General features: G+C 56.0%; 217 protein-coding genes, 1 tRNA gene, 1 other RNA gene and 1 pseudogene (2 of these 220 cut by a window edge). 112 read left to right on the top strand and 108 right to left on the bottom strand.

Annotated elements, in window-relative coordinates; translation table 11 throughout:
* Positions 1-36, bottom strand: partial view of a peptidase M19 gene (locus VGE55_RS12190; RefSeq protein ID WP_331131957.1) — the 5' end (the start) only. The gene continues 2,163 nt to the left of window position 1, outside the view; only the first 36 of its 2,199 coding nucleotides appear in the window; the start codon lies at positions 34-36; its stop codon lies beyond the left edge, outside the window.
* 121 nt (positions 37-157) lie between these two features.
* Positions 158-445 (bottom strand): hypothetical protein, encoded by a 288-nt coding sequence (locus tag VGE55_RS12195; RefSeq protein WP_331131958.1) that lies wholly within the window; start codon positions 443-445, stop codon positions 158-160.
* A 193-nt stretch (positions 446-638) separates the two neighbouring features.
* Between VGE55_RS12195 and VGE55_RS12200 the strand changes: the two genes are divergently transcribed.
* The 3 genes from VGE55_RS12200 to VGE55_RS12210 are packed head-to-tail and all read left to right on the top strand — an operon-like array spanning position 639 to position 2,152.
* Positions 639-965 (top strand): metalloregulator ArsR/SmtB family transcription factor, encoded by a 327-nt coding sequence (locus VGE55_RS12200; protein WP_331131959.1) that lies wholly within the window; start codon positions 639-641, stop codon positions 963-965.
* 23 nt (positions 966-988) lie between these two features.
* Positions 989-1,483: an arsenate reductase ArsC gene (locus VGE55_RS12205; protein WP_331131960.1), complete on the top strand. Its 495-nt coding sequence runs from the start codon at positions 989-991 to the stop codon at positions 1,481-1,483.
* A 9-nt stretch (positions 1,484-1,492) separates the two neighbouring features.
* Positions 1,493-2,152: an MIP/aquaporin family protein gene (locus tag VGE55_RS12210; RefSeq protein WP_331131961.1), complete on the top strand. Its 660-nt coding sequence runs from the start codon at positions 1,493-1,495 to the stop codon at positions 2,150-2,152.
* A 10-nt stretch (positions 2,153-2,162) separates the two neighbouring features.
* Here the strand turns inward: VGE55_RS12210 and VGE55_RS12215 are convergent, their stop codons facing one another.
* Positions 2,163-2,558 (bottom strand): Cd(II)/Pb(II)-responsive transcriptional regulator, encoded by a 396-nt coding sequence (locus tag VGE55_RS12215; RefSeq protein WP_331131962.1) that lies wholly within the window; start codon positions 2,556-2,558, stop codon positions 2,163-2,165.
* A gap of 79 nt (positions 2,559-2,637) precedes the next feature.
* Between VGE55_RS12215 and VGE55_RS12220 the strand changes: the two genes are divergently transcribed.
* Positions 2,638-3,438 carry a cation diffusion facilitator family transporter gene (locus VGE55_RS12220; protein ID WP_331131963.1) on the top strand — a complete coding sequence of 267 codons (801 nt, stop codon included), beginning with the start codon at positions 2,638-2,640 and terminating at the stop codon, positions 3,436-3,438.
* On the opposite strand, the pseudogene VGE55_RS12225 reads toward VGE55_RS12220, so the two are convergent.
* Both VGE55_RS12225 and VGE55_RS12230 read right to left on the bottom strand, forming a co-directional pair.
* Positions 3,413-4,663 (bottom strand): annotated as a pseudogene (locus VGE55_RS12225) (MFS transporter); the annotation flags it as partial. The gene VGE55_RS12220 and the pseudogene VGE55_RS12225 overlap by 26 nt on opposite strands.
* A 23-nt stretch (positions 4,664-4,686) precedes the next feature.
* The gene (locus tag VGE55_RS12230; RefSeq protein WP_331131964.1) at positions 4,687-5,814 is read right to left on the bottom strand and encodes a putative solute-binding protein; all 1,128 of its coding nucleotides are present in this window, start codon (positions 5,812-5,814) and stop codon (positions 4,687-4,689) included.
* 391 nt (positions 5,815-6,205) lie between these two features.
* Here VGE55_RS12230 and VGE55_RS12235 point away from each other — a divergent pair, with 391 nt between their 5' ends.
* A complete protein-coding gene (locus VGE55_RS12235; RefSeq protein WP_331131965.1) occupies positions 6,206-8,194 on the top strand; it encodes a methyl-accepting chemotaxis protein in 1,989 nt (662 codons plus the stop codon).
* Between the two features lie 8 nt (positions 8,195-8,202).
* Here the strand turns inward: VGE55_RS12235 and VGE55_RS12240 are convergent, their stop codons facing one another.
* A complete protein-coding gene (locus VGE55_RS12240; protein ID WP_331131966.1) occupies positions 8,203-9,609 on the bottom strand; it encodes an FAD-binding domain-containing protein in 1,407 nt (468 codons plus the stop codon).
* Positions 9,610-9,913: 304 nt separating this feature from the next.
* On the opposite strand from VGE55_RS12240, the gene VGE55_RS12245 reads away from it, so the two are divergent.
* Both VGE55_RS12245 and VGE55_RS12250 read left to right on the top strand, forming a co-directional pair.
* Positions 9,914-11,026, top strand: coding sequence for a ferredoxin reductase (locus VGE55_RS12245; RefSeq protein ID WP_331131967.1), 1,113 nt, complete (start codon positions 9,914-9,916; stop codon positions 11,024-11,026).
* A gap of 30 nt (positions 11,027-11,056) precedes the next feature.
* Positions 11,057-12,148: an acyl-CoA desaturase gene (locus tag VGE55_RS12250; RefSeq protein ID WP_331131968.1), complete on the top strand. Its 1,092-nt coding sequence runs from the start codon at positions 11,057-11,059 to the stop codon at positions 12,146-12,148.
* 172 nt (positions 12,149-12,320) lie between these two features.
* Here the strand turns inward: VGE55_RS12250 and VGE55_RS12255 are convergent, their stop codons facing one another.
* The 6 genes from VGE55_RS12255 to VGE55_RS12280 all read right to left on the bottom strand — a co-directional run bounded on the left by VGE55_RS12255 (position 12,321) and on the right by VGE55_RS12280 (position 17,239).
* Positions 12,321-12,887, bottom strand: a complete 567-nt coding sequence (locus VGE55_RS12255) for a hypothetical protein (RefSeq protein ID WP_331131969.1) — start codon at positions 12,885-12,887, stop codon at positions 12,321-12,323.
* 64 nt (positions 12,888-12,951) lie between these two features.
* Positions 12,952-13,737 (bottom strand): hypothetical protein, encoded by a 786-nt coding sequence (locus tag VGE55_RS12260; RefSeq protein ID WP_331131970.1) that lies wholly within the window; start codon positions 13,735-13,737, stop codon positions 12,952-12,954.
* Positions 13,738-14,349: 612 nt separating this feature from the next.
* On the bottom strand, positions 14,350-15,363 hold the full coding sequence (locus tag VGE55_RS12265; protein ID WP_331131971.1) for a hypothetical protein: 1,014 nt from the start codon (positions 15,361-15,363) through the stop codon (positions 14,350-14,352).
* 95 nt (positions 15,364-15,458) lie between these two features.
* Positions 15,459-15,791, bottom strand: coding sequence for a hypothetical protein (locus tag VGE55_RS12270; protein ID WP_331131972.1), 333 nt, complete (start codon positions 15,789-15,791; stop codon positions 15,459-15,461).
* Between the two features lie 196 nt (positions 15,792-15,987).
* Positions 15,988-16,491, bottom strand: coding sequence for a hypothetical protein (locus VGE55_RS12275; protein WP_331131973.1), 504 nt, complete (start codon positions 16,489-16,491; stop codon positions 15,988-15,990).
* A 672-nt stretch (positions 16,492-17,163) separates the two neighbouring features.
* Positions 17,164-17,239, bottom strand: a tRNA-Lys gene (locus VGE55_RS12280).
* Positions 17,240-17,412: 173 nt separating this feature from the next.
* On the opposite strand from VGE55_RS12280, the gene VGE55_RS12285 reads away from it, so the two are divergent.
* Both VGE55_RS12285 and VGE55_RS12290 read left to right on the top strand, forming a co-directional pair.
* The gene (locus VGE55_RS12285) at positions 17,413-17,664 is read left to right on the top strand and encodes a type II toxin-antitoxin system Phd/YefM family antitoxin (protein ID WP_331131974.1); all 252 of its coding nucleotides are present in this window, start codon (positions 17,413-17,415) and stop codon (positions 17,662-17,664) included.
* On the top strand, positions 17,661-18,047 hold the full coding sequence (locus VGE55_RS12290; protein ID WP_331131975.1) for a type II toxin-antitoxin system VapC family toxin: 387 nt from the start codon (positions 17,661-17,663) through the stop codon (positions 18,045-18,047). Before VGE55_RS12285 ends, VGE55_RS12290 begins: the two co-directional genes overlap by 4 nt.
* Here the strand turns inward: VGE55_RS12290 and ybeY are convergent.
* The 5 genes from ybeY to pyrF form a co-directional block, all read right to left on the bottom strand.
* A complete protein-coding gene (gene ybeY / locus VGE55_RS12295; protein ID WP_331131976.1) occupies positions 18,044-18,532 on the bottom strand; it encodes an rRNA maturation RNase YbeY in 489 nt (162 codons plus the stop codon). The two genes, VGE55_RS12290 and ybeY, sit on opposite strands and share 4 nt — an antisense overlap.
* A complete protein-coding gene (locus VGE55_RS12300) occupies positions 18,529-19,557 on the bottom strand; it encodes a PhoH family protein (protein WP_331131977.1) in 1,029 nt (342 codons plus the stop codon). Before VGE55_RS12300 ends, ybeY begins: the two co-directional genes overlap by 4 nt.
* A 44-nt stretch (positions 19,558-19,601) precedes the next feature.
* On the bottom strand, positions 19,602-21,059 hold the full coding sequence (locus tag VGE55_RS12305; RefSeq protein ID WP_331131978.1) for a sensor histidine kinase: 1,458 nt from the start codon (positions 21,057-21,059) through the stop codon (positions 19,602-19,604).
* A 10-nt stretch (positions 21,060-21,069) separates the two neighbouring features.
* The gene (locus VGE55_RS12310; RefSeq protein WP_331131979.1) at positions 21,070-21,774 is read right to left on the bottom strand and encodes a response regulator transcription factor; all 705 of its coding nucleotides are present in this window, start codon (positions 21,772-21,774) and stop codon (positions 21,070-21,072) included.
* 79 nt (positions 21,775-21,853) lie between these two features.
* Entirely contained in the window at positions 21,854-22,711 is an 858-nt protein-coding gene (pyrF, locus tag VGE55_RS12315) for an orotidine-5'-phosphate decarboxylase (protein ID WP_331131980.1), read from the bottom strand.
* Between the two features lie 127 nt (positions 22,712-22,838).
* Between pyrF and VGE55_RS12320 the strand changes: the two genes are divergently transcribed.
* Complete coding sequence (locus tag VGE55_RS12320) at positions 22,839-23,729, top strand: DMT family transporter (protein WP_331131981.1); 891 nt, start codon at positions 22,839-22,841, stop codon at positions 23,727-23,729.
* Between the two features lie 8 nt (positions 23,730-23,737).
* Here the strand turns inward: VGE55_RS12320 and VGE55_RS12325 are convergent, their stop codons facing one another.
* Positions 23,738-25,948, bottom strand: a complete 2,211-nt coding sequence (locus VGE55_RS12325) for a hypothetical protein (protein ID WP_331131982.1) — start codon at positions 25,946-25,948, stop codon at positions 23,738-23,740.
* 225 nt (positions 25,949-26,173) lie between these two features.
* On the opposite strand from VGE55_RS12325, the gene VGE55_RS12330 reads away from it, so the two are divergent.
* The 8 genes from VGE55_RS12330 to VGE55_RS12365 are packed head-to-tail and all read left to right on the top strand — an operon-like array spanning position 26,174 to position 33,157.
* Positions 26,174-27,193, top strand: coding sequence for a sulfate ABC transporter substrate-binding protein (locus VGE55_RS12330; RefSeq protein ID WP_331131983.1), 1,020 nt, complete (start codon positions 26,174-26,176; stop codon positions 27,191-27,193).
* A 44-nt stretch (positions 27,194-27,237) separates the two neighbouring features.
* Positions 27,238-27,903: an RBBP9/YdeN family alpha/beta hydrolase gene (locus VGE55_RS12335; protein ID WP_331131984.1), complete on the top strand. Its 666-nt coding sequence runs from the start codon at positions 27,238-27,240 to the stop codon at positions 27,901-27,903.
* Positions 27,904-27,923: 20 nt separating this feature from the next.
* Positions 27,924-28,694, top strand: a complete 771-nt coding sequence (locus VGE55_RS12340; RefSeq protein WP_331131985.1) for a hypothetical protein — start codon at positions 27,924-27,926, stop codon at positions 28,692-28,694.
* Between the two features lie 59 nt (positions 28,695-28,753).
* Entirely contained in the window at positions 28,754-29,626 is an 873-nt protein-coding gene (gene cysT, locus VGE55_RS12345; RefSeq protein ID WP_414675042.1) for a sulfate ABC transporter permease subunit CysT, read from the top strand.
* Positions 29,623-30,504 (top strand): sulfate ABC transporter permease subunit CysW, encoded by an 882-nt coding sequence (gene cysW / locus VGE55_RS12350; protein WP_331131987.1) that lies wholly within the window; start codon positions 29,623-29,625, stop codon positions 30,502-30,504. The genes cysT and cysW overlap by 4 nt, the downstream gene beginning before the upstream one ends.
* Positions 30,505-30,548: 44 nt before the next feature.
* On the top strand, positions 30,549-31,574 hold the full coding sequence (locus tag VGE55_RS12355) for a sulfate ABC transporter ATP-binding protein (RefSeq protein WP_331131988.1): 1,026 nt from the start codon (positions 30,549-30,551) through the stop codon (positions 31,572-31,574).
* Positions 31,571-32,503, top strand: coding sequence for a CysB family HTH-type transcriptional regulator (locus VGE55_RS12360; RefSeq protein ID WP_331131989.1), 933 nt, complete (start codon positions 31,571-31,573; stop codon positions 32,501-32,503). The genes VGE55_RS12355 and VGE55_RS12360 overlap by 4 nt, the downstream gene beginning before the upstream one ends.
* 48 nt (positions 32,504-32,551) lie before the next feature.
* On the top strand, positions 32,552-33,157 hold the full coding sequence (locus VGE55_RS12365) for a nitroreductase family protein (protein WP_331131990.1): 606 nt from the start codon (positions 32,552-32,554) through the stop codon (positions 33,155-33,157).
* Positions 33,158-33,182: 25 nt separating this feature from the next.
* Here VGE55_RS12365 and VGE55_RS12370 read toward each other — a convergent pair whose 3' ends face one another.
* Positions 33,183-33,722, bottom strand: a complete 540-nt coding sequence (locus VGE55_RS12370) for a flavin reductase family protein (RefSeq protein ID WP_331131991.1) — start codon at positions 33,720-33,722, stop codon at positions 33,183-33,185.
* Positions 33,723-33,844: 122 nt separating this feature from the next.
* Here VGE55_RS12370 and tgt point away from each other — a divergent pair, with 122 nt between their 5' ends.
* Positions 33,845-35,038, top strand: coding sequence for a tRNA guanosine(34) transglycosylase Tgt (gene tgt, locus VGE55_RS12375; protein WP_331131992.1), 1,194 nt, complete (start codon positions 33,845-33,847; stop codon positions 35,036-35,038).
* Here the strand turns inward: tgt and VGE55_RS12380 are convergent.
* The 3 genes from VGE55_RS12380 to VGE55_RS12390 all read right to left on the bottom strand — a co-directional run bounded on the left by VGE55_RS12380 (position 35,002) and on the right by VGE55_RS12390 (position 38,935).
* Positions 35,002-36,543, bottom strand: coding sequence for a chemotaxis protein CheW (locus VGE55_RS12380; protein ID WP_331131993.1), 1,542 nt, complete (start codon positions 36,541-36,543; stop codon positions 35,002-35,004). The genes tgt and VGE55_RS12380 overlap by 37 nt on opposite strands.
* On the bottom strand, positions 36,540-38,261 hold the full coding sequence (locus VGE55_RS12385) for a PAS domain-containing methyl-accepting chemotaxis protein (RefSeq protein ID WP_331131994.1): 1,722 nt from the start codon (positions 38,259-38,261) through the stop codon (positions 36,540-36,542). The genes VGE55_RS12380 and VGE55_RS12385 overlap by 4 nt, the downstream gene beginning before the upstream one ends.
* A gap of 392 nt (positions 38,262-38,653) precedes the next feature.
* Positions 38,654-38,935, bottom strand: a complete 282-nt coding sequence (locus VGE55_RS12390; protein ID WP_331131995.1) for a YkvA family protein — start codon at positions 38,933-38,935, stop codon at positions 38,654-38,656.
* Positions 38,936-38,974: 39 nt separating this feature from the next.
* On the opposite strand from VGE55_RS12390, the gene VGE55_RS12395 reads away from it, so the two are divergent.
* From VGE55_RS12395 to VGE55_RS12420, 6 genes are all read left to right on the top strand, one after another.
* Entirely contained in the window at positions 38,975-39,496 is a 522-nt protein-coding gene (locus tag VGE55_RS12395) for an SRPBCC family protein (protein ID WP_331131996.1), read from the top strand.
* Positions 39,493-40,551 (top strand): putative solute-binding protein, encoded by a 1,059-nt coding sequence (locus tag VGE55_RS12400; protein ID WP_331131997.1) that lies wholly within the window; start codon positions 39,493-39,495, stop codon positions 40,549-40,551. Before VGE55_RS12395 ends, VGE55_RS12400 begins: the two co-directional genes overlap by 4 nt.
* A 64-nt stretch (positions 40,552-40,615) precedes the next feature.
* Positions 40,616-41,176 carry an NUDIX hydrolase gene (locus VGE55_RS12405; RefSeq protein ID WP_331131998.1) on the top strand — a complete coding sequence of 187 codons (561 nt, stop codon included), beginning with the start codon at positions 40,616-40,618 and terminating at the stop codon, positions 41,174-41,176.
* A 2-nt stretch (positions 41,177-41,178) separates the two neighbouring features.
* Positions 41,179-41,733 (top strand): hypothetical protein, encoded by a 555-nt coding sequence (locus VGE55_RS12410; protein WP_331131999.1) that lies wholly within the window; start codon positions 41,179-41,181, stop codon positions 41,731-41,733.
* Complete coding sequence (locus VGE55_RS12415; RefSeq protein ID WP_331132000.1) at positions 41,733-42,587, top strand: DUF4105 domain-containing protein; 855 nt, start codon at positions 41,733-41,735, stop codon at positions 42,585-42,587. The genes VGE55_RS12410 and VGE55_RS12415 overlap by 1 nt, the downstream gene beginning before the upstream one ends.
* Entirely contained in the window at positions 42,584-44,296 is a 1,713-nt protein-coding gene (locus tag VGE55_RS12420) for an AMP-binding protein (protein ID WP_331132001.1), read from the top strand. The genes VGE55_RS12415 and VGE55_RS12420 overlap by 4 nt, the downstream gene beginning before the upstream one ends.
* A 4-nt stretch (positions 44,297-44,300) precedes the next feature.
* Here VGE55_RS12420 and VGE55_RS12425 read toward each other — a convergent pair whose 3' ends face one another.
* The 4 genes from VGE55_RS12425 to VGE55_RS12440 all read right to left on the bottom strand — a co-directional run bounded on the left by VGE55_RS12425 (position 44,301) and on the right by VGE55_RS12440 (position 48,682).
* Positions 44,301-44,687, bottom strand: a complete 387-nt coding sequence (locus VGE55_RS12425; RefSeq protein WP_331132002.1) for a cupin domain-containing protein — start codon at positions 44,685-44,687, stop codon at positions 44,301-44,303.
* A gap of 10 nt (positions 44,688-44,697) precedes the next feature.
* Entirely contained in the window at positions 44,698-46,335 is a 1,638-nt protein-coding gene (locus tag VGE55_RS12430; RefSeq protein ID WP_331132003.1) for an acyl-CoA synthetase, read from the bottom strand.
* Positions 46,336-46,379: 44 nt separating this feature from the next.
* Entirely contained in the window at positions 46,380-47,024 is a 645-nt protein-coding gene (locus VGE55_RS12435; protein ID WP_331132004.1) for a 2-hydroxychromene-2-carboxylate isomerase, read from the bottom strand.
* An 89-nt stretch (positions 47,025-47,113) separates the two neighbouring features.
* The gene (locus VGE55_RS12440) at positions 47,114-48,682 is read right to left on the bottom strand and encodes a 4-hydroxyphenylacetate 3-hydroxylase family protein (RefSeq protein ID WP_331132005.1); all 1,569 of its coding nucleotides are present in this window, start codon (positions 48,680-48,682) and stop codon (positions 47,114-47,116) included.
* Between the two features lie 87 nt (positions 48,683-48,769).
* Here VGE55_RS12440 and VGE55_RS12445 point away from each other — a divergent pair, with 87 nt between their 5' ends.
* The 10 genes from VGE55_RS12445 (at position 48,770) to msrA (ending at position 57,466) form a co-directional block, all read left to right on the top strand.
* Complete coding sequence (locus VGE55_RS12445; RefSeq protein ID WP_331132006.1) at positions 48,770-49,423, top strand: TetR/AcrR family transcriptional regulator; 654 nt, start codon at positions 48,770-48,772, stop codon at positions 49,421-49,423.
* 15 nt (positions 49,424-49,438) lie between these two features.
* Positions 49,439-49,801: a DsrE family protein gene (locus tag VGE55_RS12450; protein WP_331132007.1), complete on the top strand. Its 363-nt coding sequence runs from the start codon at positions 49,439-49,441 to the stop codon at positions 49,799-49,801.
* A gap of 130 nt (positions 49,802-49,931) precedes the next feature.
* Positions 49,932-50,489 (top strand): MarR family winged helix-turn-helix transcriptional regulator, encoded by a 558-nt coding sequence (locus VGE55_RS12455; protein ID WP_331132008.1) that lies wholly within the window; start codon positions 49,932-49,934, stop codon positions 50,487-50,489.
* Positions 50,462-51,919, top strand: coding sequence for an efflux transporter outer membrane subunit (locus VGE55_RS12460; RefSeq protein ID WP_331132009.1), 1,458 nt, complete (start codon positions 50,462-50,464; stop codon positions 51,917-51,919). Before VGE55_RS12455 ends, VGE55_RS12460 begins: the two co-directional genes overlap by 28 nt.
* Entirely contained in the window at positions 51,916-53,157 is a 1,242-nt protein-coding gene (locus VGE55_RS12465; RefSeq protein WP_331132010.1) for an HlyD family efflux transporter periplasmic adaptor subunit, read from the top strand. Before VGE55_RS12460 ends, VGE55_RS12465 begins: the two co-directional genes overlap by 4 nt.
* A complete protein-coding gene (locus tag VGE55_RS12470; RefSeq protein ID WP_331132011.1) occupies positions 53,154-54,677 on the top strand; it encodes a DHA2 family efflux MFS transporter permease subunit in 1,524 nt (507 codons plus the stop codon). The genes VGE55_RS12465 and VGE55_RS12470 overlap by 4 nt, the downstream gene beginning before the upstream one ends.
* Positions 54,678-55,234: 557 nt before the next feature.
* Positions 55,235-55,495, top strand: coding sequence for a pentapeptide MXKDX repeat protein (locus VGE55_RS12475; RefSeq protein WP_331132012.1), 261 nt, complete (start codon positions 55,235-55,237; stop codon positions 55,493-55,495).
* A gap of 19 nt (positions 55,496-55,514) precedes the next feature.
* Positions 55,515-56,333, top strand: coding sequence for a DUF1223 domain-containing protein (locus tag VGE55_RS12480; protein ID WP_331132013.1), 819 nt, complete (start codon positions 55,515-55,517; stop codon positions 56,331-56,333).
* 21 nt (positions 56,334-56,354) lie between these two features.
* The gene (gene msrB, locus VGE55_RS12485; protein WP_414675022.1) at positions 56,355-56,867 is read left to right on the top strand and encodes a peptide-methionine (R)-S-oxide reductase MsrB; all 513 of its coding nucleotides are present in this window, start codon (positions 56,355-56,357) and stop codon (positions 56,865-56,867) included.
* On the top strand, positions 56,864-57,466 hold the full coding sequence (msrA, locus tag VGE55_RS12490) for a peptide-methionine (S)-S-oxide reductase MsrA (RefSeq protein WP_331132014.1): 603 nt from the start codon (positions 56,864-56,866) through the stop codon (positions 57,464-57,466). The genes msrB and msrA overlap by 4 nt, the downstream gene beginning before the upstream one ends.
* Positions 57,467-57,524: 58 nt before the next feature.
* Here the strand turns inward: msrA and rho are convergent, their stop codons facing one another.
* Together rho and trxA are read right to left on the bottom strand one after the other, a co-directional pair.
* Positions 57,525-58,787 carry a transcription termination factor Rho gene (gene rho / locus VGE55_RS12495; protein WP_256762597.1) on the bottom strand — a complete coding sequence of 421 codons (1,263 nt, stop codon included), beginning with the start codon at positions 58,785-58,787 and terminating at the stop codon, positions 57,525-57,527.
* A gap of 116 nt (positions 58,788-58,903) precedes the next feature.
* Positions 58,904-59,233, bottom strand: coding sequence for a thioredoxin TrxA (trxA, locus tag VGE55_RS12500; protein ID WP_256762596.1), 330 nt, complete (start codon positions 59,231-59,233; stop codon positions 58,904-58,906).
* A gap of 191 nt (positions 59,234-59,424) precedes the next feature.
* Between trxA and VGE55_RS12505 the strand changes: the two genes are divergently transcribed.
* From VGE55_RS12505 to VGE55_RS12535, 7 genes are all read left to right on the top strand, one after another.
* Positions 59,425-61,920 carry a PD-(D/E)XK nuclease family protein gene (locus VGE55_RS12505; RefSeq protein ID WP_331132015.1) on the top strand — a complete coding sequence of 832 codons (2,496 nt, stop codon included), beginning with the start codon at positions 59,425-59,427 and terminating at the stop codon, positions 61,918-61,920.
* Entirely contained in the window at positions 61,917-65,213 is a 3,297-nt protein-coding gene (locus VGE55_RS12510) for a UvrD-helicase domain-containing protein (protein WP_331132016.1), read from the top strand. The genes VGE55_RS12505 and VGE55_RS12510 overlap by 4 nt, the downstream gene beginning before the upstream one ends.
* Before the next feature lie 10 nt (positions 65,214-65,223).
* An RNA gene (gene ffs / locus VGE55_RS12515) (signal recognition particle sRNA small type) lies at positions 65,224-65,320 on the top strand.
* 20 nt (positions 65,321-65,340) lie between these two features.
* Positions 65,341-67,047, top strand: a complete 1,707-nt coding sequence (dnaX, locus tag VGE55_RS12520) for a DNA polymerase III subunit gamma/tau (RefSeq protein ID WP_331132017.1) — start codon at positions 65,341-65,343, stop codon at positions 67,045-67,047.
* A gap of 32 nt (positions 67,048-67,079) precedes the next feature.
* Positions 67,080-67,406, top strand: coding sequence for a YbaB/EbfC family nucleoid-associated protein (locus VGE55_RS12525; RefSeq protein ID WP_331132300.1), 327 nt, complete (start codon positions 67,080-67,082; stop codon positions 67,404-67,406).
* 22 nt (positions 67,407-67,428) lie between these two features.
* Entirely contained in the window at positions 67,429-68,064 is a 636-nt protein-coding gene (recR, locus tag VGE55_RS12530; protein ID WP_331132018.1) for a recombination mediator RecR, read from the top strand.
* A 4-nt stretch (positions 68,065-68,068) separates the two neighbouring features.
* On the top strand, positions 68,069-69,301 hold the full coding sequence (locus VGE55_RS12535) for a CaiB/BaiF CoA-transferase family protein (protein ID WP_331132019.1): 1,233 nt from the start codon (positions 68,069-68,071) through the stop codon (positions 69,299-69,301).
* 572 nt (positions 69,302-69,873) lie between these two features.
* Here the strand turns inward: VGE55_RS12535 and tal are convergent.
* The gene (gene tal / locus VGE55_RS12540) at positions 69,874-70,824 is read right to left on the bottom strand and encodes a transaldolase (RefSeq protein WP_331132020.1); all 951 of its coding nucleotides are present in this window, start codon (positions 70,822-70,824) and stop codon (positions 69,874-69,876) included.
* A 124-nt stretch (positions 70,825-70,948) separates the two neighbouring features.
* Here tal and VGE55_RS12545 point away from each other — a divergent pair, with 124 nt between their 5' ends.
* Together VGE55_RS12545 and VGE55_RS12550 are read left to right on the top strand one after the other, a co-directional pair.
* A complete protein-coding gene (locus VGE55_RS12545) occupies positions 70,949-71,320 on the top strand; it encodes a hypothetical protein (RefSeq protein WP_331132021.1) in 372 nt (123 codons plus the stop codon).
* 18 nt (positions 71,321-71,338) lie between these two features.
* Positions 71,339-71,827 (top strand): disulfide bond formation protein B, encoded by a 489-nt coding sequence (locus tag VGE55_RS12550; RefSeq protein WP_331132022.1) that lies wholly within the window; start codon positions 71,339-71,341, stop codon positions 71,825-71,827.
* Here VGE55_RS12550 and VGE55_RS12555 read toward each other — a convergent pair.
* Complete coding sequence (locus VGE55_RS12555) at positions 71,811-72,089, bottom strand: hypothetical protein (protein ID WP_331132023.1); 279 nt, start codon at positions 72,087-72,089, stop codon at positions 71,811-71,813. The two genes, VGE55_RS12550 and VGE55_RS12555, sit on opposite strands and share 17 nt — an antisense overlap.
* Before the next feature lie 185 nt (positions 72,090-72,274).
* On the opposite strand from VGE55_RS12555, the gene VGE55_RS12560 reads away from it, so the two are divergent.
* The gene (locus tag VGE55_RS12560) at positions 72,275-73,360 is read left to right on the top strand and encodes an HD-GYP domain-containing protein (RefSeq protein WP_331132024.1); all 1,086 of its coding nucleotides are present in this window, start codon (positions 72,275-72,277) and stop codon (positions 73,358-73,360) included.
* Here the strand turns inward: VGE55_RS12560 and VGE55_RS12565 are convergent.
* The 11 genes from VGE55_RS12565 to VGE55_RS12615 are packed head-to-tail and all read right to left on the bottom strand — an operon-like array spanning position 73,322 to position 82,952.
* The gene (locus VGE55_RS12565) at positions 73,322-74,308 is read right to left on the bottom strand and encodes a sensor histidine kinase (RefSeq protein WP_331132025.1); all 987 of its coding nucleotides are present in this window, start codon (positions 74,306-74,308) and stop codon (positions 73,322-73,324) included. The genes VGE55_RS12560 and VGE55_RS12565 overlap by 39 nt on opposite strands.
* A 29-nt stretch (positions 74,309-74,337) precedes the next feature.
* Positions 74,338-74,643 (bottom strand): hypothetical protein, encoded by a 306-nt coding sequence (locus VGE55_RS12570; protein ID WP_331132026.1) that lies wholly within the window; start codon positions 74,641-74,643, stop codon positions 74,338-74,340.
* The gene (locus tag VGE55_RS12575) at positions 74,640-75,440 is read right to left on the bottom strand and encodes a tetratricopeptide repeat protein (protein WP_331132301.1); all 801 of its coding nucleotides are present in this window, start codon (positions 75,438-75,440) and stop codon (positions 74,640-74,642) included. Before VGE55_RS12575 ends, VGE55_RS12570 begins: the two co-directional genes overlap by 4 nt.
* 10 nt (positions 75,441-75,450) lie before the next feature.
* Positions 75,451-76,404, bottom strand: a complete 954-nt coding sequence (locus tag VGE55_RS12580) for a type II secretion system F family protein (RefSeq protein ID WP_331132027.1) — start codon at positions 76,402-76,404, stop codon at positions 75,451-75,453.
* Between the two features lie 10 nt (positions 76,405-76,414).
* Positions 76,415-77,323, bottom strand: a complete 909-nt coding sequence (locus VGE55_RS12585; protein WP_331132028.1) for a type II secretion system F family protein — start codon at positions 77,321-77,323, stop codon at positions 76,415-76,417.
* A complete protein-coding gene (locus VGE55_RS12590) occupies positions 77,320-78,675 on the bottom strand; it encodes a CpaF family protein (RefSeq protein ID WP_331132029.1) in 1,356 nt (451 codons plus the stop codon). The genes VGE55_RS12585 and VGE55_RS12590 overlap by 4 nt, the downstream gene beginning before the upstream one ends.
* Entirely contained in the window at positions 78,672-79,871 is a 1,200-nt protein-coding gene (locus VGE55_RS12595) for a hypothetical protein (protein WP_331132030.1), read from the bottom strand. The genes VGE55_RS12590 and VGE55_RS12595 overlap by 4 nt, the downstream gene beginning before the upstream one ends.
* Before the next feature lie 9 nt (positions 79,872-79,880).
* The gene (locus tag VGE55_RS12600) at positions 79,881-81,311 is read right to left on the bottom strand and encodes a type II and III secretion system protein family protein (RefSeq protein WP_331132031.1); all 1,431 of its coding nucleotides are present in this window, start codon (positions 81,309-81,311) and stop codon (positions 79,881-79,883) included.
* Complete coding sequence (cpaB, locus tag VGE55_RS12605; protein ID WP_331132032.1) at positions 81,308-82,285, bottom strand: Flp pilus assembly protein CpaB; 978 nt, start codon at positions 82,283-82,285, stop codon at positions 81,308-81,310. Before cpaB ends, VGE55_RS12600 begins: the two co-directional genes overlap by 4 nt.
* 27 nt (positions 82,286-82,312) lie before the next feature.
* A complete protein-coding gene (locus tag VGE55_RS12610) occupies positions 82,313-82,780 on the bottom strand; it encodes a TadE family protein (protein WP_331132033.1) in 468 nt (155 codons plus the stop codon).
* Entirely contained in the window at positions 82,767-82,952 is a 186-nt protein-coding gene (locus VGE55_RS12615; protein WP_256762574.1) for a Flp family type IVb pilin, read from the bottom strand. Before VGE55_RS12615 ends, VGE55_RS12610 begins: the two co-directional genes overlap by 14 nt.
* Positions 82,953-83,210: 258 nt before the next feature.
* On the opposite strand from VGE55_RS12615, the gene VGE55_RS12620 reads away from it, so the two are divergent.
* The 4 genes from VGE55_RS12620 (at position 83,211) to VGE55_RS12635 (ending at position 89,038) form a co-directional block, all read left to right on the top strand.
* Complete coding sequence (locus VGE55_RS12620) at positions 83,211-83,927, top strand: hypothetical protein (RefSeq protein WP_331132034.1); 717 nt, start codon at positions 83,211-83,213, stop codon at positions 83,925-83,927.
* A 73-nt stretch (positions 83,928-84,000) separates the two neighbouring features.
* Positions 84,001-87,594 carry an indolepyruvate ferredoxin oxidoreductase family protein gene (locus VGE55_RS12625; protein WP_331132035.1) on the top strand — a complete coding sequence of 1,198 codons (3,594 nt, stop codon included), beginning with the start codon at positions 84,001-84,003 and terminating at the stop codon, positions 87,592-87,594.
* Positions 87,595-87,600: 6 nt separating this feature from the next.
* The gene (locus VGE55_RS12630; RefSeq protein ID WP_331132036.1) at positions 87,601-88,518 is read left to right on the top strand and encodes a PPK2 family polyphosphate kinase; all 918 of its coding nucleotides are present in this window, start codon (positions 87,601-87,603) and stop codon (positions 88,516-88,518) included.
* Positions 88,519-88,648: 130 nt separating this feature from the next.
* On the top strand, positions 88,649-89,038 hold the full coding sequence (locus VGE55_RS12635) for a hypothetical protein (protein WP_331132037.1): 390 nt from the start codon (positions 88,649-88,651) through the stop codon (positions 89,036-89,038).
* Between the two features lie 74 nt (positions 89,039-89,112).
* On the opposite strand, the gene rfaE2 is transcribed toward VGE55_RS12635, so the two are convergent.
* The 11 genes from rfaE2 to VGE55_RS12690 form a co-directional block, all read right to left on the bottom strand.
* Positions 89,113-89,607, bottom strand: a complete 495-nt coding sequence (gene rfaE2 / locus VGE55_RS12640; RefSeq protein ID WP_331132038.1) for a D-glycero-beta-D-manno-heptose 1-phosphate adenylyltransferase — start codon at positions 89,605-89,607, stop codon at positions 89,113-89,115.
* A gap of 11 nt (positions 89,608-89,618) precedes the next feature.
* Positions 89,619-90,485 (bottom strand): ferritin-like domain-containing protein, encoded by an 867-nt coding sequence (locus VGE55_RS12645; protein ID WP_331132039.1) that lies wholly within the window; start codon positions 90,483-90,485, stop codon positions 89,619-89,621.
* 128 nt (positions 90,486-90,613) lie between these two features.
* Positions 90,614-91,090 (bottom strand): nuclear transport factor 2 family protein, encoded by a 477-nt coding sequence (locus VGE55_RS12650; RefSeq protein WP_331132040.1) that lies wholly within the window; start codon positions 91,088-91,090, stop codon positions 90,614-90,616.
* Positions 91,091-91,108: 18 nt separating this feature from the next.
* Positions 91,109-91,900: an SDR family NAD(P)-dependent oxidoreductase gene (locus VGE55_RS12655; RefSeq protein ID WP_331132041.1), complete on the bottom strand. Its 792-nt coding sequence runs from the start codon at positions 91,898-91,900 to the stop codon at positions 91,109-91,111.
* Positions 91,901-91,928: 28 nt separating this feature from the next.
* Positions 91,929-92,498 (bottom strand): DUF3833 domain-containing protein, encoded by a 570-nt coding sequence (locus VGE55_RS12660; protein WP_414675043.1) that lies wholly within the window; start codon positions 92,496-92,498, stop codon positions 91,929-91,931.
* The gene (locus tag VGE55_RS12665; RefSeq protein WP_331132042.1) at positions 92,498-93,889 is read right to left on the bottom strand and encodes an MFS transporter; all 1,392 of its coding nucleotides are present in this window, start codon (positions 93,887-93,889) and stop codon (positions 92,498-92,500) included. Before VGE55_RS12665 ends, VGE55_RS12660 begins: the two co-directional genes overlap by 1 nt.
* 17 nt (positions 93,890-93,906) lie before the next feature.
* Entirely contained in the window at positions 93,907-95,130 is a 1,224-nt protein-coding gene (locus tag VGE55_RS12670) for a cyclopropane-fatty-acyl-phospholipid synthase family protein (protein WP_331132043.1), read from the bottom strand.
* Positions 95,127-95,948 (bottom strand): DUF1365 domain-containing protein, encoded by an 822-nt coding sequence (locus VGE55_RS12675; protein WP_331132044.1) that lies wholly within the window; start codon positions 95,946-95,948, stop codon positions 95,127-95,129. The genes VGE55_RS12670 and VGE55_RS12675 overlap by 4 nt, the downstream gene beginning before the upstream one ends.
* Positions 95,948-97,288 (bottom strand): NAD(P)/FAD-dependent oxidoreductase, encoded by a 1,341-nt coding sequence (locus VGE55_RS12680; RefSeq protein WP_331132045.1) that lies wholly within the window; start codon positions 97,286-97,288, stop codon positions 95,948-95,950. The genes VGE55_RS12675 and VGE55_RS12680 overlap by 1 nt, the downstream gene beginning before the upstream one ends.
* 63 nt (positions 97,289-97,351) lie before the next feature.
* Positions 97,352-98,149: a GTP cyclohydrolase FolE2 gene (folE2, locus tag VGE55_RS12685; protein WP_331132046.1), complete on the bottom strand. Its 798-nt coding sequence runs from the start codon at positions 98,147-98,149 to the stop codon at positions 97,352-97,354.
* Between the two features lie 27 nt (positions 98,150-98,176).
* On the bottom strand, positions 98,177-98,740 hold the full coding sequence (locus VGE55_RS12690) for a glutathione peroxidase (protein WP_331132047.1): 564 nt from the start codon (positions 98,738-98,740) through the stop codon (positions 98,177-98,179).
* A 231-nt stretch (positions 98,741-98,971) separates the two neighbouring features.
* On the opposite strand from VGE55_RS12690, the gene VGE55_RS12695 reads away from it, so the two are divergent.
* The 10 genes from VGE55_RS12695 (at position 98,972) to VGE55_RS12740 (ending at position 112,171) form a co-directional block, all read left to right on the top strand.
* Positions 98,972-99,919 carry a MerR family transcriptional regulator gene (locus VGE55_RS12695; RefSeq protein WP_331132048.1) on the top strand — a complete coding sequence of 316 codons (948 nt, stop codon included), beginning with the start codon at positions 98,972-98,974 and terminating at the stop codon, positions 99,917-99,919.
* A 13-nt stretch (positions 99,920-99,932) separates the two neighbouring features.
* Positions 99,933-100,118 carry a DUF2256 domain-containing protein gene (locus VGE55_RS12700; protein WP_331132049.1) on the top strand — a complete coding sequence of 62 codons (186 nt, stop codon included), beginning with the start codon at positions 99,933-99,935 and terminating at the stop codon, positions 100,116-100,118.
* A complete protein-coding gene (locus VGE55_RS12705; protein WP_331132050.1) occupies positions 100,108-101,670 on the top strand; it encodes a cryptochrome/photolyase family protein in 1,563 nt (520 codons plus the stop codon). Before VGE55_RS12700 ends, VGE55_RS12705 begins: the two co-directional genes overlap by 11 nt.
* 44 nt (positions 101,671-101,714) lie before the next feature.
* A complete protein-coding gene (locus VGE55_RS12710) occupies positions 101,715-102,944 on the top strand; it encodes a hypothetical protein (RefSeq protein WP_331132051.1) in 1,230 nt (409 codons plus the stop codon).
* Positions 102,945-103,010: 66 nt separating this feature from the next.
* The gene (locus VGE55_RS12715; RefSeq protein WP_331132052.1) at positions 103,011-103,415 is read left to right on the top strand and encodes a hypothetical protein; all 405 of its coding nucleotides are present in this window, start codon (positions 103,011-103,013) and stop codon (positions 103,413-103,415) included.
* Positions 103,416-103,478: 63 nt separating this feature from the next.
* Complete coding sequence (locus VGE55_RS12720; RefSeq protein ID WP_331132053.1) at positions 103,479-103,766, top strand: hypothetical protein; 288 nt, start codon at positions 103,479-103,481, stop codon at positions 103,764-103,766.
* Between the two features lie 121 nt (positions 103,767-103,887).
* Complete coding sequence (gene argS / locus VGE55_RS12725) at positions 103,888-105,627, top strand: arginine--tRNA ligase (RefSeq protein WP_331132054.1); 1,740 nt, start codon at positions 103,888-103,890, stop codon at positions 105,625-105,627.
* 140 nt (positions 105,628-105,767) lie between these two features.
* On the top strand, positions 105,768-109,739 hold the full coding sequence (locus VGE55_RS12730) for an FAD/FMN-binding oxidoreductase (protein WP_331132055.1): 3,972 nt from the start codon (positions 105,768-105,770) through the stop codon (positions 109,737-109,739).
* Positions 109,739-110,170, top strand: a complete 432-nt coding sequence (locus VGE55_RS12735; protein WP_331132056.1) for an HIT family protein — start codon at positions 109,739-109,741, stop codon at positions 110,168-110,170. Before VGE55_RS12730 ends, VGE55_RS12735 begins: the two co-directional genes overlap by 1 nt.
* A gap of 144 nt (positions 110,171-110,314) precedes the next feature.
* A complete protein-coding gene (locus VGE55_RS12740; protein ID WP_331132057.1) occupies positions 110,315-112,171 on the top strand; it encodes a chloride channel protein in 1,857 nt (618 codons plus the stop codon).
* A 1-nt stretch (position 112,172) separates the two neighbouring features.
* On the opposite strand, the gene phoR is transcribed toward VGE55_RS12740, so the two are convergent.
* Together phoR and phoB are read right to left on the bottom strand one after the other, a co-directional pair.
* Positions 112,173-113,519: a phosphate regulon sensor histidine kinase PhoR gene (gene phoR, locus VGE55_RS12745; protein ID WP_331132058.1), complete on the bottom strand. Its 1,347-nt coding sequence runs from the start codon at positions 113,517-113,519 to the stop codon at positions 112,173-112,175.
* A gap of 88 nt (positions 113,520-113,607) precedes the next feature.
* Positions 113,608-114,315, bottom strand: coding sequence for a phosphate regulon transcriptional regulator PhoB (gene phoB, locus VGE55_RS12750; protein WP_331132059.1), 708 nt, complete (start codon positions 114,313-114,315; stop codon positions 113,608-113,610).
* A 185-nt stretch (positions 114,316-114,500) separates the two neighbouring features.
* Between phoB and VGE55_RS12755 the strand changes: the two genes are divergently transcribed.
* From VGE55_RS12755 to cysM, 7 genes are all read left to right on the top strand, one after another.
* Positions 114,501-114,926, top strand: coding sequence for a DUF971 domain-containing protein (locus tag VGE55_RS12755; protein ID WP_331132060.1), 426 nt, complete (start codon positions 114,501-114,503; stop codon positions 114,924-114,926).
* A gap of 4 nt (positions 114,927-114,930) precedes the next feature.
* Entirely contained in the window at positions 114,931-115,671 is a 741-nt protein-coding gene (gene ubiE, locus VGE55_RS12760) for a bifunctional demethylmenaquinone methyltransferase/2-methoxy-6-polyprenyl-1,4-benzoquinol methylase UbiE (RefSeq protein WP_331132061.1), read from the top strand.
* Positions 115,672-115,725: 54 nt separating this feature from the next.
* Positions 115,726-116,685: a Tim44-like domain-containing protein gene (locus tag VGE55_RS12765; protein ID WP_331132062.1), complete on the top strand. Its 960-nt coding sequence runs from the start codon at positions 115,726-115,728 to the stop codon at positions 116,683-116,685.
* An 82-nt stretch (positions 116,686-116,767) separates the two neighbouring features.
* The gene (locus VGE55_RS12770; protein WP_331132063.1) at positions 116,768-117,496 is read left to right on the top strand and encodes a hypothetical protein; all 729 of its coding nucleotides are present in this window, start codon (positions 116,768-116,770) and stop codon (positions 117,494-117,496) included.
* On the top strand, positions 117,493-119,088 hold the full coding sequence (ubiB, locus tag VGE55_RS12775) for a ubiquinone biosynthesis regulatory protein kinase UbiB (protein WP_331132064.1): 1,596 nt from the start codon (positions 117,493-117,495) through the stop codon (positions 119,086-119,088). Before VGE55_RS12770 ends, ubiB begins: the two co-directional genes overlap by 4 nt.
* A 92-nt stretch (positions 119,089-119,180) precedes the next feature.
* The gene (locus VGE55_RS12780) at positions 119,181-120,626 is read left to right on the top strand and encodes a sodium:solute symporter family protein (protein ID WP_331132065.1); all 1,446 of its coding nucleotides are present in this window, start codon (positions 119,181-119,183) and stop codon (positions 120,624-120,626) included.
* A gap of 35 nt (positions 120,627-120,661) precedes the next feature.
* Entirely contained in the window at positions 120,662-121,564 is a 903-nt protein-coding gene (cysM, locus tag VGE55_RS12785) for a cysteine synthase CysM (protein ID WP_331132066.1), read from the top strand.
* 20 nt (positions 121,565-121,584) lie between these two features.
* Here the strand turns inward: cysM and mltB are convergent, their stop codons facing one another.
* A complete protein-coding gene (gene mltB, locus VGE55_RS12790; protein WP_331132067.1) occupies positions 121,585-122,667 on the bottom strand; it encodes a lytic murein transglycosylase B in 1,083 nt (360 codons plus the stop codon).
* Between the two features lie 126 nt (positions 122,668-122,793).
* On the opposite strand from mltB, the gene VGE55_RS12795 reads away from it, so the two are divergent.
* The 5 genes from VGE55_RS12795 (at position 122,794) to VGE55_RS12815 (ending at position 129,357) form a co-directional block, all read left to right on the top strand.
* Entirely contained in the window at positions 122,794-123,714 is a 921-nt protein-coding gene (locus VGE55_RS12795; RefSeq protein WP_331132068.1) for a histone deacetylase family protein, read from the top strand.
* A gap of 148 nt (positions 123,715-123,862) precedes the next feature.
* Positions 123,863-124,612, top strand: coding sequence for an electron transfer flavoprotein subunit beta/FixA family protein (locus tag VGE55_RS12800; RefSeq protein WP_331132069.1), 750 nt, complete (start codon positions 123,863-123,865; stop codon positions 124,610-124,612).
* A 25-nt stretch (positions 124,613-124,637) separates the two neighbouring features.
* Positions 124,638-125,567 carry an electron transfer flavoprotein subunit alpha/FixB family protein gene (locus tag VGE55_RS12805; RefSeq protein WP_331132070.1) on the top strand — a complete coding sequence of 310 codons (930 nt, stop codon included), beginning with the start codon at positions 124,638-124,640 and terminating at the stop codon, positions 125,565-125,567.
* 90 nt (positions 125,568-125,657) lie between these two features.
* On the top strand, positions 125,658-127,463 hold the full coding sequence (locus tag VGE55_RS12810; RefSeq protein WP_331132071.1) for an acyl-CoA dehydrogenase: 1,806 nt from the start codon (positions 125,658-125,660) through the stop codon (positions 127,461-127,463).
* Between the two features lie 232 nt (positions 127,464-127,695).
* On the top strand, positions 127,696-129,357 hold the full coding sequence (locus tag VGE55_RS12815; RefSeq protein WP_331132072.1) for an L-lactate permease: 1,662 nt from the start codon (positions 127,696-127,698) through the stop codon (positions 129,355-129,357).
* 87 nt (positions 129,358-129,444) lie between these two features.
* On the opposite strand, the gene VGE55_RS12820 is transcribed toward VGE55_RS12815, so the two are convergent.
* A complete protein-coding gene (locus VGE55_RS12820; RefSeq protein ID WP_331132073.1) occupies positions 129,445-130,401 on the bottom strand; it encodes a diacylglycerol/lipid kinase family protein in 957 nt (318 codons plus the stop codon).
* Positions 130,402-130,502: 101 nt separating this feature from the next.
* Positions 130,503-130,748, bottom strand: a complete 246-nt coding sequence (locus VGE55_RS12825; protein WP_331132074.1) for a hypothetical protein — start codon at positions 130,746-130,748, stop codon at positions 130,503-130,505.
* Between the two features lie 90 nt (positions 130,749-130,838).
* Between VGE55_RS12825 and VGE55_RS12830 the strand changes: the two genes are divergently transcribed.
* The 5 genes from VGE55_RS12830 (at position 130,839) to VGE55_RS12850 (ending at position 137,998) form a co-directional block, all read left to right on the top strand.
* A complete protein-coding gene (locus tag VGE55_RS12830) occupies positions 130,839-131,792 on the top strand; it encodes a LysR family transcriptional regulator (RefSeq protein ID WP_331132075.1) in 954 nt (317 codons plus the stop codon).
* A gap of 671 nt (positions 131,793-132,463) precedes the next feature.
* Entirely contained in the window at positions 132,464-133,648 is a 1,185-nt protein-coding gene (gene carA / locus VGE55_RS12835) for a glutamine-hydrolyzing carbamoyl-phosphate synthase small subunit (RefSeq protein WP_331132076.1), read from the top strand.
* Between the two features lie 63 nt (positions 133,649-133,711).
* Complete coding sequence (gene carB, locus VGE55_RS12840) at positions 133,712-136,942, top strand: carbamoyl-phosphate synthase large subunit (RefSeq protein ID WP_331132077.1); 3,231 nt, start codon at positions 133,712-133,714, stop codon at positions 136,940-136,942.
* Positions 136,943-137,019: 77 nt separating this feature from the next.
* Entirely contained in the window at positions 137,020-137,496 is a 477-nt protein-coding gene (gene greA, locus VGE55_RS12845; RefSeq protein ID WP_331132078.1) for a transcription elongation factor GreA, read from the top strand.
* 13 nt (positions 137,497-137,509) lie between these two features.
* On the top strand, positions 137,510-137,998 hold the full coding sequence (locus VGE55_RS12850; RefSeq protein ID WP_331132079.1) for a DUF4149 domain-containing protein: 489 nt from the start codon (positions 137,510-137,512) through the stop codon (positions 137,996-137,998).
* Here the strand turns inward: VGE55_RS12850 and yhbY are convergent.
* Positions 137,995-138,366 carry a ribosome assembly RNA-binding protein YhbY gene (yhbY, locus tag VGE55_RS12855; RefSeq protein ID WP_414675025.1) on the bottom strand — a complete coding sequence of 124 codons (372 nt, stop codon included), beginning with the start codon at positions 138,364-138,366 and terminating at the stop codon, positions 137,995-137,997. The two genes, VGE55_RS12850 and yhbY, sit on opposite strands and share 4 nt — an antisense overlap.
* Positions 138,367-138,392: 26 nt before the next feature.
* Here yhbY and VGE55_RS12860 point away from each other — a divergent pair, with 26 nt between their 5' ends.
* Positions 138,393-139,025: an RlmE family RNA methyltransferase gene (locus VGE55_RS12860; protein ID WP_331132080.1), complete on the top strand. Its 633-nt coding sequence runs from the start codon at positions 138,393-138,395 to the stop codon at positions 139,023-139,025.
* Between the two features lie 163 nt (positions 139,026-139,188).
* On the top strand, positions 139,189-141,090 hold the full coding sequence (gene ftsH, locus VGE55_RS12865; RefSeq protein WP_331132081.1) for an ATP-dependent zinc metalloprotease FtsH: 1,902 nt from the start codon (positions 139,189-139,191) through the stop codon (positions 141,088-141,090).
* A 652-nt stretch (positions 141,091-141,742) separates the two neighbouring features.
* Here ftsH and VGE55_RS12870 read toward each other — a convergent pair.
* The 3 genes from VGE55_RS12870 to VGE55_RS12880 form a co-directional block, all read right to left on the bottom strand.
* A complete protein-coding gene (locus VGE55_RS12870; protein ID WP_331132082.1) occupies positions 141,743-143,293 on the bottom strand; it encodes an ammonium transporter in 1,551 nt (516 codons plus the stop codon).
* A 15-nt stretch (positions 143,294-143,308) separates the two neighbouring features.
* Positions 143,309-143,647: a P-II family nitrogen regulator gene (locus VGE55_RS12875; RefSeq protein WP_256763159.1), complete on the bottom strand. Its 339-nt coding sequence runs from the start codon at positions 143,645-143,647 to the stop codon at positions 143,309-143,311.
* 72 nt (positions 143,648-143,719) lie between these two features.
* Positions 143,720-144,481: a TorF family putative porin gene (locus VGE55_RS12880; protein ID WP_331132083.1), complete on the bottom strand. Its 762-nt coding sequence runs from the start codon at positions 144,479-144,481 to the stop codon at positions 143,720-143,722.
* Here VGE55_RS12880 and VGE55_RS12885 point away from each other — a divergent pair.
* Positions 144,458-144,922 carry an accessory factor UbiK family protein gene (locus tag VGE55_RS12885; protein ID WP_331132084.1) on the top strand — a complete coding sequence of 155 codons (465 nt, stop codon included), beginning with the start codon at positions 144,458-144,460 and terminating at the stop codon, positions 144,920-144,922. The genes VGE55_RS12880 and VGE55_RS12885 overlap by 24 nt on opposite strands.
* Before the next feature lie 128 nt (positions 144,923-145,050).
* Entirely contained in the window at positions 145,051-146,619 is a 1,569-nt protein-coding gene (locus tag VGE55_RS12890; RefSeq protein WP_331132085.1) for a YifB family Mg chelatase-like AAA ATPase, read from the top strand.
* A gap of 16 nt (positions 146,620-146,635) precedes the next feature.
* Here VGE55_RS12890 and VGE55_RS12895 read toward each other — a convergent pair whose 3' ends face one another.
* The 5 genes from VGE55_RS12895 to VGE55_RS12915 all read right to left on the bottom strand — a co-directional run bounded on the left by VGE55_RS12895 (position 146,636) and on the right by VGE55_RS12915 (position 151,188).
* Positions 146,636-147,220 (bottom strand): DUF3501 family protein, encoded by a 585-nt coding sequence (locus VGE55_RS12895; protein WP_331132086.1) that lies wholly within the window; start codon positions 147,218-147,220, stop codon positions 146,636-146,638.
* A gap of 30 nt (positions 147,221-147,250) precedes the next feature.
* A complete protein-coding gene (locus tag VGE55_RS12900; RefSeq protein WP_331132087.1) occupies positions 147,251-148,633 on the bottom strand; it encodes a heterodisulfide reductase-related iron-sulfur binding cluster in 1,383 nt (460 codons plus the stop codon).
* A gap of 98 nt (positions 148,634-148,731) precedes the next feature.
* A complete protein-coding gene (locus VGE55_RS12905; RefSeq protein WP_331132088.1) occupies positions 148,732-149,151 on the bottom strand; it encodes a rubrerythrin family protein in 420 nt (139 codons plus the stop codon).
* 168 nt (positions 149,152-149,319) lie between these two features.
* Positions 149,320-150,609 (bottom strand): MFS transporter, encoded by a 1,290-nt coding sequence (locus VGE55_RS12910; protein ID WP_331132089.1) that lies wholly within the window; start codon positions 150,607-150,609, stop codon positions 149,320-149,322.
* A gap of 3 nt (positions 150,610-150,612) precedes the next feature.
* A complete protein-coding gene (locus tag VGE55_RS12915) occupies positions 150,613-151,188 on the bottom strand; it encodes a hypothetical protein (RefSeq protein WP_331132090.1) in 576 nt (191 codons plus the stop codon).
* 79 nt (positions 151,189-151,267) lie between these two features.
* Here VGE55_RS12915 and VGE55_RS12920 point away from each other — a divergent pair, with 79 nt between their 5' ends.
* The gene (locus VGE55_RS12920) at positions 151,268-151,603 is read left to right on the top strand and encodes a DUF1840 domain-containing protein (protein ID WP_331132091.1); all 336 of its coding nucleotides are present in this window, start codon (positions 151,268-151,270) and stop codon (positions 151,601-151,603) included.
* A 10-nt stretch (positions 151,604-151,613) separates the two neighbouring features.
* On the opposite strand, the gene VGE55_RS12925 is transcribed toward VGE55_RS12920, so the two are convergent.
* Entirely contained in the window at positions 151,614-152,132 is a 519-nt protein-coding gene (locus tag VGE55_RS12925; protein WP_331132092.1) for a DUF962 domain-containing protein, read from the bottom strand.
* A 150-nt stretch (positions 152,133-152,282) separates the two neighbouring features.
* Here VGE55_RS12925 and VGE55_RS12930 point away from each other — a divergent pair, with 150 nt between their 5' ends.
* On the top strand, positions 152,283-152,993 hold the full coding sequence (locus VGE55_RS12930; RefSeq protein ID WP_331132093.1) for a Crp/Fnr family transcriptional regulator: 711 nt from the start codon (positions 152,283-152,285) through the stop codon (positions 152,991-152,993).
* Positions 152,994-152,996: 3 nt separating this feature from the next.
* Here the strand turns inward: VGE55_RS12930 and VGE55_RS12935 are convergent, their stop codons facing one another.
* The 4 genes from VGE55_RS12935 to VGE55_RS12950 form a co-directional block, all read right to left on the bottom strand.
* Positions 152,997-153,710, bottom strand: a complete 714-nt coding sequence (locus VGE55_RS12935) for an anti-sigma factor (protein WP_331132094.1) — start codon at positions 153,708-153,710, stop codon at positions 152,997-152,999.
* Positions 153,707-154,252 carry a sigma-70 family RNA polymerase sigma factor gene (locus VGE55_RS12940; RefSeq protein ID WP_331132095.1) on the bottom strand — a complete coding sequence of 182 codons (546 nt, stop codon included), beginning with the start codon at positions 154,250-154,252 and terminating at the stop codon, positions 153,707-153,709. Before VGE55_RS12940 ends, VGE55_RS12935 begins: the two co-directional genes overlap by 4 nt.
* An 89-nt stretch (positions 154,253-154,341) precedes the next feature.
* Positions 154,342-154,818, bottom strand: coding sequence for a Dps family protein (locus VGE55_RS12945; RefSeq protein ID WP_331132303.1), 477 nt, complete (start codon positions 154,816-154,818; stop codon positions 154,342-154,344).
* A 95-nt stretch (positions 154,819-154,913) separates the two neighbouring features.
* Positions 154,914-156,101, bottom strand: a complete 1,188-nt coding sequence (locus VGE55_RS12950; RefSeq protein WP_331132096.1) for an SMP-30/gluconolactonase/LRE family protein — start codon at positions 156,099-156,101, stop codon at positions 154,914-154,916.
* A gap of 31 nt (positions 156,102-156,132) precedes the next feature.
* On the opposite strand from VGE55_RS12950, the gene VGE55_RS12955 reads away from it, so the two are divergent.
* From VGE55_RS12955 to VGE55_RS12965, 3 genes are read left to right on the top strand one after another with little or no spacing between them, the layout of a single operon-like run.
* On the top strand, positions 156,133-157,374 hold the full coding sequence (locus VGE55_RS12955; protein ID WP_331132097.1) for an acyl-CoA dehydrogenase family protein: 1,242 nt from the start codon (positions 156,133-156,135) through the stop codon (positions 157,372-157,374).
* Complete coding sequence (locus VGE55_RS12960) at positions 157,371-158,435, top strand: phosphotransferase family protein (protein ID WP_331132098.1); 1,065 nt, start codon at positions 157,371-157,373, stop codon at positions 158,433-158,435. Before VGE55_RS12955 ends, VGE55_RS12960 begins: the two co-directional genes overlap by 4 nt.
* A 2-nt stretch (positions 158,436-158,437) precedes the next feature.
* Entirely contained in the window at positions 158,438-159,205 is a 768-nt protein-coding gene (locus tag VGE55_RS12965) for a histidine phosphatase family protein (protein WP_331132099.1), read from the top strand.
* Between the two features lie 12 nt (positions 159,206-159,217).
* Here VGE55_RS12965 and VGE55_RS12970 read toward each other — a convergent pair whose 3' ends face one another.
* The 10 genes from VGE55_RS12970 to VGE55_RS13015 all read right to left on the bottom strand — a co-directional run bounded on the left by VGE55_RS12970 (position 159,218) and on the right by VGE55_RS13015 (position 172,578).
* Positions 159,218-159,577: a copper-binding protein gene (locus VGE55_RS12970; protein ID WP_331132100.1), complete on the bottom strand. Its 360-nt coding sequence runs from the start codon at positions 159,575-159,577 to the stop codon at positions 159,218-159,220.
* 38 nt (positions 159,578-159,615) lie between these two features.
* Positions 159,616-161,046 (bottom strand): copper oxidase, encoded by a 1,431-nt coding sequence (locus VGE55_RS12975; RefSeq protein ID WP_331132101.1) that lies wholly within the window; start codon positions 161,044-161,046, stop codon positions 159,616-159,618.
* A 21-nt stretch (positions 161,047-161,067) separates the two neighbouring features.
* The gene (locus VGE55_RS12980) at positions 161,068-162,498 is read right to left on the bottom strand and encodes a TolC family protein (protein ID WP_331132102.1); all 1,431 of its coding nucleotides are present in this window, start codon (positions 162,496-162,498) and stop codon (positions 161,068-161,070) included.
* Positions 162,495-162,818 carry a hypothetical protein gene (locus VGE55_RS12985; protein WP_331132103.1) on the bottom strand — a complete coding sequence of 108 codons (324 nt, stop codon included), beginning with the start codon at positions 162,816-162,818 and terminating at the stop codon, positions 162,495-162,497. Before VGE55_RS12985 ends, VGE55_RS12980 begins: the two co-directional genes overlap by 4 nt.
* A gap of 81 nt (positions 162,819-162,899) precedes the next feature.
* Positions 162,900-163,256: a hypothetical protein gene (locus VGE55_RS12990; protein WP_331132104.1), complete on the bottom strand. Its 357-nt coding sequence runs from the start codon at positions 163,254-163,256 to the stop codon at positions 162,900-162,902.
* Between the two features lie 32 nt (positions 163,257-163,288).
* Positions 163,289-165,454, bottom strand: coding sequence for an acetyl-CoA hydrolase/transferase C-terminal domain-containing protein (locus tag VGE55_RS12995; RefSeq protein WP_331132105.1), 2,166 nt, complete (start codon positions 165,452-165,454; stop codon positions 163,289-163,291).
* Positions 165,454-166,506: a metal-dependent hydrolase gene (locus VGE55_RS13000; protein WP_331132106.1), complete on the bottom strand. Its 1,053-nt coding sequence runs from the start codon at positions 166,504-166,506 to the stop codon at positions 165,454-165,456. The genes VGE55_RS12995 and VGE55_RS13000 overlap by 1 nt, the downstream gene beginning before the upstream one ends.
* Before the next feature lie 206 nt (positions 166,507-166,712).
* The gene (locus VGE55_RS13005; protein WP_331132107.1) at positions 166,713-168,164 is read right to left on the bottom strand and encodes an efflux transporter outer membrane subunit; all 1,452 of its coding nucleotides are present in this window, start codon (positions 168,162-168,164) and stop codon (positions 166,713-166,715) included.
* A 21-nt stretch (positions 168,165-168,185) separates the two neighbouring features.
* Positions 168,186-171,314: an efflux RND transporter permease subunit gene (locus VGE55_RS13010; RefSeq protein ID WP_331132108.1), complete on the bottom strand. Its 3,129-nt coding sequence runs from the start codon at positions 171,312-171,314 to the stop codon at positions 168,186-168,188.
* 25 nt (positions 171,315-171,339) lie between these two features.
* Positions 171,340-172,578, bottom strand: coding sequence for an efflux RND transporter periplasmic adaptor subunit (locus VGE55_RS13015; protein WP_331132109.1), 1,239 nt, complete (start codon positions 172,576-172,578; stop codon positions 171,340-171,342).
* A 148-nt stretch (positions 172,579-172,726) separates the two neighbouring features.
* On the opposite strand from VGE55_RS13015, the gene VGE55_RS13020 reads away from it, so the two are divergent.
* The 3 genes from VGE55_RS13020 to VGE55_RS13030 all read left to right on the top strand — a co-directional run bounded on the left by VGE55_RS13020 (position 172,727) and on the right by VGE55_RS13030 (position 175,600).
* Positions 172,727-173,344 (top strand): TetR family transcriptional regulator, encoded by a 618-nt coding sequence (locus VGE55_RS13020; RefSeq protein WP_331132110.1) that lies wholly within the window; start codon positions 172,727-172,729, stop codon positions 173,342-173,344.
* Positions 173,345-173,440: 96 nt separating this feature from the next.
* Positions 173,441-174,295: a creatininase family protein gene (locus VGE55_RS13025; RefSeq protein WP_331132111.1), complete on the top strand. Its 855-nt coding sequence runs from the start codon at positions 173,441-173,443 to the stop codon at positions 174,293-174,295.
* A 9-nt stretch (positions 174,296-174,304) separates the two neighbouring features.
* A complete protein-coding gene (locus VGE55_RS13030; protein WP_414675028.1) occupies positions 174,305-175,600 on the top strand; it encodes a YncE family protein in 1,296 nt (431 codons plus the stop codon).
* Here VGE55_RS13030 and VGE55_RS13035 read toward each other — a convergent pair whose 3' ends face one another.
* Positions 175,601-176,284 carry an SDR family NAD(P)-dependent oxidoreductase gene (locus VGE55_RS13035; protein WP_331132112.1) on the bottom strand — a complete coding sequence of 228 codons (684 nt, stop codon included), beginning with the start codon at positions 176,282-176,284 and terminating at the stop codon, positions 175,601-175,603. It abuts the gene before it with no gap.
* Between the two features lie 205 nt (positions 176,285-176,489).
* Between VGE55_RS13035 and VGE55_RS13040 the strand changes: the two genes are divergently transcribed.
* The 6 genes from VGE55_RS13040 to VGE55_RS13065 all read left to right on the top strand — a co-directional run bounded on the left by VGE55_RS13040 (position 176,490) and on the right by VGE55_RS13065 (position 180,088).
* The gene (locus tag VGE55_RS13040) at positions 176,490-177,125 is read left to right on the top strand and encodes a hypothetical protein (RefSeq protein WP_331132113.1); all 636 of its coding nucleotides are present in this window, start codon (positions 176,490-176,492) and stop codon (positions 177,123-177,125) included.
* Positions 177,126-177,231: 106 nt separating this feature from the next.
* On the top strand, positions 177,232-178,008 hold the full coding sequence (locus tag VGE55_RS13045) for a hypothetical protein (RefSeq protein ID WP_331132114.1): 777 nt from the start codon (positions 177,232-177,234) through the stop codon (positions 178,006-178,008).
* A 76-nt stretch (positions 178,009-178,084) separates the two neighbouring features.
* Positions 178,085-178,744 carry a carbonic anhydrase gene (locus VGE55_RS13050; protein ID WP_331132115.1) on the top strand — a complete coding sequence of 220 codons (660 nt, stop codon included), beginning with the start codon at positions 178,085-178,087 and terminating at the stop codon, positions 178,742-178,744.
* An 83-nt stretch (positions 178,745-178,827) separates the two neighbouring features.
* A complete protein-coding gene (locus VGE55_RS13055; RefSeq protein ID WP_256763197.1) occupies positions 178,828-179,040 on the top strand; it encodes a hypothetical protein in 213 nt (70 codons plus the stop codon).
* A 26-nt stretch (positions 179,041-179,066) separates the two neighbouring features.
* Positions 179,067-179,498 (top strand): GNAT family N-acetyltransferase, encoded by a 432-nt coding sequence (locus VGE55_RS13060; RefSeq protein WP_331132116.1) that lies wholly within the window; start codon positions 179,067-179,069, stop codon positions 179,496-179,498.
* A 2-nt stretch (positions 179,499-179,500) separates the two neighbouring features.
* Positions 179,501-180,088, top strand: coding sequence for a TetR/AcrR family transcriptional regulator (locus tag VGE55_RS13065; protein WP_331132117.1), 588 nt, complete (start codon positions 179,501-179,503; stop codon positions 180,086-180,088).
* Positions 180,089-180,147: 59 nt separating this feature from the next.
* Here the strand turns inward: VGE55_RS13065 and VGE55_RS13070 are convergent, their stop codons facing one another.
* The gene (locus VGE55_RS13070; RefSeq protein WP_331132118.1) at positions 180,148-180,933 is read right to left on the bottom strand and encodes a hypothetical protein; all 786 of its coding nucleotides are present in this window, start codon (positions 180,931-180,933) and stop codon (positions 180,148-180,150) included.
* Positions 180,934-181,098: 165 nt separating this feature from the next.
* Positions 181,099-182,871 (bottom strand): acyclic terpene utilization AtuA family protein, encoded by a 1,773-nt coding sequence (locus VGE55_RS13075; protein WP_331132119.1) that lies wholly within the window; start codon positions 182,869-182,871, stop codon positions 181,099-181,101.
* A 172-nt stretch (positions 182,872-183,043) separates the two neighbouring features.
* On the opposite strand from VGE55_RS13075, the gene VGE55_RS13080 reads away from it, so the two are divergent.
* Complete coding sequence (locus tag VGE55_RS13080; RefSeq protein ID WP_331132120.1) at positions 183,044-183,946, top strand: SDR family oxidoreductase; 903 nt, start codon at positions 183,044-183,046, stop codon at positions 183,944-183,946.
* Positions 183,947-184,062: 116 nt separating this feature from the next.
* Positions 184,063-185,691 (top strand): acyl-CoA carboxylase subunit beta, encoded by a 1,629-nt coding sequence (locus VGE55_RS13085; protein ID WP_331132121.1) that lies wholly within the window; start codon positions 184,063-184,065, stop codon positions 185,689-185,691.
* 89 nt (positions 185,692-185,780) lie between these two features.
* Here the strand turns inward: VGE55_RS13085 and VGE55_RS13090 are convergent, their stop codons facing one another.
* The 5 genes from VGE55_RS13090 to VGE55_RS13110 form a co-directional block, all read right to left on the bottom strand.
* Positions 185,781-187,541 carry a hypothetical protein gene (locus VGE55_RS13090; protein WP_331132122.1) on the bottom strand — a complete coding sequence of 587 codons (1,761 nt, stop codon included), beginning with the start codon at positions 187,539-187,541 and terminating at the stop codon, positions 185,781-185,783.
* Between the two features lie 272 nt (positions 187,542-187,813).
* Positions 187,814-188,944: an acyl-CoA dehydrogenase family protein gene (locus tag VGE55_RS13095; protein WP_331132123.1), complete on the bottom strand. Its 1,131-nt coding sequence runs from the start codon at positions 188,942-188,944 to the stop codon at positions 187,814-187,816.
* A 66-nt stretch (positions 188,945-189,010) separates the two neighbouring features.
* Positions 189,011-191,002 carry an acetyl/propionyl/methylcrotonyl-CoA carboxylase subunit alpha gene (locus VGE55_RS13100; protein ID WP_331132124.1) on the bottom strand — a complete coding sequence of 664 codons (1,992 nt, stop codon included), beginning with the start codon at positions 191,000-191,002 and terminating at the stop codon, positions 189,011-189,013.
* Positions 190,995-192,158, bottom strand: coding sequence for an acyl-CoA dehydrogenase family protein (locus VGE55_RS13105; protein WP_331132125.1), 1,164 nt, complete (start codon positions 192,156-192,158; stop codon positions 190,995-190,997). Before VGE55_RS13105 ends, VGE55_RS13100 begins: the two co-directional genes overlap by 8 nt.
* Before the next feature lie 126 nt (positions 192,159-192,284).
* Entirely contained in the window at positions 192,285-194,840 is a 2,556-nt protein-coding gene (locus VGE55_RS13110) for a hypothetical protein (RefSeq protein WP_331132126.1), read from the bottom strand.
* 218 nt (positions 194,841-195,058) lie between these two features.
* Between VGE55_RS13110 and VGE55_RS13115 the strand changes: the two genes are divergently transcribed.
* From VGE55_RS13115 to VGE55_RS13175, 13 genes are all read left to right on the top strand, one after another.
* Positions 195,059-195,352 (top strand): hypothetical protein, encoded by a 294-nt coding sequence (locus VGE55_RS13115; RefSeq protein ID WP_331132127.1) that lies wholly within the window; start codon positions 195,059-195,061, stop codon positions 195,350-195,352.
* 11 nt (positions 195,353-195,363) lie between these two features.
* Positions 195,364-196,503: a hypothetical protein gene (locus VGE55_RS13120; RefSeq protein WP_331132128.1), complete on the top strand. Its 1,140-nt coding sequence runs from the start codon at positions 195,364-195,366 to the stop codon at positions 196,501-196,503.
* Positions 196,490-196,894: a hypothetical protein gene (locus VGE55_RS13125; RefSeq protein ID WP_331132129.1), complete on the top strand. Its 405-nt coding sequence runs from the start codon at positions 196,490-196,492 to the stop codon at positions 196,892-196,894. The genes VGE55_RS13120 and VGE55_RS13125 overlap by 14 nt, the downstream gene beginning before the upstream one ends.
* 18 nt (positions 196,895-196,912) lie before the next feature.
* Complete coding sequence (locus VGE55_RS13130) at positions 196,913-197,530, top strand: hypothetical protein (RefSeq protein WP_331132130.1); 618 nt, start codon at positions 196,913-196,915, stop codon at positions 197,528-197,530.
* A gap of 122 nt (positions 197,531-197,652) precedes the next feature.
* Positions 197,653-199,749: a type III secretion system export apparatus subunit SctV gene (sctV, locus tag VGE55_RS13135; RefSeq protein WP_331132131.1), complete on the top strand. Its 2,097-nt coding sequence runs from the start codon at positions 197,653-197,655 to the stop codon at positions 199,747-199,749.
* Positions 199,746-200,720 (top strand): hypothetical protein, encoded by a 975-nt coding sequence (locus VGE55_RS13140; RefSeq protein WP_331132132.1) that lies wholly within the window; start codon positions 199,746-199,748, stop codon positions 200,718-200,720. Before sctV ends, VGE55_RS13140 begins: the two co-directional genes overlap by 4 nt.
* A 1-nt stretch (position 200,721) precedes the next feature.
* Entirely contained in the window at positions 200,722-202,074 is a 1,353-nt protein-coding gene (locus VGE55_RS13145) for a FliI/YscN family ATPase (RefSeq protein ID WP_331132133.1), read from the top strand.
* Positions 202,067-202,489 carry a hypothetical protein gene (locus VGE55_RS13150; RefSeq protein WP_331132134.1) on the top strand — a complete coding sequence of 141 codons (423 nt, stop codon included), beginning with the start codon at positions 202,067-202,069 and terminating at the stop codon, positions 202,487-202,489. Before VGE55_RS13145 ends, VGE55_RS13150 begins: the two co-directional genes overlap by 8 nt.
* Entirely contained in the window at positions 202,479-203,390 is a 912-nt protein-coding gene (locus VGE55_RS13155) for a hypothetical protein (protein ID WP_331132135.1), read from the top strand. Before VGE55_RS13150 ends, VGE55_RS13155 begins: the two co-directional genes overlap by 11 nt.
* Positions 203,387-204,040, top strand: coding sequence for a type III secretion system export apparatus subunit SctR (gene sctR, locus VGE55_RS13160; RefSeq protein ID WP_331132136.1), 654 nt, complete (start codon positions 203,387-203,389; stop codon positions 204,038-204,040). Before VGE55_RS13155 ends, sctR begins: the two co-directional genes overlap by 4 nt.
* A gap of 1 nt (position 204,041) precedes the next feature.
* Positions 204,042-204,296 carry an EscS/YscS/HrcS family type III secretion system export apparatus protein gene (locus VGE55_RS13165; RefSeq protein ID WP_331132137.1) on the top strand — a complete coding sequence of 85 codons (255 nt, stop codon included), beginning with the start codon at positions 204,042-204,044 and terminating at the stop codon, positions 204,294-204,296.
* A gap of 2 nt (positions 204,297-204,298) precedes the next feature.
* Positions 204,299-205,111 carry an EscT/YscT/HrcT family type III secretion system export apparatus protein gene (locus VGE55_RS13170; protein ID WP_331132138.1) on the top strand — a complete coding sequence of 271 codons (813 nt, stop codon included), beginning with the start codon at positions 204,299-204,301 and terminating at the stop codon, positions 205,109-205,111.
* A complete protein-coding gene (locus VGE55_RS13175) occupies positions 205,108-206,163 on the top strand; it encodes an EscU/YscU/HrcU family type III secretion system export apparatus switch protein (protein ID WP_331132139.1) in 1,056 nt (351 codons plus the stop codon). The genes VGE55_RS13170 and VGE55_RS13175 overlap by 4 nt, the downstream gene beginning before the upstream one ends.
* A gap of 40 nt (positions 206,164-206,203) precedes the next feature.
* Here the strand turns inward: VGE55_RS13175 and sctC are convergent, their stop codons facing one another.
* From sctC to VGE55_RS13255, 16 genes are all read right to left on the bottom strand, one after another.
* Positions 206,204-208,003 carry a type III secretion system outer membrane ring subunit SctC gene (gene sctC / locus VGE55_RS13180; protein ID WP_331132140.1) on the bottom strand — a complete coding sequence of 600 codons (1,800 nt, stop codon included), beginning with the start codon at positions 208,001-208,003 and terminating at the stop codon, positions 206,204-206,206.
* Positions 207,993-208,649 (bottom strand): HrpE/YscL family type III secretion apparatus protein, encoded by a 657-nt coding sequence (locus VGE55_RS13185; RefSeq protein WP_331132141.1) that lies wholly within the window; start codon positions 208,647-208,649, stop codon positions 207,993-207,995. The genes sctC and VGE55_RS13185 overlap by 11 nt, the downstream gene beginning before the upstream one ends.
* A complete protein-coding gene (locus tag VGE55_RS13190) occupies positions 208,646-209,191 on the bottom strand; it encodes a hypothetical protein (protein WP_331132142.1) in 546 nt (181 codons plus the stop codon). Before VGE55_RS13190 ends, VGE55_RS13185 begins: the two co-directional genes overlap by 4 nt.
* On the bottom strand, positions 209,184-209,972 hold the full coding sequence (sctJ, locus tag VGE55_RS13195) for a type III secretion system inner membrane ring lipoprotein SctJ (RefSeq protein ID WP_331132143.1): 789 nt from the start codon (positions 209,970-209,972) through the stop codon (positions 209,184-209,186). Before sctJ ends, VGE55_RS13190 begins: the two co-directional genes overlap by 8 nt.
* Positions 209,973-210,022: 50 nt before the next feature.
* A complete protein-coding gene (locus VGE55_RS13200; RefSeq protein WP_331132144.1) occupies positions 210,023-210,442 on the bottom strand; it encodes a hypothetical protein in 420 nt (139 codons plus the stop codon).
* Between the two features lie 152 nt (positions 210,443-210,594).
* On the bottom strand, positions 210,595-212,226 hold the full coding sequence (locus VGE55_RS13205) for a hypothetical protein (RefSeq protein ID WP_331132145.1): 1,632 nt from the start codon (positions 212,224-212,226) through the stop codon (positions 210,595-210,597).
* Between the two features lie 16 nt (positions 212,227-212,242).
* On the bottom strand, positions 212,243-213,052 hold the full coding sequence (locus VGE55_RS13210) for a hypothetical protein (RefSeq protein ID WP_331132146.1): 810 nt from the start codon (positions 213,050-213,052) through the stop codon (positions 212,243-212,245).
* Between the two features lie 9 nt (positions 213,053-213,061).
* A complete protein-coding gene (locus VGE55_RS13215; RefSeq protein WP_331132147.1) occupies positions 213,062-214,090 on the bottom strand; it encodes a hypothetical protein in 1,029 nt (342 codons plus the stop codon).
* Between the two features lie 15 nt (positions 214,091-214,105).
* Entirely contained in the window at positions 214,106-215,380 is a 1,275-nt protein-coding gene (locus VGE55_RS13220; RefSeq protein ID WP_331132148.1) for a hypothetical protein, read from the bottom strand.
* Between the two features lie 24 nt (positions 215,381-215,404).
* Positions 215,405-216,085, bottom strand: a complete 681-nt coding sequence (locus VGE55_RS13225; protein ID WP_331132149.1) for a hypothetical protein — start codon at positions 216,083-216,085, stop codon at positions 215,405-215,407.
* Between the two features lie 35 nt (positions 216,086-216,120).
* A complete protein-coding gene (locus VGE55_RS13230) occupies positions 216,121-216,804 on the bottom strand; it encodes a hypothetical protein (RefSeq protein ID WP_331132150.1) in 684 nt (227 codons plus the stop codon).
* A gap of 214 nt (positions 216,805-217,018) precedes the next feature.
* Positions 217,019-217,204, bottom strand: a complete 186-nt coding sequence (locus tag VGE55_RS13235; protein WP_331132151.1) for a hypothetical protein — start codon at positions 217,202-217,204, stop codon at positions 217,019-217,021.
* 11 nt (positions 217,205-217,215) lie between these two features.
* Entirely contained in the window at positions 217,216-217,431 is a 216-nt protein-coding gene (locus VGE55_RS13240) for a hypothetical protein (protein WP_331132152.1), read from the bottom strand.
* 7 nt (positions 217,432-217,438) lie between these two features.
* The gene (locus VGE55_RS13245; protein ID WP_331132153.1) at positions 217,439-217,798 is read right to left on the bottom strand and encodes a hypothetical protein; all 360 of its coding nucleotides are present in this window, start codon (positions 217,796-217,798) and stop codon (positions 217,439-217,441) included.
* 173 nt (positions 217,799-217,971) lie between these two features.
* Positions 217,972-221,748, bottom strand: a complete 3,777-nt coding sequence (metH, locus tag VGE55_RS13250; RefSeq protein WP_331132154.1) for a methionine synthase — start codon at positions 221,746-221,748, stop codon at positions 217,972-217,974.
* A 72-nt stretch (positions 221,749-221,820) separates the two neighbouring features.
* Complete coding sequence (locus VGE55_RS13255) at positions 221,821-222,363, bottom strand: YgjV family protein (RefSeq protein ID WP_331132155.1); 543 nt, start codon at positions 222,361-222,363, stop codon at positions 221,821-221,823.
* Between the two features lie 181 nt (positions 222,364-222,544).
* Here VGE55_RS13255 and VGE55_RS13260 point away from each other — a divergent pair, with 181 nt between their 5' ends.
* On the top strand, positions 222,545-225,625 hold the full coding sequence (locus VGE55_RS13260) for an ATP-binding protein (RefSeq protein ID WP_331132156.1): 3,081 nt from the start codon (positions 222,545-222,547) through the stop codon (positions 225,623-225,625).
* Between the two features lie 6 nt (positions 225,626-225,631).
* On the opposite strand, the gene VGE55_RS13265 is transcribed toward VGE55_RS13260, so the two are convergent.
* Positions 225,632-226,621, bottom strand: coding sequence for an HPP family protein (locus tag VGE55_RS13265; protein ID WP_331132157.1), 990 nt, complete (start codon positions 226,619-226,621; stop codon positions 225,632-225,634).
* A 163-nt stretch (positions 226,622-226,784) separates the two neighbouring features.
* On the opposite strand from VGE55_RS13265, the gene VGE55_RS13270 reads away from it, so the two are divergent.
* Positions 226,785-227,525, top strand: a complete 741-nt coding sequence (locus VGE55_RS13270) for a TerC family protein (protein WP_331132158.1) — start codon at positions 226,785-226,787, stop codon at positions 227,523-227,525.
* A 75-nt stretch (positions 227,526-227,600) separates the two neighbouring features.
* On the top strand, positions 227,601-228,209 hold the full coding sequence (locus tag VGE55_RS13275; protein WP_331132159.1) for a histidine phosphatase family protein: 609 nt from the start codon (positions 227,601-227,603) through the stop codon (positions 228,207-228,209).
* Here VGE55_RS13275 and VGE55_RS13280 read toward each other — a convergent pair.
* On the bottom strand, positions 228,178-229,050 hold the full coding sequence (locus tag VGE55_RS13280) for a DMT family transporter (protein ID WP_331132160.1): 873 nt from the start codon (positions 229,048-229,050) through the stop codon (positions 228,178-228,180). The genes VGE55_RS13275 and VGE55_RS13280 overlap by 32 nt on opposite strands.
* A gap of 4 nt (positions 229,051-229,054) precedes the next feature.
* A protein-coding gene (locus tag VGE55_RS13285; protein ID WP_331132161.1) for an EamA family transporter crosses the window boundary here: on the bottom strand, positions 229,055-229,087 show its end. Its footprint extends 828 nt past the window's final position; 33 of the gene's 861 nt are visible here — the last part of the coding sequence; the start codon falls outside the window, past its right edge; its stop codon occupies positions 229,055-229,057.

Genomic DNA, 229,087 nt, shown 5'->3' on the forward strand with positions numbered 1-229,087 from the left:
CAGCAGTGCCAGACTGAGGGTCCAGATGGATTTCATGGGATCGCTCGAATAGGTTTTGGTGTTTACCTGTTACCGCAACGCATGATCAAGTGGATTTGCACCCTGTCAACTACAGGCAGGCAGTGTCCAAAACCTGACACACCCATTCAGCCATTCGTCAGAAATCGCGCTCAAGCTGAGTATCACAGTCAGCAAAACAACAATAGACAAACAGGGCAGAGGGGACAGACATGGCCGGTATTTCATGCAGGCAGGGCAGGGGTGTGCGCGCGGTGGATGTTTCATCCCACACTTTTTCGATGCGGGCTTGCATGGTGTGGTCGGCCCACAAGGGGTTGACCAGTTCAATGTAGTGGGATGCTTTCAGTGGAAATGCAAACGCATCACTCACTGTTTTAACAAGACGAAATACAGCATTGCCGCGGGGTGCGGTGCTTACATCCATGTCTTCCTCCTGGCCCTGTGAGCCGGTGTTCTAGGCCGGTTTCCCGGGTTGGCGTTTTGATGCCTTATTTGTGTCTGATGATGGCACAGGGCATGACACAGAACAATGGCTTTCTACGCTGCGGGCTGTAGGGCTCTTGCTGTAGGGTTGGATTGATGACAGAATAAAACCATATTTCCAAAATAGTCGAAACATGGAAAACAAAGACGTTGTTCAAAGCCTGGCTGCCTTGGCCCATGAAACCCGCTTGACTATATTTCGGGCGCTGGTGGTGGCTGGGCCGCAGGGCCTCAATCCCGGGGTGTTGGCCGAGCAAGCCGGCATTCCTGCGGCCACGCTGTCATTCCACTTGAAAGAGTTGAGCCATGCGGGCCTCATCAGTGCCCGCCGCGAAAGCCGAAACCTGTTTTACACCGCCAGCTTTGAGCACATGAATGCGCTGCTGGGCTTTTTGACCGACAACTGTTGTGCAGGGCAAGGGTGTGAATCACCAGTGACCAGCACGTCCCAGTGTTGTTGACCAACCTGAATACATTTCTTCCCATGACCACCAACGTACTCATTCTGTGCACCCACAATTCCGCCCGCAGTGTTCTGGGCGAAGCCATGCTCAATCACCTGGCCCAAGCCATGGGGAAAGACGTCCGCGCATACAGTGCAGGCAGCTCGCCCAAAGGACAGGTCAACCCCTTCGCTTTGCAGGTGTTGAACGCAGCCGGTATTTCAACCGAAGGTGTGCGCAGCAAAAGCTGGGACGAGTTTGCTCAACCCACCGCGCCCACCATGCACATCGTGATCACCGTGTGCGACAGCGCTGCAGCCGAAACCTGCCCCTTTTGGCCCGGTGCCCCGGTGAAGATACATTGGGGCTTTCCAGACCCATCGAATGCGCAAGGCGGCGATGAGGCCAAGCGCACCGCCTTTGACGTCACACGGCAGGCCATTGGCTACAAGCTGCTGCAGTTGCTGGCCTTGCCGCTTAACACTTTAAAGCCTGCGGAGTTACAGGCTGCATTAAATGCAATTGCCCGCAGCTAAGGCACAACCATGCAACACACTCTGATTGTGCGACTGGCGTCGGAATGCTTGGGCACCTTGCTCCTGCTGTGCATCGTGATTGGCTCGGGCATCATGGGCGTTAACCTGTCCCAAGGCAACGATGCCATTGCCCTATTGGCCAACACGCTGGCCACGGTGTTTGGTTTGTTTGTACTCATTGAGCTGTTTGGCCCCGTGGGTGGCGCCCATTTCAATCCGGTGGTCACGGCGGGGCAAGTGCTGTTGCGCCACCAACCGGCGCGTGAGCTGTTGCCTTACACCGCCGCCCAATTGCTGGGCGCCTGGCTGGGGGCTGTGCTGGCCAATGGCATGTTTCACCTACCGTTGTTGCACACGGCCCTGCATGTGCGCACGGGTGTGGGCATTTGGCTGGGCGAAGTGGTGGCCACTGCAGGCTTGCTGCTGGTTATTTTGCTGGGGCGGGCAGAACGCATGTCTGCCTTGGTGGCGGCCTACATTGGCGCTGCCTATTGGTTTACCTCGTCGACCTCGTTTGCCAACCCGGCAGCCGTGTTGGGTCGCATGTTTTCCGACAGCTTTGCAGGCATTGCGCCAGCCAGTGCACCCGCTTTTGTGGTGGCCGAAATATTGGGGGGCTTGTTGGTTGTGGCGGTAACCCTGGTATTTAAGCGCAGGCTCACGGTTTGAGCCTATCGACTCAACGGGTTGCCAGTGCTGTCTTCACAATGGCACATTCGCCCACCGTGTGGCTGCCGCTGCATTTGGCCCGCAGGCGTTGAAGTTCTACTTTCAGTGCCCGAAGCTGGGTGAGTCGCCGTTCTACAGCGGCCAGTTGTTGGTCAATGGCATCATTGATCGGCTCGCACGAGGCCTGTGGCGAATGCTTTAACACCAGCAGTTTTCGAATGTCCTCCAGCGGCATGTCCATGTTCCGACAAAACACCACAAAGGCCAGGTCTTCCAGGTGGTGTTCGCTGTAACTGCGGTAATTGGCTGTGGTCCGTTCCGGGCGGCACAGCAAGTTTTCCTTTTCGTAAAAGCGAATGGTCTCTACCGACACGCCCACTCGCTCAGCCAATTCTCCAATTTTCATGATGCGCTCCCGAAGGCTTGACCCTGAAGTGGCTTCAGGGTTTTTAATGCAGCTTAACCCCTTCCACCCGGAGATGCAAATGCCTGGCTGCACCCATTGTCATGACGATGACCATGCACACAACAACACCCACCCTGCCAACCGTTCGCCCGCCTATCGCCGGGTGTTGTGGGTGGCCTTGATCGTCAACGCAGGCATGTTTGTGTTTGAAATCGCCTCCGGTTTGAAGGCAGACTCTGCTTCCCTGCTGGCCGATTCGCTGGACTTTTTAGGCGATGCAGCCAACTATGCGGTGTCCCTGTTTGTACTCGGGATGGCCCTGCAAGTGCGGGCCAGGGCGGCCTTGGTGAAAGGCCTCACCTTGGGTGCATTCGGTGTGGGCGTGTTGGGGGTGACGGCTTACAACGCACTCACCGGGCAGTCGCCCCAGCCGTGGACCATGGGTGTGGTGTCCGTGGCTGCCTTGTTCGCGAATGTGTTGGTGGCGTTGCTGCTTTACCGCTGGCGCGATGGCGACGCCAACATGCACTCGGTGTGGCTGTGCAGCCGCAACGATGCAATCGGCAACATTGCCGTGTTTCTGGCCGCGGTGGCCGTGCAGTTCACAGGGCAGTCGTGGCCCGATTGGGCAGTGGCAGTGTTGATGGCCTTGCTGGGTTTGAGCGCAGCCCGCACTATTGTGAAGCGCGCACTCGGTGAGCTTGCATCTGCAGCGCCGCAAAGCACGACAGGCCAAACACCACGGCCAAAAACAGAAAGCCCTGCGCATACGCCATCGCCACACCCTGGTGGTGGGCAACATACAGCGACTCACGCCAGTCCACCAGCACAGCCACCACGGCCACACCCATCACACCACCCAGCTGGCGGGCATAGCTGAACACGACTGAGGACTGCCCCAATTGGGCACTGTCCAGGTGTCGCAATGTGGCCAAGCTGAGTGCCGGCAAAATCATGCCCAAACCAATGCGGCCAATCACGGTGGCGGCAATAATTTGACCGTAGGGCATGTGGGTGGCTTGCAGCGCAAACATCCCGAATGAACTGCCAAACACGGCCAGGCCCAGCACCGTGATCCACTTGGGCGGGTAGTGGTCGGCCATGCGGCCCGCCAGTGGCAGCATTAATACCAGAGCGATGCCGGAGGGCACCAAGGCAATGCCTGCATCGCTGGCACTGTAACCCAAGGCGTGTTGCAAAAACACCGGGATTAGGTAGGTGGACGCATACAAGCCAAAGCCATACGAAAACGACACCACCGTGCCCATGGAAAAGGTGCGTTCTCCAAACAGGCCAAGGGAAATAATGGGCGCACTGCTGCGCAGCGCATGGCGGCGGTACAGCGCTGCTGCACCCAGTGCTGCCAGCACCGGTGCTGCAAACCGAAACGATACAAAACCACTGTGCTGAAGGCTGGACACGCTTTCAACCAAAGCCAGCGTGGCCACGGTCAGCCAGCACAGCCCTGTCCAGTCGAATGCGTTGTGCTTGATTTCTCGGGGGGCTGGTAACAAGAAAACCGCAGCCAGCCCCGAGGCCAGTGCAAAAGGCAGGCCCAGCAAAAAAATGGAGGGCCAGCCGAAGTGGTCCAGCAGCACGCCGCCAAAGGAGGGGGCAATCGCCGGTGTGAGGGCAATGCTGAAAGTGAGAATACCCGAGGCACGGCCTTGCATTTCCGGTGGAATGAGGCGCATCAGCGCCATGGTACCCATGGGCTGCAGCACACCGGTGGCCAAGCCTTGAAACACCCGGGCCAATACCACCACCGAAAAACTGGATGCAAAAAAGCCAGTGAAGCTGGCCACAGTCAGCACCGTCAGGGCACCCAAAAACACCACCCGAAACCCCAAGCGATCCAGCAGCCAGCTGGTGGGCAACATGCCCACGGTCATGGCTGCCAAAAAGCCAGTCATGGCCCATTGAATTTGGCTTTGCCCCAACTGAAAATGCGCACTCAGTGCGGGCACCGCCACGTTAAAGCTGGACGTGCATAACACACCGGCCACTGTGCCAAAGCCCAGAATGAACAGCGCAATCCACTTGTACCGCGCACCGAAGCGGTCCAGCAGTTCATCGTAGGTGTAGGGGGTGATCAGTTGCTTCATACCCAGATGTTAAGCCATGTGGCCTATTCTTCATCCTTGGTGGAGCACTCCGCGGCTTTGGGATTTAAATGGCAGCGCACGCGCTTCAGCAGGGTCATCATCTTTGGGTCGTACACCCCGTCTTTGGTCAGCTGCAAGCGCGCCTGCTGCATCATGATGTTGTACTTTTCCTGGTCCACCGGGGCCACATCCATCCAGTACTTTGAGGGCACTTGTTTTTCAATGTTCCGAATGGTGGCAATCGCCTGGTCCACATAGGTCAGACCAAACTTGCGCATCTTCATGAGGCGCTCGTCCAGGTCGGGTACTTCTTTTTCCAGTCGAGTTCGGTTGATCACGGCCGAACCAGTCACGTTGATGAGCGGCATTTTGTAAATGCCCCCTTTCGTTCCAAGACCACGGTACAGCTCCAGGGGCGCAAAGGCCAAAGCAGGAGCGGCCACAATGTCCACAACGCCGTTGTTGAATTTCTGTGCAAAGTTGGTGATGTCACTGGGCACAGGCTGTGCGCCCAATTGTTGAATCATCTTGGCCTGGCTGCGGTCCCAGTCCATCACCGCCACTTTTTTTCCAGCGGCTTTCTCAATCGAGTTGATGGACCGGTCATTCACCATCACATAGGCTGCGCCCAGCGGGGCCATGCCCACCACCTGGTATTTGCCGCTGATGGACAATGGGTAAGTTTTTTCACTGCCCATCATCAATTGCAGCGCCACTTTCACATGCTCATAACTGGGCAGTGCGCCCACCGCGTCAAAGCTGCCAATGAAGTTGTTGAACATGCGGGCCCGCAAGGTGGTCAAGCCCACGGCTTCGCATTGCCCTGTGCGGAATGATTCTGCCGCCACGCTCTCATTGGTGAATGGAATCAGTTCCACAAAGAGATTCCACTTTCGAGCCTCTATCGCCACGTCTTGCGCAATGCTGTACACCGGGCCTGACTTCCCCAGAATGTCGAAGATACAAATCTTCACGTGCAGAGGTTTGGCCAGCGGTTTCATTTCCTTCATGAGTTGGTCTGAAACGCTGCCGATCATGCCTGGTGGCATTTTGGGAATGTCTTGGGCTTGGGCCGAACCCATGCCAAGCAGCCATGCGCACAGGGTTAAGCGTTGTAGTGGTGCTGCACAGTTCAGTCGTGGCATGTTCATCCAGGGGCTCCGTTTTCTTGTGGAGTGTAACAGGGCTTGAATCTGTCTGTTGCCGCTGTCAGGTATCAAACCAAACCATGACAAAAGGCAAGACATGTCCAGACCTGCTGCACCCCAACAGTGTGGGATTCCGGCTGATGGGCGATGCGATTGATGTGGACCGATTGCTGAGCAGCTGCAAGCTGGGTTGATCTGCGTGGGTATTCGACACCCTTTATTGTTAATATTATTTAATATTCATAAGACACAATTAAGCCCTGATTACCCTGTTGTTCCACCTTAGCCCAAATGGAGTAACCCTCATACTGTTGTGGTTACTCCGAGGTCATGGCGCTGTTTGGCAAGCTTGCGGAGCCTTAAACAAAACGCCAATTCCAAAGGAGGCTATGGCATGGGCGCATTCGACTTTTTCAAAAACGATCAACTGATTCACCTCATAGACCGCATCAAACCACTCGCAGATTCGGGTGCTGATTCGGTGCATCAACGCATTTCACTGGATGGCCTGAGCGGCGATGCAAAAGCATTGGCCGAGACGCTGAACAACTGGCTGAGCAAGGTGGCAAAGAACACCGAAAAAACAGCAGCGCATGAACGACAGGCCCTGGCTGTGGATGCAGTTTCAACGAATGTGATGATTGCAGATGCGGACTACTCGATTGTGTATGTCAACCAAGCGTTGAGCGACATGTTGATTGCTGCAGAAAGTGACATTCGAAAAGACCTTCCCCAATTCAACGCGCGGCGTATTGTTGGTGTCAATATCGACATTTTCCATAAAAACCCGGCCCATCAGCGCGGCATGCTGGATCGCCTCACCAACACGTACACCACTCAGCTGACCATTGGTGGGCGGTACTTCAATCTCATCGTGACGCCGGTTCTGAATGCCACGGGCCAACGCACAGGCACCGTGGTGGAGTGGAAAGACCGAACACAGGAAGTGTTGACCCAGCAGCGTGAACAGGCGCAGGCCGAAGAGGCCGCACGCATTGCGCGCGAAAACCTGACCATCCGGATTGCATTGGACTCTGTCACCACCAATGTGATGATCGCCAACACCGATGGCATCATCACCTACCTGAATCCAGCGCTTCATGAAATGCTGTCGCGCAACGAAGCGATGATTCGCAGCGTGCTGCCCGCATTCAACATGAAGACCTTGCTGGGCACCAACTTCGACGTGTTCCACAAAAACCCTGCCCATCAGCGCAACTTGCTGGGCAGCCTGACCAAGCCCATCACCACCGGCATCAAGGTCGGTGACTTGCATTTCCGCTTGATCGCCTCACCCGTTTCAGATGCACAAGGTGAGCGTTTGGGGACTGTGGTGGAGTGGCGCGACCGTACTTCCGAGGTGTCCATCGAAGATGAAATTTCCAGCATTGTGAATGCGGCGTCGCAAGGCAATTTCGAGCGGCGAATTCGGGAAGACAACAAGGAAGGCTTCCAGCGTAGCCTGGCCACCAACATGAATGCACTGCTGGAAACCACCGCGGTAGGCCTTGGTGATGTGGGCCATGTGCTCAGTCTGCTGGCCAAGGGTGACATGACACAAACCATCGAGAAGGAGTACTTTGGTCTTTTCGGTGAGGTCAAAAACAATGTCAACTCCACCATTGAGCGTTTGCGAACAGTGATTGACGATGTTCGCCAGAATGCAGCTTCATTGAACAACGCGGCTGGCGAAATTTCCAAAACCTCCCAATCCATCTCGCAAGGGGCCAGTTCACAGGCCGCTGGTGTGGAAGAGGTGTCCGCCTCTGTCGGTGAAATGAGCGATTCGATTCGTCAGAACACAGAAAACGCGCGGGTAACCGACCAAATCGCATCCAAAGCGTCCACCGAGGCCACCGAAGGCGGTCACGCTGTTCAGGAAACAGTCGAGGCCATGAAGGCCATTGCCAGCAAAATCGGCATTGTGGATGACATTGCTTACCAAACCAACCTGCTGGCCTTGAATGCCGCCATTGAAGCGGCCCGGGCCGGTCAACATGGCAAAGGCTTTGCCGTGGTGGCTGTTGAGGTGCGCAAACTGGCGGAACGTTCTCAGGTGGCCGCACAGGAAATTGGCGAGTTGGCTGGCAACAGCGTGAAAAAGGCTGAACGCGCAGGCAGTTTGCTGGAGCAGATGGTGCCGGCCATCAACCGAACATCCAGCCTTGTTCAAGAAATCACGACAGCGTCAACTGAACAGTCCAACAGTGTCAGTCAAGTCAACATGGCCATGGGTTCACTGAACCAGCAAACCCAGCAAAATGCTGCGGCCTCTGAAGAATTGGCCGCCACGGCAGAGGAAATGACGTCGCAAACCAGGCAGTTGCTGGAAGCCATGGCGTTCTTCAAAACCTCTGGGCACCAGCAGGGTGGGCGCTACTAGGCCACGGTTTAGTTGATGGCGTTATGCTTTCGGCAGTCGAATACCCGCTTGCGCGCAGCTTCTCGAGCTGCGCGAACATCCACGATGGGTGTCGGGTATTCGACGCCGTTCCATTCCGGAACCCAACGTTGCACATAGCGTCCATCTTCATCTTGCTCAGCCTGTTGCTTGATGGGGTCGTAGATGAGTGGGCCTGACAACCGTGATGAGCCCGCATGAATCTGAACCTGCGAGAAGTGAATAAAGGGCTCAAAGTCCAGAAATGCGCAGGCCAAATGGTGGGCCACTTTCTTCCAGGGCAACCACAGTTCATTCAAGGCAAATGAGGTCACCATGCCCCGCATGCGCATGGGTATCCAGCCACAGTCGTTCAACTGCCGCATGGCGGCATCCACCAGGGGCACGCCCGTTTGGCCCGCCACCCAAGCTTCGAAAAAGCCGGGTGTTTCAGCTTGTTCTCGCAAACTTTCAAACGCCGGAAGGTCGCAGTGGATTTCGCTTTGGGGGTGAACCTCCATGGCCTGGGCATACATGCTGCGCCAGTGCATGCGGTCTGCATAAAACTTGGCGCAACCCGCAACTTTGTCCTGGCTGATTTTATCGAGCCCGGGCAATGAAGCCTCAAACACCGTGTTCAAACGCTGCAACACAAATCGGTCCGACACCACACCATACGCCAGGTAAGGGCTTAAACGGCTGCAGCCTTGTTCAGCCAAGCTGGGGTTGGACAGCGAGCCAGGGTAACGGAATAGCCTCGGTGTTTGAAAGAATGATGCCACCAGTGCATGAGCCTGCCGCATACCCCCCTTCATGGCATTCGGAGCTGGAGGCGACTTCAATGTGGGGCGCTGCATGTTTACATCATCAGGCTCAAGTGGTGAGCCTGGTGCTGTGGTCCATCGTTGCCGAATGGCGGGGTCTAATGCGACCAGTTTTTTCAAGGACGTGAGCGGTGTAAATGCGCTGTGGTCCAGGTGGGCTTTGAAGTCGTACTGTTGGTATGCATCACGCCCACGGTGCACGCCGTTTTGCGGCAGTTCATGAAAGGCGATGCCTTGCTGCCTGCACCGCTGGCGCACAGCACGGTCGCGGTCGTAGCCCCACAGGGTCGTTACCTCCTGATAAGCCCAAATGGCTGTAATGGCTACCTCGGCATGCAGCATTGAGAAAACCTCCACTGCTTCGCCGGTGTACTCGGCCAAGTCTCCTCCGGCTGCCCTGTAAGCCAAACGAAGGTCGTCCAGTGATTCATGCACAAACTGTTGGTGCGTGCCCGATACATACGGTTGCGCCAACCAGCCGGGCTCATGGATGTAGATGGGCAGCACGCTCGCTGGGCCCGCCTGTGCCAGCGCATGCTGAAGGGGCAGGTGGTCGACGGTGCGCAGGTCGCGTTTGTGCCAGATGAGGTGCATGGGCGGGTTCAGTGTGGATTCATGGCCATTTTAATCAACCTCTAGGGCCTCGATGCTGTCTTGTTGTCAGCGCTGAAATGCATATAAAACAGCCCAAATACCCGGTTTTTTGCAAAAGTGTTCACTGAGTTGGTGTTTTTGGGTTGTAAAAAATAGTTAATAAAATCAATGAGCTAGAATCGCAATAAGTGTACAGTTGTACTCTTCCGACAGTTTACTCTAGTTTTTTCAGCAAAATTTCTTGCAGGAAAGAGGCGTTTTTCGTTACATTTGTGCACATCTGTTCACTAATGTGGAAAACACCATGAGAACCAACAGCCAATTGTCCAGCAAAGTTGTTCGCGGACTCTCCAAAATTCTGGGTCAGGAATTCGTTAATTTCTGGCTTGAGCAAGCGGGCAGTACCCATTCTACAGACCGCTGTCTGGCCGAAGTGGTGCGTATCGACCGGGAAACTGCCGATGCCGTCAGCCTGTGGTTGCGCCCCAATGCCTTGTTCAAAGGTTTTCAGGCAGGCCAACACGTGAACCTCAGCGTCACCATTGATGAAGTGGTGCACACCCGTTCTTACAGCTTCAGCAGCGCGCCCACCGACAGCGGTTTGGTGCGCCTCACCATCAAGCAAACCCCAACCGGTTTGGTTTCACGCTACGCAGTGAACCAGCTTGCCGTGGGCACCGTGGTTGAACTGGGCGATGTGTTTGGCGACATGACCCTTGCACACACGCAGCCCGCGCTGAACCAACAACGCCCCACCATGCTGCTGTTGGCAGCCGGTAGCGGCATTACACCCATGATCAGCCTGATCGAGGAGCTGGAAGCCCAAGGCTGGCCAGCCGATGTCACGTTGATGAGCTGGGCCCGCAACCCGGCCGATGTGTTGTTTGATGCCACCTTGAAAGCAAAAGCCAATGCGCACTTTAAATATGTGCGCTTGCTGGAAAGCGGCGCCAACCTGGCTGAAGGTGACTTGGCTGGCCGCCCCAGTGCAGAGCAGTTTGCTGAGGTGGCTGGCAACCTGGAAACAACCGATGTGTACGCCTGCGGCCCCGATGGTTTCATGAATGCACTGCGCGGCATTCTCGGCGACACGCCGAAAAGCTTTCACGCCGAATCGTTCACACCCATGGCACTGACCATTGATGACAACGCCGAGGTTAAGACCTTCACCGTCACCCTAACCAAAAGCAATCGCATTGTTGAGGTGAGCAACAACAAGCCCTTGCTGAAAGCTTTGCAAGAGCAGGGCATTAACCCGCCCCACGGTTGTGGCATGGGCATTTGCAACACCTGCTCCTGCGAAAAGCTGACGGGCACTACGCAAAACATGCAAAACAAATCGGTGTGCGGCACCAACAACACAGCGCTGCGTTTGTGTATTAACGCCGCCCAAGGCCCAGTTTCACTGGACCTGTAAAAGCAAAACCTAAAAATACTGGAGCACATCATGAGAAAAGCTGACCGCACATTGAGCCCCGCTGAACTGGAACAGTTTGGTGCCGAGATTGAAGCCATTCGCCAAAAACATTTGGCGGACGTGGGCGAACGCGATGCCAAGTACATCACCAAGATTGAAAAGGCTGTGCGCTACTCCGAGATTGCAGGCCGTGGCCTGTTGATGGCGGGCATTTTCCCGCCCGCATTTGTGTTGGGTACCCTCACCTTGGGTGTATCGAAAATTTTGGAGAACATGGAGCTGGGCCACAACGTGATGCACGGCCAGTACGACTTCATGCAGAACAAGCGCCTGATGGGCCAAACCTACGAGTGGGACACCTGGTGTACTTCTGACAACTGGCGCTACAGCCACAACTACCGCCACCACACCTTCACCAACGTGCTGGGTGAGGACCACGACATTGGTTACGGTGTGCTGCGCCTGTTCCCCGAACAAAAATGGGAGCCACGTTTTCTGGCCAACATCCCCATGATGGCTTTGCTGGCCACCTTCTTTGAAAACCTGCTGGCCTTGCAAACGCTCGAGCTTGAGAAAGTGATCAGCGGCGAAAAAACCCTGAAGGAAACCAAAGACCGCGCCATTCCAACCGTTAAAAAAGCATGGCGCCAAATTGCCAAGGACTATCTGTTCTTCCCGCTGTTGGCAGGGCCCTTCTTTTTGCCTGTGTTGGCGGGCAACTTCCTGGCCAACATCATCCGCAATTACTGGACCTTCACGATTATTTTCTGCGGTCACTTCACGGCCGATTCTGAAGTGTTCGACAAATCAGTTGTGGATGGTGAGTCGCAAGCCCATTGGTACTTGCGCCAATTGAAGGGTTCATCGAACCTGACCGGCGGCAAGCTGTTCCACATCCTGTCTGGCAACTTGAGCCACCAAATTGAACACCACCTGTTCCCGGAGGTGCCTGCACACCGGTATGCAGAAATGTCGGTTGAAGTGCAAGAAATCTGCAAGCGCTATGGCCAGCATTACAACAAGGCATCGATCTTCAAACAGTTCTCCACTGTTGTGGGCCGTGCATTCAAGTACAGCTTGCCCAGCTTGAAGCGCAAGAATCAGGAAGCGTTGGCTGTTTAATCAAGCTGCGCTTCGTGGTGTAAGCCCGGTTCATGCAATGTGGTTGGTTTATTCCGGCCACCATGCATGCTGGGCTTCGCATTATGCTGGATGGGAAAATCCGTGGCAGGTCAACGAATAAACTGCGCGGAGCAAGCGAGCGCAGCGTAGTTGCGTCCGAACGAGCATCTTGTTATGTGCCGATATCGCTTAGCCCTGATATAGAATTATCACGTCCAACAGTGATGATATGTAGTCCGTTACTTTTCATCAACGGCCGGTCTCGCCACTGCTCAGCAAGCGCATCAAATTTTTCTGATTTTGGTACCGCCACTGCAAGAATATCGGATTGCTCGGCATGTTCGATAGTTATCAGCTGCCCGATAGCTTCCCTAATGAGGGAATATTCTTGGGAAGACTTACTGCGGTTTAATGGTCCTTTCTTTGATTCAACCCGTAGCCTTTGCCCCGATTTAAGATCTGCAACTAGATCACCTTGGCCAGCACTAGAGTGAACAATAATTGAAGCAGTATATTTTTTATTGGAATATTTTGACTGCCAACGCTTCTGTTGACCTGGGCTTGTCCATCCATGCGCACTTAGAAATTCAACAATCGGAAAGTGAATAGTCTTTCCTGTTTTAACCTGCGCCCCATCGATAGCCGTCAGTATGTCACCCTCAATATGGCCATTTTCTATTAGAAAAATAGCAAGGCGCAGCGTGACCTCGGCTTCGGGCATTTTATCTTCAGGTAACACTTATCCTCCTAGCGGCATAAACGTTGCTTGCTGTTGTTTGTCGTCTCGATTAAAGGGTTGGGCGTTATGCGCTCGGTGCGTTGTGTTTTGGACCACGCCATTTGAACGACTGCAAGATATCATATAGCACCGATTGCAAGCGTTGCATCGACTCCGGTGATACCTCAACCTCCCCGTAGTGCCCATCAGCCATTGTGGAACCGTATTTGGATCCATTCAAACAATTCAGAACAAGCGCTCCTCCGGGAGCGTCAATGAGTTTGTTTGAAACAGGCTTTAGCTCAAGTGGCTGCGGATTCCTGCCTGCGCCAAGACCTCGGGAGCGATCTTCGAGGTGCTGAGATGTATTGCGCACACCCCGAAGATCAGGAAAGTATTTGGCAATTTGCTCATGGAGTTTTGCAATGTTCGGTGGAACTCCGGGCTCCTTAGCGAGCACACCCAGAAATTTGTCAAACGCATCGAGCGCGTAAAGAAAGGCGCGTGCATAGATGAAGGGAAGGTTACGCTCAAACTCTCTGGGTATGACGCCGTTGGCCCACTTCTCGCGCTTAAAGCGGACATCGGTTTCAAAGGAAATTTCTTCCCATATTTCACGCGACATTTTGCTGCCAAGTTCTTGCTCAACCACACGCTGAATTTCGGAGCGACGTTGAGAATCACGCTCCCACATTTCTCGACTGGCGAACGACGGACGAATGGACTGAGTACTAGCGAATAAATTCAAAGCAGCATTCGCTTCGAAAAAATGAGACTGAAGTGACCGAAGTTGACCTTCTATTCGCCACGCCCAATCTCTGTCGTCGTGATCGAGCCATGTACCTGGCGTAGTGACCTCAAAAACATACATGTCATTCCCCTGACACCCAATGTTTGACATGAGCGGCGGTTGGCATGTCCGCTCGATGGAAGGGTTAGGCCTCATGTTCAAGTATCAGGTACAAACAAAATCTCAAGCGACATAGGCACCCGTTGCGAGTGTCGAACTGTGAGAGTGACCCCGCAAGAGAGCTTGTACTCGAGGGACTCAGTTGGACCACCGCCTGGACCTGGAATATTTCGCTGACTCTGAATAGCTGTTCCAACGAGGCCTTCCAGGGCGTGCGGCGTGAACCACACCACCTCCGGACCACCTGGCCACGCATTGGCCGGCACGAAAGTTTGAACCTCTCGTGCCTCAAGTGCGAGACGCGGATACCGCTCTCCCTGGACATAGCTTTCCACCGGAACAATCTCGCAGCGGCTACCTGACGAGAATTCGAGTCGCAGCCAAGAGATCGAGGAAAGGGCGCCTCGGCTGTTGCCCGGAGCGATGATGGCTACGATTGGGTCCTGATGCGGAAGCAAGTGTGGGGCCTAACGTGAAGGTGACCGGCACGTTGCGGCAATGGGCCGCGAGGTGCAGGATATCCAACGGCGCCTCGCGGCCCATTGCCGCAATGTGTCCGAGTCGACCGACCTGTTAGACCTCACTGGCGCCATCTCCACTCTTCGCCAGACTTGAGATCACCACCTTACCCTTCTCCGGATCGAATCGCACCTCCGCGATCTTCTCGACACCGAGCATGGCTTCACGTGCGGCTGCATCCAAAGTTGAAAGCACGTCGCCGAGTCCCTTCAGCGTTGTCACTAGCACATGACTGCCCGCTTCTCGCATCGCCCACCAACCCTGGCCTTGATTCGGAGGGTGCTTCAAATTGGCGGAAGGTCTAAAAGCGCGCTGGTACTCGCGAATCCGTTCTTCAAGTCCATTCTCCAGCACTTCCTGATAGATTGTTCGTGTGTATTCTTCTAGGTCCGGGCTTGCCTCTTCCCAAAGGATCAGCCGCTCTGCCGGTTCCACCACATCGTCCAGGCTGTTCGCGGCGAAAACATCGTCCAGGGTCACTCCGGGTTTCAGGCAGTAGAGGGGGGCCGTGGTCACCAACACGGCGCAGGCGAAGCTGACGCCAATGTCCTCGTCATGCATGTCACTCGCATCAGTCGAGAAGACTCTCTCCGCAATACGAGGCATTGCATAACGGAGCTGATAAGCCCCTCTATTGATCGAGTTTTCATCGAAGCCAGAGTCGTGCAAGGAGATTCCGCGAATGCAGTATTCGACTCCGTCTTCGGCTGAGTTGACCGGCTTGTGGTTCGTGATCCGCTTATTGCTGCCCTGCTCAAACACCTTGAGCATCCCGGAGAAGAGCTGCGCCGTCTCTGGATATGGCAGGAACACCCATTTCACCCCAGGGGACGCGTACTTGCACTCAATCAGTACGTCCAGATTCCCGAAACATTGACCCTCCTCGTTGTACTCTCGGCTCGCGTGGATGTCCGCGGAGAAGTCAGTGCCCAGACCGTTCTCATTTTTTCGCGAGTAGGAGTACTGACCCCACACGTGCCAATCATTTTTGGCCAGCAACTCTGCCACCGCGTGTTCCAGCGGAAGGCTGCTCTTGAGAAGGGATTCTTTCCATTTGCCGTCTGCCATAGCGATCGAAGGTGAGGTCTAACGTGTAGCTGAGGGGCGCGCTTTAGGCGCCTCCCAGCTCCCGAAGGGAGCGAACTCGAGCGTAGTGTTAGCTTTCATATACCGTGGGCAGAAAAGAAAGTCTTCCAGCTTGAAAGAACACCCTGAACTAAATCAAGGCAGTGAAAACTGGTGCCGTTGTTTAGGCAAACCTCAATGCTCTCTTCGCCAACCCCATAAACACCTTTTCCAAAACGGCCGACACCAAACCCACTGGAGGATGATGCGGATGAAGTTATGGGGGTGCGTTTAGTAAGCGTGAAATGTTTGCTCGCAGTGGCAATATCTCCACAAACCTTAAGCCAAGGATCGTTGTATAGCCCTTGAACGATGGCAGGTACCTTTGCTGTAGACGGAACAGTGAGGTCGTTTTTAACCCAATCAATCATGGAGTATCCCGTGATGACAAAGTTGAAAAAACTATCGCTTGTGACTTCATTATCTAGCGCAGCGGCATCACGTTGTAGCTTTGCGTGAAGGTCGCGTATTGAAGTCAGTCCAAAGGTAAGAGTCATAGCTTTTAAAAGTTAACGTGGAGGTAACCGACCTGCGCGGCTTTTCGCGCAGATCCGGTTGACCGCAGGGTTAGCCCGCAGGGAATTCAGTGCGGACGAGATCACGGTGCGTGGCCCACCCAAGAATGAATTGCCGAATTTCTCTGACACGCGGGGCGGGATCGAGATGTCCATCGCGGAGTTGTAGCGTGGCACCTTTCTTCAACAGGAAATCTCGAAGGGCCAAAGAATCGTCATATGCTTCTGCATCGCCGTGGCCGGGATTTAGCCACTGGACGAAAACTTCATAGCCTTTGCGGAAGAAATAGTCGAAGGTTTCAGTAACGTCCTCGCGGTACTGAGTGGAGCAGAGGACAATTTGAGGAAGCGGCTCAGGCAGGATTTCGCCGACCTCAATTTCTCTCTCTTCAGGAGAGCCACTGACGAGAAAGACGTCGACTGCCTGAGCGCGATTGAGGTAAAGCGAACGCTCGTACTTTCCAGTTCTCACGGTCCCGTCGAAGAGGCGATTCCAAGTAGTGCTCTTCCCGGAGTTTCGGTTTCCAAGGATTGCAACTAACAGACGGTCGGGCATATGCGATCTCCTGCGGGCTAACGTGCAAGCTCAGGGGCGCGAAGCCGGTTTGCCGGCGTAGCGTCCTTCTGGAGCAGAGGGTTAGGCGCCATGGCTACGGAGATAGGGAACATAGAACGGCATGCCTATTACAGCCAGAACGACAACGGTAGTCAGGACAGATGAGGAATACTGCCTTTCGCCGAGTTGTCCAAACCTCACGAAATAAAGAAATGCCAGCAGCGGCGTGAAAAGAAAGAGCACAGGACTCTCGGATAAAAATAAAGGCCTCGATTCATTTGGCCATAGAAATGAGGCAAGAGCCGCGATCCAGCAAACAGGCAGGGACAAAAGGACACAAACTCCCTGCGGGGTATCGAGCCAGTGGCCCCAGCGATACCAAGTTTTCAAGCTTTCCAAATTACTCATAAGCGCGTTCGCCTAACTTGATATATCGAACAATATTGGCGATATCTCTTTATATGAACATCTCATCGAGGGTCAAATACGGATTCACTTTCAATCACTTGCCGTCCGTTTCACCAAATAAACCAAAGGCGAAACTCGCACATTTAGCCGCTAAGCTAAACCAAAACCTGGCAAACCGGAAGTAGGCCCGTCTGGGCAGCTAAGCAAAAACCACCCAGAAATGAAAAAAGACCTAGCCGCTTGCGCGTCTAGGTCCTTGAGTGTTGGTGGGTCGTGCAAGATTCGAACTTGCGACCAAAGGATTAAAAGTCCTCTGCTCTACCGGCTGAGCTAACGACCCGTGGTTGCTGCCAAGTAGCTTTCAACCAAAGACCGCGATTATGGTGGAAATTCAGCTTTTCGTCAACAACCCTGCGATGGAAAATTGCCACATGCACAGGGCTGGCCTGCAGGACATTTGAAATTGAACTATTTTTGGCTAGACTAGACTTAGCTAATGTCTAGGAACTGACCATGCAACCCGTGAACATGCTCGAAGCGAAGTCCAATTTGTCCCGTTTGGTGGAGGCCTTGGAACAGGGCCGTGAAAGGGAGATCATCATCGCGCGCAATGGTCGGCCTGTGGCCAAGTTGGTCGCCATTGACCACGGTGCGTCCCAACAGCGCATTGGTATTGCCAAGGGTCTGTTTGAGGTTCCAGACGACATTGATGTGGACAATGTCCACATTGAGGCGCTGTTTGTGGGGCGGCCTAAAAAACCATGAATCTGATCTTGGACACGCACATCGCCTTGTGGGCGATTACGGACCATCCCCGTTTACCACAGCAAGCCCGTCAATTGATCGAATCCAGTCGCTCTCAAATTTGGGTGAGTGTGGCCAGTTTGTGGGAAATCGCCATCAAGCACAGCCTTGGGCGCGGGGCCATGCCCATTTCGGCGGGCGAAGCCAATCGATATTTCGAGCAGGCTGGGTTTTACTTGCTGCCCATTGAAACAGAACATGCGGTTGCAGTGGCCGACCTACCACCCATTCATCACGATCCGTTTGATCGAATCCTGGTGGCCCAAGCGCTGACCGAGCCTTTGAAGCTGTTGACGCACGACGCCACGGTGGCGAAGTACAGCCCCGCGATTGTGTTGGTCTAGCGCTCGTAGGGGTTTGAAATCCGGAAGCGCTTCAAAATTTCCACTTCCTTGCCTTCCATCAGTTCGGCCTGGCTGTCCAGTTCGTGCACATAGCCTTGCGCATGCAGGCAGCCGTGCACCACCAGGTGGGCCAAATGGTCAATCGGGTCTTTGCCCTGTTCCTTGGCTTCTCGTTCCACCACGGCGGGGCAAATCACGATGTCTGCCATGAAGGTTGGCAAACCGGCATCGCTGCCCAGGTCGGGCAGGTCCATCGGAAAGGTCAGCACATTGGTGGCGTAGTCCTTGCCCCGGAAGTCGCGGTTCAGTTGTCGGCCTTCCTCGTCGCCCACCATGCGGATGGTGATTTCAGCCCCATCCCGAAAGCAGGCTTTGGCCCAGCGGCGAATGCGGGCATTGTCCACATCGGAAAACGGCGGGTGGTCAGCCTCGGGCGCCCATTGAATGGCAATGCTGACGGGGGCAGGGCGGTCGGTTGGTTTCACGGTTGCGGCTCCTCGTCGCGGGCGTCGTCCATGGGGGTATTGCGGCGTTCCGGGTTGTGAAAGCGTTCATAGGCTTCCACAATGCGGGCCACCAGGGGGTGGCGCACCACGTCTTGTGCGTTGAAGTAGGTCATGGCAACGCCTTTGACCTGTCGCAGCACATGTTGGGCCTGTACCAAGCCACTTTGCTGGCCACGTGGCAGGTCAATTTGAGTCACGTCCCCGGTAATCACCGCTTTGCTGCCAAATCCAATCCGGGTCAGAAACATTTTCATCTGCTCAGGCGTGGTGTTTTGCGCTTCATCCAGAATGACAAATGCGTGGCTCAGGGTTCTGCCGCGCATGTAGGCCAGCGGGGCAATTTCAATCACGTTGCGCTCAAACCATTTTTGCACGCGGTCGTACCCCGCCAAATCGTAGAGCGCATCGTACAGCGGGCGCAGGTAGGGGTCCACTTTCTGGGTCAGGTCACCGGGCAAAAAGCCCAGTCGTTCGCCCGCTTCCACGGCAGGGCGGGTGAGCACAATCCGTTTCACGGCATCGCGCTCCAGCGCGTCTACCGCGCAGGCCACGGCCAGGTAGGTTTTGCCGGTACCGGCTGGGCCAATGCCAAAAGTCAGGTCATGCTCCAACACATTCTTCAGGTACTCCTTCTGCCGGGCGGTGCGGGCCTGCAAATCGCCCCGTTTCACCCGCAGGGTCACCACCTCGTCTTGCCCCAAAATCACGGTGGGCTCACTGGGTGAGCTCAAGGTACTGGTGTTTTTGAGTTCAACGATGGCCAGTTGAAGATCATCGGCTGTCACCGGTTTTTCGCTTTTGTCAAAAAAGTGGTTGATGAGCACAATGGCCTGCCGCGCCGCATCTTTCTCGCCCTGCACATTCAGCATGCCACCCCGTCGGGCAATTTTCACCTGGAAGGCCTGCTCAATCAGCCGCAGGTTGGCGTCCACCGGGCCACACAAATTGGCCAGCTTTGCGTTGTCATCATCGGGGGCCTGCCACTCTTGGGGTTTGCTTCTCATGGGGTTGGTCTGAAATAGGGTTGCTGCATGGGTTGTATTGTAGTTCAGTACTCCAGCTGACTGTGGGTCGGCGGAAAACTGACCCGCATCAGGCAGCCGGGTCGGCCAGGCTGTGTGCTGCGGGGGTTGTCGAGAATGGCCACATGGGCGCTGTGCTGGTGCGCGGTTTCCTGAACAATGGCCAACCCAAGGCCTGAGCCGTCTTCACTCGTGCCCAGTACCCGGTAAAAGCGGTCAAACACCAGTGGACGCTCATTGACGGGAATGCCCGGGCCATCATCCTCCACGTCCAGCCGAATACCATCTTGCTGGCTGCTGTCATCCACTCGCACCGTCACCAGGCCGCCTTCGGGGGTGTACCGCAGGGCATTTTCCACCAGGTTTTTCAGCATTTCGGTAATCATCAGGGTTTGGCCCTGAATGTACACCGGGTGGTCGGGCACTTCCACGCCCAGGTCAATCCGCTTGTTCATGGCCTCGGGCACAAAGTCCCGCGTCACCGTGCGGGCAATGTGACACAGGTCAATCTGTTCAAACCGCAGTACAAGCGGTGCCTCTGTGCGGGCCAGGGCCAGCAGTTGGTTGACCAGGCGAGTAGAGCGTTCAGTGCCCACCTTCAAGCGCCGCAAGCTGCGGGCCCTTGCGGCGGGGTCGGGCTCGTCGCTCAGCAGTTCCACCTGCATGCGCAAGCCGGCCAGTGGGGTTTTGAGTTGATGGGCTGCGTCGGCCACAAAGCGCTTTTGGGTTTCAATGGTTTGCTCGAGCCGACCCAGTTGTTCATTCAAAGCCAAAATCACGGGCATCAGCTCTTCCGGGGTGTCTTTGCTTTGCAGGGCGCTCAGGTCGTCGGGTTTGCGGTTGCGGATCACATCCAGCAGGGTGTTCAGGGGGGCAATGCCCCGCGACAGGCCAAACCACACCAAGAGTACAGCCAGGGGCAGCACCACAAACTGCGGCAAAATCACGCCCTTGATGATTTCATTGGCCAGGCGTTCCCGTTTGCCCAGTGTTTCGGCCATTTGGATGAGCATGAAGCGCTGCTCGCCCGGCACGGGCAGTTCAATCCACAAATGCCCTGCCCGGAAGTCTTCGCCGTTGACCACCAAATCGCGAAACACCACCACGCCGATTTCAAGCCGACGACGTTCGGGCACGGGCAGGGTGCGTTCATCCCCCATCAGAAATTCGCCCCGCTTGCCCACCACCTGAATGCGATATTGGTCGGTGCCGTCGGCTTTGAGGATTTCAAGGGCTTGGTCGGGCAGTTTGAAGGCATTGCTCGTGGCTTGTACAGCCACTTCCTGCGCCAGGGCAGTGATTTTGTCGTCGAGGATGTGGTCAAAAGGGTCGTTGGCGATGGACTTGGCCACCAGGTACGTCACGCCAATGCTCATGGGCCAGAGGATGAGCAGGGGAGCCAACATCCAGTCGAGGATTTCACCAAACAACGAGCGTCGCTGTTGTTTGCCCGAGGCCAGTGGATTGCGCTTGTACCAGGCCAATCAGGCGCCCTCAGGAATTGGGTTGGGCATTCGCCTGGGCTTCCTTGTCGGTGTATTTTTCAAGGCAGTAACCCAGTCCACGAACCGTCGCAATCCGTATGCCATTGACTTCAATTTTTTTGCGCAACCGGTGAATGTAGACCTCAATCGCATTGTTGCTGACTTCTTCGCCCCATTCGCAGAGGTGGTCCACGAACTGTTCTTTGCTGACCAGGCGGCCCACGCGCTGAAGCAGAATTTCCAACAGCCCCACTTCGCGGGCTGACAGGTCCAGCATGTCGTCGTTGATGTAGGCAATGCGGCCCACCTGATCGTAGGTGAGCGGGCCGTGCTTCCAGATGCTGGCCCCACCCCCTGCGCCTCGGCGGGTAAGGGCCCGCACACGGGCTTCCAGCTCCTTCAGATCGAACGGCTTGGCCATGTAGTCGTCCGCCCCAGCATCCAGGCCTTGCACGCGTTGCTCAACGCTGTCGGCTGCGGTCAAAATGAGCACCGGCATGTGGTTGTTGCGCGCGCGCAGTTTGCGCAGCACTTCCAGGCCACTCATTTTGGGCAAACCCAAATCCAGAATGAGCAGGTCGTAGGTCATGGTGGTCAGTGCGGTGTCGGCGTCGCTGCCATTGAACATGCAGTCCACGGCATAGCCTGCCTGCCGCAGCGATTGAGCAAGCCCTTCGGACAACAAATTGTCGTCCTCGGCCAGAAGAATTTTCATCCCGTGTCTCCCCGGCTGCACGCCTTTGTTGTTCAAGGCTTGGTGCACTGTGTGTGGTGGGTGTGTAACACCCTTGATTTTAGCCCGAACGGGCCTGGTCTTTGGCTGTTTGAATGGCGGCACGGGTCAATTCGGCCTCCCGGGCTGCCGCTTGCGCAAAATCGGCACCGTTGCTGGCATACAGAATGGCCCTGGATGAGTTAATGAGCAAGCCCCAACCATGGCTGCACAAGCCGTTTTTAACGGTGTTTTGCAAATCACCGCCCTGGGCACCAATGCCAGGCACCAGCAAGGGTGCATCGCCGGCCAAGCGGCGAACCACCCGAATTTCCTCGGGGTAAGTCGCGCCCACCACCAAGCCCACTTGCTGATGGGGGTTCCAGCGGGTGGTGGCCAATTTCGCCACCGTTTGGTAAATCGGCTCTTCCCGACCCGTCACCAAAAACTGAAGGTCATTGCCCCCCGGGTTGGACGTGCGGCACAAAATGAACAAACCCCGGTCCGGGTAAGCATGGTAGGGTTCAACCGAATCGTGGCCCATGTAGGGGCTCAAGGTGACGCTGTCGGCCTGAAACCGTTCAAAGGCTTCAATGGCGTATTGCTTGGCAGTGGCACCAATGTCGCCCCGCTTGGCATCCAGCACCACAGTGGCATGGGGTGCCAGTTCATGAATGCGGCCAATGATGTTTTCCAGTGCACCTTCGGCCCGGTTGGCCGCGAAGTAGGCAATCTGTGGTTTGAATGCGCAGGCGTATTCGGCGGTGGCCTTCACAATCTCCACGCAAAAGCGCTCAATATCGGCTGCGCTTGTGCCATAGCCTGTTGGCATGCGGCTGATATCAGGGTCGAGCCCCACACACAGCATGGAATTGCTGGTCGTGAAGCTGTGGGCCAGGCGTTCGGAGAAGGTTTTGAATTGAGAGAAGCGGTGGCCCATGATCGCCGTTGATGGTGGGTTGTCGAATGGCTGAATTGTACACCCACCAATTGCTAGGGCTTGCACCAAGGGTCAGCGTTGGGGGCATCCAGTACACTGTGGCGTCCACTGTTTCTGTCGATCAGCCATGCCTGCCGTCCGCCTCACCCTTCTTCAATTGCAGCTGTTGCTGGGCATGACGGTGGTGTGGGGCATCAATTGGCCGGTCATGAAATATGCAGTAACCCACTACACACCCCTGAGTTTCCGGTTTTTTTGCATGTTCATTGGCGCCTTCATCATGTGGGGTTTGGCCGGGTTGTTGAAGGTGTCACTGCGGGTGCCCAAGGCCCTGTGGGGGCGGATGTTGTTGCTCTGTTTGCCCAACATGATTGGCTGGCATGTGTTCTGCGTGTTGGCTGTGAAAGAACTCAGCTCGGGCCGGGCGGCCATTTTGGGCTACACCATGCCGGTGTGGACCGTGCTCACCGGTTTGTTGTTTAAACACCCGGTGGGTGCGCGCGGCTGGGTTGGTTTGGCTTTGGCGATGGTGGCCACTTTGTTGCTGTTGAGCTCGGAGTTCAATGCGATTGCAGGCAGCCCGCTGGGTGTGTTGTTGATGTGCATTGCCGCCAGCAGTTGGGGGTTGGGGACCACGCTGATTAAGCGTTACCCGGTGGATTTGCACCCCTTGGCCTTCACCCATTTCATGATGTGGCCCACCATGGTGGTCATGGGGACCTTGGCGGTGGTGCTGGAAGGCTTGGGCCCTCAACATCTACCGAGTACTTGGCCACAAATTTGGCCTATTCTGTACAACGCGTTGGGTGTGTTTGCATTTGCCCAAGTGGGGTGGTTCACACTGGCCAAAACCTTGCCGCCGGTCGCCTCCAGTTTGTCAGTCATGATGATTCCGGTGGTGGGCGTTATGGCGGGCGCTTTCTTCCTGGGCGAAGCACCCCATTGGCCCGACTTTGCAGCGCTCGCGCTTATTTTGACGGCCATGGTGGTGGTGTTGTTGCCCAGGCGCACCGCGTGAGCCCGTGTTTACATCAAGCGATATTGCGCATGGACGCCATCGGCTTGGTCAAACCTTTCCAGCTGTAGGCCGATTTGCAAACCCTGTCTACGCGTATCGGATTGGCGGTTGTAGACGCGAAACGACGTGGGCTGGTAGGAAGCAGGGTTTTCTCGGATCGCATCAATGCCTGACCGGAGTTGAGTGCTCATGGTCAGGTTCGTATTGCCCAGCAGGGCCAGCAGCGCCAGGGCACGGTTGACTTGGGCCACACGGTCGGGGCGAAGCTCAGCCCTGGCGGCATAGGTCAAATTGCTGGCCCGATTGTTTCGGCAGGTTTCCAGAAAGGCATTCAGGTCGCGCAGCGCCTGGTCTTTCGAACACTGCTTTTGGTGTGATCGTTCCTCAATCCACTCGGTGTGATGCGCCTTGATCATGGCTTCAAAGTCCTCCATATGTTGATATTCCACCTCGATGAATGACATCGGGTGGACCAGGCCGTTGGATTGAACCCAGTCTTGACGGAACGAACGACCGGCGCTGCCCAATACCCAGTCTGTGGCCCAAAGGTACGGTGAGCCCATGTTCATGGATGGGTCTGTGGACCTGAGGGGCGATTTGAAGTCGACGCGAGCCCCTGCAGAATGTTCTACACCATGCCACTGTGTTTTTTTGTGCACGCGAATAACGCCAGTGTTGTCCAGCAGTTCCCGCTGATGTTTGCGTATCCAGCGCAGTTTGGTAAACAGGCTTCCAGCCAATTCCACCACCGCTGTTTTCAGGCCCGCGGTTGCCTCAACCTGTACAGCATGGCTTTGTCCTTGTTCACGATAATGTCCCAATTCTGAAATGGACAACTCAGGATACTTTGCAAGCAGATGTTTTAAAAAATCACCCGGCTTGTCGAAGTTGCTGGGCTTGTTCACCAAATCCGAGAGCAAGGCTTTGAACCGTGTTCGCAAGACGGTCTCCTGGCCACGTATTCGGGGCATGCGCAGGGCGATGCCTTCCATGTGATTTCTGTCGTTCTGTAGGGCCTCCAGTTCTGCGCTGACATGGACATCCACAGGCTCCAACGCAGGCCCGACGCCCAATCCAGCGCCCGCGCGAAACAATTGGCCTCGACGGCTGACCACCAACAACTCCAGGTTGTAGGGTGGCATGGCCAGTTCAACGCCAGCTTGCCGAATGTGATGCAGGCTCAGCTTGATCTTGATGCGAATCAGCAAACCCGACAGCAGTTGTGCCAGCCGGATGGACAGACCTTGCAAACCAAGGCCCACTCGACCTCCACCATACCAACGCAGCCTGGATGCGCCTTGAATCGTATCCACCAAATGATGCATGCGCTGCAAGAAGTCTGTCCGTCTGAAAGGTTTGTGGTTGTGTTGGGCTGTTTCGGCAACCGGCTGTGGTCCTCCCTGATCTGCACCCAGCAAACCCAGACGAACCAGTTGAAACGGGTGTTTGCCTTTTAGCGCGCCAGCCAAGCCCCAGCGCTGTTGACGTTCAGCCCGATCAAGCCATCGCCCCATTTTCAGAAGCCGTTGCTCAATGCGGTGAAACTGCTGTGGGTGCCTCTGTGGATCCAAACCATTGCGAAGTGCATTGGTCTCCCAGTGTGTCGGTGTGGCTTCAGCACCCAGTCCACACAACTTCAACAGCGTGTGATTGGCAGACCGCGTGGCCATGTCGTTGGTGTGCTGGGGGGGTGCAGATTGCCATGCAATGCTTGGAAATTGTCCCGTGTTTCGATGGATGGTCACGCAGGCCTTGGCGAGGTCCTCAAGCCACTGGCGTTGCTCTGCCGTGCTCGGCAAATGAAGGGCCCCCTGGGATTCCAACCATTGCATGCCGCCAGGCATGGCCAGGGCTGTCATGAACGATGACCAAACAGCAGTCTCCTCTTGGGTGGGAGGGTGCTGCGCGGTGCGGTGGATGTGCTCGACAGCATTGAAGTGTCGCAGCGCATGCAGGGTGACCCCTTGGGTGAACAAGCGCTCATGAATCATGGCGTCCAATGCGGCCGTTGCAGGCAGTGTGGGTGCTGGTTTGGCGACAGACTGGGAAAACGTATCGTGGGGTTTGGGCGGTAGCGTGAGGGACTTTGCCACCGCTGGCAGTGCTTTGGCCAACGTGGTCAACTTGGACGACCACAGGGTTTGACGATTGCGGTTTTGAATGCCCCATTGCCAACTGCCCAGCGATTGGGCTTGTTGGGGGTGGACTGCAGTGTGCATGTTCGGTGCGGGTGAGTGACTGAAAGAGCCAACACTCTAGGGAGCATGCACCACGCTGCCAACGAAGCAAATTGTCCATGCTTAGATTCAAGATGTTGGAACTGCAAGCCCGTTTTTAATACCCCCGCATGAAACGCATAAGCTCAGAAGATTTTCTTCGTTCACAGGGGGAGTGCCTTTTTCTACCATGGGTGCTGTCGAATCATCCATAAAAAAGGACTCCCCATGATTTCCAAAGCATTGACCAAGCACCTGGGCGCATTCAGCCTGGCTGTGGCAGCCACCCTCGGCTCTGTTGCCCACGCCGCTGACATTCAGCTGTTGAATGTGTCGTATGACCCAACCCGTGAGCTGTACCAGCAGTACAACCCGGAATTCGCCAAATACTGGAAGGAAAAAACCGGTGACAACGTCACCATCAAACAATCCCATGGTGGGTCGGGCAAGCAGGCCCGTGCAGTCATTGACGGTTTGGATGCCGATGTGGTCACCTTGGCTTTGGGTTACGACATTGATGCGATTGCACAGGAAAGCAAAAAGTTGCCCGCCGATTGGCAGAAAAAATTTGCACACAACAGCTCACCGTACACCTCCACCATTGTGTTTCTGGTCCGTAAGGGCAATCCCAAAGGGATCAAGGACTGGGATGACCTCATCAAACCGAATGTCGCCGTCATCACACCCAACCCCAAAACATCGGGAGGGGCACGCTGGAATTATTTGGCTGCCTGGGGCTACGCGTTGAAGAAGTACGGCAACAGTGAGGCCAAGGCGCGCGAGTTCACTGCCAATCTGTTCAAAAATGTCCCCGTGCTGGATTCCGGTGCGCGCGGCTCGACCAATACCTTCGTGCAGCGGGGCATTGGCGACGTTCTGGTGGCTTGGGAAAATGAGGCCATTCTGGCGGTGAATGAGCTGGGGCCCGACAAGTTTGATATTGTGGTGCCTTCGCTCAGTATTCTCGCTGAGCCGCCAGTGGCGGTGGTTAGCGCCAATGCCGAGAAAAAAGGCACCACCAAAGTGGCACAGGCTTACCTGGAGTACCTGTACTCGCCAGTGGGACAAAAAATTGCCGCTGAAAACTATTTCCGTCCCATCAAACCCGAATTGGCCGATCCCAAAGACATCAAACGCTTTCCCAAGGTGAAAACTTTCACGATTGACGAAGTATTTGGCGGTTGGGCCAAGGCGCAGAAAACCCACTTTGATGACAACGGCGTGTTTGACCAGATTTTCAAACGCTGATTCGAGCAACCTGCAACGCTTCCTTCTCTGTGACGAGGCCTGCCATGCAACCCCCACTGTGCCTGACCATACCCGGCTTGCATGGCAGTGATGCGAATCACTGGCAAAGCTGGGTTGAGCGTGAGTTGCCCAATACACGCCGAGTGCAGGGCATCAATTTTGATCGACCCGTGATTGCGGCGTGGGCCGATGCAATTCGAGACAATGTTCGTCAGGCCCCCGGGCACGTCATTCTGCTGGCCCACAGCTTTGGTTGTCTCGCCAGTGTGATGGCCATTTCTGATCATGAAAGCAAAGTGTGCGCAGTGGTGTTGGTGGCGCCGGCCACACCCAGCCGTTTCAGCGCGTCTGGCCTGATCAGTGAACAAGCAGGGCAGGGCACCAGCATTGTGGACTGCATGCCCGATGTGCCCTTGAATGTGCCCGGTTTGGTGGTGGCCAGCACCAACGACCCGTGGATGACTTCCGAGGAAGCCTTTCGGTGGGCCGCCACCTGGGGCTTGCATGCGGTCAGCCTGTCGAACGCTGGGCACATCAACACTGCATCGGGTTACGGGCGATGGCCCTCGGTGGTTCGCTTGGTGCAAGGTTTGCGGGACAATTGGTCGCCCATCCCTTTGGGTGAGCTTGAGCAGCAGGCACATCCTGTCAAGCAGCGTTTCACCGCGTTGGCCAAGGCTCGGCGAATTACCCGGGTCGGTCTACAGTAAAAACACGTCTGGATAGATTCATGAATGCATTGCACACACTTCCCCATGCTCAGCGGTTGGAACAGGTTCGACTGGCGGTGGCCCGCTTGCCGACATTGCCGCGCGACGACAAAGCGTTTTGGCGGCACGACAATGGCCTGGTGTTGGGGCGGTTTCAGGACTGGGTGGTTGGCAGCGGTTTCTCCCCCATCGAACACGTGCTGTCTCTTGAGCGCATTGGGCATGTGGCGCACACGGTGGGCCTGGATGGCGTTGTTCGGGAACTCACCTTTGAAAACCTCGATAGCAACACCTACATCGCCAGCGACCGCTTGATTCGTGCTTTACACACCCTGAATTATTTTGGGGTTAGTGCTGAGCCTGTGCGTCTGTTTGTGGATGTTAATCAGCGGTTTTTTACGTCTGTGGTGGACAACCATGGCAAGGCGTTTCGTACCTTGATTGAGTCTCTCGGTTTAGGGCCTGCTCATTTTGTGATTCAAGTGGTGGCCAATGCTGCAACCGACCTCAGCACCTTGGCATTTGCGGCCGACAATTACCGACGAAATGGCTTTATGACTGGTTTGCATGCGCACAGTGCGCTGGAGGCCAACAGCCTGATTGCACAAATTCGACCCGATTTCCTGTCGGTGTGGATCACACCGGACTGGAATCTGTCGGAACTTCCAGCCCTGGTTGAAGCAGCAGCAGCCTTTCGAGTGACGCTGATTGCACGCTATTCCGGTGACCCCTCTCTTGCACATGCCATTCAGAAATCCGGCCTTGAATTTCAACAAGTGTCCCCTACATAAATTTTTCTTATATCCAAGCAATTTTTTAATCGTTCGGTTTTGCGGGGGCCTCACCTAGACTGTGGTTCAGTTCAATTCACAGTCTAGGATTCCCCGTGTCGCAGGCCTCTGCCCGACGCGTTCTGCCCGGCTTTCACCTCACGCTGGGCTACGCGCTCACCTACCTTTGCCTCATCGTGCTCATTCCCTTGTCTGCCGTGTTTCTCAAAACACTGCACATGGGCTGGGCCGATTTCTGGTCTGTCATTAGCAGCCCCCGTGTGGTGGCCTCCTACAAATTGTCGTTTGGCATGTCGCTCCTGGCTGCGGCCATCAATGCGGTGTTCGGGCTGTTGTTGGCTTGGGTGTTGGTGCGGTACACATTTCCCGGTAAACGGATTGTGGATGCGTTGGTCGATCTGCCTTTTGCCTTGCCCACCGCTGTGGCGGGTATTGCGCTCACGGCCCTCTATGCAGGCAATGGTTGGGTTGGGCAGTACCTGGAGCCCCATGGCATTCAGGTGGCGTTCAAGCCGCTGGGCATTTTGGTTGCGCTCATTTTTATTGGTTTGCCGTTTGTGGTCCGTACGGTTCAACCCGTGTTGGAAGATGTAGAAACCGAGTTGGAAGAGGCCGCAGCCAGCTTGGGCGCCAACCGCCTGAAAACCTTTGTATATGTGGTGCTCCCCATTATTTTCCCAGCATTGCTCACCGGTTTTGCATTGGCTTTTGCCCGGGCGGTGGGGGAGTACGGGTCCGTGATTTTCATTGCGGGCAACATTCCCATGGTGTCTGAAATCACACCGCTCATGATCATCAGCCAACTGGAGCAATACCACTACAACGGTGCCACGGCCATTGCGGTCGTCATGCTGGTGATTTCATTTCTCTTGCTGCTGGCCATCAATGGTCTGCAAGCCTGGACAGCGAAACGAACCGGGAGAGCTTCATGAGCGGCGCTGTTGCATTGCGTGTGGGAAAGTCCCGCGCTGAACACCTACAAAGTTTGTCAGCCACCCGTGAGGCAAACTGGGTCAAGTTTGGGTTGATCACGGTCGCATTGGCTTTCTTCTCCCTGTTTTTGCTACTGCCCTTGCTGGCGGTGTTTGCAGAGGCATTCCGGCAAGGTGTTGAGGTATACAAAAATGCACTGCTGGACGACGAAACCCTGTATTCATTGCGACTGACTTTGCTGGCTGCTGCCATCGCGTTACCGCTGAATTTGGTGTTTGGTGTGGCTGCAGCCTGGGCCATTGCAAAATTTGAATTTCGCGGTAAGCACTTTTTGATCACCTTGATTGATTTGCCATTCTCGGTATCACCTGTTATCGCCGGTCTGATTTATGTCTTGCTGTTTGGCTCTCAGGGTTGGTTTGCACCCTGGTTGCAAGCTTGGGACATCAAAATCATCTTCGCTGTACCGGGCATTGTTTTGGCCACCGTGTTTGTCACTTTCCCCTTCATTGCGCGTGAGCTCATTCCTTTGATGCAAGCCCAAGGCAAAGAGGAAGAAGAGGCCGCCGTGGTGCTGGGTGCACGAGGCTGGCAAACCTTTTGGTATGTCACCTTGCCCAACATCAAATGGGGTTTGCTCTACGGCGTGATCTTGTGCAACGCCCGGGCCATGGGCGAGTTTGGCGCTGTGTCTGTGGTGTCTGGCCACATTCGGGGTGAAACCAGCACCTTGCCGTTGCACGTGGAAATTCTTTACAACGAATACCAGTTTTCAGCAGCGTTTGCGGTGGCTTCCCTGCTGGCATTGTTGGCCCTCATCACGCTGGGCATTAAAACCTGGGTTGAGCACCGTGCAGCCCAATTGGGGCATCATTAATTCAATGAATTCAGGCTCACCGGGTGAGCTTGCGGAGAACAACCATGAGCATTCAAGTAAAAAACATTCACAAGGGTTTTGGTACGTTCACAGCGTTGGACAATGTCAGCCTCGACTTTCACAGCGGTGAGCTGGTGGCCTTGTTGGGTCCCTCCGGCTGTGGAAAAACAACCTTGTTGCGCATCATCGCAGGCCTTGAACAGGCAGACTCTGGTGAAGTGATTTTGGACGGTGAAGACACATCCGATGCCCATGTGCGCGATCGGAATGTGGGCTTCGTGTTTCAGCACTATGCGCTCTTCAAACACATGACTGTGTTTGACAATGTGGCGTTTGGTTTGCGGATGAAGCCCCGATCCGAGCGACCCAGCAAGGCAGAGATTGCCGAGAAGGTCCACAACCTGTTGAAGTTGGTTCAACTGGATTGGTTGGCCGATCGATTCCCATCACAACTCAGCGGTGGTCAACGGCAGCGCATTGCACTGGCCCGTGCACTGGCCGTTGAGCCCAAGGTGTTGCTGCTGGACGAGCCGTTTGGTGCGCTGGACGCCAAGGTGCGCAAGGAGTTGCGTCGCTGGCTGCGTCGCCTGCACGATGAACTGCACATCACCTCGATTTTTGTGACCCACGACCAAGAGGAAGCGTTGGAAGTGGCCGACCGCGTGGTGTTGATGAACCAGGGCAAGGTGGAGCAGATTGGCTCGCCGGAAGAGGTCTACCAGCATCCGGCAACGCCTTTTGTGTACAGCTTCTTGGGGTCGGCCAACCAGTTTCGCCAAGACAGGGCGGTGGCTTTTGCCCGTCCGCACGAAATTGACATCCACACCACGCCAAGTCATGCTTTCCATGGATTGGATCCAGTGCCGGCCCGTGTGGTTCGCTTGATGCGGTTTGGTTTAAGCACCCGGGTGGAGCTTGATTCGCTGGACGAACCGTCTCCCCAGCATTTTGAAGTGGAGTTGGGGGCAGACCAGGCCCAAGCGCTGAGCCTCACAGAAGGTCAGCTTGTCCACCTGTCCGCCAGGCAGCTCAAAGTATTTGAACAACCCACTGTGGCACTTGCATCATGAATTTTCAGCAGTTGCGCATTGTGCGCGAAACCGTTCGTCAGGGTTACAACCTGACCGAAGTGGCCAACACCCTCTACACCTCTCAGCCTGGTGTGTCCAAACACATTCGTGACCTGGAAGAGGAGTTGGGTGTGGAGCTGTTTGTCCGCAAGGGCAAACGCTTGATGGGGCTGACCGACCCAGGCAAGGAATTGCTGGTGGTGGTGGAACGCATGCTGCTGGATGCGCGCAACATCAAAAACCTGGCGGAGCAGTACAGCAGCCGGGATGTGGGCCAACTCACGGTGGTCACAACACACACACAGGCACGCTATTCACTGCCTGAGGTGGTGAGCGCATTCAAGCGCCTGTTTCCCAAGGTGCACTTGCGCTTGCACCAGGGCAGCCCCAAAGAAATCACCCAAATGCTTCTGGATGGCCAGGCCGACATTGGCATTGCCACCGAGGTGTTGGGCAATGTGGATGACCTGGTGAGCTTTCCTTACTACCAATGGAAGCACCAGGTGATCGTGAAAAACGACCACCCCCTATTGCAACTTGACAAGCCCACACTGGCCGATGTGGCCGAATACCCGGTGATCACTTACCAAGAAGGGTTTACCGGTCGAATCAAGATCGACGAAACCTTTGCAGCCCATGGTCTGAACCCGGACATCGCCATTTCGGCGCTGGATGCCGATGTCATCAAGACCTATGTGGAACTGGGTTTGGGTGTGGGCATCATTGCCAACATGGCTTTTAGCCGCGCCAAAGACACTGGCCTGTCATTGCTCAACATCGACAACCCCTTTCCGGTCAACACCACCAGCATCGCAGTGCGCAAGGGGCACTACTTGCGCAGCTTTGCCTACAAATTCATTGAGCTGTGCAATGCCGAGTTGAGCGAGTCGCGTTTGCAGTCGGTGTTGAACGAACGGCTGGTGGATTGACTACAATCGGGGTTGTTGTACACCACGGTCCACAACAGGAACTCAGCCATGTCCCAAGCCAATGCCCCCAGTCGCCAGTCGGATCATCCGGTTGAGTCGCTGATTCTCAACCGTTGGTCACCCCGCTCTTTTTCGGCGGAGACGGTAACCGAGGCGCAATTGATGAGCCTTTTCGAGGCGGCCCGCTGGGCACCGTCGGCCAGCAACACTCAACCCTGGCGCTTTGCATGGGCCTTGCGCGGCGATGCGCACTGGTCTGCGTTTGTGGATTTTTTGGTGCCTGCCAACCAGCGCTGGGCACAACAGGCCGCGGCTTTGCTGGTGATCGTGTCCAAAAACCGCGCCTTGAAACGGGACTCCACAGAGTTTGCACCGCTCAAAAACCATGCGTTTGACACTGGCTCAGCCTGGGCCAACCTGGCTTTACAGGCGCACGCCATGGGCTTGGCCACCCACGCCATGGGCGGGTTTGATGCGGCCAAAGTGGAGGCGTATTTGAAGGTGCCTGAGGGGTATACCGTGCAAGCGTGTGTGGCGGTTGGCAAGCCGGGCCCCAAGAGTGCCTTGCCGGAAGACTTGCAGGCGCGGGAAACGCCATCAGGGCGAAACCCAGTGAGCAGCTTTACAGGCCACGGTGCTTTGAACTGGGATTAAGCGGGCTGTTTTAGTTGTTGAAATCTCAGTTTTTGAAGTATTTCCGTGAGCGATACACCAGGGCTTCGCCCTCGCGGTAATCGCAGCGCAGTACTTCGCCAATCATGATGGTGTGGTCGCCTTCCTCGTAGCGGTTTTTCACTTTGCATTCAAAGTGCGCCAGCGCGTTGGGAATCAAGGCGCAGCCACCCAGCCCTTCAATGGTCTGCAAGCCCTCAAACCGGTCGCCTTTGTAGGTTGAAAACCGCATGGACAAGTCTTGCTGATCGGCCGCCAGCACGCTCACGCCATAGTATTCGGCAGCGGCGAAAGCATCGTTACTGCTGGACTTCTTGGAAAGGCTCCACAGCACCAAGGGTGGGTGCAGGCTGACGGAATTGAACGAATTGGCGGTGACACCCACCAATTGGCCATTGGCTTTTCGAGTGGTGATGATGGTGATGCCTGTGGCAAATTGTGCCAAGGCTTGTCGAAACAAATGAGCATCCAGCTCGGCGTCGCCTTCGCGTTTTTCGGCTCGCACGAAAGTGTCGGCGGCTTGGGGCGAGTCCACAGGTTTTTGCATGATGTACTTCTGTTCTTGAATGCCCCCATTGTGCCAAACCTTGACAGCCTGTGCTTGCTTTCGTTTTTGAATCACGGCTCCAATTGTCGAAATGTCGGTGCATGTGATTGAAATGATTTAAAATGTGCGCCTTTCCAAGCACCTTGAAAGCCTGCCCGCAGGCCAGCCCCGCCGTGAATTCCAAGCCCCAGTCCAGTCTGTCGTTCACCCTAAAAACCACCTCGGGCCAAGCCCGGCGGGGTGAAATCCGTACAGCCCATGGGGTGATTCAAACCCCCATTTTCATGCCAGTGGGCACCTACGGCACGGTGAAGGGCATGACGCCGCAAAACCTGAAAGACATTTCCGCTCAAATCATTCTGGGCAATACCTTTCACCTGTGGATGCGCCCCGGGCTGGACATCATGGCCAAGTTTGGTGGCTTGCACCGCTTCATGGGCTGGGACGGCCCCATCCTCACCGACTCCGGTGGGTTTCAGGTGTTTAGCCTGGGGGCCATGCGCAAAATCAAGGAAGAGGGCGTGCACTTCCGGTCGCCCGTGAATGGCGACAAGCTATTCCTGACGCCTGAGGAAAGCATGCGCATCCAAACAGTGCTGAATTCCGACATCGTCATGATCTTTGATGAATGCACACCCTACCCAGCCACGTTTGAAGAGGCCCGCTCATCCATGGAATTGTCCATGCGCTGGGCGCGCCGTTCGCGCGATGCGTTTAACGAACTGGGCAACACCAATGGCCTGTTTGGCATTGTGCAGGGCGGTATGTACGAAAGCCTGCGCGATGTGTCGCTGGCCGGGTTGACCGACATTGGTTTTGATGGCTATGCAATTGGTGGTTTGTCGGTGGGTGAGCCCAAGGACGACATGCAACGCATATTGGCCCACACAGCCCCGAAGCTGCCCGCCGACAAGCCCCGTTACCTGATGGGTGTGGGCACACCGGAAGATTTGGTGAATGCCGTGGGGCAGGGCATTGACATGTTTGATTGCGTGATGCCCACCCGCAATGCCCGCAACGGTTGGTTGTTTACCCGAACCGGCGACATCCGGATTCGCAACGCCCGCTTCCGCAATGATGAAAGCCCGCTGGACGCCCAGTGCACCTGCTACACCTGCCAGCATTTTTCACGGGCTTATTTGCACCACCTGGACCGCAGCAAGGAAATTCTGGGTGCGCAGCTCAATACCATTCACAACTTGCATTACTACTTGGAATTGATGGCGCAGATGCGGGCTGCCATTGAGGCGGATCGTTTTGATGCATGGGTTGGGGAGTTTCATGCCCAGAGAGCGCAATCCTCGGATTTGCGCTGATTCAACGGGTCTGCTTGGTCCAACTGACCCGCGATGGCCGGTAGGTCCAGCATTTCAATCAGTTGGCTTTGCCCGTCCAATTGCACCTCAATCAAGGTCTGCGACTCACCCAGCAAGTGCGAGCGCTGACACCTGGCCTCGCCAAGCACTGGCAAGGAGGGTTGCCACGTCGCCGATTCAATCGACAACAGTTGCGTGACGGCAAAGCCCACCTGTCGACCTGCGTGTTCAACCACCAGGATGCTGCTGTTGTCGTCCAGCATTTGTCGGCCCATGCCCAACGCGTGCCCTAGGTCGATGATGTCGAGCACTCTGCCTTTGTGGGTCAACCAGCCGCGCAGGGGTTTTTCGCGATCAAAAATTTCAAGGCTGCGGTGATAGGGCAACACTTCTTGAATTGATCCAATCGGTGTGGCATGCGCATGCTGCATCCGGAAAACAATCAGGCGATGGTCCTCTTGAACCTCATCAGACATTCGCCCACTCCCATGGGCGGATCGGTTTTGTTCTTGATTGACCCTTTTCATCAATGCGATGATGTTCACCAGCTCAGGGGCGCTGGAGAGTGCCATCGCATCCAGTATAAAAAACTGTTGGCTTCTTCGTTCAGGCTGTGAAGTCGTGTTCATCCAGGTGTGTGTTAAAACGCGTGGATGACGCCCATGACCAGAATTTAAAGCCACCAGTTGCTGCGGCTGAATGGGTACCAAGTCCATGACTTGATCAATCAAAAAGGCTACGGGTCCGTCAGCGCCGCGCACCACAAAAGCCTGACGCTCAGTTGCGTGCGAGTGATGTCCGCGTATACCCAGATGCGACAACAATTCCACCACGGGGATCCATTCACCGCGATATTCCAGGTTGCCACAATAGGCACCCCCGCAGCCTTCACCGGGTTTTATCTCGGGATTGGCCAGGGTGCTTTCCACATGTTCCGGGTGTATGGCCAGACCAATGCCAGCGCTGTTCATCAGTAGCAGCGCATGGTGGGTCTCCTCCGCCGTGGTTTCAGGTTCAATGTCTCCGGTTGCAGCATCACGCTGTGGTTCCGGGTCTTGAACCGTCAAAAGGTCCGGGCTGGCGAATAATTTGGGCAATGCCAGTAAAGTGACCATCTCGCCGCTGTGTGGGTTGCGCACACACCCAGCGGCCAAGTGCAGGGTTGTCTGCTGATCCGAAAAGGGGTGAGTCGATGCAACATCAACCTCAAACAGTTGTCCAACATCGTTCGCCAGCAGGCCCAGCAAGTGTCCCTTCTCGCGGACCAGGATGACGCAGTCCTTGCTGCTGGATGTCCATGGCAAACCGCACCAGTGCGCCAGGTTGATCACCGGAATGGTGACGCCGCGCAGGGTGAGCCCGCCACACAGCCAACGGGATTGCGATGGCAAAGGGGTTAGTTGGTTGAGTGGTACCACTTCCCGCAGAGTCTCCATGGGGATGCCCAACAACATGTCCCCAATCCGGAATGATCCAAATCCAACGGTGCTTGAACTGCGGGTCATGAGGTTTGCCCAATCCGCGTGGCTTTGGCCAGTTCATCAATCATGAGGCTCACCTTTTGAGCCTCATCAGATTGCATGGCAATCCATTGAGAGACCTGCTGAATGGCTTCCTGTGCGGCGGCCACAGTCTCCAGGGCTTTGCCCAAGTGGGTTGCTGCGTGCTGGTTTTGCTCAACACCTTCGGTGACTTGGACCATGGAGTCTTCCATGAGGCTGCCAATCTCTCGGGCTGCTTTGGCACTGTTTTCAGCGAGTTTTCGTACTTCAGCAGCGACCACGGAAAAGCCCACCCCATGCTGGCCTGCTCGGGCAGCTTCAATGGCAGCATTGAACGCCAGCAGATTGGTCTGGTTGGCGATGTCGCTGATGACCCTCACCATGTCGGATATGCGGTGTGCGCTGGATTGAATGGCTGCGATTGAAGCAATGGCGCGCTTCATGTCCTGGGCGCTGCATTGCGCCGCCTCAACGCCTTCGAGGGTGCTTTTACCCGCCAGGTCTGACTGGCTGTGAATGTTACCCATGAATTGTTGCAGGCGCTCCATGCTGGCTCGCATGGCTTCGGATTGCTGGTTGATGCTGCGCTCCAGTTGTACTTCTTTCGTCACGTCGTAAGCATATTTGATGATTTTCACCACCTTGCCATTCAAATCGAGGATGGGGTTGTAGGTCGCCTGAATCCAGACATCCCGGTTGAATTTGCCCACGCGGCGAAAGCGACCGCTGATGAATTGCCCCTCATTCAGTTTTAGCCAGAAGTCCCGATACTCCGGGCTTTGGGTGTATTCCAGCGTGCAAAAAATACTGTGGTGTTGACCTTGGATTTCCCGCAAGGTGTAGCCCATGGCATTGAGAAAATTGCGGTTGGCCGACAGCACCTGCCCATCCAGATTGAACTCAATCACCGCTTGTCCCAAATTGATGGCGGCCACCTTGGCTTCAAATTCCTGGTTTTTCAATTTGCTCTCGGTGATGTTCGATGCAAATTTCACCACCTTCAGCAAATTGCCCTGATGATCATAAATGGGGTTGTAGGTGGCTTGAATCCAGATTTCCCGACCAGCTTTGGAAACTCGCTTGAATTCACCGGATACGAATTGTCCTCGGCCCAGCGTTTCCCAAAAGTTTTGATATTCAGTACTGTTGCCATAATCGTTCGACACAAACATGCGGTGATGTCGGCCCTGTATTTCTTCGAGGGTGTAGCCCATCAAACTCAGGAAGTTGTGGTTGGCCGACAGCACTTTGCCGGACATGTCAAATTCAATGACCGCCTGTGCCCGGTTGATGGCCGCAATCTTTCCCTGACTCTCCATCGACTGCAATTTGTTGTCGGTGATGTTTTGCGCCAGTTTGATGATGGAAATCACTGCACCTTGATCGTCCAGCACTGGGCTGTAGCTGGCTTGAATGTACACCGGCCGACCGTCTGCGCCGTATCTCAAATACTCCCCGGAGCAACAGCGGCCTTGCCGAAGGTTACTCCAGAAGGTTTTGTAATCATCCTTCTCGGCGATGCCTGCTTCGCAGAACATGCTGTGGTGCTGTCCTTGAATCTGGTCCAAGGTGTAGCCAAAAGTGTTGAGGAACAATTTGTTGGCACTGAGCACATGGCCGAACGGATCGAATTCAATGCAGGCTTGTGCTGAAAACAGGGCATCAAACAATCGCGCTTTGTGTTCAATGGCGGGTTCTAGGCGGTCAACTGGGGCGTTCATGGTGTGGATCCTTGGGACTGAGTCCCTCAGTGAATGTTTGGAAACACAGCAATATTGACCAGGGAAAGCGCGGGATAAGCCACGAAACATGCATCAAAACACCGATTTCACTTTGGGATTAGGGCAGGTGAGGTAGGCGACTTGGGGGATCCAGAGGCCCCGGGATTCAGCGTCGTGTAAGAAAACTGTCAGAAACTGCGGCCAGCTAGGCGGGGAGGGATGTGACCCAACACTCCGTCTGCTGTTATTACAACAAGACGACAAAAACCGAGCAAACGCTCAACGAGCCCCAGTGAATTGATTTCACTGGGGTTTTTCTATTTGGATTGTCGTCTGTCAGACATTTCTAGAGTGCTGGCTTCAGCGGTCCGTCTGCAATCGTGCTTCAATACTCAAACTGACTGGCCCGGTGCAGAGAGCTTGACCGAGTCTGGAATGCACTTGCCAAGTATCCACATGGCCAGGGTCACCACAATCAAGTCGTCGGTGAAACCAAACCACAGCAGGAAGTCTGGCACCAGGTCGATGGGGCTGAGCAGGTAAATCACCACCGCGACCATGAAGCCCTTGATCCACAATGGAGTTTCGCGGTGGCGAAAGGCGTGCCACATCAGTCGGCCATGGGTTTTCAGGGCCTTGAGTTTGGACCACAGCGGAAACCAGCGAGACAGCATACGAAGTACCCCAACATCAAAATTCAAACAGGGACAACCGTGACACAAGCACCATTGACCATCCAACGCACTTGCCATGTACCCGTGCCAGTGGCGGATTGCTTTGCCATTTTTACGCGGCTGGGCGCCCAGGAATACATCCACCACGATGCGGTGATTGCACCCATTGTGCAGGTAGACCGGGCACCCGGGCAATCGTTCACCGAGATTGGCGATGTGCAGCACATCACCTTCAAAGGCGGGTACACCATCCGCGAGGAATTGCTGGCCTTTGTTCCCAACAGGCAATTTGTCTACAAGGGCACAGGGTTTTCGCAACCGATGTTGAATTGGCTGGACCATGCCAAAGGCTCGTTTGAATTTGAAAAAAACGGGGATGGAACCGACATCACCTGGCGCTACAACTTCTATTTGCGTGAGGGGTTGGGCGCCACGGTAAAGCGGGGCGTGTTCAACACGCTGATCGTGAATGTCATCTGGAACAGGATGATGACCAAAACCCTGTCCAATTTGACGCAAATCATCACATTGCGGGCCATGCAGCCCGGGAGAACAGCATGAGCAATGTTTTCAGATCCCTGTTGGGTGCAACAACCGCCATGGCGCTGTTGCTTGTCTCCGGGTTTGCACAGGCACAGGCCAAGGACAAAACCGAGCCGTCCATTTGCGTGTTCGATTATTTGGGTGCCAAGGGACCAATAGCCAACCTGGCCACCGAATATTCGCTGGAGGGTCGCAAAAACGGCTATGGTTTCAAACCGGTGGTGTACACCAACGAAGCGGTGGCCACCAAGGATTTTGAAATCGGCAAATGCGACGGATTGGTGGCCACCGGTATTCGCACCCGCCGTTTCAACAGCTTCACCGGCAGCCTCGATGCCATTGGTGGATTGCCCAACTATGAAGCGGTGTTGCTGGCCCTCAAAAGCATGGGCAGTGGGCAATTGCAATCGGTGATGGAGCAGGGCGACTACGAAGTGGGTGGTGTGCTGCCTTTCGGTGCTGCCTACATTTTTGTGAACGACAAGGACATCAACACCCTGGCCAAAGCCGCTGGCAAAAAAATTGCGGCGTTGGCCCATGATGAGTCACAAATCAAGTTGATTGAGCAGGTTGGCGCCCAGCCGGTGGCTGCGGATGTTTCCAATTACGGTTCATTGTTCAACAACGGCGCGGTGGACATCATCGTGGCCCCATCGATTGCCTACCAGCCGCTGGAACTGTACAAGGGCATTCGCAAGCGCGGTGCCGTGGTGCGTTTCCCGGTGGCCATGGTGACGTACCAGATCATTCTGCGGAAATCCAAATTCCAGCCAGGTTCAGGCCTTAAGCTGCGCAAGTATGTGTCCCAGGAAATGCCCAAAGCATTGGAAGCCGTCAAGAAGGTGGACAAGCTGATTCCTGAAAAGTATTACATGGACCTGTCCGATGCCGACAAAGCGGATTACACCCGAATGATGCGTGAGTCTCGGATTGCACTCAGCAAAGAGGGTGTTTACGACGGCTGTGCCTTGCGCCTCATGAAAAAAGTCCGGTGCGCAGTGGATGGCGCTGCTGCAGAATGCGGCTTGCCTGAGGAGTACAAAGTGGCGGCCAACTGTCCGGTTCGCCCTTGATCGTTGTAGAAAACCTGTCGATCTGTGTTAATAAAGAGGCTCTTCGGAGCCTCTTTTTTTGTTCATGAACCCCACCGATTCCCATCTGGAAGAAACCTGTCTGCGCAGCGAGCGTGTTTACGATGGCGCTTTGTTGAAAATCAACCGCGACACCGTGCGTTTGCCCAATGGCGCTGAGTCAGTTCGCGAATACACCGAGCACCCTGGCGCTGTCATGGTGATCCCGGTGCTGGACGATGGTCGCTATGTGATGGAGCGTCAATTTCGATACCCCTTGCACCGGGTGTTTCTTGAATTTCCCGCCGGGAAGATAGACCCCGGCGAAGACCCTGTAGACACCGCCCACCGGGAGTTGCGCGAGGAAACTGGCTACACCACCACATCCTTGGAGTACCTGACCACCATTCATCCAGTGATTTCCTACTCCACCGAGCGAATCCTGCTGTACGTGGCGCGTGGACTGACTGCTGCACAGCGGCAATTGGATGAGAATGAGTTTTTGGATGTGGTGCTGGTTCATCCGGATGAATTAATGGCCCAAATTCGCAATGGGGAAGTGAGCGACGTTAAAACAATCATTGGTGCTTTCTGGTTAAATCAAGGTGTGCATTCACAAGGAGTGTGACCATGTCTGCTCAATTTCCCTGTGTCATCGTTGGCCACGAGTTTGCCTGCACATTGGGGCTGGCCGTGTTTGTCGATGTTCGGGGCAATGTGGATGAGCACGCCCATTGGTGCCATCAAATCGCCATCTCCATGGACGATACATTGCTGAATTGCCACTGCGATGGAAAGGTCTTTCAAAGCAAAGCGGTGTTTGTGCCTGCGGGGCATCTCCATTCGGTCAACACGGGCAGCCAGATCAACCTGTTTTTTGATCCCCAGATTGACTGGCTGGACGACGTATTTGGCGGTGCCATCGACACCCATTGCGCGCAAGTGTTGGACCGCGATACCTTGGAAGGTATTCAAACCTGCTTTTATAAAAATTCCGATCTGAAATTGGGTCTTGAGGCTTTTGCCTATGCCTATGAAGACAGGCAGGCCGACCTCCATGACCAAACCTTGAACCAGCGTTGGGTCCGCCTGTTGAAAGAAGTGGAGCAACTGAGCAACACCCTGACACCCGAGCAAGGGCTGTATGCCCAGTTGGGGCGCTTGCTGGCGGCTGATGCAGTTTGATGGTACGCCTGTTGCTCGTTCTTCTCTTGCTGCCGTTGCTGGCTTTTGCCCTGTGGTGGATCACCCAAAAACCCTCACACCAACGGGACTGGGCCGATGACGTCAGCCAGTTGTTGCAGTGGGAGCAGCAGGGCAGTGTGGTCACATTGACCAACGTCCGGCATTTTGACTGGCGCAGCGAAGCGGATTACACACCGCGTTGGGAAACCCGCCAATACAACCTGGACAGCCTGGAGTCTGCCGACCTGGTGTTGTCTTACTGGATGGGGCCACACATTGCCCACACCTTGGTGTCCTTTGGGTTTGACGATGGCCGGCACTTGGTTTTTTCTCTGGAAATTCGTAAGGAGCGCGGTGAGGCTTTTTCGGCCGTGGCTGGTTTTTTCCGTCAATACGAAAGCGTGTTGATTGCTTCAGAGGAAGACGACATTCTCAGAACCCGCACCAACACACGCGGTGAGGATGTGTACCTGTACCGCCTCGCCATTCCCCGTGAACAGCTTCGTACCCTGTTCATGGCCTATTTGGACAAAGCCCGTGACATTGAACAGCACCCCCAGTTTTACAACACCTTGACCAGCAATTGCACCACCATCGTGATCGACATTGCCCGGCGCATCGCACCCGGCTTGCCCATGGATTACCGCTTGTTGGCGTCGGGCCATTTTGCCGAGTACGCGTATGACCAAGGCGGACTGGTGGCCGGGTATGACTTTGACACACTTCACCGCTTGGGTCGCATCACCGACCGGGCTCAATCGGTGAGCCCAAATGACAATTTTTCAGTTCTTATTCGCGAGGGAGTACCCACGCCAGGGCACAACAGCAACAACAACGGGAGACGCCGACCATGAGCCCAGCAGCACCGCAGTACAGCAATGCCGATTTACCCAAATTTGAAACCTTGCTGGATTGTCTCCAGCATTGGTCCACCACCTGTGCCGACGAGGTGCACTTTGTACAGCCCATGGGGCGGAGTGAAGTGGTGGAATACACCTGGGCGCAGGTGAATGACCAGGTGCAGCGCATGGCCGCCTATTTGCAGTCTCTCAACCTGCCCGAGCGCAGCAACATTGCCATTCTGGGCAAAAACTCGGCCCACTGGATCATGGCGGATTTGGCCATCTGGATGGCTGGTCATATTTCGGTGCCCATTTACCCCACCGTCAATGCGGAAACTGCTGCGTATGTGCTGGAGCACAGCGAGGCCAAGGTGCTGTTTTTGGGCAAGATGGAAGAGCTGTGGCCCGTGGTGAAAGATGGTATTCCCCAAGACCTGCCCACCGTGGTGTTGCCCTTGGGGCCAGACAAGCCGGGCAGCCTGAACTGGAACCAGTTGCTGACCGAGTTTGCACCCACACAGCGGCCCGCCCAGCGCACAGCCGATGAATTGGCCACCCTCATGTACACCTCGGGCAGCACTGGCAACCCAAAGGGTGTGATGGTGCGCTTTGGTGCTATGACCCGTGCCCTGCTGGGCACCGCCGAGTTGTATGGCATCAATCGAGGTGACCGCATGTTGTCCTATTTGCCGCTGGCCCATGCAGCCGAGCGGGCTGTGGTGGAAACCGGTTCCATGGTGTTTGGGTTCCGGGTGTATTTTTCGCTCGGCTTGTCGACCTTCATTGAAGACTTACGGCGCGCACGGCCCACCCTGTTCTTCTCGGTGCCCCGTTTGTGGGCCAAGTTCTACAACGGCATTTGTGCAAAAATTTCGCCGCGCGTTCAGTCCATCCTCTTCCGAATCCCCGTCTTGTCGGGTGTATTCAAACGCAAAATTCTCCAGCAGTTGGGCTTGTCCGAGGTTCGCATGGCCTTGAGTGGCTCTGCACCCCTGTCGGCCAAATTGATTGAGTGGTATCGCGGGCTGGGGCTGGAGTTGCTGGAAGGCTATGCCATGACCGAAAACTTTGCCTATTCACATGGCAACAGGCTGGACTCCGCCCGCCCCGGTTATGTGGGTTTGCCGTTCCCTGGGGTGGACTGCCGAATTTCCGAGCAGGGCGAAATCCAGGTGAAAGGCCCCACGCTCATGATGGGTTACTACAAGTTGCCCGAGTTGACCCAAGAGGCTTTCACCGAGGACGGCTACCTCAAAACCGGCGACATGGGCGAAGTCGACGAATTGGGGCGACTCAAGATCACCGGTCGGGTTAAAGAACTGTTCAAGACCAGCAAAGGCAAGTATGTGGCTCCGGTGCCCATTGAAAACCGCCTCATGGGTCATGCGCTCATCGAAGCCGTGTGCGTCACAGGCCCATCATTGCCGCAACCCATTGCCTTGGTCATGCTGCCCCTGGAGGAGCACCAGGCGGTGGAAACCAACCCTGAAGAACGGGCCAATGTCGTAGGTCAGATGACCGAGTTGTTGAACACGGTGAACGCGAAGCTGGAAGCCCATGAGCAACTGGACTGCCTGATTGTGGTGAAAGACTTGTGGACGATGGAGAACGGCTTCCTCACGCCCACGATGAAAATTCGCCGCAACATCATTGAGGCCCATTACCTGCCCAAGGTGGAGGCCTGGCTGAAAACCCGTCAACCCGTGGTGATTGAGCCGTAGGCCCTTACAGCGCCGCTTGCGGGGCGGCCTGTATCCCACCCCGGTCAATGAGCACATAGTGTTTTCGAACAGGTTCCAGTACCTCAAACAAACCGGTAAACCCGCCGGGAATGACACAGGCCTGACCTGCACCGAAGGTTCGGGCTTCACCGTGTGAGTTTGTAATCCGGATCAATCCTTCGATGACATGGAAGAATTCGTCTTTGCCCTCTGCAAAGGCAATTCGCCACGCGCCCACCTCGCAGGCCCACAACCCTGCCGACACCCCGTTGCGTTCGTAGTGGTTCCAGGTGCTGCGCAGCGGGTTGCCGCGTTCCCGTCGATCGGGGCGAGGGTGGTCATGCACCACCGGGGTTGATATCTCGGCAAACGAGGTGAGGGTCAGGCTCATGGCATCTCCATCATTCAATCGCTGAGGCCGATTTCATCTGGTCCCTCAGCACGAATTTCTGGATTTTACCGGTGGATGTTTTGGGCAGAGCACCGAACACTATCTGTTTGGGCACCTTGAAGCGCGCCAGATGTTCTCGACAAAACTCAATCATGGCCGCTTCGCTGACGGTGGCCCCGGCTTTTGTCTCAACAAAGGCCACGGGCACCTCACCCCACTTGGTATCAGGGCGCGCTACCACGGCTGCAGCCATGACGGCTGGGTGGCGATACAACACCTCTTCCACCTCGATGGATGAAATATTTTCACCACCCGAAATAATCACATCTTTGGACCGGTCTTTGATTTTGACGTAACCATCGGGGTGGACCACTGCCAGGTCGCCGGTGTGGAACCATCCTCCTGCAAAAGCGGCTTCGGTCGCCACCGGATTTTTCAGATAGCCCTTCATCACGATATTGCCGCGAAACATGATTTCGCCCATGGTTTCTCCATCCGCGGGCACTGGTTTGAGGGTGTCCGGGTCCAACACGGTAACCTCTTCTTGAAGGTGATAGGGAACACCTTGGCGTCCGTTGCGTTCCGCCCGCTGTGCGATGGGCAGCCCTTCCCAGTCATCCTGTTTGGCACACACCGCAGCCGGGCCATAGGTTTCAGTCAAACCATAGACATGCGTGATCTGGATGCCGAGTTGTTCACAACCTTCAATGATGGCTGCCGGTGGGGCTGCGCCTGCAATCAGACCACTGACGGGATGTTCAAGGCCTATGCTCTGTGCCTCGGGCGCATTGATCAACATGCCAAAGACAATGGGTGCGCCGCACAGGTGCGTAATTCTGTGCTGACGAATCAGCGGGAAGATCACCGCAGGGTCCACCCTGCGAAGGCACACGCTGGTGCCAGCGATGGCTGCCAGTGTCCAGGGAAAGCACCAGCCATTGCAATGGAACATGGGCAATGTCCACAAATAAACCGCATGCTGGGGCAAGTTGCCAGACAGCACATTCGAGACCGCATTGAGGTATGCGCCCCGATGGTGATACACCACACCCTTGGGATCACCGGTGGTGCCGCTGGTGTAATTCAGTGAAATGGCATCCCACTCATTGTCCGGCAATTCAAAGGGATGGTTCGGGTTCCCTGTGGCCAGAAAGGTTTCATAGTCCAGTTCACCCAGGGGCTTCCCACCCGAAAATTCGGGGTCAAGTGCATCAATCACCAGCGGTTTGGGGCCATCCAGCAGACGCAAGGCCTCCTCAATGGTTCCTGAAAATTCTGGATCGGTAATGAGTACCCGGGCCTCCCCATGCTTCAGCATGAATGCAATGGTGGAGGCGTCTAGGCGCGTATTCAGGGTATTCAATACGGCACCGGTCATGGGAACGCCAAAATGCGCTTCGAACATGGGCGTGGTGTTGGGTAGCATCACGGCCACCGTGTGGCCCTTGCCAACACCACGCTGTTGCAAGGCGTTGGCCAATTGTCGGCAGCGACGGGCAGTGTCGGCCCAGGTGTATTGCTGTGTGCCCTTAATGATGGACACCCGATGGGGATATACCTTGGCGGTGCGGGCCAGAAAACTCAACGGAGACAGGGCGACGAAATTGGCTGGATTGGCGTCCAGCCCCAATTCAAAAGGATTGCTCATGGTGGGTCAGGTGTGCGGCAGTGGTTTGAACAGACACGCCGCGATTATGCCGCTGCGAAACTGGCACCAGCCTGACAGGCTTTGAAGGTTTGCGCGTAGTCCAGTGCATCCTCCAGTCGGTCATTGCCCCAAAACAGTTCATGGCCCACCATGGTGCTGGGTGCCCCAAACACGCCGCACATCAGCGCTTGGTCGGTTAGGTGGCGCAGGCGCAATTTGTTTTCTTCAGTCAGCGCTGCCCGCAGTTGTGCTTCACCATCCAGTCCCAGTCCGTCCAGAATTTGAATCAGGCTCTCGGGCGAGTTGATGTCGCGGTCACATTCGAAATAGGCCTGGAACACCGTCTGACAAAACTCGGGAATCCAGTCTGCATAGGGGTCTGCGCTGACCACACGGGCCGCATTGATGCTGCTGACCGGAAATTCGGAGGGTTTCCGGTACCGCAAGCCCAGTTGCTGGCTTTGCCGTTCCATGTCCCGCCACATGTAATTCATTTTCAATGGTTGCGATTTAAACGGGCTTGACTCCCAACCCAGCTTGTTGAATATGGCACCCAATACAATGGGTGCGTAGCGCACGGTCAGTGCGCGTTCCCGCACCAGGTCGGGCAGGCGCATCACGCTCAGGTACGAATAGGGGCTGGAGAAGTCGAAATACACCGTCAGGTCGGCTGCCGGGTTTGTTGTCATGGACGTGGTCTCATTGGGGCGTTCATCGGGTTTTATGGCCAGCCAATGGGAGTAGGACCGGGCTCAGGTCTTGGGCCTGAACCCCCACTTTACGCCCGGCTGTTCGGTAAGTCCACCATGACCGGTTGACCCGGTGCTGTGCAGCCTTGTGCACAGCATTTTCCGGGCTGCCGGTTTTGGGTGATGGCCCGCTCTGCGTCTGTTCCCGGTTCCGCAGTCAGCCCCCGGTTCAACAGCCTTTCTACCAGGTCCACTTTGTTGCCGATCGGGTAATTCCGGTAAATTTCCTGCTTCATGGCTGCTGGTGATCCACCCCCGTGCAGGCTGATGACCGAGTACCAGCCACCTTGGTATGAAGCGGTCAGGTCCTCAATAAACCGGGCGGTTTGAATGCGTTTGTCGTAGGGGATGTCCGGGTTGGCCTGCAACATGTCGGCCAGAGTGGCCGCTGTTGCGGGGTTGTGGTCTTCATCAGGGCCAGGCAGGGCCACAATCAAGCCACCCGACACCGTGTGCGCAATGCGGTGCATGTCGTAAATCTGTGTGGCCAGCAACAACTTGCCAATGTTGGCGTACACCGCATCGGGCATGAAACTGCCCGAGAATTCATCGGCTTTGCCATAGACGGATGCGGCCACGCCGCAGGCATAAAAGCCCTCGGTGATTTTGATCAATTCCACCATCTGTTCGCGCAGGTGGGTTTCCCTGGCTGGGTCAAAACCGTTGGCTTCACACATCAGGGCACCCGCTCCAATCAGCAAGTCTCCAAACCCGGCTCGCGCACCAATGCAGCTGTGGCGGTGGTGGGTGGCGTAGTTGTAGGTCAAATGGCCGGAATGTTCCCAGGCGCCCGCGTAAAACACACGTTCCCAGGGCACTTGTACGCGGTCAAACACCACCACGCCGGTGGATTGCCCATACCGGTTGGAAAACAAGGCTGCTTTTTCGCCCGGGCGACCTGCAGGGCGGGCGATGATGGTCATGCCGGGCGCATCAATGGGCACCGCGCAGCACACGGCAAAGTCGGCATCGGCTTGGGCCATGTTGCGGCAGGGCATGACCAGCAATTCATGCATGTAGGGCGCACCAGTTACGATGGCTTTTGTGCCTGAAATCACAATCCCATTGGCATTGCGCTCCACCACATGCACATAGGTGTCCGGGTTGGCTTGTTGGTGGGGTTTTCGGCTGCGGTCGCCTTTGGCATCCGTCATGGCCACGCCAAGGGTCAAGTCGCGGTCCTGCACGGTGTGCAGGTAGTTCAAAAACCGGGCCATGTGCTCGGTGCTGCCCGTGGCATCGTCCAGGCGCGCCGCCACCTGGTAGATCGCATTCAACGCATCGTGCGTGAGGTAGCGTTGCGCGCAGCCTGTCTCTTGGCAGACCAGGCGCACGGCTTCCAGTTTGTTCAGCAGGTCGCCCGCGCTGGTGTTGATGTGCAGCAGGCGGTTCACCACTTTGCCACTGGTGTGCTGGGTGGCTGTCATGATGGGGGCGCACTCCGCCTTCAGGCCATAGTCATAGGTCAACCCAACCGCGTTGATGCCCGGCAGGAAGGCAGCCTCGTCGGCCACAGAGTCAACCCGACGGCCATCGAGGTATACCGTGGGGGAATAGGCGCGCAAAGAGTCGCGGTACTGCTGGGCATCCATCATCATGGTAAATACGGTGTTCCAAAAATTAAACAGTGTTCAATTATTGAACGGTGTTCAATACAATGTCAAACTGTGGGGGTTATTTCATCCATGGCCCATATGTCCTCTGAATACAGTTCATCATTGCAGCGCAAACAGGCTGGTATTGACCACCGGCGCAACCTTATTCTGGACGCGGCCCGTGCGGTGTTTCGGGAACATGGACTAGAGGCGGCCAGCCTGCGTGAAATCGCCAAACGCGCGGGCTATACCCCGGGTGCGATTTACAGTTATTACCCCAGCAAAGAGGACATGTACGGCGCTTTGCTGGCCGAATCACTGCAGCGCTTGCAGGGTGCCGTGGAGGCTGCAGCAGCCAAGCCCCGTTTGCCCCTTCGCAAACTGCATGCCGCCGCCATGGCTTTCTACCAGTTTTATGCAGAGCACCCGCAAGACCTTGAATTGGGCTTTTATTTGTTCAATGGTTTAAAACCGCAGGGCTTGAATAAAAACCTGAACACAGCCTTGAACACGGCGCTGTTGGCCTGCCTCCAGCCCATTCAAACCGCGCTGCAATCCCATGGGCTGAGCGAAAAAAAAGCCGTTGCCGAGACCACGGCGCTGTTTGCCCACAGTGTGGGCTTGCTCATGCTGCAACACACCGGGCGTATTCGCCTGTTCGCACAAAACCCTGCACAACAGTTTGAAATGCACCTGGGCCACTTGTTGGACCGGCTGGTTGCAACAACGCCCTCAACGCCTTGATTTGGAGACCCCCCGATGAGCACACTGCTGATTCAACTGACTTGTGGACCTGAGGAGCCGACCAAGGCGGCATTGGCCTTTTTGGTGGGCAAGATTGCTGTGGAAGCTGGGCATGAGGTCACCCTGTTTTTGGTGGGCGAGGGTGTGCAACTCATCCGCAAGGCTTGCCGGGACAGTGTGGTGGGCGTGGGCACCGGACCCGTGGGTGAGCACTATGACGGCTTTGTGGCTGACGGCGGAAAAATCTGCCTGTCGACATTGTCGTCCCGCGCACGTGGGGTCACCGATGCAGACCTGGCAGGCACGCCAGCCCGCTTTGTGTTTCCTCAAGACCTGCTGCAGTTGATTCTGGACAGCGACAAAGTCGTAACCTACTGAACCAGCTTTAAGCGGATTTGATTCGGGTAATCCCTAGTGCAAATAAATGACTGTTCGTTCATTTACGGCTTGATCTGAGAAGGTTTTCGGGAATATAGTTTACTGGTAAACAATGCACCAGTGAATCAACATGACCGAGGATGCCAATCCCACACCTCTGGAATACCCGCCACGGCTGGCGCCGCTCATTGCCAGCCTGCACCGGGTGAAAGCGCAGCAGCCAGCATTTCCCTTTGAAACAGTGCTGTTGAACCGCCTGCTGCATTTTGCACAGCGACAACTGGAAACCGAACTGGCCGCGGTGTTGGCCACGGAAGGCTTGCTCATTTCCCATTGGATGGTGCTGGCCATGTTGTACGGCAGCGAGGACTTTCGCCGCCGTCCGCAAGAGTTGTCCAATGCCATTGGGCAGTCTGGGCCCAACACCACCAAAACCACCACATTCCTGATGGACAAGGCATGGGTACAGCGCCTTCCTGACCCCAACAACAAACGCAGTTGCTGGATGGTGCTGTCACCCAAAGGACGCAAGCAGGTGGAAAACCTGATGCCGAAAATCTGGACCCGCTATGAGCAAAGCCTGTCCACCTTGAACACCGCTGAAAAGGCGCAGATGACCGCGCTCTTGATGAAACTTTTTGATGCAGGACCTGCAACACCATGCGAACCCGCCCGAGAATCCGATTAATCCCCGTTTTGCTGAGCCTCAGCCTGGCGGCGTGTGCCCTGCCGCCAGCAGCCGGGCCTCTGCCCGACGACACCCTGCCCAACTGGGTCACCGCCCGCAATGCCAAGGCCAACGCGGGTGCGCCCGCCATCGAGTTCCATTCCGACCGTTGGTGGACACAGGTCAACGACCCGGCATTGTCCGCATTGATTGAAGCCGCGCTGAAAGACAGTGCTGGGGCCAGGGCTGCTGCGGCCCGCACGGCTGCAGCCGCAGCTCAGCTGGGCATCCAAAAGGCGGATGAGCTGCCCACCCTCGGTTTCCGGGGTGAATTTAACCGTCAGGAACTCAGCAAAAATTATTATGTGCCGCCCCAGTTTGGTGGCAGGCCGCTGGATATTGGGCAAACCACATTCAATGCCGGTTGGAATCTCGATTTGTGGGGCCAGCAGCGCAAAGCGATTGAGGCTGCGCTGGGTGAATTGAAGGCCACACAAGCTGAGCAGGCCTTGGTGTCGCTGCAGTTGTCCACGCAGATTGCACGGGCCTATGTTCAGTTGCGGTACGCCAAAACAGAAATTGACGAGTTGCAGCGCATGGTTGATCTTCAGGCTCAAATGGTGAGCCTGCAGCAAACCCGACTGGACCTCGGTTTGGACAGTGGCAATGGCCTGGACCAGGCGCGTGATGCACAGGCCCAAACCCAACAGCAACTTGAACAGGCCAAAGGTTTGCAAGCCCGTTTATTGGCGGCGCTGGACAGCCTGGTGGGCGACCCTAACATTACCCAGGCAGCCTTGAAAGACCTGCAGCCTGGATTGCCAGCCCCCTTGCTGAACTACAGCAGCCAACAACCCATCGCTTTGAGCCTGCTGACCCGTCGGCCCGACTTGGTGGGTGAACGCTTCCGTGTACAAGCCGCAGCGGCCGAGGTGGATGCGCAGCGGTTGGCCTTGTTGCCCAACATCAACCTGCAGGCCTATTTGGGTACACAAGCGATTGGCTTTAACAAGCTGACCCAGGCTGACAGCAAGGTGGCCTTGCTGGGTGGTGTGGTGCAGTTTCCCATTTTCGATGCCGGAAAAATCCGCTTTGCGACCGAAGCCAAGCGAGCGCAGTTTGAGGCCATGAAGGCCCATTACGAATCGTCCATCACCAATGCGGCGCAAGAGGTCATCACCGAGGTACTGACGCTGGAGCAATACAAGGCAGAGGCGGCAAAGCTGGATGACCGCAGCAACAGCCTGAAACGCATCATGGACCGCGCGCAGCAACGCCGCACGCTCGGTTTGGACTCGGCCATGCCCGCCATTGAAAGCGAGTTGGCCTATAGGGCGCAGACCCTGCGCAGCCTGGAGCTGCAATTGAAATCATTGGGCAATCAGATTGACTTGGTAAACGCCCTGGGTGGCGGTTTCCAGATGAACAACATTCAAGGTGAAGCATCATGAGCACAACACAAACACCAACGCCACAAAACGCCGGCAAACGGAAAAAAGTCATCGCCATCTTCCTGAGTGCGGTTGTGCTCGGTGGGCTGGGTTTTGCGGCGTATGAATACGCTTTTGGCCGCTTTAGCGAAGAAACAGACAACGCCTACGTGGCGGGTGACCTGGTGGTGGTGTCTTCCCAAGTGACGGGCAATGTCAAGCGTGTGCTGGCCGACGACAACCAAGCCGTGACTGCCGGACAAACCTTGATTGAACTGGACAACACCGACACCCAAGTGGCCTTGGCCCAAGCCGAAGCGCAACTGGCCGACACCGTGCGTTCGGTCAAGTCCCTCTATGACCAAGTGAACATCAACAAGGCCGGTGCACAAAGTCGTCAGGCGGATATTGCCAAAGCCACTGAGGACGTCAACCGCTTGACCGCTGAAAACACCCGCGCACAGTCCGACCTCAACCGACGTGAAGCAGCCTTCAAATTGGGCGCTGTGTCGGCAGAAGAACTGGAGCATGCCCGCAGCACGGCCACTCAAATGGCCGCGCAACTGTCGGCTGCCAAAGCGGCCCTGTTGCAAGCCCAAGCGGGCTTCACGCAGGCACAGGCCACGCTGGATGCCTCATTGAACCAAACCCGCGATGTGAAAGTGGCCAGCCATCCGCGTGTATTGCAAGCGGCCGCGCAATTGCGTGCAGCGTATGTGAACGACCAGCGCACCCGCATTGAAGCGCCCGTATCCGGCCAGGTGGCCAAGCGCAGCGTGCAGCCCGGTGCACGGGTTGCACCCGGTACACCACTGCTCACCGTCATTCCCTTGGATGCTGTGTGGGTGGATGCCAACTTCAAGGAAAGCCAGCTGCGCCGCATTCGCGTGGGCCAACCCGTGACGCTGGAAGCCGATGTGTACGGCAGTGCTGTGACGTACCACGGCAAGGTGGCTGGTTTGTCGGCTGGAACAGGCAGTGCGTTTTCTCTTCTACCCGCCCAGAATGCAACCGGCAACTGGATCAAGATTGTTCAACGGGTACCGGTGCGCATTGCGCTGGACGCAGAGGAGCTGAAAAAGGCGCCATTGCGGGTGGGCTTGTCGATGCGTGCCGAGGTGGATACCCATTCACAGGACGGTGCGCTGGTGGCGGGCGAGTCGACGGCCGCACGCCAAACCGCGGTGTTTGATGAACTTGGCAAGAAAGCCGATGCGTATGTTCAAGCCCACCTGAACCGGGAGTTGAAAGGATCATGAACCCCCAACCCTTGCCTGCGGGCCAGCGCCTGTGGGCCACACTGGCCCTGGGCATGGCGTCGTTCATGAACGTGCTGGACTTGACCATCGTCAACGTGTCCATTCCCAATATCTCTGGCGATCTGGGTGTGGCACCGTCGCAAGGCACCTGGGCCATCACCTCGTATGCGGTGGCCGAGGCCATCATGCTGCCGCTCACCGGTTGGTTGGCAGGCCGCTTGGGGCAGGTCAAGCTGTTTTGCATCAGCACCTTCATGTTCACCATGGCATCGCTGCTGTGTGGCATGGCACCGTCTTTTGAGGTGCTGTTGGCAGCGCGGGTGTTGCAAGGCATTTTCGGTGCCGCCATGATTCCCATGTCGCAAACATTGATGCTGTCCTCCTACCCGCCAGAAAAGGCCGGTTTGGCAACAGGGATATGGGCCATGACCACGGTGGCTGCGCCCATCATTGGCCCTTTGAGTGGCGGTTGGCTGACCGACAACCTGAGCTGGCACTGGGTGTTTCTCATCAACTTGCCAGTGGGCTTGATCTGCCTGTTTTTGGTGTATCCAATTTTCAGAAAGCGGGAAACGCCCAAGCGCCAGCAACCGGTGGACTTGGTGGGGCTGGTGTTGCTCATGATTGGCGTGGGTGCACTGCAGATCATGCTGGACAAAGGCAATGAGCTGGACTGGTTTGAAAGCCCCACCGTGATTGCGTTGGGCGTGGTCGCCTTTGTGGGGCTGGGTGTGTTCATCATTTACGAGTGGTACGACGAACACCCGTTGGTGGACCTGAAGCTGTTCACCCAACGCAATTTTGCGGTGGGCATGGTGTGTTTGTTTATTGGCACTATTGCATTTTTTGGTTCCACCGTGGTGCTGCCGTTGTGGCTGCAGACGCAAATGGGGTACACGCCCACCTGGGCTGGTCGAACCATGGCATTGGGCGGTGTGTTGGCGGTGTTTTTGGGCCCGATTGTGGGCGCCAACATTGCCAAGGTGGATGCTCGGGCGGTGGCCAGTTTCGGCTTCTTCATGTTTGCGGTGTATGCCTTTGTGTGTGCACGGTTCACGCCCGACGTGACCTATGGCACGTTGGCCGGTACGCGCCTCATCATGGGCATTGGTGTGTCGTGTTTCTTCTTGCCGTTGATCACCATCAGCCTGTCCGGTATTTCGCCAGACCGCATGGCAGGCGCATCTGGCCTGAACAGTTTTGTTCGCAACATGGGGTCCAGCGTGGGCACGGCCACCATCACCTCACTGTGGGAACACAAAGCCACCATGCACCACGCCAGGCTGGTTGAGAACGTGAATACCGCATCAGACACTGCCATGGGCTACCTGAGCACACTGCAGGGCTTGGGCGTGAGCATGGACGGTGCTTTGGCCACCACAGACCGGTTGATCAACCAGCAGGCGTATTTGTTGTCCACCAATGCAGTGTTGTGCATTTGCGGCATGATGATGGTGGCGCTGATCTTCCCGATTTGGCTGGCCAAGGGGCCGTTTAGCCGGGTGGCGGCGGATCATTGATGGGGGGTTGATGTGTAGGCCTGCACGGTCACACCCCTTTGCGACGGCCAATCTGTGTTTCAAAACCTGGGCCTCGCGATCGCTGAGGTCGCCCCTCCAAACAGCGAGTCGGGATCGACCTCTGGGCTAGCCTAGCGGCTGCGCCCACCGCGCCTGCTTGTCACGGTTTTGCAGATTGTCCTGACTGTCGCTGCAGGGGAGGTGAACCGCGCAGGCCGCGCCCCCAGCAATGCCGGTATGCCCGGTGCCGAACAGTCAGCCCCCCGATCGGTTTGACCCGCACAGCATTCGAACACACGGACCGAGATGTCTGAGCCACGCAGTGGCGAGTTATCGGTCCGGTTCGAAAGCGCGGGGCAACCCTTACCTTCGGGGGGCGTTCGGCACGGGCTACCGGTGTTACTGGGGGCAATAAACCAGCACGGGCTACCAGCGTTGCTTAGGCCACCCAAAATATTTCACCGCGCGTTGTAACCACCCCGCCCAACCCACCGAACTCCTCTTCGGGAATCGTTCCCGGCATGCGCATCCCGCGCCTTTTCAGAAGGAAGATTGCAATGAAGAAAGTACTGTTCGCCCTGGTGTCTGCCTCCGCATTCTTGTTCTCAGGCGCTCACGCCGACGAGATGAAGAAAGACGACATGATGAAAAAATATGACATGATGAAGAAGGAGTCCATGTCGAAAGATCACATGAAAAAGGACCACATGAAGAAAGACACCATGTCCAACAAAGACGGCATGAAGAAAGACGACATGATGAAAAAAGATGACATGAAAAAAGACGACATGAAAAAAGACGACATGATGAAGAAGTAAGGGCGAGGAGGGTTGTCGTATGAAAACCGTTCAAAAGATGTGGATGAGTACGGCAACCCTGCTGGCTTTGCAGGCTGCGTGGTGGCCTGCAGTGGCGGCTGAACAGCGTTGCACCTGGACAAGCCCAGGCCACAAGGTTGTGTTGGTTGAACTGTTCACCTCAGAAGGGTGTAGCAGTTGCCCACCGGCAGACCGTTGGTTCAATACCCGGCTCAAAACACCCGAAATGGCCACTCAGGTTTTGCCCTTGGCTTTCCATGTGGACTATTGGGATTACATCGGATGGAAAGACCCCTATGGCAGCGCCCAATACACGGCCCGCCAGTATGGTCACCGAAACATTGGACACACCCGTGGCATTTATACGCCGCAGGTATTGATGAACAGTGCCGAGACGAGAGATTGGAACCTGCGATCGTCATTGACTCGGCAATTGGCGATTGCACAAAAAACACCCGTACCGTGGACTTTGCAGCTGACGACAAATCCTGCCGAGCAGGGTAAATTCAATGCGGTTCTGCGCCTTCAGGATGCGGGTGGCACCTTGGCTGCGGATGCCATGCTGACAGTGGTACTGTATGAAGATGGATTAACCTCTTCAGTCAGCGCTGGTGAAAACCGCGGGGAGATGTTGACACACGAGGGCGTGGTAAGGCGGTTGTTTGGCCCTTATCCAGTGTCCAAAGCCATCGAAGGCATCCCGATTCAGGCACTGTTGCCTTCAAGATGGAATAGTCAAAACTTGGGTGTTGGGGCGTTTGTTGAGGCAGCGGGTACGGGTGAAGTATTGCAGGCCCTCAATGCGCCCAAAGCCGTGTCCCAATGCCCCAACAGCTGAAAGACGTGAGAGGTAACACTGATGAAACGACGACATTTTTTGATCAGTACATTCGGTGCGTTGGGCACGGGTTTGTTTGCAACAAGCCTGGCTCACAAGGCTGCACTGGCAGGAGAATTCAAGGTGAACAAGCGCAAAGAAGACTGGCTGAAAATCATCAGCAAAGAACAATACGGTGTACTGTTTCAAGAGGACACAGAGCGCCCTTGGACCAGCCCTCTGAATGACGAGAAGCGCAAGGGCACGTTTGTTTGCGCGGCGTGTAGTCAACCGCTGTTCAAGTCGGAATCCAAATTCAACAGCGGCACCGGTTGGCCCAGTTTTTTTCAGCCGATTGCAGGTGCCTTGGGCACCAAGCGGGATTTCAAATTGATATTGCCCCGCACGGAATACCACTGCAGCAACTGCGGCGGGCACCAAGGGCATGTGTTTGACGATGGCCCCCCACCCACTGGTAAGCGGTATTGCAACAACGGCTTGGCTTTGAAGTTTGTGGCCGATGGTGAAGCCTTGCCGGAGGTGTTGAAATCATGAAGCGCGTTCCAATGATATTGGCGGGTCTGTTGCTGTCGCTGGGCGCATCCATCGGTTCAACCACGTGGGCAGCTGCCACACAAACAGCCGTGTTCGCTGGCGGGTGTTTTTGGTGCACCGAGTCCGACTTTGACAAGGTGCCCGGTGTGCTCAAAACCACCTCAGGCTATGCAGGTGGAACCGAGAGGAACCCGACCTACGAGCAAGTGGGCAGTGGGAAAACGGGCCACGCCGAGGCTGTGCAGGTGGAGTTTGACCCTGCTAGGGTAAGCTACGCACAATTGGTGGAGCATTACTGGAAAACCATTGACCCAACTGTGAAAGACCGCCAGTTTTGCGATGTGGGCCGCCAGTACCGCACCGCAATTTTTTATTCAAACGACGAGCAAAAAAAGATTGCGCAAGACAGCCTGGCCCGTTTGGTGAGCAGCAAGCGCTTCTCGGTGGTGTACACCGAGGTGGCACCTGTGGTGGGCTTTTACCCGGCCGAGGAATATCACCAGGACTACTATAAGAAAAACCCCATTCGGTACAACTACTACCGCAGCCGGTGCGGTCGCGATGACCGGTTGGTTGAGGTGTGGGGTTCGTCGAAATAATTAAAAAACCCCAGCGACAAGGCTGGGGTTTTTTGTTGAAACTGAATGGACAGCGAGCTTAGTTGCCCCGTTTCATCATCTCGAAAAACTCGTTGTTGTTCTTGGTCTGACGAATCTTGTCCATGAGGAATTCCATCGCGGCAATTTCGTCCATGTCGTGCAGCAAGCGGCGCAGCACCCAAATTTTCTGCAGCAGGTCGGGCTTGATGAGCAGTTCTTCCCGGCGTGTGGACGAGCGGTTGATGTTGATGGCTGGGTAAACCCGCTTCTCGGCCATGCGGCGCTCGAGGTGGATTTCCATGTTGCCGGTGCCCTTGAATTCTTCGTAAATCACTTCGTCCATGCGGCTGCCAGTATCAACCAGCGCGGTGGCGATGATGGTGAGCGAACCACCTTCTTCAATGTTTCGTGCAGCACCGAAAAACCGCTTGGGACGATGCAAGGCGTTGGCGTCCACACCACCGGTCAGTACCTTGCCAGAGGAGGGCACCACGGTGTTGTAGGCACGGGCCAGGCGGGTGATGGAGTCCAGCAGAATGACCACGTCCCGCTTGTGTTCCACCAGACGCTTGGCTTTCTCGATCACCATTTCAGCCACTTGCACGTGGCGGGTTGCCGGTTCATCAAAGGTGGAGGCAATCACTTCGCCACGCACCGAGCGCATCATTTCCGTCACTTCTTCCGGGCGCTCGTCAATCAGCAGCACAATCAGGGTGATGTCAGGGTGGTTGTCGGTGATGGCGTGGGCCACGTGTTGCAGCATCACGGTTTTACCGGACTTGGGCGGGGCCACCAGCAGGCCGCGTTGGCCTTTGCCGATGGGGGCGATCATGTCGATGATGCGACCGGTGTTGTTTTCTTCACCCCGCATCTCACGTTCCAGCTTCAGGGGCTGGTTGGGGTGCAGGGGTGTCAGGTTTTCAAACAGGATTTTGTGCTTGCTGGCCTCTGGCGCTTCGCCGTTGACCTTGTCTACTTTGACCAGCGCAAAGTAACGCTCGCCATCTTTGGGGGTGCGCACTTCGCCTTCAATGCTGTCACCAGTGTGCAGGTTGAAACGGCGAATCTGGCTGGGGGAGATGTAAATGTCGTCTGGGCTGGCCAGGTAGGAGGTTTCTGGTGAACGCAGGAAACCGAAGCCATCGGGCAGCACTTCCAACACGCCATCCCCGAAAATCTGCTCACCGTTCTTGGCCCGCTTCTTCAGGATTGCAAACATCAGTTCCTGTTTGCGCAACCGGTTGGCATTCTCAATGTCCAGCCCTGCAGCCATTTCCAGCAGTTGGGACACGTGTTGGGTTTTCAATTCAGAAAGATACATAGTGTGCAGGAAGAAGATTGGCGAATGCCAGGGGTGACGAAATGAGGGAGATTTGGGTTGGGTGAAGTTACTGCGAGTAGACTGCCCGGCTATTTGCCGGGCTTTTTCGTATTGTATTACAGATGGCTGTCGATGAAAGCAGCCAATTGCGATTTGGACAATGCACCCACCTTGGTGGCCACCACAGCGCCGTTTTTAAACAACATCAGGGTTGGAATGCCACGGATGCCGTATTTGGCAGGCGTGTCGGTGTTTTCGTCCACGTTCAGCTTGGCAATTTGCAGCTTGCCTTTGTAATCCGCCGACAGGTCGTCCAGAATGGGCGCGATCATTTTGCAGGGACCACACCATTCGGCCCAGTAATCAACCAGCACGGGGCCGTCGGTTTTCAACACGTCGCTTTCGAAAGTGGCGTCGCTCACATGTTTGATGAGATCACTGCTCATTGAAATCAATCCTTTATCGGGTGTGGGCTTGGCATAATTGCCTGTAGCCCATCCAAGCTGAAAAACAACTCGGCCAACCGCGAAAAATCTGGGTTAAGAAAATGCTACTCTGGATGTTACAGCGAAAAACCCGCCAAATACAAACCATCACCTCGTAACTGTGGACAATCTTCTGAAATTCAAGGTCTTGCATGCCACAGACTGTTAACTCCAGCGTAAATAACCCACTGGATGAGGCCCTGCAATGGTTTGCAGGCCAGGGGTTGGACCCCCAGCGGGTGCTGTGGATCATGCCCCGGGTGGAGGCTGCAGCCGAGTTCAAGGCGCGGTTTCAGGTGTTTTGGGCGGCAAAAACGGGGCAGGGTGAGCGTCCGGTGTTGTCGCCGCGCATACAAACAGCCGACCGCTTGAGTCAACCGGCTGCGCAAACCCCTTGGTGGGCGCTCAAGACCGAGCTGGTGGGGATTCTTCAAGGTTTGCCGAATTTAACGGGGGGCTTGTCCCTGCCCCAAGTGTGGGCTTTGGCGCAGGAATACCTGGATTTGGCGCTTCGCCTGACCTGGGTGCGGGCCTCGGGCCCCACCCAATGGGCCGACTATTTGCAATCCAATGCCTTTTCTGCAGAAGAGGGGCAGGTGGTCAGTCGGTTGGCCGATGCTTTTGGTGAAGACATGGCGCGGCAAATCACTGCACCGACCATCAAAGCCAGCGAATTGGACCACATTGTGTGGCTGGACGATGGGGAACCCCTGCCGGGGTGGTGGGTTGAGCGTTTCTTTCCTGCCGTGCCCGTAACGCGCTTCCGTTTGTCCATGATTGAAGGCCCGCAACCGTGGGTGGATTGGGTACACCAACGCTGGAAGCCTGGATTGGCAGGCTGTGATGCACCAGCCATGCGGTTGTATGATGCCCCCGACGAAACTGCACAAGCACACCAGGCGGCAGCGTGTGTACTGAGTTGGCTTGCCGAGGGTGCAAGCAATGACAGCCCCGAGCGCCCCATCACCGTGGCCGTGCTGGACCGTTTGGCTGCACGCCGCCTGGTGGCCCTACTGGCCAGCGCGGGTGTGCAAGTGGACGACCGCACAGGCTGGCGTTTGTCCACTGCCAACGTGGCAGGTTGGATGGACAGCCTGCTGCGACAGTGGGTCGATGAGGGGCAAATCAGCCGGTTCACGCACCCGCTGACAGGTGATGTAAAAACCGATGTTCAGCCCTGGTCTGTCCAGGGGGAAAAGCCGTTGTCCGAGTGGGCACAAGCCGTGTTGGACATGCTTGCGCACCGGGGTTTGCTGGATGACTTGTTGCGGGATGAGGCTGGACGCTTGGTGGTGCAGGGTTGGCGGCAAATGCGGCAACTGCGCGCGCAGGCGCAGTTTTCAGCGGGCGGCGTGTTGGCGGCCTGGCGTCATTGGGCAGAGCAGGAACGTTTTCGCCCGGAGGATGTGCGCAGCCCTGTGCGCATGGTGCCTTTGATGTCGACGCGACTGCGAACACTGGACCGTGTGGTGGTGTTGGGTTGTGCAGCATCGCATTTTCAGGAAAGCCCGCCGGGTTTGTTGCCGCCTGCTGTGGCGCAAGAACTGGGTTTCCCGGGGCCGCGACAAGTGCGCATGCAGAAATTGTCGGCCCTGTATGAATTGCTGAGTCGGGCTCAAACAGTGAGCCTGTTTCATTGCGCGAATGTTGGTGGAAAACCAGAGCCCCTCTTGCCCGAGCTGTTGTGGGTGAGTTTGTTGCAAGCGCGTTTCATCCTACCCAGCTGGCAGGTGGCGCCCGACGGCCAACAGGTGTCTGTGGATGCCAACCCGGCCGAGGCTTTGACACTGCGGGCCCTGCCAGCCGCTGGGTCGGTGCCAGCCCAGTTGAGCGTGACTGCTTTGGATGACTTTGCTGCCTGCCCACTGCGCTTTGGCTTAAAGCATGCCTTGCCTTGGCCACGTCAACGGGAGGAAGGCTTGCCCAGCTTTCCGCAATTGCGGGGTACTTTCGTTCATCGGGTGTTGGAAAAGGCGGCCCGAAACATGCAGCTGCCGGATGCAAAAACCGATGACCTTGAAACCTGGAAAGCCGCTTTGCAACAGCAGGTCACGGCTGTTTGGCACAGTTTGCCATTGGCGGAGCAGGGCATACTCCACCCGTTTATCGCCGTGTTCAACCGTTTGCTTCCGCGTGTTGCAGGCTTGCTGATGGGGCGTTTCATGCAAGGGTGGCGCATGGAGACCGCTGAGGCGCGGGTTGAGGGTGTGATGCCCCTGGTCCAGACCGGTGTTGACCTGAAGTTGTCGGGCCGAGTGGATCGACTGGATCGCCAGGCTTCACAAGTGAGCATCGTGGACATCAAATTCAAGCAGTTGCATGTGCTCAAAAAAATGGCTGCGGAACCGCTGAGTGCACCACAGTTGCCGGTGTACCAGGCATTGCTGAACGAGCCTTCTGCCGAGTTGGTGTTCATGGGCATCCACCAGGATGATGTGGCGTGGGTTCCAATGCCACCACCGAGCCAGGAACAGTCCGAGCAAGGCCATGGCTCGTGGGGTGAGGTGGTTTGGCACACGCTGGCGCAGGCGCTGGATCGTTTCTTTTCTGCTCAACAGGATTGGCAAGCCACCCCAGGTGAGGCCTGTGCCTATTGCGATGCGCATTGGATTTGCCGACCCGACGACGCGCTGGGGGATGCCCAATGACCCTGCCCATGATGGACCCTGCCCAGTGGACCGCCACAGCCTGCAACCCGCAACGCAGCGTGGTGGTGGAGGCCTGCGCCGGCAGCGGCAAAACCTGGCTGCTGACTGCACGCCTGTTTCGCTTGCTGTTGGCGGGCGCCAAGCCCGATGAAATATTGGCCATCACCTTCACCCGGAAGGCTGCGGAGGAAATGCGTCAGCGTTTGTTCGCACTGCTGCAGGCCTGTGCACTGGCCGATGATGCAACGCTGGCTGGTTTGTTGACCGAGCGTGGGGCTGAGGCCTCGGCAGAGAACCTGCTCAAGGCCCGCGATTTGGCCGGGGCGGTGTTGACCAACTCACGGGGGGTCACCATCAACACCTTCCATGGCTGGTTCACTTCACTGTGCCAGTTGGCACCCTTGTCCAGTGGTTTCTCCCGTCAAAGCGAGCCCACAGAGCAAACCGCTTTCTGGATGGACCAGGCCATCGACAGCCTGACCCGCAAGTCCGTGTTGGCTGGCGATGCGGGCAAGGCTGTGCTAAGTGCACTGGATGTGCTGGCTACACACTTGAACCGGGAGGGGCAGCGGCAAGTGCTGATACAAGCCATGTCCAACCGGGTGGCCTGTGACATGGTGTTTGGTAACACCGCCCGTGGTGCCAAGCCCCAGGACTGGGAAGCCTTGTTTGGCCTGAACAGCCATGAGCAATGGCCCAGCCAGTGCCTGCTGGATGCAGCATTTGCCCGTGATTGTGCGGCATTGGCCCATCTGTTGGGCATGGGTACCGAGGCCAACCAACGCAAGGCAGACGAACTGCAAGGCTTGGTGGGCCAGATTCAGCAACTGCCCGATGATGCTGATGCTCGCTTGGCCTTGTTCAGGGAGGTGCAGGGCTTCTTCCTGACTCAGCAGCAAGCGCCCAACAAAACCCTGGTGAAAACCAACAAAGCGTTGCTGGCTGCACCCGGTTTCGATCAGGCTCAATTCGTGAGCCTGGTGGAGCGTCTGCAAGCCCAATGCATGGATGCCTTGGCCCGCGAGCGCGACCAAATCGACCTGGCGTGTACGAAGGCGCTGGCTTTGTTGGTTGGGCCGTTGTTTGCTGAATATGCATGGTTGAAAAGCGAGCAAGGCTTGTGCGACTTTGATGACCTGGAAGCCACGGCCCTGCAGTTGACCATGGACCCTCAGCAGTCGGCGTACATGCTGCAAAAGCTGGACAGCCGGGTTAAACACCTGTTGGTGGACGAGTTTCAGGACACCAACCCGGTGCAATGGAACGTGCTGCGGCACTGGCTGGATGAGTATGGCGCTGGCGAGCGGCCCACGGTGTTTTTGGTGGGCGACCCCAAGCAGTCCATTTACCGCTTTCGGCGGGCCGAGGCCCGTTTGTTTGAAGAAGCCAAAGCGTGGCTGCAAACCCATTTCGACGCTGCGTGTTTGTATTCAGACGACACCCGGCGGTGCAGTGCAGCCATGGTGGACTTGATCAATGCCGTGTACGCCGGGGAGGGCAAGCGTGGTCGCACACCATTTCGGCCCCACCGCAGCCTAAGCACCGAAACCCCCAAGCCTGCAGCGGTGTGGCCAGCGCTCAGTGTGTACCCCTTGGTGGAGAAAGAGGCCGAGGAATCCGAAGGTGAACTGTGTGCCCGCACTTTGCAGGTTTGGTTGCAGCAAGGGCGCATTGACGGTTTGCACCAGGTGTTGGTGTTGGTGCAGGCCCATGGCAGTGCCACCGGTTTGATTGCAGCGCTGCGCGAGGCCGATCTGCCCTACACCGTGAAGGACCAGGGCGAGCGCTATGCCTCGGTGGTGTGGGCCGACACGGTGGCCTTGCTTCGCGTGTTGAACAACCCGGACGACAATCTGGCCTTGTTGCAGTTGTTGCGTAGCCCCTTGTTGGGGATCTGTTCGGATGATTTCCAAACACTGATGCAACAGGGTGCCGAGCAGGGCCACGCCACGGTGTGGCAAACATTGGCCCATATGCGTGCCTTGAAGCACCAGCTCTTTGCACAGGCCCATGCCCAGCTGGAGCGCTGGCTGGGTTGGTCACGCAGCTTGCCTTTGTTCGAAACCCTCAGCCTGATTGTGGATGACACCGATGCAGCCCGGCGCTACCTGGCGGTGGCAAGGCCCCGTGAGCGTGCTTTGTTTGCAGGCCATTGGGATTGGCTGAAAGCCTGGGCCCTGGGTGTGAACAAAGGGCGTTTTCCGTCATTGCCCGAAGCGCTGGCAGAGGCAGAGCGTTTGCAGTTGTATGGGGGGTCGGACGGCGACGGTGGTGAGCCACAGCCCGGCGTGTTGCGCATCATGACGGTGCATGCTGCCAAGGGCCTGGAGGCTGACCATGTGTGGCTGATGGACGCCAACCGCAGTGTGGGCGGCATGGGCAGTGCTGCCGGTCTGTTGATGGATTGGCCACTGGGCGAGCGCTTGTGCCGCAGTGTGACGGTGATGGCCAACACCCGAAAGCCCAGCAAGGGACGGGCGCAAGCCTTTACGCAGGATGAAGCTGCTTACCTCGACGAGGAAGATCACCTGCTCTACGTGGCCTTGACCCGCGCCCGGTTCTCGGTGCATGTCAGCGGGCGCAATGGCAGCAAGGGCGCTGCGGGCGCTTGGTATGAGCGTTTGCTGGCACAAGTCAACGGCGAGCTTGCTGCATGGCCTGAAGGTGTGGAACAGGCTGTACCAGCTCTGGCTGCGCAGCAGGGCACTCAAACAGATTTGTTTTCGCCAGCAGAGCCTGTGGTGTGGAGCCGCCCGGCTTGTCCTGCGTTGCCCCCGCTGAAACAGCCTGTTGGCGAGGCCATCCCGAGAATTGACTCGCCCGAGTTGCGCATGGGCACAGCCTGGCACAAGGCCATGGAGTGGGTGGATGCGGCCCAGGCTGTGGCATTTGATGACTGGTGGCAGGCCCGTTGGTTGGATTGCGAAGCCGAGTTTTTGCGGCTGGACGACGATGAATTGGCTGCAGTAAGGGTGGCGTGTGAGACCGTGTTGGGCCGGGATGAATTAAAACCTTGGTTGGTGGGTGCAAGCCAGGCCTGGAACGAATTGGAGTGGACTTTGCCGAATGGGCGGTTTTTGCGGGCAGACAGGGTCGTGTTGTCCCCAGAGGGCCCCGTGGTGCTGGACTACAAATGGGCGGTGAATGCGCACAATTTGGCCGATTACACCGCGCAAGTGCTTGAATATGTGGGCTTGGTGGATCAAACCCTGAACATTGGGCAGACCAAAGGGCGTACACGCGCAGCCCTGATTGACCGGCTGGGGCAAATTCATTGGCTCACTTCGGTGTAGAATTCAAGCCGGCGGGCCTCCCCGCATGGCGTAGCGGCCAACCTGGTCAGGTCCGGAAGGAAGCAGCCACAACCGTGAAGTCAGTGCCGGGGTTCTGGCTCGCCTTTTCTTTTGAGGTCCATTGCGAATGACTCAAACCGTTTCTCAAGCCTTGGCCCGCAAGTGGCGTCCCCGTGATTTTGACTCCCTGGTGGGGCAAGACCATGTGGTGCGCGCCCTGTCCCATGCCCTTGAGAACCAGCGCTTGCACCACGCCTACCTGTTTACCGGTACCCGGGGTGTGGGCAAAACCACCATTGCGCGCATTTTGGCCCGTGCCGTCAATTGCGAGCGGGGCATCAGCAAAAACCCCTGTGGTCAGTGCCAGGCCTGCGTTGAAATCAGCCAGGGCCGGTTTGTGGATTTGCTGGAAGTGGATGCGGCCACCAACACCCGGGTCGATGAAATGCGCGCCCTGCTGGAAAATGCGATGTATGCGCCCACCGCAGGCCGCTACAAGGTGTACGTCATCGACGAGGTGCACATGTTGTCCACCAGCGCCTTCAACGCCATGTTGAAGACACTGGAAGAACCGCCGGGCCATGTGCTGTTTATTTTGGCCACCACCGACCCCCAAAAAATTCCTGCCACGGTGTTGTCGCGCTGTCTGCAATTCGGCTTGCGCAATTTGCCGCCCGATTTGCTGGCGGACCACCTGGGCCATATTTTGAAAGAAGAGGGCATTGCCCACGATCCCGGTGCCCTGCGCTTGTTGGCGAAAGCCGCCCGCGGCAGTGTGCGGGATGCCCTGTCGCTGACCGATCAGGCGATTGCCTACAGTGCAGGCACTGTGGGCGAGGCGGTGGTGCGGCAAATGCTGGGCAGTGTTGACCAACAAGTGGTGCACCAAATTTTGCAGGCTTTGGCAGCTGGTGACGGCAAAGCCCTGTTGGAAACGGCGCGCAGCCTGGCCACTGTGGCCGCCCCGTTTGCAGCCATTCTGGATGAACTGGCGGCGGTGGCTTACCGTTTGTCGGTGTCGGTGTTTGCCGGGGGCTTGAACAGTGAAGACCCCGACGATGCAGCCTTGGCCGGTTTGCAGCAGGCGTTTACACCCGAAGACCTGCAACTGATTTACCAAATTGCCACCCATGCCCGTGCCGACTTGCACCTGGCCCCCGAAGAGTCCATCGGTTTTTCAATGGCCTTGATTCGCATGCTGGCCTTCAAACCAGGTGGCCATGCACCGGTGGGCAGCAGTGCGCCAGCCAAAGCCTTGGCACCGCCCGTGGTGGCCACCTCGGTGCCGGTTCGTGAAGCACCGACAGCACAGGCTGTTGTGGAAACCCCAGCCGTGCAGCCCCCCGTAGAGCCGATGCCAGTCGAGCAACGCACGGTTGTTGAAGCAAGGCCTGTGGTTGCAAGCTCAGCGTTTGAGCTTGACTTGCCCACGCCCGAAACCTGGCCTGAGGCTTCTCAACAAATTCCGGCCAAGGGTTTGATCCGGCAGGCTTTGGTACAGGCGGAGTTGGTCAGTGTTGCACGTGAAGGGGCTGGTCTTCAGTTTCAGTTGCGCACGGCCATCCGCCCCTATACCGATGCCAGCATGGTGAGCCGCATTGAAGGCTTGCTGGCCGGATACTACGGTGTGCCCGTGAAAGTCACCATGACCTTGGGCGAGGCACAACAAACCGCACATGCCGTGCACAGCGAAAACCGGCGGCAGGCCATGGAAGGTGCAAAAAAATCGTTGGATGAAGACCCTTTCTTGAAGGGCATACAGAACTTGATGGGCGCCACTGTGGTGCCGGGTTCTGAGCGCACATTGAATGACATCGGCCCTGCCGATGTGTGATTGAACCGACCTCGAAGGAGAGCACCATGAATATGATGAAAGGCCAGTTGGCCGGCCTGATGAAGCAGGCCCAGCAGATGCAGGAAAACATGCAGCGCATGCAGGCCGAGTTTGCAAAACTGGAAGTGGAAGGCGCTTCCGGTGGCGGCTTGGTCAAGGTGATCATGACCTGCAAGCACGATGTCAAGCGGGTCACCATCGACCACAGTTTGCTGGCCGATGACAAGGACATGCTGGAGGATTTGGTGGCGGCTGCATTCAATGATGCTGTTCGCAAATCAGAGGCCTTGATGCAGGAAAAGATGTCGACAGTGACCTCTGGCTTTCCCATGCCACCCGGTTTCAAAATGCCATTCTGAGTACCCCGGACTGGACGTATTCATGACCCGCAACGCCCATGACCCATTCGACGGGCTAGGCCCCTTGGCTGACCTGGTGCAGGCCTTGAAGCGCCTGCCCGGTGTGGGGCCAAAATCGGCGCAGCGTTTGGCGTTCCATTTGCTGCAACACGACCGCCAAGCAGCCACCGATTTGGGTCAAGCCTTGTTGACTGCAGTGCGTGATGTGCAGCATTGTGCGCGGTGCAACAGTTTCAGTCACACCGAGCTGTGCACCATTTGTAGCGATACCCGCCGCAACGCCAGTTTGTTGTGTGTGGTCGAAACGCCGGCAGACCTGGCCGCCATCGAAGCCACCCACACCTACAAGGGCTATTACTACGTGCTGATGGGGCGTGCTTCGCCGCTGGATGGCGTGCGGCCTGAGTCCCTGGATTGGCCAAAGCTGGCCATGCGCTTGGACGATGGTGAAGTGAAGGAGGCCATTTTGGCCACCAATTTCACCAATGAAGGCGAGGCCACGGCCGTCTTTCTGACCGATCGAATTCGCCGACAGGGCGTGAAGGTGAGCCGCCTGGCGCGTGGTGTACCGATTGGTGCCGAGCTGGAATACACCGACCCAACAACCGTGGCCCGTGCGCTGCTCGACCGCAGGCTGTTGGGCGCTGACCCCGAATAAACCCATGCCAACAAGCCATCCATCGTCGAATGACGTCGCTTCTGATACAACCACCGGCCCGTTGGCCGGCATCCGCGTGCTCGAATTGGGCACATTGATTGCGGGCCCGTTTGCCAGTCGAATGTTGGGTGAATTTGGTGCAGAAGTGGTGAAGGTTGAAACGCCCGGTACTGGCGACCCCATTCGAAAATGGCGCGTGTTGCATGAGGGCAATTCGCTGTGGTGGGCTGTGCAGGCTCGCAACAAGAAGTCCATCACCCTGAATTTGAAATCGCCCGAGGGGCTGAGCGTGCTGAAAAAGCTGCTGGCCACCACCGATATTTTGGTTGAAAACTTTCGCCCGGGCCAATTGGAAAAATGGGGCTTGAGCCCTGAGGCACTGCATGCACTGAACCCGGGTTTGATCGTGGTGCGCTTGAGTGGTTACGGTCAAACAGGGCCTTACAAAGACCGCCCTGGTTTTGGGGCCATTGCCGAGTCAATCGGTGGCATGCGCTTTTTGAGTGGCGAGGTGGATAAGCCACCGGTGCGCGTGGGCATCTCCATCGGCGATTCACTGGCTGGATTGCACGCGGTGATTGGTGCTTTGCTGGCTTTGCAGCACCGCCACAAAACAGGCAAGGGGCAGGTGGTGGATGTGGCCCTGTACGAATCCGTGTTCAACATGATGGAAAGCCTGCTGCCGGAATACGATTTTGCCGGTGTGGTGCGGCAACGATCGGGGGCCAGTTTGCCGGGTATTGTGCCTTCCAACACCTACACCTGTGGGGATGGTGGCTACATCGTGATTGGCGGCAACGGCGATGCCATTTTTAAACGCCTGATGGTCGCCATTGGTCGGAACGATTTTGCGGAAAGCCCCGAGATGGCCACCAACGATGGTCGAGTCAAACACACCGCGTTGATTGACGACACGATTGCACAGTGGTGCGCGCAACGCCCGATTGATGAGGCGCTGGCTGTGCTGGAAAATGCCGATGTGCCCGTCAGCAAAATTTACAGCATCGCAGACATTGTGCAGGACCCCCAGTTTGCTGCACGGGGCATGCTTGAAGAGCATCCGTTTGCCGATGGCAAAACCTTGAAAGTACCGGGTGTAGTGCCCAAGCTGAGCGACACGCCCGGCGGTACCCGTTGGCTTGGCCCGGCCTTGGGTGAGCACACCGATGCGGTGCTGCGCGGTTTGGGTTATGGGGATGAAGAGATTGCGGCGTTTCGGCGGGGTGGGGTGGTTTAAACCGCACGGAGTGTGTTTGAAAGTTTTAAACGCTACCCTCGTCGTCGCCATGCATTAAATTTCGCGTCATTGCGCAGTTACCTCGCCCTCGGCGACGGCCAATCTGTGCTTCAAAACCTGAGCCTCGCGATCGCTGAGGTCGACCCTCCAAAAAAGATGGTCGGGAATCGACCTCTAAACTTGCCCAGTGGTTGTACCCACCGGGCAAGTTCACCGCGCCTGCTTGTCACGGTTTTGCAGATTGTCCTGACTGTCGCTGCAGGGGAGGTGAACCGCGCAAGCCGCCCGCACCGGCCCCCCAGCAATACCGGTATGCCCGGTGCCGAACAGTCAGCCCCCCGATCGGTTTGACCCGCACAGCATTCGAACACACGGACCGAGATGTCTGAGCCACGCAGTGGCGAGTTCTCGGGACGGTTCGAAAGCGCGGGGCAACCTTTACCTTCGGGGGGCGTTCGGCACGGGCTACCGGTGTTGCTAAGGCGCAATCAAAGGGCATAGGCAACCGGCGTTGCTGCGGGCTCAAAAAGGCACGGACTGCCGGCGTCGCTAACTGGGCAATAAACCAGCGATCAGCCCCTCAGCAAGCCATCCAAACTCACCGAGTCTTTCGCAAACGCGCGAATGCCTTCAGCCAGCTTCTCTGTTGCCATCGCATCGGCATTCAAGGCGTATCGAAACTCCGCCTCGGTGTTGCCAAAGTGCTCAATGGGTTGTTGCGCAGCCCATGCCGGGTTGAGATCGACTTTCAGCGTCTCATTCGAGCCTTGAAGTTCAGCCAACAATTCCGGGCTGATGGTCAGCAAGTCACAACCGGCCAGCGCCTTGATCTGCCCTGCGTTCCGAAAGCTTGCACCCATCACTTCGGTGCGAATGCCTTGCTGTTTGAAATAGGCGTAGATGCGCCGCACGGATTGCACGCCCGGGTCGTTTTCGCCTGCATGGGCCTCCTCATTCCATTGTGCGCCCGCCGACTTCTTGTACCAGTCATAAATACGCCCCACGAAGGGGGAAATCAGTTGCACACCAGCTTGAGCGCAGGCGTGCGCTTGCATGGGTGAAAACAGCAGCGTCAGGTTGCAGCGAGTTCCTTCCTGTTCAAGCACACGGGCCGCTTGAATCCCTTCCCAGGTGGATGCGATTTTGATCAACACGCGTTGTTCGGTGTTCACACCCTGGGCTCGATACAGTTGAACAATTCTGCGGGCTCGTTCAATGGTGGCGGCTGTGTCAAAGGACAACCGCGCATCCACCTCGGTCGACACGCGTCCGGGAATGATGTCCAGAATTTTCAAGCCAAAACTGACCAGCAAACGATCGGTTTGCAAGTCCAGTGTCTCGTCACGGTATTGACTGCGCACCTGGTTCAGCAGGGGGGCGTAATCCGCTTTTTGCACCGCTTTCAAAATCAGCGATGGGTTGGTGGTGGCGTCCTGGGGTTGATAGGCTCCGATGGCCTGAAAGTCGCCTGTGTCGGCAACCACCGTGGTGACTTTTTTCAGTTGTTCAAGTGTGTTCATCATGGCGAAAATTCAGGTGTCGTCAGGGCGTGGTTTAGGGTCCACAAATCTGTCTCAGTATAGGCGCAACTGGCAATTGTTTGGCTTTTAGGCGAGTATCCTGTAATGGATTTATCGACTCGTTTTCATGCACATGGGTGAACACAACTACAACGAGGCCAACCTCGACCAGCAAGACCTGATTGACTTGGATCAATGGGGGCGTTTAAGCCGCGAATTGGGGCTGGACACACTGTTGGAATTTGCCACAGAATTTTTCGAAGAAACCCGGGAACAATGGGTGGACCAGCAAGTAGACCTGCACAGCATGCCCGAGAAGGCATTTCAGTCGCTGGCCCATCGGAGTGCCGGTGCAGCAGGCACCATCGGTTTCATGCGTTTGCGCTTTGTGTTCCTGTGCATGGAGCACAATCCGATTGGGGACGCCACGCAGCGTTACATGCAGCACATGCGGATGGTTCTTGAGGACACTGAACGCTGGGTCGCCAGCCAACACTGAACACCCCCTGGTTCAATCATGTCTGTTATCGCTCAACGTCGACTGGAAGCTTTTGTAGGCTTGATGCTCAGTGTCATCGCACTGGGCGGGGCTTTGTACACCCAACAGGTCATGCAGTGGTTTCCGTGCCCACTGTGTATTTTGCAGCGCTATGCCTATCTGCTCACAGCCCTTGTTTTTTTGATGGTGGTGATTCAGCCAAACCGACGCTGGTTGTCAGTGGCTGGTGTGCTGCTCGCTGGCTCGGGCGCCGCAGCGGCTTTTTACCATGTGTGGGTGTTGGCACACCCCATGCAAACCTGTGGTGTTGATCCGCTTCAGTTGAAGCTCAATGCGCTACCGTGGGTCAGCGTATGGCCCGATTTGTTCACGTCGGATGGATTGTGTTCAGATGCTTATCCGCCCCTGCTGGGCATGTCCTTGCCAGCCTGGAGCGGGTTGGGTTTGATTGTACAGTGTTTGCTGGCTGTGCGGCTGTTCAGCGGATTTTTCAGACCGTCAAAGTGAGTGGGGCATTCAGCATCACCCACTGATCATTCAAACCATCGGGCGCAGTGGTTTTCTCCAGGCGTTCCATGTAAGCCAGCAGTTCTCCCAGTGCCTGCAGGGCACCCGGTTGTGTACTTTCACGCACGGCCTGTAAAACAACCGCCAGCGCATCGTCCAGGTCGGGCCCGGTATTCAGGCTGGCCGTGGGCGCTTCCAGTTTGACAGCCTGCAACAGCGGGTTGTTGAAAGCGGGCGTGGCGTAAAGGTGAATGGCTTGCATGGTCTGCATCTTCAGGTTGATCAGTCACACCTCAAAAATCGCATGATTGACCCTTGGCCGAGTGGTCGAATAACGCGGTTTTTTAGTCCCAGTTCGGCTGATCCGTGTTTAGACCTCCACCAACCGGGCGATAGGCCACGCCGCGTGTCCAGCCGATACAAGGAGGGTATACAAGGAGTACATCCATGCTCATCACCATTCCAGACCCGGCCTTTCTTCAGCCTTTGCTGCAGCGCAAGTCCATTGCGTATGAACATCTTTACAACACCCGGGGTCAACGCCTTGACCAGGCCAAGCGGCTACCCGCTGATGGTTTGCTGGCACTCGAGTCTGAATTGGGACGAGCCACGCTGCTGTATTTCCAGGCCCGTGAATTGTTCGATGAGCTGCATTGCAGTTATCGGGTCCTGTCAAAGGCGCTCCTGGACGAAGACCCTCTCACCTTTGTTCCTGTGATCAATGAACTGGCGCAACGTGTTCGAATGGTGTCTGAGCGGCAGTTTGACCTGGCGTATGCGTACTTGTCCTGGCACACCTCGGACGATTATCCGGTGATGCACCCCTTGCTGGTTGCACTGACGTTGACCCGTGTGGCTGAACGCAGCGGGTATTTTGATGCGGAAGCCACGGAGTCACTTCTGAAGGCCGCACTGACCATGAACATCAGCATGTTGGCACTTCAAGCCAGACTGCGAGGGCAAACAGAGCCGCTGAGTCGAGAGCAGCGTGAGGTCATTCGGCGGCACCCTGAACAAAGTGCCAGCAAGCTGAGTTTGTTGGGAGTCATGGATGAGTTGTGGCTTGAGACGGTGCGTTTGCACCATGAGTTGCCGGACGGGTCGGGCTACCCCACGCAGGTTCGCAACGAGCACCCGGGCTCTGTGTTGTTGGGTGTGTGTGATTCATTCAATGCCCGCATGGCCCAGCGTGAATACCGCGCAAACTTCACAGCCGAGCAGGCGGTGAAAGATTTGTTCTCACATGGCAGCGCGCTGTCCAGTGATTTCACCGCCATCATTCTCGAAGAATTGGGGATCTACCCGGCGGGCAGTTTGGTGCAATTGATGGGCAATCAAATTGGTTGTAGTCTCATTCGTGGCGAAACCGCGACCACACCGACTGTGTTGGCGTTCAAGAATTTGCCAGGTGATGCCCCCACGCCTGCTTTGCTGGACACAGCCCTTGAGCACCACAAGGTGCGTTGTGCCTTGCCACGACGTGACCTGGGGCAGCTACCCGGTTTGCTGGAATTGTTGGGCCGGGTGGTTTGACAGCTGAATTTGAGCCACTGTGCGCTCGCCCAGCCGACTCAAGCTGAGCTGCCAATGGTGGCGCGCTGCAATGCGTTCGGCCATGGCCAAGCCGATGCCTTCACCGGGAAATTCGTCATTGCCATGCATGCGGTGAAACAGTTGGAATTTCTGACGGTTAAAGGCCGCATCAAACCCCACACCGTTGTCGATGATGTCGATGGTGTCCATGCCATGCTGGCGAATCTGTACTTGTGCGCCGGGCACGCCCTTTGAAAATTTCACCGCGTTGTCAATCAGTTCCTTGAACAGGCGCATCACCAAAGGTTTGTCGAACTTCAGCAATCCGCGAACCTCCACGCTGATGGGCACCGGTGAAAAATCAAAGTGTTCGTTGATCACTTGTTGAACGGTTTCCGTGAGGTCATGAGATTGCAGATTCAATGGGCACACGCTCATTCGAAGGTATTCAATCAAGCCATCGAGCAGCACGCCCATGCGTTGCCCGTTGCGGCGAATTTCATCCAGGGATTTGATCGCCTCGGGCGGGACATTGCTGCCCAAGTCATCCGCCAGGAAAAAGGAGTAAGCATCGATGGCTCGCAAGGGCGCCCGGAAATCATGGGCAATCGTGCCGGATAGCCAATTCAGCTGGTTGAGAAGCGCCTCGTTTTCCTTGAGGTGCCGGAGGGTTTCCAGGTCCAGGCTTTGGGTGAGTTGTTCGTGCAGGCCTTGCAGCGTGCGCATGGACTGGTTGGCTTGGTCGATTGCCGATTGGTGCCGACGCTCCAGTGTTTGAATGTGCGTTGTATGCGCTGCGTTGAGGTCCTGCAACTGTGTCCGCAGGTTTTGGTTGAGCAGTTCTGTGTTCTCCAGCTTTTGGCGGGTGTCGGACAATTGACGTTGCAGCATGGCAGTTTCGTCGGGGTGCACCCAACGTTTGCCGGTGATGGCAGACAACAGGCTCAATACAAACTGAAGCACAGGGCGCAGGTGTGTTAATTGGTCTTGATGGTCTGAACTTGCGACGTTGCAGCCTTTTGTTCTTTTGAACCAATGGAGTCCATGTATGCGCGGTAGGCCTTGCCTGCGGACTCTGCACGATAGGCTTCCACCTCACCGCGGTTGACACCATTGGCTTGTTCATTGAGCCATTGACGGGCTTCCAGTCCGGTTTGCGCATCGGTTTGACCTTGCAGGGAACGGGCTGGGTTGGTAGATGCCGAGTCCTCGGCGGCTGCGGGCCGAATCGGCAACAGGCCGATGGACAGTGCAAGCAACAGGCATGGCAGAGTGGGTTTCATCGTGCGCCTCCTTTGGCGTTGATGCGCTTTTTGATCACGTTGGCTTGCGCCAGTACTTTGTTGCGGGTGCCTTCAGACCAATTCAGTTGGTCGGCCATGTCTTTGGCCATGCCAAATTCATCAAACACCAGCGCCCACAGGGCCAGGTTAGCCTTCACCGTGGTGTCGCCACTCGACAACTGGTTGGCTTTCATCAATGCATTGTAGGCGGGGTCTTTTTGACCTTCCAGCAAATACACCAAGCCCAGGTCGGTGTACGCATTCACATTCAGCGGGTCAACCTGCACTGCTTTTTCCAGCCGTGTATTGGCGCTTTTCAGATCGCCTTTCTCGATGGAAACCTTGCCCAGGCCATACCAGACGGGCCCGCTTTGTGCGGTGGTCGAGTTACCCAGCAAACCCTGATAAGCCGTTTCCGCCTTGTCCCATTGGCTGGTTTTTCGATAAGCATCGGCCCGCAGCAGCCGGCTTTGCCGGTTGGCACCCCATTTTTGATCGTAGGCATCCAGGTGCGCCAGCGCCGCAAAGGCATTGTTCTGTTCCATCATTTGTTGAACCAGTTTCAGGTGCAGGTCCTTTTCTCGTTGGGCGTCCAGTTGTCGGTCACGCTGCTTGACTTCACTCTGTTTCTCGGCCTGCTCTGCACGAATGACGGCCTCTTGCGTTGGCGTCACCACTGCGGCATTGGGGGTAGTTGCTGGCGCGCTTTGTCCTGCGATGACCACATCCCTTTGCGGCATGGGCGCACAGGCCGTTAACACGGCCACAGCAAATGTCACCGGAAAGGCTTTGACCATCAATTTCACATCATCCTCCAACACGCTGGAAAGCATTCATGATGGAGATAATACCCGGACCACCAGCCACAATCAGCAAGGCCGGCAACATTGTGATCACCATGACACCCGTCAGTTTCACCGTCAGTTTGCCCATGATTTCTTTGGCCGACGAACGCTCTTTTTCAACCAGTCGATCGGAAAACTGACGAAGTGGCTCTTGCACCGCACCACCAAATTTTTCGATTTGTCCCAGCACCTGAACAAAGGATCGGAATTCATCGCTGCTGTACATGTTGCCAATCTTCCTGAGAATGACGTTCCATGGAACGCCAGACTTGGCCTGAATGTGCGCTTTGTTCAGCAAACGCCCCGTGATGGGTACCAGGTCGCGCAGTTGTGTGGCCATGATTTCAATCGATTGGTCGACGCTCAAGCCCACACCTTGCAGCAGACGCATCACATCCACAATCGCGACCAGTTCTCGCTCGAAGGCCTGTTCACGGGATTCAGCAATCGCTTTCAGTGCCCATTTGGGCAGCATGAAACCCAAGCCAATCAGCGCCACCATGCGAACCAGCTCAACCGAACCGCTTTGTGACAGCACATTGAAATAGGTTGCAGCCAACAAGCCCAAAACGGCCAAGGCCATACGAATGAGCACGAACCGGTTCAAGTCCTCGTCGGTTCCAAAACCAGCTTTGCCCAGCAGTTTGCGGTCCTCTTCATCAATGAAGGATGAAAAGGCTTTGGTCTTGGAAAAAGCAGCGCCAATTCGATCAATGCGGTTGCTCAGCGCCGCTGTGGGCACTTGGTTGCGTGCACCGACATAACTTTGCACGCGCCGTCGTTGGTCCAGAAACTCATCAATGCGTTGCAGGGCCTTTTCCTTTTTTGCAGCCTGACGCAGCAGTGCCCAAGCCAGACCCATCAAGCCCAAACCCACCATCAAAATGCCCAGCGCAAGGATTGGAGACATTTTCATCAAGGGCTCCTCAAATGCTCTTGACCATGCGGTAAATCACCGCGGCCCCGAAGGCCTGTAAACCACCTGCCGCCAGCAACAGCAGTCGCCCTGTACCGTCGTTCCACATGGTGCCGATGTAACCGGGGTTCAGGGTCAGGATAAGACCTGCCAAAGCGGGTGTCAGGCAGCACATGAAAATGGCCGAGGTGCGGGCTTCGGAGGACATGGCCATCAGTTCTTTGTGGTGTTGCTCGCGGTCGCGAAGGTATTGGGCCAAGCGGCTCAACAGAATGTCGCTCTTCCCACCGTAGTTGAGGGCCAGTCCAACCACGGAGGCAATCAGCTTGAATTCGGACAATCCGTAGACCCGGGCCAGACGTTGCATGGCTTCATCCAGTTCAAGGCCTGCGAATTGCATTTGCACCGCCATGCCCAAAGCGCCTTTCAAAGGTTCATCTGCATTTTCCAGGGCTGTATTGAATGACACTGTGAGGCTGTAACCCACCGCGCTCACTCGAACCACCCCATCGAGAAATGCAGGCAATTGGCTGAGCATCAACAGGCGTCGTTTTCGCTGGCGGTACAGCACGTAGACCACCACGCCCAGCAGCAACAACACCAACACACCCAGCGCACTGGCGGGGCCCCGGAGTCCAATGGCCAGCAAAACCGGGATCATCAGGAATGCGAGTGTTTTAAATGCCAGTGCTTTGTCGGGCCTTAGTCCGGCCGAGATGAGGTTGTCGGTGATGAACTGGGGGACGTACTTTTTCTTCAGAGGATCTTTCTGCAGCGCCATGGGGTTGAGCGAGTGGCTCAGTGCCCGTTCCAGGCGGATTTCCGCGCGCTCGCGCGATTCCTGCTCGGCCCCTTTGCCCAACAGCAGCAGGGCCAGCGACACAAAAATCAGGGCAACGGCAACAAGTCCAAAAGTCATGTCAGGCGCACATGGGCAATTTTCGGGTTCTTCGGGTAGGGCACCACGGGCACCCAACTGTCGATTTCCTGTCCGTCCGGGCCCAATCGGCTTTCGTGGCGGTACAGGTCCTGCAGCAAAATATTGTCGTCCACAATGCCAGCCACTTCAGTCACGCTGTATATGCGGCGTTTGCCAGACGGCAGGCGCACAATCTGCACAATGAGGTCCAGCGCCGAGGCAATTTGCCGCCGCAGGCTCATCTCGTTGCCAGTAAACCCGGCGAAGCCAGAGAGCATCTCCAGACGGTGCAAACAGTCTCGAGGGGTCGATGCGTGAATGGTGCCCATGGAGCCGTCGTGGCCAGTGCTCATCGCCTGGAGCATGTCCAGCACCTCTGCACCGCGAACTTCACCCACAACCACGCGGTCTGGGCGCATCCGCAAGCTGTTTTTCACCAAATCACGGATGGAAATGGCCCCGGCACCTTCATGTCCGCCAGGACGACTTTCCAGCCGCACCACGTGGTGGTGGTTCAGTTGCAATTCAGCCGTGTCTTCAATCGTGATCAACCGTTCGCCGGCCGGAATGAATTCGGCCAGCACGTTGAGCATGGATGTTTTGCCGGTGGACGTGGCCCCACTCACCACCAGGTTGCAGCGTTTGCGCACGGCTTCCCGCATCAGCTCATATAGCCGGGCATCAAAGGTGCCCAAGCCCATCAGGTCTTCGGCCCGCAGCGGTGTGCTGCGGAATTTCCGGATGGAAACCACCACGCCATCGCGCGCCAGTGGCGCAATAATCACGTTGATCCGGCTGCCGTCTGGCAAACGGGCATCCACCATGGGGCTGGATTCATCGAGTCGCCGGCCAAGCGGCGCTAAAATTCGCCGCACAATGCGCAGCAGGTGCGCATTGTCTGTAAAGCGGGCCTGCACCCGTTCCATCACGCCCATGCGCGACACGTACACATCTTTGTAGCCGTTGATCATGATGTCTTCAACGGTGGCATCGGCCAGCAGGTCCTCCAGCGGACCAAAGCCTGCAATTTCCTTGAACAGCGAGTCGGCCACATAAGCGACTTCTGTGTCGTTCAAGGGAATCTGCTTGCCATAAATCAAACTTTGCACTTCACCCTGGATGAACTTTTCCAGTTCGCCATTGTTCATTTTGGCAAAGGTGGCGCCCTTTTTTTCAATGATGGATAGCACATGTTCGTGGGCCATGTCTTTCACATCATTGATGACCGCGGTGTCAATGTCGCTGACTTTGGCTGTGGCGAATTGCACGGGCTGTGTGCTCACCCCTTCCGACCGGTTGGCCGGTGGTGGCTCGGGTGGTGTTGCCTCTTGACCAAAAATGATCTCGTTCATTTCTTGAACCACTTCTTCAGTGAGTCGGGCAGGGCGAGGCCACGTTCTTCACCCGCGCCTCGCAGGCCATGCGTTTGGCTCAAAATGTGAGCCACTGCTTTGGCGTAGGGGTCGCGGATGTCCACACTGGACAATACCTGGCCATTGTTCACGGCATTGATGAGTGCCGTGCCGCGGTCTGGCAGCGTGTGGTAGCGTTCCATGCCAAGCTTTTTGGCAATCGAAGCGGGGTCCAACACCACGTCCTTGTGGTGCGGGCTCACCACAAGGTCAAATGTTTTGGTGGCAATGCCTTTGTCATTCAGCGCCTTGACCAGCTCAGCGGCGGTGACGATGCCGGGCACCGATTGTGGCGTCACGATCAGTGTGGTGTCTGCACTTCTCAGCAGGCTGGACACAAATTCGAGGTTCGAGAAACCGCACAAATCAATCACGATGTTTTCGAAGAACGATTTGATGAGGTTCAGGAACTTGAGTGCATCCGAGGCCGAAATGTCCCGAAGGTCGGCCAGGTTGCGGGGCAGGGACAACAGTGCCACGCCCGTCTCCGGATTGCGGCGAAATGCCGTCTTGGCCAATGTGGCGTCAAACCGTTTCAGGTTGCGCACGCATTCCACAAAGTCCATGGCCCCCTGCTTTTCCTCGCAGGGCAGGTGCACCAGTCCATCACCCAAGGGCAGGCCAAAGTCCAGCAGCAAAGTCTGGTCCTTGTTTTGTTTGGCCAGCTGCACGGCCAGGTTGACCGCCAGTGTGGTCGCCCCCACACCTTGACGCCCCCCCAGCACCACCATGGCGTAGCCTTTGCGTTCCTGGCTGTTTTTGGGGGCTGATTCGGCAATGTTTGTCAGGATCTTCAGCACTTCACCGGGGCTGGAGTCCAGGCCCAGAAAGTCCTTGACGCCTGAGCGAAGAGCATTCACGACCGCGTCGGTGGACTCTTTGGAGCCCAGTGCGACCACTGGCAAATCCGGCGAAATGTCGCGAAGCTCTTTCACGACCAGACCAGGGTCCAGGCCAATTTGGGGGGAATAGTCCACCACCGCCAGCGTGGGCGACACCAGTCCAACCCGCTTGGCAATCTCCGAAAACGTACCACCCTCACGCACCAGCATGAAACGTTCACCGACCGCATCGGACAGCCACAGCCAGTGGGCGTCTGATGCACTGATGAACAGAATCCGGGGAATGTTGTTCATGCCATCCCCTTACTTCGTTGAGAAGCCGGGCACTGGCTCTCCTGCTGACGGCAGGAAGAGTTGTGACCAGACGCTGCGTGGGCGCATGCCGACATTTTCTCCAGGCAAGGGTAACTTGGGCGCATCGGCGGCGCGGGGTTTTACAAACCGCGGTGTCACGATGATGAGCAGTTCCTTGTCTTCGCGGCTGTAGGAATTGCCTTTGAAGAAAGCGCCCAGAATCGGAATTTCTGCCAACCAGGGCACTTTGCTGGCATTGGCGATGATGTTTCGACTGATCAGTCCACCAATCACAAAGCTTTGGTTTTCTCCCAGCTCCACCGTGGTATTGGCCCGGCGGGTGAGAATGGCGGGTACCAAAATGCCCTGAATGGATGTGCCCCGTGAAAAGTCCAGGTCACTGACCTCTGGCGACACGTTTAGCGCGATGGTTTTGTTCGACAGAATGGTCGGTCTGAATGTGAGACCAATACCGAACTTTTTGTATTCAATCCCGATGGTGCCGTTGCCCGAAGGCACAGGAATGGGGATTTCGCCGCCCGCCAGGAATGAGGCATCTTGTCCGGACTGGGCAATCAAGGAGGGCTCTGCCAGTACTTTGGCATAGCCATCGGCTTGAAGAATGTTCAGGCTGGCGGTGAGATCGCCTGCCCGGCTGGTCAAACCCAAGCCAAATGCATTGGCCACGCTGTTGCCGGAGCTGACCGGGTTTGTCACAGAATAGGAAAAATTTCCACCACGGAAGTCGCCAGACAGATTGATCCCCAAGCGTTGCATTTCACTGCGCGTGAACTCGACCACCTTGACATCGACCTGCACAGTGCCCGAGGTTTGCAGGGTGGCCTGGTCGATGAGTTCAGCCGGTGCCTGTCCCTGGGTGGTCCGGGTCAAGCTCTCGCGTGCTTGTTGGTAAGTACGCACGTCGGGCGTTGAGCCGTTCAGCGTCAGCACTTGTCCCTGGGTTGTCAGGCTCAAGTCTTTGATGGTTGAAATGGTCTCCGCCGCTTTGCCGGTCACCGATACGGTGATGACCCGTGGAGCGCTGGCACCCTTGTCCCAGATCAGCAGAGATGTGGAACCGGTCTTCAAACCCGTCACCAAAACACCCGCACTTTTGCGGCCTTTGTCGGTGGGTTTCAATACATTCACTGAAATGATGTTGGGGTCACCAATCGACACCCTGGCCGGCAGCGCCTGCAAGGTGAGTACTTTTTGAAACCCGGTGCTCAGGGTGAGTACAAACGGCTCTGGGGCTGTTGTGCTGGCCTGTGCTGGCTTCGGCGCCGTCGCGGACGAATTGCCGCCGGTTGTGGTCACCACTCCGCCCGTTGCGCGAATCACCAAAGGCATTTGCTGCGCGACCGCATTCAGGTTCAGGCTTGCGCAAAAACCAGCGACCGCTGTCAACGCAAGAAGTCGAATACTTGTTGTTGTTTTCATCGTGCCTTTTCCCGGGAAGTTTCACCACCGCGGATCACTTCGACCGCTGAGCCACTGTCTTCAGCCGGGCGGGCGTTGCCAGTGCTGTTCGTGGCTGGTTTTTTGGCGTTGTTTTTTCCGTTGCCACTGCCGGGCAATACCGCATTGCTGAGCGATAGGCCCGCATAGGCTTTGTCACTGCTGTTCAATTCCACGGGCGGTGGTGCAGGCTGGCCTTTTTCAGCTTTGGGCTGAATCGGCTTTAGCACGTTTTCAGCCAACGGGTATTTGGAGGGGTCTGGCATTTCCTCATCGTCCGGGCCGCGCAACACCACAAACAACTCGCCTTGAGATTGGGCAATGGCCAGCGCATTGATGTCCGGCACAGCCACCTCAACCATCATGGCTCGCTGGTTTTGGCGGCGTTGTCCGTTGGGGTCTTTGTCGTCTTTGGCGGCAGCCTCGGGCGCGTTCACCAATTGTTGTCCCACGGACAACACCCGAAGTTTGGGCAGAATCAAGCGGGAAACTGTTTGCTCCACGTCCTGGTTATTGGCCCTGAAAATGGAGAACACGTCGACGAAGTCACCGGGTTTGATTTTTCCAGTGGCTACATTGTTTTCATCCAGGCGCAAGGCAAAGGCGCGGAAGCCATCACGAACCTCGGCAGCCACAGCGCCCGACTCAAAATACTGCGCGGTGATGGGCAAGCCTGGGCCGATGTTGAACACCGGCTTTTTGCCAATCACCTCGTTGATGTCTTTGTAGCTGCCAGCCGGCGCAATCGCGAATTTTTCAACTTTCAGCAGGTCACCGGTGATGATTTGCCCAAAGGGAATTTCCTTCGTGCTCACCACCACTGGGTAGCGCTCCAATTCATTTTTGAGGGTATCCCCGTTTTTCTTGACATTCTGACCAGACAGGAACGCCAGCACCAGAAAGATCATGCCGAGCCCGAGAAGCAGCAGTGCAAGTATTTTTGTTTTTCCTGACATGTGGGTACAGTCCCCGACAAAATGAAATCAATTCGTGTTTTGGTACAAAACCACCGCACTGGCCGTTAGCTGGGCGGGGAACAGGGTGTTCGCGAACGGAATGCTGGACAGAAATGCATTTTGAGCCACATTGAATGTGCCTTTGAATTCAAGACAGGTCAACGCTGGGTTGCTGCCGGCGTTGAATGCGTTGCCGCAATCACCGGCGCCGCCCAAGTCTTGCGTACTGAAACTGAAGCCACTGGGATAAATTGCTGCTGGCAAAGCGCTGGCCAGCAATTGCCTGGCCGCCACTTCCGGACTGGTGGTGCTGCCGGCCACCGCAACGGCGCGCGCACCCTGAGAGACGGCAGAGCTTAGCGTGTGTTGCACCATGAACACAGCGCTGTAGCCCACAATCAAGAATGTGACGGTCAGCAGGATGGGCAGGATGAGGGCAAACTCAACGAGTTGTGCCCCGCGTTGCCGCTGAAGTGCTGAATTAGGGCGTACCATCCAGCGCGTTCAGAATGTTGGTGAACACCGTTGAAATGCCACCACCCAAGGCATTGATTGCGACCACGGCGGCAACCACAATCAGGGCTGCCAGCACGGCGTATTCAATCAGGGAGGCACCATCCTGCTTTCGCAAGTGTTGAGCGGTTTTCGCCATCAGTTGATATTTCATCTTCAAACTCCTTGTTGAACGTTTGGCCACCACGGGCTATCCCCATTGTAGGGGGGGTACAACACAATCAAAACAGGGATCAGTACCCCAAAAAGGGGTTCTTATCGCGTGTTTGATTCCAGGGCTTGAGATGGGCGCTCAGCCAGCACTAGTGCGTATCACCCAAATTATTTACCCCTTGTAGGTTAGGATAGTAACTCGAAGTCTGTGACTTTCAAGTGTTACAACGGGAAACAAAACAATTCCCGCCCGGAAATCATGCAAAAAACATCAATGCCACAGTCCTGGATGGCTCCCTTGCAAACCGTGGTTGGTCTTGTAACGGGTGGGGTTCCAGAGACCAAAGAGCCCGGTCGGGCCAAACGCCCATACGAGCGCTCCAAGGAAATTACACAGAAAGCGTGTGCCAAGGCGGCGGCTGTGTCGGGCAGCCTGGCCATTCCGGTCGGGCCCTTGGGCATGTTGACGGTGTTGCCAGATTTGATGCTGGTGTGGCGCATCCAGGCTCAAATGGTGGTGGACATTGCTGCGGCATTTGGCCACACCGGCCCAGTGACCCAGCAAGAGTTGATGAATTGTCTGTTTCAGCACGTGGCCGGCACAGCCCTGCGCGAGTACGAACGTTCCATCCCGATTGAGCACCCAGACAACACAGCGCGCTCAGTGCTGGACCTGATTGACCAACTGACCCGCAGTGGTGGACGAGACCTGGCCGTGCGGGTGTCCAAGCAGATCGGCCAAGTGCTGGTTCAGCGTGTCGCCAAACGTGCTGCATCACGGATTGTTCCATTGGCAGGCGCAGCCGTGGTCTCGGCCTATGCGGCGCTGGACACCAAGGAAGTGGCCCGCACCGCAGTTGAACTGTTTTCGGGCGAGAAGTTGCCTGCCAGACGCACCAAGAAAACCTACCCCCGCGCCGAAGAAATGTTCAATGTCGACAAAGTCCGCGACATTGAGCCTGAGCGTCCCGATTAAGGGGGGCTTGTTCCCCCCCACCTGCTGTGCAACACTGAATTCGGGAACAATCCGTTCCAGGGAGGCCAGCACGATGAATGCACCCACTCAGCCTCAGCAACTGCAGCCTGTTGCACCCCAATCCGTTCGTCTCGAAGACCGTTACTCGCTTTCCAAAGGCAGGGTGTTGCTCACCGGCGCCCAGGCGCTGGTGCGGCTAACCTTGCTGCAAGCAGAGCGAGACAGAATGGCTGGGCTCAACACCGGTGGTTTTGTATCGGGGTATCGTGGCTCGCCCCTGGGTGGTGTTGACCAGGCATTTTGGGCGGCAAAGCCTTATCTGGAGTCCGCCAACATTCGCTTTCAGCCCGGTTTGAATGAGGACCTGGCGGCCACCTCGGTGTGGGGTTCGCAGCAACTCAATTTGTATCCCGATGCCAAGGTGGATGGCGTGTTTGGCTTGTGGTACGGCAAGGGCCCGGGCGTGGACCGAAGTCTCGATGTATTCAAGCACGCCAATGCGGCCGGTACTTCGCCCCTGGGCGGAGTGCTGTTGGTGGCCGGTGATGACCACGCTGCAAAAAGCTCCACCTTGCCGCACCAATCGGACCATGTTCTGAAAGCGGCGCTGATGCCGGTGCTGTTCCCGGGCAGTGTGCAGGAAATGCTGGATTTTGGTCTGCTCGGTTATGCCATGAGCCGCTACGCCGGTGTTTGGGTGGGCTTCAAGACCGTGGCCGATGTGGTGGAATGTTGCGCCACGGTGGAGGTGGACCCAGAGCGCCAGCGCATTGTAATGCCCAGCGACTTTGACATGCCCGTTGGGGGGTTGAATATCCGTTGGCCTGACACGCCTTTGGACCAGGAGGCCCGGCTGCTGGACCACAAGCTGTATGCCGCATTGGCTTTTTGCCGGGCCAATGGCCTGAACCGCACAGTGATTGACTCGCCGCAGGCGCGGTTCGGTATTGTGGCCACTGGCAAGGCCTATCAGGACACCTTGCAGGCAATGCGGGACTTGGGGCTGAGCCCATCACGGTGCGCCGAGCTTGGTATACGCCTGCACAAAGTGGGCATGGTGTGGCCGCTGGATGCGATTGGCATTCGCACCTTTGCGCAAGGCCTGCGCGAAATTCTGGTGGTGGAAGAAAAACGGCAGTTGGTGGAATACCAAATCAAAGAAGAACTGTACGCCTGGCGGGAAGACGTCCGTCCCAAGGTGTACGGCAAATTTGATGAGCGTCTGAATGAGGATGGACGCGAGGGTGGTGAGTGGTCGATCCCGCAGGGGCAGTGGCTGCTGCCCAGCCACGGTGAACTGGACCCAGCCACTGTGGCCCGCGCCATTGCCCGCCGTTTGTTGAGCTTGCCCTTGGGTGAGGAGGTTCGCCGTGATATCCAGGCCCGTTTGCACACCATTGAGCAGCGTGAGCAAGTCAGCCTGCCCGACCACGGCACCGTTGAACGCAAACCGTATTTTTGTTCCGGTTGCCCGCACAACACCTCGACGGTGGTGCCTGAAGGCAGCCGCGCCATGGCTGGCATTGGTTGCCATTACATGGCGGTGTGGATGGACCGCAACACCCAAACCTATACCCAGATGGGCGGCGAGGGTGTTCCCTGGATTGGACAGGCTGCGTTCACCCGCACGCCCCATGTGTTTGCCAACCTTGGGGACGGCACCTATTTCCATTCCGGCCTGTTGGCGATTCGTGCCAGCGTGGCTGCCGGTGTGAACATCACCTACAAAATCCTCTACAACGATGCAGTTGCCATGACTGGCGGTCAAAAACTGGATGGAACCTTGACAGTGCCGCAGTTGACCCGACAACTGGATGCCGAGGCGGTGCGCCGCATCGTGATTGTGAGCGATCAACCCGAGAAACACCGCACATCAAACCCTGGCGACCCCATGGCGCCGGGTGTACAGGTGTTTGACCGACGCGAGCTGGACACTGTACAGCGCAGCCTGCGCGAGGAGCCTGGCACCACTGTGCTCATTTACGAACAAACCTGTGCTTCGGAGAAACGACGCCGCCGCAAACGGACCGATCCCAACACCGGTTTGCCGATGTACCCCAATCCGGCAAAGCGGGTGGTCATCAATCCGCGTGTGTGCGAAGGTTGCGGGGATTGTTCCGCTGTATCCAACTGCCTGTCGGTGGAGCCATTGCAAACACCCTGGGGTGTGAAACGCACCATCAATCAGTCCACATGCAACAAGGACATGGCCTGTCTGGAAGGGCTTTGCCCCAGTCTGGTGACTGTGGAGAATGCGGAGTTGCTGTCGCCAGCGCGACAATCGGATCGGGCTCAGCTGGTGAGCCTGGTGGAACATTTGCCCGAACCAACATTTGACATTCACCCCGACACCTTGCGTGGCCGGTATTCCATTCTGGTCAATGGTGTGGGTGGCACCGGGGTGGTCACCATCGGCGCTTGGCTGACCATGGCGGCACATGTGCAGGGCCGAAGCGCGCAGGCTTTGGACATGGCCGGCTTGGCCCAAAAGGGCGGTGCGGTGTTTTCCCATGTGCAAATTGCAGCCAGCGATGAGGACTTGGCGTCGCCAAAGATTCCTGTGGGCGAAGCCAACCTGATGCTGGGCGGCGACCTCATCACCTCGGCACACCCCAAAACACTCGAACTGCTGGCACAGGACGCGCGCGTGGTGGTCAATGTGGACACGTCGCCCACGGCAGATTTTATTCACCAGCGCGATTGGCAGGCCCCGGTGAATGCTTTGCATCAGGATCTTCGTCGTGCCCTGGGCCAATCACAGGCGAGGTATGAAAGCCTTCACGCACAAGCCATCGCCACTGATTTGCTGGGAGACAGTGTGTATTCCAATGCCTTGTTGTTGGGGTATGCCTGGCAAAAGGGCTGGTTGCCCTTGCACCGTGCTGCCCTGCTCAAAGCCATTGAGCTGAACGCTGTGCAGGTGGGCAGCAACCAGTTGGCATTCGAGTTGGGCCGTTTGATGGCTGTGAACCCGGCTGCCCTGTCTGCCCACCTTCAGGCGGGTGTGTCTCAACCGGCTTTGCAGCCAGAGACACCCACCGCGCATTTTCGGCGTTTGTGTGCCGAATTGGTGTTGTACCAGGATCAGCAATACGCCACACAATTTCAACATCGCATGGAGGCCTTGAAGCCGTTGTTTGATGCGCAGCACCATGGTCGCCTCTGGTTGCGTTTGTGTGACAGTTATTTTCGCATCCTCGCCTTTAAAGATGAGTATGAAGTGGCGCGTTTGCACGGTGACCCACATTGGCGCCAGGGTGTGTTGAGTCGTTTTCAGGCTGGCGCTCGGCTGGTGTTTCATGTGGCGCCAGAGTGGCTTGCTGGTCAGGTGGCGCGCCCCCGGAAAAGGCGCATGGAGAAAATTGCTCCACCGCTTTTCAATGTGCTCGCTGCACTGAAGTGGGTGCGTGGCACTTGGCTGGACCCATTTAGAAACTCCACGGATTGTAAAAATCAGCGACTATTGCGCAATTGCTTTGAAAGCCTTCTGGAACTGTTGCAGAATGGTCCTGCGTTGTTGCAGAACAGCAAAGCCGTTGAAGACCTTCTCACGCTGTTTGATGCGGTGAAAGGTTATGGTCAGGTTCGACGCCAAACATATGACCGTGTGCGCCCGCAGTTGGACGCGGCCCTGAACCGGCTGAAAGCCCCGAATCTCCACGATTGAATGTTCATGACAAAGCCAACCGAATCCAAACCCGCCGCCAAAAAGAAAGACACCAAGCGTTCTGAGCGTGTATTGCCCGACGCACTGGTCCCCGAAAGTCAGTGGGAGATTTTGGGCCAGGCCTGCATGGTCAATGGTCGGCCAGTGCGCTTGCGTCAATGGCCCACACGGTATGGCGACATGCCCTCCAAGGAAGACATGAGCGAGCGAATTAACCAATTGTCCTCTCGATTGGACAGTTTGTTGACCTGCTTGTATGCGCAGGGCCAGCGCAAGCTGTTGGTGATTCTTCAGGGCTTGGACACGGCCGGGAAAGATGGGGCAGCACGGGGCATTATGCGGGCCGTTCACCCCATGGCGTTGCGCATGGTGTCGTTCAAAGTACCCAACGATATTGAGGCATCGCACGATTTCCTGTGGCGTGTTCACCCCCATGTGCCGGGCGCAGGTCAGTCGGTGATTTTTAATCGCTCCCAATACGATGGCGTGATCATGCCCATGGTCACCGAGGGCTTGAGCCCTGCGCAGGTGGAAGAGCGCTGTCGGCAAATCAATGATTTTGAGTTGTTGCTGGTCGAGACCGGCACCACTGTGCTCAAAATTTTCCTGAATGTGTCGCGCGAAGAGCAACACGCCCGCATGATAGAGCGCTGGGAATCACCGGAAAAGCGTTGGAAACTCACTGAGGCTGATTTGCATTGCGGTGAAAATTACAGTCTCTATGCCAACGCCTATGAACAGGTGCTGGAGAAAACCTGCACCAAGCACGCCCCTTGGTGGATCATTCCCGCAGATCACAAGGGTTTTAGAAACATGCTGACTGCCGAAATTTTGGTGGGCACCTTGGAGCGCATGGGCTTGTCTTGGCCTGACCCTGATCCTGCAGTGGCCAAAAGCGATTTCTGGAAAAAAATCGGTCATTGAAAGAATTCGGTCGATGGATTTTCCCGATCATCGCTCACCCCTTGTGTGTAATCACACTGTAAACCTTGTCAACCAGTTCCCCGGGTCCCTCGTTTTTGAGAGACCTGAACAACCCACTTGAGGGAACTGTATGACAATCAATCGCACAACTGCTGCAACCATCAAAATCGCACTCGCAACCGCGGCCATGGCCCTGTCGGCCAGCGCCATGGCGGTGGGTCTGGGCGTTAACACAGGCGTTGGCGTGAAAGCCGACCTGCCGGGTGTGGCTGTGGACACCGGTGCAAAGGCAGATGTGAAGGCTGAAGGCAATGCCAATGCAAACGGTGGTGCAGGTGCCGCAGTGCGTGGCAAGTCAGAAGCTGCCGTGAAAGGCGCCAAGAGCGAAGGTGACGCCATGCGTAGCGATACAGGCACTTTACATTCAGACCTCAAAGGCGAAGCTGGCAAGGCTGGTGGCAAAGCCAAAATGCACGCCAAAGGCGAGGCAAAGCTGCACGGCAAGGCCCAGATGAATTAATGGTTTGATGTTGATGTCTTCCGTTGTTCCGCCGTTTGCAACATGACGGCCCATCCGCAAGCTCCGAGCCCCACTTAGAGCTTGCGGATTTTTTCCAGTGTGGCGGTGGTTGAGCGTTCGTGTTCAAACGCAATGGACACGGCCCGTCCGCCCCAAGACTGCACTTCCTTCGCGCCCACCATTTTTTCAACAGGCCAATCACCCCCTTTCACGAGCACCTGCGGTTTGGCCGCCAGGATTGCGTTCAATGGCGTGTCTTCATCGAAGTAAGTCACCAGACTGACGCATTCCAGCGCAGCCAACACAGCCATGCGGTCTTCCTGGGTGTTGATCGGCCGGTCAGGCCCCTTGCCCAAGCGCTTGACGGATGCATCGGAATTGACCGCCACAATCAGGCTGCTGCCTTCTTGCGCCGCTTGATCCAGGTAAGTGACGTGCCCACGGTGCAACAAATCGAACACCCCGTTGGTGAATACAACAGGGCCAGTCAATGCCTTGGCGCGGTCTGCAAGGTCTGCCGGTGCGCACACTTTGGCGTTGAACCGGGCAGGTTTTCCAGTCGTGGTCATGTGGTTGGGCCTTATGCTGCGTGGCCCAGCGCGGCTTCGTCCCCGCCACCCAGTCGTGACATCACTTCTTTGCGGTAGCGGTTCAAATCCTGAACATTCTCGAAGGTGCGTTCAAACAACAAACTCATGTTGTGCAAAATGCGTTCAATCACCTTCTTTTCCCAATCCGCATCAAAGCGAATCTGGCCGTCCAACCAGCGTTCCAGCCAGTCGGGGTCGGGCAGGCGGCTTTGTACCGTGTCGTTGGGGAACAAGGCCTTGTTGACGTGCAGGTTGGTGGGGTGCAGCGGCTTTTGGGTGCGGCGCGCGGAGGCCATGAGCACACCGATTTTGGAGAAGGCGGCACGCGCACTGTCACCCACATCCTGAAGTGCTTTTTTCATGTAGCGCAGGTAGGCACCGCCATGACGCGCTTCATCGTGCGAAATGGTTTTGTAAATGTGCTTGATGACGGGCTCGGTGTGCCAGTCCGATGCGCAGCGGTACCAGTGGTTCAGGCGGATTTCGCCGCAGAAGTGCAGCATCAGTGTTTCCAGCGGGGGGGCGGGGTCAAATTCAAACCGCACCGCATGCAACTCTTCTTCCGTGGGCAACAGGTCTGGCCGGAAGCGCCGCAGGTATTCCATCAACACGAGTGAGTGCTTCTGCTCTTCAAAAAACCAGATGGACATGAACGCTGAAAAGTCGCTGTCATGCTTGTTGTCGCGCAGAAACATTTCCGTGGCGGGCAGGGCTGACCATTCCGTGATGGCATTCATCTTGATGGTCTGGGCCTGTTCCTCGCTCAGCTTGCTTGCATCAAACTGGTCCCATGGAATGTCGGTTTCCATGTTCCAGCGCACGGACTCCAGTGATCTGAACAATTCGGGGTACAGCATGTTTGTCTCCGCCTAACCTGGTGCTTTCAATGTGTGTGATTTTAACAAGACATGTCATGAAACAAATGAAGTTTTGGTGACATGCGCTAGTCTGGTGAACGAATGTTCACAAAATCATTTAACTGCTGTTAACCTGCCTGCTTCTTGATCCAACGCATTAAATTCCCCAATACCGGGATTTTTTCATACAGTTCTTCGGCCGGGTCCCAGTAATCCCTGTGGTATATAACCAGGCCCTGTTTGTTCAGGCGCACATGGGTTGAGCCCCGGCAACATTGAACCTGGCCTTTTTTGAATTGCTTCATTTCGAATAGGAAGTGCCAGCCCAGAAACACCTGTTCGCCTTGCTCAAAGGCGGTGTGAACCACAAAGCGCGGGTTGTTCACCTGCTCAAACATGTGAAGAAATATTCTTCGAATCGAAGCCAAATCATTGACCTCGTTGTAAGGGTCTTTGAAATAGGCATCTGCTGCGTAGTGCTGGTCCAATGTGTCTGCACTGGCCGGTGTCATGTGCTCAAAAAAATCAATCAGCCTTCGCAAGGGGGCAGACAGGTGCTGTCTGTCCAGTGGTGCGAGGCTTGTTTCGGTGTTGCGTGGGCGCATGGTTCAATCCGTCTGCTGTCAGTCTGTGCCGGGTGTCTGGGTTTTTGCAAACCGTTTCACCGCTGAAAAGTACAGGGTATAGGGCATGAGTCGCATGGCCCTCAGGCTGCGCGTGAATGTCTTTGGAAAATGGGTTTCGAATTCACCCGCTTCCAGGCCATTGATGATTTCGCTGGCGGCCTTGTCGGCCCCAATGATGAAGGGCATGGGGAAGGTGTTTTTGCGAGTCAATGGCGTATCGACAAACCCGGGGTTGATCAGGCTGACACCGACACCGTGCGGTTTCAGTTCGATGTACAGCGCTTCGGCCAGGTTGATGAGGGCTGCTTTAGTGGGGCCATAAGCCAGTGAATTGGGTAGGCCCCGGTACCCCGCCACGCTAGACACCACGGCAATATGCCCAGCCTTCTGTTGCATGACCACGGGCAGCACCTGGGCCAGCACATGCAGCGTGCCGTTCAGGTTGACGTTGACTTGGCGCTTCACCTCGGTCAGGTCGAAGTTCTCGATGGCCATCTCCGCATAGGTTCCGGCCATCAGCACCACCAGGTCAATGCCTTGCAGTGATTCCAAGGCTTTTGCCGCAGCCGCTTGAACAGCTTGCTCATCGGCAATGTCCACCGGCAAAGCGGTGGCCAAATGAAGGTCAGTGGCCAATGCCGCCAGTTTGTCGGCACTTCGGGCCGACAACACCTGTTGGCAGCCCAATGCGTCCAGTTGACGGGCCAGCGCTTCACCAATGCCGGTAGAGGCGCCCACCAGCCAGACTCGCTTGCCTTTCCAATCCGTGATCGGTCGGTTCAATGCCATGGTTTTTTATGCCTTGGTTGAATGCGGTTTAATTGCGTTTGCGAAAGCTCAGGGTCACCTGGCCCAGTTCAATGCCAAACTTGCTCATCACGGCGCGGTTCAGCATGGTTTTGTCATCCATCAGGTACATCCAGTCGTCAAACTGCATGTCGTATGTTTTGCCATCCACGGGCACCTGCAGCGTGTATTTCATGTTGAATGCGTTGCCCGCCTGTTGGCCCTGTGCCTCGCCCACCACATCGGCTGCCTTACCAACCACGGCATTGCCGTTTTTGGTCAAGGTCCAGCTGCGTTTCTGTGTGGTGCCATCGGAGTAGGTGAAGTCCTCATCCAGCGTGCCCACATTGCCGTCCCAGTGGCAGTTCATGACCACGGTAAAACGCTTGACCACGCGGCCCGAGCGGTCGGTGAACATGCCCCAGGCATCGATCGTGCCATTGAAATACTTGGCAATGTCCAGCACGGGTTTCTCTTGGGCGTAGTCGCTGGCCACAGGGGCTGATGCACAGCCAGCCAGCAGGCCGATGCACAACGCACTGGCGGTTAGCAGGCGGGTCAGGCCTTGGCTCATTTTCACATTCCGCATCAATGTCAACATCATGCTGCACTCCGGGTTACGGTGGTGCCAGTGGGCACGTTTTGGGGGCGTCCACCCAAGCCGCTGAACACCAACAAGACCATGGCCAAAATCTTCAGGCCACAGGGAATCAAAGAATACATCCAGATCAACGGGTCGTTGGCCAATTGGTCCAACAGGCCCATGGCTTTGAAGGCGTCGGTTTTGGCGAATTCAGGCGAGTAGCTGAACCATTGCAGCGTGCCCAAAGCCACCGTGGGTGCCAAGGCCAGGTTGAGTTTGGTCATCCAGTTCCACAAGCCGAAATAGGTGCCCTCATTGCTGCCACGCTCACCATTCTCACCAATGACGCGGGCCACCAGTGCTGCCGGCATCGACAAGTCGCCGCCCAAGGCAAAGCCGGTGACGATGCACACCCACAAGTAGGGCTGAAAGTCCCCTTCACCCAAGGTGGCCACCAACGCAAAGGTGGGCACGGTGATGACAATGCTGCACAGCCACGTCCAGGCCAAGCCCAAGCGGCTGGACAACCACACCCAAAACACTGTGGAGACCGCACCAATCAAAAAATACACCGCCAAAACCCACTGGTCTGCATCGGTCAGGCCCAAGCGGTCACGCATATAGAACGGTACCAGCGTGGCAGGTAGGGCACCCGCCAGGCCGTTGCACAGGAAGATCACCATCAGGCGGCGAAAATTGCTGTGCGACAGGGGGTGCAGCACATCTTTCAAGGATTGTTTGAACCGGAGCCAAGGGCTCACGCGATGCGCCTGGCGGGTGTCTGTCGAGTGGTTTTTTGTTGTGCCGCCAAAATCTGTCGGGGTGAGGGAATACTTCAGCAACAGATACAGGCCCGCAATCAGCATGGTCACGAATACGCCGTAAATCAGTGTGCCGTGGGTTTCCAGCGACAGCGACACGGCAAAGATGACGCCAAAGATACCCACACCTTCGCGCACTGCCACGAACGTTGAACGTTCTTTGTCCGTGTTGCCCAACTCGGCTCCCCAGCTTTGGTAGGCGATGCTCACCAGGCTATAGCCCAGGTGCACAACCAACAGGCTTACCATCAGGCTGGCGGCGTGGTGAATCGGTGTGCTGCCCACCGGGAAAAACACGCCCGCCATGCCCAGCAGAAGAAAGGGCACCGACAGCACAATCGGGAATACATAGCGGTTGGTGTTGCTGTTGCGCCGGTCTACCCACAACCCAATGGCGGGGTCCAGAACAGCGTCAATGAGACGCGACAACAACAAGATGACGCCCACCCAGGCGGAGGGCACTTCATACACCCGGTTGTAAAGGTAGGGCACCTGAATGTAGATGGGCACCACGATGGCGCCCATGGCCCAACCCAGCAATCCATAGGTGATGAGGGCGCGGGGCCCGACAGAAACAGGTTTGTCCATGCAGGGCCTTGTTTAACTTATTCCACTTTCTCGAGGTAAAACTGGATCACGTCGGTGCTTTCGTATTGAAAGCCCGCTTCGCAATACGCCAGGTAAAACTCCCAGGTGTTGATGAAGGGCTGGTCAAAGCCTTGTGCGCGAACAGCATCCAGTTGCTTCAGGAATTGGACACGCCAGCGGCGCAAGGTTTCGGCGTAGTCCTTGCCGAAGGCTTTTTCACGAACCACCCGAAGGCCGTGCTTCTCGGCCATTGCACGGAATTTGCTGGGGCTGGGCAACATGCCACCCGGGAAAATGTACTGCTGAATGAAGTCGGTTCCTTTGCGGTAACGTTCAAACAGTTCGTCGGCAATGGTGATGGTCTGAATGGCAGCCTTACCACCCGTTTTCAATAGTCGGCTCACTGTTTCAAAATAAACAGGCCAGTATTCTTCGCCCACTGCCTCAAACATTTCAATGGACGCAATGTGGTCGAATTGCCCCTTGCAGTCGCGGTAATCCTGCAGGCGGAATTCTGCATGCTCGGCCAGCCCAGCTTTGTCCAGTCGTGCCTTGGCGTAAGCCAACTGCTCTGTGGACAGCGTCAGGCCCACCAGTTCGGCCCCTTGGCTGCACACCTTTTGGGCAAAACCACCCCAGCCACAGCCAATTTCCAGAATTTTTTCACCCGCTTTCGGGCGAAGGTAATCCACCATGGCCTGGTATTTGGCCTGCTGTGCTTCTTCCAGGCTCAGGCTGGTGTTGCCATCAAACAATGCGCTGGAATAGGTCATCGACGGGTCCAGCCAAAGCTGGTAAAACGGGTTGCCCAAGTCGTAGTGGGCATGAATGTTTTTCCGGGCCTGTGCCTTGGTGTTGCGGTTCAGCAGGTGCTTCAGTTTGTAGGCGATACCGCCCAAAAAGCTGCCGTAAATCACCTGTTCAACCGCTTTGCGGTTTTCAAGAAAAACGCCCAACAATGCGGCCAAGTTGTCGGTTTCCCATTCGCCAGCAATGTAGCTTTCTGCAAAGCCAATGTCCCCCGACTTCAGTGCCCGGCTGCACACTGCCCACGAATGCAGGGTGATGCGTGCGCTGGGCTGGTCATCTTCACCACCAAACAGCAGGTGGACACCTTCCGGCGTGATCATTTCCAGACGACCCTTTTTTAGCTTGTTGAGCAGCTTCAGGGTCCACTGGGCGGCGGAGGGGGCGTGACTGGGCAACTGGAATTGCGAAAGGCTTACTGCGGCTTGGGTCATACGTTCAACTCGGTCTGCGAAATCACATTGCTTGGGGGTTCGGGTTTTCGGTGGAATTTGGCGCCCTTGAACAACAATTTCAGGGCTTGCCAATGAATTTTTACCACCACAGCCAGTGTAAACCAGCCGTATTTCATCCATGTTTTACACCACAGCCCAGTGCTTGGATGCACCAGGGTCCCGCTCACGCTTGTACTCAATTTCAATTCGCCTTGGTCGAAGTAGCGAATGCTGGCCAGTGTGCGGTCGCCCTGGTTGAAAAACCGGAATTCATAATGGCCGGACACCGGGAAAAAGGGCGACACGTGAAACACCTTGCGTGCCAGCATGGGCTGCCCTCTGTCCAGCGGTGCACCTTGGTGACTTTCCTGGTGCAGCAAGTAAAAATGCCGCTCGCCAAAGGTGTTGTTGACTTCGCACAGAATGGCACGGCATTCGCCAGCTGCTTTGTGGAAGTACCAAAAGCTCACCGGATTGAAGACAAAACCAAAGGTTTTTGGAAAGGTGTGCAGGTGAACTTCACCGCCCAGTGTTTCACCGGTCTCTCCTTCAACGCGCGCGATCAAGGCAGGGATAAATGTTTCAAAGCGATCGTTGTGAGGTTCAAATCCATAATGGGCTGCATTGACCGAGGCCAAACCACGCCCGTCAATCACTGGGTAACGTGGCAGTGGCTGGGCGCAGGGCGCCGGCTTGAAGACCAGTTTCACAAAACAAGCCCCGGTGGAAAATCCATTCGGTTTGGGTTTTTCCCGGCGATGGCGCACCTGCCCCCAGGCCATTTTCACGCTGTGGCAGTGGTAGGTGCTCAGGCTCATCAAGCCGCCTGTTGCGTGCTGCGGGTTTGGCCGCTGTTGAGGTGGGCAATCAGCGCAGCCGCTGCCTGCAATCCAGATGTGTGGCCATCTTCATGGAAGCCATATTTCATCCACGCTCCTGCCAGGTAAACATTGTTCAAGCCCTGCAGGGCTCGCAGTGCATCCTGCGCTTTGACGGCTGGGCCGTCAAACACCGGGTGGCTGTACTGGATTTCACGGTGCACCAGTTCATCCCGAGGTTGCACAATGGGGTTCAGCGTCACGAACACGGGTTTTTGCGTGGGCAAGGGCTGAAGGTTGTTGCTCCAATACGTTACAGACACGCTGGGTTGTGGGTTGAGTACATCGCTCAGGTAATTCCAGGAAGACCAGGTGCTGCGGGTCTTGGGCATCAACTGGACATCGGTGTGCAGGTAGGCCACGTTGGGTTGGTAGGCGATGTGTTTCAACTGGTCTTTTTGGGCCTCGTTGCCGGTCAGCATGGCCAAGGCCTCGTCGCTGTGGCAGGCCAAAATCACGTGGTCGAAGGCCTGCTCGCCCTGGGCAGTTTTGACCACCGGGCGGGTGCCTGGTATGACCTGCTGAACCGGGCTGTTGGCATGTACCACCGGAATGTGAGGCAGCAGTTTGTGCACGTAGTTGCGGGCACCGTTTTTGACGGTGTACCACTTGGGCCGGTTTTCAACTTGCAGCAAGCCATGGTTGTGGCAAAACTGCACAAAGGTGGCCAAGGGAAACGCCAGCATCTGTTCGCTGGGGCACGACCAAATGGCCGCTGCCATCGGGATGAGGTACCAGTCTCGGAACTCGGTGCTGTAACCCTCCTGCTTCAGGTAGTCGCCCAAACCCATTTGCGCTTTGCTTTGAAACAAATTGGCACGCCCAGCGTCGGCCACCAGTGCTGTGGCTTCCTTGTTGAATTTCAGTATGTCCAACAGCATGCGCAGAAAGCGTGGCTTGAACAAATTGCGGCGTTGGGCAAACACGGTGTTCAGGTTGGTGCCCGCCCATTCCAGATTTAACTCGGGCAGACACACCGAAAAAGACATGTCTGACATGACGGTTTCAACCTGCAGTTCTTCGAACAGGCGAATCAGGTTGGGGTAGGTGCGCTCGTTGTACACCAAAAAGCCGGTGTCCACTGGAAATGTTTTGCCGTCCAGTTCAATGTCCACCGTGTTGGTGTGTCCACCGATGTAGTCATTGGCCTCAAACAGTGTCACATGCGCGTGGTCGCGCAAGGCATACGCCGCTGTCAGGCCAGATACACCACCGCCAACAACAGCAACGGTGGGCTTGGGGAAATTCACACTCAGATTCATGCCTGCCTTGTTGTTCATTCAGATAACGACCTGATGCATCCTACCCGCAAACCATGGTGTTGGATGCACCAGGACGTTGGATCAGCTTCGCTTGTCTTCCTCAATCCAGGCCACCGCAGAGTGGTTGTGAATGGACTCGAAGTTCTCGCTTTCGACCCGGTATTGAAGGACTTGCGCATGTTTGCGCAGGCGGATGGCCACGTCCCGCACCAGGTCTTCAACAAATTTTGGGTTTTCGTAGGCTTTTTCAGTCACGTATTTTTCGTCAGGGCGCTTGAGCAGGCCCCACAGCTCGCAAGAGGCCGACTCTTCGGCCATGCGAATCAGGTCTTCAACGTCCACACCTTCACCCACCAGCGCACGGATGGTGATGTGCGAGCGTTGGTTGTGGGCGCCATATTCCGAGATTTTCTTGGAGCAGGGGCACAGGCTGGTGACAGGAACCAACACCGTGATGTAGACATCGGTGGCTTTGCCATTGTTGTCGGCTTCCAGTGTGACTTCGTAGTCCAGCAAGCTGGCCACACCCGACACGGGTGCCACCTTGCGCACAAAGTATGGAAACTTCATGGTGATGGTGCCCGCGTTGGAATCCAGCCGGGCCAGCATGTCGCGCATCAGGGTGCGCATGCCACGCACGGTCAGCGCCTGGTCCTGCTGTTGCAAAATTTCCAAAAACCGGGACATGTGGGTGCCTTTGACATCGGCTGGCAAAAACACAGCCATGTCGATGGTGGCCACTGAGGGTTGAGGGCCTTCGCGGGTGTCCACAATCACCGGGTGGCGAACGGACTTGATGCCAACGCGCTGAATGGCGATGTTTCTCAGGTCAGCACGGGACTGTTCATCGGGCAAAAAGAGTGAGTCGGGTGCGTTCATGGTGTGCTCTCCTTGGCCTTTCGGCCATTACTGCTGAAGGGTACTGCGTGGTGCTTCGAGAGCACGGCGAAGTGGGTTGGTAATCTCAGTGCTCAGGGGTGAAATACCGCTGCGGTACACCCCAATCACCTGGCCATTGCGATCGATCAGGTATTTGAAAAAATTCCAGGATGGTGCCTGCCCGGTCAGGGTCGTGAGCTGTTTGTACAGGGGGTTGGCCTGCGCACCCGTGACGCTGGACTTGGCAAACATCGGAAACTTCACGCCAAATGTATTGGCACAAAAATCGGCAATCTGCTTGTTGCTTTTGGGCTCTTGTCCGCCAAAGTCGTTGGACGGAAAACCGACGACCGAGAAACCTTGTGCGCTGTATTGCTGCTGCAGCTTCTCCAGTTCTTCATACTGGCCGGTGTACCCGCAGTAGCTGGCGGTGTTGACCACCAGCAGCACTTTTCCAGACAATGAACACATCGACACGGGCTTTTCGTCCTGTAGCCGCGGAAACGTGTGTTGCAGCAGGCTTGGGCATGCATTGTCTGTGGCTGCTGCTGCGTATGATGATCCGTGCGCAAAGGCGAGAGCTGTCCACACCAAAACGGCAGCGACACATTTGGACAATAGTCGATATCCTGGGTGAAAATTGGGTTTCAAAAGCACGTGAATGTCTCTATATGTGTGGTCATTTCCTCAGCTTTGTGATAATTTGACGTTATCCGAAAGCAGTGGTTCCATTATTATGGGAACATCAGAACAAGTCAATTTTGTCTAGGACAAAACAGTGAGAGCAGTGCGGGAAGTGGGAAGTGTGTGCAAGGGGTGTCTATGAACGAGCGAGCCGATCTCAATCAGCCCTCATTCTCAATCGCGGCAGTTGAGCGAGACACCGGCTTGCCCAAAGACACGCTTCGGGTTTGGGAAAAGCGATACAACTTCCCCCAGCCCCAACGGGATGCCTATGGTGAGCGTGTGTATCCCATCGACCAGGTTGAAAAGTTGCGGATCATCAAGCGCCTGCTGGACGGCGGGCATCGCCCTGGAAAAATCATCGGCTTGAGCATTGAGGAGCTGGTTCGCATTTCAGAGGTGAGCAGTGCGGGTGCCCGCCTCAATGTGGCTGCCGACAGTCTGGACGAGCTGAACGGTTACATGGAGTTGGTGAAGCGCCACGACGCGGAGGAGTTTCGCCAAACCATGTCCAGGCTCGCCTTGACCATGGGCCTGCGCCGATTTGTGGTCGAAGTGGTTGCACCGCTGAACACCATGGTGGGCGACGCTTGGGCGCGTGGCTATTTCGAAATTTTTGAAGAGCACATCTATACCGAAACCATTCAAGTGGTATTGCGCAATGCACTCAACACCATACCATCGGCCCGAAAGGGCCCGCGCGTGTTGCTGACCACCTTGCCCAACGAGTTGCACGGTTTGGGTTTGCTCATGGCGGAATGCATTTTCACCATGGAAGGCGCTCAATGCGTTTCCTTGGGCACACAAACCCCCATTTACGACATTGTTCTCGCTGCACGGGCTCAAAGCATTGACATTGTTGCCCTGTCGTTTTCGGTGGTTCAAAGTTCGCCGTCCACCTTGGACGCCATTTCAGAGTTGCGCGAAAAACTGCCACCCCAAGTTGAAATTTGGTGCGGTGGCGCCTCGACAGCGCTTCGCAAACGGGCCAGTGAACAGTTCTTGCTGTTGCACACCCTGGATTCGATTGCCGAGTCCATTTCAGACTGGCGGGCCCGAAACCCCCACCGCGGCCCCAACGCCTGACTTCCCCATCGCCGTGACCAAACCCAGCAGTACCCGCAGCACCTTCAAAGGCAACAAATCTGCCTTGCCGTCCAAGCCTTGTGCGGTGTGCGGGCGTGACATGACCTGGCGCAAAAGCTGGGCCAAAAACTGGGACGATGTGAAGTACTGTTCTGAGGCTTGCCGAAAGCAACGCAAGGGGGCCTCGCATGGCGAATAAATCCACGGCCAAGCAGTTGCCCAAGCATTGGGTGCTGGTGCTGGGCGACCAACTGACCCTGGACAACCCGGCGCTGCAGCTGGGCAAGCCCGCCGATGTGGGTGTGCTCATGGTCGAGTCGGTGGATGAGTCGCGTGTGGTGTGGAGCCACAAGGCGCGCACAGTGCTTTTTCTCAGTGCCATGCGCCATTTCGCCGATAAGCTTCGCGAGGGGGGGTACACGGTGGTGTACAGCACCCTGGATGACACGGCGCAGAGAACATTGTGTGGAACGGTCTTCGATCTCTGCCAGCAGCATGGCATTGGCCGCATCGACTTGATGGAGCCGGGTGAATGGCGCCTGGAGCAGGGTCTGGTGGACATGGCCCGTCAGCAAGCCATTGAAATCCGTTTTCACGATGACCCGCATTTCATCTGCTCACGTGCCGACTTTGCCCGTTGGGCGTCGGGCTACAAACAGCTGCGCATGGAGTATTTTTACCGCGAAATGCGCAAGCGCACCGGCATTTTGATGGCTGGTGCAGAGCCTGAGGGTGGGCAGTGGAACTTCGACGCAGACAATCGAAGCGCGTACCCCAAGGCTGGCCCGGGCTCAATTCCTGAGCCTGCCGGTTTCGTGCCGGACGATATTACTCAAGTTGTCATGGCCGACGTGGAGCGCCATTTGCCCGAGAACCCCGGGCGGCTGGATCGTTTTGCCTGGGCGGTTACGCGGGAACAAGCGCTGGTGGCGTTGGATGTGTTCATCGGCCAGCGACTCAAGCAGTTTGGTCCCTATCAGGATGCCATGTGGACCGACACACCCTTTGGTTGGCATTCACTCTTGTCGGCCGCCATTAACCTTCACCTGCTCAACCCGATGGAAGTGGTTCAGCGAGCCGAGGCGGCCTACCGGGCGGGGCAGGCCGATTTGCCGGGTGTGGAAGGCTTTATTCGCCAAATTCTGGGTTGGCGTGAATTTATGCGCGGCGTGTATTGGATGGACATGCCCAAGATGCGTCAGGACAACGCGCTCAAAGCCGATATTCCTTTGCCAGACTGGTTTTGGACCGGTAAAACCCACATGGCGTGCCTGCGCGATGCCATTGGTCAAACCCTTGAGCATGCCTACGCCCACCACATTCAACGGCTCATGGTGATCGGTAATTTTGCCTTGCTGGCAGGTTTGGTGCCGCAGCAGGTGGAAGACTGGTTTTTGGCGGTGTATGTGGATGCGATTGAGTGGGTGGAGTTGCCCAATGTGGCTGGCATGGCGCTGTTTGCAAATGGTGGGCGCTTTACCAGCAAGCCTTATATTGCTTCGGGCGCATACATCAAGCGCATGAGCAACTATTGCGGCGGTTGCCGCTACGACCCTGCCGTCAAAACCGGCGACAAGGCTTGCCCATTCACCACGCTGTATTGGGGTTTTTTGGACAAGCACGAGGCGCTTCTGGCTGCCAATCCGCGCACAGGCCTGATGGCCAAAAATATCGGAAAGTTATCGGACGAACAGCGCATCGAGTTGCGTGGGCAAGTGGCCCATACCTTTGAAAAACTGAACTCGCTCTAGAAGCCCCACCGCAACGTTCCCCAAGGTGGTACCCTGACGGCGTTTTGACATTCGCCATCACCATGACCACAGCGCCCGAACTCCCGACACTTCCAGGTTTTGAAACCGATGCCACCGTGGCCAAGTTGCCGCGCAAAGCGGTGGTGTATGTGGTGGGTGGGTTCGTTCGGGATGCCCTGTTGGGTATTCCTTCGCAGGACCGGGACTGGGTGGTGGTGGGCGCCACACCGCAGGACATGACCGCCGCTGGATTTACACCGGTGGGTGCTGGTTTCCCAGTGTTCTTGCATCCGGTCACGCATGAGGAATATGCCTTGGCCCGCACAGAGCGCAAAAGCGGGCAGGGCTACAAAGGTTTTACTTTTTTTTCAGATCCAACCGTCACATTGGAAGATGACCTGCGTCGACGCGATTTCACCGTCAATGCCATGGCCATGGATTCGAAGGGGCGGGTGATCGACCCCTACGATGGCTGGAGCGACATTCAAGACCAAACATTTCGGCATGTCAGTCGGGCATTTTTGGAAGACCCCCTTCGTGTGCTGCGACTGGGGCGATTCTTGGCGCGTTTCACCGATTTCCGCATTGACCCCGTGACCTTTGAAATGTGCCGAGGCTTGGTGATGTCTGGCGAGCTTCAGCATTTGACGCCCGAGCGCGTGTTCACCGAGTTCAACCGTGGCATGGGTGAACGCAAGCCCGCGCGCATGTTCAAGTTGTTGAGCAAACTCAAAGCGTGGGATGCGCTGTTGCCGGGCATGGACTGGCCTTTGGCGCATTTTGAAGAAGCCCAGTTTCGAGGGCTGCTTGACCTGGATGCGGTCGAACTGCGGTGGGCCTATGCACTGGGCCTGTTCATGGATCGGGAGGACATGGACCGGGTGGCAGCACACCTGAAATTTCCAAATGAGCTGCGAGATTTGTGTCGAGTGGTGGTCAGCATTCAGGCGTTGGAGGGGCGGGCCAGCCCAAGCGACACCGATGTGCTTGCCTTGTTGGCCGAGATTGATGTTTACCGGAAACCGGAGCGGGCGCAGAAGGCGTTGCAATTGTTTCAGCGTGGCGGTCAAACCCAAACCATCGCCTTGTTGGACAGCGCCGTGCGAGAGCAACTGGACGGCACTTACAAGGCAGCGCTTCGCCTTCAGCTGGACGGCAATCCACAGCACGGTGCCGCTGAAATGCCCACTTTAATCGCCGATTTTCGCCAAGCCTGGTTGTCCAGGCTGAAGCAAGCGCAAGCCACTGTCCGGTCCAAATCCCGGGTGCGTTAACCTTCTGCGCCATCGCGCGTTGTCTTTCTTTCAAGAAAAACGCACGGTTCGTTTCGGGAGGTTTTCATGCACAAAACGCTGCAATCCACAGGCATTCTCATTCTGGCCATCGCAGTCTGCCTGTCGTGGGCCATGGTTTTTCCATGGGCGCGTCAGGGCTTTATGGGCGATGCCATCTGGCTGGCCGTCACGTTGGGATTGTTTGTCGTCCTGCATGCAGCCTCGGGAATTTTTCGTCGAATCCTGGTGGGGCTCGCCTTTTTTTCGGTTCTGTCAGCGTGCCTTGTGCTGGCCTGGCCATTTCTGCCCTGGTTGCGACATGCCGTTGCCTGGGTCAGTCAAACCGTGTTTAGCACACACCTGCGGTTGAATGAAGCCCACTTGTTTCTGAGTGTTTTTGTGCTGCTGAACATCACCATGGTGCTGGTTTCGCCCGTTCGCCGGCTGGTGTTGGGCGGCAAATCGCGTTGACAGTCTGTCCCGTTGCTGTGGCGTGATGCACAATAACGACAGCTCACCTGCTGTTGATGTGCCATGGCCTCACTTCGAATCAAGCAGGGTGTTTGCGCCTGTTGTGGCCGCCATACCCTGCTGACCTTTCATCACCTCATCCCCAAGAAGCTGCATCGGCGTGCTTTTTTTCAGCGGCAATTCAACAAGATGCAGCTCAATCAGGGGGTCAACGTGTGCCGCACATGCCATGATGGCATTCACGACCTTTACGATGAAATGACACTGGCCCGCCAGTTTTCGACTTTGGAGCAACTGTTGCGCGACGAAGCCTTGGCGCGTCACTTTGCATGGGTTGCCAAGCAGCGCTAACTACCGAGGTGAAGAGCAAATCCTTGATACAATGGAGGGTTTCGACATTTCAACGCTCCAAAGCCGTCGCTCGGCCCGGAGCAACACCGCCTCTCTGGGCCTTTCTAGGCCCCTTTGGACCATGCTGCCACAACACCGCAACACACTTGTCACTGCTTTTGAACTCGCCGCCACTGCTGCACTGGGCGCGCCTTTTGATGGCGTGGTAACGCTTGAAAAGCCCAAGGACGCCAGCCACGGCGATGTGGCCTGCAACCTGGCCATGCAACTGGCCAAGCCTGCCCGCAAAAACCCGCGTGAGTTGGCGCAAGCCTTGGTCGACCACCTGAAAGCCAATCCAGCTTGCGCAGGGCTGGTCGATGCCGTGGAGATTGCGGGTCCGGGTTTCATCAACATCCGCTTGAGCGCGCAGGCCCGCACTGCTGTGGTGGCCGAAGTACTGACACAAGGTGCTGCCTTCGGTCGATCCGAACAACATGCCGGTGACACAGTCCTGATTGAATTTGTATCGGCCAACCCCACAGGCCCTTTGCATGTGGGCCACGGCCGCCAGGCGGCTTTGGGCGATGCCATGGCATCGGTCATGAAAACCCAGGGCTGGAATGTCTACAAAGAGTTTTATTACAACGACGCAGGCGTACAAATTCAAACCCTGGCCACCTCGGTGCAGTGCCGTGCCAAAGGCTTGAAACCAGGCGATGCGGGCTGGCCCGAAAGCGCCTACAACGGCGATTACATTGCCGACATTGCTGCTGATTTTTTGGCTGGCAAAGAAGTGAAGGCAGCCGACGGTGCGCCCGTGAAAGGCAGTGGCAATGTGGATGACTTTGAGTCCATTCGCGCCTTTGCGGTGGCCTACCTTCGGGCCGAGCAAGACCTGGATTTGAAAGCCTTTGGCGTGCAGTTCGACAATTTCTACCTCGAAAGCTCGCTCTACACCGATGGAAAAGTGGACGAGGCTGTCCAGAAAATGGTGGCCTCGGGCAAAACCTACGAACAAGACGGTGCGCTGTGGTTGCGCTCCACCGACTTCGGTGACGACAAAGACCGCGTGATGCGCAAGTCTGAAGGCGGCTACACCTATTTCGTGCCCGATGTGGCTTATCACATCAGCAAATTCCGCCGGGGTTTTGGCAAAGTCATCAACATTCAGGGCACCGACCACCACGGCACCATCGCCCGGGTGCGGGCTGGTTTGCAGGCGGCCGATGTGGGCATCCCGCAAGGCTATCCCGACTATGTATTGCACAAAATGGTCACCGTCATGAAGGGCGGGCAAGAGGTCAAAATTTCCAAACGCGCAGGCAGCTACGTGACGGTGCGTGACCTTATTTGCTGGTCGGGTGGTGTGGATGAAACCCAACCCATGTTGAGCCAGCCGGAAGCGCTGACCAAAGGGCGAGATGCTGTCCGCTTCTTCCTCGTGTCGCGCAAAGCCGACACCGAGTTTGTATTTGACGTCGATTTGGCCTTGTCGCAGTCTGATGAAAACCCGGTGTACTACGTGCAATATGCGCACGCCCGCATTCATTCCATCCTGGATCAGGAAGGCGTTGATTCAGGCGCGCTGCAAAGCGCCAACCTGGGCCTCTTGCAGGCACCGTCTGAGGCAGCCTTGTTGCGAGCCCTCGCCAGTTATGGCGATGTGTTGGCCAAGTCAGCCGATGAATTGGCGCCTCACCACATTGCGTTCTACCTGCGCGAGTTGGCCGGTGCATTCCACACCTTCTACAACGCGGAACGTGTGCGTGTAGACGATGTCCAACTGAAGCAAGCCCGGTTGGCCCTGCTGGTGGCGGTGGCCACAGTGCTGGCCAACGGCTTGGCCGTATTGGGCGTTTCGGCGCCCAAACGCATGTAGCCAGACATGAAATCATTCACTCCAAACTGGCTGATGACCCTTGTGGCATCAGGGTTTTGGTCGAAAAACAGGGGCATTGCTCTAGGCGCTCCCGTGTTGCCTTTGGTACCATGTGGTGCTAAGCAGTTAAAAGGTTTTGCATGAACGCACCCGTTGAATTGAACACCTTGAAACCCTCGGCTGGCGAAACAACCCGCCTGCGGGAAATTCCATACAACTACACCTCGTTCTCCGACCGCGAGATCGTGATCCGCCTGCTCGGCCAAAAGGCCTGGGACATTCTGCAGGAGCTGCGCCAAGAGCGGAAAACAGGTCGCTCGGCCCGCATGTTGTTTGAGGTGTTGGGCGACATCTGGGTGGTGCGCCGCAACCCCTATTTGCAAGACGACTTGCTGGACAACCCCAAGCGCTTGCAAGCCCTCATCTCGGCCTTGTTTCACCGCCTGAGCGAAATCAATGTGCGCCGTGTGGAGTCCAATGAAAATCACGAGGCCGATGACCGCAGTGCCCGCGTTCGCGAACTGCTGACTTCGGCCGAACAAGCGGTGCTGGCTTTCCAGAAAGAGTTCGACACTCTGCGGGATTTTCGCAGCCGCGCCCGCCATGCGCTGGGCGAGCACACCGCGAAAGACAACATCAAGTTTGACGGCCTGTCCCGTGTGTCGCATGTGACAGACGCCACCGACTGGCGTGTGGAGTACCCCATGGTGGTGCTCACGCCCGATCGCGAATCTGAAATTCCCGGCTTGGTGAAAGCCTGTATCAGCCTGGGGTTGACCATCATTCCACGCGGAGGCGGCACGGGTTACACCGGTGGCGCAGTGCCACTCACAGCCATGTCGGCGGTCATCAACACCGAGAAGCTGGAAGAACTGGGCCCTGTTGTGATGGAAACCCTGCCCGGGCTCAGCACTGAATACGCCACGGTGTACTCCGGTGCCGGCGTGGTCACCAAGCGGGTGTCTGAGGCTGCTGAAAAGGCCGGCCGCGTGTTTGCGGTGGACCCAACCTCTGCCGAGGCCAGCTGCATTGGCGGCAACATCGCCATGAATGCCGGTGGCAAAAAGGCCGTGTTGTGGGGTACTGCGCTCGACAACCTGGCCTGGTGGAGAATGGTGGACCCCGAAGGCAACTGGCTGGAAGTGACCCGGGTCAACCACAACCTCGGCAAAATTCACGACGCTGCACAAGCCGAGTTTGATCTGGTGTGGAGCGATGGCAACCGCAAGCCAGGCGAGAAGGTGTTGAAAACCGAACGCCTGGTGGTTGAAGGCAAAGTGTTCCGCAAGGTTGGCTTGGGCAAAGATGTCACCGACAAATTTTTGGCGGGCCTGCCTGGCATCCAGAAAGAGGGTTGCGATGGCTTGATTACCTCGGCCAAGTGGGTGCTGCACCGCATGCCCAGCCACACCCGAACGGTGTGCCTGGAGTTCTACGGTCAGGCCCGCGACGCGGTGCCTTCGATTGTGGAAATCAAGGACTACCTGGACGGCGAAGGCAAGGCCATGGGCGCCATTTTGGCGGGTCTGGAACATTTGGACGAGCGCTACTTGCGCGCGGTGCGTTACAGCCCGAAATCCAAGCGCGGCGCCTTCCCCAAGATGGTGCTGTTTGGCGACATTGTGGGCGACGACGAAGACGCTGTGGCCAAAGCTGCCTCCGAAGTGATTCGCTTGTCCAATGGCCGCTCTGGCGAAGGCTTTGTGGCGGTCAGCCCCGAAGCCCGCAAAAAATTCTGGCTTGACCGGTCGCGAACTGCGGCCATTGCGCGACACACCAACGCCTTCAAAATCAACGAAGACGTGGTGATTCCATTGCACCGCATGGGCGAGTACACCGACGCCATTGAGCGCATCAACATTGAGCTGTCCATTCGCAACAAGTTGAAGTTGGTGGCCGCTTTGCGTGGCTTCTTCGCGCTGCCGCTCACCTTGGGCAAAAGCGACGATGCCGACACCAGCAAACTGTCGCCCGATGAAATCATCGGTGACCGTGTGCTGCGCGCCAATGAGTTGCTGGATGCCGTGCACGAGCGCTGGAGCTGGTTGCTGTCCAACATGGACATGGGGCTGGAAGCCGCCAAGCCTGTGCTGCTTAGCCTGGGTCTGGGCCAACTGGATGCCGAGTTGACCAAGCGCATTGCGCACCAGCCCGACGCACGGGTGTTTGATGTGCTGCAAGACCGCACGGTGCGGGTCAGCTGGAAAGCCGAAATCCGCGCCCACCTGGACCGCATTTTTGTGGGCGGCGTGTTTGCGCCGGTGGTGGCCGAGGCCCGTGCCATTCACAAGAAAGTGCTGCGTGGACGGGTGTTTGTGGCCCTGCACATGCACGCCGGTGATGGCAACGTGCACACCAACCTGCCGGTGAACTCGGACGACTACGACATGCTGCGCGAAGCCGAACACACGGTGGACCGCATCATGCAAATTGCGCGCGACCTCGACGGTGTGATTTCGGGCGAGCATGGCATTGGCATTACCAAGTACCAGTACCTGTCGGAAGCAGAGTTAAAGCCGTTCCAGGACTACAAGCAGCGCATTGACCCGGAAGGCCGCTTCAACAAAGGCAAGTTGTTGCCTGGCGGTGACTTGGCCAATGCCTACACGCCCAGCTTCAACCTGATGGGGCACGAAAGCCTCATCATGAGCCAAAGCGACATTGGGTCCATTGCCAATTCCATGAAGGACTGCCTGCGCTGCGGCAAATGCAAGCCCGTGTGTTCCACACACGTGCCCCGTGCAAACCTGCTGTACAGCCCGCGCAACAAAATCTTGGCCACATCCCTGTTGGTCGAAGCCTTCCTGTATGAGGAGCAAACCCGTCGGGGCGTGTCCATCAAGCATTGGGCCGAGTTTGAAGACGTGGCCGACCACTGCACGGTTTGCCACAAGTGCGTCACACCGTGCCCGGTTGACATCGACTTCGGCGACGTGTCCATGAACATGCGCGCACTGTTGCGCAAAATGGGCAAGAAAAGCTTTAACCCCGGCACTGCAGCGGCCATGGCTTTCCTGAATGCGAAAGACCCAGCCACCATCAAGGCCATGCGGGTGGGCATGACGGACATTGGCTTCAAGGCACAGCGTTTGGCTTACAAGGTTGGCAAGGCGGTGGGTTTGGTCGACAGCCAGACCAGCAAGCCGCCTGCCACGGTGGGCAAAGCGCCCATTCGCGAGCAGATCATCCACTTCATCAACAAGCCGATGCCCGGTGGTTTGCCCAAGAAAACCGCGCGTGCGTTGCTGGACATTGAAAACAGCGATTACGTGCCGGTGATCCGCAACCCCAAGGGCACCCAGGCCGACACCGAGGCCGTGTTTTACTTCCCCGGTTGTGGGTCTGAGCGCCTGTACAGCCAAGTCGGTTTGGCCACCCAAGCCATGTTGTGGCATGTCGGCGTGCAAACCGTGTTGCCACCGGGCTACCTGTGTTGTGGGTATCCGCAGCGTGGGGCTGGGCAGTCCGACAAAGCCGAAAAAATCATCACCGACAACCGTGTGCTGTTCCACCGCGTGGCCAACACGCTCAACTACCTCGACATCAAAACCGTGGTGGTCAGCTGTGGCACGTGTTACGACCAGTTGCAGGGTTACGAGTTTGAGAAGATTTTCCCCGGTTGCCGCATCATCGACATCCATGAATTCCTGATGGAAAAAGGTGTGAAGCTGGACCAGGTGACGGGTGTGCAGTACATGTACCACGACCCTTGCCATAGCCCGATGAAAGCGTACGATCCGCTGAAAGTGGTGAACACCTTGATCAACAGCGAAGTGCAAGGGCAAAACATTGTCAAGAACGACCGATGCTGTGGCGAGTCAGGCACCTTTGGTGTGTCCCGCCCCGACGTGGCCACCCAAGTGCGTTTCCGCAAAGAAGAGGAAATGCGCAAAGGTGCCGATGCGCTGCGCGACAAGGCACCGGGTGCGGATGTAAAAATCCTCACCAGCTGCCCATCGTGCCTGCAAGGCCTGAGCCGTTACAGCAAGGACGCCACTGTTGAGGCCGATTACATCGTGGTTGAAATTGCCAAACATGTGCTGGGCGACAACTGGTTGCCCGAGTATGTGAAGCAAGCCAACGACGGTGGCATCGAGCGGATTCTGGTCTGATGGATTGCCCCTTGTGCAACAGTGACGGCGGTGAGCTGATTTACCGCCATCCGCTGTTTCGGGTGATTGATGCCCGAGAAGCCCTGTACCCGGGCTTTTTGCGCTTGGTCTGGAACACCCATGTACAAGAGTTTTCGCAATTGCCAACCGAGCAGCGCACCCTGTGCATGAATGCGGTGGTGTTGCTGGAAGAGTTTGTGCTTCAGCAGTTCAAGCCTGACAAAGTGAACCTGGCCACGCTGGGCAATGTGGTGCCGCACCTGCATTGGCATGTCATTCCACGGTTTACGGACGATGCCCATTTTCCAGCGCCAGTGTGGGCGGCGGCGAAGGCGGCAGCGCAACTCAGCCCCCGCCAACAAACCATTCTCGACACGCAATCAACTTGGTTTGGCTTGCTGAACGAATGTTTGCAAGCCCAATTCGGCTAGGCCCCTTTGGGGTTGGTAGGCCACCGGGTGTATAGTATTCACAGTTTTTAACAAATAAAACCAAGGCCAATGCAGGCTGCACGGGAAGTTTTTCCGTCGGGCTTGCCGTGCGCCCGCATGCCGCAGAACCATCACCTGTCGAGCATGAAACCACTCCAAAACGCACCGCGCGCACCGTCCTCCCCCACCTCGTCCCACGCCGCAACCACCGATGGCCTGACCGTGTCGCCATCGCTGGACTTTGTTCTGGAGGCCGAACACCTAAGCCAACAAACCGGCCTGTTGGACAAACGCACCATCAGCATGTCGGGCTTGGCGATCCTGCTGGGCCTCGCGGCCAGCGGTGTGGCTTGGCTGATGTTGAAGCTCATCGCCATCATCACCAACCTCGCTTTTTATGGTCGCCTTCAGGCTCACGATGTGAGCCCAGCGGACGCTGTAGCGCATTTGGGCTGGTGGGTGCTGCCCATCCCTGTTGTGGGCGCGGTGTTGATCGGACTCATGGCCCGGTATGGGTCCAAAGCCATTCGTGGGCACGGCATTCCCGAAGCCATGGAGCAGGTGTTGACCAATCGAAGTCGCATTCCTGCGCGGGTCATGTTTTTAAAGCCCGTATCGTCGGCCATTTCAATTGGTACCGGTGGCCCTTTTGGTGCAGAAGGCCCCATCATCGCCACAGGTAGCGCACTGGGTTCTTTTGTCGGGCAAAAAATTCCGGTGTCCACCGCCGAGCGCAAAACATTGTTGGCCGCTGGGGCTGCCGCGGGCATGTCGGCCATTTTTGGCAGCCCCGTGTCTGCGGTACTTATTGCCATTGAACTGCTGCTGTTTGAGTACCGGCCTCGGTCCATAATTCCAGTGGCTTTGGCAGCGGTGACTGCGGCAGGCATGCGCATCGTCATGGAAGGGTCTGAGCCGATTTTCGCCATGCCCGAATTGGGGCCGCCAAGCTTGGGTGCGTTGGCTTTCTACACCTTGCTGGGTGCGGTCATGGGCCTGGCTGCAGCAGGTGTGACCCGCATTGTGTATGGCATTGAGGATGCCTTTGAGCGATTGCCCATCCACTGGATGTGGTGGCCTGCGTTGGGCGCTTTGGCAGTGGGGGTGGCGGGCTATTTTGCACCAGACACCCTGGGTGTGGGCTACTACAACATTCGCAATATCTTGTCTGACTCCCTCACCTGGCAAGCTGTTGCAGTCCTCATTGCATTCAAGTTTTTCTCGTGGTCCATTTCATTGGGCAGCGGAACATCCGGCGGTACGTTGGCCCCCTTGTTTACCTTGGGTGGTGGTTTGGGGCTGTTGTTGGGCAAAGCTGCAGCCAGCCTCTTGCCCATGTTGCACGTCGACGTGCGTGTGGCCGCCCTGGTGGGCATGGCGGCCTTGTTTGCAGGTGCATCCCGGGCATTGCTCACCTCGGCCGTGTTTGCTTTTGAAACCACCCTGCAACCCATGGGGCTGTTGCCCTTGCTGGGTGGTTGTGCAGCGGCTTACCTAGTGTCGTCGCTCGTGATGCGCAACACCATCATGACCGAAAAAATTGCCCGCCGGGGCGTGCGTACGCCCGCTGAATATTCCGCCGACCCACTGGAACAAGTGCTGGTTCGCCAAGTGGCCAATGCGGATGTGGTGCGGTTTCAGTCAGGGCAGTTGGTGGGTGATGTCCTCACCGCGATGCAGGCCGACCCGCATGCCTATCGATTTGCCATGTATCCCGTGGTGGATGCGGATGGTCGATTGAAAGGGACATTGGACCGCGAGCAGATTTTGAACGCGGCCCTGGTGGAGCAGGGCGCTGACACTGCGGGTATTGAGACCTTGATTGCGCAGCGCCCCCGATTTGTGTTCGACGACATGACCGTTCGCCACGCAGTACAACACATGGTCAAGTATGGTCTGGATGCTCTGCCGGTGTTGAGTCGCGAACATCGCTACAAGCTAGTTGGCATTTTGTCGCGTGCGGAGGTGTTTGCTGCGTACAAACGCCAGGCCGACGAATAGCCTAGGCGGCAGCATCCTCCGGTGTATTGGTCACTGTCGCCCCGGCTGCTTTCGCCAAAGGCATCAGGATGGTGAACGTGCTGCCCTGGTTGGGCTTGCTTTGAATGTCCAGTTCACCATCGTGGCGTTGCACCACATGCTTAACAATCGCCAAGCCTAGGCCGGTGCCCCCACTTTCGCGTGAACGGCTGCGGTCCACCCGGTAAAAGCGCTCGGTCAGTCGGGGAATGTGCTCTGCCGAAATACCAATGCCCGTGTCTTTCACTACAAACGCTGCACAAGCCCGGCCAAGTTCATTTTCGGTGCGGGTCAGGCTCACCGAAATGGCGCCATTCTCAGGTGTGTAGCGCACGGCATTGGTCACAATGTTGGAGAAGGCGCTGAGCACCTCTGCGCCATTGCCCATGGCCAACAGTCCGGGGGCAATGTGGACCTCCATGTGGTGTTTGCCGCCCGACAACTGCATGGCGTCGTCCACGGTCCGCTGGGCAATCTGACTCAAGTCCACTGTCTCGCCATGCTCGCTCGCGCTGGGGGCCGACTCCAGTGCCGACAATGCCAGCAAGTCTTCCACCAGGTTTTGCATTCGGTTGGCCTGGGTGTACATCAGGTTCAGGTATTCCTTTTGCTGCTCTGGGCTCAAGGGCAGGTCGCGGATGGTTTCCAGAAAGCCGCTCAGCACCGTCAAGGGTGTTTTCAATTCATGGGACACATTGGCGATGAAGTCGCGCCGCATCCGCTCCAGTTTCTCCACTTTGGTGACATCCCGGGTGAGCACCAGCACCTGGTTGTCGCCATAGCTGACCAACTGAACCGACAGGATTTTGCTGCGGCTTCGTGGAGCGCTCATCACCAAGGGCTGTTCCCAGCTGCGGCTGCTGATGTACTTGTGAAAGGCTGGGTTGCGCACCAGGTTGATGAGGGGTTGGCCGATGTCGGTGCCCAGTTTCAAGCCGAGGTGGTCTTGCGCGGTGTCATTGCACCAGGAAATGTGGCCCTGCGCATTCAAGGTGACCACACCATCGGGCAGGGCCTGGGCCGCCGTGCGAAACGACACCAGTGCGTTGCTCAAGGCTTGCTGCTGACGTTGGTGCAGGCGAAGGTAGCGAAACAGCTTGGCGGCCAGGTCGTCCCACCAGCCGGTCACGCGGGGAATGTTTTCGGGGGTGAAGTCGTCCAGCCAAGCCGCCACTTTTCGTCCGGAACGGACTTGCACCGCGTAATTCAAGACCGCTGCGCCAATGGCAAACAGCACGGCGCCTTGGTGTCCATAGGCCATTTGGCCAACAATGGAGGCGGCTCCCAGGGTCAGTGCAAAAAACACAAGGCGGAAAATCAGCGCAGTCATAGACCCGTATTCTAGGGGATTATCGGCGGGTGAAGGCTTGGGGTTTGCCGAGGGTGACAAACCCCAGCCTTCCGGGCACGCAAGTCCTTCAGCCCAAGGCGTTTTCGCTCTGATTGACGGTGAAACGGTAACCGGCACCCCGCACTGTCTCAATCAAGCGGTCGTGGCCCGACAGGGTGAGGGCCTGTCGAAGGCGCCGAATGTGCACATCCACCGTGCGTTCCTCCACAAACACATGGTCACCCCACACCTGGTCCAGCAGTTGTGTGCGGCTGTGAACGCGCTCTGGGTGTGTCATGAAAAAGTGCAGCAACCGAAACTCGGTGGGGCCCATGTCCAGAATTTTGTCGTTTCCCTGAATGCGGTGCGTGACAGGGTCCAGCTTCAATCCTTGCACTTCCACCACATCGTCTGTCAGTTGGGGGGCACGGCGCCGCAACACGGCTTTGATTCGGGCCAGCAGCTCTTTGGGCGAGAACGGTTTGGTGATGTAGTCATCGGCCCCGGCTTCCAAGCCGTCTACTTTGTCTTGCTCCTCGGTGCGGGCTGTCAGCATAATCACCGGTACTTGCCGTGTTCGCTCTTCGGCCCGCAACTCTTGGGCAAATTGAATGCCGCTTTTGCCGGGCAGCATCCAGTCCAGCAGCACCAAATCGGGCAATTCGGCTGTTATCAAGGTACGGGCCTGGTCTGCATCGGTGGCGCGCAGCACCTTGTGGCCTGCAAAACTCAGATTCACCGCAATCAGTTCAGCAATGGCCGGCTCGTCTTCGACCACCAAAATGGTGCTTGTCATGTTTGTCCTCAATGTCTCTGTCGGTATCAATGCCAACAAAGTAGTGCATTTGCATGACAGTAATATGACACTTGGGTGAAGCGTCATCAATCCATTCTGGATCAGGCTGACTGACTGGCCGTTCGGGAAAGCAGGGCGGAGTGCGTTACACTGTCGCTTTGATGCCAATCTGCAGTATCCCGACCATGGAAACCACCAACAATCCCATTCCGACCCGCATTGTGGTTCACCAGCAGTCCCGCCTCCTGGAGGTGGAGTTTGACACAGGCGCCCTGTTCAAGCTGCCCTTCGAATTGATGCGGGTGTGCTCCCCATCGGCCGAGGTGCGCGGGCATGGCCCCGGTCAGGAAACGCTTCAAGTTGGCAAGCGTGAAGTCACCATCAGCGCGCTCGAGCCTGTTGGCATGTACGCCGTCAAGCCGATTTTCTCGGATGGTCATGATTCGGGCCTGTTCTCCTGGGAATACCTGCTGTGGCTGGGCGAAAACCAGGACGGCCTGTGGAACGACTACTTGGAACGCCTGAAGGCCGCTGGTGGAAGCCGCGACCCCAATGCACCCGAAAACATTCCGCTTCAGCAGAAAAAGGGCGGGGCATGTGCCAGCCACTAAGACCATGAACGACAAAATCACCGATTTCGGTTTCGAAAAAGTACCTGAGGACCTCAAGGCCCGCAAAGTGGCCGAGGTATTCGACTCTGTTGCCGCCAAATACGACATCATGAACGACCTGATGTCGGGCGGCATGCACCGCCTTTGGAAAGCCAGCACCATTCGTGAAGCGGGTGTACGGCCCGGCATGAAGGTGCTGGACATTGCGGGCGGCACGGGTGACTTGAGCAAGGCTTTTCTGGACAAGGTGGGACCACGCGGTGAAGTGTGGCTGACCGACATCAATGAGAGCATGTTGCGGGTTGGGCGTGACCGGATGATTGACCGGGGCTACTTGCCCCGCATGGCCCTGTGCGATGCTGAAAAGCTGCCGTTTCCCGACAATTATTTTGATGTGGTTACCGTGGCTTTTGGTCTTCGGAACATGACCCACAAGGATGTGGCCCTGTCCGAGATGCGCCGCGTGGTGAAACCCGGTGGCAAGGTGATGGTGTTGGAGTTTTCCAAAGTAAACCCTGCACTGGCGCCCGCTTACGATTTGTATTCCTTTCAGGTGTTGCCGCGCCTGGGCCAGGCCATTGCCAACGACAGCAAAAGCTACCAGTACCTGGCCGAGAGCATCCGCATGCACCCCGACCAGGAAACGCTGAAGCAAATCATGCTGGACAGCGGCTTTGACCATGTGAAATACACCAATTTCACCTTTGGGGTTGTTGCCTTGCACTTGGGAACCAAGTTTGCCTAAGCCGGTCTGACGGTTTGTTGATCAACCCTGCGAACCCACACTGTGAGCCAAACCGTGACTTATTCCTCTTTTCGCACTGTGTTTTTAAGCCTGTTGGCCTGTCTGTCCTTCACCCTGGCCCTGCTTCCCCTGGAGGCCGAGGCCAAGCGCATGGGCGGTGGCAGCAGTTTTGGTAAAACAGCCCCGTCTTTCAGTCGGCAGGCCAGCCCAAGCAGCCCGGCGGGGTCGCCCACAGCTTCACCCACAGCCCCTACCCGGGCAGCACCCGCACCAGCACCCACGGCGCCCACTGCTGCACAGCCGCAGCGCAACCGGTTTTTGGGCCCGCTGATGGGCTTTGCGGCTGGTTTGGGTTTGGCCGCGTTGTTTAGCCACTTGGGGTTTGGGGAAGGCATGGCCCAATTTCTGGGCACGGCACTCATGGTGTTGTTGGCGGTTTTCCTGGTTCGCAAACTGTTCAGCCTGATGCGGGGTCAAACCGCCCAGCAGCCCAGCCCGGCTTATTCGGCCGCTGGTCAGCAAAACAACACCTACCGCGCGCCGATTCAACAACCCACACCAGTCGATGCCCAGTTTGGCAACCCGCGCTCGGCGTTTGATGAGCCCGCAGCCTTGTCGGCGCCCGATCAAGGGTTGGTCAAAGCGCTGCCTGCAGGCTTTGATGAAGCCGCGTTTATTCAAAGTGCGAAGAAGTTTTTCACCACCATGCAAGGCCTGTTTGACCGCGGTGACCTGCAAGGCTTGCGCGAATACTGCACCGATGAAGTGATGAACCATTTGCGGGTTCAGGTTGAAGAGCGCGGCACCGCCAGCAACAAAACCGACGTGGTCACGCTGAATGCAGACCTTATTGGCTTTGAAGTGGATGTGGACGAGCAAATTGCCACGGTGGCTTACTCGGCCATGCTGCGCGAGGCCGAGGGTGCCGCTGCTGAACAGGTTGACGAAGTGTGGGTGCTCACCCGGCCTGTATCGGGCGGTGGCTGGCTGTTGGCCGGCATCCACAATCTCTAAAAATTCGGCACCCCGGCTCTGGCAGGGCCTTCTGCTGGGGTACACTCAAGCAGTTTTCGACCTCCGCTTGTCTGGAATTCCTGTGGCCCTGCAACCCCCTCCATTTCTGCAATTCGCCAACCGGCTGCTGGCCGCGTCGCCCTTGAAGGGCCTGGCGGGCTTGCCGGGGGTCGGGCAGTTGGCCAGCATGCCATCGGCCGTGTTGTCGGCCTCTGTGGCCAAGTCGGTCACGCTGGTGCTCAATCACTTGCTGGACCAACAACGAAGCAGCAAGTCCAAGCTGCAACGCGAAGCCGGTAAGGTTCTCACCGTGTCCGTAAAGCCGGTTCAGTTGGTGTTCCGCATCAACGATCAAGGCTACTTCCAGACAACCACCCCGGCACAAGGCGTACAAGTCCCATCGGACACCGAGATCAGCCTTCAATGGGTAGATTTGGCGGGGTCCATCAGCAACCCGAGTGGTGTTGCGCGCAAAGCCAGCATTGTTGGGGATATGGATTTCGCGCAAGTGGTCTCCAGTGTCATCAATGACCTGTCCTGGGACCCGGAGCGGGACTTGGCCCGTGTGGTGGGCGACGCTCAAGCGGTGTGGATCATGAACACCCTGGCCGCACTGGGCACCAATGGCCGCGATGTGTTCAATCGTTTCAAAAGCAGCCTCAAGGAATACGTGGTGCACGAAAAAGCGATTGCACCAACACCGTCCGAGTTTGACGGGTTCCGCACCGACGTGAGCCGTCTGCGGGACGAACTGGCCCGCCTTGAAAAGCGCATCGCCAAATTGGACGCACAGACGGACTCCAAACCATGAAGCTTCGTCGTCTGGCGCGCATTATGCTGGTGGCACGCCGGTATGGCCTGTTTCTTCTGGCAGCCGACTCCATCAACAACCGGTTTGCCAAGGTTCTGCTCGGTCTCATCTCATCCAAAACAGCCATGGATGCTACGCGTGGCGAGCGGATGCGCCGTGCTCTGGAAGATTTGGGTCCCTTGTTCGTCAAGTTCGGGCAGTTGCTGTCCACCCGACGGGACTTGCTGCCCGCCGATGTGGCCGATGAGCTGGCCAAGCTCCAGGACCAGGTGCCCCCATTTGGTTTTGAGCAATCCCGCCAACTGATTGAACAAAGCCTGGGACGCCGCATCGACGATATGTTCGTCGAATTTCAGGACCAACCGATTGCCAGTGCGTCGATTGCTCAGGTTCATTTCGCGGTGATCAAGGAAGGCCCGCGAGCAGGCCAATCGGTGGCGATCAAGGTGTTGCGCCCCGGCATGATGACCGTGATCGAGAAGGATTTGGCATTGATGCGCACCGCTGCCAACCTGCTCGAGAAAATTTCGGCAGATGGCAAACGCTTGAAGCCCCGCGAGGTGGTCAAAGAGTTTGACAAGTACCTGCACGACGAACTGGACCTCATGCGTGAGGCGGCCAACGCCTCGCAACTGCGCCGCAACTTTTCGCCGTCATCGGGCAGCGGGCATTTGCTGCGGGTGCCCGAAATGTACTGGGATTACTGTTGCAGCACCGTGATTACCATGGAGCGCATGCGTGGCATTCCGATTTCACAAATTGATCGCCTGCGCGAGCGGGGCATCGACCTCAAGAAGCTGTCACGCGATGGTGTTGAAATATTTTTCACCCAGGTGTTTCGGGACGGTTTTTTTCACGCGGACATGCACCCTGGCAATATCTATGTGGGCGACTCTGGTGACGATTTCGGTCGCTACATTGCCCTGGATTTCGGCATTGTGGGCACACTCAACGATGTCGACAAACAATACCTCGCCCAAAACTTTCTCGCCTTTTTTAGGCAAGACTACAAACGGGTTGCCGAGTTGCATGTGCAGTCTGGCTGGGTGCCCAAAGCCACACGCATCGATGAACTGGAGTCGGCCATCCGTGCTTGTATTGAGCCTTACTTCGACAAGCCCCTGAAAGAAATCTCGTTGGGCAATGTCTTGATGCGTTTGTTCCAGACATCCCGCCGCTTCAATGTGGAAATTCAGCCGCAACTGGTGTTGCTTCAAAAAACCCTGTTGAACGTGGAAGGGCTTGGCCGTCAGCTCGACCCGGACTTGGACCTGTGGAAAACAGCCAAACCCTACCTGGAAAACTGGATGCACCAGCAGATCGGTTTCAAGGGCTTTCAGTCCTCCTTGCAGTGGGAAGCAGCCCAGTGGTCCCAAATTTTGCCGGCATTGCCCCGCCTGTTGCACCAGTCGCTCACGCAGTCCAATGGCCGGGTAGACCACCAAATTGAACAGTTGGTGAAGCAACAAAAGCGCTTGAACAAGGTGTTGTTCTGGATGGTGCTGAGCTTGGCGGTGTTGTTTGGGGTGGTGGCGCTGGAATTGTTGTGGCCCATGTTGGTGTTCCACTGGGGGCCTGTCGGTCGCATTTAGAGTCGGGCAACCAATGAGCAGGGCAAAACAGCCCTTGCGCATGTTTCTTGCCTATAATCCGCAATCATTTCTGTGTTGGGGTGGGCACGCTCATGTTGTTGGCATCGGTCATCGGCTATCTCTTGTTGTCCGTCGTTGTGGGCCTGTATGTGGCTCGTAACGTCAATACCACGGCGGACTATGCCGTCGCTGGTCGACACCTCACCTTACCGGTGGTCACCGCCACGGTGTTTGCCACCTGGTTTGGCTCCGAAACCGTGTTGGGTATTTCGTCCACCTTCGTGAAGGACGGCTTGCACGGCATTGTCGCCGACCCTTTCGGCGCCTCACTGTGCCTCATTTTGGCCGGTCTGTTTTTTGCGCCCAAACTGTATCGCTTGAAGCTGATGACCATCGGCGACTACTACCGGGTGCGTTACAACCACTTTGTTGAAATGTTCTGTAGTGCTTGCATCATCGTTTCCTACTTGGGTTGGGTGGCGGCGCAAATCAGTGCTTTGGGACTTATTTTCAAAGTGCTCTCCGATGGTGCCATCACCCAGCAATGGGGCATGATCATCGGCACCGTGGTGGTGCTCACCTACACGCTGTTTGGCGGCATGTTGTCGGTGGCGGTCATGGACTTTATCCAGATGACGGTCATCGGCGCAGGCTTGCTGTATGTGGGTTGGTTGGTGGCCGACATGACGGGTGGTGTGGCTGTGGTGGTCAACCACGCCGAGGCCGCCGGCAAACTGCGCTTTTTCCCGGAAGAATTCAGCTATGCCCTGTGGGTGCCGTTCATCGGTGCCTTTGTCACCATGATGCTGGGGTCGATTCCCCAGCAGGACGTGTTTCAGCGCATTACCTCGGCCAAGGACGAGAAAACAGCCACCCGCGGCGCAGTGCTCGGCGGCAGTTTGTACTTTTGTTTTGCCTTCATCCCGGTTTTTCTGGCTTACGGGGCCACGCTCATCAAACCAGAGGTATTCGGCCCGCTGATTGAACAGGACTCGCAGATGGTGCTGCCCACTTTCATCCTGAATTACACCCCGGTTTTTGCGCAGGTGGTGTTTTTCGGTGCGCTGATTTCCGCCATCATGAGCACAGCCAGCGCCACTTTGCTGGCGCCTGCAGTGTCGTTTTCTGAAAACATTTACAAGGTGGTTTTCCCGAACCTCGACGATGCACACCTGCTCAAGGTGATGCGGGTGTCGGTGTTGGTGTTTACCTGCATGGTGTTGGCGTTTGCGTTCAATACCGACTCTTCCATTTTTGAAATGGTCGAAGCGGCCTATCAGGTGACTTTGGTGGCGGCGTTTGTTCCGTTGGCCTTTGGCCTGTACTGGAAGCGGGCAAGCACCCAAGGGGCCGTGGCCTCCATTGTGGTGGGCATTGCGGTGTGGCAATTCAGTGTTCACATCATGCCCTCGGACATTTGGCCGCCCCAGCTGCTGGGCCTGGTGTGCAGCGCCATCACCATGGTGGTGGCCTCCTTGTTGCCGCAATGGATCCCACATCGCCCCTTGTTGCGCGATGGGGTGGTCCATCCGAAGTAAAATGGTCGGATCATTGTTGAAGAAGTGATCCGGCTTTGAAATACCTCACCATTGAAGACACCATCGGCAACACACCCTTGGTGCAATTGCAGCGCATTCCCGGTCAAGCCAACGCCGACCGAGGCAATGTCATTCTGGGCAAGCTGGAAGGCAACAATCCAGCGGGTTCCGTGAAGGATCGTCCGGCCATTTCCATGATTCGGCGTGCTGAAGCACGGGGCGACATCAAACCGGGCGATACACTGATTGAGGCCACCTCGGGCAACACCGGCATTGCGCTGGCCATGGCCGCTGCACTGCGTGGCTATAAAATGGTGCTGATCATGCCCGAACACCTCAGCATCGAGCGTCGGCAAACCATGCGGGCCTTTGGTGCCGACATTATTTTGACGCCACAGCAGGGCGGTATGGAATACGCCCGTGATTTGGCAGAGCAAATGCGCGACCAGGGCAAAGGCGTGATCCTCGATCAGTTTGCCAATGAGGACAACCCCTTGGCGCACTTTGAAACCACCGGGCCGGAAATTTGGCGAGACACCGCAGGCCAAGTGACGCACTTTGTGAGCGCCATGGGCACCACGGGCTCCATCATGGGGGTTTCCCGGTATCTGAAATCTCAAAACCCGGCGGTTCAAATCATCGGTGCCGAGCCCAGCGAGGGTTCTCAAATTCCCGGTATTCGCAAATGGCCACAGGAATACCTGCCCAAAATTTTCAAGCCGGAAGGCGTGGACCGTGTGGTGCAAGTCACGCAAGCCGAGGCTGAGCACATGGCCCGTCGCCTGGCCGCTGAAGAGGGCATTTTCTGCGGTATTTCAGCGGCCGGTGCTGCACACATTGCGCTGAAAATTGCAGAAGAAGTGGAAAACGCCACCATCGTCTTTATTGTGTGTGACCGGGGTGACCGTTACTTGTCCACGGGTGTGTTTCCCGCGTAATCGCTTCACGCGCGAAAAGCTCACTGCATGAGCTTTTTGCGAAGCGCCACGGCTTCGGCCAACTCCAGCACAGCATTGGCATAAAACGCACTGCGGTTGTAGCGGGTGACCGCATAGAAATTTTGACCGCCCACCACGTAGGTGGGCGAGTCTTCACCCCTCGGCAGTTCAACCACGGCCAGCAACTCGTCCGCCTGTGTCGGGGTTTTCAGCACCAAGCCTTTGTCGGCCAGTGTTTGTGCAGTAAAGGTCGGAAGGATATCCGGGGCCAGCAGCTCGGGCAGGTTGGGCGTGGCTGGGGGTTCAAGCAGCACCCGGCCTGCTTTGCCGGTTTGCCAGCCGTGCACCTTTAAAAAGTTGGCCACGCTGTCGATGGCATCTTTCCGGCTGTGGAACAGGTCGATCGTCCCATCGCTATTTCCATCAACCGCAAAATTCAGCCATGAGCTGGGCATGAATTGCCCCAAGCCCACTGCACCGGCATACGAGCCCTTCACATCCAAAGGGTCCAGATTCATTTTTTTGCACAGCACGAAAAACGCACCCAACTCATCCTGGAAAAAGCCGGAACGGTCTTTTTGTCCGCTGGGGTAGGCGAAGGCCAGGGTGCTCAATGCATCCAACACCCTGAAGTTGCCCGTGTGCTCGCCATAAATGGTCTCTACGCCGATGATGGCGACAATCACTTCCTGGGGAACCCCATACTGTGCCTCGGCCTTCTTCAACGCTTCTTCATTGTCCAGCCAAAAGCGCACACCTTTGCGAATGCGGATGGGTTCCACAAACCGGCTGCGGTAAACATCCCAATTTTTAACAGTGGGGGTTTTGGGTGGTTTGACGGCCTCGACCACTTTGGGTTGGTATTTGGCTTCGCTCAATACTTTCAAGGTGTAGCTGGCTGGAATCCCCTGGCTTTTTTCGAATTGCATGGCCCATTGCCGGGCTTTGTCCTCGGCATTGGGTGCGTTGGGCTGTTCGACTTGGGGCGCATTCTCGGTTTGGATATTCACCGCTTGTGCAACAGCGGCTTGAGTCGAGATCAGCGCGGTGAGTACAATCAAGGGGTTGGTCCATCGGGACCAGGCAATCGAAGGAGCAGGCATGTCAGGGGGAATGATAGCGAGGTTCGGTCAGTCTGTTTGGGCTGCGCTCACCCAAGGTGCAGTACATTGCGCAGGCCTTGTGTCATTCACTATACCGCACTCCGGCAAACTGTCCCTGGAGCGGGCATGACCACTGCGTACATTTCTCACGGCGACTGCATACTCCACAATCCGGGTGCGGGCCATCCCGAAAGTGGTGCCCGCCTGAAGGCGATCCAGCAGCGTCTGGAGGCCTCGGAACTTTGGCCCAAGCTGGTGCACTGTGAAGCCCCATTGGTGGATTGGCCGGCAGTGACTGCCGTCCACAGTGAGGCCTACGTCGAAAACATTCGAAGTCGATTTCCCCTGAGAAGACCTGTGGACATTGATGGCGACACCACATTGTCAGAGTTCACGCTGGATGCAGCGCGGCGTGCTGCCGGTGCCTGTGTGCATGCGGTTGACCTCGTGATGTCCCATTCGGTCAGCAATGCATTTTGCGCCGTGCGCCCACCGGGTCACCATGCCTGTCGTGACCAGGCGATGGGTTTCTGTGTGTTCAACAACATTGCCATTGCAGCCCGGTATGCAATGACTGCCTACCGTTTGCAGCGGGTGCTGATTGTTGATTTCGACGTGCACCATGGCAATGGCACCGAAAACATGTTTTCTGGTCATCCGGGTGTTTTGATGTGCAGTACTTTTCAGTCGCCCTTGTACCCATTCAGTGGTGGGCTGGATGGCGCTGCCAACATGGTGAATTGCCCGGTACCGCCGGGCGCTGGGCGCGATGAGGTCAAGGCCGCCATTGAAGCCCATTGGTTGGAGGCCATTGATCGTTTCAAACCCCAATTGGTGCTGGTCTCAGCAGGCTTTGATGCCCACGAGGGTGATCCGCTGGCTGATTTGTGCCTGACCACCGAGGACTATGGTTGGCTGACACACTTCCTGAAACGGGTGGCCGATGAATATTGTGAAGGCCGCCTGGTGAGCACGCTGGAAGGGGGCTATGAACTGGATGCTTTGGCCGATTCCGTACATGCGCACGTGCAGGCCTTGATGTCCTAGAAAAGCAGGGTTTCTACCCGGTTTTGACTCGACAGATCCCCATCTGGAGTGTACACTCTACTGAAAATCGAACGATCGTGCGTTTTTTCAAAGTACGATACGTGTGCTTGAATTTCATTATTGTCCAATCAAATTAGGGATGGCTTGCATGAAGATCCTGGTACCAGTCAAACGCGTGGTGGATTACAACGTCAAAGTGCGCTGCAAAAGCGACGGCACAGGCGTGGACATTGCCAACGTGAAGATGTCCATGAACCCCTTTGACGAAATCGCGGTGGAAGAAGCCACGCGCTTGAAAGAAGCCGGCATTGCAACCGAGGTGGTGGCTGTGTCTTGCGGCGTGACCCAGTGCCAGGAAACCCTGCGCACCGCGCTGGCCATTGGTGCCGACCGTGGCATTCTGGTGGAAACCGATGCTGAACTGCAGCCGTTGGCTGTGGCCAAAATCCTGAAGGCGCTGGTTGAAAAAGAAGGCGCCAACCTGGTGATCATGGGCAAGCAAGCCATTGACGATGATTGCAACCAGACTGGCCAAATGTTGGCCGCGCTGGCGGACATGCCCCAGGGTACATTCGCCTCCAAGGTGGTGGTTGAAGGTGGCAAAGCCGTGGTAACCCGTGAAGTGGACGGTGGCCTGGAAACTGTAAGCCTCAGCCTGCCGGCCGTGGTCACGACCGACCTGCGTTTGAACGAGCCCCGCTACGTCACGCTGCCCAACATCATGAAAGCCAAGAAAAAGCCCATCGACACGGTGAAGCCCGAAGACCTCGGCGTGGATGTGTCACCCCGCATCAAGATGCTGAAAGTCAGCGATCCTCCTTCCCGTTCAGCCGGCATTACCGTGCCCGATGTCGACACACTGATCGACAAGCTGAAGAACGAAGCCAAAGTGATCTAAGACATCAGGGATTCAGGAGAACAACATGTCCGTACTCGTTATTGCTGAACACGACAATCAAACCATCAAGCCGGCCACGCTGAACACCATTGCTGCTGCCCAAAAAATCGGTGGCGACGTGCACGTGCTGGTGGCCGGCAAGGGCGTATCTGGCGCTGCAGGCCAAGCTGCCGCGGCTGCCGGTGTGGCCAAAGTGCTGGTGGCCGATTCCGACGCGCTGGGCGACCAGCTGGCCGAAAACCTGGCCGCACAAATTCTGGCGATTGCTTCGTCGTACAGCCACATTCTGGCGCCATCCACCAGCGTGGGCAAAAACGTGATGCCCCGCGTGGCTGCCAAGCTGGATGTCGCACAGCTGTCCGACATCATTGGTGTAGACAGTGCCGACACTTTCCAGCGCCCCATCTACGCCGGCAACGTGATTGCAACCGTGCAGTCGTCCGACGCTGTGAAGGTGATCACCGTCCGCACCACCGCATTCGACCCGGTGGCCGCAACCGGTGGTTCTGCCGCTGTTGAAAACCTGGCTGCTGCAGGCGATTCTGGCAAGTCCACATTTGTTGGCCGCGAACTGGCCAAGAGCGACCGTCCAGAATTGACCGCTGCCGGCACCATCGTGTCGGGTGGTCGTGGCATTGGTTCCGCTGAAAACTTTGCCATCCTCAACCCGTTGGCTGACAAGCTGGGTGCCGCCATTGGCGCATCCCGTGCAGCGGTGGATGCAGGCTATGCCCCCAACGACTGGCAGGTTGGTCAAACCGGCAAAATTGTTGCGCCGCAGTTGTATGTGGCGGTGGGCATTTCCGGTGCCATCCAGCACTTGGCGGGCATGAAAGACAGCAAGGTGATTGTGGCTGTGAACAAAGACCCGGAAGCCCCCATTTTTGGTGTGGCCGATTACGGTTTGGTGGGCGACCTGTTTGAGGTTGTTCCCCAGATTGTCGCCAAGCTGTAAGGCACAACCCTTGAATTGAAGTGACTGAAATCAGGCTCACGTGTTGAGCCTGATTTCACATGAAGAACACGAAGTTTTTGGAGACGAGAAATGACATACAACGCCCCAGTCAAAGACATGATGTTTGTCTTGAAAGAATTGGCAGGCCTGGACCAAGTGTCCCAGTTGCCCGGTTGCGAAGACGCCACCGAGGAAACTGTTGAGGCCGTGCTGAACGAAAACGCCAAATTCACCAGTGAGGTGGTTGCGCCACTGAACTGGACCGGCGACGTGGAAGCCGCCACCTGGAACAACGGTGTGGTAAAAACCGCCACCGGTTTTAAAGATGCATTCAAGCAGTTCACTGAGGCTGGTTGGCAAGGCCTGCAGCACCCCACCGAGTTTGGTGGTCAGGGTTTGCCCAAAGTGGTTGCCACACCGTGCATGGAAATGGTGAACGGTTCCAACCTCAGTTTCGCGCTGTGCCCATTGCTCACCGATGGTGCCATTGAGGCGCTGCTGGTTGCGGGCAGCCAGGAACAAAAAGAAACCTACATCCCCAAGATGATTTCCGGTGAATGGACCGGCACCATGAACCTGACCGAGCCACAGGCTGGTTCAGACCTGGCTTTGGTGCGCACCAAGGCAGTCCCCCAAGGCGATGGCACCTACCGCATTTTTGGCCAGAAGATTTACATCACCTACGGTGAACACGACATGGCCGAGAACATCGTGCACCTGGTGCTGGCCCGCACGCCCGATGCGCCCGAAGGCGTGAAGGGCATCAGCCTGTTCATCGTGCCCAAATTCATGGTCAATGGTGATGGTTCACTGGGCAAACGCAACGATGTGTTTTGCGCCTCCATCGAGCACAAGCTGGGCATCAAGGCATCGCCAACTGCGGTGCTGCTGTACGGCGACAACAAAGGCGACGTGGGTGAAGGCGCTGTGGGTTACCTCATCGGTGAGGAAAACAAAGGCCTGCAGTACATGTTTGTGATGATGAACGCCGCCCGCTTCCAGGTGGGTGTGCAGGGCATTGGTGTGGCCGAGCGCGCCTACCAAAAGGCCGTACAGTACGCCAAAGACCGCGTACAGTCCCGCCCCGTGGACGGTTCAACCAACGAGGCGGTGGCCATTATTCATCACCCCGATGTGAAGCGCATGTTGATGAGCATGCGCTCGCAGGTGGAAGCCGCGCGTGCCATGGCCTGCGTGGCCGGTGCAGCCTACGACGCAGCCCACAACCACCCCGATGCGGCTGCGCGCCAGCAAAACCAGGCCGTGTATGAATTCCTGGTGCCGCTGGTCAAGGGCTGGTCCACCGAAATGAGCATTGAAGTCGCCTCGACTGGTGTGCAAGTGCACGGTGGTATGGGCTTTATTGAAGAAACCGGTGCTGCACAGTATTACCGTGATGCCAAAATCCTGACCATTTATGAAGGCACCACCGCCATTCAGGCCAACGACCTGGTCGGCCGCAAAACAGCCCGGGACGGCGGTGCTGTGGCCAAGGCCCTGGCAGCCGAAATGGCACGCACCGTTGGCCAACTGAACGAGTCGGGTTCCGCGCATGCCAAGGCCGTGGCGGCCCGTTTGGACGCTGCGCGCGTGGCATTCCTCGACACGGTGGACTTCGTTGTCAACAACATGAAGAGCAACCCCAACGCGGTGTTCGCCGGTTCAGTGCCTTACCTGATGTTGGCCGGTACCACGGTGGCCGGTTGGCAAATGGCCCGCGCCTTGCTGGCTGCGGAAGGCAAAATCAAGTCGGGTGAAACCGACTCCTTCTACAGTGACAAAGTATTGACTGCTCGCTTCTTTGCAGACCATGTGTTGTCCAAAGTGCCTGGTCAGCGCGACAGCGTGGTGGGTGGCTTTGCCTCGGTGACAGAAATGGCCGTTGCCAATTTCTAATCCATCTGTGCCCCGTAAAAGGCCGACCTTCGGGTCGGCTTTTTTTATTTCAGGGTTAACCATCTCCGGGTAATTACCAACCGGGTTAGACCGAATGGGTTTACCCAAACCGTTTCATTAAAGTGCCGGCATCTGTCAAAAAGGTTGACGGAAAGCGCACGTGTGTTCAATCCGGCGTGGTTGGTTTTTTGATGCACGTGCGACATCCCTATTACAACAACGGAGATTCCGAATGGTCTGGCAACAAACGTACGATCCGCTCGGCAACATGCTCATCTCGACACTGCTGGCCGCTGTGCCCGTGGTGGTCATGCTTGTCGGTCTTGGGTTCCTGCACTTGAAAGCACACATCGCCGCTGGCGCTGGTTTGCTTAGCGCGTTGGTGATTGCAATTTTTGTCTACAGCATGCCCGCCGAAATGGCGACGAAAGCTGCCTTCCTGGGCGGCTTGACCGGTCTACTGCCGATTGGCTGGATTGTGTTGAACATCATCTTTCTGCACCAGCTGACCGAGAAAAACGGCAGCTTCAAAGTGCTGCAGGATTCCATCGCTGGAATTACCGATGACCGTCGTTTGCAGCTGCTGTTGATTGCCTTTGCATTTGGCGCGTTCTTCGAAGGCGCAGCCGGTTTTGGTACACCCGTGGCCGTAACCGCCGCCATTCTGATTGGTTTGGGCTTCTCCCCGTTGGCCGCGTCCGGTTTGTCCCTCATCGCCAACACGGCTCCAGTGGCTTACGGTGCCTTGGGCACACCCGTGATCACCTTGGCCAAAGTACACGGCTATGACCTGGCCGAGGTATCGGCCATGGTGGGTCGTCAGTTGCCATTCTTCTCGGTGCTGGTTCCCTTCTGGCTAATCTGGGCCTTTGCGGGCTGGCGCGGCATGAAGGAAATTTGGCCCGCCATTCTGGTGACAGGTGTGTCTTTCGCCATTCCCCAGTTCTTGGTGTCCAACTTCATGGGCCCCGAGCTGGTGGACGTGATTGCCGCCTTGGTGTCCATGACCTGTCTGGTGCTGTTCCTGCGCGTGTGGAAGCCTTCTAAGACCTGGACATCCACTTCCCTGAAGAACCACGTGGAAGACGGTGGTGAAGCCAAGCCAGCCACGGCACCTGCCCAACATGACCGCGCCACTGTGGTGAAGGCTTGGACACCTTGGGTCATCTTGACCGTGTTTGTGTTCATTTGGGGTCTGCCTGCCACCAAGAAGTTTTTCAACGGTATTTTTGCACCCGAGTTCATGATCAACGGCTTGCACAAGCTGGTTGAAAAAATGCCACCCGTGGTGCCCAAGCCCACTGCTGAAGCTGCGGTGTACACACTGAACCTGCTGTCTGCCACGGGTACCGGTATTTTGGTATCGGCCATTGTGGGCGGCTTGGTGATGGGTTACGGCGTTCCTTCGCTGCTCAAGAACTACGGCCAGACCTTCTGGAAGGTGCGTTACTCCCTGTTGACCATCGTATTGATGTTGGCACTGGGCACCTTGACCCGTTACTCCGGTTTGGACACCACACTGGGCCTGGCCTTCGCTGCAACGGGTGTGTTCTACCCCTTCTTCGGCACCTTGATGGGCTGGTTGGGTGTGGCCTTGACCGGTTCCGACACTGCATCGAATGTGTTGTTTGGTGGCATGCAGAAGGTGGCGGCTGAACAACTGGGCTTGTCCGCCAACCTGATGGGCGCAGCCAATAGTTCCGGCGGTGTGATGGGCAAGATGATTGATGCTCAATCCATCGTGGTGGCTTCCACAGCGACGGGTTGGTACAACCACGAAGGCGATATTCTGCGTTACGTGTTCTTCCATTCCATCGCATTGGCCAGCTTGGTCGGTATTTTCGTAACCCTGCAGGCTTACGTACCACCATTCACACACATGGTCATTCACTGATGACCGCGTGAATGCGTCAACCCACCCAATGTTGAAGGTGGGTTGTATCAAAAGCCGCCGCCCTGTTGGGTTGGCGGCTTTTTTGTTTCAGGGTTCGGTTTTCAGGGCGCGTTTCAGTTCAATGAAGTGCACCTTGGGCCCGGTCACAATCTCGATGTGCGTGCTGGGCGCGCACACATCGCCATCAATGTGCCACGCCATGGGTTCGTCCAGTTCAACGCGCAAGTCCGTATATTCCGTACGGGTCAAACCGATCCACTTGGGCAAACGGCCAATCCAGATCAGTGGCAGGCAGAGCGCCAGGCGGATCAGTTTGGGTGCGCCCGCCACCACACACATCACTGGCCTCGCATTGGGGCCACCGCTGGTGGACAGCAACACGCCAAAGGGCAGCTTGCGGACTGTCAGGGCCAAACAGAACGTCCAGGCCATCGGGGCTGAGCCCTGTGCATGAACCAACCGCCCCGTGACGGGTTTGAAGAGGTTCCGGATGGTGCTGCCCATGATAAGGGCTGAGCCCACATAGGTAGCGACCATGCGCAAGGCCACTAACACACCGGCACCGGCTGCGTAGTAGCGTTCAAGAAACCGGGATGAAGCGCCAAAGCCAAATGCAAAGCCCAAGCGCTCACCATTGATGACCATGGGGTAACGGTGCGTGGTTGGAATCCCTTCACCCGATTTCATCAGTCGACCCAGGGCTGCAATGTCCTGCAACGGGTTTCGGCTCAGGGTGCCAATTTCCGTGGCAATTTCATTCATGGTTCCGGCCTTGATGGCCAAAAACCTGGGCAAGCGGTCTGCACCGTACACCCGCATCGCCGTGGTCAGGGCCACCGACACCGTGCCATCTCCACCAAAGGGAACGATGGCAGAGATGCTCTGCGGGTCGTGCCCGCGCAGGGTTTCTTCAAGGTGTTCCAGGCTGTGCGTCAGGGCGGCTTTGCCTGCTTGACCTAGGGCGTGTTGAACATCCTGAGTGAGCCGTTCAGGGCCGTACTGTTTGGCAAACTTGGCTTTGCCGTTGATGAGGACGAGGATCATGCTGTCGGGCGCACGGGTGCGACAGTGGAGTTAGACAATATGACGCCACTGTAACCCGTCCGTCCGCACAAATCATCGCCCCGATGCAATCTGTATCGCGATCAGAAAGCGCCACTGGCTCCGGCATCGTAGGCGCCATTCCAACCATCGGTGAACCAGCCCTGGAGGCTGCTCCAGGCGGACACTGCCTGGTTGCTGGCGTGGGCCAATTCGACATAGCCCAGCAACAGGCCAGCAAAGCCGATGCTGACGCACACCACGATGAGGGTTTTGGCATGGCTTTCCCAATGTTTCAGGTGACGTGGCGATACATCCAGGCCGGGGTATTGTTCGGGCCATTCATTCATGATTCACACTCCTTGTGAGATGGTGTGAAGCCATGGTATTAATGATTAGTCTGTCGATAAACCAGCTGATTCGAATGAGACTCTTGCGTCATGAGCAATAATTTCAATGAGCTTCACGCAGCCGAGGCTTTTGTTCAGGTCATGAACACGGGCAGTTTTGCAGCAGCGGCGAAACTGAGGGGTGAGAACCCCTCCAGTGTCAGCCGTGCCATCGCCCAATTGGAGTCGCATCTGGGGGTTCGTTTGCTGAACCGAACCACCCGCAACCTTCGAATCACCGAGGCGGGTACCACCTACCTTCGTTATGTCCGCGAGTTGTTGGAGCACCAGCAGGCGGTTCGCGATGCGCTGCTGGAATTGCGCAGTGGGACGCCCAAGGGTTTGGTCCGGCTCAGTGTGCCAGTCGTGGTGGGCGAGCACATTTTGGCCAAGTACCTGGGCGAGTTTCACCAGCAGTACCCTGAGGTGAATCTCCAAATTGATTTGTCCAACCGGAATGCTCAATTGGTTGAGGAGGGCATTGACCTGGCGCTGCGCTTCGGCGTTCTGGCCGATTCAAGTTTGCGGGCGCGACGGGTGTCCACCATTTGGCGGCGCATGTACGCCTCGCCGGCTTATCTGCAAGCGCACGGCATCCCGAAAACCCCCAAAGACCTCATTGGACATCAGTGCATCGCCTTCTCGCAGCGCGGTGATGTGAAAGAGTGGGAATTCTGGCCCAAAGCGGGTGGGGTCAGTCAAAAGCACAAGGTCGATTCCTGGCTCACCTGCTCAAGCCCCATGATGGTGGTCAATGCCATTGCATCGGGCCTGGGTGTGGGGCGCAGCGCACCGTGGATGGTGAAGCAAGCTTTGGGCAATGGTGAGGTGGTGGAAATTTTGTCGGATTGGCATTGCGATGATCCGCAGCAGGGTGGCTTGCCGATGTACATCGTTTTTCCGCCGGGGCCCTCTGCGCAGGTGCCGTTGAAGTCTCGCGTGGTGGCGGAATTTCTGGAGAATGTGTTGTTGCGTGAGTTTGGGGTTGAGCGGTCGGTCAAATAAGCCGGTTGCGGCTGTTCTTGAATTCTGCGGCTTGCGCTGTTACCTCGCCCTTGGCGACGGCCAATCTGTGGCTCAAAACCTGGGCCTCGCGATCGCTGAGGTCGCCCCTCCAAACAGCGAGTCGGGATCGACCTCTGGGCCAGCCTAGCGGCTGCGCCCAACGCGCCTGCTTGTCACGGTTTTGCAGATTGTCCTGACTGTCGCTGCAGGGGAGGTGAACCGCGCCGGCCGCGCCAAGCTGCTCCGGTGCTATGCCCCCCAGCAATGCCGGTATGCCCGGCGCCGAACAGTCAGCCCCCCGATCGGTTTGACCCGCACAGCATTCGAACGCACGGACCGAGATGTCTGAGCGCCACTGGCGCGAGTTCTCGGGACGGTTCGAGTGCGCGGGGCAACCTTTACATTCGGGGGGCGTTCGGCACGGGCTACCGGTGTTGCTGGGGGGCTAACAAAGGGACGGGCTACTGTTGTCACGAAAGGATAAGCAGCGAACCCGGGTTACAGGCCCCGCAACGAATTGGTGCTTTTCCTCGGTCATTCCCAACACGCCCATCTGGCCGGAAGGGCCTGACTCCGGTATAATGCTCGGTTAGCTGAATGATTCTTAGGCAAAGGCCTGCGCGGGTGGTGCATCAACCCCCCGGGTTTTGTCGCATCTATTGGAGTTTCCCTTGTCGAAATTAGCCGCAAGCGCAAGATCGGATCAAGCGCGCGCATTGCTTGCGCTCGCCGATGGCACCGTGTTCGAAGGGATTTCTTTCGGAGCCCCCACCACACAAGTGGGTGAAGTGGTGTTCAACACATCGCTCACGGGCTATCAGGAAATCGCCACCGACCCATCCTATTGCCGACAAATCGTCACCTTGACCTACCCGCACATCGGCAACGTCGGCACCAACGCGCAGGACGAAGAGTCTGGCCAGTTGTACCTGTCGGGTTTGGTGATTAAAGACCTGCCGATGTTGGTCTCCAACTTCCGCTCCAACATGCCCTTGGGAGATTACCTCAAGCAACACGGCGTGCCGGGCATTGCCGGTATCGACACCCGAAAGCTCACTCGAATCCTGCGGGAAAAGGGTGCCCAAAACGGCTGCCTCATGACCGAGGGCAGTGGCGAAACGTTCACCGCCGAGCGGGCTGTTGAATTGGCGCGTGGCTTCCCGGGCTTGGCTGGCATGGACCTGGCCAAGGTGGTGAGCTGCACCAACACCCACGAATGGACTGAAGGTGAATGGACGCTCGGCGAGGCCGCCGAAGTGCCGCACTTCCAGCAAGGCGATCGCCCTCACCATGTGGTGGCTTATGATTTTGGCGCCAAGCGCAACATTTTGCGCATGTTGGCCCAACGCGGCTGCCGTGTGACCGTGGTGCCTGCGCAAACGCCGATTGAAAAAGTGTTGGCGCTCAATCCCGATGGGGTGTTTCTGTCCAACGGCCCTGGCGACCCCGAGCCCTGCGACTACGCCATCTCCGCCATCAAACATGTACTGGAACACACCAAGCTACCGGTGTTTGGCATCTGCTTGGGCCACCAGCTCATGGCTTTGGCCAGCGGTGCCAAAACACTGAAAATGAAGTTTGGCCACCACGGTGCCAACCACCCTGTGCAGGAGCTGTCCAGCAAACGCGTGTTTATCACCAGCCAGAACCATGGTTTCGCAGTCGACCCCGAATCACTGCCTGCCAATTTGCGGGTCACGCACGTGTCGCTGTTCGATGGTTCCATTCAGGGCTTGGAGCGTACAGACCGCGCAGCATTCTGTTTCCAGGGGCATCCGGAAGCCAGTCCTGGTCCGCACGACCTGGCCGAGCTGTTTGACCGCTTCATTGCGGACATCAAGGCCAGCAAGCAGTAATGCGCAGGTTGACTGCCCAGCAAGAATTTTTTGAAATCGACTATCTGACCCAAAAGGCGAGTTATGCCCAAGCGTAACGATCTAAAAACAATCCTCATCATCGGCGCTGGCCCCATTGTGATCGGCCAGGCCTGTGAATTCGACTACTCCGGTGCACAGGCTTGCAAGGCCCTGCGTGAAGAGGGTTACAAAGTGGTGCTGGTCAACAGCAACCCCGCCACCATCATGACTGACCCGGAAATGGCCGATGTCACCTACATCGAGCCCATCACCTGGCAGGTGGTTGAGCGCATCATCGAAAAAGAACGTCCCGACGCTGTGCTGCCCACCATGGGTGGCCAAACCGCGCTGAACTGCGCATTGGACCTCGCCAAGCACGGTGTGCTGGCCAAATACAATGTAGAACTGATTGGCGCCAAGGAAGAGGCCATCGAGAAGGCCGAAGACCGCCTGAAGTTCAAGAATGCCATGACCAAAATTGGCCTGGATTCTGCCAAGTCGGGTGTGGCCCACTCCATGGAAGAGGCGCTGGATATTCAGCGCAAAATTGCTGCCGAGGTTGGCAGCAACGGCTTCCCGGTCATTATTCGCCCCAGCTTCACCTTGGGTGGCACGGGTGGTGGCATTGCCTACAACGCCGAAGAGTTCGAGACCATTTGCAAGCGTGGTCTGGAAGCCTCCCCCACCAAAGAACTGCTGATCGAAGAAAGCCTGATCGGCTGGAAAGAGTACGAGATGGAAGTGGTGCGCGACCGTGCTGACAACTGCATCATCATCTGCTCCATCGAAAACCTGGACCCCATGGGTATCCACACCGGTGACTCCATCACCGTGGCGCCTGCGCAAACCCTGACCGACCGCGAATACCAGATCATGCGCAACGCATCGATCGCGATTCTGCGCGAAATCGGTGTAGACACGGGCGGCTCCAACGTGCAGTTCTCGATCAACCCCAAAAATGGCCGAATGATCGTGATCGAGATGAACCCGCGTGTGTCGCGTTCATCGGCGCTGGCGTCCAAGGCCACCGGCTTCCCCATTGCCAAAGTGGCGGCCAAGCTGTCTGTGGGCTACACGCTGGACGAACTCAAGAACGACATCACTGGTGGACTCACGCCCGCATCGTTCGAGCCCTCCATCGACTACGTGGTCACCAAGATTCCCCGTTTCGCATTCGAAAAATTCCCGACGGCCGACAACCGCCTGACCACCCAGATGAAGTCTGTGGGTGAAGTGATGGCCATGGGCCGCACTTTCCAGGAAAGCTTCCAGAAAGCCCTGCGTGGCCTGGAAACCGGTGTGGACGGACTGAACCAGAAAACCACAGACCGCGAAGTGATTGAACGTGAACTGGGCGAACCCGGCCCCGAGCGCATTTTTTACGTGGGCGACGCATTTGCCCAGGGCTTCACGCTGGAACAGGTTCACGCACTGACTCACATCGACCCCTGGTTCCTGGTGCAAATCAAGGACATCGTCGACATCGAACTGGAACTGGAAACCAAAACCCTAGCCGACCTTACCGAGCCCGTGTTGCGCTTGTTGAAGCGCAAGGGCTTCTCCGACCGTCGCTTGGCCTACCTGCTCGACACCTCTGAGGCTGAAATTCGCAAGCTGCGCCACCAGCATGGTGTTCGTCCTGTGTACAAGCGGGTGGACACCTGCGCGGCTGAATTCAAAACCGGCACCGCTTACATGTACTCCACCTACGAAGACGAGTGCGAAGCCGAGCCCACGGACAAGAAAAAGATCATGGTGCTCGGCGGTGGTCCAAACCGCATTGGTCAGGGCATTGAGTTCGATTATTGCTGCGTGCACGCCGCCATGGCCCTGCGTGAAGACGGTTTCGAGACCATCATGGTCAACTGCAACCCCGAGACCGTGTCCACCGACTACGACACCTCAGACCGTTTGTACTTCGAGCCCCTCACCCTGGAAGACGTGCTGGAAATCGTCCAGCTGGAAAAGCCAGTGGGTGTGATTGTTCAGTACGGCGGCCAAACACCATTGAAGCTGGCCAAAGCGCTGGAAGCCAACGGTGTGCCCATCATTGGTACCAGCCCGGAAAGCATCGACATCGCCGAAGACCGCGAGCGTTTCCAGAAGCTGTTGTCCAAGCTGAACCTGCTGCAACCGCCCAACCGCACAGCCCGCACCGAAGCCGAGGCCATTGCCCATGCACAAGACATTGGCTACCCGCTGGTGGTGCGCCCAAGCTACGTGCTGGGTGGCCGCGCCATGGAAATTGTGCACGAGCAAAAAGACCTGGAGCGCTACATGCGCGAGGCCGTGAAGGTTAGCAACGACAGCCCCGTGCTGCTGGACCGCTTTCTGAATGACGCCATTGAAGTGGATGTGGACGCCCTGTGCGATGGTGAAAACGTCATGATCGGCGGCGTGATGGAACACATTGAGCAGGCCGGTGTTCACTCAGGTGACTCCGCCTGCTGCCTGCCACCGTACAGCCTGTCACCAGCCATGGTGGATGAGCTCAAGCGCCAGTCTGTGCTCATGGCCAAGGCCTTGAACGTGGTGGGTTTGATGAACGTGCAGTTCGCCATCCAGAACGAGCGCGTGTTCGTGTTGGAAGTCAACCCGCGTGCCTCCCGCACCGTTCCGTATGTGTCCAAAGCCACTGGCATGCAGTTGGCCAAAATTGCAGCGCGCTGCATGTCCGGCCGCACCTTTGCTGACCAAGGTGTTACCGACATTCCAGTGCCCAAGTATTTTTCGGTGAAGGAAGCTGTATTCCCCTTCGTGAAGTTCCCGGGTGTGGACACCATTCTAGGTCCGGAAATGAAGTCCACCGGTGAAGTGATGGGCGTGGGCCGCAGCTTTGGCGAAGCATTTGTGAAGTCACAGCTTGCTGCGTCGGTGAAGCTGCCAGAGGGTGGTACCGCCTTCATCAGTGTGAAGCACGAAGACAAGCAACGGGCTGTCAAACTGGCCAAGGGTCTGGCTGATCTGGGTTTCAAGATCATCGCAACCCGGGGTACAGCGGCAGCCATCAGCGAGGGTGGTGTGGAGTGCACTGTGGTCAACAAGGTGCTGGAAGGCCGTCCCAACATTGTGGACATGCTGAAAAACGGCGAAGTTCAACTGGTGGTCAACACGGTTGAAGAGCGTCGCAGCGCGATCAACGACAGCCGCTACATCCGCACCACATCACTGACTTCACGCGTCACGGTGTTCACCACCATGGCGGGTGCGTTGGCCGCTGTAGAAGGCATGAAGCATTTGAACAAGATGGACGTTTACAGCGTCCAGAGCCTGCACGCGGAACTGTCCGCCTAAGCTGCAGTCTTTAAAACACCAAGCCGTCCCTGGCTTTTCAGCCAGCGGCGGCTTTCCATTTGTTGGGAATTGAAAACATGAGCACCGTACCCATTACCGTGAAGGGCGCTGAAAAACTCAAAGCGGAACTTCATCGCCTGAAAACCATCGAACGTCCATCGGTGATCAACGCCATCGCTGAAGCACGTGCGCAGGGCGACCTATCGGAAAACGCTGAATACGATGCAGCCAAGGAAAAGCAGGGCTTTATCGAAGGTCGAATCAAGGAAATTGAAGGCAAGTTGAGCAACGCCCAAATCATTGATCCGTCCTCGTTGGATGCAGAAGGCCGTGTGGTGTTTGGCGCAACAGTCAAACTGGAAGACCTGGACGCTGGTTCTCAAGTGGAGTACCAAATTGTGGGTGACGATGAAGCGGACATCAAGGCCAACCTGATCTCCATTTCCAGCCCAATTGCCCGCGCATTGATCGGAAAATACGAGGGCGACATTGCGGCGGTTCAGGCGCCCGGTGGCGTGCGCGAATATGAAGTGTTGGAAGTTCGTTACATCTAAAGGAAGCAACACCATGGGCTGGAAAGGGTTTCGGAGTGCAGAATTGGCCATGTGGGCCATTTGGCTCGGTGCCTTGTGGTTCATGGCCATCGTGGTGGCGCCCGGCCTGTTCAAATGGCTTCCCCGTCCCGAAGCGGGGCTCGTGGCCGGTCGATTGTTTTACATGCTCAGTGTGTTCAGCGTGGCTGCCAGCTTGGTGCTGGTGGCCCTGTCCAACACAGCGGGTGCATTAAATGCCGGTTTGAAAGGCAATGCGCTGGTGTTGTTGGTGCTGGCTGTTGGTGTGGTGGAGTTGGCCTGGATGCACCCGCACATGGCCCACATGCGCGATGCCATGAGCAATGCTACCGGCGACGAACTGGCTGCGCTGAAAGCCAGCTTTGGCAACATGCATGCGGTTTCCAGCGTGCTGTACTCTGTGAAAATGATCGCCGTGCTGCTGTGGGGTCTTGACCGCTATGGCGTCAAAGCAGCCCCCACAGGCAATACCGACGCCGCTTAACCTTTGGCGTTGTGCTGGCGCTTGGTGAGTCGAGGGGCTTTGGGTTTGCGAGATGCCGATTTCGCTTTCTCCGCCTGCTTTTCAGCCGATAGCGGGCGGTACAATACCAGCAGCTTTCCGATGTGTTGAACCAGTGCTGCGCCGGTGTCGGCGCAAATGGCTTGGGCGTATTCCAACCGGGCTTCGCGGTCGTCACCGGCCACGCGCACCTTGATCAGCCCGTGGGCCGACAGGTTCATGTCAATTTCCTTGATGACGTTGGTGGTCAGGCCCTTGTCGCCAATCATCACCACGGGGTCAAGCCCATGGGCTTGGGCTTTGAGGGCCTTTTTTTCGGCGGGTGTCAGTGTGATTGCGGCGTCCGTCATGTGTATTTTGCTCTGTAGGTAAATCTGTGGCTAAAGGTAAAGTCAACAAAAACTGGTTGCACGACCACATCAACGACCCATACGTCAAGATGGCCACGGCGGCTGGTTACCGCGCACGCGCGGCATTCAAACTCAAGGAAATTGCAGAGCCTGAGGGGCTGATCAAGCCCGGCATCAATGTGGTCGATCTGGGTAGTGCGCCCGGCAGTTGGTCTCAAGTGCTCCGCGAGGCCATGGTTGGACCCGGCGGCGTGGTGCAAGGTCGTATTATCGCACTGGATATGCTTCCCATGGAACCGATTGCGGGAGTTGATTTCATTCAAGGCGATTTTCGGGACGATGAGGTGTTGCAGGAATTGGACAAACGCCTCAACGGGGAAAAGCTGGACCTGGTGGTGTCCGACATGGCGCCCAATTTGTCCGGTGTTGCTTCAGCCGACGCGGCCCGCATTGAGCATGTGTGCGAATTGGCCATCGATTTTGCCGTGAATCACCTGAAACCCAATGGCGCCCTGATCATGAAAATTTTTCACGGTTCATCCTACAGCGGCATCGTCCACGAGATGAAGCAGGTATTCAAGGTGGTGGCACCCCGCAAACCCAAAGCATCCCGCGACCGCTCCCGGGAAACCTTTTTGCTGGCCAAAGGTCTTAAATAGGCAATATCTGCAGTAAATCAATTCCCAATAAAAACTTTCAATAAAGCCGGTCAATCGCTGCAATCAAATAGTGCGATGGCGAATTTACAAGGCTTGGGTTTAAAATGGGGATTCCGTCTCCACCTTCCCAAGGAGTGAGGCGGACCATCTAGGAGAAGTGGCGTTGAACAATTCATTTTCGAAAGCAGCGGTGTGGTTGGTGGTGGCCTTGGTGCTTTTCACTGTGTTCAAGCAGTTTGAAGGGCAACAATCCCGTTCCAACGAAATGAGCTATTCCGAGTTCATGCAGGAAGCTCAGAACGGTCGTATCAAAAGTGTGGTGGTGGATGGCCGTACCGTCCGTGCCCGAACCAACGAAGACCAGGACCGCGTGGTGTATTCGCCCGGCGACATCTGGATGGTGGGTGACCTGTTGAAATACGGTGTTCAGGTTCGCGCCAAGCCTGAAGAAGAGCCGTCGCTCCTCATGAGCCTGTTCGTGAGCTGGTTCCCCATGCTCTTGTTGATTGGTGTGTGGGTGTTCTTCATGCGCCAAATGCAGGGCGGTGGCAAAGGCGGGGCTTTCAGCTTCGGTAAAAGCCGTGCCAAATTGCTGGATGAGTCCACCAACCCGGTCACCTTCGCTGATGTGGCAGGCTGCGACGAAGCCAAGGAAGACGTGCAGGAGTTGGTGGAGTTTCTCCGGGATCCTTCCCGTTTCCAAAAATTGGGTGGCCGCATTCCCCGTGGTGTGTTGATGGTGGGTTCCCCCGGTACCGGTAAAACACTGCTGGCCAAGGCCATTGCAGGCGAAGCCAAGGTGCCGTTCTTTGCCATTTCCGGTTCCGACTTTGTGGAAATGTTTGTGGGTGTGGGTGCTGCCCGTGTTCGCGACATGTTTGAACAGGCCAAAAAGCAATCGCCTTGCATCATCTTCATTGATGAAATCGACGCGGTGGGCCGCCAACGCGGCGCTGGTTTGGGCGGTGGCAACGACGAGCGCGAGCAAACCCTGAACCAGATGCTGGTGGAAATGGACGGTTTTGAGACCAGCCAGGCCATCATCGTGATTGCAGCGACCAACCGGCCCGATGTGCTCGACCCTGCCTTGCTGCGCCCCGGTCGCTTTGACCGTCAGGTGGTGGTAGGCTTGCCCGACATCCGCGGCCGCGAGCAAATTTTGAAAGTGCACATGCGCAAAATCCCGATGAGCGCCGATGTGGATGCTTCCGTGCTGGCGCGGGGTACCCCAGGTTTCTCGGGCGCTGACCTGGCCAACCTCGTGAACGAGTCTGCCTTGTTTGCCGCGCGCCGCAATGGCCGCGTGGTCGAGATGCAGGACTTCGAAAAAGCCAAGGACAAAATCATCATGGGCGCTGAGCGCAAGAGCATGGTGATGCCCGAAGAAGAGCGCCGCAACACGGCTTACCACGAATCAGGCCACGCCATTGTGGCGCGCCTGGTGCCCAAAACAGACCCCGTGCACAAGGTCACCATCATTCCCCGTGGCCGTGCCCTGGGCGTGACCATGCAGTTGCCGGAAGGCGACCGCTACAGCATGGACAAAGAGCGCATGCTCTCGACCATTGCTGTGCTGTTTGGCGGCCGCATTGCTGAAGAAATTTTCATGAACCAGATGACCACGGGCGCTTCGAACGACTTCGAACGTGCCACAGCCATTGCGCGTGACATGGTGACCCGTTACGGCATGACTGAAGCGCTGGGGCCCATGGTGTATGCGGAAAATGAAGGTGAAGTGTTTTTGGGACGCAGCGTGACCAAAACCACCCACATGTCTGAGGCGACCATGCAGAAAGTGGATGCCGAAATCCGCAAAATCATCGACGAGCAGTACAAGCGCGCTTGGGACATTCTCGATCAAAACCGAGACAAAGCCCATGCCATGGCCAAGGCATTGTTGGAATGGGAAACCATTGATTCAGACCAAATCAACGACATCATGGAAGGCCGTGACCCACGGCCCCCGGTTGGTGGCGGCAGCACACCACCCACGGGCGGAAGCCCCAGCAGTGGTGGCGGTGGTGAAAAGGTGACGCCCAGCAGCCAGCCAGCGCCTGTGGCTTGATCGAGCTGAGGTCTGAATGACAAACCGGTGAGGAGAAATCCCACCGGTTTTTTTTATTACCATTTGCTAACTAAGACCCCATAGCAACGCCGGTTGTCCGTGCCTTTTAAGCCCCCGGCAACACCGGCAGCCCGTGCCGAACGCCCCCCGAAGGCAAAGGTTGCCCCGCGCATTGTCGAACCGGACCGATAACTCGCCACTGCGTGGCTCAGACATCTCGGTCCGTGTGTTCGAATGCTGTGCGGGTCAAAACGATCGGGGGGCTGACTGTTCGGCGCCGGGCACACCGGCATTGCTGAGGGCATGGCACTGGTGCAACTTGGAGCGGCCTGCGCGGTTCACCTCCCCTGCAGCGACCGTCAGGGCCATTGGCCCGTGCGTGACAAACAGGCGCGGTGAGCCCAACAACTGTTGGGCTCAGAGGGCGATCCCGACTCGCTGTTTGGAGGGGCGACCTCAGCGATCGTGAGGCTCAGCGAGGGAAATTACCAATGGACCGTCGCAAAGGGGAGGTGAACCGCGCAGGCCGCTATTAAGAAGCCATTACCCTCAGGCATGCACACAGTGCGACAAACAAAAAAGCCACCCGAAGGTGGCTTTGAGTGCCCCGCCTGGCGGCAGGGTGATTCCAACTTTCGCTGGAGAGTGAACCTTACTTCACGTAAGCCTGTTCGCCATGTGAGCTGATGTCCAGACCTTCGCGCTCGGCTTCTTCCGACACACGCAGACCCACAATCAGATCAACCAGTTTGTAGGCGATGACTGACACCACAGCCGACCACACGATGGTGATCAACACAGCCTTGGCCTGAACCAGAACCTGTGCGCCGATGGAGAAGTCTCCAGGAGCGATCATGGCCACAGTCGTCCAGTCTGCAACAGCCGATGGGCCGCCCAGGTTGGGGCTGTTGAACACACCGGTCAACAGGGCACCCAAAATACCACCCACGCCGTGAACACCGAACACGTCCAGTGTGTCGTCTGCGCCCAGCAGCTTCTTCAGGCCTGTTACACCCCACAAGCAAGCCAGGCCAGCAATCAGGCCGATGATGAGCGCACCACCGATGCCCACGTTGCCGGCAGCGGGTGTGATCGCAACCAGACCGGCCACTGCACCGGAAGCAGCACCCAACATGGAGGCCTTGCCTTTCAGGAGGGCTTCACCAGCGCACCAGGCCAGAACAGCAGCAGCAGTGGCCACGAAGGTGTTTGCAAATGCCAGGGCAGCAAAACCGTTGGCTTCCAGCGCAGAACCTGCGTTGAAACCAAACCAGCCCACCCACAACAGCGATGCACCAACCATGGTCAGTGTCAGGCTGTGAGGTGCCATGGACTCTTTGCCGTAACCCACACGCTTGCCCACCATGAATGCACCCACCAGGCCAGCCACAGCGGCGTTGATGTGAACAACGGTACCGCCCGCGAAGTCAAGCGCGCCCATTTGCCAGATGAAACCGGCCTTGGAATTCATGGCATCGACCACGTCAGCGCCGGTGTAGGCGTCAGGCCCCATCCAGAACCACACCATGTGTGCAATGGGCAGATAGCTGAATGTGAACCACAGCACCATGAACAGGAGCACGGCGGAGAACTTGATGCGCTCTGCAAAGGCGCCCACGATCAGCGCACAGGTGATACCGGCGAATGTGGCCTGGAAGGCGGCAAACACAATTTCAGGAATGACCACACCTTTGCTGAATGTTGCAGCGTTGGCGAATGTTCCAGCCACGTTGTCCCAAATGCCAGCCATCATCACGCGGTCGAATCCGCCGATGAATGCGCTGCCCTCTGTGAAGGCCAGGCTGTAGCCATAAATGAACCACAGCACCACGATCAGGCTGAAAGTGACCATGACTTGCATGAGCACCGACAGCATGTTTTTGCTGCGGACCAAGCCGCCGTAGAACAGGGCCAAGCCAGGCACAGTCATGAGAATCACCAACAGCGTGGCGACCATCATCCAGGTGGTGTCGCCTTTGTTGGGAACGGGCGCAGGTGCTGCTTCAGCAGGGGCTGCAGCAGCGGCGGCTGGTGCAGCAGCTGGGGCTGGCGCGGCTGCGGGTGCTTCAGCGGCAGGCGCCGCAGCGGGCGCAGCTTCAGTCACGGCGGGAGTCGCCGGCTTGTCTTCGGCGTAGGCGCCGGTGCTTAGCGCAGCCACACCCAGGGTGGCGGCGGCAAGCCAGACAGTCAGGAATTTTTTCATGGTGTCCTCACTCGATTAAAGTGCGTCTTTACCGGTTTCGCCTGTGCGAATACGGGTAACACTCAACAGGTCGAAAACGAAAATCTTGCCGTCGCCGATCTTGCCGGTTTTGGCTGCAGTCTCGATGGCTTCGCAAGCTTGATCAACCAAGCTGTCGTCCACGGCGGCTTCAATTTTCACTTTGGGCAGAAAATCCACCACATATTCGGCACCGCGATACAACTCGGTGTGGCCTTTCTGACGACCAAAGCCCTTGACCTCGGTCACTGTAATGCCTTGAACACCAATGGCAGACAGCGCCTCGCGGACTTCATCCAGCTTGAAAGGCTTAATGACGGCTGAAATAAGCTTCATTACGCACTCCTGAAAGAAATTGATTGAAGAGGGTTGAACAGCGCCCCTCTTCAGAGCGCTGTCATTTCGTACTTAGAACTTGGCGCTGAGGGTCACAACCAGTGAACCTTCGGTTGCGTCCTTGCCAAACAGTTGTTCAGCTTTCTTGTTGGTGTCTACGTAAGCAGCGGTGACAGAGTAGTTTTTGTCAAACGCATAGGTAGCACCCAGGCTGTAGTCGGAATAGCTCTTGTTGGTGCCAGCAACGGTGGTGTTGTTGATGGCCTTGTCATACGAGGTCAAACCGTAGTGAGCGTTCAAGGTGATCTTGTCGTTCAAGGGGTATGCGTAGCCCAGGTCGGTGTAGATGGAACCCTTCTGGTCGATGGAACCATTGGCTGCGGTCAGACCGAAGTAGTCTTTGGAAGCGGCGTAAGACACCTTGGCGTAAGCACCGGCGTAGGACAACTTGCCATACAGTTCCAGTGTGTTCAGCTCAGGGGAACCGGCGGGAATGGTTGCGCCTTCATAGTAGTAATACAGGGCACCCACGTCGTAACCGATGCCTTTGTATTCACCGGCATAGCCACCATAGAAATCCATTTCCAGGCCAGCACCAGTTGCACCGGTGAAGCTGACGTTGGAGTTCCAGTTGCCCACATAGAAGCCGTTGTCGAAGGCGGCATCAAAACCACCCTGGAAGGCTGGGCCACTGTTGGTTTGAGAAATACCACGGAATTTGTAGTCGGTGGTGACGTTGGCGTTGGCAGTTACAGAAGCTGCAGAAGCAGCAGATACAGCCCCGAATGTGGTCAGCGCAGCAACAACTGCATGGGCCAGCAATGCTTTTTTCATCTCACTCTCCTAAAAATAGATGAATGCCGTGTGATTTTTTGGCATGAGGCTATTAGCGAGAACTGTGCCAACCCATCATTCGTCAGTAAACTCACGCTATACCGCCTCTTTTCGGGCACTATTCCGGGGGCTGGCGAGCTGAAATTGTCAGAACGACCATTAATTGCACCGTATTGGTGCATTTCAACCATGCAGCAGGAGAATGTTGTGGCCAACAATCCGTTTGATGCGATACAAAGCCGTGTGGGAGACTTTTTGGGCAGCAAAGGCTTGTCAGGCCTTGAAAACCCGATCACCCAACTCATCCGGCAAAGTCTGCAGGACATGGAATTTGTCACCCTGGAAGACTTCGAGATTCAAAAGGAAGTGATTCAACGACTGCGTGAAAGGGTGCATGCCCTTGAACAGCGCGTGGAAATGCTCGAAAAACGCGGTAACTGAGCCAAGTCGGTGCGCGCGAGCCAAATCGGTGCAGCACCCCATTCGGGTGAATCCAAGCAAGGGGGCCCATTCGCCTGTTCACAGGCCATCCGGATAATCGGGCGTTTAACGCCCAACATGTCCGGTCCATGCCCCTCGCCACCCTCCACAGCCTGACATTTGTCGGAATACGCGCAGTCCCCGTGCGCATCGAAATTCACCTGTCTGCAGGTTTGCCTTCTTTTGCGATTGTGGGCCTGCCCGATGCAGAAATCCGGGAGTCCAAGGAGCGCGTTCGATCGGCGCTCATCAACAGCGGTTTTGAATTTCCCGCCCAGCGTATTACGGTGAATTTGGCACCGGCAGACCTGCCCAAAGGCAGTGCGTCGTTCGACTTGGCGATTGCGCTGGGCATTGCCAGCGCATCGGGCCAGTTGGCCAAGGCCCGGCTGGACGACTGGTTGTTCGCCGGTGAATTGTCGCTGAGTGGTGCGTTGACCGGCGTGCGCAGCCCGTTTGCGCTGGCCGTGGCCTTGCGACGCGAAAACACCGGCAAAGCCACCCAACAGCGCTTGATGTTGCCCCTGAATGAGGCGGCCAAAGCGGCATTTGTCCCGGGGTTGGCTGTGTATGGGGCTCAAACCCTGTTTGAGGTGGCAGCACACTTGGTGGGGCATGGCGAACCCCTGCAAGCACTGACGACAGGGCCGCAAAACGACGGCACGTTGCCCATGCGGACACCGGACTTCAGCGAGGTGGTTGGCCACGCCACCGCCAAACACGCCCTGCTGACAGCCGCCGCCGGGCACCATCACATTCGCCTGATGGGCCCGCCCGGTAGTGGCAAGTCTATGCTGGCCCAACGCATGGCGGGACTCATGCCCACCTTGCCATTTGATGAGGCGCTGGAATTGTCGGCCATTCGAAGCCTGAAAGGGGAAGGTGACCAGCTGGTGATGCAGCGTCCATTCCGCAACCCCCACCCCAGTTGCAGCCCGGTCTCGCTGATTGGGGGCGGGAACCCGCCCGCGCCGGGCGAAATCACGCTGGCTCACCAAGGCATTTTGTTCACCGACGAGGTGCTGGAATTTGAGCGCCGCTGTCTGGAAGCCCTGCGAGAGCCCCTGGAAACCGGCCGGGTCAATATTTCAAGAGCAGGCCACCAAGCCAGCTTCCCAGCCCGGTTTTTGTGGGTGTGCGCACACAACCCATGTCCATGCGGCTGGTTGGGCCATCCGCACAAGGAATGCCGCTGCTCGCCCGAGCAAGTGCGGCGCTACCAGGCCAAGTTGTCGGGGCCGCTGGCCGACCGACTGGACATTTCCATCGAAGTGCACCCGGTGCAGCATGAAGCCCTGCTGAATGGGCAAGGCGCGGATGCCGGCCAACCCAACACCGTGAATTACCTGCAGCGTGTAAAAGCTTGTCGCACGCTCCAGCAGACTCGACAAGGTTGCCTGAATGGAGAACTGACGCCCGGTTTGATCCAGCAGCACTGCAAACCGAGTGCGGAGGCAGAAAAGTTGTTGCTGGGCTTTGCGCAAAAACACCATTTGTCAGCCCGGGCACTGCACCGCATTTTGCGGGTGGCCCGCACATTGGCAGACTTGGAGACAGCGCCACAGATCAGCAAAACCCACATGGCCACCGCCATTCAATACCGGCGTAACCTGAACACGCAAGCGGGTACACCCATCAACGCCCGCGCGGCAGCTTAAAACCCGTGCGTTGAATTCAGGCCAAGTCTTTGACAAGCGCAGCCTGGGTTTGGGGCGCCACTTCGTCCACCGCATGGTGGTAATGTGCATGGTCAATGCCCACACCCAACGCAGCACCAGCTTTCAGTGCTGCACACATGGCCGGGCTTAATTCGAAACGCAAAAAATGCACTGCGGAGGTTTTTTCGGCATTCTCGCGTTCCAGGTCTTCGTCGGCAATGGCAAATACTTTGTCAAAGCCGTCCACACGCACCCAGGTGGAGTCCTCAATGCCTTTGAGCAGGCGCAACTGCTGAGCCCGAAGTTCAGGGTCGCCATATTCAATCATCATGGTGGCCTTGAAGTTGCTGCCATCGGGCACCAAGGGGCCATAGGCTTCCAGCTCATCGAGAATACCCTCCTCTTCGAAGGTTTTCTCAATGCGCAGCATTTCCTGAATCTGATAGCGAATGGTGAATTCATCCTCAAAAATCAGGGTGACGTGGTTGCCCACATGCACGGTGCGTGCCTTTTTGTGGGGAATGATTTTCTCTTTCCATGCTTTGCGCTGCTTGGAATAACTCTCCAGCGACAGCAAACTTTCACGGCTGATAACAGGCATCACAACACACTCCTTGTCTTATCCAACACATCACAGACCGTAGGCGATTCGAATCAAACTGATGGGGTGGGCCAACTGGGGGGCTTTGCTCAAGCCTGCCGAATCACCCAATTCCGCCAAGCCTTGCATGATGTGGTGGCCCGCCAATTGGCAATCCGAGCTCACGTAGTCTGGGGCTTTGGCAGCCATCTGCTTGAACACCGGTTTGCCAATTTTCATGGCCATGCCATGAAACTCCTTTTTAACACCCCAAGTGCCGGAATGGCCTGAGCAACGTTCCACCGTGTTCACCGCCGTGTCGGGCACCAGCTTCAACATTTCCTCGGTTTTTTTGCCCACGTTTTGCACGCGGCTGTGGCAGGGCACCTGGTAACTCACATTGCCCAAGCCATGCTGGAAATCGGTTTTCAGCAAACCGTCTTTGTTGCGGGCAATCAGGTACTCAAACGGGTCCCACATGGCTTTTTTCACGGCCTGCACGTCGGCATCGTCCGGGAACATCAACGGCAGTTCCTGTTTGAACATCAGCGTGCAGGATGGAATGGCGGTGAGGATGGCATAGCCTTCCTTGGCGAGCTTGGCCAGCGCAGGAATGTTTTTTTCAGCCAGCTTGGCCACAGAATCGAGATCACCCAGCTCCAGCTTGGGCATGCCGCAGCAGGCTTCTTTTTCGGCCAACACATAGGGAATGTTGTTGTGTTGCAAAATCTTGACCAGATCCTGGCCAATGCCGGGCTCGTTGTAGTTCACGTAGCAGGTGGCGAAAATGGCTACTTTGCCGGGTGTGCGTTCGCCATCCACAACACTCACAGGTGCAGCCATTTTGTCAGCCCGGCGGGCTTTCTCCATGCTGCGGAATTTTTTGGGTGCATAGCTGGGAATCCACGCTTTTTTGTCCACGCCCAGCGTGCTGTCCATGACCGAGCGCATGGCGGCTGTGCCATTCACGGCATTCACGGTTTGGGTGACGATGGGGATGCCCGCAAAACTGCCCAGCGCGTCGGTGCTGCTGAGGAACTTGTCGCGGAAGGTTGCACCGCCTTGCTTGAATTTGATGGCCTTGGCCCGCAACATGGTGTGCGGGAAATCCAGGTTCCACTCATGCGGCGGCACATAGGGGCACTTGCTCATGTAGCACATGTCGCAGAGGTAACACTGATCAACCACGTCCCAGTATTTTTCCTTCGGCACCCCGTCCAGCTCCATCGTCGGGCCTTCATCGATGAGGTCGAATAACACGGGGAAAGAGCCGCACAGGCTGACGCAGCGGCGACAACCGTGACAAATGTCGAAGATGCGCTCCATCTCCTTGAAGCAGGCCTCTTCGTTGTAAAACTCGGGATTTTTCCAATCGATGGGGTGGCGCGTGGGCGCCTGGGTACTGCCTTCACGTATGGTTCCGACAACTGACACATCAACCTCCTGTGTGTTTGGCGGGCCCTGTGCTGTCTGGGCAAGCCTTGTCAAAAAGCCGCCCGTGCATTGCGCACGGGCGGCTGGTGCCCAATGGTTTAGGCTGCCATGGTGTCCAGGGTTTTCTGGAACTTGTTGGCGTGTGAGCGCTCGGCTTTCGCCAGGGTTTCAAACCAGTCGGCGATTTCGTCAAAGCCTTCATCGCGGGCGGTTTTGGCCATGCCTGGGTACATGTCGGTGTACTCGTGGGTTTCGCCAGCAATGGCCGACTTCAGGTTGTCGGCGGTGGGGCCAAAGGGCATGCCGGTGGCAGGGTCGCCACATCTTTCCAGGTACTCCAGGTGGCCATGGGCATGGCCGGTTTCACCTTCGGCCGTTGAGCGGAACACGGCGGCCACATCGTTGTAGCCTTCCACGTCGGCTTTGGCCGCGAAGTAGAGGTAGCGGCGATTGGCTTGCGACTCGCCAGCAAATGCGTCTTTCAAGTTCTGTTCTGTCTTGGATCCCTTCAATTCCATTTTCATTGCCTCCAAATAAAGCATTGAACCATGAGGAATTTTTATTCTTAAAAATGTCCAAGACAGCTGTCAAATAAGACTTGCCAATTTTCCTGATAGGTGAGGACTATTTGGTAATACCGCTTGATATCCACCGATAATGATTCGCATTCAGATGAATATCTGGCTTCAACCCAAAGGGATGAGGTGGCTTTGTCGACGCCCGGGCCGGACAAACCACACCCAGGAAATCACCTGCAAGCCGCACAACACCCCCAGTGACACGCGAATGGCGGACACCTTCTCAAGGCCCAGGTATTGAAAGAAATCAATGCCCAAGCCGATGCCCCACTGCACACTGAACGCGCCCGCAAAAATCAGCAAGTTCAGCGCTGTGCTGGAACGCCCGGTGAGTTGGCGCGGAAACGGCTTGTTGCACGTGGTGTAGGTCATGATGCCGGTGGCCACGGTGAAGCCATGCAGCAACCAGCCCAGCAGATGGCTTTGCCCGCCCAGAAGCAATTGACTGGCGAAGATGAGGATGGCGGCGCCCAAGCCGATCACCAGAATAAGGTCTTCGTCTGCACCGCGGCGGGTCAGTGTGCGTGTGCCCTGACCCACCAGAAAATAGCCGACCAGCATGGCGGCTGAAATCCAGAACATGTTTTGCGCAGCCTGCGCATTGGTGTAGCCCACCACGTCGGTGAACCAGGGCCCCACCCACAAACCGTGGAAGGCCATGAAACCGCCCTGCGTGAGTGTGGCCAGCGGCGCCACGCGCCAAAAGTGGGGGTGGCGAAACACCACCTTGAAGCCTTTGGCCATGTCGCCCACCGACTCGGCTTTTTGGGGTTTGAACAGCGTGGGCATCACAAACCACAGGGTAAGGCTGGCCGCCACACACAGTACCGCAGCGGCCACAAACACTCCGCGCCAGCCCAACACCGGCAACAGGGCCTCCACCGGGGTGGTCACTGACAAAGCACCCAAGGAACCGGCCATGAGCATCCACGACGACATGCTGGCCTGCAAATGGGGTTTGAAGTACAAGGCATAGGCTTTGATGGAGGCCATAAGGCAAGCGGAGACACCGATACCGATCAATGCCCGACCCATCCACAGACCGGCGAAAGAATCGGCCGAGGCAAACCACAGGGCGCCCAGTGCGGCAAAAATCATGAGCGTTGCTTCAACACGCCGTGGGCCGTACCGGTCGAGCATGAGGCCCACTGGCAGTTGCATGAGGCCAAACGACAAAAAATACGCGGACGCCAACAAGCCCAACTGGGATGCGCTCAGGCCAAGTTCCTGCACCAAGGGTTTGGCAATCACGGCGTTGATGGCGCGAAACGCGTAGGACAACATGTACGCCGAGGCGAAGATCACAAACACGCGAATGGCCAAAGGCCCTACCACCCACAAACGCTCGGTCCCATCAGCCTGGGTTTCACGAATCAGGTGTGGGTGATTTTCCAGCATGGTTTAGCGCCCGCCCACGGCGAAGCCATTGAACCACTGGGCGACCACGCCGGGGTCGGGCTGCTCGGCTTCACCCATCACAATCACCTCGAACAAATGGCCGTGGTGTTCGAAGAAACGGGCTTTCACAAATGCAGCGCCGCCTTTGGCCGTTTTGCCGCGGCTGTCCATCTCGAACACCGGCATGCCAAGCCAGGTGGTGGTGGCCAAGGCCGGCTTGCTGGCTTGAATATTATTGGCCAGCGCCAGGGACAAGGCATCCACCAACACGGTTTGCCGGTCTTTCAGGTCGCCATCCAGCGGCACGGTGCCGACCGCAAAGTACAGGCCATTGACCTGCGCGGCTTGCAAGGTGAGGGGCACCTTCAGGTTGGCCAGGTCGAGCGTGCGGGTCACCAGGGCGGGCTTGTCGGGGAAAGTCGCGGTGTATCCGCCATCTGGGTTGGGCACCACGCGCCAATTGAAGGCTGGCGAACAGGCCGACAACAAAGACAACGACAGGACCAGACGCAAAAAAATACGATTCAGCGGAACGCCAGCGAACATCATGAACAACCTTTCACGCGACAATACAGACATGGGGGTATTTGCATTGTAGTGCGCATGCCAGCACACCAACCCAACACAACCTGTTTTTACTAGAGACGATTGAGCAACCATGGCCATTGTGAAATTCAAGTCCAAAGCCGCTGGCGACATCGTGATGTTCAAGGAACATGCCGACAAACTGTTTCGCATCATGGGCATTGAAGCCGCAGCACGCGGTGTGATTGAACCGGCTGACTTGGCCCATGCACACGCCCAACTGGTGGCTGCGGTGAACATGGAACGCATGGCAAAAGCCGACCAGCCGCCGGTGGATGAAAGCGATTTAACCCCGGAAGAGAGCCTGGCGCTGAAGAACCATGTCAGCCTGGAGCAGCGGGCTTACCCCCTGCTGAAAATGCTGGAAGCCGCCCAGAAAAAACAGGTGGATGTGCACTGGGGCTTCTGAAGAAGCCTGCTCAGGCTTGAACCATGCGCCGGCGAACCGGGCCGGCAATGGCCTCAACATCGGCTTGCACTTTCTTGCCCAAGCCCATCAAAAAACCAAATTCCGCCACCACAAACAGTGGGCCAATTGCCAAGCCGATGAGGTCGTCCACGAATGCAGGTTTGCGGCCTTCGTAGTAGTGGCCGATGAACTGGATAATCCAGCCCACCACGAAAATGCCCACGCCTGCCGACAACCAGCCCACTGTGGTCAATGTCGCAAAGTAGCCAGCCAGCAACAGCAAAAAGCCGTGCGCCACAAACATCACCACGCCGTAAACGGCGCTGAGGCGGAAGTAAAAAATACTCGAGGCCAAAAACGCCAGCAAAGCTGGGCTGACCGCAATGCCCGCCACATCCACGTGCACCCGTGACAGCAAAATGAACACGGAGAGCACGATGATGGGCACACCGACAAAATGTGTGGCAATGTTGCGAGGGTCGCGGTGGTAGGCGGCGTATTTGGCGAGTTGATCAACCAGTGTGTTCATGACAATGCTCCAAGCCCAAAGGGCCCATGGGTGTGAATGGCGACATGGTTGCAAACCTTGCCATTCAGGTCTGTCAATTGCCTGACATTGCTCCATCATTTAACATCGAATTTCAGTCACATCCACATTGAAAAGGCCAGGGCGCACCCCATGCAAGCTGAAAACATACAACTCATCCTGAGCCGGGGGCGCTGGTTCGCCAACTTGCCAGCCAGTTTGCAGCAATGGCTGGTGGAGTTTGGGCAAATCAAACACCTGACCGCCGGGCAGCGTTTGTTTTGTCGGGGCGACTGTACTGACGGCATTTATGCCGTGCTCAAAGGCAGCATGCAGATTGTGGGGGCCAGCAAGTTTGGCTCGGACGACAAGCAGGTGATTTTGACCCTGGTGGACCCGCCTGACTGGTTTGGCGAAATTTGTCTGTTCGACAAACAGATGCGCACCCACGATGCCATCGCCGATGGCGTGGTCACCCTGCTGCACGTGAAGCAGTCCCAACTGGAACAACTGTGCAATGAAAACCCCCGCTACTGGCGTGAGTTTGGTTTGCTGTTGACCCAAAAAGTGCGATTGATTTTTGGTGCAATTGAAGACGCCGCCCTGTTACCCACGCCGATTCGGCTGGCAAGGCGCCTGCTGATGATGTCGGAAGGCTATGGCATTCGCGCGGACAGTGGTCAGGCCAGCAGCCGGATTTTGCATGTGTCGCAGGACAAGCTCTCGGACATGCTGGCGGTGTCTCGTCAAACCATCAACCAGATGCTCAAGGAAATGGAATCCGAGGGCATTCTGGAACTGGGGCGCGGCAGCATTGAAATTGTTAACAGCGACGCCCTGAAAACCAAAGCCCACATCAAGTAGGCCTTAGTTCAGCGCCACGGTTTTTCCGATCAGCACCACAGGGCCGGTGGGTTTGTCTTTGTAGGGCGACCCGGTGTGCGGCTCTAGGCTGACCTCGAACAGTTGCTCCTCCACCAGGCGCGGCAGGGCACTGGCCGGCAATTCCATGGGTTTGCCCAACTCCATCAGGCCCAATGAGGTTGGCCCTGCATCCTGAGGTGCTTTGGTCCACAACTGGAGCGCCTTGCCATCCAGGCTGGCGTTGTCGGGCAATGACAACTGCCCGATGGGATACACCTTCACCGTCCCCTTGGGCGTGGCTTCCACCAACCACTCGGTTTTGTGGTCCGGGCTGTTCATCACGGCCACAAACCGTGGCCCGGTGGCCGCCGACTGCACACCGAACAGCTGAACCGCCAACACCACAGCGGCTGCGCTGGCTGCCAATGACCAACCCTTCCAGAACCAGCCCAACAGGCCGTTCTCTGCAGACTTGGCTGGTGCACGCTCGGCAGCAACCGACTGGCGAATATTCTCCCACACCACAGGGCGCACAGGCTGCAACGGCAACTTGCGGGACATGGCCGACAACTGCTCGGTCCAAAACTCGACTTCAGCGGCCAGCGCCGGATCTTGCGCCATGCGGGTTTCGAAGTCGGACTTTTCTGCGTCGGTCATGACGCCCAGCACGTACTCACCGGCGAGCATCACGCGGTCTTCGGCCTGCAACTCACTCATGACAAACACTCCTTCAATTTCAACAGGCCCCGACGGATCCAGGACTTCACGCTGCCTAGCGGAGAATTCAACCGCTGTGCAATTTGCTCGTGCGTATACCCTTCCACAAAGGCCAGCACGATGGCATTGCGTTTGGTCTCATCCAGATGCCCCAGGCAGCGGTGCATGCGCGTGGCTTCGTCGGCCAGGTGCTCGTTCTCGTCGGCCGACAGCTCAGGCAGGTCCAGGTCCTCGGTGGACAATTCCTGCTTGCCACGGCGAATCATGTTCAGCGCCTGGTTACGCACCACGGTGTACACCCAACCGCGGGCAGAGCCCAAGGCAGGGGAATACAGCTTGGCCCGTTTCCACACCTTGATCATGGCATCGTGCAACACCTCTTCGGCCAACTCGGCCCGTTTGGTGATGCGCAAGGCCACCGAGAAGAGCCAACGTCCGTCCCGGGCATAGATGGCCTGAAGGGCAAATTGCTCCCCCCGCGCGCACGCCAGCAAGGCGGCTTCGTAATCAAAGTCGTCCGGTTCCGGTTCCTGGTAGTCCATGCAAATACAACCCGAGGTGAGGTGGTTTTGGATGCAGCGCCGGCGGGTTAGCCCTCAGCGCTGCCGTCAGTGGCTGGTCAACCGGCGGTTTAATCCTCCAGCAGTGCGCGCAGCATCCAGGCGGTTTTTTCATGAATGTCCATGCGCTGCGTGAGCACATCGGCCGATGGCTGGTCATCGGCTGCGTCGACCACAGGGAAAATGTCGCGGGCAGTGCGGGCAAGTGCCTCGTGCCCCTTGGCCAACAACTCCACCATCTCCATCGCTTTGGGTGGTTTGGCGGGTGCATCGGGCAGGGTGCTCAATTTGGCAAACTCGGCGTACGAGCCGGGTGCGTGGAAACCCAGGGCACGAATGCGTTCAGCGATGGGGTCCACCGCATTCCACATTTCGGTGTACTGGTCCATGAACATGGTGTGCAAGGTGTTGAACATCTTGCCGGTCACGTTCCAGTGGAAGTTGTGGGTGGTGAGGTAGAGCGTGTAGGTTTCAGCCAGCAGGCGGCTCAAACCCTGGGCGATGGCCGCACGCTGCTCAGCCGGAATGCCAATGTTGATGCTGGCCATGTCGGGCTTGCTCACCTTGCCAGAGGTCTTGGCAGGCGCAGCCTTTGAGCCTGCTTTCTTGGGGGCGGCGGTTTTTGCCATGGTGCTTCTCCTTTTTATTTCAACAACGGATTGGGATAGGTGGCCAAACCCGGCACCTGAACCGAGCTCAAAAACAAGGTGGTACCGACCGGCGTGACCTGGGTGACGTAGTAGTACCCATTGGCCTTGGGTGCCTGCAGATTGGCCACCACCTTGCCCTCTGGGCTGAAAGCCACCGTCATGGCCACCGGCTTGACTGGAAATTGAATGACTTCCAGGAAGCGGCCCATGGCCTTGCGCAAGCCAGGGTGCTCAGCCATGCTGTCGACCAGCTTGTCTCTGGGGCTGGGGAAGGCCACCCAGAAATTGCCCTGCGCATCGCGGCGAATGTTGTCGGGAAAGCCGGGCAAGTTGTCGACGAAAATCTCGTCTTTGCCAGCCTTGGGGCCTTTCAACCAAACCTTGCGGATTTGATAGGCGCCAGTTTCATTGATGAGCACATAGTCTCCGTCCGCAGACATGGCCACCCCGTTGGCAAACTGCAAACCGGCCAAAACAACCCGTGCACGGTTGGTTTCAAAGTCGTATTCAATCAGGCGACCATGACCACCATGTTCGAGAATGTCCAGTGACACCTCTTTCAAACCAAACTTGGTGGAGGCATCCGAGTAATAGGCATGATGGCCATCGGGGCTGACGGCCACGTCGTCCACAAATTTATACGGCACACCGTCCACCATGCCACTCAGCACTTTCACGCTGGTGCTGGGGTTGGACAAGCCAGCAATGTCGACACGCACCAAACCTTTCACACCATCGGCAATCACCAAAAAACCCTGTGGATGAAAGGCCAGCCCGAGCGGACGGCCACCCGTGTTGGCCACCAATTCAATGGGCACGGCTTTGGGATTGTCACTGGCCTGCAAGGCATCGGGTTTAAAGCGGACAATGTCGCCATTCTCCAGGCCGGTGTACACCAAACCATCGGGGCCTACAGCCAGCGACTCGGGCTTTTTCAGGTTGGCAGTGCCCACCACTTGGGCCGATTCCAGCAGGGTGTTGCTTTGGTAAGGACCGCTGTCGCGACTGGGCGGTTGCGGGGCCTGCCAGGCCACCGGTTCCACCCGGGTTTCTCCAAACAAGCCAATGCCACCCACCACCACCACGGGCAGCAGGATGACTGGTCCAATCACTTTGCGCCACACACTCATAAGCACCACGTTGAGTTTTTCCGATACGATGGATGATATCGGAGGAAACATTCCGAACCCAACAACAACGAGGAGACTGGCGGTGAATTTTGAGCCGAGCGCAAAGGCCAAGGACTTTGCAGCGCGCGTGCGCGCCTTCATTGACCAACACATTGCCCCCATTGAAGCCGACTACTGGCACAGCATGGATGCCCAGTGCCATGGCGGTGACTGGACCCGCTGGCGCATACCCCCCGTGATGGAAGAATTGAAAGCCAAAGCCCGTGCGCAGGGTCTGTGGAACCTGTTTTTGCCCGATGAAAAACTGGGCGCCGGGCTGAGCACGCTGGACTATGCCCTGGTGGCCGAAGAAACCGGCCGCAGCCTGATGGCACCGGAGGTTTTTAACTGCAACGCACCCGACACCGGGAACATGGAAGTGCTGTGGAAATATGGCAGCCCCGAGCAACAGGCTCAATGGTTGATACCCCTGTTGAATGGCGACATCCGCTCGGTGTTTTGCATGACTGAACCCGATGTGGCCAGCAGCGATGCCACCAACATGCAAGCCACCGCAGCCCTGCAAGGCAATGAAGTGGTGATTGACGGCCGCAAATGGTGGAGCAGCGGCATTGGCGACCCACGCGCCAAAATTGCCATCGTGATGGCCCGCACGGCCGACAGCGAAAAAAGCCGACACGGCCAGCACAGCATGGTGCTGGTACCGCTGGACACACCCGGTGTGACCATACACCGCATGCTGCCTGTGTTTGGTGCCTATGACGAACCCCATGGCCATGGCGAAGTGGAATTCAAGCAAGTGCGCGTGCCAGTTGCCAATGTGATCGCCGGGCTGGGCCGAGGGTTTGAAATTGCCCAAGGCAGACTGGGCCCGGGCCGCATTCACCATTGCATGCGCTGCATTGGTGCTGCCGAAAAAGCCCTGGAACTGATGATAGACCGGGGCATGAACCGCGTTGCCTTTGGCAAGCCGTTGATGAACCTCGGCGGCAACCGTGAACGCGTGGCCCAAGCCCGCCTGGCGATTGACCAGGCCCGCCTACTGACCTTGTACGCTGCCTGGAAACTGGACAAGGCTGGCGCACTGGGGGCCATGACCGAAATTTCTGCCATCAAGGTGGTGGCCCCCAATGTGCTTCAGCAGGTGGTGGACATGGCCATCCAGATTCACGGTGGCGCCGGCATGAGCCACGACACCCCGCTGTCAGCATTTTTTGCACAGGCCCGCAGCCTGCGCCTGGCCGATGGTCCGGATGAAGTGCACATGGGCTTGATTGCCAAGCTGGAAATTGCCAAGCGGGGCTTCGGGGGTTTTGCAAAATGAGCGCAGCGGGCATTCGCGCAGGCGAGGAATTGAATGTTCAGGCAGTAACGACTTGGCTACAGGCTCAAGGTGTGAGCCTGATGGGCAACCCGGTCGTCACCCAGTTTCAAGGGGGCGCCTCCAACTGGACCTATCGGCTGAAATACGAGAATGCTGACCTGGTGCTGCGCCGCCCACCAGCAGGCACCAAAGCCAAGGGCGCACACGACATGGGCCGGGAATTTCGCATCCAGAACATGCTGAAACCGGTGTACCCAACGGTGCCCACGCTGGTTGCTTATTGCAACAACCCGGAGGTGCTGGGTTGCGAGTTTTACGTGATGGAGCATGTGAATGGCTTGATACCCCGCAAGCATTTGCCCAAGGGTATGAAGTTGACGCCCGACGAAACCCGCGCCTTGTGCCTGGCCTGCTGGGACAAGCTGATTGAATTGCACCAGGTGGATGTGAAAGCCAGCGGGTTGGATGTGCTGCACAAGGGCGATGGCTACACACGCCGCCAGGTGGAAGGCTGGAGCCAGCGCTATGAAAAAGCGAAAACCTGGAACGTCAGCGGCTTCAAAGCCGTGCGGCAGTGGTTGCACCTGAATTGCCCCGACGACGTGAAGGCCTGCATGATCCACAACGATTGGCGGCTGGACAACCTGATATTTTCTCCCGAGCAACCGACCCAAGTGGTCGGCGTGCTGGACTGGGAATTGTCCACGGTTGGCGACCCCTTGATGGACTTGGGCAGCGCATTGGCCTATTGGGTGGAAGCGGGTGACGGTTTTCTCATGCGCCTGTTGCAGCGGCAGCCCTCCAGCCTGCCTGGCATGCTGACACGCCGGGAAATTGTGGACCATTACTTGCAAAAAACTGGTTTGCGTACCCCCAACTGGACCTTCTACGAAGTGTTCGGCCTGTTCCGACTGGCCGTGATTGCGCAACAAATTTACTACCGCTACCACCACAAACAAACCCGCAACCCGGCTTTCAAGAATTTCTGGATTTTGGTGAATTACCTCGACTGGCGGTGCAAGCGCTTGATTGCGCGTGCCGCCAAGTCACCGGGGCAATAAAGATGGGCAGCATTTACCTGATCCGCCATGGCCAAGCGTCGTTTGACAGCGCGGATTATGACCAGTTGTCCGACCTGGGCGACCTTCAAAGCCGACAATTGGGTGCCTGGTTCAAAGCCAGGAAGGTGCCCATCCACGGGGCTTTCTCGGGCAGCATGAAACGGCATCAACAAACAGCGCAGGCGTTTGGACAACAGCATGGCCGTCTGCCAGAGCCTGTGATTCACTCTGGATTGAACGAGTACGACCATGAGGCCATTTTGACGGCCTTTGTGGGACAGTTTGAAGACTCAGACGCGTTTGACCGCCACATGGCCAGCAGCAGTAACCCCAAAAAAGCATTTCAAGCCATTTTTGAAAAGGCGGTGGCCCGCTGGGTGAGTGGCGAGCATGACAGCGACTACCCGGAAAGCTGGACCGCTTTCAAAAGCCGCGTGATGGCTGGCTTGGGCCATGTGGTGGCCCACAGCCTGCAACTGGACACGGGCGATGAATCGGCCAGTGTGGTGGTGTTTACATCGGGCGGGGCCATTGCCTGCATCGCCCAGCAGTTGCTGAACATGCCCGATGCCCAAGCCTTCCACTTGAATTGGAGCATCACCAATTGCAGCGTGAGCAAATTGTTGTTCAATGACCGCGGCCACATCACGCTGGCCAGCTTCAACGAGCAAGCCCATTTCGAAGGGCACATTCAGGGGCTGCTCGATGAGCAGGCTGTTGGACTGGAGGCCTGGGCCCCGCGTCGCAACGAACTGCTCACCTACCGCTGAGGGGACAACCCTTCAGCGTTGAATGTCGGTCACGATCAGTTTTGAGCCATCCTGCTTGGCTTTGAACTTGACCTTGTCGCCTTCCTTCACACCGTCCAGCATGGCTTTGTCGGCCACCTCAAACACCATGGTCATGGGCGGCATCTGGATGTTTTTGATTTCGCCATGCTTGATGGTGAGTTTGCCCGTGGCTTTGTTGACTTTGCGGATTTCGCCCTCGGTGAAATCGGCTGCAGGGGCAGTCTGCCCAGCAGACGCGGATGCATGCGCACTGTGGTTGTGCATGGGCTCACCCGCCGCGTGGGCCAGCAAGGGCAACACGGCAGCGCTAAGGGTCAGGGCGGCCAAGGTCAAGTTGTTGCGAATGGTCATGGTGATCTCCTTCATCTCAAAATGATTGGGGTTTGGGTTTAATGGCCCAGGTGCCCCTGTGGTTTACGAACTTGCAATTCAATGGTGTCGGCAGGCCGGTTGCTTTGCTGCATGGCCGCTGGGCCTGCCTGGCTTTGGCGCTTTGGGCTGGCCAGTGGCGCACCCGTGTATTCATAGGCCTGGGTGCCCGGTGGTTGGGCATACCAACCGGGGTCGGAGTAGTCACCGGCCTTTTGGTTTTTCCGCACCTTCAGCATGCTGAACATGCCACCCATCTCCACCGAGCCATAGGGGCCGTCGCCCGTCATCATGGGTACGGTGTTGTCGGGCAGCGGCATTTGCATCTCGCTCATGTCGCTCATGCCGCGTTCGCCCATCACCATGTAATCAGGAATCAGTTTGTTGATTTTTCCAGCAAGGCCACGGTGATCCACCCCGATCATGGTGGGTACGTTGTGGCCCATGGCATTCATGGTGTGGTGGCTTTTGTGGCAATGGAATGCCCAGTCGCCCTCTTCATCGGCGATGAATTCCATTTGCCGCATTTGGCCCACCGCCACGTCCACGGTGACTTCGGGCCAACGGGACCCCTTCGGGGTTGGACCGCCATCCGTGCCGGTGACTTCAAACTCATGACCATGGATGTGAATGGGGTGGTTGGTCATGGTGAGGTTGCCCACACGGATGCGAACACGGTCGCCCTTGCGGGCCACCAGCGGCGAAATCCCCGGAAATACACGGCTGTTCCATGTCCACAGGTTGAAGTCCAGCATGGTCATGATTTTGGGTGTGTAGGCACCCGGGTCAATGTCGTAGGCGTTGAGCAAAAAGCAGTAGTCCCGGTCGGCTTCCTCAATCAACGGGTGCTTGCCTTTGGGGTGGGTCACCCAAAAGCCCATCATGCCCATGGCCATCTGCGTCATTTCATCGGCATGTGGGTGGTACATGAAGGTGCCAGGCCGGCGGGCCACAAATTCGTACACAAAGGTTTTGCCGGGCTCAATGCCCGGCTGGTTCAGCCCGGTCACACCGTCCATGCCGTTGGGCAAGCGCTGGCCATGCCAATGCACACTGGTGCGCTCGGGCAATTTGTTGGTGACAAAAATACGAACCCGGTCGCCCTCCACCACCTCGATGGTGGGCCCCGGCGACTGGCCGTTGTAGCCCCACAGGTGGGCCACCATGCCGGGCGCCATTTCACGCACCACCGGTTCGGCCACCAGGTGAAATTCCTTCACCCCCGCATTCATCCGCCAAGGCAGGGTCCAGCCGTTCAGTGTGACCACGGGGTTGTAAGGGCGGCCGGTGTTGGGCACCAAGGGTGGCATGGTCTCGGGCGATGTTTGCAGCACAGGCTCGGGCAATGCTGCCATGGCCGCCTTGCTAACCGCCGTGCTGGCCACGGCACTGAATGCAGCCAGACCACTGGCCTGCCCCATGCGTTTAAAGAAATTGCGTCGTGTGTTCATGCTGGATTCCTTTCCGTGTATTCAGTGGCCTGCGGGCTCTGCCCCAGCAGATGACCGCATGGGTGCAGACAGGGCTGTTTCGATGGGCTTGCCAGCCAAGGCTGCCTTTAACGCTGCATCGGCCCGCCAGAAATCGGCCTGGGCCTGCAATGCGCCCATGACGGCGCTGATCTGCTCGCGGCTGTCGGCCAGCAACTCAAACACCCCAATCAACATGCCGTTGTAGCGCAGCAGGTTTTCATCGGAAATCAGTTTCTTCAGCGGCACCACCTCGGTTTGGTAATGGTGCGCAACATCCCATGCGGTGCGGTAGTTTGCATATTGCTCGCGAAGGATTGAATTGCTGGCGCGCAGCGTGGCATCCAGCGTGTTCAAGGCCACCAGTGTGCTGGCGGAATACGCTGCACGTTGTTGATCACCCCAATCCAGCAGCGGCAAACGCAAATCCAGCTCATAGCCCTTGCGGTTGGCTGAGGTGCCTGCCGCATTGTCAAACACCGAGTCGCGCCGAACACCCACATCCACATCCAGAACCGATCCGATCAGGCTCACCGTTTGAGCCTGATCCAGTTGCTGCAAACGCAACTTGGCCATTTGAACATCAATGCGATTACCCTGCTGCGCATTGATGGCTGAGGGCATCAGGGGCTGAGCCGGAATATCCGGGAGTCTCTCTGGCAGGCGCAACTGTTGAGCCTGCTCGTCACTTAAACCCAACAGCCGCACCAGTTGCTCACGCGCAGCCGTTGATTTTTGCTCAGCCAACGCCAGGTTGGCCACCGCATCGGCGTAGTAGGCCTGCTGACGGGCACGGGTCAGTCGGTTGAAGTTGCCCACTTCCTGCATGCGCCGGGCCAACTCGGCACTGGCCTGCGCACTGTCAGCCACTTGGCGGGCATACTGCGCTTGCTGCTTGGCGGCCACCGCATTCACCCAGGCCTGTCGCACTTGAGTCACCTGCTCAACCACCGAAGCCGCCATGGCCAACTCGCTGCGCTGCACCGCTGTGGCAGCCACCCCTTGCCGAGCAGGCAAGCTGAGCAGGTCGATCAAACCCACCGTGAGCAAGCGGCCAATCTCCAATTCATCCAGCAGGGTGCTGCGCTCGAAGGTGAACACCGGGTTACTCAACCGCCCTGTCTGCGCGGCCTGCGCACCCTCGGCCCAATGGCCCGCCAACAAAGCCTGAAAAGCCGGGCTGTTGACCAGCAGCAGGTTCACGGCAGCGGTTTGGTCCACGGGCTGCAGCAGCAGTGCTTGGGCTTTGTCGGCCATGGCCTTGCGCTGCTCGGGTGTTTGGGCCAGCTGGAGAGCACCTTGGGTAAAACTGGCCTGGCTGGTGTTGATCCGGCTCACGCTGCGGTCCACATCCACGGACGCACAGCTGCTGAGAAACAAGGCCAGGGCGGGCGCCACCCACAAGCGGGCTGGCCCATGCATTCGATGCATCATGGCTTGCCCTCCCCATGACTGTGTGTGTCAGGGTGAGGGTTCTGGCTGGCCTCCATCGCCTCGCGGGCGTAGGTTCTCCAACCGCCGACCGTGCGCACGGTGTCGTTCACGGCAGGCCAGGGTGCAATCTCGGGTTCTGACCACGGTTTGTAGTGTTCAAACACGGCGGTGTACGGAAGGGGATCACCCTTGGCGTTGGCGCCCTCTGGTTCAGCCGCATCGGCGGAAGACCACGCAAGCGGCAACATCAGGCCCAACAAGCCCAGCAGGGCGCATCGAATCGGCCGGCTGCGCCGGCCTCTAAACGGAGTGAATGGCATGATTCACGCTCACTGAATGCATTGACAGGGAAGGCTAAACCTTCCCATCTTGGCAAGGTCAAGCCGCTTCAACCATGTGGTTCAGAGCGAGAAGAGTCGGGGAGGCCTGTCGGGTGGTACCGGCGCTTGGGTGGGTACAAAGGGCGTGAGTTCGGCCAACACGGGCAAGGTTTGATCGACCCGAGCCAGTTCAGTGAACGACGTTGGCATGGCCATCACGGTACAGGCCACGGCACAGGTGCAACAGGCTTTTTTGGCCAGGTCGGCTTTGGCGGCGGCTTGGTGATCACCGGTGTGCGACATGCCATGGTCCATCGTGGCGTGCTGGGAAGCCCCCGACCGATCCATGTGGCATGACAAAAACCCTGCCTGTGCAAAACCTTGCAGGGGCAGGGCCAGCAGTACCAGCCAAAACATGAATCGGGACAGTTGTCGCATACCAAAACCTTAACACGCCTCAGAGGGACCGCTCAAGTTCGGGAAAGTTTCAATTGTTCGATCAACAGCATGCGGACCACCTTGTCTTTCAAGCTGCCGGGCTTGTCGAGCCCCATGCGGGCCAGCTCGTCGTCAAAGCCCTCGCCACTGTGGCGATAGGCCAACGCCTTCATCGCCAGCCGCCACGCGGGTGTAGATTCGGCGATGCGCTTCACGCCTTTCAGTGCTTCGGCCAGGTTCAATTCCATGGGCGTGAGGTCGGTGCCAAAAGGCAACGCCGGAAACAGGCCTTTCTGCAGCAGTGGGCTCAAGGCTTGAGCCAGATGTTCGGGTGTGTTGTGCTGATGCTCAGCCGGTATGGTGTGGTTGGCGCGTACCTTGCCGGCCGCTTTCAACTGCGCCAACAGGGCTGGCTGGAACCGGCTGTCGGTGATGTTCAGCAAGGCCATGGCCACTTCTTCATCGGTTTTGCCGCGCAGGTCAGCCACACCATACTCGGTCACCACCAAGTCCCGCAGGTGGCGCGGTATGGTGCAGTGTCCGTAATTAAACACCACGTTGCTGGTGGGCTCCATGGTTTTGCCTTCTTTGTCACGCACCGCGCGAATCATGAGAATGCTGCGCCCAGAGTCCAGCTGCTGGGCCATGGCCACAAAGTTGTACTGGCCACCCACACCGGAAATCACACGCCCATCGGCCAGGCCATCGGACACCACAGCACCGTTGCTGGTCACCATCACACCGGTGTTGACGAACCTCGCATGCACTCGCTGGGCGCGGTACAAGGTGGGGTTCAAATCCAGTTGGTTGACATGCTCAACCCCAGTCATGGCAATGCGGGCCCGCTCGGCATCTGGCAGCGCATTGAGAAACTGATACAGGCTGCGCGGGCCCAGGAAAAAACCCGCGTGCAACACCACGCCATTGAGCAGGCGGGCACCCAAGTGTTGCGCCAACACGCGACGGGCCTGCCTGTCCGCCAGGTTGGCCAACACACGCTCGCCGCCTTCCAACACAATGTGCACGCCCTCATGCTTCAAGTGGGGCTTGAATACACCATGAAACTGCAGTTGCCTGAATTGAAAGGGCGTGATTTCACGCAAGCCCTGGCGACTCAGGTGGTCCAGCATGTCCGCAGGCACAGCACCACCAGGGCATGAACCCTGATTGACCACGGCCTGCAACGCAGCGTGGGTGTACACCTCACGCTTCAATATTCCTGCCTTGTAGAGTTCCATGAACCCGTCCACCAACATTTCGGTGGCACCGGACAGGCCTTGTTCAAACGGCTCAAAGCCCCCCACAGCCTCGGCCAGTGCACGCTCGGTGGGTGTTTGCCCCAGCAGCGTCAATGCGGCTTTGAACACGGCCGGTTTTTGATGCCGCATCAAGGTGCCATACACCACCGCATCGCCCAGCGCACCGATGCCCACCTGCAAAGTGCCACCATCCCGAACCAGCGCGGCCACCCGCAAGCCCAAGGCGTAATCGGCCACACCCACCGGCAACTTGGGGGTTGAGAACAGCGTTGTGTAAAAACGGGGATTGTCGATGATGGCATCAAACAATTCCACCGGCACCTCGGCGTCGTGCACCATGTAGGGCAATTGCTGGTTCACCACGCCAATCACCCGGTGGGTGCGCTTGCTGTTTTTCAGCAGCCGCACCAACTCCACCGAGGTGTCTGGGTTGCACGACAGGGACAGGCGATGGGAGTCGCCATCGGCTGGCTTACACACCATTTGCACGGCCACATTGCAGCCTTGCAAAAACACATCCCGCGCGGCCATGGTGTAGTTGGTGCTGATGTAGTCCATTTGCGCCTGCGGGTGCTGGAGCCGACTGCCGGGCTTGAAGAAAAACTCCTTCACGCGGACGTTGGGCGGCAACTGGCGTTTGCTGGCATCGACCGCATAGTGCAAGTCTGGGCAGTTGCCCCACACCCGGTCTACAAAAGGCTGCATGAAACGCGCCTCAAGCTCACTGGATGGCACAGGCTTTTCCAGCGAGAGCGCGGTCAAGAAGGTGACATGGAGCGATGGGTCGCGGCGCGCACGCGCGTACAGGGCATTCACAAACTCAATGGGTTTGCCCAGGCCAAGGGGTAGGGCCACATGGAGGTCTTTCCCAACCTGCTCGATGAGGGCATCGATGCAGGGGGTGAATTCTGTGTAACGGTCTGGCTGATGTGTGTGCATCAGGCCATTGTAGCGGCCCCGGGTACGGCTTGGGCGCAGGGCTGGGCAGCCTGAAGCGCCGCTGTTTTACCAGCCTGTGCTGCGGCGGCCACCGTGGTGGCCGCTTTGGCTGCTGGTGAATTGGCCAAGTACTCCGCTGCCAGTTCAGTAGAGCCTTCATGACTGGGGTCGTACCATGGGCTGAAGTAGGGCAAGGTGCGATACGCCAACCACAGGGGGCTGGGCAACAAGCCTCGACGGGACTCCTTGAACCAGTTCACCCAAACCCAAGGCTTGTAGAATGCGGGCTTGTGCTTGGCCAAACGCTGGTCCTGACTCATCAAGTTGGCCGCGCCATCCACCCAGATGCCGAAGATCATGGGGAAGACCAGCAGTGTCATGTAGTAACGGGAAAAATAACTGCCGCCCAAATGCTGGTACAGGTCAAACGCCACACTGCGGTGCTCCACCTCCTCGGCACCGTGCCAGCGGATCAGGTCCAGCAACACAGGATCGGCACCCAGCTCGTCCCAATGCTTGTTTTCCAGGGCATACATGCCCAGCACACAGGTCAGGTGTTCAATCGTGGCAATCAAACCCAGGCGCGCCAGTAGCCACTGCTTCTCGGCCCATTTGGGCAGGGTTTTGCCAAAAGGCTTGTCGTCCAACATCACATTGAACAGGTATTTCATGACAGCCCGGTTGCGCTCAGGGTTGATGCCCCGCTGGGCCAGGTATTCATCGGTCGCGGTGTTGTGGCCACGGGCATGCATGGCCTCCTGCTTGATGAAACCGCGCACGTCTTCGCGCAGTTTTTCATCGGTGATCATGGGCAGCGCCTTGTTGTACAGGCGGCAAAACCAGAACTCGCCTTCCGGCAAGATCAGGTTGATCTCGTTGATGAAGTAGCTGGTGAAAGGCTCATTGGGCAACCAGTCGATTGGGGTTTCCTTCCAGTCGAACTTGACCGCGCGCTGCTTGAGCTCGATGTCGGTTTTGGAAGCGGGACCCGGCTCGCGATTGCGACCCCGCAGTGCATTGACCACATTGACCACATTGACAATCGCATTCATGACAGGTCTCCCGAGGCGTGCTTGCGGTGCCGCACACCTTACTTGTTTTACAAACATTGGTGACATTGAGTAATGTCACAGTTTGATCATAGCCTGTTCATTCTGCGCCGAAAAGTCCGGGTTTTCGAGGGCTTGTTCTAAATTGTTATGCTGCAAGGCAACATATATTTAACAAACAAGCCCTCTTTGGCCGCTCAGGGGTGGGTTCAATTCGACGCGGTTTTGTCCGCCTCACGCTTGAAACCACCGCCCAGCGCGCGCACCATCAGCAGGGTCGCGCCCTGTTGCTGCTGCCAGGCCGAGGCCCAGCTCAATTGTGCAGCCAACAAATTGCGCTGCGCATCCAGCAGTTCAAGCTGGTTGGCCACGCCGTTGTCCACACGCAATTGCGCCAATCGCACCACTTCGGTCAGTGTTTCGACTTGTTTTTGACGTGCGGTCAGGCGTTCACGCGCTTCGCGTTGGGCCACGATGGCGTCGTAAACCTCCTGGAAGGCGGTGCGAATACTGGCTTCATATTGCAGCACTGCCTGGTTGCGGCGGGCCACGGCCGCATCGCGGGCGTCAAACAATGCACCCGCCTGGAAAATCGGTTGGGTGATTTGCGCCTGGAAGTTCCACACCTTGGCTGGGCCGGTGAAGAGTTTTTCCAATGCGAAGCTTTCACGACCTGCAAACGCGCTAAGGCCAATGGATGGGAAGAAGGCCTTGCGCGCCACCTCCAAATTGGCATCGGCGGCCGCCAATTGCTGTTCTGCGGCCGACAAGTCAGGGCGACGCAGCAGCAATTCCGATGGGGTGTCTTCCGGCAAGATGAACAGCTTCGTGAGCTGCAGGTTTTCAACCTTCAGCGGCTGCAACTCGGGTGGGTTGCCGGCCACGATCACAGCCAATGCATTCATGGCGCGGGACAACTGCTCACGGGTGTCCGGCAACTGGGCCCGCACCGATTGGTACTCCGCTTCGGTTTGTCGCAATTGCAGTTCATTGCTCAAACCCACGTCGTAGCGTTGCTGCGCCAACTTGTATGCGGCTTCACGGCTCTGCAGGGTTTGCTCCAGCACTTTCACTTGCAGGTCGAGCACACGAATTTGGGTGTACAACGAGGCGGCGGTGGCGGCTACACTCAAACGCACGCCCCGCGCGTTGTACCCCTGCTGCATGAAGCTGGCGCGGGTCGCGTCTTCCTGTGCAGAAATCTTTCCCCACAGGTCAAGCTCCCAGGTGGCACCAATGCCCAAGCGGGTGCTTTCAGTGAGGTTGTTGTTCACAAAGGGGCTGTTGGTGGAGCGGCTGGTGCGCGCGCGGTTTTCAGTCACCTGTCCAAAAATGGCCGGGTATTTGGACGACTTTGCCAGGCCCAGCAGCGCACCAGCTTCGTTCAGGCGTTCATTGGCCAAGCGCACATCGGTGTTGTTCTTCAAGGCTTGTTCAACAACCTGGGTCAGCACCGGGTCATTCAAGAGCAGCCACCAGCGCTCCTGGTCCACTTGGTTCATGCCCACACCGGTGGTGCCCTCCGGTTGCTGCACAGCCACTTTGTCGGGCTGTGCCTGCGGCTTGAAGGCGTTCAACAGCGGAATGTTGGAGGCGCAAGCCGACAATGTTGCCGCCACGCCCAGCGCGCCAATCGTTCGTGAAAGGGTTGTTGACTTCATTCGGACCCCCTTGGTTCGATATCAGGTTTCAATCAGTTGTTCTTCTTCGCTGTCGTGGTGGCGACCGCCCTTCTTGCTGCGGTCGATCAGCCGGTAAAACAGCGGCACAAAGAAAATGGCCAGCAAGGTGGCAGCCGTCATGCCGCCCATCACGCCGGTACCCACCGCGGTTCGCGCGCCGGCGCCAGCCCCGTGGGAAAATGCGAGCGGCACCACACCGAGAATGAAGGCCAGCGAGGTCATCAAAATCGGCCGGAAACGCAAACGTGCAGCTTCCAAGGCAGCGTCCATGGCGCTCATGCCTTCCGTACGTTTCAACACGGCGTATTCCACAATCAGAATGGCGTTCTTGGCGGCCAAGCCGAGCAAAGTCACCAAGCCAATCTGGAAATACACGTCGTTGGGCATGCCGCGCAACCACACGGCCAACAGCGCACCAAACAAACCAAACGGCATGGCCAACAGCACCGACAACGGCAGGCTCCATTTTTCGTACTGCGCCGCCAGAATGAGGAACACCATGAGAGCGCCCAGTACCAACGAGAAACTGGACGAACCAGCCGACCGCTTTTCCTGAAACGATGCGCCCGAAAAGTCGTAGGTGAAATCCGCCGGCAGGGTTTCCTTCGCAATGTCTTCCACTGCTTTCAAGGCTTCACCCGAGCTCACACCGGGTGCACCACTGCCCAGCAACTTCACGGCAGGCAGGTTATTAAACCGTTCCAGCGTTTCAGGGCCCTGAGAGTACTCCACTTTGGAGAAAGCGGATATTGGGATCATCTCGCCCTTGTTGGAGCGGACATACAGGTTGCCAATGTCTTCCGGGTTGCTGCGGTATTGCTTGTCCGCCGACATCAGCACCTGCCAGGTGCGCCCAAACTTGTTGAAGTCGTTCACGTAGTAGGTGCCCAGGCTGGCTGCCAAGGTGTCAAACACCTCGTTGACATTCACGCCCATGGCCCGCGCACGTTCGCGATCCACATCCACGTACAACTGCGGGGTACCAGGCCGCCACAGGGTTTGCACACCGGCCAGCCGTGGGTCTTTGTTGGCCTTGGCCAAGAAGGCACCCATGACTTGCGCCAGTTTTTCAGGCCCGCCTTCGCCCTTGTTCTGAATGTAAAACTCAAAACCACCGGCGGTGCCCAAACCGAAAATCGGTGGTGGTGCAAAGGCCAACACCAGGCCTTCTTGTTCACCCGCGGTGCGGCCAAACAGTTCACCCACCAGTTGCTTGGTGTCTTGCGTGCGCTCATCCCAATGGCGTTGGGTGATGAACATGGTTGCGGCGTTGTTCTTGAAGCTGCCGCCCAAAAAGTCAAAGCCTGTAAACGCCACCGAGTACTCATTGGCGGGGTTGGCCTGTGTGGCGTCGAGCACGCGCTTGACCACATTGTCGGTGCGTTGCAGGGTGGCACCATCGGGCAAAAACACGGCGGCAATGTAATAGCCTTGGTCTTCATCAGGCACCAGCGAGCCCGGTGTGGCCTTGAACAAACCCGCAGTCAGCACCAGCATCACGCCAAACAACACAATGCCCAGCACCGGCCGCACACTCAGAAATTTCACGCCGCCCACATAGCGGTTGGTGAGCCGCGCAAAACCGTTGTTGAAGGCATCAAAGAAGCGGTTGGGGCGCTTGTGCTCGGACTTCAAAATGAGCACGCACAATGCAGGGGTGAGCGTGAGCGCCACAATGCCGGAAATGATCACCGCAATCGCAATCGTGATCGCGAACTGCCGGTACAGTTCACCGGTAAGGCCACCCAAAAACGCAATGGGCACAAACACGGCCGACAGCACCAGCACAATGGCAATCACCGGACCAGTCACTTCCTGCATGGCCTTAATGGCAGCGGCGCGGGCCTTCAGCCCTTCCTCATGCATGATGCGCTCGACGTTTTCCAGCACCACAATCGCATCGTCCACCACAATACCGATGGCCAACACCATGCCAAACAAGGTGAGCGTGTTGATGGAGTAGCCCAGCAGATACAAACCAGCAAACGTGCCGATGAGCGACACCGGCACCGCCAGAATCGGGATGAGTGTGGCGCGCCAGTTTTGCAGAAATACAAACACCACGATGAACACCAGGATCATCGCCTCAGCCAGTGTTTTCACCACCTCTCGAATAGACACTTTCACAAAGCGGGTGGTGTCGTAGGGAACGGCGTAGCTCAAGCCCTGCGGGAAGCTTTTGGCAATGTCCTGCAAGGTGGCATTCACATTGTCGGCCACGTCCAGCGCATTGGCGCCGGGCTGCAAGAAAATACCCATCAGCGTCGCGGGCTTGCCGTTGATGCGGCCCATGAAGTCGTAGTCTTTCGAGCCCAATTCAACGCGAGCCACATCTTTCAGGCGCAGGGATGAACCATCCGGATTCACGCGGATCAGGATGTTCTCAAACTCGGCAGGGTCGGCCAGTCGGCCTTTGGTGGTGATGGTGTACACCAACTCCTGATTGCTGGGGTTGGGGTTTTGGCCCACCTTGCCCGCTGCAAACTGGGCGTTTTGCTCATTGATGGCCTGTGCAATGTCGCTGGCGGTGAGCTTTAACTGCGCCATGCGATCGGGCTTGATCCAGATGCGCATGGCATAGTCTTTGGCGCCAAAAATCTGCACGTTGGTGGTACCGGGAATCCGCTTGATGCGGTCCAGCACGTTCAGCGTCACGTAGTTGGAGGTGTAGAAGTCGTCAAACCGACCGTCGTCGGAATAAAACGCCACCACCTGCAAAAATGCCGATGAACCCTTGTTCACCGTCACACCCTGCCGGCGCACTTCCTGCGGCAAAATGTTTTCCACCTGCTTCACGCGGTTGTTCACGTTGAGGGCGGCCTGGTCAGGGTCGGTGCCAATCTCAAACGTCACCTGAATCTCCACCACACCGCTGGAGGCCGAGGTGGAGCTCATGTACATCATGTTCTCCACACCGTTGATGGCGTTTTCAATGGGGGCTGCCACCGTGTCGGCAATCACCCGGGCCGAGGCACCGGGGTACACCGCACGCACAGTCACCACAGGCGGCGCAATTTCGGGGTATTGGGCAATGGGCAGCCCACGCATGGCGGCCAAACCCGCCAGCACGATAAAAATCGACAGCACAGCCGCAAACACAGGCCGGTCGATGAAGAAACGAGAAAACATGAATCAATTCCTTCCAGACTGTGGCTTATTTGGCTTGCGGTTTGGCTTCGGTCGGTTTTGCATCCGCTGGCTTTTGTTCAGCAGGCTTGCCTTCTGCTGCTTTGGGCTCACCGCTTGAGCCTGCCACCACGGGGTTCACAGGGGTACCGGGTGGCGCTTTCATGAAGCCATCGGTGATCACTTTGTCGCCAGCATTCAAGCCACTTTGAACCACCCACTGGTCGCCACTCCACTGAGCAACCTGCACAGGGCGAGGGGCCACTTTGTTGTCAGGACCAACCGTCATGACAATCTTGCCGCCCATGGGGCTTTCCAGCACAGCGCGCTGGGGCAGCAGCACCGCGTTGGGTTGCACCGCACCGCTCACCCGCACCCGCACAAACTGGCCAGGGCTCAATACTTCCTTGCGGTTGTCAATCACGGCCCGCGCATCCACCGTACCGGTGGAGGGGTTCACCCGAACGTCTTGAAAGCCCAATTTGGCTTTGAACCCGGTGGGCTTGCCATCCTTGCCCAGCACTTCGACCAGCAACACACCATCCTTGATGTTGGCAGTGCCATTGGCCAAGGCCGTGCGCAAGGCTTCCTGGTCTTTTTCGGGAATACCGAAATTGACGTACACCTGGTCAACCTGCGTCACGGTGGTCAACAACTCGGAAGGGCCAGACACCAAGCTGCCTTCGGACTTCAATGACCGGCTCGCAAAGCCCGTCACCGGCGATTCCACGCGGGCATAAGCCAGGTTCAAGCGGGCTTCACGAACGGCTGCGCTGGCCACACCCAAATCGGCTTTGGCCACATCCATGGCGGAACGGGCCGCTTCCAACTCCGATTGGGACACCGCCTTGCTATCGCTCAGCGGTTGCACCCGCTTGTAATCCCGCTCGGCTTGCTCGGCGCGCACACGGGCTGCATTCTCGGTGGCCAGGGCGCGGTTCAGTGCGGTTTGGTAGGGCGCATTGTCCAGGCTGTACAGGGATTGGCCCTGCTTGACGCGACCACCCTCGGTGAACAGGCGCTTTTCGATAATGCCAGCCACCCGGGCGCGAATTTCCACCTCACGGATGCCGCTGATTTGCGCTGGGTATTCATAAGTCAGGCTCAGGTCTTTGGGCTGCACCTCCACCACAGGCACTGGCATGGCTTGACCACCAGGGCCCGCTGCCGGGCCTTGCTGACCGCCTTTGCCGCAGGCGGCCAAGGCCAGCGCCATGGCTGTGACCAACACCCAATGTTTGTTTTTATTCAATGACTTGCTGTGCATGTGAGCCCCGTCGATAGAGAAAGGGAGCAAGGCCTTCTTGTGGACGGCTTGCTCCAAAATTCATGTTGCCTTAATGACCAAGAAGTCAGATAATACATACATACACGAGTGTATGTAAACAATTTTGCAATTTTGCGACGGAAAAGTTGTGGTCAGGAAAACCAAGGAAGAAGCCCAGGAAACACGCCTCCAGATTCTGGATGCAGCAGAGACGGTGTTTTCAGAAAAAGGCGTGTCGCGCACCACCCTGAACGACATTGCCAAGGCGGCCGACCTGACCCGCGGGGCCATCTATTGGCACTTCAAAAACAAGGCTGATCTGCTGGATGCCATGATGCGCCGTGTGACGCTGCCCATGGATGAATTTTTGGCGACAGCCGATGCCGATCCGGAAGTGTCGCCACTGAATTACATTCGCGAACGCACGCTGCATGTGGTGCGCGTGCTGGCGGAAAGCCCCCAAACCCAGCGGGTGTTTGACATCGTGATGCACAAAACCGAACTGGTGGATGACATGCTGCCGATTCGGGACCAGCACCTGGAGGCGCGCCAGGGCTGCATTTCGGAAATTCAGGGCGATATTGAATTGGCCATTCGCAAAGGCGAATTGCCTGCCACCCTGAATGCTTTACAAGCCGCCATCGGGATTCACTCACTGATTGACGGCCTGTTTGCCAACTGGGTGCTGAACCCCAATTTTGATTTGGTGCAGCAGGCCATGTTCGACATTGACAACTACCTGCATGGCTTGAAGCACCGGTGTTGAGCGCATTCGCGGCAAACACGCTCTACCCTGCGTGGAGATGAATTATCATCACCACTCCGATCGTGCTTTCCGCCCAACGCCACCCACAGCATCGACATGCGCCCAACCCCACTCATTCACGGCAAGATGCTGGCACTTTTGGGAATTGGGCTGCTCTCTCTCAGCGCAGGGTCAGCCATCGCGGCAGCCTCCAGCAGTGTGTACCTTGAAGACCTGACGACATCCGAACTTCAATCGCGAATCAAGGCTGGAACCACCACGGCGCTGGTGCCGATTGGCGGGACCGAGCAAAGCGGACCGCACATTGCACTGGGCAAACACAATGTGAGGGTTCATGATCTCGCAGGGAAAATTGCCCAAGCGCTTGGCAACACCGTGGTTGCGCCTGTGATGGCGTATGTTCCAGAAGGATCCATCACACCGCCCAGCGGCCACATGCGTTTGGCGGGCACTTTGTCGATCGACGATTCAACATTTGAAGCCTTGTTGAACGCCAGCGCGAAAAGCCTTTGCCAGCATGGGCTAACCTCGATTGTTTTTCTGGGCGACCATGGCGGATACCAAAAAAACATGGTCAAAGTGGCCGCACAGCTCAATCAGTCCTGGTCCAAACAGCCCGCCAAAGCCTGCCGTGCACATGCTTTAACGGAATATTACGAATCTGTTCAAGCGCCCTATGTCGCCGAGTTAAAACGCCGCGGGTACAGCAACGCCGAGATTGGACTGCATGCCGGGCTGGCCGACACATCCCTGATGCTGGCGGTTGACCCAGGCTTGGTTCGCACCGAGCAGTTGCAGGCCGGGGCCAAGGCTGGTTACGCGGGCGGTGTTCAAGGCGACCCCAGCCGCGCCACGGCGGCGCTGGGGCAAATTGGCATCACACATCAAATCGACGCTTCGGTGGCCGCAATCCGGGCCATCACACAACATTCATCATCCCAACCAAGGTAATTCACCATCATGTCCATTAAAACCCTTGCAGGTGCAGGACTGGCCATCGGCGTTGTTGCCGCTGGCGTCTATATGTTCACACGCCCCCACAGCCCACAAACCGAGACAGTACAAGCAGAGGTCACCTCAACAGCCCAGGCCGCCGTGGCTGCCAAGCCGCGCATTGAGACCTTGGCGGGCATGCCCGAGGTGGTGGACCCACAAAACCTGTACAGCGAAATTGGGCCCGGCCACTTGAACCCTGCATTGAAGAACGACCTGGAGCGGGTGTATGTGCCCAACCTGCGCAGCAACGAGGTTTATGTGATTGACCCCAACACCCTGAAAGTGGTGGACCGGTTCAAGGTGGGCGACAGCCCCCAGCACGTGATTCCCTCCTACGACCTGCGCACCCTGTATGTGGCCAACAATGCCGAGCGCAAAAAGACCGGCAGCCTGACCCCAATTGACCCGCAAACCGGCAAACCCGGCACCGCCATTGATGTGGACGACCCCTACAACATGTACTTCACGCCCGATGGAAAATCCGCCATCGTGGTGGCCGAAGCGCGCCGCCGGCTGGACTTCCGCGACCCACACACCATGGCGATGCAATACTCCGTGGAAGTGCCCGAATGCGGTGGCATCAACCATGCTGAATTTTCCATCGACGGGAAATACGCCCTGTTCACCTGCGAGTTTGGCGGCAGCCTCGCCAAAATCGACATGGTCGAACACAAGGTGTTGGGCTATTTGAAATTGACCATGCCAGCCACACGGTTCCGCGAAGGGGTGGACCCAACCTTGCCCGATGCCACAGAAATTTGCACCGCCAGCAAAGGCATGCCACAAGACATTCGGATTTCACCCGACGGCAAATTGTTTTACGTGGCCGACATGAATGCGGATGGTGTGCATGTGGTCGACGGCGACCAATTCAAGCAAGTGGGCTTTGTGATGGTGGCGCCCGGCACACACGGGCTTTACCCCAGCCGGGACGGCAAACAACTCTACATTGCAAGCCGGGGCACACACCGCATTCACGGCAAACCCAAGGGCAATGGCAGTGTGGGTGTGCTGGACTTTGCGAGCGGCAAAATCGTCACCATGTGGCGCATCCCCGGTGGCGGCAGCCCCGACATGGGCAATGTGAGTGCCGACGGCAAATGGCTGTGGCTGTCTGGCCGTTACGACGATGAGGTGTATCGGTTTGATACCCAATCCGGCGATGTGAAAAAAATCAAGGTGGGCAGCGAACCCCACGGACTGACCGTGTGGCCGCAGCCCGGACGCTACTCACTGGGACACACCGGCAACCTTCGCTGATTAAACCCGCCCCACCACCGGAATGCCCGCGCCGTGAATATCGCGCGCGGCATTCGACAGCAAAAATGAAATGACCTCAGCCAGTGACTGTGGCTGTACCCAGGCATCGGTATCTGCCTCGGGCATGCTGTCGCGGTTGGCGGGGGTATCGATGATGCTGGGCAACACCGCATTCACGCGTATGCCCAACGCCTTGTTTTCTGCCGCCAGGCTTTCAGTCAAACGCAGCACAGCCGACTTGGCCGCCGCATAAGCCGCCATGCCCACACCGCCGTTGGCGGCCGCTGCCGACCCCACATTCACAATCACACCGCTTTGCTGGGCCTGAAATTGCGGCAGTATGGCTTGGCACATGTTCACAGCCGTTTGTACATTGGTGGCAAACAAACTGTTCCAGGTGTCCAGGCTGCCTTCAACCTGTGTTTCCCAGGCAAAGCCACCGGCAATGTTCACCACGGCATCAATCTGCCCAAAATATTCCCAAGCCTGGTTCACCACCTCTTGGGCATGGTCTGGCAGGGTTAAGTCCACGTTACCGATCGACACCGCATCGGTTTCGCCGTCCCAATCGGGCTGGTTCAAATCCACCAGCAACAGTCGATAGCCGGCCTGCCCCAAATGGGTTGCAACGGCTTGTCCCAAAGTACCGGCAGCGCCGGTGATGATGGCCACAGGGTTGTTCAAACGGGTCTCCTCAATAACTGCACACAGTCGGCAAGTGGTTTGGCCTGAATTGTGACACGTCTCATCACCAAGCTGCGCGTTCGCCCCTTCATTGAGCCCCCTCAGAAGGGCCTCCCCATTCCGTGTCTACACCGCTTCGGGCAATGTGCGCTGCCTGGTGGGCCGCCGATGAACTTTCATCAGCAACAATTGCCGGGGGCCGACCATGTGGAGCGGACTGTTTTTTGGATTGATGAGCCTGTTTACACCCGAAGCCGCCCTGCCTGACACACAGGCCTTGCAAGGTGAATTGCAGCAGTTTGCGCAATACTTCCAGATCGATGAACAACGCGTGAAATTTCGCACTAGCACCCTGAAAAACCCGTCACCATTTTTGACCTACGGGGGCAGCAAAGCCTGCGTCGTGCACATCAACCACAGCGATGATGCGAAGCGGGTGTGGTCCCATTTTCTGAACACGGGGTCTGAAGGCGCAGAGCAGGCATTTCTCACCTTCACCAGTGGCCATGAACTGACCCATTGCATCCTGGCGGAGCCGGGTCGACGCGTGGCGGCCCGCCAGGCCTTGGAAAAGCAGTTGGGTGTGGCATTCACCAGCAACACACAGTTTGAGGAAACCCTGGCTGACTTGGTTGGCTTGGCTTACGTGAGCAAGGTATTGCCTGGTCAGGCCGCCGTGGTACTGGAACGGCTCAAGGACATTCGCCAGGACTTTTCCGGCAGCGACCCCGAACACAACAGCAGCAACAGCTTGCGACCCGATTACATCGCCTTCGCTGAACAGTTGCTGGCCAGGCCCGCATCGTCGTCAAGTCTGCAAGTGGCCCAGGCGCAACAGTAAAGCCTGAAACCGGGCGCGGTGTCGGTAACTTTACCTTCCACCATTTGAAGGAAGCCTGGTGTCGCAATTTTGCTTCATACTGTTTCCACAACAAAAGGAGAGAGGGATGGAGCACACATTCACACGCTTGCTGCTGGCCACTTGTGCGGCAGCAGCTTTTGGCCATGCACAGGCGGAAGACACCGGCCTGTTGCTCACCACCAGTTTTGACAGCCTGAAAGGCAAATTCGGCCAGGCCCGCGAAACAAAAGCTCGCTCATTCACTGTAGCCGCCACCTACGTGGGCGACGATTACCGTGCTTCGGTGTATGTGCCCTACATTTCACTGGAGGGCCCCGGTACATTTGTGGGCGGCACAGTGACCGGCAGCACCGGCAATGCCACCCGGAAAGCGAGCGGCGTGGGCGATGTGCTGGTGAGCCTGTCCAAAGACCTGGTGGGTGGCATTTCATCCAAAGGGTATGCACTGGCCGCCACTGGCCTGGTCAAATTGCCCACCGGCAACGAACAGGAAGGCTTGGGCACGGGCAAGACGGACTATGCCATTCAGGCTGACAACACCTACCGCTTTGACAGTGGCGTGGCCATCACCGGCACATTGGGCCGGCAGTTCTATGGGCAAACACCCACGCTGCCCTTGCAAGATGGCAATTACTTCACCTTGGGCACCAGCTTCCCACTCACGAACAGCGTCATTTTCAACTTGAACGCCAGCCGCCGCGACCGTTTGCTGAAAACCTCCGAAGAACGCCGCGAACGCTCGGCCTCCCTGATTTTTGCAGCAGGCAAAACATCGGCATTCCAGTTGGGCTACACCACGGGTAGCACCACCGCCAGCCCGGACAGCGTGTATTCCTTCAGCTACATCGGCCAGATCGACTAAACCGTCCACGGCCACAGCGCCCAGTGTTGCACTGCGTTACACTGGGCGCACTTTACCCTCCACCAGCGAGTGCGCCGTGCCCAAAGACCTCAACCACCTCTTGGCCTCCAATGCGGAATGGGCCACGGCCCAAGTCGACCGCGACCCCGACTTTTTCAAACGCCTGCAAGACCAACAATTTCCGGAGTACTACTGGATAGGCTGCTCCGACAGCCGCGTACCGGCCAACACGATTGTGAACCTGCAACCTGGCGAGGTGTTCGTTCACCGGAACGTGGCCAACCAAGTGTTTCATGGGGACCTCAACGGACAGTCGGCCACCCAGTTTGCAGTGGAAGTGCTGCAGGTGAAGCACATCATCATTTGCGGACACTATGGCTGCTCGGGTGTGCGCATGGCGCTGCGCGGGGACCGCATTGGTCTGGCCGATGCCTGGATTCGCCCCATTCACCAAATTGCCCGTCACAACGGCTTGGCCACCAACAACCCGGCCGACGAACAACGCCGATTCGACCAACTCTGCGAGCTCAATGTGATTGAGCAGGTCAAGCGCATGTGCGAAAGCACCTTGATTGAAGATGCCTGGGACCGTGGGCAGGATTTGACCGTGCACGGCTGGGTGTATAGCCTGAAAGATGGCTTGGTGCGAAACCTGCACATTTCGATTGATGCACAGACCAGCATCGATGAAGCCCATGCAAATTCCGTCGAAGCGCTCAAAAAGCGTTACAGCTGAGCAAATTCTCGACTAGAATGGCTTGAATAATTCAAGCGTTTGTTTGAATTGTTGTTCATTCCAATTTCTAGGAGACAAGACTCATGGCATTTTCTACCCAATCCAAACTGGGCGACCTGCTGGACAACGACGCGACCAAAGCCATTCTGGAAAAGCACATGCCAGGCATTTCCACACACCCCCAGATTGGCATGGGCAAAGGTTTTCCCCTGGCCGTCGTCGCCAACTTCTCGGGTGGCATGATCACCCCTGAAATGCTGGAAAAAGTGGATGCCGACCTGGCCGCACTGGGTTGATTCCAGACGCTGATGGCCGAGACACCATGCTCAGAATCGACTGCGCAGGCTGGGACATCAACGGCGAGTGGGCCCGGCCCATTCGCCGTTCTGTTTTTATTGAAGAACAGGGCATACCCGAAGCAGAAGAATGGGATGACAGCGACGCAGTCAGCCTGCATGCGGTGGCCTGGCTAAACAATGTGGCCATTGGCACAGCGCGATTATTGCCAGAGGGCAAAATTGGTCGCATGGCCGTGTTGCCCCAATACCGAAAACAGGGCGTTGGCGCTGCCCTGTTGAATACATTGATTGGAAAGGCCCGGGAACAGGGCCACTCCAGCGTGCGCCTCAGCGCACAAAGCCATGCTGTTGATTTTTATGCACGGCATGGTTTTGTCGCCAGTGGCGCACCGCATGAGGAAGTGGGCATTGCCCACCAGTGGATGGCATTGAATTTAAAACCTCAAAGGCATTGAACGTGGCAAAAACCAGCAAGGAACAAAAAGGAGATGACGGCCGCCGTGGCGAAATTGTTCGCGCAGCCGCCAAGTTATTCCGCGACAAAGGGTACGATGGCGCCAGCATGCGCGCCATTGCAAACGCAGTGGGCATGCAATGTGGCAGCCCGTTTTACCATTTCGCCAGCAAACAGGACATCCTGGTGGCCGTGGTGGAGGAAGGCCTTCGGCAGGGCCTGGAAAAAACCCGCGCAGTGGTCAATCCCGCACTCAGCGCTGAAGCGCAATTTGCCGCGCTGGTGAAGGTACACCTCAGCATCATTCTGGAACCGGGCAATGACTTCATTCCGGTGATGCTCTACAACTGGCGCTGCCTGGATGCAGTTCACCAACGCCGATTGATTGCAACCAAGGATGAGTACGACGCCATTTGGCAATCGGCCGTTAACCGCTTGAGCGAGGCTGGCCACCTGGGTGCCGACACCAAGTTTGCACGCTTGATGGTGCTGGGTGCCATGAACTTCATGGTGACCTGGTTCAAACCGCGCAAGGGTGAAAACCTTGATACGCTGACTCAAAAAGTGGTGGAGTTTTTTCTGTCCGCATAAGTCAATGCCCATGAAAAAACCCGGCACGCAGGCCGGGCTTTCTCATGACGATGTGCATATCAGCGCAGCAAGCCAACCAGCGATGTGGGGCGGGATGCCACCACGTTTTGAATCACACTGGAGGTGACCGCAGTCAGCGCGCTCAACTGGCCAGCGCTCATCAGGCTGGCTGTGGTGCTGAGGTTACCAGCGGCGTTCAGGTTGGCCAATCCAGCCACATCCACCGAACCACTGCCCGCAGCATTCGCGGCCAGGTTCATGCCACCCATTTGGTCGGCCAGGCCTTGTGCGGCGCCCAACACTTTGTTGGTCACGCTTTCAACCATCGCGCCACCGGCTTGATAGGCCTGGTCCAGCTTACCGGCTACAGCATTCATGCCATCGCTGCTCAGCTCAAGGCTGGCGGTCAGGTTGGCTGCTGCCGATGCGGAAGCCTGTTTGGCAGAGCCTTGACCGGCATCAGAAGCCTGCTTGGTACCCTGCTCGGTTTTGGCAGAGTCGGGTGTGCTGGGCGAATCCGTTTTGGCGGGTGTTGAATCAGCAGTGGGTGCAGGTGCTGGCTTGGCTTCTGGAGCGGGTGCAGGCTTCGATTCAGTGGTTGGAGCAGGTGCTGGCTTTGCAGCAGGTGCAGGTGCGGGTTGCGCAGCGGGTGCTGCTGGCGTGCGAACAAAGCTGACTTTGAATTCTGCATTGCCGGAGCCTTGCGCGGCTGCCTGCTGGCCCTGTGCATAGGCGTTGGCAAATGCACTGCCCCAGCCCATCAGGCTGGCTTCAGCAGCATAAGAAACAGTGGGCAGGGCGAAAGCAGAAATGGCTGCAACCAAAGCAATTTTCTTGAATGTCATGATGTGATCTCCGTTGAGTGGTGGTTCAGGCCTTTTGCTGGGCCCTACAGTCGCTTCAACGGAATCACTGTGTAGGAAAAAGATAACTAAGCTGAGGGGGCGCACATCCGGGGCTCTCCCCCCAACTGCGGGAGGACGCCGCCGTTCAATTCATTTACCCAACATTCATTGTATGGGCATGGTGAGGACCACCTGCGCCATGGCCTTACCCAGCGGATCATTTCGCATGGAAGCCATGCCACCACCGTCCAATGCACTTTCTATAACGAGGTTAATCGCACAAACCTGAGGGCACTCATAGAGGTGAACAGGCCCACCCACCCAGTGCGCCAGGTAGGCTTGCACCTTGTCAGGCCTGGCCACCTGTTTCAACAATGCATACCACTCAGGCTTGCGTGCCACCAAACCCACATTGCTGGTATTGCCTTTGTCGCCACTGCGACCATGTGCAATCTCCATCAAAGGCTTCCCCAACAAGTCAGTCGGGATATCAACCTCGTACTCATTTGAGCTCACCACATGAGCCCAAGACTCCGACGCAACCGCCAATGGATGATCCGGCTCTTGATAATCCAGCAAAGTGTCACCCACAGTGACTTTGGGTGACTGCAACTGCTTGGGCACAAAGGTGCTGAACAATTTCACCAAGGGCACCACATTGGGTCGCCCCATGCCGAAGTTGCCACTGGTCCCCGGTGCGTAGCTGGTGCCTGCTGGAGCCACCTCGCGTGAAAAAATCGACAAGGCTTTTTTGTCCATGTGGGTTACCGCCACTCGCAGCACGGCTTCATGACCCGCTGGTGAACGACCATGTGGGCCCAGGTCCGTCTCGGTGCCCAACACCTCGATGTGGGCTCGGGTGTAGTCAGCCAAACCCTGGCGCTTGAACATGGTACGTGTGCGTTCCAAAATGGCCTCGCCGGTGCGCTGCGCTTTGGCTGCAGCCTCAAAACCCGAGACGGACAATAAACCAATGCAACGAAAGCCCTCGGGATACGTTGCGCACACTTTGTAAAGGCCGCTGGGCGCAAGGCCTTTGGCACCTGCAATTCGCACCCGGTTTTCGCCAGTTTGCGTCATGTGGACGGTGGTGAAGTCACACACCACATCGGGTAAGGCGTAGCGGGCCGGGTCGTGAATTTCATACAGCATTTGCTCGGTGGCCACCGCCACATTCACCAGTCCACCCGTGTTGTCGGGTTTGCTCAATTCAAAGCTGCCATCGGCCTGTACCTCCACAATGGGGTAACCAATGTTGGCCCAATCGGGCACCTGCTGCCAATCGGTGAACAAACCGCCTGTGGCCTGCGCGCCGCACTCAACCATGTGCCCCGCAAGGCTGCCCTGCGCCAGTTGATCCAGATCGTGCGGCGTCCAGTCAAACTCATGCACCAGTGCACCCAGCACCATGGCACTGTCCACAACACGGCCAGTGATCACGATGTCGGCACCGCCCTGCAATGCCGCTGCAATCGGGAAAGCACCCAAGTAAGCGTTGGCAGTCAGAAAAAACGGTGGGGCGGCTTTGCCCGTGTGCTGGTCACGCAGGTCCGCGCCATCGTTGCGCAACGTTGCCAATGTGGCGGTGGCATCGTCTCCACTCACCACGCCTATCGTGACCTCGCATCCCGCGTCGCTCAGTGCCTGTTTTAGTGCACTGGCACAGGCCTGCGGGTTCAACCCGCCCGCATTGGCGATGATTCGAATTCCCCGCGCCTTGGCCACTGGCAGCGCCTTTTTCATCAGGTCGACAAAGTCCAGCGCATACCCGTGCTCAGGGTTTTTCATGCGCATGCCGGCCATGATGGCCAAGGTCAGTTCCGCCAAATAGTCGTAGGTGATGTACTGAATGCCAGGCACCTGCAACAACTGCTCGGTGCCCAGGCTGCTGTCACCCCAAAAGCCGCAGGCGCCGCCAATCTTGATGGTTCGGGTCATGTTGATTCCGAAAAAGAGCAAACAATGAAATCGGGAAGTTGTATCCTCAGAAAGGCATCCCCGTTGAATCGTGGTTAGAATAACAATCAAACGTTCGTTTGAATAGTTGTTTGCTGTTTCCTCAAACGATATTCGCGCTCCATCCATCCACCAAGCATCCACTGAGGCCACTGTGAATCAATTCCAATCTGTATTCAAACCCGGGCTATTTGACGGACAAACCATTCTCGTCACCGGTGCTGGGTCTGGCATTGGTCGCTGTACCGCCCATGAGCTGGCGAGCTTGGGTGCCAACCTGGCGCTGGTGGGCCGCAAAATTGAAAAACTGGAAACAGTGAAAGCTGAAATTGCCCAGACCTGCAGCGTCAAGGTCAGTATTCACAGTTGCGATATTCGCGAAGAAGATCGCGTCAAAGAGACAGTGGCCGCGGTGCTGGCCGAGCACGGCAAAATCAACCACCTCATCAACAACGCTGGCGGACAATTTCCATCCCCCCTGAACATGATCAGTGGCAAAGGCTGGGAAACCGTGGTGCGCAACAACCTCACCGGCGGTTTTTACATGGCCCGGGAAGTGTTCAACCAGTACATGATGCTGCACTTGGGCGAATGTGACCTTTCTATCACCAACATCATCGCCGACATGTGGAATGGCATGCCCGGCATGGGGCACTCGGGTGCAGCCCGCGCCGGCATGCTGAATTTTTCTGAAACAGCCTCCAATGAATGGGCACCGGTGCGGATCAATGCCGTTGCGCCAGGCTTCATCGCTTCCAGCGGGATGGACACCTACCCGGAACCCATGAAACAGACCATCATGCAACTGGACAAAACCATCCCGCTGCAACGCTTGGGTCTGGAGGATGAAGTGTCATCTGTGCTCACATTTTTGTGCAGCCCGGCGGCGGCTTTCATCTCGGGCACGTGTATTCGTGTGGACGGTGCAGCCCCCAACGCACGCCGCATTTGGCAGGTGGGCACCGGCAAGCCCAACCCGCCGTTTCAAAGTTTTCACCTGGGCGGCATTCCTGAGGTTATTCAGAGAAGGGATGCTGCCCGACAGAACAAACCCTGAGTGGATTTCTAGCCGAAGCCCACACATCACAAGCCCTGAACACAGTCCGAATGAATTGACTTTCCATCGGACTGCATTGAAAATCAAACAAACGTTTGATTTTTTGGAAATCCCTCATGCCGACTCTTGAATCCAGCATTTCAGCCAGCTCGGCTGCTTTTCAGGCCAATGCGAACAACATGCAAGCCGCCATTGCCGAGCTGCGCGCACTGGAGCAACGCACCCGTGACGCCTCGGCCAAAGCCGGGCCTGCCTTTGCAAAACGCGGCCAGCTGTTGCCGCGCGACCGGGTTGCCTTGCTGCTGGATGCAGGCTCGCCTTTCTTGGAATTGAGCACCCTGGCGGGCTACATGCAAGATGGCCAAAAGGCTGACAAGAGTATTCCCGGCGGCGGCATCATCGCAGGGCTGGGCTTTGTCGCCCAAACCCTGTGCATGGTGGTCGCCAGCGATTCCGGCATTGAAGCCGGTGCCCTGCAAGCCATGGGCATTGAAAAAATGCAACGCGCGCAGGACATCGCTTTGGAAAACAAGCTGCCCTTCATTAACCTCGGTGAGTCTGCTGGTGCAAACCTGCTCAAGTACAAGGTCGAACATTTTGTATTGGGTGGGGGTAATTTTTACCGCCTGGCCAAGTTGAGTGCCGCAGGCCTGCCGGTCATCAATGTGCTGCACGGCTCATCCACAGCAGGCGGGGCCTACATTCCCGGATTAAGCGACGTGGTGATCATGGTTCGTGAGCGGGCCCGGGCATTTCTGGCTGGCCCGCCCTTGCTCAAGGCCGCCACGGGTGAAGTTGCCACCGATGAAGAACTGGGTGGTGCCGACATGCACTGCTCGGTGTCGGGCTTGGGCGAGCACATCGCTGAAGACGACCGCCATGCCATCGCCATTGCACGCGAAGTCATGGAAAAACTGGACTGGAACGCCAGCAACCGCGCTGCCATTCCCACCTTGGATGCGAACGCACCACCACCGCGATTTCCCAGTGAAGAATTGCTGGGTGTGATGCCCGCCGACATCAAAACACCGGTGGACATGCGGGAAGTGATCGCCCGCATTGTGGACGACTCCGATTTTCTGGAATTCAAAGCCAACTACGGCAGTGCCACCCTGTGCGGCCACGCCAAAATCATGGGTCTGTCGATCGGCATCATTTCCAACCTGGGTCCCATCGACACCGCTGGTGCCACCAAAGCCACCCACTTCATTCAAAGTTGCTGCCAAACCCGCACCCCCATCGTGTATTTGCAAAACACCACGGGCTACATGGTGGGCAAAGACGCTGAACAGGGGGGCATCATCAAGCACGGGTCCAAAATGATCCAGGCTGTGAGCAATGCCACAGTGCCGCAGATTACGCTGCTGTGTGGTGCCAGTTTTGGTGCGGGCAATTACGGCATGTGTGGACGGGCTTTTGGTCCACGCTTTGTGTTTGCCTGGCCCAACAGCAAAACAGCGGTCATGGGGGCCGAGCAAGCGGCAGGAACCATGGCCACGGTGATGCAGGCCAGCGCAGCGCGCAAAGGCATGGAAGTGCCCGAGTTCATGCTGGACAACATGAAAAAACAAATCGTGGACACCTTTGAATCACAAACCAGTGCGTTCTACACCAGCGGCCTGCTGCTGGACGATGGGGTGATTGACCCCCGGGATACACGGCAAGTATTGGCTTTGGCGCTGCTAGCCTGCCTGCAACAAGAGCGCAGCGTGCAGACCATGCAATTTGGTGTGGCGCGCATGTAAAAGAAGTCGCCACACAGCAAAAAGGCACCCCGCTTGGGGTGCCTTCTCGCATCGCAGCGGGGGTCGGAGCCCCGCACGACTTACATCAATCAGACTGGCAGACCACCCGTTGGCAACTGGCTGGTCAATGCATCCAGCGGATTTGCATCCGTGGAAATAGGCAGGCTGGACGGGTTCAACAGCGAGGTTACATCGTCCAGCGGCGTGCCGGTGCTGGGGAAGCTTGGCAAACCACCCGCGCCACCACCCAAGGCATCGGCAACCGGGCCCAACACAGCATCCAACGGTGTTCCTGTGGGGCCATCGGTAGCGCCGCCAGTTGGCAGGGAAGGCAAGCTGGAGGGGTCCAGCAGGGCAGTCACCTGGTCCAATGGGGTGCCAGTTTCGGGGAAGCTGGGCAGACCACCTGCACCGCCACCACTGGGCAGCGAAGGCAAGCTGGACGGGTCCAACAAGGCTGTTACCTGGTCCAGTGGAGTGCCTGTGCTTGGGAACTCGGGCAAGCCACCTGCGCCACCAGTGGGCAGTGATGGCAAGCTGGATGGGTCCAGCAACGCTGTGATTTGGTCCAGCGGTGTGCCTGTGCTTGGAAACTCGGGCAAACCGCCTGCACCACCACCCAATGCTGCGGGGTCCAACAATGCGGTGATCTGGTCCAGTGGCGTGCCGGTTTCTGGGAAGCTGGGCAAACCACCAGCACCACCGCCCACACCGCCATTCAATGCGTCTGTCAGGGGACCAGTCACTGGCTCCAATGCCGCGAACAACTGGTCAATACCGCCGCCCACTGGCTCGGATACCATGGGCAGGGCGTCCGTCAGCGAGCCCAAACCGTCAAACAGCGGTGCAGCGCCATCCGCCAGAGACATCAAGCCATCCTGCAGGGGTCCCAGCGCAGGGTCCAGTGCGCCAACCAGTGAGCCCAGACCATCGCCCAGTGAGGGAGTAATCATTTCCAAGCCACCACCCAGCTGCTGGGCAATCACACTCAGATTCACAGGCAAATCGGGCAGACCTGCTGCCGCAGCAGCAACCATGCCAGAGCCGCTACCGGTCAGCGCATCGGTCAAAGGGGACAGCGCATTGCTCAATGCATCGGTAATAGGCGACACATTTTGGTCCACGGCAGTGGTTGCAGGGGCCAAACCAGCCAGCGCATCTGTGCCCACGGTGTTGACAGGTGTCAGAACAGGCGACAGCGCATCGGTGACAGGGGCCAGTTCAGTGGTCACAGGTTCCAGGGCATTTGTCACTGGGGCCAGCGCTTGCACAGTGGATTCAGCAGGCGTGGCAACGGGATCCAGCACGCCGGTGTACACGCCGGTTACAGTGGGATTCAGAGGGCCGGTGGTGCTCGCCACAGTTTGAACGGGGTCAGGCACACCGACGGAGTTTCCACCATTGCCACCTGTAGAGCCACCGTCACCGTTGTCGTTGTTGCCAGCGATCACGAAGGCAGCGCCTGCGGCGGCGGCCAAGGGGCCAGCCAAACCACCGGCCAACATGCTGGCGCCAAACAGGCCCATCATGCCGCCTGTACCAGCCACAGCCACCACGGGGTTGTTGGTCTCGTCGGAGGTCACTTCAAAGTCACCCTCGGCAACTTCCAACTGGGCACCGGCATCGGTGTCTTTCAATGTGGCCTTGGAATTGGCCTGCAAAATGCCTTCCGTGGCATTTTTGCCTTCGGCAGCAGGAAATTCGATGTAAGCAGAACCCTCTGCTCCAGTGGTAATGGTGTCGCCTGCGGCGATGATATCGCCTTCTTTCAGTGCAACTTGTTCGCCATCGGCGCGGGTGACAGTCACCTCGCCCAGCACGCTTTTGATAATTCCAGTGATGTTAGCCACAGTACATTCTCCGACAATGGTGTGTGATTGCACGGCGAAAATCGCCGCGTTGTATGAGTTTTACTGAAACATGCGGTAAAACAGATGCGACTTTTACCTACAATTTAACTATTGTTCACATTTATTGCAGGGAAAATTCAAGTGAGCAAATCCAGTGTTGTGCCGTCGATGTTTGCAGTGCGCACGCCATGCTTCGACGTGACATTACCATGCGCAAAGTGTACCTCTTTCGAGGGATCAATGTGGGCAAATTGACGCAATCACATCCCCAATCACCACGCCAGCTGTCGAATGGCCAACTCCTTCATGATTTCTTCCGCGCCACCGCCAATGCACATCACCTTCACCTCCCGGTAAATCCGCTCAATGGCACAACCCCGCATAAAGCCCATGCCCCCCAAAATCTGCACCGCCTCGTTGGCGCAATGCTGCAGGGTTTGGGTGGCCTGGTTTTTCAACAAGCAAATGTCCGCCACCAAGGTTTGGTCAATATCGCCTCGGTCAATCCGGGCAATGGTTTCATCAAACCAAGCTTCTGTGGCGCGTATTTTCATGCGCATGTCGGTGAGCTTGTGCGCAATCACTTGGTGGTCAATCAGGCGTCGGCCAAATGTCTCCCGGTTTTGTGCCCAGTCCAAAGCATCCCTTAAACACACCTTGGCGAAACCCACACAAGCACCGGCCAGCATCAGCCGCTCTGTGTTGAAGTTCTCCATCACAATGCGAAAGCCCTTGTTTTCCTGCCCCACCAAATTGCTTGCGGGCACCTGCACACGGTCAAAATGAATGGCAGCCGTGTCGCTCATCCACCAACCGGTTTTTTTCAGGGGTGTGCGGCTTAATCCTTTGGCATCACCGGGCACCATCAAGACCGATATGCCCTTGGCACCCGCTTCACCTGTGCGCACCGCGACCGTCAGCCAATCGGCTCGCACACCACTGGTGATGAATACTTTCTCACCGGTGATCTCATAGTGTGGTTCGCCGTTGACCATCACCAAAGCAGCCCGGGTTTTGAGGTTGGCCACGTCCGACCCACCCGATGGCTCGGTGATCGCCAAAGCGCTGATGGCCTCACCTTTCAGAACCGCCGGCGCAATCTTGGATACCAAAGCAGCCGAGCCGTGGTTGATCAGCGGCGGCAAACCAATGTTGTGGGAAAACAAACCCGCCAACAGCCCACCCGAGCCCGCATCACAAATCAGGTTGGACAAGCGCAAGCGATCGGCCAATGTGCACTCAAAGCCACCATGCTCTTCCGGATACCCAAGGCCCAACAAGCCCAAGGCGCCCGCCTCACGATACAAGTCACGTGGAAACTCACCCGCCTCATCCCAATCGTTGATGTTGGGGCGAATCCGCTCATTCACAAACCGTTCAACACTGCGAAAAAAGTCATCCATTGCTGTCTCCAAAATCATTCAGGCTCATCGAGTGAGCCTGAACGGGTGTTTTACTGCAGCGTTGTTTTATTGAAGCGGCTTTAACTGGACCAGTGTTTGATTCAAGCCCATTTGCGCACCCACCTGCACCAGCACTTGCTCGACCACAGCCGGGGCTTTGGCGGCAATGCGATGCTCCATCTTCATGGCTTCCAGGCAAACCAGCACCTGGCCCGCCTCCACCATTTGTCCTGGCTCCACCAGCACCTGGGTAATTTTTCCGTTCATGGGGCTTTTCACCAAAGGCTGGAACACGCCATCGCCTGCACTGGCGGTGCTCACCAGGGTTTTGTCCTGCACACACAACGCTTGTGGATTCAAATGCTGCTTCACCCACAGTGTCTGTCCATGCTGCAACAACAGGAAACGGCCAAAATGCCCTTGCACCGAGCATTGCACCTCAACGCCTTGGGTGTTAGCAATGGCCAACCAATCGTGAACATGCAGGGGCTCTGCCTCAGTCAATCCGAGCAGCTCAAACCCAGCGCCATCCACCTGCGGAGCAACCCGCACATGCATTGCTTTTCCTTGGGCCTCCAGCCGCAGCGGCCGAACCAAGGCACGCGTGCTGGAAAAACCAGTCATGCTCGCGGGCCAATTCGGTTTAACACTGTTGTGCTGCGCCAGATACACGGCCGCCACTGCCTTTTCGGCCAACAAGCCCTGCGGGCTCAACAAAGTGTCGGCGTTATCCGCCAAAAAGCCAGTGCCAAATTCACCCGACTGAAACACCGGGTGACTGCAAATGCGTTGCAAGTACAACGCATTGTGTTCAAAACCGACCAGCACGGTGCGGTTCAATGCGTCGGCCAGCCGTTCACAGGCCTCCAGACGGTTGGGGGCATGCACAATCACCTTGGCCAACAGGCTGTCGTACCAGGGGCTTACCTCACCACCCACCACCACCGCATGGTCGGTTCGGGCATATTCATTCGGTTGCCAAGCCAGTACCGGGCCAGTTTGCGGCATGAAATCCCGAGCGGGGTCCTCGGCACACAGGCGGCCCTGAATGGCATGGCCGGTGAATGCGACATCGCTTTGATCAATGGTGAGGGGCTCACCCGCTGCAATGCGCAACTGCCACTGCACAATGTCCAGTCCAGTGATGGCCTCAGTGACACCATGCTCCACCTGCAACCGGGTGTTCATCTCAATGAAGTAAAACGCACCCGTTGCATCCAGCAAAAACTCCACCGTGCCCGCACCCACGTACTGCGTGGCTTTCACGAGCTTTAATGCGGCCTCACCCATGCGGGCGCGCAATTCGCCATTCACGGCCGGGCTGGGTGCTTCTTCGACAATTTTTTGATGCCGGCGCTGCACCGAGCAATCCCGTTCACCCAAATGAACGGCATGGCCGTGTGTATCCGCCAACACCTGGATTTCAATGTGCCGAGGGTTGAGAATGGCCTTCTCCAACATCACCCGGTCGTCGTTGAAGGCATTCTTGGCTTCCAACTGGGCGGAATGCAATTGCGATGCAAATTCACCCGCATTCAACACCAAGCGCATGCCACGCCCACCCCCACCAGCCAGTGCCTTGATCATCACCGGGTAACCGATGCGCTCTGCCGCCTGCATCAGTTCCTCTACAGAGGCAGCAGGGTCGCTAAACCCGGGAATGCATGGCAGGCCAGCTGCTTGCGCAATCTGCTTGGCACGGGCTTTGTCGGCCATGTCGGCAATCGCCTGCGCGGTGGGGCCTACCAGTGTGATGCCAGCCTCAGCACAGGCTGTGGCCAGCAAGGGGTTTTCCGACACAAAGCCATAGCCCGGGTGTATGGCATCTGCCCCACACGCTTTGGCCACCTCGATCAGCTTGTCAATGCGCAGGTAGGAATCCAGCGACGGGGCGGGGCCGATGCAATAAGCCTCATCCGCCTCTTGCACATGCATTGCCTTGGAGTCAGCCTCGGAATACACCGCCACTGTGGCAATGCCCAAGGGTCGGGCCGCACGCAATATGCGACGCGCAATTTCATTGCGGTTGGCAACCAGCAGTTTGCGGATTTTAGGCATTCTTTTTCTTGCCTGGCAAAATGCCCATGAATTTGCAGATAATGCCCAGCATCACCTCGTCTGCACCGCCACCAATCGAAATCAAGCGACCATCACGGTACAACTGTGAGGCTGGGTTTTCCCAGGTAAAGCCCATGCCGCCCCAAAACTGCAGGCACTTGTCGGCCACTTCCCGCACCAGACGGCCGCTCTTCAGCTTGCACATGCTGGCCAGTTCGGTAACCTCGCCACCCGCCACGTATTCCTCCGTGGCTTGCCACACCAAGGCCCGCAGCGCCTCAATCTCGGTTTTCAACTCAGCCAGCGTGAAATGCACCACCTGCTGGTCCAGCACGGTGCTACCAAACAACTGGCGCTGGCGCGTGTAATTAATCGTCTCATTGAGCACATGCATCATGCCCTCAATGCTGTTGGCCGCACCCCACAGGCGCTCCTCCTGGAACTGGATCATCTGGTACATAAACCCAGCCCCTTCCATGCCAATCAAATTGCGCTGCGGCACTCGCACATTGTCGAAATGGATCAACCCGGTGTCCGATGCCCACATGCCAATCTTGTGGATCTTCTTTTCAACCGTGATGCCCGGGGTCTTCATCGGCACAATGATCAAGCTCTTGTTCTGGTGCGGCTTGCCGTCACTGGTGTTGGCCAGCAAGCACATCCAGTCGGCCTGCAAACTGTTGGTGATCCACATCTTGCTGCCGTTGATGATGTAGTCACCACCATCTTTACGGGCCGTGGTTTTTACACCGGCCACATCCGACCCCGCACCCGGTTCAGACACCCCCACACACGCCACCATGTCACCTGAAATGGCTGGCGCCAAAAACTCTTTGCGCAATTCATCTGAGCCAAACTTGGCCAACGCAGGTGTGGCCATATCGGTTTGTACGCCAATGGCCATGGGCACACCACCACAATGAATTTTCCCCAGGGCTTGGGCCGCCACCACCGAATAGCTGTAGTCCAGACCGGCGCCGCCATACTCCTCCGGCTTGGTGAGGCCCAACAGGCCCAGGTCACCCATTTTTTTAAACACGTCATGGGCTGGAAACATCTGCTCACGCTCCCAGGTCGGGACGTGCGGATTGATCTCGTTCTCAACGAAGCGCTCAATGGTGCGCTGCAGTTCTTTGTGTTCCTGGGTGAGTCTCACGGTGTCTCCGAATGTACAAATCAAACGTTTGTTTGATTTTGTGGTCCAATAAACAAACTGTCAAGCCAATTCACCCATAAAAAAACCCCTGCAAGCAGGGGTTCCGAGCACACCAAACGAAGTTTGTTAGGCCATTTTCCAATTGTTCAGTTCATACAATTCGAACTGCAGCCAACTCTCGTAGGTTAACTCCAACTTACTGGACTTGGTATAGGTCATGTAGTTGTCGAAAATTGTCATTGATTGGTCAATGAATGCGCCCACGGTCATGCCCTCAGGCATTTGAACATACCCCTGCTCAATGGCGACAACCAACAGGGCCTGGTATTGCTCTCTATCAATCGGCCCCTTGCCAACAATGGTCGTAACCCACTGCCAAAACAATTTCGGATTGTTGCTCGGGTTGGCTTGATCCGGCACAAACGGATGCTTCTTGGCAGCATCGCTATATTTCGAATGGTATTTGGCGCTGATGTACTTTTCCGGGACTGTCACACCACCGGATGGCGTCTCCTTCCCTGATTTACCAGACTTCTTGCCCGGATCGGCTGGTTTTAGCCCGGACAACACACTCTCATAATTCGACCTCTTGTCTGCATCTGGTTCCAGGACGTCCAGTTTATCCAGCAAACTGAGGATCATTCCACTGTTGGTATTGCCTATCAGACGCTGATTGAAATCTTTGCGGCCATTGTCATCCAAACCAGCCACCCAATCCAGAAATTTGGTGATGTGACTGATCGCCTTTTGTTGCCAAGGCTCCAACGGGCTCTTGAGTTTTTTGTCCTCCCCAACCAAGCTGTTGAGGATTGAGTCCAGCAAATTACTGGTCACCAAGCCGGTTTTCAAAAGCCCCTCAAATGCACTGCCATCTCCAACCACCAGCAGGTACTTCATTTCATCCTCGGTGATGACACCATCGGCCAAAACATTCTGAAGTGCCACATATTCCGGACTGCCAGGAGTCAAACCTGAATGAGTGAGCGCAGCGTCAATATTTTTTGTGTCAAATTTGGCAACATGCTCACCGTCGTAGAGTCCGACAGGTCGTAGACTCATCAGCTTGAGCAAACCCTCACCCACCATACCATTTTGATTGGTCTTGCGATCGGCCGCGAAGTCAGTCAAGGGTTTCAGCAATTCTGAGGTGGTGTCATTGTTGTTGAAATGTAAAAGTGTCTGATTGAAAACCTTCAACGCGGCGGGATCCAGCCCCTTGATGTGCACCATCGCCAAATCGAGGGCATTGCCCACCGCGGCGGAATCAGCATTGGCTGCGTCTTTCGCAATCGATGTCAGAACCGTCAACTGCTGGCTGGTGACCGCACCGCTCCCAATAATTCGAGCAAACGACTCAGGATCCACCTTGGCCAGCCAAATCAACTCATCGGTGGTGATCGTATTGTCCGCCAGTACTCGCTCCAAATATGCCGATGGATGCTCGCCCCTGATTCGGGTCATCAAAGCAGCGTCATCTGCGTTGGCTGGATCGAGAATGACTTGGTTACCAGCCTCTGTATGCGCCGCTGGTATCGAATAAGCCCCGGCAGCTGCAAGCTTCACCTTCGTCCTGAAATCATTCATCATGGCTGGGTGGTCAGCTGGGGTTCCACCCATACAGGCATTCATCCAGTCCCCAATGTAATACCCCAGAAGATCCATCAAGGACGATGTTGAAACCACATTCAGCATGGCATCAACATTTGCTTTCGTGGCTGGGTCTTTGGCCATCGCCGAATACCAGGTTTCAAACGCGCCGGGTGTATGGGTTAACGCCTGAACAAACAGGACGAACGAAGCCTTCACCTTGTCAGACCCAGGCATGTCTGCCACACACATACCCATCAAAAACTGGATTTGCTCTGGGCTTAACTTGCCACTCAACATCAGCCGGGTTAGTGCGGCCGGGCTTTGTTTGGCAATTTCAACCAGCTCCCCAGTGGACAGCGCACCATCAGCCAAATAGGGGCGAATAATGTCATCCGAGGTCGCAGGATTGTACCCCCCAACGTTCAACAATTCCTTGCCGCCGATCAGTCCCGGATCCTTATCCAGTGGGATGAAGCCGTTGTTCCACATACCACGGAGCCTTGCACCGTTTGCATCATCGTCGTCATTTTCATAATCGGAACCGATACCCAACTCCTGCTGCACCCGAGAGCGTGTCTGTCTGGAATTGTCGTCGGAACCGGCGATATTCCGCTTGGCCAGCCATGCCAAATAAAGGCTGTTATTTGGCCCACCATTCACATAGCTGTCAGCGTTCTCACTGAAGTACATCAATCCATCGGCATTACCAGCATTCCTGTATTTGGTCCACAGAGCGATCGATTGGGCCTCGCGCCACTCAGGCCGACTGAACTGGTCCATGAACGAAAACATCGCCACCCCAATTTCTGAATCGGGATTTTCAACGGCAGTCTGAATCAGATAACGCATTTGGTCTGAATTGATCAAGCCGTTGTTCAGCAAGAAGCTGAGCTCGGCTGAACTTAAGGACGCCAGTTCCTCGTTTGTGATCTTGCCATCGGCCAACACGCTCTGGATGCTTGCTGCATCAGCACTCGCAGGAACCGTCGCTGGGTCGACCTGAAAAGACTGCAACCATTTGTCCCAGGTGATTTGGGCGGGATCAAAGAAAATCTCGGTGGGGCCGTACGTTTTGTCTGAAACAATGGGCATTCGGTGTCTCCTTTACAGAACAGGGATACTTCGCCAGTCAACGATTCCGAGTTCGGTGGTATTAACGGACAAAGGACTTCATTTGGTTTGTAGTTCGCACCAGCGCACTAGTTCCAAACGAGCCAAAAATTGGGCTGTCCAGCTGAAAAAAGAACTATTCCGAATAATCAAACACTCAGATAGGTAGTTAGCCCTGAATAATCCATCCGGGCGCTAACGTGACATTCAACATCGCAAGGAGATTCAATATGACATGTGGTTCCACAAGCCCCTGCGGATCAGGTTTTAGCCTCCAGCAAGATGCATTTAACAACATCGCCGGCTGCAACAAACAGATCGACAACACGGAAGAATCCAAAGCACTGGAAGAGATGCTGAGAAAGGCTGGATTCTCTGAGGATCAGATCAAAGACATCATGAATGAGGTGAACAACCGCATCAAAAACAACCAGCCTGTTGATGAGGCTGCATTGGCTGACATTATTGGCCATCGTTCACCGAAGGCGGCTTGACCACACCTACCATGAGTATCACCATTGGCCCCACGTCGCATTCGCTGAGTACTCGTGACAGCTATCAGCATGTTCACCAGGCTGGGCGAAGCGTCAACGTGCAACGCATCGCATTGAAAGCGATGCAGGCCAAGCCCACGGCCAATAATGCAACGGCACATAGTCTAGCCATGGCGCAGTCTGCAGCATCTCAAGCTCAGCGACTGAGGACCCAGGGCACCATGCCGCATCATTTTGCAGCGTTGCTGTCAGGTCGCACTGCGAAAGAACTTGAGGACATGCATCAGCGCCTGACCGGGCGACACAGAGCTGCATTAATCGATGCCAAGCGCCGTTTGGTCTATCGGGTGTTTGAAGCAGAAGGTTCTGGCCAGCAATTTGACGAGGACCAACGCAACGAAGATGATGCGCTTGAAAAGCTACTGGCCGGCTATCTCATGCTGCAAGAGGGACATCTCAACCAAACACAAAGGGAACGTGTACTGGCCACCCTGAACAACGAGTTCAATTTGATTCGCTTGTACCACAGTGAGGGAATTCATAGCCGGCTCGTTGCTTATGACAAAGGGCTGGAATTCGAAGCTGCCACAAAAGTACCGGTTCAGCGCTTCGCCAATCTTTATCGCCAAGCTTACTTTGGCGAAACTGAACTGGTCGGTTTGTTGATGCAAATTTGTCCGAAACACAACGAGAACACAGAGCTGATTTTGCGATGTGCCCGCGAAAAAATGTCTGCGGTACTTGCCCAAGATCAAAGAATTCGCCCATCGGAACTTACGCTAAATCGCTGCGTAGTGATAGCAGGTGAAATTAGTAAAATCCAGTGGCTTGAAATTATTCATGGCCACTTGGGCGAGTTTTGCAACAGACTGGAAAAACAAGGTTGCGAAAATCTACCCAGCCGCGAAACTCTGGTTATGGCCATGCTGCGAACTTGCAGTCGATTGGACCTCTACGGCAATGGAACACTAAAAGATACCGCAAAAAGATTGGGCCCCACCCATCGACAGGGTTGCCGTTATCTCGCTGGAGTTATCGACCATCTCCGCAACGCTCCGCTGTTCGCATGGAAAGATACGGCTTACCGTCGGGAAACAATCGAATCAGTCAGCGCGTTTCTAAAGGCTGGTGAAAGCAATGGGAAATTCTGAAGCGCACGACAATTCAACGTTTGAATTGGCACAGGCCCTAGATCAAGCCAAAACTGAATGTGTCATTGATGGCTGGGCAGTCGTTCGATGCGAACTCGACAAACTCTCGATTGAACATAAAAATCATGTTGCATTCGTGGCCTTTGCATTCGATATGGATTCCCAACGCCTATCTAGAGTACGTGGTCGACTTCTTGAGCTCGAATGCTCGCGGCTAGACACTTTAGAAACACCACGGTCGAAAGCAAGGGCTATGCTGACCGATGAACCCGACCCACCCGCGGTGGTAGTTACGTATCCCATTCATCATTTGCCGAGAGACGCTACCATGCTTCGCCTTGACATTGCCGATAATCTGCGCCAGTTTGGTTTGCTAGAAAAAAGTCCTTGATTCAGCCTCCCCAACATCATGCAAGATTCAAAACTTCAGACAAAGTCCAACAGCGGCTGGCTAAGTACCGATGCCGAGTTGCGCCATATGGGCTACACATTATCGCCATACAATCGCCCGAGTCGGCAATTTCCCGGGGCTCGCAGTAGCACTGAAAACAATCCATCAAACAGTGCCAACCCTTGCGTTTCGGAAGCATTTGGAAACATCGAACCAGACCCGTGTCATTCAACACCCTCCGCCGCCAGCATTTTTGCTCAGCTGCTTAACGATGAGCCACTCACAGCACGCACGGACCAGTCTTTATCATCCATGTCTCAATTGAGATCTACGCAGGGAATGAATGGGGAAAATGCTACCCCTCCCATCAAATACCCAGTGGGAGTAGGTCGAGCCAACGATATGGCCACTGACTCGTGTGAGCATCATTCCGCTGAGCAAACAATCCGTGTCTCTAACACAGCAGCTGGCTCAGTGCTACTAAAGGTCAAGAAAAAAGGTAACTATTGGGCCATCACATTGACTCCAGAGGAACCTGGTTATGTTGAAGTTCTAATGGCCAATCAAGAGGTGATTCAAAAAGGTCTCGCCAGCACACTGGGCTTAGAGGTTACGCTAAGAGTGACAAGTAATTAACCCGCTCACCAATTGACATTTTTAGGAACTCCACCATCTGTTTGAGCACCTATATAACGGGGTAAGGCATCTTGACGTTGCAACAGCCCCTAGACCAATAACCGCATCAAAGCGGGGGACAGATGCTCAGCACCTTCAATAAAATTGCCAAACTAGCCGCCGACCGTTCAGAGGTTGTCGCTGCAGCCATGATCTTGCTCATCGTGATGATGATGATCATTCCTCTAAGCACGGTCCTTCTGGACGTACTGATTGCAATCAACATGACTGCAGCGATTTTGCTGTTGATCAGTTCAATTCTGTTGAAAACACCGCTGTCATTTTCATCGTTTCCGGCAGTGCTTCTCATCTCCACCTTGCTGCGCTTGTCTCTGACGATTTCAACCACGCGGCTAATTTTGCTCAATGGCTACGCTGGGGAAATTATTGAAACTTTTGGTAACTTCGTGATCGGTGGCAATATCGCGGTGGGGCTCATCCTGTTTTTGATCATTTCCGTTGTCAACTTTATTGTGATCACCAAAGGATCCGAACGGGTCGCTGAAGTGGCTGCGCGATTCAGTTTAGATGGAATGCCAGGAAAGCAAATGTCCATTGATTCGGATCTGCGCGCTGGGTTAATTGATCAAACTGAGGCAAAAAAACGCCGATCTGTGCTGGAAAAAGAAACTCAACTTTTTGGCGCCATGGATGGTGCAATCAAATTTGTAAAAGGGGATGCGATTGCTGGATTGGTCATCGCAGCGATCAATATTCTCGGGGGTATCGGAATCGGCATGTTACAAAAAGACATGTCTTTCTCAGAAGCTGGACATCGATTCAGTATTTTGTCGGTGGGTGACGGCCTTATCGGTCAGATTCCGGCACTCATGGTTTCACTGGCATCTGGGCTGATCGTAACCCGGGTCACAAAATCAGACAATCAGGAGTCCAGCGTAGCCAGAGACATCCTGTTTGAGTTGGGAGCAAACCCCAAGGCGCTGGTGATCACCGGCTCGTTTGCAGTGCTTTTCGCGATTATACCGGGGATGCCCAGTGTTTCATTTCTCGCGATAGGCGTTGTACTTGTAGGAATGTGGTACCTGGCATTTAAAACTGACCGGATCAATTCAAGCACCTCAACATCCCAAGATCCCCGTGCAGACCTGCCCGATTTTTCATCGGCTGGCAAAGAGGATGTCATGAGTACTTCTGTCTCTCACCCGATCCAGGTAAGGGCTCCAGCCAACCTGAGCGCACCTGCACAAAACCAACTGCAGAATGCTTGTCGATACGCACGCAATCAACTGGTGGAGCAATTGGGCGTTCTAATACCCACCATTGACTTCTCAAACCACGCCAAGCACGACCAAATCGAGATTCTTGTGTTCGATGTTCCGATGATTCGGATGCCAGTTCCTCAACCAGGATGGATTGTGGAATTGCCGATTCAATCTCTGGAAAAAAGTCAATTGACCTATCGATTGGAAACCAATGCAATTGATGGTCAGACCTATGTTGTGGTCGACGAAGACACCATGAAGGTGCTGCTGGAGGGCATGGCTACCATACAACCAATTGAGAAAATACTGGTGGACACCATACAAGCGATTTACCTGCGGGAGATGAAATCATTTTTTAACCTTCAAGATTTTATTGCACATACCCAGCGGCTAGGCGCCCAGTTTTCAGAACAGCTAAAAGAACTTGATCGAGTGGCACCTGCAATCAGAACAGTGGAAGTGCTTGTACGACTGCTCAATGAGCGAGTGTCTATTCGGAATTTTCGGACGATCGTATCTGCAATAACAGACTGGTCTCAGCGGGAAAGAGACTCACAGATCATTGCCGAGCAGGTTCGCATTGCACTCCGTGAACAGATTAGTAATCAATATGCAATCACTGGAGAAATTACCGGTTATGTGGTCAGCGCTGAATTCGAGGACTTTCTGACCAATGCAATCCGACAAACCAATTTTGGAACAGTATTTGATCTGGAAGCCCCTCTTATTCAACGTGTGATTGATCACATATTAAAAACGATTGCCTACCCATCCGACACAGCAATAAAACCAGTCTTGGTTTGCAGCATCGAGAACCGTCGTCACCTAAGGATGCTGATACAGGATCAAATTTTCTGGCTACCAGTCCTCAGCTTCAATGAGATCGGTAATTCCGTGCGATTCCAGGTACTGGGTGAATTGACACTAAATTCTGAAATATTGGAGAGCATGGCATGATTATCGAGTTCTTAAACGGCCTACAAGAAGGGACTCAGTACGAGTTAGAGTTAAAGTCTATTCGCCTGGGCCGCTGTGATGACGCAGATGTTTTGATATGGGACAAGTCTGTTCAAGGACCTTTGGTTCAGATTGAACGAACCGATGGTGACTACTTTGAATTGATTCCGTTGGCAGACGAACTGCAGGTTCAGTTCCCTGGGGAAGAGGGATGGACTGCTCTGAGCCTCACTCTAATGTGTCACGGTACCTGTACCCTGAAAACGAAGGATGGCTTATTACTCCAAATTTGCCCGCCGAGGAAAATACCAGACTCTACAGCGGTTCACTCACAGGATGCCGAAGCAGCCGCCAACGTCTCCCACTCAATAGCTGGTAGCCACTCGCTCCCGCTGAGTGGAGAAAAGCACTCTTGGCAATCCCGTCGCTGGGTCAGTCAAGGCATTTTTTTAACAGTGTTACTTAGCCTGCCCATCAGTTTATTTGCACTGGGACGCATGGATAAACCCAAAACACAAGCCGAACCAACACAGGCAACTGTGATCCGCCAAACGGTGGATACAAATAATCGCGTTGCGGTGTTGGAAGCCGCTCAGTATGAGTTGTCACAAGCGCTTGATATCGGACAAGGGTCCAATGTGCAGATTCAGACAGTATTGCCTGATACGCTCCAGATTTCAGCTCAATTAACACGGCGCGAGATGGATCAATTCGAAAAAACAATCAGCCAGCTCGCCAATGATTACGGTCATCAAATCAATCTCATTGCGTCCACTTCCCTCAATGCTGAGCAGCAAGCCATTGATGAACTACGTCTAAAAAAGATTGTGCTCGGTCAAATGGCTTCAGCAACACTTGATGATGGCACAGTGCTTTATGAAGGCAGTCGAATTAACGATTTTGAGGTAGTTTCGATCAATCAATTCGGCGTTAAGCTCAAAAAACTCGGAACTTTCAAGTTGGGTATTTGAGGTGGATGCAAGGCCGGATATTTTGTTCCAACTGAAAGCGGAAATCGCTGACTTTGATCCGTTAAAAATTTCGGGAAGGATCGAAGAAGTTGGCCCGTCAATTCTGACCGTTCGCCTGCCCAACCGGATGCTTGGCGAAATGTGCTTAATAGAAAGTCAAACGCGATGTGACAAGTTATTGGGCGAGATTATCGCCATTCAAGGCAATCAGGCCCAAGTTGTGTGTCTTGAGGCGGCAGATGGTCTTTCCGTTGGCTCAAGGGTTTGGCCACTGGGGATCCCCCATCGGATTGATCCGCTTGCTCTTCGCACCGGTTCGATCTACGACGGTTTTGGTCGTCCCATTCCACAAAGACCAGGTGATCTGGGACTGATTTCGACCACTTTGGAGCGAGGGAGCAATGTAATTCGAGAGTCTGTAGCGCCAACCGACCGACCGGTGATTAACCAGATCTTGGTGACCAAGGTGTCGGTCATTGATGCATTCATGACTTTTGGTCGTGGACAACGCATTGGCATATTTGCGCCCCCAGGCTGCGGCAAAACAACGCTGATGGCCCAGATCGCTCGAGGAGCCGATGTTGACGTGATTGTCTTCGGACTGGTTGGTGAACGAGGTCGTGAAATGACTGAATTTCTTGAACACCAGCTCGACGATGAATTAAGGGCTAAGTCGATTTGTATCTGCGCCACCTCAGATAAAACAGCAATTGAGAGAGTACGAGCCGCATTCACTGCAACAGCCATTGCTGAATATTATCGCGACCAGGGTAAAGAAGTTTTACTGATGATTGACTCATTGACTCGTTTGGCAAGGGCACAGCGCGAAATCGGGTTGGCCGCAGGCGAACCAGTTACGGCCGGGGGTATGACACCATCTGTGTATAGCTTGATGCCAAGGCTTATCGAACGCTCTGGCAGAAGCCCGCGAGGAACCATTACGGCAATTTATACCGTACTCATGGAGGGAGAGTCGATCACCGAGGACCCTGTATCGAGTGAGGCAAAGTCGCTTCTGGACGGGCATGTCGTGCTCTCACTCAAGCTCGCGGAAAAAGGGCATTTTCCGGCGGTGAACGTTGCACAAAGCCTATCTCGGGTCATGACCGGTTTGGTATCTAACCAGCATCTTAGTCTGGCATACAAGGCCCGTTCAATTCTAGCCCGATGTAAAGATCTTGAATTGATCGTTCGCCTGAATGAATACCAGCGTGGTGCCAATTCAAAAGATGACCTTGCCATGGATATCCTGCCCTTGCTGGAAAAGTTTTGTCGTCAAGACACCCGAAAGTTCATGGATTTAGGTCAGTCCATGGAAGCGCTGACTCAAATCGTGGATGGCTATCATGACTGAGTACGATCAACTTATGAAAATCAAGCGCCTGCAGGAGCAGATGGCCCTTGCTCGATTGAACAAAGCCAAGGATGAATCTGGTCGGTTGCAGCGAGAACTCCGTGAAGAACAAAACAAGGAAGATCGATCCAAATTGCTCCGGGAGCAAATCAGGCTTCAAAGTTTGGACAAATTGCGGGCTGGGGGTACACATCGCGAATCACTGATTCAACATCAAACCCTGACCCGGTCACATGCTCAAGAGGCTTCTTTGGCGCAAGACACCATCAACAATTTGGGCAATAAGCACCATGTGAGTCTGCTGACTCAAATCCAACTGAATGAAATTTGGGGGGTACGCCGGAAAAGCCTAGAGAAATTTGATGGCCTTAAGACAGAAATCCTGGCTGCACTAAGGAACATTCATGGTTATTGAACTTACTGTGAACAGAGATGGCTGGGTCTGCGAATTACAAATCGTAAACGGTGCCATACCGCTGCCTCAGGACGAATACAACCAAACCGCGGAAGGTTGGTGTCAATGCGAAACCGATTGGGGCGTGTTGAGTATCCCATTTTCTCAAAGCTTATTTTTTAAGCAAACCGGACGAGTTTTTCCTTTGAACTTGGATTCTCTTGGCAGCGACCACGAATTTTACCTGCTTGCCTTGGCCCAATTGGAAAGCTGGGCAAGAATGCAGGTCAAGGACTATTGTGCCCCTCCAATCACATCTGTTTTTTGGCAACAAGTGTCCCACGCGCAATTGCCCCCGGATACAGAACTGATGGTGGGTGAACTGCCAGGCACTCGGATACGATTTAGGAAGTTGAATGCTTTTGTGCGTTATTGCGAATGGCATCGGCAATTTTTCCCCGATTCAATCCGGACAGACTTGCCAGAAATTCGATGCACCGCCCTGATACGGCTACCGGAACATTTGGGAACACCAGTGGCCGGGTCAGTTATTCCGCTTCGAACCCAACAAGACAGATTGAGCCATACAGGCTGCATTGAATGCAGACTGGACATCGAAAAGAACGGTTTGATTGTTTCTCAAAGTGTATTTGAGCTGGACTCTTCAGATGATTTGTATACTTTCGAACCCGTTTCCGAGCCCGGGTATTTCAAACCAACTTACTCAAATTGGATTGAGCTTGGCAGTACGGCAATTCAACTGCAGCAATTTCCAATCTTAGGACATGCCATTCAACAGTGCATTGAATCTGATTGGCCACAAATTCGAATGCGGGTAAATGGGTCCACTTTTGATGGAGAAGTGATTCGATTCGGCCATCATTTGGCTGTGCAATGCCATCAGCAGGAGCTATCTGAATGAAGGATGCGTTATTCGATCCGATAGGACTAATTGTCATCGTTTCCCTGCTTTCTCTGGGTCCACTGCTGGCAGTCACAGCCACATCATTTCTAAAAATTTCCGCAGTGCTTCTCATTCTTCGCAACGCGCTGGGACTCCAACAAGTGCCACCGAACATGGCTTTATATGGTATGGCCATGGTCATGAGCGTGGTGGTTATGGGAGGTACTTTTTACAAATCAGTTGATCTATTCAAAATACATGGGCAGTGGCCCAATACGGGTGTCGAAATTATCGAAGGTATTGAACGGGCCTCGCCAGTTTTGAAGGATTTCATGAAGTCAAACTGTTCACCGGAGTCCGTTGGATCTATGTTTGAAATAGCGAAAAAATTTAACGCAAAGTATGGTGGGGAGCTCGTCACTCCGAATGACTTTGTTGTCATCATGCCTGCCTTTGTGATTTCTGAAATTAGTGCCGCATTCAAAATTGGGTTTGCCATATATCTCCCCTTCCTCGTTATTGATTTGGCTGTGTCTTGTATCTTGATGGCGTTGGGGATGATGATGGTTTCCCCGATGTCGATTGCATTGCCGCTCAAGATTCTCTTATTCGTTTCAATCGATGGATGGAGAAAATTGCTGCTGGCACTAACCAACTCCTATTTGTAACGTGGTCACATTTCTCACCAAACAGGCGATTTTGATCACCATGTACATGGTGGCGCCCATTGTGCTGCTTACGGTGTTTGTTGGTGTTGTTCTGGGCCTCATTCAAGCAATCATGCAGTTGCAGGATCAAGCATTGCCATTTGCGGTCAAGTTGGTTGGTACGGTGGTATTGCTTATGGTGGCGGGTACCTGGATGGCACAACTTCTGATGCAATTCAGCGATACCGTACTCGCGAACCTAAACCTGCTGGAATAATCATGCTGGAGCAGCTAAAGGGTGCGTTGGGTTATGGTCCTGATTTGGTCTACGCGCTTTATTGGTTTTTGCCCCGAATACTGATCATCTGTCTGCTTTTGCCAGTATTTTCCCGAAGCTACAGTAGTTGGTTGATACGAATAGCCGTTGCTACATCCTTTGCGCTGTTACCAGCGATGTTTTATGGTCAATCTGTTGACAATACTGATTTTCGCTCGCTCGGCAACCTAACCCAAATTTTAGGTGAGTGCACTTTGGGATTGTTCATGGGATTGATGTTTAGCCTGCCCTATTACAGCTTTCGGATTCTGGGCAATATCGTTGACAATCTCAGGGGAGCGAATTTCGCCGCTCAAGCTGGAGTGGGAGGGGGCGATAGCGGTGAGCAATTGCCATTTGAGGAGTTCTTAGCGCTTTATTATGTGACGCTATTCATGACTGGGTCTTATTTGGTTTTTATCGTTCAGTCGATTTATACCAGCTTTATCGAACTACCCCCCGGGCATGCAGATCTCCAAGCTTATATCAACTGGGCTATTGGGATGATTGATCCCTTGGCGCGCTACATGGTGTTGGCAATATTGCTGGCCGCCCCTTTCTTTATTTTATCGATAGCCCTCGAAGTAGCCATGAGCCTGATCAGTGTATTCGCTCAAAATATGCAGGTTTACTCGCTTCAGTATTCAGTAAAAGGGCTGATGGGCCTGGTTGTCGCCTTTTTTATATTGAGCCAAATGGGAGATGAATTGGTCAAATTAACCAACGAACATTTGACTCTTTTGACACGCTTTTTCTGGAATGTATCGGTGCAATGAGCGGAGAAAAGTCAGAAAAACCCACCCCGAAAAAGTTACGTGATGCCCGTAAAAAAGGACAGGTGGTACAGAGTAAGGACATTACTGCTTTCGCCAAGATATTGGTTGGAAGCAGCATCTTATTCTGGGGAGTAGACTGGGCCCTGGGTCGACTGGGCCTTCTCTTCGATCTGCTGTTCCTTCGTAACCTGCGACTCAATCCTGCAGAAATCGTTGACATGTTTTCGGCAGCGTTCATGGAGACGTCGCTCTTGATGATACTGTTCGTTTTTTCGTGTTCGATTGCAGCGATTGCAAGCGCCTGGTCGCAGTTCGGCATTCTTTTTTCGACTGAGGCAATCAAGCCATCATTCAAGGCATTTAATGCTATCGGCAACATAAAAAACATGTTCTCGAAGAAAAGCCTCCAGCAAATACTACTGCAGCTGGTAAAGGTAAGTATCTTTTTCTTCGTGATTTATCTGATTCTAGGTGATTTTCTTAAAGACATTCTGTGGAGTTTTCAGTCGGGCTTGGGCATGATGCTCAAGTTGCTCCGCGAAGTATTGTGGAAAGTGGTTTATGTCGGGATGTTCATCTTCTTGATTTCTTCAATACTTGATTGGGTTATTCAGAGGCAGGCTCATATCAAAAACCTGAAAATGAGCAAGCAAGACCTGAAAGATGAACATAAGCAAATGGAGGGGGATCCACACATTAAATCAAAGCGCAAAGAAATGCATCGGAGTTTGCTCAACAGTTCTTTGAGCCGGCTCTCTGGTGCCTCTGCGCTGGTAACCAACCCAACGCATATCGCTGTGGCGCTGTCTTACCAACCTGGAGTGCATGACATTCCATTTATTCTGGCGATAGAGACGGAGGAAAATGCAGCAGTACTCAGAAAGCACGCCAGGGAATTAAAAATCCCAGTGATTGAACATAGGCCCCTGGCTCGATCAATTTATGAGCACTGTGAGGTCGATCAATATATCTTGACCGAGCACTTGGTTATGGCTGCTGAAGTTTTCAAGCAAGTTCTGAAGTTCAATGACAGCACACCACTTACATCGTGACGTTCTGCTTAGGCCAACCGCTTGGCGTGATCATATTTTCTCAATTGGATGTCTGAATAGGTAGAGGCTGAGTCCTCAAAACAGGTGCAGTTTGCAATTTAAGTGCATCTTTGGGCACCTGGATGATCTTGAACGAGGTTTCCAATTCTTCAGCAGCTCGAACAGTTCCCACGGAACGAATTCGATCATTTGGAACCAGCCGAGGTGTAATCATAAACAGTCGGGCCACACGCTGTGTTCTTAAGCTGGTATTGGAAAACAACTTTCCCAAGACCGGGATGGAGCCCAAGCCGGGTACCTTGTACTCATTCTGTTCACTGGTGTCGCGGTTATACCCTCCAACCAAAATGGCCTGATTTTCTGAAATAACAGCCTGGGTACTCAGCGCACTGTTTTCAACCAAGGGCAATTCAACGCCACTACGGTCCTTGAGTGATCCATCCTGGATATCCACCTGCAACAGAATCTTGTTTCGACCATCCTCGTTGACAACACGTGGCAATACCTTTAGCAGACTTCCCGCGACGACAGGGACTACATCGGCCACACGTTCTCCGCTCACCTTGACGTAAAGCGTCTGAGTCAAATCGATAAATGCAGTCAAATTGTCCTGGGTGAGTATGGTGGGCCTGGCGAGCACCTTGGCATTTTGATCCGCTGCCAGGGCTCGTATCCGTGCCAAGAATTGACTGGGACTTTGAATAACAGCACCTTGTGCGAGACCTGGCAATATTTCTGCACCCACGGATTGACCGGGGAAGTCGTAAATTGCCCGAGGGCCTCGTATGCCGAATTCGGTGCCTAATTCATCCAGCTTACGTTGATCAACATCAATCAATGTGGCCTCAATCTCAATCATCGGCAACGCAACATCAAGTGATTCAATCAGCTTTTGATACATGCCGTATTTCACTTGATCATCCCGAATGATCACCGTATTGGTACGACTATCCCCTTGGATGATGGAATTCACGGAGCTGCTTCTGGAGTAGGTACGTTTGACAGGCCGTGCTGAGAGTCGGGGTGATTCACTCTGTGAATTCGCAGACTGTCCCGTGCCGGGTTGATTACTCCGATTGTTATCCGGTGCGCGGCGGGGACCTTTGTCAGTGTTCGTTCCTTCGAGGATTCCTCGAATGACGGTTACAACACCTGGCGTCACGAATTCCTGATCGCGAAAATTAAATATCCGATCATCCACGGATGCGTGCTTGAGTTTGAAAAAAAGAATATTCTCCCCGACGTCTCCTGGCATGACCAAATTCGATTTATTGGTGCCATCCCTGCCTCCGGTTAAGAATTCTGAATGCCTGTTACTTAGAGATTCATCATTCGCCGCGAAATTTTTTCGAAAAATATGAATGTAATCACGCGGGGCGTTTAGAACGACCGATTTGTCCTCTTTTTGATAGGTTACGTTGAACTTATCATTCCATAGACCGGCAGCGGTTAATGTCTCTTTCCAATCATAGATTTCGCGATCACCCACGTACACTTTTTCGGTTCGCCATTCGGCACTACCAAATAGATAAATTGTGCTGCCATACGAGAACCAGTCGAACTTAAAGGTTCTGCCCATGTCGTTAAGTGTACTGGCCAGAGTCGTTCCCTCAATACGCGCCGTCACTGCTTTAGACGGAAGTCCTGAGGCCTTCACCGAGTAGCCAAAGCTGGAGGCGATTGAGGACACGACTTCCTCAATACCCTCTTGGTTGGCTGCATACACAAAAGGTATTTTTTTATCCAAGCCTGCATATACTTGAAGCTGTGGTACCAACAACATGATCATCAACAGCAGATCATGAATTCGAAATCGTCTTTTCACCATATCAATCTTCATCCCTGATCGATTTATTCTCGGATGTATTCCGATCAATGGTCGACTTGAGACGCTCTATTAATTCTCTGGAACGACATTCAAAGCGAATCCCATCCGGAGTTTCTATCCTTAATTGAGATTCGTCCAAATCATCTGCCACTTGGAGATCGAATAGGGCCCAGTTCTGTTGATCAAATTCCGTGTCCATCAGTTTTTTCAATTCTGTAATGCTCGAGGGGTGAGCAAACAGTGTTCCGCTCTGATGACGCGCCACACGCTGGAGAAGTCTCCGAAGGACATATTTCAAGTGTTCTCTTTTATCAAGACTTAACTCAAACTCATTAATTAGTTGAACCAGGATTTCATTGATCTTGGGTTCCAGTTCACTCATCCAATGAATTGCCATGGCATTCAGGCTTTGAATGGCATCCAGTAGACTAGCCTCATGGAGAAGATAGGCCTCTCTGCGAGCGGATTCAACGGCTCGCTCGCTGTGTGTTTTGACTTTGCTCAGAATCGCAGTGGCACCGCTTTTTGCCAATGTCATCAGTTGGTCATGGCTACTTAACCAATCCAGCTTTTCAGGCAAAATCAATTCATCTTCGAAGTTGTATTCACAATCCCGAAAAATATGGCGAAGGGGTCGCTTTATCTGTAAATGAATCATGATTGCTCTACTTGAGAGAGTGTTATTTCTCTCAATATGACATTCAGTTTAGAAAGCTCAGGCTGGACTTGTACTGTGTTATGCGCCATTACTATTGGCTGCTCCTCGGGAAACATCAAACGAACCCTGGAGTGAAGCATTGGAAACCTTGTTTTTATCGACTGCAACCAATACCACGGTAAGTTAACGATTTGAATGTTGGGGAAATCCAGCTGCATATCGATTAATTCCGAGGCCAATTGCAAATTAAACAAACCAAGGTTTCGCCGCCATTCGTTCGTGCTCCATTTGCGCAAACCAAATTGGTGCGATTGTATTGTCTCCAACTTATTCATGCATTCCGACCAGCAGAAATGGACGATCCATTGTTGATCAAGAAATTCCGTTATCCCTCCATCGAATACATCTGAAACCCCCAAGAGCCTTCGGCCACCCAGAAGCCCGCCGACCGGCTCAGTATTCGAAGACTGGCAGATTTTTGATGCCCATTCGGGATGAATACACTGTGTGATGTCCGACCACCACATCCACCATTTATCCACGATCAGTCTCCCTGTTTTTGAGACGATCCAGAATGGATGATGGACCCTTAGAAGCCAGATCCTTTGCAGTGGCCCACCATTCTGGTTTGAACGTGTAAACATAAAATCCACTTAAACTTCCAACCCACAATAGACCAAAGCCCCAAAGCAATCCTAAAAACCATGATTCAGAATCTGAAGTCACCGCGATGGGGCCATACCACACAACCGCTGCAGAACTATCAGGCAGATTCTCGTTCGGCAAGGCCACCACTGAAACCGTTTGGACTTCAGGTCCTTCAACGCCAGGCAGACTCCGATAGACCAATGTTCGTACCTTCGGAACATTCACTGGAAAATTTGAATCGCTTCTGTATTTGATCAGCACAGCAGCAGTAGCATGGGCCGAGGCTTCATTGGGCTGAACCTTGTCAGGCAACACAATATGAACTCTTGCAGAAACAACCCCATCAATGGTCATCAGGGTTTTTTCAATTTCTTGCGAAAGCCCATACAGATATCGGGCTCGCTCCTCCAAAGGCGAGGAGATCAGATTATCTTTTTTAAAAACCTCGCCCAGCGATTCCTTGTGCCGCTTCGGCAAGCCTTCCTTCTGCAAGACAGTTAATGCGGTTCGCGAGGAGTCTAACGGGACTGTGACAGAAAAACCTTCTTTGCCAGACACCTTGTTGGCTGGAATTCCCTGATTCAGCAGTGCAGTGTAAATTTCGTTGGCATCGCTCTCACTCAAATTGGTGTGAAGAACCACCTGCTTACTACAAGCTGCCAGTGCGAATACCAAGCAACAAGACCATTGGCGCAGCAAAGTCTGGAACCGACTCCTTCTCATGATCAGCTCCTTCGTTTGACCAAAGTCGCGACATCATCGGACAAGCGCTGACCTTTTTCACCCACCACGGAGTAAGCAATCGACGTAGATGCCAGGGACCAAACAGCATCGATAACTTCGCCGGGATTAACCAACTGATCCAGCTGATTGCTGCCTTTCATTTTGGATGTGCGCGCTTTAAGCTCGGACGTCAGGCCGTTGACCAATCGATTGGCTTCCTGAATACCAGTATTGAACAAGTCCAATTGCAATGGCGTGTCGGGTGGCAATTCGGGGGTTGCAACTGGTGTTACAGATCTTTGATAGGTCTCATGACCAGAAATAAGCCTATCGAACAAATGAATATCTTGAGAACTCGGTCTGGCCTGCTGGCTTACGCCCGACGACATTCCGAGCCCAACTGGAGAATTAAGAGTATTCATAGCCGACATTTTCTTTGGATTGATGTTAGTAACACGTTAGATGAACCGTCCGATTTGAACCTCCCCCATGTGATCTGCTCCAAATGCCCTAACAAAACGGGAAAAGTAAATTTGGCCCTTCCTCTGCGCATGGGGGATACATACACCGTGTATCAGCCCGGGGTGTATGCTCTCCCCACAGGCACTCCATTCTTGATCCACGCCATGATGCCCAGCTCCGCTGCCTTACTCCGGAGTTCGTTGTGCGCATTGTTAAACTCATCCCAACTGTCACCACCACGGTATTTGGTATTCGCGTCGAAGTACTGCTGTGTCAGTTCCATGATTTTGTTTTTTTGATCTTCTGGTAGGTTGGTCATACCCAATAGGAATTTCATGGCAGCAGGGGTTAAGACTTGATCGCGCCAAGGTTCATTGGTCTGTGGCGAATAGAGAAGACCAAATAACGTCATGGTGTTAATCACATCATCGGATACCACGGGAGGATCGCCGCTTCCATAAAGGCGAATGATGAGCTCACCCTGCCAAGTGGGAATACCTCGTTTGTTAAATAGCTGCTGAGCAGTGAATGTTCTCTGATTTTTCCACTGCGGGTCGTTGGTCTGTATCCGATGAACCAGTTCGTTGTGGCAACGAATGAAATTGGGATCAACCCCTGGGTTGACTGGTGGATTCACCCCGACAAATCCAGGCTTGAGTACAAAAGCACTGGTCTTTGGATCAACTTGTAAATCCCCACTTTTGGCCAGATCCAGCAGATAGTCCACAGTGATGAAATCGGAAATTGGCACAGTCTTGCCACCTTCCAGGTTGATATTGGCTTTGGCGTCAGGATGGCCGGCTTTGAATTTGGCAACCAAGCCTGCGATTTCCTCTTCCGTAAAGCCCAGTTTTCGCATTGTCGCTAGATCAAGAATGCGGCCACTTAGAATGGCTGGGTTACTCAAGATATCTTGAGGCGATAGTCCCAATTTGGATGCGATCAAGTTCACGACCGTATCCCGATTTTTGACGTCCTCCGGCACTTTAATGCCAAACATATCCTGTAGGGTCATCCCAGGAGCAGCAGTTTTTACCGTCGCCGAGAACTGCCGATCTCCAGCCAGCGGCAAGAAACCCAATAATGCGAGATATGCAACGGCAGTCGATTTAATCGGTCCACCTTGACCCAGTTGGCTGATGAGTGCGTCAGCCGTACTGGGCGGTAAGCCCGCATTGATGAGTGCGTCTCGATCAAGATCAGTTGGATTGAGGACCCAGAATAGGATTTGCGCCAGAGGTTTGAACCGGTCGGGAAGTTTTGCCTTCAAGTCATCAACACTTAAACCACGCAGTGTAGAAAAATCACCAAGCCCGCTAATCGCCGCAATTTCTTCCTGAGAAAACCCCAGTGAAGCCAAAACCTGCTGCCAATTCGTTGAGGTCAATGGCACGCCCCCGGTTTTTGCCAAGTTCTTCAACTCGGCTCGAGCAGCTTCAAACACCTTGCCAGAGAATTGGTGCATGGCTGAGTTACTACCCTCAAACTCCTTGCTGGACGCGCCGGCCTTGCCGTCTAAACTACTGTACTTGTCAAATACCTTGAGCAAATTTTCAAGAAAACTGGGATCTGAAGGATCGATGTTTATACCTTGCTTCTTGAGAAAATCCAGCAGATAGGCCCTGAACTCTTCCCGAGAAATCACATGGTCGTGGTTCGCGTCCCAAGCATCAAACTCCTGGGGTGACAGATTGGAAAACGCGGATACGCCCAAGGCCGTATATTGATAGATGGTGCCCTGCATGCTTCACCTTTTGAGTTTAGAGTACGATCCCAGCGACCATGTTGATCAGGCTCGCCCAATCACCTTGCCCGTCCATAAACGGCTGAGCCTCGCCACGCATCAAGTCAGCGAGGGCGTCGCCCTCTTGCTGTGTGTATTGGGCCATTGCTTGACTGATTGTTGTTCCGCCGCGCCAGATATCACCGGTTTGACCAATGATTTGAATCCAGGTAAACGTTTGGTAATTGTAGTTATCGACCTGACGTTGATGTATTGCCCACTCTTCTGAGCCAGGCTTGGCATCGCTTTTGGGACGGGCAACGTGACGCAAGCCGAGGGTACCCAAGCTCAAGCCAATCGAAGTAGCCCCACCGGAGATTTGAACAATACCAGCGGCAATGTTTAACCGCTTTGCTTCGTTTGCTGCTTTGATTTGCGTTGTAAAGAGCTGATCCTTGATAGCGCCATATGCCACAAACAGCTTGTCTTTGGATTTAAGGGCAGCTTTGATCAATATCGCCAAAACAGCAGCCATCGGCATGGTCGCAACGGTGCGCCCATCTCCAATATTTTTATTGGCCTGAATGATTTTTTCTAACTCGTTGGCAGCGAGTTCATCAAGGTCTGCCGCAAGACTCTCCATGAATTTCCGTATCTCGCTTTCGTATTTGACCGGATCTGGATTTGTACCGTTTGGACCATATTTGCCATCAATCTCGGTGGACCATTGTCGATAATATTTTCGACGTGCCTCCGGTAGAACCTCCGTTGGAACCACAGGTTTTACAGGGGGCGCCGCGTCGATACCGGGCTGAGGCGATTTGGAACTGACTGGTGTGGTTGTCATGATTCAGACTCAAATAACGATGAATTTATCGGTTGACTTTAATGTTTCTGCAATGTGCCTAAACTCATCAATGAACCTTTTGACATCGGCGTCCATGTACTCAGTTTGGGCCTTGAATTCATCAAGCGCGGCCAGCAATTTTGCCCGGTCGATGATAATTCGACCCTCTTGGATGCTGATGGCACCCTCAATAGCACCAAGCAAAATCTGAATGAAAATACACAACTTGATTAGCATCCCGCCTTCAGCTTTTCTGACGGTATCCAAGAGGTCTTTGAGAAACTTCACAACTTGCTGGGCAATCTGCTTGCCAGTTGAACCCGCTGGAGCGGCAGTCTCCGGGGCAACATTGACTACTTTGGACGTGGTGGACGCACCAGTGGCTGCGCCGTCCGTAAGCCCAACCAAGGCCTTTAATTTCGGCAACATCTTGATCAAGGCCCCAACCCCCTTGGCTGCACCCGCCCCTCCAAGGCAAAGTACCAAAACAATCGCCACTCCGATAATTGCTGCCAAGGCTCCCCCAGCCTCTGGACCCAACTCCTCCACCAATTTATTGGTGATTTCTTGCATAGTTTTGTCCATGAGCGATTCTTTGCCTGTGGCATCTGCGACAACGAAGTCAATGAACAGCGCCAAAGTGACCACCAAAGAAGCCACTGCAAATGGAGTAGGGCAAACAATGACGGCGGCTACAGCCAAAACCAGCGCCACTGCAGCGATAATCTTTTTCAATAGCCCCTTTAGACCACCTGAAAACTTCTTATTCGCTTCTTCTAACTCCTTTTCAGCCTCTTTGATCTTTCTTTGATCAATCAGACTTTTAAGTTTCTCCAGTAATTTCCCAACTTCCCTCAAAAGAACGGTCAGTCTGTTTTTTAGCTCTGTCAGCTCACGTTTGAATTTGCCCATGGTCTCCTTGAATATTGGAGACTTTAGAAGGGTATCCAAGGCGTCATAAAGGTTTTGTAATGCGTCCACCTGACCATTGACGGTTGGGTTTCCTTTGGGGGGGATCACATTGGGTGGTTGGGTCATGGCGGCAGCTCAACTTCAACGGAATGCTGTTTTCCAAGCATCGATCCACAACTCAAGGGCCTTACCACCCAGTTTTTGGATCTGCTCGATGATAGAGTCCAGTGCATCCATCTGCGCTTTCAGGTTGGCCAATATTTTCTGCTTTTCTTCGGGTGCCAGCGAATTGTCAGCAGATGCTTGGGAATACCTGGCTGCAAGCTTTGCCTTCCGATTGGTCGCGGACTGCCAAGCTGCGGGCAGCGCCGATTTTGGCAATGTATTGACATCAATTTTTGAATTGGGATCAATGCCTTGATCTTTCAAGTCGTTACCCAAAACACTGCTCCACGTCCCATCAGGCTGCATGTAGGGAATGTCCTTGCCAATCAGAAGAGAGCAGGCACGCCGAACAGTCTCCAGAACGTCCATATCAAAATACGCTTTGCTGGGGTCTACCTGATCATCGCCACCCAAATTAATCGTGAACTCTTGGCTCAACAACTGAAATACTTTGGTAACGTTGGCATCGGTATTCTTGAATTTGGGCTTTCCATCGGGGCCAGTTTCAAAGAGCTCGGGATTGCTGGCTTGATAACGCAGTGCCACGCCCCCCACAAAGGCCAGCAGAGTACCCTTGGCAAGCTTGCCATCCAGCATCAGATTTTTTACAAAGGCCAGGGCATTGCTCATCCACTTCTGTGCATCCGACCCCTGGGCTTGACCACTGGCCATCAACTCGCCCATCTGCTTGCCCATGTTGTTCATGAACTGCTGCTGTTGCTCTGCAGGCAGAGACATGAAGTAATTCAACGCAGCTTGCGCCCGGGCACGACGTTTGGGATCACTCGACGACAGATCACTGAAAAAGTTTTGCGTGATGCCGCTCGGCGGGCTGGTATCGCTTGTACCAAAATACTCTTCAAACGCAGCTTTGCCCTCCTTGCTTCTTTTATCGGCAACATAGGACACCAAGGTCGACTCGATGGTGCCATAGTCAGAATTGCTTCGGGTGTATCCCAATGATTTCAAGAAGTCGGGAACAAGATCTTTGTCATCAATCTTGCTGCTGTGGTCCAACATGTATAAATCGAGTATTTCTTGAAGAAGCGTGGACTCTTCATCGGGCTTTGCCTGGTTTCGCAGATAGTCTCCCAACAACTTCAATTTGCTGGGGTCCCTTAGAATTGCAGCTTTCTCATCAGGGGATCCGTGGACAAACGCTTGGTACACCGTTTCCGCATCTTCGGATGGTGTTGGCGATGGATTGGTCGCAGGACGGTGGGCTGTGTCGACTGGGGCAGTAGTAACCATGATTGGCCTCTTCGTAATTGGTTGTTAATTCATGAAAGATCCGCCCTGTTGTAGCCACCTCTCAAACCCTTCTAGAACGCCTTTGTTCTTTTCAGATACGTTGTTCAAGGTATTGGCCACAATGTTCGGGTCGAGATCACCCATTACCAAGCTTCGATAGTTGTTAAAAAAAGCGGTTGCTTTGACTTTGTCATCACCCCGATATGTACCGCTGAGAACAGCCAAAACACCCTGAATTTCATTCATTAATTCTTTGTCGCCTTTAGGGCCGATTTCAATAAAACCGGAGGGACTTAGGATGATTTTCCCCTGTAAATGGAGGCTGGCCAAAACCAAGCCGAACAGCGTTGCCATGGGCTGGTTGCCCGGTGGCGTTTTTTGATCGCTACCGCGATCATTGCTGAGCCCCGCGAGATAGGCCAACACGGCCTCGTGCATGCTTTTCAGTTCTGTGCCTGACATCACCTGTTTCTTGGCATCATCCAAGGCATCGCTGGTAATGCCGATTTGATTGGATGCGTCCAGAAGATTGAGCCCGATCAAATGCCCTGCAAATGCAAAGGCGAAGAATGCTCCACTGGGCACACGCACTTTACTGGAACCCCCATATTTTGGAGTTCGTATGTCGTAGGTCTCGCCACCATTGACAGAGACCTGCGTGGTTGGTTTTACATACGAAGGTAGCTGCGCGTTGTCTGCCGACATGAAACATTCTCCGTTTAAGTACTGTCAGTTTTTCATTAGGTTTTTTGAGCAGCACCTTTTGCCTGATCGATTGCATCTTTGAATAAACCGATGGTTGCACTGGCCAGCGCACTCTGCTTGGCCATCAGGGCTTGAGTGTTCATCACATCGCCAAGCGTCGCACCGTCGCCGATGCTGTCTGCCAATGCAGTCATGGCATCCAAGGCTTTGTCGATTTGACTGAAATCCAAGTTTTCAATCCCCCCCAGATCCAGACCACCGCCACCACCACCGCCGCCGCCGCCGCCATGGGCTGCTTTCTTTTTGGCAGTGGTTTTTGCATCATCAACCAATTGCTGCAAACCACTGCGACCTTCTTTAGTGGCCTTCGTGGCTTGATTTTCCAAATCCTGCTGTGCCTTGGCAATCGCGGCTGGGTCACCTGTCTTCTTGGCCTTGATGTAATTCATCAATGCTTTGAGGTCAGCACCGTTCATGTCTTTCATTTGATCAATTTGCTTGTCACTAAACCCCATGGATTTCAGCAAATTGACCGTGACGCTTGGCAGTGCCATCGCCGCCAATGTTCTTCCGGATTTTTCCGCACGGTGGTCACCGCTTGATGATTCCGATTCAGCCCGCGCAAGCAACTTGCTGGCTGCATCAAATATTTTTTGGGGATCGTTGGATTGCAGCGCCTTTTGATAGTCATACAAAAGCGCAAGATCTTGATCATTCAATTGATTCAGATCTTCTTTTTTGTATGATCCACCCGCTTGACTCGCCAAATAATTGATGTAGTTTGTGCGCTGATCGGACCCACTCGGCCCTGTGGGTTGAGCCCCGGTGGGGGCTGGTGTGGTGGTGCCTGGACAATAAACCATTGATGCTCTCCTCGAGATATGCGCAACATGCTGCGCCGGTTCAAACAAAACGCAAATCAAACTTCAACAATCACGTGCCTTTAACAGCCTTCTCAATTTGGTCCATGAACTTTTTGAGGTTGTTCCAACTGAATGAGCCAAAAGTTTCGACGATCTTTTTCTTAACTTCGGGCGGAAGAGAATCCATGTTGTCCAACGTGATATTGCCGGGCAGCTTGGTCCAATCAGGACTAGCCGCAGTAGTTGGTTCAGCCAATTAATGCCCCCTTATTTGTTGACGATACTCTTGAGCGGGTCTGTCAGGTCTTTAACCATGGACCCAGCAAACGACCAAGTGATACCAACCTCGGCTTGCTTCATTTGTAATGCCATCAACTCCCCCAACGAGACCGGGTTGTTCGGATCGTTCATGCGACCAAAAACCTTTTCAAGCTTTTTGTTTGCATCGTTCACCACACCTTGAATGGACTGAATGACTTCCATACTTGCCTCACTGTTGCTTCAGGAGCGACTCAAAGCTTTCAGTACCCTTACTGGAAGCTTTTGAAACCAACTGCAAACCAACCGAGGTCGTGCTGCTTTCCCACATCATCGATATGAGGGAACCCACATCCAAATTGCCTCGAAAAGACTTCACACGACTATTAAAGAGGTTCAATTGACTCTCATAGCTGGTCTGAACTTGACCAACCGCCTCCTTCACCGGAGTGGATGTAACCGGCGGAGCTGACACGGCCTGATTGAAAAGGGATACGTCCGCTGAAGATGGCGTCGAAATGGGCGCACTGGACGAGCCCGTATTTAAAATTGAATTGGACGAAAGGTTCGCGGAAAGCAAATCTGGTGACATTGAATTTCTCCTTACTCAGTGATTGAGTGTTAATGCTGATGGAGAAGTTCAATTGGCCTATTGATGGACTTTTTGGCGGAGTCTTGAGGCGTATGCAACCACACCGAACAGTCCAATCAACTGCCGGTGGGCGCGAGCAAAATCTGGTCGACTAACAGACAGGCTATCGTGATTTAACTGGATAGATTGGGACTCAAGGCACGCAGCAGATCTTCTTCAGACCGACCACCAAAGGCTTGTAGTGCCTTGAGCTGGTCCTGCCCAATCGTACCCACATTGAAGTAATCACTTTGAGGGTTACTGAAGTAAAAACCGCTCACGCTGGCGGCTGGGCTCATGGCCAGGCTTTCGGTCAATGTCATGCCGATGTCGCCAGCCTGCAGCACCTCGAACATGGCCCGTTTGATGGTGTGCTCAGGGCAAGCGGGGTAGCCCGGGGCTGGGCGTATGCCTTGGTATTTTTCAGCGATGAGGTCTTCGTTGCTTAGGGCTTCAGCAGGTACGTAGCCCCAAAGGTCGGTGCGCACGCGCTGATGCAGGCATTCGGCAAAGGCTTCGGCCAGGCGGTCGGCAATGGCCTTGAACATGATGCTGCTGTAGTCATCATGCGCCTTCAGGAATTCCTGTTCCTTCTTTTCTACGCCAATGCCTGCGGTGACGGCGAACAGGCCGATGTAGTCGTCGCCCATGCCTTTGGGGGCGATGAAGTCGGCCAGCGATTTGTTGGCCACGCCTTCGCGCTTTTCGCCCTGCTGGCGCAGCGGGCTGTAGGTGAACAGCACTTTGCTGCGGGTGTCATCCTCATACACCTCGATGTGATCGTCGCCCACGGTGTTGGCGGGGTAAAAAGCCACCGCAGCGTTGGCTTGCAGCCAGCGGCCTTCAATGCACTTTTTCAGCATGGCCTGGCCGTCTTCAAACACGCGTCTTGCGGCTTCGCCCACCACCTCGTCTTGCAGAATGCGTGGGTAACCGCCGTGCAGGTCCCAGGTCTGGAAGAAAGGAGTCCAGTCGATGTACTGGGCGAGGTCAGCCAGGTCGTAGTTCTTGAAATGACGGCGGCCGATGAACTTCGGTTTGGGCGGCGTGTAATTGGCCCAATCAACTTTCAGCTTGTTGGCACGTGCGGCCTCCAGGCTGATGAGGGGTTGTGCTTTTTTGTTGGCGTGCTGCTCACGCACGCGTTGGTATTCCGCTTGCAGGTCGGCCTTGAATTGGTCCGCTGCTTCTTCAGACAACAGGTTGGAGGCCACACCGACAGACCGGCTGGCATCACTCACATACACGGTGGGGCCGTCGTAATGCGGCGCAATTTTCACCGCTGTGTGCACGCGGCTGGTGGTGGCACCACCAATCAACAAGGGAATGCCCCGGTCGCGGAAGTAGGGGTCACGTTGCATTTCGCTGGCCACGTAGGCCATTTCTTCCAGCGACGGGGTAATAAGGCCTGACAAACCGATGATGTCGGCATTGATTTCCTTGGCCTTGGCGAGAATTTGCTCGGCAGGCACCATCACGCCCATGTTTTCCACTTCAAAGTTGTTGCACTGAAGCACCACGGTGACAATGTTTTTACCAATGTCGTGCACATCACCTTTCACGGTGGCAATCAGGATTTTGCCCTTGGCTTTGGCGTCGCCACCAGCGGCCACCAATTGCTTTTTCTCTTCTTCAATGAATGGAATGAGGTGGGCCACAGCCTGCTTCATGACGCGGGCGCTTTTGACCACCTGTGGCAAGAACATTTTACCGGCGCCAAACAGGTCGCCGACAATGTTCATGCCGTCCATCAGCGGGCCTTCAATAACGTGCAATGGGCGGCCGCCTTTGGCGGCAATGGCCGCTCGGCATTCTTCCGTGTCTTCAACAATGAAGTTGGTGATGCCATGCACCAAGGCGTGCGCCAGGCGTTTTTCAACGGGTTGGTTGCGCCACTCCAGATTTTCTTCGGCTTTCTTTCCACCCGCTTTCAGCGTGGCAGCAAACTCGATCATGCGCTCAGTGGCTGTTTTGCCGAAGTCGGGATCGTTGGCGGGCAGATCAGGCTTGCGGTTGAGCACGATGTCTTCCACCCGCTTTTTCAGCTCGGGCTCCAGTTCATCGTACACACCCATCATGCCGGCGTTCACGATGCCCATCGTCATGCCATTTTTAATGGCGTGGTAAAGAAACACGGTGTGAATGGCTTCGCGGGCGGGCTCGTTGCCACGGAAAGAAAAACTGACGTTGGACACACCGCCAGAAATTTTGGCGTGGGGCAGGTTTTTCTTGATCCAACCGGTGGCCTCGATGAAGTCGTTGCCGTAGTTGTCGTGTTCCTCAATGCCCGTGGCAATGGCGAAAATATTGGGGTCGAAAATAATGTCTTCCGCTGGAAAGCCCACCTCGTTCACCAGGATGTTGTAGGCCCGTTCGCAAATTTCAATTTTGCGGGCGTAGGTGTCGGCCTGGCCTTTTTCATCGAATGCCATGACGATGACGGCGGCGCCGTAGCGCTTGCACAGCTTGGCCTGGCGCTTGAATTCGTCAACGCCTTCCTTCATGGAAATGGAGTTGACCACGGCTTTTCCCTGCACGCATTTCAGGCCCGCCTCAATCACTTCCCACTTGGAGGAGTCGATCATGACCGGCACGCGGGAAATGTCCGGCTCGGAGGCCATCAGGTTCAGAAAGCGCACCATGGCGGCCTTGGAATCCAGCATGGCTTCGTCCATGTTGACGTCCACAATTTGCGCGCCGTTTTCCACTTGCTGACGAGCCACACTGAGGGCCTCGTCGTATTGCTCGTTCAAAATCATGCGGGCAAAGGCTTTGGAACCGGTGACGTTGGTGCGCTCGCCCACGTTGATGAACAGGCTGTTGTCATCGATGTTCAGGGGTTCAAGGCCCGACAAGCGACACTTGGGTTCGGCCACCGGAATGACGCGTGGCTTTTGCCCTTCCAGCGCTTTGGCAATGGCGGCAATGTGATCGGGCGTGGTGCCGCAGCAACCACCAGCAATGTTGAGGAAGCCAGCTTGCGCAAATTCTTTCACCAAGCTGCTGGTGATGTCGGGGGTTTCATCAAAGCCGGTGTCGCTCATGGGGTTGGGCAAACCGGCATTCGGGTACACACAAATGGGCGCGTCGCAAATTTTGCTGAGTTCGGCCACATAGGGACGCATCAGTGTGGCGCCCAGCGCGCAGTTCAAGCCGATGGTAATCGGCTTGGCATGACGCACCGAGTTCCAGAAAGCTTCCACGGTTTGGCCCGACAAAATGCGGCCTGAGGCGTCTGTCACCGTGCCGGAAATCATGATGGGCAGGCGGTGGCCGGAATCTTCGAAATACTGGTCGATGGCAAACAGCGCGGCCTTGGCATTCAGCGTGTCGAAAATGGTTTCAACCAGCAGCAAGTCCACGCCGCCTTCCACCAAACCTTTGGTTTGCTGGTAGTAGGTGGCGACCAGCTCATCGAAGGTGATGTTGCGGGCACCGGGGTCGTTCACGTCGGGGCTGATGGACGCGGTTTTGGGCGTGGGGCCCAAAGCGCCCGCAGCAAAGCGGGGCTTGTCAGGGGTGGAATATTTCACGCAGGCGGCCTTACACAGACGGGCAGCCTCGCGGTTCATCTCGTCCACGAGGTGTTCCATCTCGTAGTCGGCCTGGGCCACGGTGGTGGCGCCAAAGGTGTTGGTCTCCAGAATGTCGGCACCCGCGGCCAGGTACTGCTCATGAATTTCAGTCATGATCTGCGGCTGTGTCAGCACCAGCAGTTCATTGTTGCCTTTGACATCCCGATGAAAATCGGCAAAGCGCTCGCCCCGGTACTGGGCCTCGGTGAGCTTGTAGCGCTGAATCATGGTGCCTGTGGCACCATCCAGAATCAGGATGCGCTTGGAAAACAGGTCACGGAGTAAGGCTTCGACTGCGGGGCCGTTGGCAGGCGAAGAAGCGGGGCGCGTGTTCATCGCGGGGCCTCTTGATGTGCGTTGGAAAATGCGTTAATTCAGATAAGCCCTGATTTTAACAGGCTTTACACCTTAACCACGGGCCTGCAGTGAAGCATGTTCCCGGCGCAGGCGCCATAAACCCACCAGGGTGGCCCCGGTCAGCACCAGCATGGTGATGCACAGCTCGAGGGAATTGAACAGAAAACCGTGCAAACCCCACATCAGATTGCTCACCAGAGTGGCCTTGCGCATGCCCTCGTTGCTGAGGACAAAGAACGACCAGGTGCCAATAAGCGTGGCCGCCAAAGGCAAGCTGCTGGACAACCAGCCTTGCCAAGTGAGCGAAGTGATGAGCACCGCCAAGGCGGTGAAAAACCAGGACAAGGCCAGACGACGTTTGAAAGGCCAGTGAAAAGTGTAAGCGCTGAGGGCTTGGCGAATGGCTGCCAGCACCATGATGCCCATGCCAGTGTGTACGCCGTTGAAGCCATACTGAACTGCCCAACCAGCCGAGGATGCGGCCAGCAACAGCTTGGTACGCCGTTCGTCAATGACCACGAAGCCCAATAGGTTAAGGGCCAGGGCCAAAGCGCCGGCCAATCGAGGGGCGATCTCAAGGGCCCAAGTGTTCATGCGGGGTTCAAAGGGTGAAACAAGCCATGAGCATACCGCTGTAATGTGACAACCCCAGTGATTGAGGTGACGTTCAAGAAATTGAACAACAGGGGTTTTACGGAGCAGTTCGGGTTTGCCCTGAGTTCGCCGATTTGTTAGATTGCTCAAAGTTGCCAACTCACGTGAGGCGGGCTTGCCCATGCTCAAATACATTCGCCAGTCCAGCCTGTCGACCCGACTGGTGTTGGGCAGTTTACTCTCGCTGGTTGTGCTGTCGATCCCGCTCACCTTGACCGGCTATTCGGTGCTGAAACAGCAAACCATTGAACAGGCTGGCCAAGCCGCCAAAGCCCAGGCCGAGCAAATTTCATGGTCGGTTGACCGCCATTTGAAGCAACACCTGAAAAGCCTGGTTTACACCGCCCAAGTGCAAGAGGCGATTGGCGACTTTGCACCCGACCAGCTTCAACGCATGATCGACCTGATGCGCAAAAACACCCCAGGCTACTTGTGGGTGGGCGTGGCAGCGCCCGATGGTGCGGTGCTGGCCTCGGTGGACAACCTGCTGGTGGGAAAGAATGTGGGCAAGCGGCCGTGGTTTCAGAAGGGGCTGAAACAGTCGGCCATCATGGATTTGCATGAGGCCGCCATGCTGGCCGCTTTGCTGCCCGAGCGGGCTTATGACAAATACCAGTTCATTGATTTCACCACCCCCCTGCACAACCCGGACGGCAGCACCTACGCGGTGATTGGTATTCATCTGGACTGGAAATACTTCATCAACGAGGTGGAACAGGACATTTTCAGTCAGCGCAAGGTGTCCATGCCCACCGTGATTTTGGCCGGGGATGGCAGCTTGCGCCTTGGCAACCGGACTGAACTGGCTGACCTGCACGAGAAAACCCAATGGAGCCAGTTCAAGGGGTTCAAACTGGCACAACAAGGACAAACCAACTGGTCCATTGAGCGCCTGGCCGATGGCAAAGAATATTTGGTGGCTTTTTCACCCGCGAATCAGTCGGTTGAAGTGCAGGGCCTGGGTTGGGTTGCGGCCACAGTGACGCCACTCACCGTGGTTGAAAAGCCGATTTCGGACGCATTGCTGTATGCCTTGGTGGCTTTGTTGCTGGGCACTGCAGGCACTTTGACGTTGGTCGGCGTGCTGGGTCGAAGTGTATCGAAGTCGGCCTCGCGTTATGTGGACATGGTTCGCAAAGGAGACTCGCCGGCCGTGCGTGCCTCGATGGAAGATTTGCCCAAGGAATTGCAACCGCTGTCACGGGAAATTTTTAATCTGACCCAAGATCTTCAGGCTCAAAGTGTGAGCCTGAGCAAGGCACTGACCCAAGCCAAGGAAAGCTATTGGGTGGTGGAAGCATTGATACGCCAGGCGCCCCTGCCGATTGCCATGTTTGACATGAACATGTGCTATGTGGCGGCATCAGGCCAATGGGAGCTGACCTTTTGCCAACAGGCCGGGAGCTTGACTGGCCGTTCGCACTATGATGTTGTGCCCAATATTCCCGACAACTGGCGTGCGGCCCACCAAGCGGGCATGGAAGGCCGAAGCCTGATGGCCATGGCCGATGCCTGGACAGCGCCCGATGGCCAGGAACTGCTGCTGGACTGGGTGATTGAACCCTGGAACCGTCCAGATGGCGAACGTGGCGGCATCATCATCATGTGCCGGGATGTGACCGAAGATGCACGCCTGCGCAGCGAACTTGCCGAGAGCGAAGAGCGCTTCAAACTGGCGATGGAGGGCTCATATGACGGCTTGTGGGACTGGAAAGTGGGCGAAGAGGCGATTTACTTTTCACCCAGCTGGAAGCGCCTCTTGGGTTATGAAGAGCATGAGCTTGAGAACTTGTTTTCAACCTGGGAACGCCTGACCGTACCCGACGATGCGGAAAGAGCCAAGACAGAGCTGCTGGCCTGCCTGAACAACCCGTCGGCATCCAGCTTTGAAAGCGCTTTCCGAATGGTTCACAAGTCAGGGCATTTGGTGGACATCCTCTCGCGGGCATTGATTGTTCGGGACGCCGATGGCAAAGCCTTGCGTGTGGTGGGTACGCATTTTGACCGGACCAAAGAATTGGCGCTGGAGCAACGTGCTCGGGAAGCCTCCATTGCAGCCGAGGTTGAGCGGGAGGCCAACAACGCAAAGGGCCGTTTCCTGGCAACCATCAGCCATGAAATTCGCACACCCCTCAATGGCGTGATTGGGTTTGCCAAATTGCTGCAAATGGATTTGCCAAGCGGCCCACAGCGTGAGCACGCGGGGTACCTGGTTCAAACCGCGGAGACATTGTCGACCATTCTGAATGACATTCTGGATTTCTCGAAACTTGAATCGGGCATGTTGGCATTGTCGAATGCGCCGTTTGCGCTGGATGAAGTGTTGCGCGGCAGCTCCGAATTGATTCGCATGAATTGCGCCGCCAAACAAATCGACTTTGAATTGGTGACGGCGATGGAACCGGGATTGGTTTACTCAGGCGATGCAGGTCGTCTTCGCCAGATCATCCAAAATTTATTGTCCAACGCCATTAAATTCACCGACCAAGGCAAGGTTCAACTGGTGGTCCGTGTAGAGCCTGGCAGCCAACAAGGCGACACGGTGTGCTTTGAAGTTCGGGATACCGGCCGAGGTGTGCCGGCAGACAAATTGCCCCTGTTGTTCAAACCCTTCGTTCAAGTGCACAGTGACGGCGAGAACCGGCTCGGCGGCACAGGCTTGGGTTTGTCCATTGTGAAAAACCTGGTGGAAGCTATGGGGGGACACATTCATATGGAGTCCACCTTTGGGGAGGGTTCCGTGGTGAAATTCACCATTCCGCTGATGCGGGTGGACCAAAAGGCCCGCGCCATGGTGGAACGCATTCAACCTGCGCGCAGCCTGCAACTTCTGGTGGCAGACGACACGCCATTGAACCTGAAATTGTTGACCTTGTTCCTTGAAAAAGATGGGCATGCGGTGCACTGCGCAACCGATGGCATGGACGCCTTGAAGCAGGCACAACAATCACCTTTTGACTTTATTCTGCTGGACATTGACATGCCCAAGTTGTCGGGTCTTGAGGTAACACGCCGGATTCGCGCAGGGGATGGGCCCAACCAGAACACGCCGATTGCTGCACTCACGGGTTACGCCTTTGAAAGCGACCGCATTGAATCGGAAAAGGCTGGGATGAATTATCACTTTGCCAAGCCCATTCAATTTGATGCCTTGCTGAACCAGTTGGCCCTGCGCAGCCGTGCAGACGTAACCACCCAGTGAACCCGATTAATGGTGACCAGGTTGTGCGACCGGTATCCAGTGGCCATCTTTTTTGACCACTTCGTACCGGGCCCATCGCTTGAACGCTTCGGCTGAGCTAAGCCCAGTGTCGTACAGGTTTGCACCCGCCACGTTTTTGTAGATGACTTGCTGAGTGGCCGAGTCTTTGTACGGAGTCACCAGCGACATATCCAGCAACTCGCGCACACACCAGCGGTAGCCCACCTGGCCATTGCTGTAAAAAGAGCCCACAGTGAGGGTTTGCGGGTGCAAGCCTTCCTTTTCGGAATGCTGAACGGCATGCTCAAACAGTTCGGACAACACATCGGTGCTGACGTCCACAAATGACTTCATGTGGGAGATGGCATAGGCGAAATCTTCATGGGTGAGCGAAACGCCCGCTTCGTCGGCTGTGTCGATGTTGACCCGTTTGGCCCTCGAAAAATGGTGCGGATACCGTCGCCATGGGAACAGAGCATTAAAGAGCACCCCCACCGTGAACAAGGCCGCCACATTGAACCACACCGGGTTTAGCAGATATCCATAGCCCAGGTGCGTGACCGCCGGACCGCCGATGACAGCCGCCAAGGCAGTGGCACCACCCGGCGGGTGAATGCAACGGGCGAAATACATGGCGGACACCGACACACCCACCGCCAATGCTGCGGCCAACAGCATGTGGGGAACCCAACGTGCGCAGGTCACCCCGATCAACGCGGCCAGTGTATGACTACCCCACACCGCCCATGGCTGGGACAAAGGGCCGTGTGGCACCGCGAAGATGAGCACGGCCGATGCCCCCATGGAGGCCACCACCAACAAGTTGGGCGTCCCCCCCATGGCAAGGCTGGAGGTGACCACCACCGCCAAAATACCCAAAAATGCACCCAAACCGGATATCAGCTTTTCGAGGTGGCCAGTGGTGTTGGATTCCAGCCCGACAATGGACCGAAATCGTCGGACCGCCGGTTGCTGCTTGAATGCAGAAAGGTTCATGACGACAAAGGCTTGATGAGGTTTAACAGTGTTTGACGTTGTGGCGCATTGTGCACCGAATGGGTGCACAACGGAACTGGTTGATTCCCGAACAAGCTTGAAATCATGAGCCCCCGCTTGCGGCACAATGTCGGTTTGATTGCTGCCCCTCACTGGAGAAGCCATGGATTTGCTGATGGACCCGAATGTCTGGATTGCTTTTGCGATTTTGACCAGCCTGGAAATTGTGTTGGGCATTGACAACGTGATCTTCATCACGGTGCTGGTGTCCAAGTTGCCCATGGATATTCAGGACCGCGTTCGCCGATTTGGACTGATGTTTGCCATGGTCACGCGGGTGGGCCTGCTGTTTTCTCTGTCTTGGATCATCGGACTGACTGAACCACTGTTTGACGCCTTCGGCAAAGCAGTGACCGGGCGGGATTTGGTGCTGTTTTTCGGAGGCTTGTTTTTGCTGTGGAAGGCCTCCAAGGAAATCTACTTGCAGGTGGAAGTGCCGAACCACACAGAAGAATCCGCAGGCACGGCCAAAGTGGCTGGTAAAACCGGTGCGGCGCTGTTTTGGGGCTCCATCGTTCAAATTGGAATTTTGGACATTGTGTTTAGCCTGGACTCGGTGATCACGGCGGTTGGCATGGTTGATCAAATCCAGGTCATGATTGCTGCCGTCATGGTGGCCGTGGGCGTGATGATGGTGGCCGCCAAGCCGATTGGCGAATTTGTGGAAAAACACGCCTCGGTGAAGGTACTGGCTTTGTCGTTCCTGATGATGGTGGGCATGCTGCTGATCGCGGAAAGCTTCGGCGTGCATGTGCCCAAGGCCTACCTCTACAGTGCCATGGGGTTTTCACTGTTGGTGGAACTGCTGAACCTGCGCTCGCGAAGCAAGGCCAAAGCAACCTGACCCGGACAGCTTGGTATACACTCTGTTTAGTTTTAGCAATGTCGGCTTTGGTGCTGCCGAGATGGCGGAGGCAGTATGCGGTGGTTGTCAGGTGCGTTGAGTTCGTTGCTGGGTGCATTGGCCATGGTGCTATTGGCCATGGGTGTCTCAACGCTCATGGGCAACAGCTACTCAAGTGAATCAGCCCGGAAATTTGCGCCCGGCGTGCACGCCATCATGCGGCATGCCACGGCGCCCGGCGCTGGCGACCCGAAAGCGTTTGATTTGCGGCGGTGCGAAACACAGCGCAACTTGAGCACACAGGGCCGAGACGAAGCGGCCATGATCGGTGAGTACCTTCGGAATCGACCGTTTCATTTCACAGCCGTGCACACCAGCCAATGGTGTCGCTCCAAGGAGACAGCACAGTTGCTTGGGCTGGGACCCGGAAAGGAACTGCCCGCACTGAACTCCTTTTTCAACGATGACAGCACGCAAGAAGAACAAACCCGGGAACTGAAGAACTTCCTGATTCAGTTGGGGCCACGGGATAAGGTGCTGCTGGTGACCCACCAAGTGAACATCACGGCCCTGACGGGGTTGTACCCACAACCGGGTGAAATCGTGTTTTTCACCATACAACCCACCGGAAAAGTCACTGTGGTGGAACGGCTTAAACCGGCGGAGATGGGTCGGCGCGGGTAACCAAAGCAATGCCCAGCACCACCGGCACAATGCCGAGAAAATCGAGCGGGTGCAGCGGCTCATCAAGCAGCCAATACCCCGCCAACAAACCCAGGGGTGGTGTTAAAAACAGCCACACACTGGCGGCACTGGCAGTGCCTTTTTCAAGCATGTTGAACCACAGCAGATAGCCCGCAATCGATACCACCAACACCATCCAGGCCAGCGAATACCCAAACCGCGGAGTGAACTGCATCGCCGACCAGGGTTCCATCCACAAGGCCAGCGGCAACAAGGTGACACCGGACAATACAATCTGAAAACCAGTGGCTGCCACAACGCCCATGTGCACTGGGTACTTTTTGTAGAACACAGTCCCACTGGCCAAGGTAAACAGGGCCAACAGCACCAGGATGAAACCGTGGAGGGAGTCGGCCGGCCCACCGACCCGGCTGCGGACAATAAAAGCCACTCCGGCAAAACCCAGACACAAACCCAGCCACTTGATGCGGGACAGCGGCTCCTTCAACCACCACGCCGACAATGCGGCCACCACAATGGGGTTGGCACTGATCAGGATGGTTGCCAACCCGGAACTGAGCGAACCCATGCCGGTCCAGCTCAAGCCGAGGTAAAGCGAGTGATTGCACCAACCCAACACCAGCAGGACCCACCACTCCCGACCTTTTGGCCATCGAAGGTCACCACGCAAGGCCGACCAGGCCATGAGCAAGGCCCCTGCAATCAGAAAGCGCACGCTGAGAAACAACAAGGGGGGGCTGTCCAACAAGCCCAGTTTGGCGGCTGGAAAGGCGCTGGTCCAGATGAGCACGAAGGGCAAGGCAAGGGCGGCAATCGGCATAACGTTACATTCTCAATGTGAACAGACTCAAGGCGAT

It is taken from the genome of Limnobacter sp. (assembly GCF_036405155.1).
Classification (GTDB): Bacteria; Pseudomonadota; Gammaproteobacteria; order Burkholderiales; family Burkholderiaceae_B; genus Limnobacter.

What these genes read in the sequence shown, in the direction of transcription:
- VGE55_RS12195 (WP_331131958.1), bottom strand. Translation starts at nt 445, where the DNA reads ATGGATGTAAGCACCGCACCCCGCGGCAATGCTGTATTTCGTCTTGTT.
- VGE55_RS12200 (WP_331131959.1), top strand. Translation starts at nt 639, where the DNA reads ATGGAAAACAAAGACGTTGTTCAAAGCCTGGCTGCCTTGGCCCATGAA.
- VGE55_RS12205 (WP_331131960.1), top strand. Translation starts at nt 989, where the DNA reads ATGACCACCAACGTACTCATTCTGTGCACCCACAATTCCGCCCGCAGT.
- VGE55_RS12210 (WP_331131961.1), top strand. Translation starts at nt 1,493, where the DNA reads ATGCAACACACTCTGATTGTGCGACTGGCGTCGGAATGCTTGGGCACC.
- VGE55_RS12215 (WP_331131962.1), bottom strand. Translation starts at nt 2,558, where the DNA reads ATGAAAATTGGAGAATTGGCTGAGCGAGTGGGCGTGTCGGTAGAGACC.
- VGE55_RS12220 (WP_331131963.1), top strand. Translation starts at nt 2,638, where the DNA reads ATGCCTGGCTGCACCCATTGTCATGACGATGACCATGCACACAACAAC.
- VGE55_RS12230 (WP_331131964.1), bottom strand. Translation starts at nt 5,814, where the DNA reads ATGAACATGCCACGACTGAACTGTGCAGCACCACTACAACGCTTAACC.
- VGE55_RS12235 (WP_331131965.1), top strand. Translation starts at nt 6,206, where the DNA reads ATGGGCGCATTCGACTTTTTCAAAAACGATCAACTGATTCACCTCATA.
- VGE55_RS12240 (WP_331131966.1), bottom strand. Translation starts at nt 9,609, where the DNA reads ATGCACCTCATCTGGCACAAACGCGACCTGCGCACCGTCGACCACCTG.
- VGE55_RS12245 (WP_331131967.1), top strand. Translation starts at nt 9,914, where the DNA reads ATGAGAACCAACAGCCAATTGTCCAGCAAAGTTGTTCGCGGACTCTCC.
- VGE55_RS12250 (WP_331131968.1), top strand. Translation starts at nt 11,057, where the DNA reads ATGAGAAAAGCTGACCGCACATTGAGCCCCGCTGAACTGGAACAGTTT.
- VGE55_RS12260 (WP_331131970.1), bottom strand. Translation starts at nt 13,737, where the DNA reads ATGTATGTTTTTGAGGTCACTACGCCAGGTACATGGCTCGATCACGAC.
- VGE55_RS12265 (WP_331131971.1), bottom strand. Translation starts at nt 15,363, where the DNA reads ATGGCAGACGGCAAATGGAAAGAATCCCTTCTCAAGAGCAGCCTTCCG.
- VGE55_RS12270 (WP_331131972.1), bottom strand. Translation starts at nt 15,791, where the DNA reads ATGATTGATTGGGTTAAAAACGACCTCACTGTTCCGTCTACAGCAAAG.
- VGE55_RS12275 (WP_331131973.1), bottom strand. Translation starts at nt 16,491, where the DNA reads ATGCCCGACCGTCTGTTAGTTGCAATCCTTGGAAACCGAAACTCCGGG.
- VGE55_RS12285 (WP_331131974.1), top strand. Translation starts at nt 17,413, where the DNA reads ATGCAACCCGTGAACATGCTCGAAGCGAAGTCCAATTTGTCCCGTTTG.
- VGE55_RS12290 (WP_331131975.1), top strand. Translation starts at nt 17,661, where the DNA reads ATGAATCTGATCTTGGACACGCACATCGCCTTGTGGGCGATTACGGAC.
- VGE55_RS12300 (WP_331131977.1), bottom strand. Translation starts at nt 19,557, where the DNA reads ATGAGAAGCAAACCCCAAGAGTGGCAGGCCCCCGATGATGACAACGCA.
- VGE55_RS12310 (WP_331131979.1), bottom strand. Translation starts at nt 21,774, where the DNA reads ATGAAAATTCTTCTGGCCGAGGACGACAATTTGTTGTCCGAAGGGCTT.
- pyrF (WP_331131980.1), bottom strand. Translation starts at nt 22,711, where the DNA reads ATGGGCCACCGCTTCTCTCAATTCAAAACCTTCTCCGAACGCCTGGCC.
- VGE55_RS12320 (WP_331131981.1), top strand. Translation starts at nt 22,839, where the DNA reads ATGCCTGCCGTCCGCCTCACCCTTCTTCAATTGCAGCTGTTGCTGGGC.
- VGE55_RS12325 (WP_331131982.1), bottom strand. Translation starts at nt 25,948, where the DNA reads ATGCACACTGCAGTCCACCCCCAACAAGCCCAATCGCTGGGCAGTTGG.
- VGE55_RS12330 (WP_331131983.1), top strand. Translation starts at nt 26,174, where the DNA reads ATGATTTCCAAAGCATTGACCAAGCACCTGGGCGCATTCAGCCTGGCT.
- VGE55_RS12335 (WP_331131984.1), top strand. Translation starts at nt 27,238, where the DNA reads ATGCAACCCCCACTGTGCCTGACCATACCCGGCTTGCATGGCAGTGAT.
- VGE55_RS12340 (WP_331131985.1), top strand. Translation starts at nt 27,924, where the DNA reads ATGAATGCATTGCACACACTTCCCCATGCTCAGCGGTTGGAACAGGTT.
- cysW (WP_331131987.1), top strand. Translation starts at nt 29,623, where the DNA reads ATGAGCGGCGCTGTTGCATTGCGTGTGGGAAAGTCCCGCGCTGAACAC.
- VGE55_RS12355 (WP_331131988.1), top strand. Translation starts at nt 30,549, where the DNA reads ATGAGCATTCAAGTAAAAAACATTCACAAGGGTTTTGGTACGTTCACA.
- VGE55_RS12360 (WP_331131989.1), top strand. Translation starts at nt 31,571, where the DNA reads ATGAATTTTCAGCAGTTGCGCATTGTGCGCGAAACCGTTCGTCAGGGT.
- VGE55_RS12365 (WP_331131990.1), top strand. Translation starts at nt 32,552, where the DNA reads ATGTCCCAAGCCAATGCCCCCAGTCGCCAGTCGGATCATCCGGTTGAG.
- VGE55_RS12370 (WP_331131991.1), bottom strand. Translation starts at nt 33,722, where the DNA reads ATGCAAAAACCTGTGGACTCGCCCCAAGCCGCCGACACTTTCGTGCGA.
- tgt (WP_331131992.1), top strand. Translation starts at nt 33,845, where the DNA reads ATGTGCGCCTTTCCAAGCACCTTGAAAGCCTGCCCGCAGGCCAGCCCC.
- VGE55_RS12380 (WP_331131993.1), bottom strand. Translation starts at nt 36,543, where the DNA reads ATGACCCGCAGTTCAAGCACCGTTGGATTTGGATCATTCCGGATTGGG.
- VGE55_RS12385 (WP_331131994.1), bottom strand. Translation starts at nt 38,261, where the DNA reads ATGAACGCCCCAGTTGACCGCCTAGAACCCGCCATTGAACACAAAGCG.
- VGE55_RS12390 (WP_331131995.1), bottom strand. Translation starts at nt 38,935, where the DNA reads ATGCTGTCTCGCTGGTTTCCGCTGTGGTCCAAACTCAAGGCCCTGAAA.
- VGE55_RS12400 (WP_331131997.1), top strand. Translation starts at nt 39,493, where the DNA reads ATGAGCAATGTTTTCAGATCCCTGTTGGGTGCAACAACCGCCATGGCG.
- VGE55_RS12405 (WP_331131998.1), top strand. Translation starts at nt 40,616, where the DNA reads ATGAACCCCACCGATTCCCATCTGGAAGAAACCTGTCTGCGCAGCGAG.
- VGE55_RS12410 (WP_331131999.1), top strand. Translation starts at nt 41,179, where the DNA reads ATGTCTGCTCAATTTCCCTGTGTCATCGTTGGCCACGAGTTTGCCTGC.
- VGE55_RS12415 (WP_331132000.1), top strand. Translation starts at nt 41,733, where the DNA reads ATGGTACGCCTGTTGCTCGTTCTTCTCTTGCTGCCGTTGCTGGCTTTT.
- VGE55_RS12420 (WP_331132001.1), top strand. Translation starts at nt 42,584, where the DNA reads ATGAGCCCAGCAGCACCGCAGTACAGCAATGCCGATTTACCCAAATTT.
- VGE55_RS12425 (WP_331132002.1), bottom strand. Translation starts at nt 44,687, where the DNA reads ATGAGCCTGACCCTCACCTCGTTTGCCGAGATATCAACCCCGGTGGTG.
- VGE55_RS12430 (WP_331132003.1), bottom strand. Translation starts at nt 46,335, where the DNA reads ATGAGCAATCCTTTTGAATTGGGGCTGGACGCCAATCCAGCCAATTTC.
- VGE55_RS12435 (WP_331132004.1), bottom strand. Translation starts at nt 47,024, where the DNA reads ATGACAACAAACCCGGCAGCCGACCTGACGGTGTATTTCGACTTCTCC.
- VGE55_RS12440 (WP_331132005.1), bottom strand. Translation starts at nt 48,682, where the DNA reads ATGATGATGGATGCCCAGCAGTACCGCGACTCTTTGCGCGCCTATTCC.
- VGE55_RS12445 (WP_331132006.1), top strand. Translation starts at nt 48,770, where the DNA reads ATGGCCCATATGTCCTCTGAATACAGTTCATCATTGCAGCGCAAACAG.
- VGE55_RS12450 (WP_331132007.1), top strand. Translation starts at nt 49,439, where the DNA reads ATGAGCACACTGCTGATTCAACTGACTTGTGGACCTGAGGAGCCGACC.
- VGE55_RS12455 (WP_331132008.1), top strand. Translation starts at nt 49,932, where the DNA reads ATGACCGAGGATGCCAATCCCACACCTCTGGAATACCCGCCACGGCTG.
- VGE55_RS12460 (WP_331132009.1), top strand. Translation starts at nt 50,462, where the DNA reads ATGCGAACCCGCCCGAGAATCCGATTAATCCCCGTTTTGCTGAGCCTC.
- VGE55_RS12465 (WP_331132010.1), top strand. Translation starts at nt 51,916, where the DNA reads ATGAGCACAACACAAACACCAACGCCACAAAACGCCGGCAAACGGAAA.
- VGE55_RS12470 (WP_331132011.1), top strand. Translation starts at nt 53,154, where the DNA reads ATGAACCCCCAACCCTTGCCTGCGGGCCAGCGCCTGTGGGCCACACTG.
- VGE55_RS12475 (WP_331132012.1), top strand. Translation starts at nt 55,235, where the DNA reads ATGAAGAAAGTACTGTTCGCCCTGGTGTCTGCCTCCGCATTCTTGTTC.
- VGE55_RS12480 (WP_331132013.1), top strand. Translation starts at nt 55,515, where the DNA reads ATGAAAACCGTTCAAAAGATGTGGATGAGTACGGCAACCCTGCTGGCT.
- msrB (WP_414675022.1), top strand. Translation starts at nt 56,355, where the DNA reads ATGAAACGACGACATTTTTTGATCAGTACATTCGGTGCGTTGGGCACG.
- msrA (WP_331132014.1), top strand. Translation starts at nt 56,864, where the DNA reads ATGAAGCGCGTTCCAATGATATTGGCGGGTCTGTTGCTGTCGCTGGGC.
- rho (WP_256762597.1), bottom strand. Translation starts at nt 58,787, where the DNA reads ATGTATCTTTCTGAATTGAAAACCCAACACGTGTCCCAACTGCTGGAA.
- trxA (WP_256762596.1), bottom strand. Translation starts at nt 59,233, where the DNA reads ATGAGCAGTGATCTCATCAAACATGTGAGCGACGCCACTTTCGAAAGC.
- VGE55_RS12505 (WP_331132015.1), top strand. Translation starts at nt 59,425, where the DNA reads ATGCCACAGACTGTTAACTCCAGCGTAAATAACCCACTGGATGAGGCC.
- VGE55_RS12510 (WP_331132016.1), top strand. Translation starts at nt 61,917, where the DNA reads ATGACCCTGCCCATGATGGACCCTGCCCAGTGGACCGCCACAGCCTGC.
- dnaX (WP_331132017.1), top strand. Translation starts at nt 65,341, where the DNA reads ATGACTCAAACCGTTTCTCAAGCCTTGGCCCGCAAGTGGCGTCCCCGT.
- VGE55_RS12525 (WP_331132300.1), top strand. Translation starts at nt 67,080, where the DNA reads ATGATGAAAGGCCAGTTGGCCGGCCTGATGAAGCAGGCCCAGCAGATG.
- recR (WP_331132018.1), top strand. Translation starts at nt 67,429, where the DNA reads ATGACCCGCAACGCCCATGACCCATTCGACGGGCTAGGCCCCTTGGCT.
- VGE55_RS12535 (WP_331132019.1), top strand. Translation starts at nt 68,069, where the DNA reads ATGCCAACAAGCCATCCATCGTCGAATGACGTCGCTTCTGATACAACC.
- tal (WP_331132020.1), bottom strand. Translation starts at nt 70,824, where the DNA reads ATGATGAACACACTTGAACAACTGAAAAAAGTCACCACGGTGGTTGCC.
- VGE55_RS12545 (WP_331132021.1), top strand. Translation starts at nt 70,949, where the DNA reads ATGCACATGGGTGAACACAACTACAACGAGGCCAACCTCGACCAGCAA.
- VGE55_RS12550 (WP_331132022.1), top strand. Translation starts at nt 71,339, where the DNA reads ATGTCTGTTATCGCTCAACGTCGACTGGAAGCTTTTGTAGGCTTGATG.
- VGE55_RS12555 (WP_331132023.1), bottom strand. Translation starts at nt 72,089, where the DNA reads ATGCAAGCCATTCACCTTTACGCCACGCCCGCTTTCAACAACCCGCTG.
- VGE55_RS12560 (WP_331132024.1), top strand. Translation starts at nt 72,275, where the DNA reads ATGCTCATCACCATTCCAGACCCGGCCTTTCTTCAGCCTTTGCTGCAG.
- VGE55_RS12570 (WP_331132026.1), bottom strand. Translation starts at nt 74,643, where the DNA reads ATGAAACCCACTCTGCCATGCCTGTTGCTTGCACTGTCCATCGGCCTG.
- VGE55_RS12575 (WP_331132301.1), bottom strand. Translation starts at nt 75,440, where the DNA reads ATGGTCAAAGCCTTTCCGGTGACATTTGCTGTGGCCGTGTTAACGGCC.
- VGE55_RS12580 (WP_331132027.1), bottom strand. Translation starts at nt 76,404, where the DNA reads ATGAAAATGTCTCCAATCCTTGCGCTGGGCATTTTGATGGTGGGTTTG.
- VGE55_RS12585 (WP_331132028.1), bottom strand. Translation starts at nt 77,323, where the DNA reads ATGACTTTTGGACTTGTTGCCGTTGCCCTGATTTTTGTGTCGCTGGCC.
- VGE55_RS12590 (WP_331132029.1), bottom strand. Translation starts at nt 78,675, where the DNA reads ATGAACGAGATCATTTTTGGTCAAGAGGCAACACCACCCGAGCCACCA.
- VGE55_RS12595 (WP_331132030.1), bottom strand. Translation starts at nt 79,871, where the DNA reads ATGAACAACATTCCCCGGATTCTGTTCATCAGTGCATCAGACGCCCAC.
- VGE55_RS12600 (WP_331132031.1), bottom strand. Translation starts at nt 81,311, where the DNA reads ATGAAAACAACAACAAGTATTCGACTTCTTGCGTTGACAGCGGTCGCT.
- cpaB (WP_331132032.1), bottom strand. Translation starts at nt 82,285, where the DNA reads ATGTCAGGAAAAACAAAAATACTTGCACTGCTGCTTCTCGGGCTCGGC.
- VGE55_RS12610 (WP_331132033.1), bottom strand. Translation starts at nt 82,780, where the DNA reads ATGGTACGCCCTAATTCAGCACTTCAGCGGCAACGCGGGGCACAACTC.
- VGE55_RS12615 (WP_256762574.1), bottom strand. Translation starts at nt 82,952, where the DNA reads ATGAAATATCAACTGATGGCGAAAACCGCTCAACACTTGCGAAAGCAG.
- VGE55_RS12620 (WP_331132034.1), top strand. Translation starts at nt 83,211, where the DNA reads ATGCAAAAAACATCAATGCCACAGTCCTGGATGGCTCCCTTGCAAACC.
- VGE55_RS12625 (WP_331132035.1), top strand. Translation starts at nt 84,001, where the DNA reads ATGAATGCACCCACTCAGCCTCAGCAACTGCAGCCTGTTGCACCCCAA.
- VGE55_RS12630 (WP_331132036.1), top strand. Translation starts at nt 87,601, where the DNA reads ATGACAAAGCCAACCGAATCCAAACCCGCCGCCAAAAAGAAAGACACC.
- VGE55_RS12635 (WP_331132037.1), top strand. Translation starts at nt 88,649, where the DNA reads ATGACAATCAATCGCACAACTGCTGCAACCATCAAAATCGCACTCGCA.
- rfaE2 (WP_331132038.1), bottom strand. Translation starts at nt 89,607, where the DNA reads ATGACCACGACTGGAAAACCTGCCCGGTTCAACGCCAAAGTGTGCGCA.
- VGE55_RS12645 (WP_331132039.1), bottom strand. Translation starts at nt 90,485, where the DNA reads ATGCTGTACCCCGAATTGTTCAGATCACTGGAGTCCGTGCGCTGGAAC.
- VGE55_RS12650 (WP_331132040.1), bottom strand. Translation starts at nt 91,090, where the DNA reads ATGCGCCCACGCAACACCGAAACAAGCCTCGCACCACTGGACAGACAG.
- VGE55_RS12655 (WP_331132041.1), bottom strand. Translation starts at nt 91,900, where the DNA reads ATGGCATTGAACCGACCGATCACGGATTGGAAAGGCAAGCGAGTCTGG.
- VGE55_RS12660 (WP_414675043.1), bottom strand. Translation starts at nt 92,498, where the DNA reads ATGTTGACATTGATGCGGAATGTGAAAATGAGCCAAGGCCTGACCCGC.
- VGE55_RS12665 (WP_331132042.1), bottom strand. Translation starts at nt 93,889, where the DNA reads ATGGACAAACCTGTTTCTGTCGGGCCCCGCGCCCTCATCACCTATGGA.
- VGE55_RS12670 (WP_331132043.1), bottom strand. Translation starts at nt 95,130, where the DNA reads ATGACCCAAGCCGCAGTAAGCCTTTCGCAATTCCAGTTGCCCAGTCAC.
- VGE55_RS12675 (WP_331132044.1), bottom strand. Translation starts at nt 95,948, where the DNA reads ATGAGCCTGAGCACCTACCACTGCCACAGCGTGAAAATGGCCTGGGGG.
- VGE55_RS12680 (WP_331132045.1), bottom strand. Translation starts at nt 97,288, where the DNA reads ATGAACAACAAGGCAGGCATGAATCTGAGTGTGAATTTCCCCAAGCCC.
- folE2 (WP_331132046.1), bottom strand. Translation starts at nt 98,149, where the DNA reads ATGAACGCACCCGACTCACTCTTTTTGCCCGATGAACAGTCCCGTGCT.
- VGE55_RS12695 (WP_331132048.1), top strand. Translation starts at nt 98,972, where the DNA reads ATGAACGAGCGAGCCGATCTCAATCAGCCCTCATTCTCAATCGCGGCA.
- VGE55_RS12705 (WP_331132050.1), top strand. Translation starts at nt 100,108, where the DNA reads ATGGCGAATAAATCCACGGCCAAGCAGTTGCCCAAGCATTGGGTGCTG.
- VGE55_RS12715 (WP_331132052.1), top strand. Translation starts at nt 103,011, where the DNA reads ATGCACAAAACGCTGCAATCCACAGGCATTCTCATTCTGGCCATCGCA.
- VGE55_RS12720 (WP_331132053.1), top strand. Translation starts at nt 103,479, where the DNA reads ATGGCCTCACTTCGAATCAAGCAGGGTGTTTGCGCCTGTTGTGGCCGC.
- argS (WP_331132054.1), top strand. Translation starts at nt 103,888, where the DNA reads ATGCTGCCACAACACCGCAACACACTTGTCACTGCTTTTGAACTCGCC.
- VGE55_RS12730 (WP_331132055.1), top strand. Translation starts at nt 105,768, where the DNA reads ATGAACGCACCCGTTGAATTGAACACCTTGAAACCCTCGGCTGGCGAA.
- VGE55_RS12735 (WP_331132056.1), top strand. Translation starts at nt 109,739, where the DNA reads ATGGATTGCCCCTTGTGCAACAGTGACGGCGGTGAGCTGATTTACCGC.
- VGE55_RS12740 (WP_331132057.1), top strand. Translation starts at nt 110,315, where the DNA reads ATGAAACCACTCCAAAACGCACCGCGCGCACCGTCCTCCCCCACCTCG.
- phoR (WP_331132058.1), bottom strand. Translation starts at nt 113,519, where the DNA reads ATGACTGCGCTGATTTTCCGCCTTGTGTTTTTTGCACTGACCCTGGGA.
- phoB (WP_331132059.1), bottom strand. Translation starts at nt 114,315, where the DNA reads ATGACAAGCACCATTTTGGTGGTCGAAGACGAGCCGGCCATTGCTGAA.
- VGE55_RS12755 (WP_331132060.1), top strand. Translation starts at nt 114,501, where the DNA reads ATGGAAACCACCAACAATCCCATTCCGACCCGCATTGTGGTTCACCAG.
- ubiE (WP_331132061.1), top strand. Translation starts at nt 114,931, where the DNA reads ATGAACGACAAAATCACCGATTTCGGTTTCGAAAAAGTACCTGAGGAC.
- ubiB (WP_331132064.1), top strand. Translation starts at nt 117,493, where the DNA reads ATGAAGCTTCGTCGTCTGGCGCGCATTATGCTGGTGGCACGCCGGTAT.
- VGE55_RS12780 (WP_331132065.1), top strand. Translation starts at nt 119,181, where the DNA reads ATGTTGTTGGCATCGGTCATCGGCTATCTCTTGTTGTCCGTCGTTGTG.
- mltB (WP_331132067.1), bottom strand. Translation starts at nt 122,667, where the DNA reads ATGCCTGCTCCTTCGATTGCCTGGTCCCGATGGACCAACCCCTTGATT.
- VGE55_RS12795 (WP_331132068.1), top strand. Translation starts at nt 122,794, where the DNA reads ATGACCACTGCGTACATTTCTCACGGCGACTGCATACTCCACAATCCG.
- VGE55_RS12800 (WP_331132069.1), top strand. Translation starts at nt 123,863, where the DNA reads ATGAAGATCCTGGTACCAGTCAAACGCGTGGTGGATTACAACGTCAAA.
- VGE55_RS12805 (WP_331132070.1), top strand. Translation starts at nt 124,638, where the DNA reads ATGTCCGTACTCGTTATTGCTGAACACGACAATCAAACCATCAAGCCG.
- VGE55_RS12810 (WP_331132071.1), top strand. Translation starts at nt 125,658, where the DNA reads ATGACATACAACGCCCCAGTCAAAGACATGATGTTTGTCTTGAAAGAA.
- VGE55_RS12815 (WP_331132072.1), top strand. Translation starts at nt 127,696, where the DNA reads ATGGTCTGGCAACAAACGTACGATCCGCTCGGCAACATGCTCATCTCG.
- VGE55_RS12820 (WP_331132073.1), bottom strand. Translation starts at nt 130,401, where the DNA reads ATGATCCTCGTCCTCATCAACGGCAAAGCCAAGTTTGCCAAACAGTAC.
- VGE55_RS12825 (WP_331132074.1), bottom strand. Translation starts at nt 130,748, where the DNA reads ATGAATGAATGGCCCGAACAATACCCCGGCCTGGATGTATCGCCACGT.
- VGE55_RS12830 (WP_331132075.1), top strand. Translation starts at nt 130,839, where the DNA reads ATGAGCAATAATTTCAATGAGCTTCACGCAGCCGAGGCTTTTGTTCAG.
- carB (WP_331132077.1), top strand. Translation starts at nt 133,712, where the DNA reads ATGCCCAAGCGTAACGATCTAAAAACAATCCTCATCATCGGCGCTGGC.
- greA (WP_331132078.1), top strand. Translation starts at nt 137,020, where the DNA reads ATGAGCACCGTACCCATTACCGTGAAGGGCGCTGAAAAACTCAAAGCG.
- VGE55_RS12850 (WP_331132079.1), top strand. Translation starts at nt 137,510, where the DNA reads ATGGGCTGGAAAGGGTTTCGGAGTGCAGAATTGGCCATGTGGGCCATT.
- yhbY (WP_414675025.1), bottom strand. Translation starts at nt 138,366, where the DNA reads ATGACGGACGCCGCAATCACACTGACACCCGCCGAAAAAAAGGCCCTC.
- VGE55_RS12870 (WP_331132082.1), bottom strand. Translation starts at nt 143,293, where the DNA reads ATGAAAAAATTCCTGACTGTCTGGCTTGCCGCCGCCACCCTGGGTGTG.
- VGE55_RS12875 (WP_256763159.1), bottom strand. Translation starts at nt 143,647, where the DNA reads ATGAAGCTTATTTCAGCCGTCATTAAGCCTTTCAAGCTGGATGAAGTC.
- VGE55_RS12885 (WP_331132084.1), top strand. Translation starts at nt 144,458, where the DNA reads ATGGGCCAGCAATGCTTTTTTCATCTCACTCTCCTAAAAATAGATGAA.
- VGE55_RS12880 (WP_331132083.1), bottom strand. Translation starts at nt 144,481, where the DNA reads ATGAAAAAAGCATTGCTGGCCCATGCAGTTGTTGCTGCGCTGACCACA.
- VGE55_RS12890 (WP_331132085.1), top strand. Translation starts at nt 145,051, where the DNA reads ATGCCCCTCGCCACCCTCCACAGCCTGACATTTGTCGGAATACGCGCA.
- VGE55_RS12895 (WP_331132086.1), bottom strand. Translation starts at nt 147,220, where the DNA reads ATGCCTGTTATCAGCCGTGAAAGTTTGCTGTCGCTGGAGAGTTATTCC.
- VGE55_RS12905 (WP_331132088.1), bottom strand. Translation starts at nt 149,151, where the DNA reads ATGGAATTGAAGGGATCCAAGACAGAACAGAACTTGAAAGACGCATTT.
- VGE55_RS12910 (WP_331132089.1), bottom strand. Translation starts at nt 150,609, where the DNA reads ATGCTGGAAAATCACCCACACCTGATTCGTGAAACCCAGGCTGATGGG.
- VGE55_RS12915 (WP_331132090.1), bottom strand. Translation starts at nt 151,188, where the DNA reads ATGTCTGTATTGTCGCGTGAAAGGTTGTTCATGATGTTCGCTGGCGTT.
- VGE55_RS12920 (WP_331132091.1), top strand. Translation starts at nt 151,268, where the DNA reads ATGGCCATTGTGAAATTCAAGTCCAAAGCCGCTGGCGACATCGTGATG.
- VGE55_RS12925 (WP_331132092.1), bottom strand. Translation starts at nt 152,132, where the DNA reads ATGAACACACTGGTTGATCAACTCGCCAAATACGCCGCCTACCACCGC.
- VGE55_RS12930 (WP_331132093.1), top strand. Translation starts at nt 152,283, where the DNA reads ATGCAAGCTGAAAACATACAACTCATCCTGAGCCGGGGGCGCTGGTTC.
- VGE55_RS12935 (WP_331132094.1), bottom strand. Translation starts at nt 153,710, where the DNA reads ATGAGTGAGTTGCAGGCCGAAGACCGCGTGATGCTCGCCGGTGAGTAC.
- VGE55_RS12940 (WP_331132095.1), bottom strand. Translation starts at nt 154,252, where the DNA reads ATGGACTACCAGGAACCGGAACCGGACGACTTTGATTACGAAGCCGCC.
- VGE55_RS12945 (WP_331132303.1), bottom strand. Translation starts at nt 154,818, where the DNA reads ATGGCCAGCATCAACATTGGCATTCCGGCTGAGCAGCGTGCGGCCATC.
- VGE55_RS12950 (WP_331132096.1), bottom strand. Translation starts at nt 156,101, where the DNA reads ATGTTTCCTCCGATATCATCCATCGTATCGGAAAAACTCAACGTGGTG.
- VGE55_RS12960 (WP_331132098.1), top strand. Translation starts at nt 157,371, where the DNA reads ATGAGCGCAGCGGGCATTCGCGCAGGCGAGGAATTGAATGTTCAGGCA.
- VGE55_RS12965 (WP_331132099.1), top strand. Translation starts at nt 158,438, where the DNA reads ATGGGCAGCATTTACCTGATCCGCCATGGCCAAGCGTCGTTTGACAGC.
- VGE55_RS12970 (WP_331132100.1), bottom strand. Translation starts at nt 159,577, where the DNA reads ATGACCATTCGCAACAACTTGACCTTGGCCGCCCTGACCCTTAGCGCT.
- VGE55_RS12975 (WP_331132101.1), bottom strand. Translation starts at nt 161,046, where the DNA reads ATGAACACACGACGCAATTTCTTTAAACGCATGGGGCAGGCCAGTGGT.
- VGE55_RS12980 (WP_331132102.1), bottom strand. Translation starts at nt 162,498, where the DNA reads ATGATGCATCGAATGCATGGGCCAGCCCGCTTGTGGGTGGCGCCCGCC.
- VGE55_RS12985 (WP_331132103.1), bottom strand. Translation starts at nt 162,818, where the DNA reads ATGCCATTCACTCCGTTTAGAGGCCGGCGCAGCCGGCCGATTCGATGC.
- VGE55_RS12990 (WP_331132104.1), bottom strand. Translation starts at nt 163,256, where the DNA reads ATGCGACAACTGTCCCGATTCATGTTTTGGCTGGTACTGCTGGCCCTG.
- VGE55_RS12995 (WP_331132105.1), bottom strand. Translation starts at nt 165,454, where the DNA reads ATGCACACACATCAGCCAGACCGTTACACAGAATTCACCCCCTGCATC.
- VGE55_RS13000 (WP_331132106.1), bottom strand. Translation starts at nt 166,506, where the DNA reads ATGAATGCGATTGTCAATGTGGTCAATGTGGTCAATGCACTGCGGGGT.
- VGE55_RS13005 (WP_331132107.1), bottom strand. Translation starts at nt 168,164, where the DNA reads ATGAAGTCAACAACCCTTTCACGAACGATTGGCGCGCTGGGCGTGGCG.
- VGE55_RS13010 (WP_331132108.1), bottom strand. Translation starts at nt 171,314, where the DNA reads ATGTTTTCTCGTTTCTTCATCGACCGGCCTGTGTTTGCGGCTGTGCTG.
- VGE55_RS13015 (WP_331132109.1), bottom strand. Translation starts at nt 172,578, where the DNA reads ATGCACAGCAAGTCATTGAATAAAAACAAACATTGGGTGTTGGTCACA.
- VGE55_RS13025 (WP_331132111.1), top strand. Translation starts at nt 173,441, where the DNA reads ATGCGCCCAACCCCACTCATTCACGGCAAGATGCTGGCACTTTTGGGA.
- VGE55_RS13030 (WP_414675028.1), top strand. Translation starts at nt 174,305, where the DNA reads ATGTCCATTAAAACCCTTGCAGGTGCAGGACTGGCCATCGGCGTTGTT.
- VGE55_RS13040 (WP_331132113.1), top strand. Translation starts at nt 176,490, where the DNA reads ATGTGGAGCGGACTGTTTTTTGGATTGATGAGCCTGTTTACACCCGAA.
- VGE55_RS13045 (WP_331132114.1), top strand. Translation starts at nt 177,232, where the DNA reads ATGGAGCACACATTCACACGCTTGCTGCTGGCCACTTGTGCGGCAGCA.
- VGE55_RS13055 (WP_256763197.1), top strand. Translation starts at nt 178,828, where the DNA reads ATGGCATTTTCTACCCAATCCAAACTGGGCGACCTGCTGGACAACGAC.
- VGE55_RS13060 (WP_331132116.1), top strand. Translation starts at nt 179,067, where the DNA reads ATGCTCAGAATCGACTGCGCAGGCTGGGACATCAACGGCGAGTGGGCC.
- VGE55_RS13070 (WP_331132118.1), bottom strand. Translation starts at nt 180,933, where the DNA reads ATGACATTCAAGAAAATTGCTTTGGTTGCAGCCATTTCTGCTTTCGCC.
- VGE55_RS13075 (WP_331132119.1), bottom strand. Translation starts at nt 182,871, where the DNA reads ATGACCCGAACCATCAAGATTGGCGGCGCCTGCGGCTTTTGGGGTGAC.
- VGE55_RS13085 (WP_331132121.1), top strand. Translation starts at nt 184,063, where the DNA reads ATGCCGACTCTTGAATCCAGCATTTCAGCCAGCTCGGCTGCTTTTCAG.
- VGE55_RS13095 (WP_331132123.1), bottom strand. Translation starts at nt 188,944, where the DNA reads ATGGATGACTTTTTTCGCAGTGTTGAACGGTTTGTGAATGAGCGGATT.
- VGE55_RS13100 (WP_331132124.1), bottom strand. Translation starts at nt 191,002, where the DNA reads ATGCCTAAAATCCGCAAACTGCTGGTTGCCAACCGCAATGAAATTGCG.
- VGE55_RS13110 (WP_331132126.1), bottom strand. Translation starts at nt 194,840, where the DNA reads ATGCCCATTGTTTCAGACAAAACGTACGGCCCCACCGAGATTTTCTTT.
- VGE55_RS13120 (WP_331132128.1), top strand. Translation starts at nt 195,364, where the DNA reads ATGAGTATCACCATTGGCCCCACGTCGCATTCGCTGAGTACTCGTGAC.
- VGE55_RS13125 (WP_331132129.1), top strand. Translation starts at nt 196,490, where the DNA reads ATGGGAAATTCTGAAGCGCACGACAATTCAACGTTTGAATTGGCACAG.
- VGE55_RS13130 (WP_331132130.1), top strand. Translation starts at nt 196,913, where the DNA reads ATGCAAGATTCAAAACTTCAGACAAAGTCCAACAGCGGCTGGCTAAGT.
- sctV (WP_331132131.1), top strand. Translation starts at nt 197,653, where the DNA reads ATGCTCAGCACCTTCAATAAAATTGCCAAACTAGCCGCCGACCGTTCA.
- VGE55_RS13140 (WP_331132132.1), top strand. Translation starts at nt 199,746, where the DNA reads ATGATTATCGAGTTCTTAAACGGCCTACAAGAAGGGACTCAGTACGAG.
- VGE55_RS13150 (WP_331132134.1), top strand. Translation starts at nt 202,067, where the DNA reads ATGACTGAGTACGATCAACTTATGAAAATCAAGCGCCTGCAGGAGCAG.
- VGE55_RS13155 (WP_331132135.1), top strand. Translation starts at nt 202,479, where the DNA reads ATGGTTATTGAACTTACTGTGAACAGAGATGGCTGGGTCTGCGAATTA.
- sctR (WP_331132136.1), top strand. Translation starts at nt 203,387, where the DNA reads ATGAAGGATGCGTTATTCGATCCGATAGGACTAATTGTCATCGTTTCC.
- VGE55_RS13170 (WP_331132138.1), top strand. Translation starts at nt 204,299, where the DNA reads ATGCTGGAGCAGCTAAAGGGTGCGTTGGGTTATGGTCCTGATTTGGTC.
- VGE55_RS13175 (WP_331132139.1), top strand. Translation starts at nt 205,108, where the DNA reads ATGAGCGGAGAAAAGTCAGAAAAACCCACCCCGAAAAAGTTACGTGAT.
- sctC (WP_331132140.1), bottom strand. Translation starts at nt 208,003, where the DNA reads ATGAAGATTGATATGGTGAAAAGACGATTTCGAATTCATGATCTGCTG.
- VGE55_RS13185 (WP_331132141.1), bottom strand. Translation starts at nt 208,649, where the DNA reads ATGATTCATTTACAGATAAAGCGACCCCTTCGCCATATTTTTCGGGAT.
- VGE55_RS13200 (WP_331132144.1), bottom strand. Translation starts at nt 210,442, where the DNA reads ATGAATACTCTTAATTCTCCAGTTGGGCTCGGAATGTCGTCGGGCGTA.
- VGE55_RS13205 (WP_331132145.1), bottom strand. Translation starts at nt 212,226, where the DNA reads ATGCAGGGCACCATCTATCAATATACGGCCTTGGGCGTATCCGCGTTT.
- VGE55_RS13210 (WP_331132146.1), bottom strand. Translation starts at nt 213,052, where the DNA reads ATGACAACCACACCAGTCAGTTCCAAATCGCCTCAGCCCGGTATCGAC.
- VGE55_RS13215 (WP_331132147.1), bottom strand. Translation starts at nt 214,090, where the DNA reads ATGACCCAACCACCCAATGTGATCCCCCCCAAAGGAAACCCAACCGTC.
- VGE55_RS13220 (WP_331132148.1), bottom strand. Translation starts at nt 215,380, where the DNA reads ATGGTTACTACTGCCCCAGTCGACACAGCCCACCGTCCTGCGACCAAT.
- VGE55_RS13225 (WP_331132149.1), bottom strand. Translation starts at nt 216,085, where the DNA reads ATGTCGGCAGACAACGCGCAGCTACCTTCGTATGTAAAACCAACCACG.
- VGE55_RS13240 (WP_331132152.1), bottom strand. Translation starts at nt 217,431, where the DNA reads ATGGAAGTCATTCAGTCCATTCAAGGTGTGGTGAACGATGCAAACAAA.
- VGE55_RS13245 (WP_331132153.1), bottom strand. Translation starts at nt 217,798, where the DNA reads ATGTCACCAGATTTGCTTTCCGCGAACCTTTCGTCCAATTCAATTTTA.
- metH (WP_331132154.1), bottom strand. Translation starts at nt 221,748, where the DNA reads ATGAACACGCGCCCCGCTTCTTCGCCTGCCAACGGCCCCGCAGTCGAA.
- VGE55_RS13255 (WP_331132155.1), bottom strand. Translation starts at nt 222,363, where the DNA reads ATGAACACTTGGGCCCTTGAGATCGCCCCTCGATTGGCCGGCGCTTTG.
- VGE55_RS13260 (WP_331132156.1), top strand. Translation starts at nt 222,545, where the DNA reads ATGCTCAAATACATTCGCCAGTCCAGCCTGTCGACCCGACTGGTGTTG.
- VGE55_RS13265 (WP_331132157.1), bottom strand. Translation starts at nt 226,621, where the DNA reads ATGAACCTTTCTGCATTCAAGCAGCAACCGGCGGTCCGACGATTTCGG.
- VGE55_RS13270 (WP_331132158.1), top strand. Translation starts at nt 226,785, where the DNA reads ATGGATTTGCTGATGGACCCGAATGTCTGGATTGCTTTTGCGATTTTG.
- VGE55_RS13275 (WP_331132159.1), top strand. Translation starts at nt 227,601, where the DNA reads ATGCGGTGGTTGTCAGGTGCGTTGAGTTCGTTGCTGGGTGCATTGGCC.
- VGE55_RS13280 (WP_331132160.1), bottom strand. Translation starts at nt 229,050, where the DNA reads ATGCCGATTGCCGCCCTTGCCTTGCCCTTCGTGCTCATCTGGACCAGC.